Annotated in this window: 220 protein-coding genes and 6 tRNA genes (1 of these 226 only partly in view); 142 read left to right on the forward strand and 84 right to left on the reverse strand. The window is 59.7% G+C overall.

All coding sequences use genetic code 11. The features are described from left to right. Positions 1-59: 59 nt before the first annotated feature. The 5 genes from D8780_RS04825 to rpsF form a co-directional block, all read right to left on the reverse strand. Positions 60-1,301 (reverse strand): SAM-dependent methyltransferase, encoded by a 1,242-nt coding sequence (locus D8780_RS04825; protein WP_245412267.1) that lies wholly within the window; start codon positions 1,299-1,301, stop codon positions 60-62. Between the two features lie 185 nt (positions 1,302-1,486). Beyond that, positions 1,487-2,110, reverse strand: coding sequence for a 50S ribosomal protein L9 (gene rplI / locus D8780_RS04830; RefSeq protein WP_121644597.1), 624 nt, complete (start codon positions 2,108-2,110; stop codon positions 1,487-1,489). A gap of 36 nt (positions 2,111-2,146) precedes the next feature. Beyond that, on the reverse strand, positions 2,147-3,085 hold the full coding sequence (locus D8780_RS04835; protein ID WP_158598442.1) for a DUF2232 domain-containing protein: 939 nt from the start codon (positions 3,083-3,085) through the stop codon (positions 2,147-2,149). Positions 3,086-3,218: 133 nt separating this feature from the next. Beyond that, complete coding sequence (gene rpsR, locus D8780_RS04840; RefSeq protein ID WP_094078106.1) at positions 3,219-3,467, reverse strand: 30S ribosomal protein S18; 249 nt, start codon at positions 3,465-3,467, stop codon at positions 3,219-3,221. Positions 3,468-3,490: 23 nt separating this feature from the next. Beyond that, a complete protein-coding gene (gene rpsF / locus D8780_RS04845) occupies positions 3,491-3,874 on the reverse strand; it encodes a 30S ribosomal protein S6 (protein ID WP_121644599.1) in 384 nt (127 codons plus the stop codon). Positions 3,875-4,209: 335 nt separating this feature from the next. On the opposite strand from rpsF, the gene D8780_RS15810 reads away from it, so the two are divergent. From D8780_RS15810 to gmk, 8 genes are all read left to right on the forward strand, one after another. Continuing rightward, entirely contained in the window at positions 4,210-4,509 is a 300-nt protein-coding gene (locus D8780_RS15810; protein WP_199699557.1) for a hypothetical protein, read from the forward strand. Between the two features lie 113 nt (positions 4,510-4,622). Continuing rightward, positions 4,623-5,564: an ACP S-malonyltransferase gene (fabD, locus tag D8780_RS04855; protein WP_121644600.1), complete on the forward strand. Its 942-nt coding sequence runs from the start codon at positions 4,623-4,625 to the stop codon at positions 5,562-5,564. A 29-nt stretch (positions 5,565-5,593) separates the two neighbouring features. After that, positions 5,594-6,331 carry a 3-oxoacyl-[acyl-carrier-protein] reductase gene (gene fabG, locus D8780_RS04860; RefSeq protein ID WP_121646375.1) on the forward strand — a complete coding sequence of 246 codons (738 nt, stop codon included), beginning with the start codon at positions 5,594-5,596 and terminating at the stop codon, positions 6,329-6,331. 119 nt (positions 6,332-6,450) lie between these two features. Next, a complete protein-coding gene (locus D8780_RS04865) occupies positions 6,451-6,687 on the forward strand; it encodes an acyl carrier protein (RefSeq protein ID WP_094078102.1) in 237 nt (78 codons plus the stop codon). Between the two features lie 118 nt (positions 6,688-6,805). Further along, on the forward strand, positions 6,806-8,062 hold the full coding sequence (gene fabF / locus D8780_RS04870) for a beta-ketoacyl-ACP synthase II (protein ID WP_121644601.1): 1,257 nt from the start codon (positions 6,806-6,808) through the stop codon (positions 8,060-8,062). Positions 8,063-8,138: 76 nt separating this feature from the next. Beyond that, positions 8,139-9,275 carry an endolytic transglycosylase MltG gene (gene mltG, locus D8780_RS04875; RefSeq protein WP_121644602.1) on the forward strand — a complete coding sequence of 379 codons (1,137 nt, stop codon included), beginning with the start codon at positions 8,139-8,141 and terminating at the stop codon, positions 9,273-9,275. A gap of 3 nt (positions 9,276-9,278) precedes the next feature. Further along, a complete protein-coding gene (locus tag D8780_RS04880) occupies positions 9,279-10,163 on the forward strand; it encodes a YicC/YloC family endoribonuclease (protein WP_121644603.1) in 885 nt (294 codons plus the stop codon). A gap of 46 nt (positions 10,164-10,209) precedes the next feature. Next, complete coding sequence (gmk, locus tag D8780_RS04885; protein WP_121644604.1) at positions 10,210-10,881, forward strand: guanylate kinase; 672 nt, start codon at positions 10,210-10,212, stop codon at positions 10,879-10,881. A gap of 11 nt (positions 10,882-10,892) precedes the next feature. On the opposite strand, the gene rsmA is transcribed toward gmk, so the two are convergent. The 6 genes from rsmA to D8780_RS04915 all read right to left on the reverse strand — a co-directional run bounded on the left by rsmA (position 10,893) and on the right by D8780_RS04915 (position 18,390). After that, entirely contained in the window at positions 10,893-11,723 is an 831-nt protein-coding gene (gene rsmA / locus D8780_RS04890) for a 16S rRNA (adenine(1518)-N(6)/adenine(1519)-N(6))-dimethyltransferase RsmA (protein WP_121644605.1), read from the reverse strand. Continuing rightward, positions 11,720-12,736 carry a 4-hydroxythreonine-4-phosphate dehydrogenase PdxA gene (gene pdxA / locus D8780_RS04895; RefSeq protein ID WP_121644606.1) on the reverse strand — a complete coding sequence of 339 codons (1,017 nt, stop codon included), beginning with the start codon at positions 12,734-12,736 and terminating at the stop codon, positions 11,720-11,722. The genes rsmA and pdxA overlap by 4 nt, the downstream gene beginning before the upstream one ends. A 19-nt stretch (positions 12,737-12,755) precedes the next feature. Next, positions 12,756-13,682, reverse strand: a complete 927-nt coding sequence (locus D8780_RS04900) for a SurA N-terminal domain-containing protein (protein WP_121644607.1) — start codon at positions 13,680-13,682, stop codon at positions 12,756-12,758. Positions 13,683-13,792: 110 nt separating this feature from the next. Continuing rightward, complete coding sequence (locus D8780_RS04905) at positions 13,793-16,183, reverse strand: LPS-assembly protein LptD (RefSeq protein WP_121644608.1); 2,391 nt, start codon at positions 16,181-16,183, stop codon at positions 13,793-13,795. Then, positions 16,184-17,260: an LptF/LptG family permease gene (locus D8780_RS04910; RefSeq protein WP_121644609.1), complete on the reverse strand. Its 1,077-nt coding sequence runs from the start codon at positions 17,258-17,260 to the stop codon at positions 16,184-16,186. Beyond that, positions 17,257-18,390, reverse strand: coding sequence for an LptF/LptG family permease (locus D8780_RS04915; protein WP_147440284.1), 1,134 nt, complete (start codon positions 18,388-18,390; stop codon positions 17,257-17,259). The genes D8780_RS04910 and D8780_RS04915 overlap by 4 nt, the downstream gene beginning before the upstream one ends. Before the next feature lie 370 nt (positions 18,391-18,760). Here D8780_RS04915 and D8780_RS04920 point away from each other — a divergent pair, with 370 nt between their 5' ends. Together D8780_RS04920 and D8780_RS04925 are read left to right on the forward strand one after the other, a co-directional pair. Next, complete coding sequence (locus tag D8780_RS04920; protein ID WP_121644611.1) at positions 18,761-20,263, forward strand: leucyl aminopeptidase; 1,503 nt, start codon at positions 18,761-18,763, stop codon at positions 20,261-20,263. An 11-nt stretch (positions 20,264-20,274) separates the two neighbouring features. Continuing rightward, positions 20,275-20,733, forward strand: coding sequence for a DNA polymerase III subunit chi (locus tag D8780_RS04925; protein ID WP_121644612.1), 459 nt, complete (start codon positions 20,275-20,277; stop codon positions 20,731-20,733). Positions 20,734-20,749: 16 nt separating this feature from the next. Here the strand turns inward: D8780_RS04925 and D8780_RS04930 are convergent, their stop codons facing one another. Then, entirely contained in the window at positions 20,750-21,283 is a 534-nt protein-coding gene (locus D8780_RS04930) for a mismatch-specific DNA-glycosylase (RefSeq protein WP_121644613.1), read from the reverse strand. Between the two features lie 2 nt (positions 21,284-21,285). Further along, entirely contained in the window at positions 21,286-22,329 is a 1,044-nt protein-coding gene (locus D8780_RS04935) for an aldo/keto reductase (protein WP_121644614.1), read from the reverse strand. A 144-nt stretch (positions 22,330-22,473) separates the two neighbouring features. Between D8780_RS04935 and pip the strand changes: the two genes are divergently transcribed. Then, on the forward strand, positions 22,474-23,418 hold the full coding sequence (gene pip, locus D8780_RS04940; RefSeq protein WP_121644615.1) for a prolyl aminopeptidase: 945 nt from the start codon (positions 22,474-22,476) through the stop codon (positions 23,416-23,418). Positions 23,419-23,449: 31 nt separating this feature from the next. Here pip and D8780_RS04945 read toward each other — a convergent pair whose 3' ends face one another. Then, a complete protein-coding gene (locus tag D8780_RS04945; RefSeq protein ID WP_121644616.1) occupies positions 23,450-25,327 on the reverse strand; it encodes an ABC-F family ATP-binding cassette domain-containing protein in 1,878 nt (625 codons plus the stop codon). 125 nt (positions 25,328-25,452) lie between these two features. Here D8780_RS04945 and ndk point away from each other — a divergent pair, with 125 nt between their 5' ends. Both ndk and trhA read left to right on the forward strand, forming a co-directional pair. Next, positions 25,453-25,875 carry a nucleoside-diphosphate kinase gene (ndk, locus tag D8780_RS04950; protein WP_121646376.1) on the forward strand — a complete coding sequence of 141 codons (423 nt, stop codon included), beginning with the start codon at positions 25,453-25,455 and terminating at the stop codon, positions 25,873-25,875. 247 nt (positions 25,876-26,122) lie between these two features. Continuing rightward, the gene (gene trhA / locus D8780_RS04960) at positions 26,123-26,767 is read left to right on the forward strand and encodes a PAQR family membrane homeostasis protein TrhA (RefSeq protein ID WP_121644618.1); all 645 of its coding nucleotides are present in this window, start codon (positions 26,123-26,125) and stop codon (positions 26,765-26,767) included. Here the strand turns inward: trhA and ung are convergent. The 5 genes from ung to uvrC all read right to left on the reverse strand — a co-directional run bounded on the left by ung (position 26,764) and on the right by uvrC (position 31,019). After that, positions 26,764-27,459: a uracil-DNA glycosylase gene (ung, locus tag D8780_RS04965; RefSeq protein WP_121644619.1), complete on the reverse strand. Its 696-nt coding sequence runs from the start codon at positions 27,457-27,459 to the stop codon at positions 26,764-26,766. The two genes, trhA and ung, sit on opposite strands and share 4 nt — an antisense overlap. Then, positions 27,456-27,932, reverse strand: coding sequence for a molybdenum cofactor biosynthesis protein MoaE (locus D8780_RS04970; RefSeq protein ID WP_199699558.1), 477 nt, complete (start codon positions 27,930-27,932; stop codon positions 27,456-27,458). Before D8780_RS04970 ends, ung begins: the two co-directional genes overlap by 4 nt. Next, positions 27,933-28,187 carry a molybdopterin converting factor subunit 1 gene (gene moaD, locus D8780_RS15815; protein WP_199699559.1) on the reverse strand — a complete coding sequence of 85 codons (255 nt, stop codon included), beginning with the start codon at positions 28,185-28,187 and terminating at the stop codon, positions 27,933-27,935. 9 nt (positions 28,188-28,196) lie between these two features. After that, on the reverse strand, positions 28,197-28,787 hold the full coding sequence (gene pgsA / locus D8780_RS04975) for a CDP-diacylglycerol--glycerol-3-phosphate 3-phosphatidyltransferase (protein WP_121644620.1): 591 nt from the start codon (positions 28,785-28,787) through the stop codon (positions 28,197-28,199). An 87-nt stretch (positions 28,788-28,874) separates the two neighbouring features. Next, positions 28,875-31,019: an excinuclease ABC subunit UvrC gene (gene uvrC / locus D8780_RS04980; protein WP_121644621.1), complete on the reverse strand. Its 2,145-nt coding sequence runs from the start codon at positions 31,017-31,019 to the stop codon at positions 28,875-28,877. Positions 31,020-31,123: 104 nt separating this feature from the next. Between uvrC and D8780_RS04985 the strand changes: the two genes are divergently transcribed. Next, positions 31,124-31,897 (forward strand): SDR family NAD(P)-dependent oxidoreductase, encoded by a 774-nt coding sequence (locus tag D8780_RS04985; RefSeq protein WP_158598443.1) that lies wholly within the window; start codon positions 31,124-31,126, stop codon positions 31,895-31,897. Between the two features lie 9 nt (positions 31,898-31,906). Here the strand turns inward: D8780_RS04985 and D8780_RS04990 are convergent, their stop codons facing one another. Continuing rightward, positions 31,907-32,860, reverse strand: a complete 954-nt coding sequence (locus D8780_RS04990) for a calcium/sodium antiporter (RefSeq protein ID WP_121644623.1) — start codon at positions 32,858-32,860, stop codon at positions 31,907-31,909. 334 nt (positions 32,861-33,194) lie between these two features. Here D8780_RS04990 and D8780_RS04995 point away from each other — a divergent pair, with 334 nt between their 5' ends. Next, the gene (locus D8780_RS04995) at positions 33,195-33,842 is read left to right on the forward strand and encodes an outer membrane protein (RefSeq protein WP_121646377.1); all 648 of its coding nucleotides are present in this window, start codon (positions 33,195-33,197) and stop codon (positions 33,840-33,842) included. Positions 33,843-33,914: 72 nt separating this feature from the next. Then, positions 33,915-34,427 (forward strand): GNAT family N-acetyltransferase, encoded by a 513-nt coding sequence (locus D8780_RS05000; protein ID WP_121644624.1) that lies wholly within the window; start codon positions 33,915-33,917, stop codon positions 34,425-34,427. Between the two features lie 10 nt (positions 34,428-34,437). Here D8780_RS05000 and D8780_RS05005 read toward each other — a convergent pair whose 3' ends face one another. The 6 genes from D8780_RS05005 to purM form a co-directional block, all read right to left on the reverse strand. Continuing rightward, positions 34,438-35,031 carry a glutathione S-transferase family protein gene (locus D8780_RS05005; protein WP_121644625.1) on the reverse strand — a complete coding sequence of 198 codons (594 nt, stop codon included), beginning with the start codon at positions 35,029-35,031 and terminating at the stop codon, positions 34,438-34,440. Between the two features lie 22 nt (positions 35,032-35,053). Continuing rightward, positions 35,054-35,821 carry a ribonuclease T2 family protein gene (locus tag D8780_RS05010; protein ID WP_121644626.1) on the reverse strand — a complete coding sequence of 256 codons (768 nt, stop codon included), beginning with the start codon at positions 35,819-35,821 and terminating at the stop codon, positions 35,054-35,056. A gap of 2 nt (positions 35,822-35,823) precedes the next feature. Beyond that, a complete protein-coding gene (locus D8780_RS05015; protein WP_121646378.1) occupies positions 35,824-36,273 on the reverse strand; it encodes a hypothetical protein in 450 nt (149 codons plus the stop codon). 156 nt (positions 36,274-36,429) lie between these two features. Continuing rightward, positions 36,430-37,269 (reverse strand): 23S rRNA (adenine(2030)-N(6))-methyltransferase RlmJ, encoded by an 840-nt coding sequence (locus D8780_RS05020; protein ID WP_121644627.1) that lies wholly within the window; start codon positions 37,267-37,269, stop codon positions 36,430-36,432. Then, positions 37,266-37,952, reverse strand: a complete 687-nt coding sequence (purN, locus tag D8780_RS05025; protein WP_121644628.1) for a phosphoribosylglycinamide formyltransferase — start codon at positions 37,950-37,952, stop codon at positions 37,266-37,268. Before purN ends, D8780_RS05020 begins: the two co-directional genes overlap by 4 nt. Next, on the reverse strand, positions 37,949-39,016 hold the full coding sequence (gene purM, locus D8780_RS05030; protein WP_121644629.1) for a phosphoribosylformylglycinamidine cyclo-ligase: 1,068 nt from the start codon (positions 39,014-39,016) through the stop codon (positions 37,949-37,951). Before purM ends, purN begins: the two co-directional genes overlap by 4 nt. A 143-nt stretch (positions 39,017-39,159) precedes the next feature. On the opposite strand from purM, the gene D8780_RS05035 reads away from it, so the two are divergent. From D8780_RS05035 to gltX, 33 genes are all read left to right on the forward strand, one after another. Then, positions 39,160-39,696 (forward strand): CDP-alcohol phosphatidyltransferase family protein, encoded by a 537-nt coding sequence (locus D8780_RS05035; RefSeq protein ID WP_121646379.1) that lies wholly within the window; start codon positions 39,160-39,162, stop codon positions 39,694-39,696. 4 nt (positions 39,697-39,700) lie between these two features. Next, a complete protein-coding gene (locus D8780_RS05040; protein ID WP_121644630.1) occupies positions 39,701-40,843 on the forward strand; it encodes an AI-2E family transporter in 1,143 nt (380 codons plus the stop codon). 10 nt (positions 40,844-40,853) lie between these two features. Next, positions 40,854-41,585: an HdaA/DnaA family protein gene (locus D8780_RS05045; protein WP_121644631.1), complete on the forward strand. Its 732-nt coding sequence runs from the start codon at positions 40,854-40,856 to the stop codon at positions 41,583-41,585. Between the two features lie 44 nt (positions 41,586-41,629). Further along, positions 41,630-41,706 (forward strand) — tRNA-Pro (locus tag D8780_RS05050). A 72-nt stretch (positions 41,707-41,778) separates the two neighbouring features. Next, entirely contained in the window at positions 41,779-42,084 is a 306-nt protein-coding gene (locus tag D8780_RS05055; protein ID WP_121644632.1) for an ETC complex I subunit, read from the forward strand. 36 nt (positions 42,085-42,120) lie between these two features. Further along, positions 42,121-42,197, forward strand: a tRNA-Arg gene (locus D8780_RS05060). A gap of 185 nt (positions 42,198-42,382) precedes the next feature. Next, entirely contained in the window at positions 42,383-43,270 is an 888-nt protein-coding gene (locus tag D8780_RS05065; RefSeq protein WP_121644633.1) for an MBL fold metallo-hydrolase, read from the forward strand. 286 nt (positions 43,271-43,556) lie between these two features. After that, a complete protein-coding gene (locus tag D8780_RS05070; protein ID WP_121646380.1) occupies positions 43,557-43,922 on the forward strand; it encodes an NADH-quinone oxidoreductase subunit A in 366 nt (121 codons plus the stop codon). Continuing rightward, positions 43,913-44,515, forward strand: coding sequence for a NuoB/complex I 20 kDa subunit family protein (locus tag D8780_RS05075; RefSeq protein WP_199699560.1), 603 nt, complete (start codon positions 43,913-43,915; stop codon positions 44,513-44,515). The genes D8780_RS05070 and D8780_RS05075 overlap by 10 nt, the downstream gene beginning before the upstream one ends. 9 nt (positions 44,516-44,524) lie before the next feature. Then, positions 44,525-45,130: an NADH-quinone oxidoreductase subunit C gene (locus D8780_RS05080; protein WP_121644635.1), complete on the forward strand. Its 606-nt coding sequence runs from the start codon at positions 44,525-44,527 to the stop codon at positions 45,128-45,130. After that, positions 45,130-45,567, forward strand: a complete 438-nt coding sequence (locus tag D8780_RS05085; RefSeq protein ID WP_121644636.1) for a GFA family protein — start codon at positions 45,130-45,132, stop codon at positions 45,565-45,567. The genes D8780_RS05080 and D8780_RS05085 overlap by 1 nt, the downstream gene beginning before the upstream one ends. Beyond that, on the forward strand, positions 45,560-46,750 hold the full coding sequence (locus D8780_RS05090) for an NADH-quinone oxidoreductase subunit D (RefSeq protein ID WP_121644637.1): 1,191 nt from the start codon (positions 45,560-45,562) through the stop codon (positions 46,748-46,750). The genes D8780_RS05085 and D8780_RS05090 overlap by 8 nt, the downstream gene beginning before the upstream one ends. A 49-nt stretch (positions 46,751-46,799) precedes the next feature. After that, on the forward strand, positions 46,800-48,545 hold the full coding sequence (nuoE, locus tag D8780_RS05095) for an NADH-quinone oxidoreductase subunit NuoE (RefSeq protein WP_121644638.1): 1,746 nt from the start codon (positions 46,800-46,802) through the stop codon (positions 48,543-48,545). Positions 48,546-48,557: 12 nt separating this feature from the next. Further along, a complete protein-coding gene (gene nuoF / locus D8780_RS05100; RefSeq protein ID WP_121646381.1) occupies positions 48,558-49,862 on the forward strand; it encodes an NADH-quinone oxidoreductase subunit NuoF in 1,305 nt (434 codons plus the stop codon). Between the two features lie 154 nt (positions 49,863-50,016). After that, positions 50,017-52,068 carry an NADH-quinone oxidoreductase subunit NuoG gene (gene nuoG / locus D8780_RS05105; RefSeq protein WP_121646382.1) on the forward strand — a complete coding sequence of 684 codons (2,052 nt, stop codon included), beginning with the start codon at positions 50,017-50,019 and terminating at the stop codon, positions 52,066-52,068. Positions 52,069-52,086: 18 nt separating this feature from the next. Continuing rightward, positions 52,087-53,133, forward strand: a complete 1,047-nt coding sequence (gene nuoH, locus D8780_RS05110) for an NADH-quinone oxidoreductase subunit NuoH (protein ID WP_121644639.1) — start codon at positions 52,087-52,089, stop codon at positions 53,131-53,133. After that, a complete protein-coding gene (locus D8780_RS05115) occupies positions 53,130-53,324 on the forward strand; it encodes a hypothetical protein (RefSeq protein ID WP_121644640.1) in 195 nt (64 codons plus the stop codon). Before nuoH ends, D8780_RS05115 begins: the two co-directional genes overlap by 4 nt. Continuing rightward, complete coding sequence (gene nuoI, locus D8780_RS05120) at positions 53,324-53,815, forward strand: NADH-quinone oxidoreductase subunit NuoI (RefSeq protein ID WP_121644641.1); 492 nt, start codon at positions 53,324-53,326, stop codon at positions 53,813-53,815. Before D8780_RS05115 ends, nuoI begins: the two co-directional genes overlap by 1 nt. A 133-nt stretch (positions 53,816-53,948) precedes the next feature. After that, positions 53,949-54,584: an NADH-quinone oxidoreductase subunit J gene (locus tag D8780_RS05125; RefSeq protein ID WP_121644642.1), complete on the forward strand. Its 636-nt coding sequence runs from the start codon at positions 53,949-53,951 to the stop codon at positions 54,582-54,584. Positions 54,585-54,586: 2 nt separating this feature from the next. Further along, positions 54,587-54,895 (forward strand): NADH-quinone oxidoreductase subunit NuoK, encoded by a 309-nt coding sequence (gene nuoK, locus D8780_RS05130; protein WP_121644643.1) that lies wholly within the window; start codon positions 54,587-54,589, stop codon positions 54,893-54,895. A gap of 12 nt (positions 54,896-54,907) precedes the next feature. Beyond that, positions 54,908-56,872: an NADH-quinone oxidoreductase subunit L gene (nuoL, locus tag D8780_RS05135; RefSeq protein WP_121644644.1), complete on the forward strand. Its 1,965-nt coding sequence runs from the start codon at positions 54,908-54,910 to the stop codon at positions 56,870-56,872. Between the two features lies 1 nt (position 56,873). Then, complete coding sequence (locus D8780_RS05140) at positions 56,874-58,391, forward strand: NADH-quinone oxidoreductase subunit M (RefSeq protein WP_121644645.1); 1,518 nt, start codon at positions 56,874-56,876, stop codon at positions 58,389-58,391. An 11-nt stretch (positions 58,392-58,402) separates the two neighbouring features. Then, a complete protein-coding gene (nuoN, locus tag D8780_RS05145; protein WP_121644646.1) occupies positions 58,403-59,845 on the forward strand; it encodes an NADH-quinone oxidoreductase subunit NuoN in 1,443 nt (480 codons plus the stop codon). Continuing rightward, positions 59,842-60,639 carry a biotin--[acetyl-CoA-carboxylase] ligase gene (locus D8780_RS05150; protein WP_158598444.1) on the forward strand — a complete coding sequence of 266 codons (798 nt, stop codon included), beginning with the start codon at positions 59,842-59,844 and terminating at the stop codon, positions 60,637-60,639. The genes nuoN and D8780_RS05150 overlap by 4 nt, the downstream gene beginning before the upstream one ends. Continuing rightward, complete coding sequence (locus D8780_RS05155) at positions 60,636-62,303, forward strand: ribonuclease J (RefSeq protein ID WP_121644648.1); 1,668 nt, start codon at positions 60,636-60,638, stop codon at positions 62,301-62,303. Before D8780_RS05150 ends, D8780_RS05155 begins: the two co-directional genes overlap by 4 nt. A 19-nt stretch (positions 62,304-62,322) precedes the next feature. Further along, complete coding sequence (gene mce, locus D8780_RS05160; RefSeq protein ID WP_121644649.1) at positions 62,323-62,727, forward strand: methylmalonyl-CoA epimerase; 405 nt, start codon at positions 62,323-62,325, stop codon at positions 62,725-62,727. A 5-nt stretch (positions 62,728-62,732) separates the two neighbouring features. Continuing rightward, positions 62,733-63,008 (forward strand): DUF1467 family protein, encoded by a 276-nt coding sequence (locus D8780_RS05165; RefSeq protein WP_121644650.1) that lies wholly within the window; start codon positions 62,733-62,735, stop codon positions 63,006-63,008. A 487-nt stretch (positions 63,009-63,495) separates the two neighbouring features. Beyond that, positions 63,496-64,830: a proline--tRNA ligase gene (proS, locus tag D8780_RS05170; protein WP_121644651.1), complete on the forward strand. Its 1,335-nt coding sequence runs from the start codon at positions 63,496-63,498 to the stop codon at positions 64,828-64,830. Beyond that, positions 64,827-66,119, forward strand: coding sequence for a lipoprotein-releasing ABC transporter permease subunit (locus tag D8780_RS05175; protein ID WP_121644652.1), 1,293 nt, complete (start codon positions 64,827-64,829; stop codon positions 66,117-66,119). The genes proS and D8780_RS05175 overlap by 4 nt, the downstream gene beginning before the upstream one ends. Beyond that, positions 66,112-66,798, forward strand: coding sequence for an ABC transporter ATP-binding protein (locus D8780_RS05180; protein WP_121644653.1), 687 nt, complete (start codon positions 66,112-66,114; stop codon positions 66,796-66,798). The genes D8780_RS05175 and D8780_RS05180 overlap by 8 nt, the downstream gene beginning before the upstream one ends. A gap of 323 nt (positions 66,799-67,121) precedes the next feature. Beyond that, positions 67,122-70,598: a DNA polymerase III subunit alpha gene (gene dnaE, locus D8780_RS05185; protein ID WP_121644654.1), complete on the forward strand. Its 3,477-nt coding sequence runs from the start codon at positions 67,122-67,124 to the stop codon at positions 70,596-70,598. A 97-nt stretch (positions 70,599-70,695) separates the two neighbouring features. Next, positions 70,696-71,922, forward strand: a complete 1,227-nt coding sequence (locus D8780_RS05190) for an MFS transporter (protein ID WP_121644655.1) — start codon at positions 70,696-70,698, stop codon at positions 71,920-71,922. A 33-nt stretch (positions 71,923-71,955) separates the two neighbouring features. Next, positions 71,956-73,329 (forward strand): glutamate--tRNA ligase, encoded by a 1,374-nt coding sequence (gene gltX, locus D8780_RS05195; protein ID WP_121644656.1) that lies wholly within the window; start codon positions 71,956-71,958, stop codon positions 73,327-73,329. On the opposite strand, the gene D8780_RS15670 is transcribed toward gltX, so the two are convergent. Continuing rightward, positions 73,247-73,690 (reverse strand): hypothetical protein, encoded by a 444-nt coding sequence (locus D8780_RS15670; protein ID WP_147440285.1) that lies wholly within the window; start codon positions 73,688-73,690, stop codon positions 73,247-73,249. The two genes, gltX and D8780_RS15670, sit on opposite strands and share 83 nt — an antisense overlap. Before the next feature lie 141 nt (positions 73,691-73,831). Further along, a complete protein-coding gene (gene dgcA / locus D8780_RS05200) occupies positions 73,832-74,815 on the reverse strand; it encodes an N-acetyl-D-Glu racemase DgcA (protein ID WP_121644657.1) in 984 nt (327 codons plus the stop codon). A 72-nt stretch (positions 74,816-74,887) separates the two neighbouring features. On the opposite strand from dgcA, the gene D8780_RS05205 reads away from it, so the two are divergent. The 4 genes from D8780_RS05205 (at position 74,888) to D8780_RS05220 (ending at position 79,342) form a co-directional block, all read left to right on the forward strand. After that, entirely contained in the window at positions 74,888-76,042 is a 1,155-nt protein-coding gene (locus D8780_RS05205; RefSeq protein ID WP_199699561.1) for an ABC transporter permease, read from the forward strand. A 4-nt stretch (positions 76,043-76,046) separates the two neighbouring features. Next, positions 76,047-76,859 carry an ABC transporter ATP-binding protein gene (locus tag D8780_RS05210; protein ID WP_121644658.1) on the forward strand — a complete coding sequence of 271 codons (813 nt, stop codon included), beginning with the start codon at positions 76,047-76,049 and terminating at the stop codon, positions 76,857-76,859. 36 nt (positions 76,860-76,895) lie between these two features. Continuing rightward, positions 76,896-78,557 (forward strand): MlaD family protein, encoded by a 1,662-nt coding sequence (locus D8780_RS05215; RefSeq protein WP_121644659.1) that lies wholly within the window; start codon positions 76,896-76,898, stop codon positions 78,555-78,557. A 152-nt stretch (positions 78,558-78,709) separates the two neighbouring features. After that, a complete protein-coding gene (locus tag D8780_RS05220; RefSeq protein WP_245412268.1) occupies positions 78,710-79,342 on the forward strand; it encodes an ABC-type transport auxiliary lipoprotein family protein in 633 nt (210 codons plus the stop codon). 55 nt (positions 79,343-79,397) lie between these two features. Here D8780_RS05220 and D8780_RS05225 read toward each other — a convergent pair whose 3' ends face one another. Both D8780_RS05225 and D8780_RS05230 read right to left on the reverse strand, forming a co-directional pair. Next, positions 79,398-79,718: a 2Fe-2S iron-sulfur cluster-binding protein gene (locus D8780_RS05225; protein ID WP_121644660.1), complete on the reverse strand. Its 321-nt coding sequence runs from the start codon at positions 79,716-79,718 to the stop codon at positions 79,398-79,400. A 116-nt stretch (positions 79,719-79,834) separates the two neighbouring features. Further along, complete coding sequence (locus tag D8780_RS05230) at positions 79,835-80,212, reverse strand: Hpt domain-containing protein (RefSeq protein ID WP_121644661.1); 378 nt, start codon at positions 80,210-80,212, stop codon at positions 79,835-79,837. Positions 80,213-80,509: 297 nt separating this feature from the next. On the opposite strand from D8780_RS05230, the gene D8780_RS05235 reads away from it, so the two are divergent. The 4 genes from D8780_RS05235 to folK all read left to right on the forward strand — a co-directional run bounded on the left by D8780_RS05235 (position 80,510) and on the right by folK (position 87,974). Beyond that, positions 80,510-86,098, forward strand: coding sequence for an apolipoprotein A-IV repeat region-like domain-containing protein (locus D8780_RS05235; protein WP_121644662.1), 5,589 nt, complete (start codon positions 80,510-80,512; stop codon positions 86,096-86,098). A gap of 121 nt (positions 86,099-86,219) precedes the next feature. Continuing rightward, positions 86,220-87,107 (forward strand): dihydropteroate synthase, encoded by an 888-nt coding sequence (folP, locus tag D8780_RS05240; RefSeq protein WP_121644663.1) that lies wholly within the window; start codon positions 86,220-86,222, stop codon positions 87,105-87,107. Beyond that, complete coding sequence (folB, locus tag D8780_RS05245) at positions 87,107-87,469, forward strand: dihydroneopterin aldolase (protein WP_121644664.1); 363 nt, start codon at positions 87,107-87,109, stop codon at positions 87,467-87,469. The genes folP and folB overlap by 1 nt, the downstream gene beginning before the upstream one ends. Further along, a complete protein-coding gene (folK, locus tag D8780_RS05250) occupies positions 87,453-87,974 on the forward strand; it encodes a 2-amino-4-hydroxy-6-hydroxymethyldihydropteridine diphosphokinase (RefSeq protein WP_245412269.1) in 522 nt (173 codons plus the stop codon). Before folB ends, folK begins: the two co-directional genes overlap by 17 nt. A gap of 1 nt (position 87,975) precedes the next feature. On the opposite strand, the gene D8780_RS05255 is transcribed toward folK, so the two are convergent. The 4 genes from D8780_RS05255 to D8780_RS05270 all read right to left on the reverse strand — a co-directional run bounded on the left by D8780_RS05255 (position 87,976) and on the right by D8780_RS05270 (position 91,693). Next, positions 87,976-88,503 carry a hypothetical protein gene (locus tag D8780_RS05255; RefSeq protein WP_245412270.1) on the reverse strand — a complete coding sequence of 176 codons (528 nt, stop codon included), beginning with the start codon at positions 88,501-88,503 and terminating at the stop codon, positions 87,976-87,978. 62 nt (positions 88,504-88,565) lie between these two features. Further along, positions 88,566-89,642 (reverse strand): YcjF family protein, encoded by a 1,077-nt coding sequence (locus D8780_RS05260; protein WP_121644665.1) that lies wholly within the window; start codon positions 89,640-89,642, stop codon positions 88,566-88,568. Continuing rightward, complete coding sequence (locus tag D8780_RS05265; RefSeq protein ID WP_121644666.1) at positions 89,639-91,099, reverse strand: YcjX family GTP-binding protein; 1,461 nt, start codon at positions 91,097-91,099, stop codon at positions 89,639-89,641. Before D8780_RS05265 ends, D8780_RS05260 begins: the two co-directional genes overlap by 4 nt. Positions 91,100-91,174: 75 nt before the next feature. Then, a complete protein-coding gene (locus tag D8780_RS05270) occupies positions 91,175-91,693 on the reverse strand; it encodes a SixA phosphatase family protein (protein ID WP_121644667.1) in 519 nt (172 codons plus the stop codon). Positions 91,694-91,886: 193 nt separating this feature from the next. On the opposite strand from D8780_RS05270, the gene dksA reads away from it, so the two are divergent. The 4 genes from dksA (at position 91,887) to alaS (ending at position 99,208) form a co-directional block, all read left to right on the forward strand. Then, positions 91,887-92,318: an RNA polymerase-binding protein DksA gene (gene dksA / locus D8780_RS05275; protein WP_121644668.1), complete on the forward strand. Its 432-nt coding sequence runs from the start codon at positions 91,887-91,889 to the stop codon at positions 92,316-92,318. Between the two features lie 127 nt (positions 92,319-92,445). After that, positions 92,446-95,127 (forward strand): cell cycle histidine kinase CckA, encoded by a 2,682-nt coding sequence (cckA, locus tag D8780_RS05280; RefSeq protein ID WP_121644669.1) that lies wholly within the window; start codon positions 92,446-92,448, stop codon positions 95,125-95,127. A 143-nt stretch (positions 95,128-95,270) separates the two neighbouring features. Continuing rightward, on the forward strand, positions 95,271-96,353 hold the full coding sequence (recA, locus tag D8780_RS05285; RefSeq protein WP_121644670.1) for a recombinase RecA: 1,083 nt from the start codon (positions 95,271-95,273) through the stop codon (positions 96,351-96,353). Positions 96,354-96,550: 197 nt separating this feature from the next. Next, positions 96,551-99,208, forward strand: coding sequence for an alanine--tRNA ligase (alaS, locus tag D8780_RS05290; protein ID WP_121644671.1), 2,658 nt, complete (start codon positions 96,551-96,553; stop codon positions 99,206-99,208). A 19-nt stretch (positions 99,209-99,227) separates the two neighbouring features. On the opposite strand, the gene D8780_RS05295 is transcribed toward alaS, so the two are convergent. The 3 genes from D8780_RS05295 to D8780_RS05305 form a co-directional block, all read right to left on the reverse strand. Further along, the gene (locus tag D8780_RS05295; protein WP_121644672.1) at positions 99,228-100,550 is read right to left on the reverse strand and encodes a DNA polymerase IV; all 1,323 of its coding nucleotides are present in this window, start codon (positions 100,548-100,550) and stop codon (positions 99,228-99,230) included. Between the two features lie 76 nt (positions 100,551-100,626). Then, positions 100,627-101,292: a hypothetical protein gene (locus D8780_RS05300; protein ID WP_245412271.1), complete on the reverse strand. Its 666-nt coding sequence runs from the start codon at positions 101,290-101,292 to the stop codon at positions 100,627-100,629. Then, positions 101,274-101,567, reverse strand: a complete 294-nt coding sequence (locus tag D8780_RS05305) for a DUF3572 domain-containing protein (protein WP_121644673.1) — start codon at positions 101,565-101,567, stop codon at positions 101,274-101,276. Before D8780_RS05305 ends, D8780_RS05300 begins: the two co-directional genes overlap by 19 nt. 168 nt (positions 101,568-101,735) lie before the next feature. Between D8780_RS05305 and D8780_RS05310 the strand changes: the two genes are divergently transcribed. Both D8780_RS05310 and D8780_RS05315 read left to right on the forward strand, forming a co-directional pair. Next, on the forward strand, positions 101,736-102,107 hold the full coding sequence (locus D8780_RS05310) for a response regulator (protein ID WP_121644674.1): 372 nt from the start codon (positions 101,736-101,738) through the stop codon (positions 102,105-102,107). 35 nt (positions 102,108-102,142) lie between these two features. After that, positions 102,143-103,513, forward strand: coding sequence for a PleD family two-component system response regulator (locus tag D8780_RS05315; RefSeq protein WP_121644675.1), 1,371 nt, complete (start codon positions 102,143-102,145; stop codon positions 103,511-103,513). A gap of 349 nt (positions 103,514-103,862) precedes the next feature. Here the strand turns inward: D8780_RS05315 and rpmG are convergent, their stop codons facing one another. From rpmG to topA, 5 genes are all read right to left on the reverse strand, one after another. After that, complete coding sequence (gene rpmG / locus D8780_RS05320; protein WP_094078020.1) at positions 103,863-104,030, reverse strand: 50S ribosomal protein L33; 168 nt, start codon at positions 104,028-104,030, stop codon at positions 103,863-103,865. A gap of 114 nt (positions 104,031-104,144) precedes the next feature. Continuing rightward, on the reverse strand, positions 104,145-104,927 hold the full coding sequence (locus tag D8780_RS05325) for an NUDIX hydrolase (RefSeq protein ID WP_121644676.1): 783 nt from the start codon (positions 104,925-104,927) through the stop codon (positions 104,145-104,147). Then, a complete protein-coding gene (locus D8780_RS05330; RefSeq protein ID WP_121644677.1) occupies positions 104,924-105,379 on the reverse strand; it encodes a DUF983 domain-containing protein in 456 nt (151 codons plus the stop codon). Before D8780_RS05330 ends, D8780_RS05325 begins: the two co-directional genes overlap by 4 nt. After that, on the reverse strand, positions 105,376-107,694 hold the full coding sequence (gene rnr / locus D8780_RS05335) for a ribonuclease R (protein ID WP_121644678.1): 2,319 nt from the start codon (positions 107,692-107,694) through the stop codon (positions 105,376-105,378). The genes D8780_RS05330 and rnr overlap by 4 nt, the downstream gene beginning before the upstream one ends. Next, positions 107,694-110,321: a type I DNA topoisomerase gene (gene topA, locus D8780_RS05340; RefSeq protein ID WP_121644679.1), complete on the reverse strand. Its 2,628-nt coding sequence runs from the start codon at positions 110,319-110,321 to the stop codon at positions 107,694-107,696. The genes rnr and topA overlap by 1 nt, the downstream gene beginning before the upstream one ends. Before the next feature lie 254 nt (positions 110,322-110,575). Here topA and D8780_RS05345 point away from each other — a divergent pair, with 254 nt between their 5' ends. Next, the gene (locus D8780_RS05345) at positions 110,576-110,806 is read left to right on the forward strand and encodes a hypothetical protein (protein WP_121644680.1); all 231 of its coding nucleotides are present in this window, start codon (positions 110,576-110,578) and stop codon (positions 110,804-110,806) included. A gap of 29 nt (positions 110,807-110,835) precedes the next feature. Here D8780_RS05345 and dprA read toward each other — a convergent pair whose 3' ends face one another. The 4 genes from dprA to D8780_RS05365 are packed head-to-tail and all read right to left on the reverse strand — an operon-like array spanning position 110,836 to position 114,885. Continuing rightward, entirely contained in the window at positions 110,836-111,981 is a 1,146-nt protein-coding gene (gene dprA, locus D8780_RS05350; protein ID WP_245412272.1) for a DNA-processing protein DprA, read from the reverse strand. Next, positions 111,965-112,600 (reverse strand): glycerol-3-phosphate 1-O-acyltransferase PlsY, encoded by a 636-nt coding sequence (gene plsY / locus D8780_RS05355; protein ID WP_121644682.1) that lies wholly within the window; start codon positions 112,598-112,600, stop codon positions 111,965-111,967. The genes dprA and plsY overlap by 17 nt, the downstream gene beginning before the upstream one ends. A 39-nt stretch (positions 112,601-112,639) precedes the next feature. Continuing rightward, positions 112,640-113,932, reverse strand: a complete 1,293-nt coding sequence (locus D8780_RS05360; protein WP_121644683.1) for a dihydroorotase — start codon at positions 113,930-113,932, stop codon at positions 112,640-112,642. Continuing rightward, a complete protein-coding gene (locus D8780_RS05365; protein ID WP_121644684.1) occupies positions 113,929-114,885 on the reverse strand; it encodes an aspartate carbamoyltransferase catalytic subunit in 957 nt (318 codons plus the stop codon). Before D8780_RS05365 ends, D8780_RS05360 begins: the two co-directional genes overlap by 4 nt. Positions 114,886-115,040: 155 nt before the next feature. Between D8780_RS05365 and D8780_RS05370 the strand changes: the two genes are divergently transcribed. Next, positions 115,041-116,666, forward strand: a complete 1,626-nt coding sequence (locus D8780_RS05370) for an acyl-CoA dehydrogenase family protein (RefSeq protein ID WP_121644685.1) — start codon at positions 115,041-115,043, stop codon at positions 116,664-116,666. Between the two features lie 201 nt (positions 116,667-116,867). After that, on the forward strand, positions 116,868-117,248 hold the full coding sequence (locus D8780_RS05375) for a DUF6105 family protein (RefSeq protein ID WP_121644686.1): 381 nt from the start codon (positions 116,868-116,870) through the stop codon (positions 117,246-117,248). On the opposite strand, the gene ruvX is transcribed toward D8780_RS05375, so the two are convergent. Further along, entirely contained in the window at positions 117,204-117,680 is a 477-nt protein-coding gene (gene ruvX, locus D8780_RS05380; RefSeq protein ID WP_121644687.1) for a Holliday junction resolvase RuvX, read from the reverse strand. The genes D8780_RS05375 and ruvX overlap by 45 nt on opposite strands. 73 nt (positions 117,681-117,753) lie before the next feature. Between ruvX and D8780_RS05385 the strand changes: the two genes are divergently transcribed. Beyond that, positions 117,754-118,464: a metal-dependent hydrolase gene (locus tag D8780_RS05385; RefSeq protein WP_121644688.1), complete on the forward strand. Its 711-nt coding sequence runs from the start codon at positions 117,754-117,756 to the stop codon at positions 118,462-118,464. A 16-nt stretch (positions 118,465-118,480) separates the two neighbouring features. Here the strand turns inward: D8780_RS05385 and D8780_RS05390 are convergent, their stop codons facing one another. Then, positions 118,481-119,770, reverse strand: a complete 1,290-nt coding sequence (locus tag D8780_RS05390) for an NAD(P)/FAD-dependent oxidoreductase (RefSeq protein ID WP_121644689.1) — start codon at positions 119,768-119,770, stop codon at positions 118,481-118,483. A 141-nt stretch (positions 119,771-119,911) separates the two neighbouring features. Here D8780_RS05390 and gatC point away from each other — a divergent pair, with 141 nt between their 5' ends. From gatC to D8780_RS05410, 4 genes are read left to right on the forward strand one after another with little or no spacing between them, the layout of a single operon-like run. Then, on the forward strand, positions 119,912-120,199 hold the full coding sequence (gene gatC / locus D8780_RS05395) for an Asp-tRNA(Asn)/Glu-tRNA(Gln) amidotransferase subunit GatC (protein WP_121644690.1): 288 nt from the start codon (positions 119,912-119,914) through the stop codon (positions 120,197-120,199). A 5-nt stretch (positions 120,200-120,204) separates the two neighbouring features. Further along, positions 120,205-120,675: a GNAT family N-acetyltransferase gene (locus D8780_RS05400; RefSeq protein ID WP_342633425.1), complete on the forward strand. Its 471-nt coding sequence runs from the start codon at positions 120,205-120,207 to the stop codon at positions 120,673-120,675. After that, positions 120,672-122,153, forward strand: a complete 1,482-nt coding sequence (gene gatA, locus D8780_RS05405) for an Asp-tRNA(Asn)/Glu-tRNA(Gln) amidotransferase subunit GatA (RefSeq protein ID WP_121644691.1) — start codon at positions 120,672-120,674, stop codon at positions 122,151-122,153. The genes D8780_RS05400 and gatA overlap by 4 nt, the downstream gene beginning before the upstream one ends. After that, on the forward strand, positions 122,150-122,419 hold the full coding sequence (locus tag D8780_RS05410; RefSeq protein WP_121644692.1) for a hypothetical protein: 270 nt from the start codon (positions 122,150-122,152) through the stop codon (positions 122,417-122,419). Before gatA ends, D8780_RS05410 begins: the two co-directional genes overlap by 4 nt. Here the strand turns inward: D8780_RS05410 and mnmC2 are convergent. After that, on the reverse strand, positions 122,399-123,124 hold the full coding sequence (mnmC2, locus tag D8780_RS05415) for a tRNA (5-methylaminomethyl-2-thiouridine)(34)-methyltransferase MnmC2 (RefSeq protein ID WP_121644693.1): 726 nt from the start codon (positions 123,122-123,124) through the stop codon (positions 122,399-122,401). The two genes, D8780_RS05410 and mnmC2, sit on opposite strands and share 21 nt — an antisense overlap. A gap of 5 nt (positions 123,125-123,129) precedes the next feature. Beyond that, a complete protein-coding gene (locus D8780_RS15905; protein WP_245412381.1) occupies positions 123,130-123,642 on the reverse strand; it encodes a YrhK family protein in 513 nt (170 codons plus the stop codon). Between D8780_RS15905 and D8780_RS05425 the strand changes: the two genes are divergently transcribed. Beyond that, complete coding sequence (locus tag D8780_RS05425) at positions 123,523-124,554, forward strand: NAD(P)/FAD-dependent oxidoreductase (protein ID WP_245412382.1); 1,032 nt, start codon at positions 123,523-123,525, stop codon at positions 124,552-124,554. The two genes, D8780_RS15905 and D8780_RS05425, sit on opposite strands and share 120 nt — an antisense overlap. A 7-nt stretch (positions 124,555-124,561) precedes the next feature. Here the strand turns inward: D8780_RS05425 and D8780_RS05430 are convergent, their stop codons facing one another. Continuing rightward, positions 124,562-125,017, reverse strand: a complete 456-nt coding sequence (locus D8780_RS05430; RefSeq protein ID WP_121644695.1) for a VOC family protein — start codon at positions 125,015-125,017, stop codon at positions 124,562-124,564. 233 nt (positions 125,018-125,250) lie between these two features. On the opposite strand from D8780_RS05430, the gene D8780_RS05435 reads away from it, so the two are divergent. From D8780_RS05435 to D8780_RS05450, 4 genes are all read left to right on the forward strand, one after another. Continuing rightward, on the forward strand, positions 125,251-125,820 hold the full coding sequence (locus tag D8780_RS05435; protein ID WP_147440286.1) for a cold-shock protein: 570 nt from the start codon (positions 125,251-125,253) through the stop codon (positions 125,818-125,820). A gap of 166 nt (positions 125,821-125,986) precedes the next feature. After that, positions 125,987-126,505: a DUF192 domain-containing protein gene (locus D8780_RS05440; protein ID WP_158598446.1), complete on the forward strand. Its 519-nt coding sequence runs from the start codon at positions 125,987-125,989 to the stop codon at positions 126,503-126,505. Between the two features lie 77 nt (positions 126,506-126,582). Next, positions 126,583-127,344, forward strand: a complete 762-nt coding sequence (locus D8780_RS05445) for an alpha/beta fold hydrolase (RefSeq protein WP_121644698.1) — start codon at positions 126,583-126,585, stop codon at positions 127,342-127,344. Next, on the forward strand, positions 127,341-128,201 hold the full coding sequence (locus tag D8780_RS05450; RefSeq protein WP_121644699.1) for an alpha/beta fold hydrolase: 861 nt from the start codon (positions 127,341-127,343) through the stop codon (positions 128,199-128,201). The genes D8780_RS05445 and D8780_RS05450 overlap by 4 nt, the downstream gene beginning before the upstream one ends. On the opposite strand, the gene D8780_RS05455 is transcribed toward D8780_RS05450, so the two are convergent. After that, positions 128,198-128,974 carry an enoyl-CoA hydratase-related protein gene (locus D8780_RS05455; protein ID WP_121644700.1) on the reverse strand — a complete coding sequence of 259 codons (777 nt, stop codon included), beginning with the start codon at positions 128,972-128,974 and terminating at the stop codon, positions 128,198-128,200. The two genes, D8780_RS05450 and D8780_RS05455, sit on opposite strands and share 4 nt — an antisense overlap. Positions 128,975-129,071: 97 nt before the next feature. On the opposite strand from D8780_RS05455, the gene cysE reads away from it, so the two are divergent. Beyond that, on the forward strand, positions 129,072-129,893 hold the full coding sequence (cysE, locus tag D8780_RS05460; protein WP_121644701.1) for a serine O-acetyltransferase: 822 nt from the start codon (positions 129,072-129,074) through the stop codon (positions 129,891-129,893). A 142-nt stretch (positions 129,894-130,035) separates the two neighbouring features. After that, entirely contained in the window at positions 130,036-130,245 is a 210-nt protein-coding gene (locus D8780_RS05465; RefSeq protein ID WP_121644702.1) for a DUF3126 family protein, read from the forward strand. A 149-nt stretch (positions 130,246-130,394) separates the two neighbouring features. Here the strand turns inward: D8780_RS05465 and D8780_RS05470 are convergent, their stop codons facing one another. Next, entirely contained in the window at positions 130,395-131,153 is a 759-nt protein-coding gene (locus D8780_RS05470) for a DeoR/GlpR family DNA-binding transcription regulator (protein ID WP_121644703.1), read from the reverse strand. Positions 131,154-131,381: 228 nt separating this feature from the next. Here D8780_RS05470 and glpD point away from each other — a divergent pair, with 228 nt between their 5' ends. From glpD to D8780_RS05510, 8 genes are all read left to right on the forward strand, one after another. Then, a complete protein-coding gene (glpD, locus tag D8780_RS05475) occupies positions 131,382-133,001 on the forward strand; it encodes a glycerol-3-phosphate dehydrogenase (protein WP_121644704.1) in 1,620 nt (539 codons plus the stop codon). Positions 133,002-133,011: 10 nt separating this feature from the next. Beyond that, on the forward strand, positions 133,012-134,100 hold the full coding sequence (locus tag D8780_RS05480; protein WP_121644705.1) for an ABC transporter ATP-binding protein: 1,089 nt from the start codon (positions 133,012-133,014) through the stop codon (positions 134,098-134,100). Positions 134,101-134,110: 10 nt separating this feature from the next. Further along, on the forward strand, positions 134,111-135,187 hold the full coding sequence (locus tag D8780_RS05485) for an ABC transporter ATP-binding protein (RefSeq protein ID WP_121644706.1): 1,077 nt from the start codon (positions 134,111-134,113) through the stop codon (positions 135,185-135,187). After that, positions 135,187-136,062 carry a carbohydrate ABC transporter permease gene (locus D8780_RS05490; RefSeq protein ID WP_121644707.1) on the forward strand — a complete coding sequence of 292 codons (876 nt, stop codon included), beginning with the start codon at positions 135,187-135,189 and terminating at the stop codon, positions 136,060-136,062. Before D8780_RS05485 ends, D8780_RS05490 begins: the two co-directional genes overlap by 1 nt. Before the next feature lie 131 nt (positions 136,063-136,193). Next, entirely contained in the window at positions 136,194-136,970 is a 777-nt protein-coding gene (locus D8780_RS05495) for a carbohydrate ABC transporter permease (protein ID WP_199699625.1), read from the forward strand. Positions 136,971-136,988: 18 nt separating this feature from the next. Next, entirely contained in the window at positions 136,989-137,261 is a 273-nt protein-coding gene (locus D8780_RS05500; protein ID WP_121644708.1) for a DUF2160 domain-containing protein, read from the forward strand. A gap of 74 nt (positions 137,262-137,335) precedes the next feature. Then, positions 137,336-139,144 carry an ABC transporter substrate-binding protein gene (locus tag D8780_RS05505; protein WP_245412273.1) on the forward strand — a complete coding sequence of 603 codons (1,809 nt, stop codon included), beginning with the start codon at positions 137,336-137,338 and terminating at the stop codon, positions 139,142-139,144. Positions 139,145-139,364: 220 nt separating this feature from the next. Further along, positions 139,365-139,799: a hypothetical protein gene (locus D8780_RS05510; RefSeq protein WP_147440287.1), complete on the forward strand. Its 435-nt coding sequence runs from the start codon at positions 139,365-139,367 to the stop codon at positions 139,797-139,799. Between the two features lie 187 nt (positions 139,800-139,986). Here the strand turns inward: D8780_RS05510 and D8780_RS05515 are convergent, their stop codons facing one another. From D8780_RS05515 to D8780_RS05530, 4 genes are all read right to left on the reverse strand, one after another. Next, the gene (locus D8780_RS05515) at positions 139,987-140,643 is read right to left on the reverse strand and encodes a hypothetical protein (RefSeq protein ID WP_147440288.1); all 657 of its coding nucleotides are present in this window, start codon (positions 140,641-140,643) and stop codon (positions 139,987-139,989) included. Between the two features lie 301 nt (positions 140,644-140,944). Continuing rightward, the gene (locus tag D8780_RS05520) at positions 140,945-141,544 is read right to left on the reverse strand and encodes a transglutaminase-like cysteine peptidase (protein ID WP_121644711.1); all 600 of its coding nucleotides are present in this window, start codon (positions 141,542-141,544) and stop codon (positions 140,945-140,947) included. Between the two features lie 361 nt (positions 141,545-141,905). Next, entirely contained in the window at positions 141,906-142,511 is a 606-nt protein-coding gene (locus D8780_RS05525) for a PilZ domain-containing protein (RefSeq protein ID WP_245412274.1), read from the reverse strand. 70 nt (positions 142,512-142,581) lie between these two features. Next, positions 142,582-143,208 carry a PAS domain-containing protein gene (locus D8780_RS05530; protein WP_121644712.1) on the reverse strand — a complete coding sequence of 209 codons (627 nt, stop codon included), beginning with the start codon at positions 143,206-143,208 and terminating at the stop codon, positions 142,582-142,584. Positions 143,209-143,441: 233 nt separating this feature from the next. Between D8780_RS05530 and D8780_RS05535 the strand changes: the two genes are divergently transcribed. The 7 genes from D8780_RS05535 (at position 143,442) to D8780_RS05565 (ending at position 149,890) form a co-directional block, all read left to right on the forward strand. Continuing rightward, positions 143,442-144,266 carry a rhomboid family intramembrane serine protease gene (locus D8780_RS05535; RefSeq protein WP_121644713.1) on the forward strand — a complete coding sequence of 275 codons (825 nt, stop codon included), beginning with the start codon at positions 143,442-143,444 and terminating at the stop codon, positions 144,264-144,266. A gap of 80 nt (positions 144,267-144,346) precedes the next feature. Then, positions 144,347-144,772, forward strand: coding sequence for a CBS domain-containing protein (locus D8780_RS05540; RefSeq protein WP_121644714.1), 426 nt, complete (start codon positions 144,347-144,349; stop codon positions 144,770-144,772). 170 nt (positions 144,773-144,942) lie between these two features. Beyond that, positions 144,943-146,442, forward strand: coding sequence for an Asp-tRNA(Asn)/Glu-tRNA(Gln) amidotransferase subunit GatB (gatB, locus tag D8780_RS05545; RefSeq protein ID WP_121644715.1), 1,500 nt, complete (start codon positions 144,943-144,945; stop codon positions 146,440-146,442). Between the two features lie 80 nt (positions 146,443-146,522). Further along, complete coding sequence (locus D8780_RS05550; RefSeq protein WP_121644716.1) at positions 146,523-147,950, forward strand: Glu/Leu/Phe/Val family dehydrogenase; 1,428 nt, start codon at positions 146,523-146,525, stop codon at positions 147,948-147,950. 144 nt (positions 147,951-148,094) lie between these two features. Continuing rightward, complete coding sequence (locus D8780_RS05555) at positions 148,095-148,592, forward strand: GNAT family N-acetyltransferase (RefSeq protein WP_121644717.1); 498 nt, start codon at positions 148,095-148,097, stop codon at positions 148,590-148,592. Between the two features lie 75 nt (positions 148,593-148,667). Beyond that, the gene (locus D8780_RS05560; protein WP_121644718.1) at positions 148,668-149,066 is read left to right on the forward strand and encodes an NADH:ubiquinone oxidoreductase subunit NDUFA12; all 399 of its coding nucleotides are present in this window, start codon (positions 148,668-148,670) and stop codon (positions 149,064-149,066) included. A 410-nt stretch (positions 149,067-149,476) separates the two neighbouring features. Further along, a complete protein-coding gene (locus tag D8780_RS05565; RefSeq protein WP_425373644.1) occupies positions 149,477-149,890 on the forward strand; it encodes a DUF2155 domain-containing protein in 414 nt (137 codons plus the stop codon). Positions 149,891-149,896: 6 nt separating this feature from the next. Here D8780_RS05565 and aat read toward each other — a convergent pair whose 3' ends face one another. The 5 genes from aat to D8780_RS05590 all read right to left on the reverse strand — a co-directional run bounded on the left by aat (position 149,897) and on the right by D8780_RS05590 (position 154,641). Then, the gene (gene aat / locus D8780_RS05570; RefSeq protein ID WP_121644719.1) at positions 149,897-150,520 is read right to left on the reverse strand and encodes a leucyl/phenylalanyl-tRNA--protein transferase; all 624 of its coding nucleotides are present in this window, start codon (positions 150,518-150,520) and stop codon (positions 149,897-149,899) included. A 12-nt stretch (positions 150,521-150,532) separates the two neighbouring features. Then, positions 150,533-151,873 carry an acetyl-CoA carboxylase biotin carboxylase subunit gene (gene accC / locus D8780_RS05575; RefSeq protein ID WP_121644720.1) on the reverse strand — a complete coding sequence of 447 codons (1,341 nt, stop codon included), beginning with the start codon at positions 151,871-151,873 and terminating at the stop codon, positions 150,533-150,535. Positions 151,874-151,893: 20 nt separating this feature from the next. Next, positions 151,894-152,358: an acetyl-CoA carboxylase biotin carboxyl carrier protein gene (gene accB / locus D8780_RS05580; protein WP_121644721.1), complete on the reverse strand. Its 465-nt coding sequence runs from the start codon at positions 152,356-152,358 to the stop codon at positions 151,894-151,896. A gap of 145 nt (positions 152,359-152,503) precedes the next feature. Next, entirely contained in the window at positions 152,504-153,217 is a 714-nt protein-coding gene (locus tag D8780_RS05585; RefSeq protein WP_121644722.1) for a DsbA family protein, read from the reverse strand. 26 nt (positions 153,218-153,243) lie between these two features. Beyond that, complete coding sequence (locus D8780_RS05590) at positions 153,244-154,641, reverse strand: M48 family metalloprotease (RefSeq protein WP_121644723.1); 1,398 nt, start codon at positions 154,639-154,641, stop codon at positions 153,244-153,246. A 151-nt stretch (positions 154,642-154,792) separates the two neighbouring features. On the opposite strand from D8780_RS05590, the gene D8780_RS05595 reads away from it, so the two are divergent. Then, entirely contained in the window at positions 154,793-155,989 is a 1,197-nt protein-coding gene (locus tag D8780_RS05595) for a pyridoxal phosphate-dependent aminotransferase (protein ID WP_425373620.1), read from the forward strand. 54 nt (positions 155,990-156,043) lie between these two features. On the opposite strand, the gene D8780_RS05600 is transcribed toward D8780_RS05595, so the two are convergent. Further along, complete coding sequence (locus D8780_RS05600; protein WP_121644724.1) at positions 156,044-158,941, reverse strand: ribonuclease E/G; 2,898 nt, start codon at positions 158,939-158,941, stop codon at positions 156,044-156,046. Between the two features lie 623 nt (positions 158,942-159,564). On the opposite strand from D8780_RS05600, the gene D8780_RS05605 reads away from it, so the two are divergent. From D8780_RS05605 to prfB, 3 genes are all read left to right on the forward strand, one after another. Further along, positions 159,565-160,749 carry an N-acetylmuramoyl-L-alanine amidase gene (locus tag D8780_RS05605; protein WP_158598447.1) on the forward strand — a complete coding sequence of 395 codons (1,185 nt, stop codon included), beginning with the start codon at positions 159,565-159,567 and terminating at the stop codon, positions 160,747-160,749. A gap of 197 nt (positions 160,750-160,946) precedes the next feature. Next, positions 160,947-163,397 (forward strand): penicillin-binding protein 1A, encoded by a 2,451-nt coding sequence (locus tag D8780_RS05610; protein ID WP_121644726.1) that lies wholly within the window; start codon positions 160,947-160,949, stop codon positions 163,395-163,397. 111 nt (positions 163,398-163,508) lie between these two features. Beyond that, positions 163,509-164,625 (forward strand): peptide chain release factor 2 gene (gene prfB / locus D8780_RS05615; RefSeq protein WP_121644727.1). Its coding sequence is split into 2 segments (ribosomal slippage): positions 163,509-163,577 and positions 163,579-164,625, totalling 1,116 coding nucleotides; the frame shifts between segments, so codons are not numbered across the junction. Positions 164,626-164,659: 34 nt separating this feature from the next. Here prfB and D8780_RS05620 read toward each other — a convergent pair. From D8780_RS05620 to D8780_RS05630, 3 genes are all read right to left on the reverse strand, one after another. Continuing rightward, positions 164,660-165,886, reverse strand: a complete 1,227-nt coding sequence (locus D8780_RS05620) for a M23 family metallopeptidase (RefSeq protein WP_121644728.1) — start codon at positions 165,884-165,886, stop codon at positions 164,660-164,662. 81 nt (positions 165,887-165,967) lie between these two features. Next, positions 165,968-166,846: a ferritin-like domain-containing protein gene (locus D8780_RS05625; protein ID WP_245412275.1), complete on the reverse strand. Its 879-nt coding sequence runs from the start codon at positions 166,844-166,846 to the stop codon at positions 165,968-165,970. Continuing rightward, positions 166,843-167,310: a peroxiredoxin gene (locus D8780_RS05630; protein ID WP_121644729.1), complete on the reverse strand. Its 468-nt coding sequence runs from the start codon at positions 167,308-167,310 to the stop codon at positions 166,843-166,845. Before D8780_RS05630 ends, D8780_RS05625 begins: the two co-directional genes overlap by 4 nt. A gap of 75 nt (positions 167,311-167,385) precedes the next feature. On the opposite strand from D8780_RS05630, the gene D8780_RS05635 reads away from it, so the two are divergent. After that, positions 167,386-170,721, forward strand: coding sequence for a YhdP family protein (locus D8780_RS05635; protein WP_121644730.1), 3,336 nt, complete (start codon positions 167,386-167,388; stop codon positions 170,719-170,721). Between the two features lie 15 nt (positions 170,722-170,736). Here the strand turns inward: D8780_RS05635 and tyrS are convergent, their stop codons facing one another. Further along, positions 170,737-171,990, reverse strand: coding sequence for a tyrosine--tRNA ligase (gene tyrS / locus D8780_RS05640; RefSeq protein WP_121646395.1), 1,254 nt, complete (start codon positions 171,988-171,990; stop codon positions 170,737-170,739). Between the two features lie 86 nt (positions 171,991-172,076). Between tyrS and D8780_RS05645 the strand changes: the two genes are divergently transcribed. Then, positions 172,077-173,198: an anhydro-N-acetylmuramic acid kinase gene (locus tag D8780_RS05645; RefSeq protein ID WP_121646396.1), complete on the forward strand. Its 1,122-nt coding sequence runs from the start codon at positions 172,077-172,079 to the stop codon at positions 173,196-173,198. On the opposite strand, the gene D8780_RS05650 is transcribed toward D8780_RS05645, so the two are convergent. Then, positions 173,195-173,869, reverse strand: a complete 675-nt coding sequence (locus D8780_RS05650; protein ID WP_121644731.1) for an alpha/beta hydrolase — start codon at positions 173,867-173,869, stop codon at positions 173,195-173,197. The genes D8780_RS05645 and D8780_RS05650 overlap by 4 nt on opposite strands. 205 nt (positions 173,870-174,074) lie before the next feature. Between D8780_RS05650 and D8780_RS05655 the strand changes: the two genes are divergently transcribed. From D8780_RS05655 to D8780_RS05690, 9 genes are all read left to right on the forward strand, one after another. After that, positions 174,075-175,247: a cysteine desulfurase family protein gene (locus tag D8780_RS05655; protein ID WP_121644732.1), complete on the forward strand. Its 1,173-nt coding sequence runs from the start codon at positions 174,075-174,077 to the stop codon at positions 175,245-175,247. A gap of 139 nt (positions 175,248-175,386) precedes the next feature. Continuing rightward, a complete protein-coding gene (gene sufB / locus D8780_RS05660) occupies positions 175,387-176,925 on the forward strand; it encodes a Fe-S cluster assembly protein SufB (RefSeq protein ID WP_121644733.1) in 1,539 nt (512 codons plus the stop codon). A gap of 17 nt (positions 176,926-176,942) precedes the next feature. Next, positions 176,943-177,101 (forward strand): hypothetical protein, encoded by a 159-nt coding sequence (locus tag D8780_RS15720; RefSeq protein WP_158598448.1) that lies wholly within the window; start codon positions 176,943-176,945, stop codon positions 177,099-177,101. Between the two features lie 17 nt (positions 177,102-177,118). Then, positions 177,119-177,874 (forward strand): Fe-S cluster assembly ATPase SufC, encoded by a 756-nt coding sequence (gene sufC, locus D8780_RS05665; protein ID WP_121644734.1) that lies wholly within the window; start codon positions 177,119-177,121, stop codon positions 177,872-177,874. 12 nt (positions 177,875-177,886) lie between these two features. Continuing rightward, positions 177,887-179,152 (forward strand): Fe-S cluster assembly protein SufD, encoded by a 1,266-nt coding sequence (sufD, locus tag D8780_RS05670; RefSeq protein ID WP_121644735.1) that lies wholly within the window; start codon positions 177,887-177,889, stop codon positions 179,150-179,152. Between the two features lie 10 nt (positions 179,153-179,162). Then, positions 179,163-180,398: a cysteine desulfurase gene (locus tag D8780_RS05675; protein ID WP_121646397.1), complete on the forward strand. Its 1,236-nt coding sequence runs from the start codon at positions 179,163-179,165 to the stop codon at positions 180,396-180,398. Positions 180,399-180,403: 5 nt separating this feature from the next. Next, positions 180,404-180,781, forward strand: a complete 378-nt coding sequence (locus tag D8780_RS05680) for an SUF system Fe-S cluster assembly protein (protein WP_121646398.1) — start codon at positions 180,404-180,406, stop codon at positions 180,779-180,781. 115 nt (positions 180,782-180,896) lie between these two features. Further along, positions 180,897-181,274, forward strand: a complete 378-nt coding sequence (gene sufA / locus D8780_RS05685) for a Fe-S cluster assembly scaffold SufA (RefSeq protein WP_121644736.1) — start codon at positions 180,897-180,899, stop codon at positions 181,272-181,274. 19 nt (positions 181,275-181,293) lie between these two features. Further along, a complete protein-coding gene (locus tag D8780_RS05690) occupies positions 181,294-181,629 on the forward strand; it encodes a TfoX/Sxy family protein (RefSeq protein WP_121646399.1) in 336 nt (111 codons plus the stop codon). A gap of 37 nt (positions 181,630-181,666) precedes the next feature. On the opposite strand, the gene D8780_RS05695 is transcribed toward D8780_RS05690, so the two are convergent. The 3 genes from D8780_RS05695 to D8780_RS05705 form a co-directional block, all read right to left on the reverse strand. Then, entirely contained in the window at positions 181,667-183,244 is a 1,578-nt protein-coding gene (locus tag D8780_RS05695) for a DEAD/DEAH box helicase (RefSeq protein ID WP_245412276.1), read from the reverse strand. A 178-nt stretch (positions 183,245-183,422) separates the two neighbouring features. Then, positions 183,423-184,181, reverse strand: a complete 759-nt coding sequence (locus tag D8780_RS05700; RefSeq protein WP_121644738.1) for an NAD kinase — start codon at positions 184,179-184,181, stop codon at positions 183,423-183,425. Positions 184,182-184,348: 167 nt separating this feature from the next. Continuing rightward, positions 184,349-184,424 (reverse strand) — tRNA-Thr (locus D8780_RS05705). Positions 184,425-184,536: 112 nt separating this feature from the next. On the opposite strand from D8780_RS05705, the gene D8780_RS05710 reads away from it, so the two are divergent. Then, entirely contained in the window at positions 184,537-185,886 is a 1,350-nt protein-coding gene (locus D8780_RS05710; RefSeq protein ID WP_121644739.1) for a deoxyribodipyrimidine photo-lyase, read from the forward strand. 9 nt (positions 185,887-185,895) lie between these two features. Here the strand turns inward: D8780_RS05710 and D8780_RS05715 are convergent, their stop codons facing one another. The 9 genes from D8780_RS05715 to rlmB all read right to left on the reverse strand — a co-directional run bounded on the left by D8780_RS05715 (position 185,896) and on the right by rlmB (position 196,859). After that, the gene (locus tag D8780_RS05715) at positions 185,896-187,008 is read right to left on the reverse strand and encodes a DNA topoisomerase IB (RefSeq protein WP_147440289.1); all 1,113 of its coding nucleotides are present in this window, start codon (positions 187,006-187,008) and stop codon (positions 185,896-185,898) included. Positions 187,009-187,094: 86 nt separating this feature from the next. After that, complete coding sequence (locus tag D8780_RS05720; RefSeq protein WP_121644741.1) at positions 187,095-188,264, reverse strand: osmoprotectant NAGGN system M42 family peptidase; 1,170 nt, start codon at positions 188,262-188,264, stop codon at positions 187,095-187,097. Beyond that, positions 188,261-189,970, reverse strand: coding sequence for an N-acetylglutaminylglutamine synthetase (ngg, locus tag D8780_RS05725; protein ID WP_121644742.1), 1,710 nt, complete (start codon positions 189,968-189,970; stop codon positions 188,261-188,263). Before ngg ends, D8780_RS05720 begins: the two co-directional genes overlap by 4 nt. A gap of 2 nt (positions 189,971-189,972) precedes the next feature. Next, positions 189,973-191,757: an N-acetylglutaminylglutamine amidotransferase gene (locus tag D8780_RS05730; RefSeq protein WP_121644743.1), complete on the reverse strand. Its 1,785-nt coding sequence runs from the start codon at positions 191,755-191,757 to the stop codon at positions 189,973-189,975. Between the two features lie 109 nt (positions 191,758-191,866). Beyond that, entirely contained in the window at positions 191,867-192,610 is a 744-nt protein-coding gene (locus tag D8780_RS05735) for a proteasome-type protease (protein ID WP_121644744.1), read from the reverse strand. A gap of 33 nt (positions 192,611-192,643) precedes the next feature. Beyond that, the gene (locus D8780_RS05740; protein ID WP_121644745.1) at positions 192,644-193,441 is read right to left on the reverse strand and encodes a transglutaminase family protein; all 798 of its coding nucleotides are present in this window, start codon (positions 193,439-193,441) and stop codon (positions 192,644-192,646) included. A gap of 1 nt (position 193,442) precedes the next feature. Next, entirely contained in the window at positions 193,443-194,384 is a 942-nt protein-coding gene (locus tag D8780_RS05745) for an alpha-E domain-containing protein (protein ID WP_121644746.1), read from the reverse strand. Positions 194,385-194,420: 36 nt separating this feature from the next. Beyond that, positions 194,421-195,836 carry a circularly permuted type 2 ATP-grasp protein gene (locus D8780_RS05750; RefSeq protein WP_121644747.1) on the reverse strand — a complete coding sequence of 472 codons (1,416 nt, stop codon included), beginning with the start codon at positions 195,834-195,836 and terminating at the stop codon, positions 194,421-194,423. A 195-nt stretch (positions 195,837-196,031) separates the two neighbouring features. Further along, on the reverse strand, positions 196,032-196,859 hold the full coding sequence (gene rlmB, locus D8780_RS05755; protein WP_121644748.1) for a 23S rRNA (guanosine(2251)-2'-O)-methyltransferase RlmB: 828 nt from the start codon (positions 196,857-196,859) through the stop codon (positions 196,032-196,034). Positions 196,860-197,030: 171 nt separating this feature from the next. Between rlmB and D8780_RS05760 the strand changes: the two genes are divergently transcribed. The 3 genes from D8780_RS05760 to D8780_RS05770 all read left to right on the forward strand — a co-directional run bounded on the left by D8780_RS05760 (position 197,031) and on the right by D8780_RS05770 (position 198,210). Beyond that, positions 197,031-197,115, forward strand: a tRNA-Tyr gene (locus D8780_RS05760). A gap of 28 nt (positions 197,116-197,143) precedes the next feature. Further along, positions 197,144-197,217 (forward strand) — tRNA-Gly (locus tag D8780_RS05765). Positions 197,218-197,409: 192 nt separating this feature from the next. Then, on the forward strand, positions 197,410-198,210 hold the full coding sequence (locus D8780_RS05770; protein ID WP_121644749.1) for an N-acyl amino acid synthase FeeM domain-containing protein: 801 nt from the start codon (positions 197,410-197,412) through the stop codon (positions 198,208-198,210). A gap of 64 nt (positions 198,211-198,274) precedes the next feature. Here the strand turns inward: D8780_RS05770 and D8780_RS05775 are convergent, their stop codons facing one another. Then, positions 198,275-200,095: a putative bifunctional diguanylate cyclase/phosphodiesterase gene (locus D8780_RS05775; RefSeq protein WP_158598449.1), complete on the reverse strand. Its 1,821-nt coding sequence runs from the start codon at positions 200,093-200,095 to the stop codon at positions 198,275-198,277. Positions 200,096-200,428: 333 nt separating this feature from the next. On the opposite strand from D8780_RS05775, the gene tuf (D8780_RS05780) reads away from it, so the two are divergent. The 3 genes from tuf (D8780_RS05780) (at position 200,429) to D8780_RS05790 (ending at position 203,454) form a co-directional block, all read left to right on the forward strand. After that, positions 200,429-201,604: an elongation factor Tu gene (gene tuf / locus D8780_RS05780; RefSeq protein WP_121644751.1), complete on the forward strand. Its 1,176-nt coding sequence runs from the start codon at positions 200,429-200,431 to the stop codon at positions 201,602-201,604. Positions 201,605-201,749: 145 nt separating this feature from the next. Then, entirely contained in the window at positions 201,750-202,535 is a 786-nt protein-coding gene (locus D8780_RS05785; RefSeq protein ID WP_121644752.1) for a phosphotransferase, read from the forward strand. 103 nt (positions 202,536-202,638) lie between these two features. After that, a complete protein-coding gene (locus D8780_RS05790; protein WP_121644753.1) occupies positions 202,639-203,454 on the forward strand; it encodes a hypothetical protein in 816 nt (271 codons plus the stop codon). A gap of 4 nt (positions 203,455-203,458) precedes the next feature. On the opposite strand, the gene kdsB is transcribed toward D8780_RS05790, so the two are convergent. Next, positions 203,459-204,196 carry a 3-deoxy-manno-octulosonate cytidylyltransferase gene (gene kdsB / locus D8780_RS05795; protein WP_121644754.1) on the reverse strand — a complete coding sequence of 246 codons (738 nt, stop codon included), beginning with the start codon at positions 204,194-204,196 and terminating at the stop codon, positions 203,459-203,461. Between the two features lie 4 nt (positions 204,197-204,200). Further along, on the reverse strand, positions 204,201-204,830 hold the full coding sequence (locus D8780_RS05800; RefSeq protein WP_121644755.1) for an HAD family hydrolase: 630 nt from the start codon (positions 204,828-204,830) through the stop codon (positions 204,201-204,203). A 169-nt stretch (positions 204,831-204,999) separates the two neighbouring features. Between D8780_RS05800 and D8780_RS05805 the strand changes: the two genes are divergently transcribed. The 9 genes from D8780_RS05805 to rpoC all read left to right on the forward strand — a co-directional run bounded on the left by D8780_RS05805 (position 205,000) and on the right by rpoC (position 217,560). Further along, positions 205,000-205,075 (forward strand) — tRNA-Trp (locus D8780_RS05805). A gap of 335 nt (positions 205,076-205,410) precedes the next feature. Further along, on the forward strand, positions 205,411-205,617 hold the full coding sequence (gene secE / locus D8780_RS05810; RefSeq protein ID WP_121644756.1) for a preprotein translocase subunit SecE: 207 nt from the start codon (positions 205,411-205,413) through the stop codon (positions 205,615-205,617). Positions 205,618-205,656: 39 nt separating this feature from the next. Continuing rightward, positions 205,657-206,187 carry a transcription termination/antitermination protein NusG gene (nusG, locus tag D8780_RS05815; RefSeq protein WP_121644757.1) on the forward strand — a complete coding sequence of 177 codons (531 nt, stop codon included), beginning with the start codon at positions 205,657-205,659 and terminating at the stop codon, positions 206,185-206,187. Between the two features lie 158 nt (positions 206,188-206,345). Next, on the forward strand, positions 206,346-206,774 hold the full coding sequence (rplK, locus tag D8780_RS05820) for a 50S ribosomal protein L11 (RefSeq protein WP_121644758.1): 429 nt from the start codon (positions 206,346-206,348) through the stop codon (positions 206,772-206,774). 4 nt (positions 206,775-206,778) lie between these two features. Next, positions 206,779-207,477, forward strand: a complete 699-nt coding sequence (rplA, locus tag D8780_RS05825) for a 50S ribosomal protein L1 (RefSeq protein ID WP_121644759.1) — start codon at positions 206,779-206,781, stop codon at positions 207,475-207,477. Between the two features lie 369 nt (positions 207,478-207,846). Next, entirely contained in the window at positions 207,847-208,365 is a 519-nt protein-coding gene (rplJ, locus tag D8780_RS05830) for a 50S ribosomal protein L10 (protein WP_121646400.1), read from the forward strand. Between the two features lie 60 nt (positions 208,366-208,425). Then, positions 208,426-208,803, forward strand: coding sequence for a 50S ribosomal protein L7/L12 (rplL, locus tag D8780_RS05835; RefSeq protein WP_121644760.1), 378 nt, complete (start codon positions 208,426-208,428; stop codon positions 208,801-208,803). Positions 208,804-209,052: 249 nt separating this feature from the next. Next, on the forward strand, positions 209,053-213,198 hold the full coding sequence (rpoB, locus tag D8780_RS05840) for a DNA-directed RNA polymerase subunit beta (RefSeq protein ID WP_121644761.1): 4,146 nt from the start codon (positions 209,053-209,055) through the stop codon (positions 213,196-213,198). 159 nt (positions 213,199-213,357) lie between these two features. Beyond that, positions 213,358-217,560: a DNA-directed RNA polymerase subunit beta' gene (rpoC, locus tag D8780_RS05845; RefSeq protein ID WP_121644762.1), complete on the forward strand. Its 4,203-nt coding sequence runs from the start codon at positions 213,358-213,360 to the stop codon at positions 217,558-217,560. A gap of 143 nt (positions 217,561-217,703) precedes the next feature. Here the strand turns inward: rpoC and D8780_RS05850 are convergent, their stop codons facing one another. Beyond that, positions 217,704-217,997: a transcriptional regulator gene (locus tag D8780_RS05850; protein ID WP_121644763.1), complete on the reverse strand. Its 294-nt coding sequence runs from the start codon at positions 217,995-217,997 to the stop codon at positions 217,704-217,706. Positions 217,998-218,431: 434 nt separating this feature from the next. Here D8780_RS05850 and rpsL point away from each other — a divergent pair, with 434 nt between their 5' ends. The 18 genes from rpsL to rplE form a co-directional block, all read left to right on the forward strand. Continuing rightward, entirely contained in the window at positions 218,432-218,803 is a 372-nt protein-coding gene (gene rpsL / locus D8780_RS05855) for a 30S ribosomal protein S12 (protein WP_121644764.1), read from the forward strand. 65 nt (positions 218,804-218,868) lie between these two features. Then, positions 218,869-219,339, forward strand: coding sequence for a 30S ribosomal protein S7 (rpsG, locus tag D8780_RS05860; protein ID WP_121644765.1), 471 nt, complete (start codon positions 218,869-218,871; stop codon positions 219,337-219,339). A gap of 27 nt (positions 219,340-219,366) precedes the next feature. Next, positions 219,367-221,460 carry an elongation factor G gene (gene fusA / locus D8780_RS05865; RefSeq protein WP_121644766.1) on the forward strand — a complete coding sequence of 698 codons (2,094 nt, stop codon included), beginning with the start codon at positions 219,367-219,369 and terminating at the stop codon, positions 221,458-221,460. Positions 221,461-221,524: 64 nt separating this feature from the next. After that, positions 221,525-222,700 (forward strand): elongation factor Tu, encoded by a 1,176-nt coding sequence (gene tuf, locus D8780_RS05870; protein ID WP_121644751.1) that lies wholly within the window; start codon positions 221,525-221,527, stop codon positions 222,698-222,700. 59 nt (positions 222,701-222,759) lie between these two features. Further along, the gene (gene rpsJ / locus D8780_RS05875) at positions 222,760-223,068 is read left to right on the forward strand and encodes a 30S ribosomal protein S10 (protein WP_094078384.1); all 309 of its coding nucleotides are present in this window, start codon (positions 222,760-222,762) and stop codon (positions 223,066-223,068) included. Positions 223,069-223,163: 95 nt separating this feature from the next. Continuing rightward, entirely contained in the window at positions 223,164-223,889 is a 726-nt protein-coding gene (rplC, locus tag D8780_RS05880) for a 50S ribosomal protein L3 (RefSeq protein ID WP_121644767.1), read from the forward strand. Continuing rightward, on the forward strand, positions 223,889-224,509 hold the full coding sequence (gene rplD / locus D8780_RS05885; RefSeq protein WP_121644768.1) for a 50S ribosomal protein L4: 621 nt from the start codon (positions 223,889-223,891) through the stop codon (positions 224,507-224,509). The genes rplC and rplD overlap by 1 nt, the downstream gene beginning before the upstream one ends. Beyond that, a complete protein-coding gene (locus D8780_RS05890; protein ID WP_121644769.1) occupies positions 224,506-224,799 on the forward strand; it encodes a 50S ribosomal protein L23 in 294 nt (97 codons plus the stop codon). Before rplD ends, D8780_RS05890 begins: the two co-directional genes overlap by 4 nt. A gap of 24 nt (positions 224,800-224,823) precedes the next feature. Beyond that, a complete protein-coding gene (gene rplB / locus D8780_RS05895; protein WP_121644770.1) occupies positions 224,824-225,660 on the forward strand; it encodes a 50S ribosomal protein L2 in 837 nt (278 codons plus the stop codon). A gap of 15 nt (positions 225,661-225,675) precedes the next feature. Further along, on the forward strand, positions 225,676-225,954 hold the full coding sequence (gene rpsS, locus D8780_RS05900; RefSeq protein ID WP_094077933.1) for a 30S ribosomal protein S19: 279 nt from the start codon (positions 225,676-225,678) through the stop codon (positions 225,952-225,954). Positions 225,955-225,956: 2 nt separating this feature from the next. After that, on the forward strand, positions 225,957-226,340 hold the full coding sequence (gene rplV / locus D8780_RS05905; protein WP_121644771.1) for a 50S ribosomal protein L22: 384 nt from the start codon (positions 225,957-225,959) through the stop codon (positions 226,338-226,340). Continuing rightward, positions 226,340-227,047, forward strand: a complete 708-nt coding sequence (gene rpsC / locus D8780_RS05910; RefSeq protein ID WP_121644772.1) for a 30S ribosomal protein S3 — start codon at positions 226,340-226,342, stop codon at positions 227,045-227,047. Before rplV ends, rpsC begins: the two co-directional genes overlap by 1 nt. A gap of 34 nt (positions 227,048-227,081) precedes the next feature. Beyond that, a complete protein-coding gene (gene rplP / locus D8780_RS05915; protein WP_121644773.1) occupies positions 227,082-227,495 on the forward strand; it encodes a 50S ribosomal protein L16 in 414 nt (137 codons plus the stop codon). 16 nt (positions 227,496-227,511) lie between these two features. Then, complete coding sequence (rpmC, locus tag D8780_RS05920; protein WP_121644774.1) at positions 227,512-227,712, forward strand: 50S ribosomal protein L29; 201 nt, start codon at positions 227,512-227,514, stop codon at positions 227,710-227,712. A 5-nt stretch (positions 227,713-227,717) separates the two neighbouring features. Continuing rightward, on the forward strand, positions 227,718-227,960 hold the full coding sequence (gene rpsQ, locus D8780_RS05925; RefSeq protein ID WP_121644775.1) for a 30S ribosomal protein S17: 243 nt from the start codon (positions 227,718-227,720) through the stop codon (positions 227,958-227,960). Between the two features lie 89 nt (positions 227,961-228,049). Beyond that, on the forward strand, positions 228,050-228,418 hold the full coding sequence (rplN, locus tag D8780_RS05930; RefSeq protein WP_121644776.1) for a 50S ribosomal protein L14: 369 nt from the start codon (positions 228,050-228,052) through the stop codon (positions 228,416-228,418). A gap of 12 nt (positions 228,419-228,430) precedes the next feature. After that, complete coding sequence (rplX, locus tag D8780_RS05935; protein WP_121644777.1) at positions 228,431-228,739, forward strand: 50S ribosomal protein L24; 309 nt, start codon at positions 228,431-228,433, stop codon at positions 228,737-228,739. Beyond that, positions 228,732-228,930 carry the start of a 50S ribosomal protein L5 gene (gene rplE / locus D8780_RS05940; RefSeq protein WP_121644778.1) on the forward strand. 359 nt of this gene lie beyond the right edge of the window, so the window shows 199 of its 558 coding nt (coding positions 1-199); it begins with the start codon at positions 228,732-228,734; the stop codon falls past the right edge of the window. The genes rplX and rplE overlap by 8 nt, the downstream gene beginning before the upstream one ends.

The raw sequence follows: 228,930 nt of genomic DNA on the forward strand, positions 1-228,930 counted from the left end.
GTCCTCCTGAATTCACCGGGGAAAGTTACGGGGAGAGCGGGGAAAACTTGTCGCGTCTCCTACTGGGCCGCATGCGCCAGATCTCTGTGTGCAGATTCATCGCCGGCTGACGCCAGCTTCGTTTCGCGTTCGGCGATATAATCCCGGCTCATGGGGACGACCGTTTTGTCGCGAACTATCTGCAACTGGAAAACCACCATGTCGTAATAGCGAAACGAGGCTTCCGAAGCCGTCAGATACACGTCCCACATCCGGAAGAAGCGCTCGTCATATTCGGCGAGCACCTCGTCGCGAACGGCATGAAAGCGCCGGCGCCATTCGGCGAGCGTATCGGCATAATGCGTTGTCAGGATTTCCACATCGGTGATCGTCAGTCCCGCTTTCTCAATGGAGACCGATATTTCCGACAGAGCGGGAATATAGCCGCCGGGAAAAATGTATTTGTGCAGGAAGGGGCTGGTCACGTCCGGTGGACTGCTGCGGCCGATCGTATGCAGCAGCATAATGCCGTCGGAAGCCAACAATTCCTTGGATTTGCCGAAGAAGGTATCGTAGTTGCGGATACCCACATGCTCGAACATTCCGACCGAGACGATGCGGTCATATGTCCGTTCGAGGGTCCGGTAGTCACGTAGCTCGAAATGGACATCGTCGCGCCCGACCGCGCGCTCTTTCGCGACAGACAACTGCTCGTCGGACAACGTGATACCGGTGACGTTGGCGCCGCATTCCTCCGCGAGGGTGAGAGCCATGCCGCCCCATCCGCAGCCGATATCGAGAACGTCCATAGACGGCTCGACGAGCAGCTTGGCAGCAATGTGCCTCTTCTTGGCAATCTGCGCCTCTTCGAGCGTCATGCCTGGCCGCGGGAAGTACGCGCAGGAATATTGCATGTCGTCGTCGAGAAAGCGTCGATACATCGCCGGCGACAGATCGTAATGCGTTTTCACATTGCGGCGGGACGCGGCGATCCCATTCCACTGCGAAAAATGGCGCCCGGCGAACCGTATATTGTTTCGCAGCCTTGCAATCATGGGGTAGTCGGCATTTCGCTGCGAAGGCGAGAGGAGCTGGAAGAAATCCAGAAGATCTCCTTCTTCCAGCGTGATCTTGCCGTCCATATACGCTTCCGGGAAGGCCGGATCCGGATTTAATACGATGGACAAGAGGGTTCGCTGATCGTGGATCTTTACCGCGACCCTTGGCGCGCCGCCCGGCCCGAACCGATGCGACTGCCCGTTCGGCAGTGTTGCGATCAGCGTGCCAGTCCCGATCATCCGGTCAACCAGTCTGCCGATCATGTTTTCTATTCGCGCGTGAACACTGCCTTTCATCTCTCCGCTCCGGATCGAGTTCCGATGCCGCACCCTTTATCCAACACAATCATTATGTTGGCATCCGCAACAGAATCAATATCCACCCCCAAAAGCAAAAAGCCCCGGCGTTCGACGGGGCTTTTCTTCTCAAAGCTTCGCAGAAGCAGCGATCAGCTTTCGCTCTGCTCTTCTTCTTCGCTATCGGTCTCTTCCGCCGGTGCGCTGCCGTCATCATAGAGGTCATCTTCTTCGAAGAACTCTTCCGGCTGGGCCGCATCGTTGATGTCTTCGCCGTAGATAGCCTCGGCGCTTGTCAGGTCTTCGCCGCGCACCTGGCGCTCGGCTTCGTCCGTGGTACGGGCGATGTTGAGCGAGATCGACACGCGCACTTCAGGGTGAAGCTCGACCGGGACGTCCGTGATGCCAATGGCCTTGATGGCCTGGTTGAGGTCAACCTGGCTGCGGCCAACCTTGAAGCCTTCGGACTTCAGAAGGTCGGAAATGTCACGAGAGGAGACCGAACCGTAAAGCTGGCCCGTTTCGGCGGCAGAGCGGATCACCACGAAGGTCTTGCCGTCGAGTTCGTCGGCAATCTTACGGGCTTCGGACTTGCGCTCTTCGTTGCGGGCTTCGATCTGAGCACGTTCGGCTTCGAAGCGTGCCTTGTTGGTCTCGTTCGCCCGCAGGGCACGGCCCGTCGGGATCAGATAATTACGGGCAAAGCCCGGCTTGACGGTGACGGTATCGCCAATGCCGCCAAGCTTGTTAACGCGTTCCAGGAGAATGACCTGCATGATTTTGTTCCTTTCTTGGTCGTCTCATTCATTCGTTTATTCGACCGGTCCGGGCGACAGCGGCGAAGCACGCTTTGTGTCGAACAGACCGGCAATGACAAACCCCGCCAGGAGCGGTGCAAAAAACAGGACGGCAACATAGCTGCCGCCGAGGATCAGAAGGCGGCCGTTCTGGCTGCGGCTCCATTCGTGAAGCATGGCAAAGCCAGCCACCGCGAAACCCGCACCGAATGCGCCGGCAACGCCTGCCGCCAGATAACCAGCCATGCCGGGAGCAAAACTCGCCAGAAGAGCGATGGCGAAGGGCACAAGCGCCAGACGAGGCATGCGCAGCGATGTTGGCCAATCGTCTCTTGGACGGTTGAGTACGCCCGCACGGCGGGCGAGCTGTAGCGCAACGTAGAAGTTGAAAACCAGCGTCAGAACCCAGCCGAATGGCTGCACGATCGGCAGAACGGAGCGTAGCAACGTTTCCAATTGGCCCTCGAAATCATCGGGCAGGGCAACGCCGCCTTCCTGATAGCTCGCGACGAGGCTGCGGGCCACTTCCGACGCCAGTTCATGCTCCGTACCGCTGAGAGCGGAGAGAATGATGAAGGCCAAAGCGGCCGCGCCGCAGAGCGCGAGGAGAATATCCGCTAGGGGAAACCAGACCAGCGTATCGTCCGGTCCACCGAGTTCGGAGGCGGGGCGGGCAAGGGCGCCCAGCGTGCCCGCCAGTACCGAAGGCAGGCAGATCAGCATGCCAAGACCGATCGCCGGCTGGAGACCCGAAAGCGCAAGGGTCAATCCCATCGCAACGATGGAACCGGCAACGCCCGCCGACAGACCGTAGCCCAGCGTGGCAACAAGAAGGGGAAAGGGCGAGAGCAGCGTGAGAAAGGCCGTGCCGCCAAGGGGCGCAGCCGCCACGAGGGCGGCGGTCAGGCCGGCAAGAATACCGACAGCATAAGGGTTGGCCAAAAGGGTCTTCACGGGTCGCTGTCCTGCTCTGGGCAGTTAGGGAAAGCGGTGAATGCCGTCCCAACTTCGGTTTTGTCAAAGATGCTTCCGGCGCCGACCGCCGAAGGCAAGGCCGCGCCGAACATGCCGGCGCGGCAAAAAATTCTTACTTCACCACGTAGGGCAGTAGGCCGAGGAAGCGGGCGCGCTTGATGGCCTTGGCCAGTTCACGCTGCTTCTTGGCGGAAACCGCCGTGATGCGCGACGGCACGATCTTGCCGCGCTCGGAAATGTAACGCTGAAGAAGGCGCACATCCTTGTAATCGATCTTCGGCGCATTGGCGCCGGAGAACGGGCAGGTCTTGCGGCGGCGATGGAACGGCCGGCGCGTCGGAAGCTGGTTGATATCGACCATTGTCTGTTCCTTTTCTCGGCGTCTTAGCGGCGCGGGCCACGGTCACGGTCGCGGCCGCGACCACCGCCACGGCGATCGCCGCGGTCGTCTTTGCGCAGCATCGCGGACTGGCCTTCTTCGAGTTCGTCGACCTTGATGGTCAGCGAACGAAGGATTTCCTCCGAAAAGCGCTGCTGACGCTCGATTTCCTGGACAGCCTCGGCGGGCGCGTCGATGTTGAGCAGGGTGTAATAAGCCTTGCGGTTCTTATCCATCCGGTAAGCGAGGGACTTCAGTCCCCAGTTTTCCGTCTTGGTGACGCTGCCGCCGGCATTTTCGATGATGCCGGTGTAGGTCTGAACCATTTCGTCGACCTGACTCTGGCTGAGGTCCTGGCGTGCCAGGAATACGTGTTCGTAAAGGGCCATGTGTGGCTCTGCCTTTCCTTCGTTTCACATCACCGGGCCCGCGCGGCTAAAGCCTCTGCGACCTTTCGGATGCCGAACGAGACGGCGGGAAAGGCGCTGCACGAAGCGGTCGAGAGCGGAGACGGGAGCGAAGGCCGGTCGACATTCCGTCACCTGCTGTCCGAAGACAGCCCTTCGATTGACCCCCGGCACAGGACCGGCTGAACGGCGGCTCCATACCGCATTAAATGATAAGGGGCAAGGCAAGATCGCGATGCTATATAAATGTTGCAGCCAGGCAACGAAAGCGGCCGATGATGCATTGTAGCGCTGACAACCCGATAGGGACGATTTCGATGGCTTTCACGCAACTTGATCCGCCACTTCCTGTACACGTCTCGGGCAAAGGCAAGGGGCTGGCTTTTGCTGTCATCGATTACGGCATCGAGCACAATCTTCTTTGGGTGACGGCCATCGACGAGACCGGAGAGATCTGGTGCGCTCCCAATCCGATCGTTCGCATGCAGGCCAATTGGTCGGCTGGACGCGCGAAGCCGCGTTTCGAAGATGCCGGCGATGAGGGTAGAGCAACAAGCCTGGCCGAAGCTCTTCGCCGCAAGAACGGCCTGGAGGCTCCCGTCATACCTGCCGAATAGTCCGTTCCCGAAATCGGTTTCGCCATCTTTTTCTGGTCCTTCCTTGACCTTTGCCTCACCTTTCGGCAATCCGCCACGACCGAATGACGGACCAGCCTTGGAGGCGCTTCTAGATGGCGACAGCATTCATTTTTCCCGGACAGGGCAGTCAGTCCGTCGGCATGGGGAAGGACCTTGCCGATTCCATTCCCGAGGCCCGCGCGGTATTCGAGGAAGTCGATGATGCGCTGGGCGAATCCCTTTCCAAGACGATCTGGGAAGGCCCGGAAGAGAAGCTGACACTGACGGCGAATGCGCAACCGGCCCTTATGGCTGTCTCCATTGCAGCACTGCGCGCGATGCAATCTCGCGGCCTTCTCCTCGAGAAGAGCGTGGCCTATGTCGCCGGCCATTCTCTCGGAGAATATTCTGCGCTTTGCGCTGCCGGCACGTTTGCCCTGGCGGACGCTGCTCGACTGCTACGCATTCGGGGAGAAGCCATGCAGAAGGCGGTACCCGTCGGTGAAGGCGCCATGGCAGCGATTATCGGTCTTGAGCAGGAGGAGGTCGAGGCGATCTGCCAGGACGCAGCCGATGCTGGCACGGTCCAGATCGCCAACGACAATGGCGGCGGCCAGTTGGTGATCTCCGGCAGCAAGGCCGCTGTGGAAAAGGCCGCGGACCTTGCCAAGGAAAAGGGTGCAAAGCGGGCTCTCATGCTGCCGGTATCGGCGCCCTTCCACTCTTCCCTCATGGCGCCGGCTGCCGATCGTATGCGATCGGCGCTGGCCGATGTCGAGATGAAGGCACCCGCTGTCCCGCTGATCGCCAATGTGACTGTCAGTCCGCTGACCGATCCCGCTGAGATTGCGGACCGCTTGGTCGAACAGGTGACCGGCCGCGTGCGCTGGCGTGAAACCATGCAATGGTTTGCGGCCAACGAGGTCGATACGGTCTACGAAATCGGCGCCGGCAAGGTTTTGTCGGGGCTGGCCCGCCGGATCGACCGGTCGCTGACGGCCATTCCGATCGGCAGCTTGGACGATATGGAAAAGGCGCTCAGCGCGCTTTCGTGACCCGACCGATTCTAGAAAAGGAAATTTCCATGATCGATCTTTCAGGCAAAAAGGCTTTGGTGACCGGCGCGTCCGGCGGTATCGGCGAGGCCATCGTGCGGCGGTTTCATGCGCTTGGCGCGACCGTGGGCCTTCATGGCACCCGTGCTGAAAAACTTGAAGCGCTCGCGGCGGATCTTGGCGAGCGCACTGTGGTCCTGCCCGCCAATCTTTCCGATCGCGACGCGGTGACTGCACTTGGCAAAGAGGCCGAGGAAAAGCTTCAGGGCGTCGATATTCTCGTCAATAATGCCGGCATCACGAAGGATGGCCTGTTCATCCGCATGAAGGACGAAGACTGGGATCAGGTCCTTGAAATCGATCTGACGGCGACCTTCCGTCTGACCCGCGAACTCACCGGCCCGATGATGAAGCGTCGGGGAGGCCGGATCATCAACATCACCTCCATCGTGGGTGTTACGGGCAATCCGGGACAGGCAAATTATTGCGCGGCGAAAGCTGGCATGATCGGCTTTACCAAGAGCCTTGCGCATGAAATCGCCAGCCGCGGCATCACCGTCAACGCGATCGCGCCCGGTTTCATCGAAAGCGCGATGACGGAAAAGCTGAACGAAAAACAGCGCGACGGCATTCTTTCGTCCATCCCGATGAAGCGCATGGGTAAGGGAGAGGAAATTGCCGCGATGGCGGCTTTCCTAGCGTCCGAGGAAGCGGCGTACGTCACCGGTCAGACAATGCACGTCAATGGCGGAATGGCGATGATTTGACGGGGGACGGCCTCCGAACAATCGTCGATAAGAGTGCTTCTAACATTGCTTGCTCTTGATTAGCGGCGCTTGCGCGGCTAACGAAAGCGCCAGCAGATTTTTCAACTGGGGAATACCAAATGAGCGACACCGCCGAACGCGTGAAGAAGATCGTCGTCGAACATCTCGGCGTCGAGGAAGAGAAAGTGACGATGGAAGCGTCCTTCATCGACGATCTCGGTGCCGACAGTCTCGACACAGTCGAACTGGTCATGGCTTTCGAAGAGGAGTTTGGCGTCGAGATCCCTGACGATGCCGCCGAAACGATCCTCACGGTTGGCGACGCCGTTCGCTACATCGAGAAGCAGACCGCCTGATCGGGCCAAAAGCCTCGTTGCCCGTCGCGAGAGCCCATCGCGCAAGCGGCACCGGCAGGCTGTAATTTCAAGGTCTCCGTCTTTCCGGGCGGAGACCTTTTTCATCTGGAGAGGGATAATGAGACGAGTAGTCGCCACCGGCATCGGTATGATCTCGCCATTCGGCGTTGGCCACGAGCATACCTGGAAACAGATTCTTGCAGGCCGTTCCGCAGCAAGCCGTGTCGAACGCTTCGATGTCGACGATCTGGCATGCAAGATCGCCTGCTCGATTCCTCGTGAGGGCGAAGGCGCCTTCAATCCCGATGACTTCGTAGAGCCCAAGGAACAACGCAAGATCGGTGAGTTCATCACCTACGGCATCGCTGCCGCGGATCTGGCGCTGCAAGATGCCGGCTGGAAGCCGGAAACCGAAGAGGACAAGTGCGCAAGCGGCGTGGTCATCGGTTCGGGCATCGGTGGCATCGAGGGGATATCAGAGACCACTCTCACTCTTGAACAGAAGGGCCCGCGCCGGGTCAGCCCCTTCTTCATTCCGGGCAACATCATCAATCTCGTTTCTGGCCAGGTCTCGATTCGGCATGGATTGAAGGGGCCGAATCACGCCGTCGTCACGGCCTGTTCCACAGGCGCACATGCCATCGGCGATGCAGCACGGATGATTGCCCTCGGCGATGCCGATGTGATGGTCGCCGGCGGCACCGAAGCCCCGATCACGAAATTGTCGCTTGCCGGCTTTGCCGCCTGCAAGGCGCTGGCTACCAAGTTCAACGATACGCCGCAGATCGCCTCCCGTCCTTGGGATGCCGACCGCGACGGTTTCGTGATGGGCGAAGGCGCCGGCATCGTGGTGCTTGAAGAGCTTGAGCATGCCAAGGCGCGTGGCGCGAAGATCTATGGCGAGGTCATCGGCTATGGCCTCTCCGGCGATGCCTATCACATCACAGCGCCGGCCGAGAATCACGAAGGCGCTTACCGGGCGATGAGCGCGGCGCTGAAGCGCGCCGGTATCGATGCCTCCGACATCGATTACGTCAACGCACACGGCACCTCCACCATGGCCGATACGCTCGAACTCGGTGCGGTGGAGCGTCTGCTGGGCGACGGGGCCGACAAGGCTTCCATGTCTTCCACAAAGAGCGCGATCGGCCATCTGCTCGGTGCCGCTGGCGCCGTGGAGGCGATTTTCTGTCTTCTTGCCATGCGCGATCAGGTGGCTCCGCCGACCATCAATCTGGACAATCCGGAGGTCGAAAGCCGAATCGATCTGGTGCCGCACAAGCCGCGGGAACGGACGATCGACGTCGCGCTGTCCAATTCGTTTGGATTTGGCGGCACGAACGCCTCTCTGATCTTCCGTCGCGAGGCGCTTTGAACCGGCCATAGCCGCCGGCTTGCCACATTGGCCGGGCAGGTGAAGCCATAAGCCAGTTCAACGAATCGGAGCCGGGATGAACGAGACCGAAGGGCCATCCAGCACAAGCCAGCCCGTGACCGAGGAGGCGGCGGTACCCGACCGCCGTCGCAGCCGCACGGCCCGCAACCAGTTCGTCATCTTTTTCAACTTCCTCTTCACAATCGCGGTCCTTGCCGTGATCGGGATCGGGGGGCTGATCTGGTATTCTCTCGAAGTTTTCGATCGGCCGAGCGATCGGTCTCGGCCGACCCTTTTCGCGGTCGAGCCTGGAACGGGTCTTTCGACGATCGCGAACAATCTCGCGGAGCGAGGCCTGATTTCCGATGCGCAGGTGTTCAAGATCGCCACCCGTGCCTACGGCCTCGATGGCTCCTTGAAGGCCGGCGAGTATGAAATTCCGCCGCAGGCTTCGATGCGTGACATCCTGCAGATGATGCAGCGCGGCGACGTGTTGGAGTACCGGGTGACGGTGCCGGAAGGCTGGACGACGCATCAGGCGCTTGCCCGTATCGAGAGCAATGACGCGCTTTCCGGCGACATGCCTGAAGAGACGCCGGCGGAAGGAAGCCTGATTGCCGATACGATCGTCTTTCAGCGCGGCCTCGCTCGTCAGACGCTGGTCGAAGACATGCAGCAGCGTCAGAGCGAACTTGTTCAGCGGATCTGGGCGGAACGGGATGAGGAACTTCCGATCGAAACGGTGGAAGAGTTCGTCACGCTCGCATCGATCGTCGAAAAGGAAACGGGTGTGCCGGAAGAACGGCCCGAGGTTGCTGCGGTCTTCATCAACCGGCTGCGTCAGGGCATGCGGCTGCAGTCGGATCCAACGATTATCTACGGTCTCTTTGGTGGCGAGGGTAAACCCGCCGATCGTCCCATCTACCGGTCGGATATCACCAAGGAGACGCCTTATAACACCTATGTGATCAACGGCCTGCCGCCGGGGCCGATTGCCACGCCTGGCCGCGATGCATTGGAAGCCGTTGCCCATCCTGCGGAGACGGACGCTCTCTATTTCGTAGCCGACGGCACTGGCGGCCATGCCTTCGCGGCGACACTCGAAGAGCACAATGCCAATGTTCGCGCCTGGCGCGAATTGGAAGCCGATCGCGGTATTCCAACCGAAGAGCGTGGCCCGGTTCAGGGCGACGATCCCGTACCGGGAGAATAAGAAATGGCTCTTCGCAGCATGACGGGGTTTGGGTCGGCGGAGGGCCTTGTCGCTGACCGCTCCCTGCGCTTCGAGCTGAAGTCGGTGAACGGACGCGGCCTCGATGTCCGGCTGCGTATGCCCTCCGGGCTCGATCATCTGGGACCGAAGATACGGGATGCTGCTCGCAAGTGGTTCGCCCGTGGCACGCTGCATGTCGGCTGCACCCTCTCCGAGGTATCTGGCGGTGTCAGCATAAACCGGGAGGTCCTCGCACGCTTTTCCGAGGAAGCTCGAAGACTTGAGCAGGAGGGGTTCGCTCCTGCGCGCGCCGATGGCTTGCTGGCGCTGCGCGGCGTCATCGATACGGCGGATACGTCACTTTCCGCCGACGATGAGGCACGGCAGCAGATCGATACGGCCAGTCTGGCGCTCTTTGAAAAAGCGCTGACCGCGCTGAGCAAGGCACGCATTGAGGAGGGCCTGCGACTTCAGTCCGTCATCTCCCGCCAGGTCGGCCAGATAGCCGAACTTGCTGCCAAAGCGGACGAGGACCCTTCGCGCCGGCCAGAGGCCATTGCAGAGCGGTTGAAGGCTCAGGTCGAAACCCTGCTTGGAACGTCAGCGGCTCTGGATTCGGCGCGTCTGCATGCCGAGGCGGCGCTCCTTGCGACCCGCGCTGATATTCGCGAAGAGCTCGACAGGATATTTGCGCACTGCGATGCGGTTGCCGAGCTTTTCGAGGCAGAGGAGCCGGTCGGTCGTCGGCTGGATTTTCTGGCGCAGGAACTGGGTCGCGAATCGAACACTCTGTGTGCAAAAGCAAATTCCGCTGCGTTGACCGCTATCGGGTTGGACATGAAGGTGGTTGTCGACCAGCTTCGCGAGCAAGTGCAGAACGTGGAATGAGTCCGTCGGCATGAGTGCGGGGACTATGGTCGCAAGGAACGGTAAGATGGATAATGTTACGCGGCACACAACGGAGGCGGAGCGTTTTTCCATCGCGCGCCGCGGGCTGATGCTGGTTCTGTCCTCGCCCTCCGGCGCAGGCAAGTCGACGATCGCTCGCAACCTTTTGGAAAACGATCCAGCGTTCTGCCTTTCAGTCTCGGTCACGACCCGCACGCGCCGCTCGAGCGAGATTGACGGTCAGCACTACCATTTCCGCTCCGTTCGCGACTTCGAAGTCATGCGCGACCGCGACGAATTGCTGGAGTGGGCCGAAGTACACGGTAATTTTTACGGCACCCCGCGGGCGCAGGCCGAAGAGGCCATCACCAACGGTCAGGACATGCTGTTCGACATCGACTGGCAGGGCGCCCAGCAGATGAAGCAGACGGTTGGCGCCGACATGGTGTCGATCTTTATCCTGCCGCCCTCGATCGGCGAACTCAATGCACGCCTGAAGCGGCGTGCCGAGGACAGCGATGCCGTGATCGAAACGCGTTTGAAGAATGCGCGCGCGGAAATCGCCCATTGGCGCGAATACGATTATATCGTGATCAATGACGACTTGGACAACGCCTTCCGTGAAGTGAAGTCGATCATTGCGGCGGAGAGGTTGCGGCGCGACCGTCGGCCGGGCCTTTTCGACTTCATTTCCGATATGCTCGAGGAAGACGTCTAACTCGCCTCTTTTCAGATCGCGTTGGCGAGGGCCACGAACTCTTCGATGGAGAGAGTTTCCGCGCGGCGCGTGGGGTCGATCCCGACTTTTTCAAGAACGGCTTCGCCACCCAGCGCCTTCAGCGATTGACGCAACATCTTCCGCCTTTGTCCGAAGGCATTCGACGTCACCCGCTCAAGGCAAGACAGGTCCGCCGCCAGCGGATCTGTTTTCGGCTCCAGATGAACAACCGAGGAGGTGACTTTCGGCGGGGGAGAAAACGCATCTCTGGGAACGTCGAAGAGCCTTAGCGCTTCGCATCGCCATCCCGTCAGTACCCCGAGCCGTCCATAATGGTTGTCGCCGGTACGGGCGGTTATCCGCTGTGCGACCTCTTTCTGGAACATCAGCGTCAGCGAAGACCAGAAGGGAGGCCAATCGCCAAGCGTCAACCAGCGGAGCAACAGCTCTGTACCGATATTGTAGGGCAGGTTGGAGACGATCTTCACCGGCTCGCCAACATCTTCTGCAAGCGCCGGATAGTCGATCGTCAAGGCATCGCCACTGACAATGTCGAGCCGACCGGGATAGGCGTTGCCAATCTCCTCGAGGGCCGCGACACATCGCTCGTCCCGCTCGATGGCGATCACTTTGGCCGCTCCTTCCGCCAGAAGCGCCCGTGTCAGACCGCCGGGCCCCGGACCCACCTCTATCACGGTACGGTTCTTCAGCTGACCCGAGGAGCGGGCGATCTTGCTGGTGAGGTTGAGATCGAAAAGGAAATTCTGACCAAGCGATTTCTTTGCCGCAATGCGGTGCCGTTCGACGACCTCGCGCAAAGGCGGGAGATGGTCAATCGTCATGACGAGAAGGAACCGGATGCCATATCGGCGGCCATCTTCAGGGCCGCAACGACGCTGTCTTCACGCGCTATTCCCTTGCCGGCAATATCGAAGGCAGTCCCGTGGTCCGGCGATGTCCGGATAAAGGGCAGGCCGAGAGTGACATTCACCGTCTCGTCGAAAGCCAACGCCTTGGCGGCGATCAGGGCTTGATCGTGATACATGCAGACAGCGACATCGTAGCCGGCTCGAGCCCTCTCGTGAAACATGGTGTCTGCGGGCAGGGGACCGGCAATCTCCATGCCTTCCTGACGCAGACGCGCCAGGACCGGTTCGATCAGTTCAATCTCTTCGCGGCCCATCTTGCCGCTTTCTCCGGCGTGCGGGTTGAGACCGGAGACGGCGATGCGCGGTTTCGGTATGCCGAAGCGGGTCTGCAAATCCTGGTGCGTGATGCGGAGAGTCTCTTCAAGCAATTCGCCTGTCAGAAGGCCCGGTACCGCTGAAATCGGGACATGAATGGTCACCGGCACAGCTTTCAAACCAGGACCGGCGAGCATCATGACAGGTGTCGCGGCATGACCGGTCTGCTTCTCAGCTAGAGCTCCGAGATATTCTGTATGACCTGGAAAGGCGAACCCGGCTTCGTAGAGAGGGGCTTTCGCGATAGGGAGCGTGACAAGCGCCGAGGCTTCGCCCGATAGGGCCGCGTCGACGCCACGGTCGATCGACTCGATAATGCCAGCGGCATGAGCGATCAGTGGCTCTCTTGGGCAATCGTCGAACCGCGCCTTCAAGGCCATGACGGGCAGGGCATCGGGAAAGATGGAGGCGGTCTCGGACCACTCGCTAAAGCCCCGCATGGGAACGGCCAGCCCCATTCTGCTCGCCCGCGCGTCCAGAAAGTCGGGGTCGCAAAGGATGGCGAACGGCGGAAGCCCCAGCTTCTCGCGCCGCATATAGGCGCGAAAAAGCAATTCGGGGCCGATACCGGAAGGGTCGCCGCAGGAGACGGCGAGGGGGCGTTCGATCATCTTTCAGGCTTCTGACGGGTCACTTGCGCTGAATTTCAGCCTTCTCGCGCAAGTCGGACAGAAACTTTTCCTGCGCCTCCTTGCCGCTTCCATTGCCATTTTCTTCCGCGCTCCAGACCATTTCGGCAGCCCGATCATCGGAAACGGAGCGCGTGCGGCAGACGGCAAGAAACTCCGCACCCTTTTCGGTCTGTCGAACCTGGGTGGTCTGTCCTTCACTCAAACCCTTGACCATAGGCGCCCATTCGCTGGGGAGTTCAGGTTCAAGGCTACGGCCGAGGTCGCGAACGGTAACGTCGAGCAGGCCCTTGGCGAACTCGCGGCTGTTGTCGCAACTCTGGAAGCGTTGGCGCATCGCCTGAGCCTCTTTCGTACGCGCTGCCAGCCGACTGCTGCGCTCTGCGGCAGGCACCACGAAGATCACCTGCTGAAGGATGTATTCCGTCGCCGTCGGCTTGTCGCCGCCCCGCGCCAGAATCTGCTTCGTGATGTCATTCTCTTCCTTGTTCTCGGCGCGAAGACGGGCCCGGACATATTTGCCCCAGCCCATCTGCGTTTCGATGAAGTCCTTATAATGCCTGGCCGTCACGCCAGCCTGGCCGAGAACCTGGGTGAGCTGCGCAGGAGTGAGTTTGTTGCTCTTGGCAAAGCGGGCGAAATAGGCATCCACCTCGGCGTCGGGAACACTGATGCCGGCGGACTGAAACGCCGAGCGCTTGAGTGCGTCTTCAATCAACTCGTCCTGGGCCTGCTGGCCCAGATTGCCACTCTTGCGCTGAAGCCGAAGGAAGGCTGTGCGCTTGGCGATGTCGTAGCTGGTGATCGGCACCTTGTTGACGACGATCTTGATCTCGCTGGCGGTCGCCGGCTGCAATGCGATTGGAGAAAGCAGGCCCGCGGCGAAACTGAGCGCGATTGCTGCGGCTAGTCTTTGATAGCGAAACATTATGGCTCCGACCGTTTTCGTCTGGGCTTTCAATTGTGAATATGTGGCTTCGAGCAGCGCACCGATGCGCAACTTATACGGCAAAAGCGTGACGCCGGGGAGCCTGAGGCTTACTGATCGAAGCTCGGACGGGCATCTTCGCCGATATCGACCAAGGTCCGGAACGACATGAAAACCTTGAAGTCGTGGCTGATTTCCGAGCTATCGTTACGGCTCATGGAGTAGCCGCCGGCGAAGGTGTAGCAGCTATCCTCATAGGCGAGGCCGGTTGTCGTCGTCGAAATATACTCCTGATCGAAATTGTAGGCCGCTTTGGCAAAAGCGGTCCAATGTTCCGCGAACTTGAGCGAACCGGCGACACTGCCTTCCTCGTTTCGCTCATATAATCCGTAGCCAGGCTGGCCTTCGACCGAACTGTACCCGACGCCAAGGCTCCATTTGTCGGAAACGTAAGAGAGGCGCGCCGCCAGGCGATCCGGATTGCCATCATCCTTGCTGATGCGCGTGTCGAAACTCGCCTGCAGACCGCCGGGGGTATTGATCCCGAACTGAGCCACGACGTCCGACACATCGTCTTCCAGTCCGGAGAACATGCCGGTCTTGACGATATCGGGATCGGCGAAGGGGTTTTCGCCCGCCAAATGATAGGACTGGCCGACGAGGGCATTCGCTCGCCAGCCATTATCGAAGGTGCCGACATAACGAAGACCGACATTGGCGCGCGTACCGCCCTCCATCCGATCCATTCCGCTGAACTTGTCGATGTCGAAAAGATTGGCGGCAGTGAATGTCAGCGCCTGTGCATCTTCGTTCGGAAGGCCGAACGTCTCCTGATACGGCGCGTCTGGACGCGCAATGATCTGACCGATCGGCTCGATCACATGCGAAGAACCGGCGGCGGAGAACAGGAACGGGTAACTCACCTGCACCGCGGCTGTCGCCATGCCGCGTGCGGCAAGTTCGCGCTCATCGTAGCTCGTGCCTTGATTGGCAGCCAGTGTGGCGAGCGCCGCATCCGTTTCGTCGTAAAAATCGGTTTCGATCACGTCGACGCGGCCCGACAGTAGGGGAGTGACCACGAGCCCGTTATCGGTGATCAACTGTCGACGCCATGTGCTTTCCGCGGTCAACCGGCTGGAAAGCCCTTCAGGCCCTGGTACTCCGATCAGTTCGGTCCCGGCCTGATTGTCATATGTGCGCAGGCGCTGGCGATAAATCGTTCGCGTGTTGACGCGTGTGCGCAGTTCGCCGCCGGCAATGTCCTCGTCTACCCGGCGATAATCCGCGCTGGGCAGGAACCATGGCTGGGAGCGGTGCCGCGCAGAGATCTCGTCATCCGTGACCGATTCCTGGACCTGAAACCGACCTGCACGCAGGTCCAGCCAGTTGCGATCGTTGCTGCCCTGCAGCCAGACCTCGGAAACCCGTTCGGACTGGGTGTAATTCTCGATATCGTAGAGTTTGGCGAAATTCTTGTCGCTCTCCGCCAGAACGTTCCAGCCGAATATGAAGTTCTTGTTGATGGTGAACTGACCACGGGTGCCCACCATGCCGCGCAGTGTCTTGCCATTGCTGACATTCGTTTCGCCGAAACCGTCAGGGTCCAGCTGATAAATGCCGGCTGCGCTTATGGATGCATATCCATTGGCAAAACGACGCGCATAGAAACCGGAAAGCAGCAGGCCCTGTTTGCTGTAGACGACGGGTCGGAAAATCGCTTCCGACGAAGGCGAGAGAGCAAAATAATAGGGCGTGCCGAAATAGTAGCCGAGATTGCTTGATCTGCCGAAGGTCGGAAAGAGAAAGCCGCTCTTCCGCTTGACGGTCGGATCGTCGATGGTGAAGCCACCGACCCGAAACAGCGGAACGCCGAGAAATTCAAATGTCGGGTCGTCGAAGGTAACGGTCTTCGCTTCCCCATCCCAGATGACCCGCCGGCTCTTGATACGCCAGATCGGCGACTTGTCGGGGTTCTCTTCGCATGGCTCGCAGGCGGTATAGACTGCTGAATTGAAGATCGTGACGTCGCCGGGCTGGCGAACCGCGCTCTGGGCGCCGAAAAAGGTGCGATTGGGTGTCGTAACACGCAGAGCGTTCACGAATCCGTTGGCGAAGTCGTCCGTGATATCGAGGACGGCGGCATTGATGATCGTGCCGCCGGGCTGAACAAGCTCCACATTGCCGACAGCCTGGAGCTTCCGGCCCTTTTGATCGTAGGTCACGCGGTCGGCAACAAGTGAGTTGCCCTGGTAATAGATGCGGACGGCGCCGTAGACGGTCACCGTTCCCCCATCGATGTCATATTCCAGTGTCTGCGCTTCGATCAGCATCCGCTCGGGGTCGGGCGCGCCGAGCGCAGAGGCCAGATTGACATCGGAGGCTGGAGGTGGCGCAGCCGGAGCGGCCGACGCCGTATGGACCGGCATCGTGAGCGCGCTCGTCAACAGCAGCGCGGTCAGGCCCCGCACTGTCGACAGCGTCTTGCTACGCCAGCCCCTCACTCAGCCATCCTCCTTCTGTATCAGGAAGGCAGTTCCCAGAAGCCCCGCCACCAGAATCGGCACCCACACCGCGATGGCAGGCGAAATAAGCCCCGCACTGCCGAACCCTTCCGACAGCATCGAAAGGACATAAAGCAGAAAGCCTGCTGCGACGCCACCGGCGATTGCCCGCAAAACCGGCCCCGTGCGCTCGAATTTTACTGCGACTGTTGCAGCAAAGATAACCATCACGATCAGCGTGAAGGGCTTGGCGAGCAACTGGTGCATTCTTGTACGCAACGGCGCGATACTGGCGCCGCGCGCTGTCGCATCGCTTTCGGCGGCCGGTATGTCGGTGATTGCAAGGCGTCTCGGATCGACTTCACGGGGCTTTAGCCGATCCGCCGTGATCTGTGTCGGCAGGTCTAGCGTCTCGCGTCGCAGAACCCGTTCCCCGATCGGACGCTCGATCACGTCACTGAGGCTCATTTCATCCTCGGACAGGATGGCGTGATCGGCATCGATTCGCCGTGATACCCGGCCGTCTGTCCCAACTTCGAGAATCGTAACCCCATAGATCGCGTCTGGAGCGCTCCCCTCGACCGTGCCGCCGATGATCCGGACTCCGTCATCATCGCGCTCCCGCAACCATAGCGTGCGCCTTTCACCGATCGACGCACTTTTCTGCCCGGTCGCCATTGCAATCCATTCCGTGGAATAGGTGGCGAGAGGACCGATGAAAAGGACCGTCACGACCCCGACGAAAAACGCACCGGCGATGGCAGGAGAGACGAATTGCCAGACGCTCATTCCACCGGCTCGGGCCACCACCAGCTCGAGGCGGCTGTTGAGGGCAGAGAAATGCATGACAGCCGCCAGCAACACCACAAAGGGAATGATATCCGAGACAAGCTGAAGGATTCGGTTGCCCGTGATGCCGACGAGCACAGCGGTCGTCACGCTTTCGCGGTCACGATACCGGTCGGCAACCTCCACGAAGTCGACGATGAAGGCGAGGGCCAGCGCAATGACCGCAAGGACGGCCACGTTCTTCAGGAAATGTCTGAACAGATAGCGCTGAAGCAAAAGGGTTTTCATGCGGTCTGTGCTTTTCGGCGCAATCGGATGCGCGGCAATGTCAGCGCACCGAAGAGGGTTCGTCCGGACATGAACACCCAAAGGAAGAAAATAAGGCCCAGCAGCGGAATAAGATAGATAAGCGGGATGATCTCCGGCCTGTCGGTCGCCATGTCCTCCACGGTGAAGCCGGCCCAGCGCAGCCCGAGCGCCAGAAGCAGGGGCGGCACGATGCCGATGCTCGCATTACGGTTCGTTCGCGGTTGACCAAGGGCGGCGAGCGTCAGGGCGGCGAAGGTGAAGCAGTAGATCCACGACGTCAGCCGCACATGCAATTCCTTGCGGTACGAATCCGGCGTGTTGCGATAGGGTGGAAGGATCGGCTCCATTCCCGCAAGAAGCTTGAACGGCGCCTCCTTGTTTCCGAACGACACTTGCGGCGAATTGGAACCGGTGAAGTCGTAGAGGCTGATGCCGTAGCGATCGAAATTGATGATGGAGACATAGGAGCTGTCACCGCGATGGATCTGGCCGTTTCGCAGGGAGAGAATCGGCTCGGCGCGATTCTTGTCGACCACCGCACGGTCGGCGTAGATCAGTGTCGGATCGTCTTCATTACGCCGATCCGCGATCAGGATGGACGTCAATTGGCCCGCATCATCGCGAGCGCCGATCTGAATGGTGATGCCTCCGGGAAGTGTCCGGCTGCTGTTTTCCTGCAGGGCGAAAAGAATCAGTTCCGCCTGCGATTCGGCGATGAGGGTACGGACCTCACGCCAACTGGCCGGTGACACCACGTTCTGAATGTAGAATGCCGCTCCCGCGCAGACCAGCGCGACCAGAAAAATCGGTCGCAGCAATTGCCGTCGCCCGCCGCCCGAATTGGCGATGACAGCCAGTTCACTGTCGCGGTTCATTCCCTGGAGGGTGAGCGCGACGGCGATCGCGAGGGCGAAGGGAAGAGTATCGGGTATCACACCGGGAAGAAGAAGAGACGCGACCTTCAAAAACACAAGGCCGCTGCCATTATCCGTGACGAGTTCCAGACGGCCGATCGCCTCCGTCGTCCAGACCACGCCCAGGCTCAACGCCAGCGTGACCAGCACGGTCTTGGCGATCCTGACAGCAATATATCGGTTGAGGATGTTCATTGGCGGTGGAAGCGTGCTCGTCCTGAAATCGATCGGCTTTTCGCTAATTTGGCGGAAAATGGCAAATGGCACCACAAGAAGCTTGGTTAACGATTTCAGACGTATTCGACCGGTGCGAGGCCAGCCCCGAAAGGCTCAAACCGGTAATGTCGCAACGACTGCGTCGAGAGCATGTCTGCCACTCTGCCGCTCAAGGACATGATTCGGATGGTTGAAATGCGGCCATTGAAACTTTGCCCGCTGACCTGCTCCCTCCTGATCCGCTCGTTGTAGGCTTGGGCAAAACACCATTCCGCCCTTGCATAAAATTCTGCGCTGACCAGATGATCGGTTCCAAAGAAATCGCCGATCGGAAAGGTCAGTCCCCGCCATGCCACTTCGCCCAGAAATTCGTTTTGCGCCTTTTTCCACCCCGAAAGAAGGCTGCGTGATTGTTTTGGCGGGCGAGGGCGGCATTTTCTCCGATCAGGTGAAGTCGGCCGATGCTGAAGGAACACTCGAAAGGGCGTCGAAAGAGGCCAAGTTCAAAGGTAAGCTTGCCGCGAAACTCGAACTGCTCGTGCCGGCTGGCACAGATTTTTCGCGCCTCGTCGCTTTGGGCGTGGGGCCCTCCGATAAGCGACAGGAGCATGATTTCATCCGGATTGGCGGCGCAGCCTATGCTGCTCTCAACGCCGGGCAGACGGCGACGGCCATTCTGGATGCTCCGGACGGGCCGTGCTCGACAGAGGAAATCGTGCGCTTCGCGATGGGATTCTTCCTCCGTTCCTACAGCTTCGATACATACAAGACCAAAAAGAAAACGGATGACGAAGACAAGGACGAAGGCGCCGTCAGCCTGACGATCCAGTGCGCCGATCCGGATGCAGCAAGCGCCGTCTGGGATGAACACAAGGGTGTTGCCGAGGGCGTACTGGCGGCTCGCGAAGTCGTTGACCTGCCGGCCAATGTGTTGGGGCCGGTCGAATTTGCCGAAAAGGCGCAGAAGCTCTCCGATCAGGGCGTCGAGGTCGAGATTCTCGGCCAGGAAGAACTGGAAGAGCTCGGCATGGGTGCGCTGCTTGGCGTGTCCCAGGGGTCGGATCGCCCGCCGCGACTGGTTGTGATGCGATGGAATGGCGGCGCGGAAGGTGAAAAGCCAATCGCGTTCGTCGGCAAGGGCGTTGTTTTCGACACGGGCGGCATCTCCATCAAGCCGGCCGGCGGTATGGAGGACATGAAAGGCGACATGGGTGGCGCTGCGGCCGTATTCGGTCTCATGCACGCCCTGTCGGCGCGGAAGGCCAGGAGCAATGTGGTCGGTGTAATCGGGTTGGTAGAGAATATGCCCGATGGCAAGGCGCAGCGTCCGGGCGACATCGTCACATCGATGAGTGGCCAGACCATTGAGGTGATCAATACCGATGCCGAAGGCCGCCTCGTCCTCGGAGATGCGCTGCATTATGTGCGCGACCGTTTCGACCCGGCCTTCATGATCGATCTGGCAACATTGACTGGCGCGGTCATCATCGCGCTCGGCAACGATCATGCCGGGCTGTTTTCCAACGATGACGAACTGGCCGAACGGCTGATGGCGGCCGGCAAGCAGACCAATGAAAAGGTCTGGCGGCTGCCGCTCGGTGACGCTTACGACAAGCTGATCGACAGCAAGAATGCGGACATGAAGAACACGGGTGGTCGGCCCGCAGGGTCGATCACGGCCGCGCAGTTTCTGAAGCGCTTCGTAGGGGAAACTCCATGGGCGCATATCGATGTTGCTGGCACGGCCATGGGATCGCCCAAGAATGAAATTTCGAGCGGCTGGGCCTCCGGTTTCGGCGTCCGTCTTCTTGATCGCCTGGTGCGCGACCATTACGAGGCGAAACAAGGCTGAGAGAACCGGCCATGGCCGAAATATGGTTCTACCATCTGACCGATTCCACGCTGCACGCCACTCTTCCCGCGCTTCTCGAAAAAAGCCTTGAGCGCGGCTGGCGCGCGGCGGTGGAGGTGCCCGATGGCCGCCTTCGCGATGCCTTGGATGGTCATCTCTGGACGTTCCGCGGCGACTCCTTTTTGCCGCACGGAACCGATCTGTCGAAGGACATGCCGCCGGATGAGCAGCCTGTTCTTCTGACGACCGCAACAACAAACGCGAACGCAGCCAATGTGCGCTTCTTCGGCGGCGGCGCGATGCCCGCAGAGGGGTTGAATGATTATGAGCGGGTCGTCCTGATGTTCGACGGCCATGATGAGACACAGCTCGCCGACGCCCGTGCCGCATGGAAACGCCTGAAAGGCGAGGGCCACGCCGTTACCTATTGGCAGCAGGGCGAAGGTGGCGGCTGGAAGAAGATGGCGTGACACCTCCAAATCGCACTCACCAAGCCGTTTGATCCGTCCGATCCGCCTTGACGGTTTCGGCCAGCGCACGCCACGGCTCCGGATCCCAATATCGCCGTGCCTGCCCGGAGGGAGAGGGGAGCGCCCAGAGCTCCGTCTCAGCGATATACTCACCAAGTGGCCCGCACTGGAATTGTCCCGTCGGTCGGTCGAGGAAAATCGACGCCGCTGTCTTGCTGGTAAAAGCCAGATAGCGGGGCTGAAATTGCCTGATCTTCGTGGCGAGACCTGCGACATCGAAACCGGCGGGTGGTAAGTCCGCGTCCTGTCCGAAATGTGTCTTGCAAAGGTCCGTCAGGCCGATCCCGTATTGAAGGACGGAGGTATAGTTTGCCGGTGCGATACGCTCTGGCGTCAGCCTCGCATCGTGCAGCGTTCGCCAGAAATAGTTGCCGGGATTGGCGTAATAGGCACGCCGCTCCGCCGAAATCCGTCCAAGGGCCGTGCCGCAGAAGACTAGCGCGAGACCCGGCGCGAGGACGTCCTCAATGATGGGCGACGAACCCGCCATCGTCAGATCGGCAGACCGTTCATCCGACGAATACCATCGATCTCTCCGACGATCTCATCCGAGAGCTTCATCTCTGCACCATCAAGCGCATTGTCGAGCTGCTCGATGGATGTCGCGCCGATAATGACGCTCGTCATGAACGGGCGGCTCGCGGCAAAAGCCAAAGCCATCTGCGCCGGATCGAGGCCATGGCGGCGGGCAAGGGAATTGTAGGCTTCCGCCATCTTCATGCCTTGCGGCGCCTCGCGCCCGCCAAGCCCGTTATTGATCGACCAGCGTGAGCCTTCGGGCACCGCGCCGCCATCATATTTCCCCGTAAGAAGCCCCGCTGCGAGCGGCGAATAGGCGAGGAGACCGACATCTTCATGATGTGCGATTTCGGAAAGGTCCGTATCGAACATCCGGTTCAAGAGGTTGTATTCGTTCTGCACGGAGGCGATGCGGGGCAATTCACGTTCTTCGGCAAGGCGCACCATGCGCATGATTCCCCAGGCCGTATCGTTTGACACACCAAGCGCGCGGATCTTGCCTTCACGGATCAATTCGTCGGCCGTGGAAAGCACATCGACGAAATGCTCCAGCTCGCGCTCGGCGCTCTGGTCCGACGGATCGAAGGTCCAGTGCTGTCGGAAGTGGTACGAACCACGATTGGGCCAGTGAAACTGATAGAGGTCGACATAATCGGTCTGCAGTCGCTTGAGCGATGCGTCGAGCGCTTCGCGCATCGTCTTGCCTGAGATCGGTGCGCCATGACGGGCCATGGACGTGCCTTCACCGAGGATTTTCGAGGCGAGCACGATCTGATCGCGCTTGCCGCTCTTCGCCCACCAGGTTCCGATCAGTTCTTCCGTCCTGCCGAGCGTCTCCGGTGAACGGGGCGTCGTCGGATACATTTCCGCTGTGTCGAAGAAATTGACACCGCGCTCGACGGCGCGATCCATCTGCGCGTGCGCTTCGGCCTCCGAGTTCTGGCTGCCCCACGTCATGGTGCCGAGACAGAAATGCGAGACGGAGATACCGGTGCGGCCGAGTTGATTGTTTTTCATAGAAAATTCTTAATTCCGCAGTTGCGATGCACGATCCAATAAAGTGTCGTAGGCGCAGCGAAAAGAAAGTGCTCGCGATAAGAATTCAAAGCCTTCCGGTCGACAACGACCCTATTTTCTCATTCAGCGAAAGGCGTTTCCCCAATGCAGTCTCGCAAACTCTATCCCCCAATCGAGCCTTACGATTCCGGTTTCATGGAAACCGATGACGGACATCGCATCTATTATGAACGCTGCGGAACGCCGGGCGCCAAGCCAGCCGTCTTCCTTCACGGCGGACCAGGAGGTGCGATCGCGCCGGCGCATCGGCGCCTGTTCGATCCCGCGAAATACGATGTCCTGCTGTTCGATCAACGCGGTTGCGGACGCTCCACGCCCAATGCCAGTCTGGAGGCCAACACGACCTGGCATCTGGTCGAAGACATCGAACGGTTTCGACAATTGCACGGCGCCGACAAATGGCTGGTCTTCGGCGGATCATGGGGATCGACACTGGCGATGGCCTACGCCGAAAAACATCCCGAGCGCGTCAGTGAACTCATTCTCCGCGGCATCTATACGCTGACCAAGGCGGAAATGGATTGGTATTATCAATACGGCGTCTCGGAGATATTTCCGGACAAATATGCGCGCCTGCAGGCACAAGTACCCGAGGACGAGCGGGATGATCTGCTGGCCGCCTATCACCGCATCCTGACTGAGGGCGAAGAGGCGAAGCAACTGGAAGCTGCCAAAGCCTGGACGATTTGGGAGGGCGAGACCATCACCTTGCTGCCGGATGAGGAGACGAGCAGCAAGTTCCGCGCCCCGCATTTCGCGGTCGCCTTTGCCCGGCTGGAAACGCATTACTTCGTCAACCGAGGCTGGCTGGAAGAGGATCAGTTGATCCGCGATGCCGGCCGGCTACGCGGTATTCCGGGCGTTATCATTCACGGCCGGTACGATATGCCCTGCCATGCGCGCACCGCGTTCCGCCTTCATGAGGCTTGGCCTGAGGCGGACCTGCAGATTGTGGAAGGCGCGGGACATGCCTTCTCCGAGCCGGGCATATTGGACCGACTGATCGATGCGACCGACCGCTTCGTTTAGGTGAGTGTTTGTATAGAGGCGGTGCGGGGCCTTATCCGTTGACCGATGTCTCATAGGACTCGCTGGCTTCCAGCCAGGCGGCTTCGGTCTCGGCCAGTTTCACGCTGGCATCGCTCCGTTCCTTGGCGAGTTTTGTCGCGCGGGCCGGATCGCTTTCGTAGATGTCACCCTCTGCAAGCTCTGCTTCAATCGCCTGAATCCGCTTCTGAGCCTTTCCCATCAAGGATTCGAATTCCTTGATTTTTTTGGCGAGCACCTTGAGTTCTTCGCGCTTCTTGGCGGCCTCGCGGCGGATTTCCGCCTTGGACTGGCTGGGCTTCGATTTCTCCCCCTTGCTGGTCCGGTTCAATGACAGGATCAGCGCCTTGTAATCCTCCATGTCACCTTCATAGGGCGCGACCGTTCCGTCATGAACGAGCCAGAGCCGGTCGGCGGTGCTTTCGACCAGGCTGCGGTCATGGCTGATGAGAATGACGGCGCCGGAGAAAGCGTTGAGCGCATCGGTCAGCGCGCGGCGGCTATCGATATCCAGATGGTTGGTCGGCTCATCGAGGATCAAAAGGTTCGGCCCCTCGAAGGTCGCAAGCCCCATGAGAAGGCGCGCCTTCTCGCCACCGGAGAGGTCCTTGGCGGCCGTCATCATTTTCTCGGTCGGCAATCCCATCTGCGCCACGCGCGCTCGCACCTTCGCTTCCGGCGCCTGCGGCATCATCGCGCGGACATGCTCGATGGCGCTTTCGTTCGGATGGAGATCGTCCATCTGGTGCTGCGCGAACATCGCCACCTTCAGCTTGGGCGCGACCGTCATGGTCCCTTCCTCGGCCTTCAGACGGTCGGCGAGGAGCTTGGCGAAGGTGGATTTGCCGTTCCCGTTCGCGCCAAGCAGCGCGATCCGGTCGTCGGCATCGATGCGAAGGTTCAGCCCTCTCAGGATTGGCTTGCCCGGTTCGTACCCGACCGAGGTTTCCTCCAGCCGGATGGCGGGGGAGGCGACCTCTTTCTGCGGCTCGGCAAAGCGGAAGGGTGCGACATGCTCGTCGACCGGCATGTCGATCGCATCCATCTTCTCCAGCATTTTCAGCCGGCTCTGCGCCTGACGCGCCTTGGAGGCTTTCGCGCGGAAGCGATCGACGAAAGCCTGCAATTCCTTCTTGCGGGCATCCTGCTTTTCGGCCGCCTTGGCAGCCAGTTCGGCCTTTTCGGCGCGCTGGCGGGAGAACTGGTCGTAGCCGCCGCGCCAGAAGGTCAGTTTCTTGCCTTCAAGATGGACGATGGACGAGACGGCCCGGTTGAGAAGGTCGCGGTCATGGCTGATGAGAAGGACGGTGTGCGGATAGCGCGCCAGATAGTTTTCCAGCCAGAGCGTGCCTTCCAGATCGAGATAGTTGGTCGGCTCATCGAGAAGAAGCAGGTCCGGCTGACTGAAGAGGACGGAGGCAAGCGCGACACGCATGCGCCAGCCGCCAGAAAAGCTCTTGGCCGGGCGCTGCTGCGCTTCCTGATCGAAGCCGAGGCCGGAGAGGATCGCCGCGGCGCGCGCTTCGGCGGAATGGGCGTCGATATCCACCAGCCTGGTCTGGATTTCCGCAATCCGCATCGGATCGGTCGCCGTTTCCGATTCCTCCAGCAGGGTGGCGCGTTCGGTGTCGGCCTTCAGAACGATGTCGATCAGCGATTCATCGGTGCCCGGCACTTCCTGGCTGACGCCGCCGATCCGTGCGCCTTTCGGCAAATCGATCCGTCCGCTTTCGGAGGCCATCTCGCCGCGAATGGCGCGAAAGAGTGTGGTTTTGCCGGCACCATTGCGACCGACAAGGCCTGCCTTCGCGCCGGTCGGCAGCGAAAGATCGGCATGATCGAGAAGAAGGCGTCCGGCGATGCGGAGCGAAAGGTCGGATATGGTCAGCATGATGCTCGCCTTGTGACGCGGGTTGGCCCGCGAGGCAAGCGCTTTGCATGTGCTCTTTCAAAGACCAGCCGCTTCCGCTAGAAGCGCGCCGAACCGTTTTTCCCAATTATGACCAGAGGAATTCCATGGCCACCGAACGCACCTTTTCCATGATCAAGCCGGACGCGACCAAGCGCAACCTGACCGGCGCCATTACTAAGATGTTTGAAGATGCCGGCCTGCGCGTCATTGCTTCCAAGCGTGTTCATATGAGCCAGCGCGAAGCCGAAGCTTTCTATGCCGTGCACAAGGACCGTCCCTTCTTCGGCGAACTGACCGAATTCATGGCCTCCGGCCCGACCGTCGTTCAGGTTCTGGAAGGCGAGAACGCTATCGCCAAGAACCGCGAAGTGATGGGCGCCACCAACCCGGCCGACGCAGATGAGGGCACGATCCGCAAGGCTTTCGCTCAGTCGATTGGCGAAAACTCCGTGCATGGTTCTGATGCGCCGGAAACCGCCAAGGAAGAGATCGCTTTCTGGTTCGCCGAAAAGGACATCGTTGGCTGATAGGCCGCCGATAGCAGCTTTCGAGGGGCCGGTGCCATGCGCCGGCCTTTTTGATTCCGTCTGTCAGGAGTTCGAGCGAACCGATTCTATCGATTCGATAAATCGCTCTCTCAAGAAGTTTCTTGGCGAGTGGCCTTTCGGCGCCTACTTTCTTCACCACATCGTTACGGATAATGGTAATCCTCGGCAGGAGGCAAAGAGCCAAGGCTCCTTGTGAGAAGGATCAGTTCGGTAGGAGGCCGCTACTATGCCTTTCCCAAATTTCACCGCGGCCGAACTCTATGCCGACGGAATTGTTCACACACTGGCCATGATCGCCAGTGCCGTCGCCGTTACGCTTCTTCTGGCGCTCACCGCGGGCGAAATATCCGGCAGCATGACCGTCGCGCTTTCCATCTATGGCGGCGGCCTTTTTGCCATGTTTGCCTGCTCGGCGATCTATAATCTGACGCCGTGGCACGGCGCGAAAGGCCTTCTTCGACGCTTCGACCAGGCTGCGATTTTTCTGATGATTGCAGGCACCTATACACCGCTCGTCGTTCTGATGGACACGATGCTGGCCTATTTCATTCTGGCCGTTGTCTGGTCGGGTGCGCTCGCCGGCGTCGTTTCCAAACTCTTCTTTGCAGGAGAGTACCGGCGCTGGGATCCTGCCCTCTATCTCGGCCTTAGCTGGTGCGGCGTCGTCCTGATCGGCCAGATGCTTCTGGTGCTGCCGGTTCTCGTCACGACGATGATCTTCATCGGCGGGCTATGCTATTCGGTCGGCGTTGTTTTCCACGTGTGGGAAAGCCTGAAGTTTCACAACGTCGTCTGGCACAGTTTCGTGCTCGCCGGCGCGATCTGCCACTTCATCGCTGTCGCGCATGGCACGGCTTGGTCGATCGTCTAGTCGTCGACGCTCGCAGGCAATTGCCAGTCGATCGTCTCTTGGCCGGTTCGCGCCAGGAATTCATTGGCCTTGGAGAAATGGCGACAGCCGAAGAAGCCGTTGTGCGCGGAAAGCGGTGAGGGGTGCGGCGCCTTCAGGACGAGATGGCGCTCGGTATCGACGAATGACGCCTTTTTCTGCGCATACGAACCCCACAGCATGAATACGACCGGGTGGTCGAGATCGTTGACCTGCCGGATGACGGCGTCGGTGAACCGCTCCCAACCCTGTCCGCGATGCGAAGCCGCTTCGCCCCGCCGTACCGTCAGCACGCTGTTCAGCAGCAAGACGCCCTGTCTCGCCCAGCTCTCGAGAAATCCGTGCCGTACGGGCGCGATGCCGAGATCGCTCTGCAATTCCTTGTAGATATTGACGAGGGAAGGCGGTGTCCGCACCTGCGGCTTTACGGAAAAGCAAAGACCATGGGCCTGCCCGTCACCGTGATAGGGATCCTGCCCCAGGATGACGACCTTCACTTTCTTGAGCGGGGTCAGGTCGAGAGCGCGAAAATAGTCGGTGGTAGGCGGAAATATGGTCGCGCCGCTCGAATATTCGCTTTTCAGGAATGATTTGAGGCTCGCCATATAGGAGGCGGCGAACTGGTCCGACAGTGCGGCCTTCCAGCTCTCGTCCAATTGCACGCGGTCGTTCATCCCTTTTCCCACCGCTTGCGGGCCTGGTCGTCCGAATCCTTGGCGGAGACCCATTCGCCGCTCGAGCCATCCTTCAGATGCTCTTTCTTCCAGAAGGGCGCTTCGGTCTTCAGATAATCCATCAGGAAGTTCGCGCCGTCGAAGGCAGCCTGCCGATGCGAAGACGTGGCGGCGACAAGCACGATCTGCTCGCCGGGCGCGATATGGCCGTAGCGATGTATGGCAAGAAGGCCGTGCAGCGGCCATCGCGTGGCAGCTTCCTCTGCGATCTGCCGGATTTGAGCCTCGGCCATGCCGGGATAGTGCTCCAGTTCGAGCGACTTCAATATCTCGCCATCGTCACGGCACAGGCCCGTAAACGAGACGACGGCACCGATGTCGGTCCGCCCGTCAGTCAGGGCAGCGATCTCGGCACCGCTTTCAAAATCGTCGGTCTGTATCCGTACGACGATCGGTATGGATGTCCGGCTCATTCAGCCACCCGTCATGGGCGGAAATAGGGCAATCTCGGAGGCTTGGCCGATCGGTTCATCATGGTCGGCATGCTCCTGGTCGATCGCGACCCGGATGGCGTTCCGGTGCTCCATGAGTTCCGCATAGGCTTCGCCGCGCCCTGCCAGATGGCTCAGTAGGTCAGAGACAGTTTTAGTCTCCGCCGGCAGTTCGATCTCTTCGGAACTCTTGCCAAGTCGTTCGCGAACCCAAGCGAAATAGACGAGTTTTACCATGGCTTTCGATCATTCCTCCACGACGTGTTTTAGGCCGGCGCGGAAATAGTCCCAGCCAGTGATCAGCGTGACGATGGCTGACACCCACAGCAGCACGAGACCTGTTTCGGTTGTATAGGGGAAAATCTTGTCGCCGGCCGGTCCGGCGAGCAGAAACCCGATCGCAACGAGCTGTGCGGTCGTCTTCCATTTGGCAAGGCGGGAAACGGGAACGGAGACTTTGAGACCGGCCAGATATTCACGAAGACCGGCGATCAGGATTTCCCGGCAGAGAATGATGATCGCCGCCCAGAGACTCCATCCCTGAATGGTCTGATCCGTATCAGCCGCGAGCAGCAATAGTGCGGTGGCGACCAGCAGCTTGTCGGCGATCGGATCGAGCATCTTGCCGATATTGGAGCTTTGACCGAGCCGTCGGGCCAGATAGCCGTCGAAGAAATCGGTGATTGCGGCGATCACGAAAATGCCGAGCGCCCACCATCTGGCAGGGTCGGAGGAGTGAAGCCTGCCTTCGACGTAGAAGCATACCGCTACGGCCGGGACCGCCAGAATTCTGGCATAGGTCAGCAGGTTGGGAATGTTGTAGGCGTTGCGGATCATGATCACCGTCGCTCGGATTGGCTCTCTGTTTAGCCAAGTCGGGCTGAACTCGCTACCGTCAAGCGTTGGGAATGCGGAACTTATCTTTCACCCCGTCTCACCGCCTTCGTGGAAATGGTCGTAGATCTGGCGAGCGGTCGACTCGGAAATCCCTTCTACGGCCATAAGGTCGCGCAGCGCAGCGCGCGAAACCGCCTTCGCCGTACCAAAATGCTGGAGCAGCGCTCGCTTGCGAGCCGGGCCGATTCCGTCGATTTCGTCGAGCGGATTTTTTGTCAGGTTGGCTTTTCGCCGGGCCCGATGGCTGCCGATGGCAAAGCGGTGCGCCTCGTCACGCAATCGCTGGATGAAATAGAGCACAGGATCGCGCGGCGGCAGAGAAAATTCGCTTTGGCCCTCGATAATGAAGCGCTCGCGCCCTGCATCTCGATCCTGCCCCTTCGCCACGCCGATCACGGCCACCTCATTCTCCACGCCGAGTTCTCGCAGTATGGAGAGGACGGAATTGACCTGCCCCCGGCCACCATCGATCAGCAACAGATCCGGCCACGCAGGAAAACTGTCGTCGCTCTCGGGCTTGTTCTCGGTATCGTCAGGCTTTCCATGTTCTTTCAGTAGGCGCGAGAAACGTCGCTCCATGACTTCGCGCATCATGGCGAAGTCGTCGCCGGGGTTGGTCTCCGGATTCTTGATATTGAACTTTCGATAGCTGTTTTTCGCAAAACCGTCCGGGCCGGCGACGATCATCGCACCGACCGCATTTGTTCCCATGATGTGAGAGTTGTCGAAGACCTCGATGCGGCGGGGGACGTTTTCCAGACCGAACGTCTCGGCGAGGCCGGAGAGGAGCTTGCCCTGAGCTGAGGTCTCGGCCAGCCGTCTGCCGAGCGCTTCCCGCGCATTCTGGAGCGCGCGGCCAACCAAATCGCGCTTTTCGCCTCGCGCCGGCACGGCAATCGTGACCTTGCGGCTCGCCTTGACGCAAAGAGCCTCTGCCAGAAGGTCCTGGTCCTCGATGGGATGGGAGAGGAGGATTTGTCGCGGGACCGGCTTGTCGTCGTAGAATTGGGAAAGGAATGCGCCCAGAACGTCGCCTTCCTCCAGCGCCGAATCCGCTTTTGGAAAATAGGCCCTGTTGCCCCAGTTCTGACCTGTGCGGAAGAAGAAAACCTCGATGCAGTTCTGCCCGCCTTCCTGATGGATGGCGAAGATATCGGCCTCCTGCAGACCCTCCACATTGATTCCCTGATGGCTCTGCACGTGGGACAGCGCCGACAGGCGGTCTCGGAAGAGGGCGGCGCGTTCGAAATCCAGATTTTCGGCCGCCACGTTCATCTCTTCGGCCATTCGTTTGGTCACGGCGTTCGAGCGGCCGGAAAGGAAGTCGCCCGCATCCTTCACCAGCTTGCGATAATCGTCATCATCGATTTCGCCAGTGCAGGGGCCGGAGCATCGCTTGATCTGATAGAGAAGGCAGGGGCGCGTGCGGCTGGAATAGACGCTGTCCGAGCATGAGCGGATGAGAAACGCCTTTTGCAAGGCGTTGACCGTTCGCGTCACCGCGCCGGCCGAGGCGAAGGGACCATAATAGTCCCGATGCTTGGACCTTGCCCCCCGGTGTTTGAAGATGCCGGGCGCATCATGGTCGGTCGTCAGAACGATGTAGGGAAAGCTTTTGTCGTCACGCAGCAGAACGTTAAAGCGCGGCCGTAACCGTTTGATCAGATTCGCTTCGAGCAGAAGCGCTTCTGTCTCCGTTCGGGTCACGATGAAATCCATCGAGTGGGTTTCGGCGATCATGCGCGTCAGGCGGCCGGCATGGGCGCGACCCTGCGCGTAGTTCGAGACCCGCTTCTTCAGGCTGCGCGCCTTGCCGACGTAAAGGACGTCGCCATCCTTGTTGTGCATGCGATAGACACCGGGCCGGTTCGGCAGGTGCTTCACATAGAGACCGATCACCTCGGCCCCGCTTTTGCCCGAGACGTCCGTGATGGAGAGATCGTCCCAGGCGATGTCTTTCAGCAGGGACTCCAGCGCACCACGATCCGTCTCGGTCGCCTGGCTTTCGGAGACGATGTCTCCCGGCTGCCATCCGCCTTCTTTATCGGATGGTTCGGTATCGCTGGCGGTAAGGTCCCGAACGCGCGAGCCGAGATCGCGATCTTCGCCAGGGACCAACGGTTCCTTGCGTTGACGATGACGTCGGGCCTTGATGATTCGTGTTTCGCTCATAAGCCTATATTTGGGCTGTTCGGGCTCGGATGTTGAGCCCCTGTCGAAATTTCGTGACGCTTGCGGACAGGCTTCCTGCAGTGCGTCCAGAGAAAGTGGAAGAAATGAGCCTAACGGATTCAATGGAAAACCGTATCGCCGTCGTGACGGGCGCTTCGAGCGGAGTGGGGCGAGAGATCGCCCACCAGTTGGCCGAACGCGGCTGTCATCTCTGGTTGACCTATCACAGCGACGACGAGCCTGTGCGCCACTTGCAGGGAGTCTTCGGCGGAAAGCAGCGTATCGAAGCCAAGCAGGTCGACCTGACGGACGACAAGGCGGTTTCATCGTTCTTCGGTCGGATCGCCGAGGAAGGAGAGGGGCTCGATTATCTGGTCAATAATGCATCGTTCTGGTCCGAGGATCTCTGGGACGCCGATCCTGTGACGCTGGAAGCGTCGGATCTGCGTGACGTTTTCGAAGTGGACCTTTTGGGCTCGTTTCGTGCAATTCGCCAGGCGATCCCGCTTATGCTGCAGAAAGGCGGCGGCTCGATCGTCAACTTCTCCTCCAGCGACTCGCTAAGGGGCGATCCAAAGGCGTTTGCCTATAATCCGGCGCAGGTCGCGGTCCTGGGACTCACCCGCTCGGTCGCGCGACGATACGCACCGGATATTCGCTGCAACGCCATTGCGCCCGGCCCGATCGATACCGGATGGACCGAGCGCTGGGGGCTGAGCGACAGCGAGAAAGAGGATGTCGGCAGCAAGAACGGCCTGCTGAAACGGATGGGCCGTCCCGACGAGATCGCAAGTCTCGCCTGCTACCTGCTTTCCGACCCAGCCGGCTACATCAACGGCCAGATCATCCGGGCCGATGGCGGCGGATCGATCGCCTGACCGCTGCGCCTAGCCGAAGGCAAACAGGGAATAGAGGTAGGCGAGGTAGGATGCGGTGAGAAATAGGCCGTAGCGCTTGCCCATTCTCACACGTCCAAAGACCAGAAGGCCGAGAATGATGGCCGCTGCAGCCATGACCCACATATCGACCTGAATGATCCTGGCATCCACCTCGAACGGGACGACAAGACCGGTCACGCCCATGATCAGAAGAAGGTTGAAGAGGTTGGAGCCCACAACGTTGCCGAACGCAACGGCGCCGTGACCGCGCCATGCAGCCGTGACGCTGGTTGCAAGTTCCGGAAGCGAGGTCCCGATACCGACAATGGTCAGCCCGATGATCGTTTCAGGAACACCCCAGGATAGGGCGATGTCGCTGGCGCCGGAAACGGTCAGATGCGCACCGAGCGGCAGACCGATCAGGCCAGCGACGATGCGCAGACTGATCCCGCCAAGAGACTGGCCGTCTGCCTCAACCTCGGATTCATCGACAATATCCGCGCCGCGCCCACTCTGACGGGCAACGATGAACTGCCAGACGAGGTAGGCGAGGAGGAGGGCGACCAGAATAGCGCCGTTGATGCGCGAGATCGTGCCGGTGAACCAGAGTATTGCCAGGAAGAGGGCGGTGGCGCCGAGCATTGCGAAGGTATTTCGCCGCACCCCGCGCTCGGTGGGCGACATGGATGAAATGAGGGCTGGTACGCCGATCACCAGCAAGACGTTCGCGATGTTGGAACCCACAACATTGCCGATGGCGATGCCGGGTTGGCCGGAGAGGGCTGCGTCGAGAGAAACGAACAATTCAGGAGCGCTCGTACCGAAGGCGACGATGGTGAGCCCTATGACCAGCGGCGGCACGGAAAAGCGGCCTGCCAGTCCGACCGCGCCTTTGACGAGAAGGTCGCCCCCGAGGATCAGCAAAGCGAATCCGGCAATGAGGTAGAGATAGCTGCTCAACATAAATGTGTCCCGCGTTTTGGTCCGACGCATATAGAATGCGGCAAAAGCAGCGCCAGTGCCGTTGGGGAAGTCAGGACGGCACGGTTTCTGAACATGTTGGCTCGACGAGGGTGCTTACAAAACTGTTGCATTGCAGCAACGGTCCCTCTTGCCCTAATTCCGACAGAAAATCTCCATTTTGAAGCTCCTCTTTCTCCGCAATCGAAGCGCAAATTCAATTTTATGGACGGATGTGGAACCGAGCCGGTTCGCGGCCGTTTCCGTCGTCCGAAACGTCCGTTTCGTCGCTCCCCCAATCCTGGCGATGCGGACTCGAAACAACGAGTATAGTGACATGAAGAAAATTGTTTTTTCCGCCCTTTCCGGTGTTAGCCTTCTCGCCGCTGCCGGTGTTGCTCAGGCTGCCGACGCCATCGATCAGATCCCTGAGGCTCCGGTCGTGACGGCTCAGCCCGCTCCGGTTCTCGGATGGGACGGCGGTTATGTCGGTGCCATGGGCAACTACAATCACAGCAATGCGGACGGCGACGATCTGCCGGGTGTCGATACCGACACGTTCGGCGGCGCAGCATTCGCCGGTTATCAGCGCCAGAACGGCAACATCGTCTACGGTGCTGAGGCCGATATCGGCTACAACGCCGTCAATGGCGACGAAGACGGTGTCGATGTCGAGACCGGCGTTGACGGTTCGCTCCGCGCTCGCCTCGGTTACGCACCGAACGACCGCGTCCTCGTCTACGGTACCGGTGGTGTGGCTGCGGCCGACGCCGAAGTCTCGGCCGCTGGCGACAGCGACAGCCAGACGATGATCGGCTACACGGTCGGCGCTGGCGCTGATGTGAAGGTGACCGAACAGATCTTCGCTCGCGGCGAATATCGCTACACCGACTACATGGATGAATCCTTCGACGTCGGCGCAGGCGATCAGGATGTCGAGATCGACAACCATCGTGTTGGTGCTGGTATCGGTTTCAAGTTCTGATAACCGAATCCATTGAATGCAGGAGAAGCCCGGCCATCGTGCCGGGCTTTTCTTTTGGAGGCGTTTTGACCGATGTACGATTTTCGTCCGGAAGAACCGGCAGATGCCGCAGCAATCTCGGCTTTGATCGACGCCGCCTTCGCCCGGGCAGCGCATGCCGATGGCAATGAGGCGGCGCTGGTCGAGACACTGCGCAACGATGGCGATATCGCCTTGTCTCTGGTTGCCGTCGAACGCACAGAAGAAACAGCGCGTCCCATCGGCTGCGTCTACGCTTTTCGCGTCGTGATTGGAGAAGAAGAAGGCTGGTATGGCATCGCGCCGCTTGCCGTTGCGCCGGACCACCAGCGCAGGGGCATTGGAGCGGCGCTCATGCAAAGGACTATGGATCTTCTTCGCAAGCAGGGTGCAGAGGGCTGCGTCCTTGTAGGCGATCCGGACTATTACCGCCGCTTCGGCTTTGAAGCCGGGCAGGGGCCTGCGGTTCCGGGAATCCCGAAAGACTATGTACTGTCTGCTCCGCTAGGCGCGACGATCACACCGGAAGGCCGAATCCATTATCCCCCGGCGTTCGGCCTCGGCTGAGACCAGGCGATCAGCTCGGTATCAGCGAAGCAAGGTCAGGGCGCGCCTCGTCGAAGCTCTCGGCCCACTTTTTCAACGCGGAAAAATCAGAAAGAAGTTCCGGCATTCGAAGATCGGCGTAGCCGATCGCTGCACGCAGGGAGATATGGCCTCCGTGAAGATCCTCCGTTTCGGCCGGTATGTTCTGCTCGAAATGGCTGAAGCCGCGCCGGGCTTTCTCCTGCTGCTTTTTGACCCAGCCTTCATGGACCTTCTCCTCCGGGCGAAAGCGGCGCTCATAAATGGACGCGACCATGGCATCGCAAATGCCGCTCGCCAGACTTTCCATCACCTCGGCTTCAAGGCGTGCGTCGGGCTGAAGGGGAAAGACCGCATTGCCGCTGAGGCGGTCGGCATATCGCAGGATCGCCCCTGAATCGAACACCTGACGCCCGTCGTCCAGAATGAGAACCGGAATCTTGCCGAGGGGATTGGCATCCATAAGCTCAGCGGGTTCTTCGCCCGTATTGGTCGGTACGCCCTCGAACGCGATATTGGCGAGGGTCAGGCCCATGCGAGCCTTTGAGCTGTAAGGGGAGGGATTCGAGTAAAGCAGACGCGGCATCTGAGTTTTCCCGGTGTGATGATCAGTTTTTGTTCGGCATCAGAGGCGCCGTCATGCGGCATCCACGTCGGTCGACCGCCGGACATTTGATGAAGTTGAGGTCCTTGTCGAGGCAGATCCTGACTTCCCGAAGGAACCTACGGTCGCATGTAACGGCGAGACTATCAGGACGAAGGCCAGGATTGAGCTGCACGAACGCTTCTTCGGCATTGGCCGGAGACACCGCGCCGCCCGCCAGATTTTTTGGCAGACGCAACTTTCGAAATGCAGCACGGGTGGTGCGGAAATAATCGGCCTGCGAAAGACCGCTGCACGCCCCGTGCTTGCGCCATTGGTGGCCGGCAAGTCCGATCGTCGGAATCAGGTCGCTAATTCGCGCATAGGTCTGCTGAGATATCCGACCCGGTTCGGAGGAGGGACAGTCGCTGGGGAAGCCTCCGCCTTCATATTGCGGCCAAAGGCCATGCACGACAAATCCTGATGGACCATCGCGGCCGCATTGCCGTCGGCTTGCATTGGCGCCTTCCGCTGCGCAGTAGCTTGGCGACCAGGAGAGCGCCAATAACCAGAAATCGAAATTTCCGGACGGTCGGGGTAAATCGCCTCCAACCGGCGATGACCGCATATCGGCGTTTTGTTGCCGGTTCTCGGCTGCGGTGGAAGAGCGTTCACCGGATGTCTCGCTGATCGCGGTATTCCAAGGCGACAGACCATCGAGAGGTAAGAGCCCCGCGATCGCCAAGCCGGCAATGACCAGCAGAACGGGAATCGCCTTGCCCGGCCAGCGCACCGTTAGTTCCGGCCGAGACCGCTTCTGACGACACGGCAAGCTTCGTCATAGACGTTCCACTCGTCAAAACCCTGCATGCAGGCTTCGACATTATCGCCGAAAGCGCCGGCAAAGCCCTGATCGTATTCGATCAGATACCAGACCGTCCGCGTTTCTCCGTTGGAAAGCGCTGCGCTGGCTTCGCAGTAGCGGCGGGCAATCGGCCGTTTGCGCGCTTCCGGAATGAAATCGTTCTGGTGGATCGCATAATAATCGAGAATGCCGAGGTCGGGCACGCCCGGCACATTACGGGTCTGATAGTCGATCTGCTTGGAGACCTGGTTGAGAACCCGATCATCCGCGCAATCCTGATTTTCCTCGTAATAGCCAAGCATATCGGCTGCCTGCGCGACCGAGGGACCGAAGGTCGCGAGGAAGGAGAGGGCGGCGGTGGCGACGATATGACGGAACATGCTGATCCGGCTCCCGGAAAGAATGACTGGCAGAAGCAAACGGCTTCCTCACCATCGTTTGGGGCAATCGGCGTCCATGATCAAGTCCGGCGAGGCGAAGTCCTGCGGTATCGGCGAACCGATTGCCTTCCAGAGTTGCCGGGAGACCACGTTTTGTCAGAAGGTCTCGATGGACACTCTTGCGGTCCCGTCTTCGGAGAGTAGCCGCCCGACCTCTGGCAGGATGAGCGCCATCTCTGCTTCCAGCGTATAGGGCGGGTTGACGACGGCCATGCCGCAACCATCCAGCCGGGCTGGTCCTGACGGCTCGCGAATGAAAAGCGAAATATCCACGCCTTCGCCGAAAGCGCCGTCGCGAAGCCCTTGGCGAAAACGGTGGACGGCGCCGCGATCCTTGATGGGATACCACAATGCGAAGGTGCCACCCCGCCAGCGTTTGACGGCTTTGCTGAGGCCCTCAAGCATTCTGTCGAATTCATCGGGCTTCTCGAAAGGCGGGTCGACCAGAACGAGGCCACGCTTTTCCTTGGGAGGGACATGCGCGCCGAGCGCCAGCCATCCGTCCAGGGCGATGATACGCACCTGCCAGTCCCCTGCGAAACGCGCCTTGAGGGTCTGCCCGTCTTCGGGATGCAATTCGATTGCGGTCAGCCTGTCCTGCGGTCGCAACAATGATCGCGTGACCATGGGCGAGCCCGGATAGGTTTCGAGGGTGTCATTGCCATTGAGCCCCCGGACCACCTGGAGAAAGGGAGCAGCCAGGGCCTCTGCGTCGGGCGCAATGGGCTGGCCCATCAGGCGCCCGATTCCGTTTCGCCATTCACCGGTTCGCTGCGCTTCATCGGAAGACAGATCGTACTGACCGATACCGGCATGGGTATCGATGACGCGAAAGGCTTTCTCCTTGCGTTTCAGATGTTCGATGCAGCGAGACAGGACGAGATGCTTCAGGACGTCGGCGAAGTTGCCGGCGTGAAAGGCATGGCGGTAGTTCACGGCTGTTCTGCCGGTCCAAGCTTTTCGCCTGCGGACGCAAGAAGCGCAGCCTCGTCTTCCGCCGTCAGGTTGGAAAAATGCGTATATCCCTCGCGCATGCTTACCTTTCCTTCAGCCACCAGACGGAGAGCGAGGGGGTAGAGATGGTGCTCCATCTGCAGGACGCGTTTCGACAGCGTCTCCTCTCCATCGTGCAGAAGAACCGGCACCGCGCCCTGGGCGATAATCGGGCCGTCATCCATATCCTCTGTGACGAAATGGACGGTCGCTCCATGGACGCGAACGCCTGACGCCAGAGCGCGGGCGTGGGTATTGATCCCCTTGAAGCTGGGTAGGAGCGCCGGATGAACGTTGAGCAGCCTGCCTTCCCATTTCTGGACGAAATCGGCTGAGAGCAGGCGCATATAGCCGGCAAGGCAGACGAAATCGGCATCGAGTTCTTTGATTGCTGCGCTCATCGCTGCATCGTGCTCGGCGCGGCTATCGTAGTCCCGGTGAGGGATGACGTGTGTCGGAATGCCGAAATCCTCGGCTGTGGCGAGGCCTGCCGCGTCGGGCCTGTTAGACAGGACGCCCACGATCCTTGCAGGAAACGCAGGATCGAGCGCCGCGCTGATGAGAGCCCGCATATTGGTGCCGCGGCCTGAAATCAGAATGGCGATGCGTTTGCGATCCTGACTCATGAAAACAGTTTGCCGCTATATCGTACGGCGTCGCCGCTACGGGGCGTCACCGAGCCGATGACCAGCGATGGCTGCCCGACCTGTTCCAGACTCTGGCGCACGGTCTCGACCTCATCGGACGCCACAACGACGACCATGCCGACACCGCAATTGAACGTCCGCAGCATCTCTTCTTCGGCAATATCGCCTGCTGTAGCCAGCCAGGAGAATACCGGTGCCGCTGTCACGGCGGAGAGATCGATTTCGACGCCGAGATCATCGGGCAGCACGCGCGGAATGTTTTCGGTGAAGCCGCCGCCCGTAATATGCGCCATCGCCTTGATCGCGCCGGTTTCCCGGATCGTCGCAAGCAAGGGTTTGACGTAGATACGTGTCGGCTCGATCAAAGCTTCGCCGAGGGTGGTCGAAGAATCGAAGGGCGCCGGCTCCTCCCATTTCAGGCCGTGGACCTCCACCAGCCGGCGGACCAGCGAAAAGCCATTGGAATGGACCCCCGAAGAGGGAAGCCCCAGAACCACATCGCCAGCGCCGATGTCCCGGCGCGGCAGCAATTGTCCGCGTTCGGCCGCCCCGACGGCAAATCCAGCCAGATCATAATCGCCCTCGGCATACATGCCGGGCATCTCGGCCGTTTCGCCGCCGATCAGGGCGCATCCGGCTTGCCGGCAGCCTTCCGCAATACCCGAAACAATCGATGCGCCCTGCTCGGTGGATAGTTTGCCCGTCGCAAAATAATCGAGAAAGAGCAGCGGCTCTGCGCCCTGCACGATCAGATCGTTGACGCACATCGCCACAAGATCCACGCCGACCGTGTCGTGACGACCGGTCTCGATGGCAATGCGGAGTTTCGTCCCGACGCCGTCATTGGCGGCAACCAGGATCGGATCGGAAAAACCGGCTGCTTTCAGGTCGAACAATCCGCCGAACCCGCCGATCTCGGAGTCGGCGCCGGGCCGGGCGGTCGAGCGGACCATTGGCTTGATCTGATTGACGAGGGCATTGCCTGCGTCGATATCGACGCCGGCGTCAGCGTAGGTTATCCGGCTTTTCGAGGTGTCACTCATGGGCAATGTGTCATCCGGTCGGTTGGCAGGCACGGGAGCGCAATTGACACGAAAGCACGTCCGCAGCAAGGCGGCAGAGCCGGACGCCTTTGCTTTGCACCGGCCAGTTCTTAGGTGAAGCTCATTTGATGGAGGTGGTGGCCTTGACGATCCCGAACCTGATTACGCTTTGCCGCCTCATCATGGTACCCCTGATCGTCTGGGCTCTTCTGGTGGGCTACTGGTCGGCCGCACTCTGGCTTTTCGTCATCGCCGGTCTGTCCGACGCGGTCGACGGCGCATTGGCACGCCTGTGGGGCCAGCAAAGTTCGGTGGGAGCCTATCTCGATCCGATTGCCGATAAGCTATTGCTGTCATCCACCTTTATCATGCTCGGGTTTGTCGGTGCGCTTCCACTTTGGCTCGTCGTCATCGTCACCTTCCGCGATATCGGGATACTCGGCGGCGTTCTGCTTGCGCGTGAAATGGGTTCGCCCATGGTGATTCGGCCGATTCTGCTTTCGAAGCTGAATACGGCCGCTCAGATCGTTCTCGCAGGGCTTTGCCTCGCTCGTGGCGCCGATCTGGTTTCGATGGATGGTACGATCCGCCTTTTCATCATTGTCTGTGGCTGCTTGACCGCCGGATCGGCGGCGGCCTATGCCTCACTATGGTTCCGACATATACACGAGGCCGAGTAGGATCATGACGGATGACCGGCCACTTCTTCCCGTGCCGCAGGCCAGCGCGTCCACCTCGCCGGCGCTTATCACCGACAATGCGCTCTTGCGCCGACGTGTTCTGTTCTGGGGCACGGTGGCGATCGTCTCGCTGATTTTCCTGTGGGTCTTCCGTTCGGTCCTCATGCCATTTGTCGTTGGCATGCTGCTGGCTTACTTCCTCGATCCGGTGGCCGATATGCTGGAGCGTCGCGGCTTGTCGCGGACGCTGGCGGCAATTGTGATCCTGATCGTCGCGATCGCGCTCTTGATCCTGGGCTTCGTTCTGATCGTTCCTGTTCTTGCCAATCAGCTTTCCAGCTTCATCGAGCGACTGCCGGAGCTTCTTTCCAATCTTCAGGCTCTGATCACGTCTTACGGACCGGCCTGGCTGGAGCGAGTGTTCGGTGTGGACGAGGCGACCTTGCAAAGGGGCTTGAACGAAGCGCTGTCGCAGGGCTCCGGTTTCATTGCGTCGCTCCTGGAATCGATCTGGAATTCGGGGGCGGCGCTGGTCGACATCGCCGCTCTCGTCGTCATCGCTCCTGTCGTCGCCTTTTACATGCTGATCGACTGGGACCGCATGATCGCTTCCATCGACGAGCATGTTCCGCGCCGCCATGTCGAGACCGTGCGGGCTATCGCAAAGGACGTCGACCGCGCCGTTGCCGGGTTCATACGCGGCCAGGGCTCCGTCTGCCTGATCCTCGGCATCTACTATGCCATCGGCCTGACCCTGGTGGGACTGAATTTCGGCCTGTTGATAGGGCTTGGTGCAGGAGTGATCAGTTTCATTCCCTATATCGGCTCGACCGTCGGCCTCGTCGTCGCGCTGAGTGTAGCGCTTGTCCAGTTCTGGCCCGAATGGCCGTGGATATTGGCCACTCTGGCGGTCTTCTTCTCGGGCCAGTTCATCGAGGGCAACATCCTGCAGCCAAAGCTGGTGGGCGGGCAGGTCGGTCTTCACCCGGTCTGGCTGATGTTCGCTCTCTTCGCGTTTGGAGCGCTTTTCGGTTTTATCGGCGTTCTGATCGCGGTTCCCGCTGCGGCGGCGGTCGGCGTGATCGTCCGCTTCATGCTCCGCCGCTATCGCCATTCGCATCTTTATGACGCCACGAAATATTCGTGACGGTGACATCATGAATGATTCGAAATCTGATCGCGGCGGGACAGGACGTCATGAACAGTTGCTGCTGGATCTGACGCGCGATCCAGCACTCAGTCGGGACGACCTTGTGGCGACGCCTGCCAATCGCTCGGCCCTTGCGCTCGTCGATTCATGGCCGAACTGGTCCTCGCCCATAGCCGTCCTCCATGGGGCAGAGGGGAGCGGCAAATCCCATTTGGCCGCGATATGGAAGGACAAGGCTTCGGCCCGCGCCGCCGATCCGGCTGCCGTGGATGGCGGCGCCATCGAACATGCAATGGTAGGCGGTGCTATCCTTATCGAGGATCTGGACAGTCATACGCCCGACCAGACCGGCCTTTTCCATCTGATCAACGCCATAAGGCAGGGCGGTGGATCTCTGCTGGTCACCGCGCGGACGTCTCCGTCGGGTTGGCGTCTGACTCTGCCGGATCTGGTGTCGCGCCTGCGCTCCGTCTCACTGGCCGAGATCGGACCGCCCGACGACATGCTGCTCGAGGCGGTATTGGTAAAACTGTTTTCCGATCGTCAGATCAGTCTCGATCCGGCCGTCGTGACGTTTCTTATGCCGAGAATAGAGCGGTCGCTTTCGGCCACGGCGACCCTTGTCGAAAGGATCGATCGCCGGGCGATGGCGCAGCGGTCCGCCGTAACGCGTCCCCTCGTGGTCGATGTTCTGCGTTCGATGCAGCAAAGCGGGCAAGAAGAGCCCGGGACCGATTGACAGAACAGTGGAAACGGGCCATGTCGCAGCCGACGGCAACGACCCGGAGCGTAGCGCAGCCTGGTAGCGCATCTGGTTTGGGACCAGAGGGTCGCAGGTTCGAATCCTGCCGCTCCGACCATCGTCGCCGGCGCAAGCTCTTAACCGGGATGCCGTTATGCTATCCCGCAGATCGAAGGCGAATGGAGGCCAGATGACCGCGCGCATCTATAGTCCCGCCAAGACGGCCATGCAGTCGGGCAAGGCCAAGACAGGCCGTTGGCTTCTGGAATTCGAGCCGGAAGAGCGCCGTGCCATCGACCCGCTGATGGGATACACCTCGTCCTCCGACATGAAGAGTCAGGTCAAGATCTGGTTCGAGACAAAGGAAGAGGCCGTCGCTTACGCAAAGCGTCATGGCCTTCCTTATCGCGTCGAGGAGCCGAAGGAGCCGGCCCGGCGCGCCATATCCTATTCCGATAATTTCCGGTATGATCGCAAGACACCCTGGACCCACTGATCCGGCGGTTCGTCATCGCGCCTCGGCGCATCATTCGGCCCCTTAGCTCAGCTGGATAGAGCACCGGCCTTCTAAGCCGATGGTCGCAGGTTCGAATCCTGCAGGGGTCGCCATGCGACACTCTAAACATTCTACCCGCTTGAAGCTCATTCTATTGCCGGCAAGCATCTTGATGCGATGCGCCGGAAAGGGGATGACACCCCACAATATCTTACATATATAGAAAGTAATATATATATTGAGGCGTGTGAGTTGACGGCTCAGATGCTCGTGTCATTGGCATACGAAGGAGCATTTCATGGAAAAACCGAAAGTCCGCGGATTTTACGAACCACAGACCAGTTCGATTCCATATGTCGTCTCATGTCCCGCAACAGGCAAGGCCGCGATTATCGATCCCGTCCTGAATTTCGATCCCAAATCGGGCCGGATCGCGACCCACAGCGCCGATGAAATCCTCAAATTCATCGCGGAAGAAGGTCTGACGCTCGACTGGATATTGGACACGCATCCCCATGCGGACCATCTTTCAGCAGCCTGTTATCTCAAGGGAAAGACAGGAGCGCCGACGGCGATCGGAGCGCATGTGACCGAGGTCCAGGCCCTATGGAGAGATATTTACAACTGGCCGGACTTTGCGGCCGACGGCTCACAGTGGGACCGGCTCTTTGAGGAAGGCGACCGCTTCAATGTGGGTGAAATCGAGAGCCGCGTGCTTTTCTCGCCAGGCCATACCTTGGCTTCGGTCACTTATGTGATCGGCGACGCAGCTTTCGTTCATGATACTCTGTTCATGCCCGATGGCGGCACCGCGCGCGCCGACTTTCCAGGGGGCAGCGCCAAGATACTTTGGCGATCAATACAGCAGATACTCTCTCTGCCTGATGAAACGCGCGTTTTTACCGGTCACGATTATCAGCCGGGTGGTCGTGAGCCTGCCTGGGAATCGACGGTCGGAACACAGAAGCGGCAGAATATTCACGTAAAAGAGGGGACCGCCGAAGCGGATTTCGTCACTTTGCGGGAAGAGCGTGACAAGACCCTTTCCATGCCTGCGCAGATACTCTTTGCCCTTCAGGTCAACACCAATGGCGGCCGTTTGCCTGCCCCGGAGGATAATGGCACCCGCTATCTCAAATATCCTCTCGACCGCCTTGAGGGTGCTGCCTGGGACCTGGACGAGTAGTGCGACGTCAAGCGGCAACAACGCGCCTCTCCGGGCCGATCACTCTATCGGTGAGCAAAATATTTCGCGGTAGTGCGTTTAAGAGCCATTGGCATTACAAACATGATTATATATATCAGGTTTAATTCCTTGTATTGGCTGTCTTCTTAGGTCGTCCTTGCCCTTGCACTCACTGGCGCGCTGGGCTAGTGCGGCATCATTTCGAGAACCACTCGGACATTGAGCCTCGGGCGTCGCAGCCTATTCTCCTTTGCTCAAGTGACGGGTGGCAAAGGAGATGCCGAGCGTGGACCAACTTCTCGCTTCCTACCTTCCGGTGCTGATCTTTGTGGGCGTGGCGCTGATTATCGGCCTGGCCCTGATGGTCGCGCCTTTCATCATCGCTTACAAGGATCCCGATCCGGAGAAACTGTCGGCCTATGAGTGCGGGTTCAACGCCTTTGACGATGCCCGCATGAAGTTCGACGTCCGGTTTTACCTGGTGGCGATTCTCTTCATCATCTTCGATCTGGAAGTGGCGTTCCTCTTCCCATGGGCCGTCTCGTTCGGCGTGATCGGATGGTTCGGTTTCTGGTCGATGATGCTGTTCCTCGGTGTCCTGACGATCGGCTTCATCTACGAATGGAAGAAGGGGGCGCTGGAATGGGACTGACCACTTCCGACAAGGCCGTAACGGCTGGCGACGGGACTGTCGTTGCACCGTCCCCGAAGGGTATTATCGACCCGAAAACCGGCCAGCCGGTCGGGGCGAACGATCCTTGGTTCAAGGAGGTTCGCGGCGAGCTGGACGATAAGGGCTTTCTGGTCACATCGTCCGAGGCGCTGATCACCTGGGCGCGCCAGGGTTCGCTGATGTGGATGACCTTCGGCCTGGCTTGTTGCGCCGTCGAGATGATGCAGATGTCGATGCCGCGCTATGACTGCGAGCGCTTCGGTTTCGCGCCGCGCGCCAGCCCGCGCCAGTCCGATGTCATGATCGTTGCCGGTACGCTGACCAATAAGATGGCGCCTGCGCTGCGCAAGGTCTATGACCAGATGCCCGAGCCGCGCTACGTCATTTCGATGGGCTCCTGCGCCAATGGCGGTGGCTACTATCACTATTCCTATTCGGTGGTTCGCGGCTGCGACCGGGTCGTACCTGTCGATATCTACGTGCCGGGATGCCCGCCCACGGCCGAGGCACTGCTCTACGGTGTGCTTCTTCTGCAGAGGAAGATCCGCCGCACGGGCACGATCGAGCGCTAGGAGAGCGGTATGACAGAAGAGACCATGCGCGATCTGGCCGATTATCTGGGCGAAAAGCTCGGTGATACCATCGAGCAGTCGATCGTCGCTTACGGTGAACTCACCCTCGTCGTTGCGCCTGAAAAGCTGACGAAGGTTCTGAACTTCCTGAAAACCGACACGCAGTGTCAGTTCATCAGCTATATTGACGGGGCAGGGGTCGATTATCCGGCGCGGCAGAAGCGCTTCGATATGGTCCATCATCTGCTGTCGCCGCGGCAGAATATGCGAATCCGCGTCAAGGTGGAAACGGACGAGGAAACGCCGATCCCGAGCGTCACCGACGTTTTTCCGGGCGCCGACTGGTTTGAGCGTGAAGCCTATGATTTCTATGGCATCCTGTTCACCGGTCATCCTGATCTTCGCCGCATTCTGACCGATTACGGTTTCGAGGGACACCCGCTCCGAAAGGACTTCCCGCTCACCGGGTTCGTCGAGGTGCGCTGGGACGATACCGTCAAGCGCGTCATCTATGAGCCCGTCGATCTGCGCCAGGAGTTCCGCCAGTTCGATTTCCTTTCCCCTTGGGAGGGAACGGAATATGAATTGCCCGGCGATGAGAAGGCCACGTCCTGATGAGCGTGCAGCGACTGAAAGGCCAATGTCTCTGCGGCGCGGTCAAGTTCGACGCCACGCCAAAGCAGATGAACATGGGGGTCTGCCATTGCAGCATGTGCCGCCGTTGGTCCGGAGGGGCCTGGATGGCGGTCGAGGCTGAAGAAGTGGTCTACGAAAACGACAGCCATTTGGGCGTCTATAATTCCTCTGACTGGGGACAGCGTCTCTTCTGCAAGTCCTGTGGTTCCACGCTATCATGGCGCGCCAAGGACGGCTCTTCGGCTGTCGTTTCGGCTCAGTCCTTCGACGATCCATCGCGCTTTGCCTTTTCGGGCCAGATCTTCATCGACGAAAAACCCGACAATTATGCATTCGCCAACGAGACAGAATGCCTGACCGGCGAAGAGGTCGTGGCAATGTTCATGGCGGGACAAGAGGCGCAGTCACATGACTGAACATAACGTCCGAAACTTCAACATTAACTTCGGCCCGCAACACCCGGCAGCTCATGGCGTTTTGCGTCTTGTTCTTGAGCTCGACGGTGAAGTGGTTGAACGTGTCGACCCGCATATCGGCCTGCTTCACCGCGGCACCGAAAAGCTGATCGAGCACAAGACCTATCTTCAGGCTGTGCCCTATTTCGACCGGCTCGATTATGTCGCGCCGATGAATCAGGAACACGCCTTCGCCCTGGCCGTGGAGCGGTTGCTCGATATCGAAGTGCCGAAGCGCGGCCAGTTGATCCGGGTGCTGTATTCCGAGATCGGCCGCATTCTGTCGCATCTGCTGAACGTGACGACGCAGGCCATGGACGTCGGTGCTCTCACGCCGCCGCTCTGGGGCTTCGAAGAGCGCGAGAAGCTGATGGTCTTCTACGAGCGCGCTTGCGGTGCGCGAATGCACGCAGCCTATTTCCGTCCCGGCGGTGTTCATCAGGATCTCCCAGATCAACTGGTCGAAGACATTGCAACCTGGTGCGATACCTTCATGCAGACCATGCAGGATCTGGATGAGTTGATTACCGGCAACCGCATCTTCAAGCAGCGCAATGTCGATATCGGCGTCGTTTCGCTGGACGATGCGTGGGCGCTCGGTTTCTCCGGCGTCATGGTGCGCGGCTCCGGGGCCAAGTGGGATCTTCGCAAGAGCCAGCCCTATGAGTGCTACGACGAGATGGAATTCGACATCGCCATCGGCAAAAATGGCGACTGCTACGACCGTTATCTGATCCGCATGGAAGAGATGCGCCAATCGGTTCGCATCATGCGTCAGTGCTGCGAGCGTCTTCTCGGCAAGGAAAAGGTCGGTCCCGTTTCCAATGTGGACGGTAAGATCGTTCCGCCGAAACGCGGAGAGATGAAGCGCTCGATGGAAGCGCTGATCCACCATTTCAAACTCTATACCGAGGGCTATCACGTGCCCGTTGGGGAGGTTTACGCTGCCGTGGAAGCTCCGAAGGGCGAATTCGGCGTCTATCTCGTTGCGGACGGGACCAACAAGCCTTATCGCTGCAAGCTGCGGGCGCCGGGTTTTGCCCATCTGCAGGCAATGGATTTCATTTGCCGCGGGCACATGCTGGCCGACGTTTCGGCCATTCTCGGTTCGCTCGACATCGTGTTCGGAGAGGTGGATCGATAATGTGTTTCGTCCGTGCCGCCGACCAAACCAGAACAACCGGTGAGAAATAATGTCCGTCCGTCGTCTCGCTGTCGATGAAGTCCAGCCAGCCGCATTCGCATTCGATGCGGAGCGGCAGGCAGAGGTCGATAAATGGCTGCTGCGCTATCCTGCGGGTCGCCAGCAATCGGCGGTGATCCCGCTGCTGATGCTTGCGCAGGAGCAGGAGGGCTGGGTGACCAAGCCGGCGGTCGAAGCTGTCGCACGGACGCTTGGAATGCCGCTGATCCGCGTTCTTGAAGTCGCGACCTTCTATACGCAATTCATGCTTTCGCCGGTCGGCACAAAGGCGCACATTCAGGTTTGCGGGACCACGCCGTGCTGGTTGCGCGGCGCCGGCGAGCTTATCGAGCATTGCCGTACGCATATTCACCCCGAGCCGCTGCATCCCAACGACGAAGGGACACTGTCCTGGGAAGAGGTCGAGTGTCAGGGCGCCTGCGTCAATGCGCCGATGGTCATTATCGGCAAGGATGCCTATGAGGATCTGACGGTCGAAAAGCTCGACGAGATCATCCAGGCGTTCGAAGCCGGCAACGGTTCGGAAGTGCCCACGGGCCCGCAGAACGGGCGCGTTTTCTCCATGCCGGTCGAGGGCGCAACGACGCTGACCGACGAAGATGCGATCATCGTCAAACGAGATGCAAAACCGCAAAGCGGGCGCGGCGATCAGTCCGCGTCACGGCGCAATGCAAAAATCGAAACGGCGGCCGACACGGTCGCTGCGCTTGAGAAGATGATGGCCGGCGAAACCACGGCCGCCGCAGTGCAGTCGAACCAGCCGACAGGCGAGCCGGGCTATTCGCTTTCGGCGTCCGGTCAGCCCGTCGCGATGACCGCCGAGACCAAGATCGATAACGACGAACGGCTTGAAAACCCGCGATCGACCCGCGAGATCACGGATCAGGCGCCACCGCCCTCCGACGTGGGCGCGGGCGTGGGCGAAGCCGCTGAAATGGCCGAGAAGATGGGCGAGCCGTCCGGAGAGCCTTCCGGCGGTGACAAGCCGTCCGATGCCGAGCGCGCTGAGATGACGAAGGCGGCCAAGCCCGATGGCGATGCGCCGGAGGCCGATACCTCCATCGAGGGGCCAGCGGATGCCGAAGGACCGGGTTATCGTGATCCCGCTCAGCAGTCCGGCGGTGGCGACAAAAGCGACAGCAGCCCAGCGGTGGCCGTTGCCGATGATGAAGTCGGTCGTGCCGACGAGAAGGTCTCGGGCAGCGAGGGCCTGACCGATGAAAGCCTCATCAATCGCGATGGTGACGGCGAGGATCTGGGCGGCACCAATGCCGCAGCGACCGGCGACGATGCAAGTGACGAGCAGACTTCGAAAGCGGCATCCCGCAAACAGCCGAAGAAGCAGGCGGAAACGGCTCTCGACGATGCCGGTTCGCGTGAAGGCGATACCCAGCAAGCAAGCATGCTGGCTGGTCCGTCCGGCGAGGAGACACCTGCACCGCCTTCCGGCGACGATGAAGAGAAGCCGGAGCTTTATGAGGGGCGTCCGAACGATGCCGATGATCTCGGCATGATCGCTGGTATCGGACCGAAGATTCATGCCAAGCTCAACGATTTGGGCATCTATAAATTTTCGCAGATTGCATCATGGACGCCTGAGAACGCCGCGTATGTCGATCGGCATCTTTCGTTCCGGGGCCGTGCCGAGCGTGAGCGCTGGATCGAGCAGGCCGATGCACTGGCTGCCGGTGGCGCTGACGAATATGAGCGCCGTTTTGGCAAGAAGCCGCGCTAGGGAGTGACGATCATGCTTGCAGATAAGGATCGCATCTTCACCAATATCTACGGTCAGTTCGACAAGAGCCTGACCGGCGCGATGCGGCGCGGCCATTGGGATGATACCAAAGGGCTCATCGAGAAGGGGCGCGACTGGATCATTGGCGAAATGAAGGCTTCAGGTCTTCGTGGCCGTGGTGGCGCTGGCTTCCCGACCGGTCTGAAATGGTCGTTCATGCCCAAGGAAGTTGGCGATCGGCCGCATTATCTCGTCGTCAACGCCGACGAATCGGAGCCGGGCACCTGCAAGGACCGCGAGATCATGCGGCATGATCCGCACACTTTGATCGAAGGGTGCGTGATTGCCGGTTTCGCGATGGGCGCACATGCCGCCTACATCTATATTCGCGGCGAATATATGCGCGAGCGCGAGGCGCTGCAGCGCGCTATCGACGAGTGCTACGACGCGGGCCTGCTGGGTGTGAACAACGTCCATGGCTACGATTTCGACGTTTTCCTTCATCATGGCGCGGGAGCGTATATCTGCGGTGAAGAAACGGCGCTTCTCGAAAGCCTCGAAGGCAAGAAGGGCCAGCCGCGTCTGAAGCCGCCTTTCCCGGCGAATGTCGGTCTCTATGGCTGCCCGACGACCGTCAATAATGTGGAGTCGATCGCTGTCGCGCCGACCATTTTGCGCCGCGGCGGCGCTTGGTTCGCGGGTTTCGGACGGGAAGGCAACACGGGAACGAAGCTGTTCTGTGTCTCTGGCCACGTCAATCAGCCAGCCACGTTCGAAGAAGCGATGGGCATTCCCTTCAAGGAACTGATCGACAAGCATTGCGGCGGTATTCGCGGCGGCTGGGACAATCTGCTGGCGGTGATTCCAGGAGGCTCTTCGGTGCCGCTGGTCCCTGCCGAGCAGATCATTGATGCACCGATGGATTTCGATGGACTGAAAGAACTGAAGAGCGGACTTGGAACCGCGGCGGTGATCGTCATGGACAAGTCCACGGACATCGTCAAAGCCATCGCTCGTATTTCCTATTTCTACAAGCATGAGAGCTGCGGCCAGTGTACACCGTGCCGTGAGGGCACGGGCTGGATGTGGCGCGTCATGGAGCGTCTTGTGCGCGGCGAAGCGCAGAAGCGCGAGATCGACATGCTGCTGGAAGTCACCAAGCAGGTCGAAGGACACACCATCTGCGCGCTCGGTGATGCGGCGGCCTGGCCGATTCAGGGGCTGGTCCGGCATTTCCGTCCGGAAATCGAGCGGCGAATCGATGAATTCACCCGCAACGCCGATGCCGACCGACCGGCGCTGGTGGCGGCGGAATGAGAGAAACGCAAGAATATGCGAGGGGATGGCCGGTCAACGGCTTGACCATCCAGGCGCGCATGGCGATACGAACCACGCCTCCAATGGGGCGCATCTACCGCACGACGAGTTCTGGCAAAGCCAGCGCTGCGGCTGGGCAAGGAAACGGATCGATATGAAAACGGTCAAGGTCGACGGCAAGGAAGTCGAGGTTCCGGATCACTACACGCTGCTTCAGGCATGCGAGGAGGCCGGTGCCGAAATCCCGCGTTTCTGTTTTCACGAGCGGCTTTCCATTGCAGGCAATTGCCGCATGTGTCTGGTCGAGGTGAAGGGCGGACCGCCCAAGCCTGCGGCGTCCTGCGCCATGGGTGTGCGTGATATGCGCCCGGGACCCAATGGCGAGCCGCCAGAGGTCTTCACGAACACGCCAATGGTCAAGAAGGCCCGCGAAGGCGTGATGGAATTTCTCCTGATCAACCACCCCCTCGATTGCCCGATTTGCGATCAGGGCGGCGAATGTGATCTGCAGGATCAGGCAATGGCCTTCGGCGTCGATTCCTCGCGCTATGCCGAGAACAAGCGCGCGGTCGAAGACAAATATATCGGCCCGCTTGTGAAGACGATCATGACGCGCTGCATTCACTGCACGCGCTGCGTCCGCTTCACGACCGAAGTGGCCGGCATCTCGGAATTGGGGCTGGTCGGTCGCGGCGAGGATGCCGAGATCACCACCTATCTCGAGCAGGCCATGACCTCCGAGCTGCAGGGCAATGTGATCGATCTTTGCCCGGTCGGCGCTCTGACAAGCCGTCCCTACGCTTTCCAGGCTCGCCCCTGGGAGCTGCAGAAAACCGAAACCATCGACGTGATGGATGCTGCGGGCTCGGCGATCCGCGTCGATACGCGTGGCCGCGAAGTGATGCGCATCATGCCGCGCACCAATGAAGACGTGAACGAGGAGTGGATCTCCGACAAGACGCGGTTCGTCTGGGATGGGCTGCGCACCCAGCGTCTCGACCGACCCTACATCAAGGTCGACGGCAAGCTGCGTCCTGCGTCCTGGAACCAGGCTTTTGCCGCGATCGCGGAAAAGGTCTCTGCGACATCCGGAGATAAGATCGGCGCTGTCGCCGGTGATCTGTCGGCAGTGGAAGAAATGTTCGCCGCCAAGATGCTGCTGGAGAGCCTCGGTTCCGCGAATACCGATTGCCGGCAGGATGGCGTGAAGCTCGATCCGTCGAAGGGCCGCGCTTCTTACCTTTTCAACCCGACCATTGCCGGTATTGAAGAGGCCGACGCGATCCTGATCGTCGGTGCCAATCCCCGGTGGGAAGCGCCGGTCATCAACGCGCGTATCCGTAAGCACTGGCGCGCCACTGACCTGCCGATCGCACTGATCGGTGAGCATGTCGACCTGACCTATGACTATGCGCATCTCGGCCGCGGCGCTGCGAGCCTCGGCGATCTTGGCGAGTTCGCCAACGTCCTCGGAAATGTCAAGAAGCCGCTGGTTATCGTCGGCCAGGGCGCTCTGACCGGCGACAATGCTGAGGCTGTTCTCGCACGGGCTGCGGAGCTTGCTGCGGGCGACGAAGGCTGGAACGGTCTGTCTGTGCTGCACACAGCGGCTTCGCGGGTGGGCGCGCTCGATATCGGGTTCGTTCCCGGCGAGGGCGGCAAGCCTCTCTCGGCCATGAATGATATGAATATTGTCTTCCTGCTTGGCGCGGACGAGTTCGACGTGAGCCGTCTGGGCGACGCCTTCACCGTCTATATCGGCACACATGGCGATCGTGGCGCGCATCGCGCCGACGTGATTCTGCCGGCGGCGACCTACACCGAGAAAAACGGCACTTACGTCAATACGGAAGGCCGGGTGCAGATGACGACACGCGCCGGTTTTGCGCCGGGAGATGCGCGCGAGGACTGGGCGATTCTACGCGCCCTTTCGGACGTGCTGGGTCATAAGCTGCCGTTTGACAGCTTGGCTCAGCTTCGTGCGAAACTTTATGAAGCCACGCCGCACCTTGCGGCTGTCAACGATATCGAAACGCCGGAAGCGGCAGCGCTTTCGTCGCTCGCCAAAGGCGATCTGGGGACAGGCGATTTTGTTTCGCCGATCGCCGATTTTTATCTCACCAATCCGATCGCCCGTGCTTCGGCGGTCATGGCCGAATGCAGCCAGCGCTTCGTACAGGGCGCGGTCAAGCAGGCCGCGGAATAAGGGTAGGGCAGGGGACCGATGGAATTCTTCACCACTTGGGTGCTGCCGGCGCTGATCATCCTGGGACAGTCGCTTTTGCTGCTGGTCTCGCTGCTCGTGATCCTGGCTTATCTTCTCTATGCGGACCGTAAGGTCTGGGCGGCCGTCCAGCGGCGTCGCGGGCCCAATGTCGTCGGGCCGTGGGGCCTGTTTCAGAGCTTTGCCGACCTTTTGAAATTCGTCTTCAAGGAGCCGATCATCCCGGCTGGTGCGAATAAGGGCGTGTTCCTTTTGGCGCCGCTCGTAACATCGGTTCTCGCAATGGCCGCCTGGGCCGTTATTCCGGTGGCCGAAGGCTGGGCCGTGGCCTCGATCAATGTCGGCATTCTCTACGTCTTCGCCATTTCCTCGCTCGAGGTTTACGGCGTGATCATGGGTGGATGGGCCTCCAACTCGAAATATCCGTTTCTGGGCGCACTTCGCTCGGCTGCGCAGATGGTCTCCTACGAGGTCTCGATCGGTTTCGTTCTGGTGACCGTGTTGCTTGCTGTCGGCTCGCTTGATCTGTCGCAGATCGTGCTCAGCCAGACGGACGGACTGGGTACGCGTCTCGGCCTGCCCAACACCTTCCTGGACTGGCACTGGCTGGCGCTCTTCCCGATGTTCATCGTGTTCTTCATCTCGGCCCTTGCGGAGACGAACCGCCCGCCATTCGATCTGGTCGAAGCGGAAGCCGAGCTCGTCGCGGGCCACATGATCGAATATTCCTCAACGCCCTTCCTGCTCTTCTTCCTCGGAGAATATGTCGCCATCGTCCTGATGTGCGCGCTGACGACCATCCTCTTCCTTGGCGGCTGGCTGCCTCCATTCAATTTCGTACCATTCACCTGGGTGCCGGGTGTGGTCTGGTTCATCCTGAAGGTGCTGCTCGTCTTTTTCATGTTCGCCATGGTCAAGGCTTTCGTTCCGCGCTATCGCTACGACCAGCTTATGCGTCTTGGCTGGAAGGTCTTCCTGCCGATCTCGCTTGCCATGGTTGTGATCACCGCATTCGTGCTGAAGCTTCTCGAAGGTGGCGTGGCATGACAGCAAATCTGATCGGACTGATCGCTGGACTGGTTCTCGCAGCCGTTGATTTCGCGCTGCTGACGATGCTGGGCCGGCGCATGGATCTGGCCGGTCCGCGCGGTGTGCTGCGCATCACGGCAATCGTTCAGTTGATTGCCTTTCCGATCATCGGCTGGTTCCTCGGCCCATATTTGTTTGGAGAGATCTGATGGCTGGTCTCGCTCAGGCCGCAAAGTCGCTGCTGCTTATCGAGTTCGTCAAGGCGTTCGGCCTGTCGATGCGACAGTTCTTCGCGCCGAAATACACGATCAACTACCCGTACGAGAAAAACCCGCAATCGCCTCGCTTCCGCGGCGAACATGCGTTGCGTCGTTATCCGAACGGCGAAGAGCGCTGCATCGCCTGCAAACTGTGCGAGGCCATCTGCCCCGCACAGGCGATCACCATCGAGGCGGGACCGCGCCGAAATGACGGCACGCGCCGGACCGTGCGTTACGATATCGATATGGTGAAGTGCATCTATTGCGGCTTCTGCCAGGAGGCCTGCCCGGTGGATGCCATCGTGGAAGGGCCGAATTTCGAGTTTTCGACCGAAACACGCGAAGAACTCTACTACGACAAGGAAAAGCTGCTTGCGAACGGCGATCGCTGGGAGCAGGAACTGGCACGGAATATCAAGCTCGACGCACCCTATCGCTGAAGCGCGACGAGATTGAGGGGACAGACTTACGGAGCACTGGCATCCGTGAGCGGATTTTGACACAAGGCGGCACCGTACGCCGAACCGAGGTTGGCCGAACGTACTGGCCGGCCGGGACGACAGGGAACGAACCATGGAACAGGGCGCATTGCTGACCGGGCTACCGGCCGCGTTCTTCTATCTTTTCTCGGTGATCGCAGTGGCATCCGCCTTCATGGTGATCGCCGCGCGCAATCCCGTGCATTCGGTTCTCTATCTCATCTTGACCTTTTTCAACGCAGCGGCGCTGTTCCTTCTGACCGGCGCCGAGTTCCTCGCGATGATCCTGCTGATCGTCTATGTCGGCGCAGTCGCCGTCCTGTTCCTCTTCGTCGTCATGATGCTGGATATCGATTTCTCCGAGCTCAAATCGGGCGTGCTGCAATATGCGCCGATCGGTGCCCTCGTCGGTCTCGTATTGCTGGCTGAACTCGGCATCGTCCTTGGCGGCTCGGTATTCGGGCCTGAAACAGCCGGAAATATCGTGCAGCCGATCCCGCCTCTCGCAGTCCGTGAGAATACGGCGGCGCTCGGTGATGTCCTCTATACCGACTACGTCTTCTTCTTCCAGTTGGCTGGCCTGGTGCTGCTGGTCGCCATGATCGGGGCGATCGTGTTGACCCTCCATCACCGCAGCGGGCTCAAGAGGCAGTCCATTCCGCAGCAGGTCGCGCGGACACCGGAGACGGCGATCGAAGTCGTCAGTGTTGAAAGCGGCAAGGGAATCTGATCATGAGCGTCGGCATCGGTCACTACCTGACCCTTTCAGCCATTCTGTTCACGCTGGGTGTCTTCGGGATCTTCCTGAACCGCCGGAATATCATCATCATTCTGATGAGCGTCGAACTGATCCTTTTGGCGGTGAATATCAATTTCGTCGCCTTTTCCGCGCAGCTCGGCGATCTCGTCGGGCAGATATTCTCGCTCTTCGTGCTGACCGTTGCGGCCGCCGAAGCGGCCATCGGCCTCGCTATCCTCGTTGTGTTCTTCCGCAACAAGGGTTCGATCGGGGTTGAAGACGTCAACCAGATGAAAGGCTGAGGCCGGATCACCATGTTTCACCTGATCGTCTTCCTGCCGCTTATTGGCTTCCTGATCGCCGGTCTCTTCGGCCGCTCCATCGGCGCCAAGGCGAGCGAGTATGTGACCACCGGCTTCCTCTATGTCGCCGCTGTGCTGTCCTGGATTGCCTTCTTCGATTTCGGGCTGGGCCATGAGGAGGCCATGGTCGTTCCGGTCATGCAGTGGATGAATATCGGTTCGCTGGCCGTCGACTGGGCGTTCCGCATTGATACGCTGACCGTCGTCATGCTGGTCGTTGTCAACACGGTGTCCGCTTTGGTGCACACCTACTCGATCGGCTACATGCACCACGATCCGCAGCGGCCGCGTTTCTTCGCCTATCTGTCGCTCTTCACCTTCGCCATGCTGATGCTGGTGACGAGCAACAATCTGGTGCAGATGTTCTTTGGCTGGGAGGGGGTCGGCCTGGCCTCCTATCTGCTGATCGGTTTCTGGTACAAGAAGCCGTCCGCCAACGCTGCGGCAATGAAGGCCTTTATCGTCAACCGTGTCGGCGATTTCGGTTTTCTGCTCGGCATCTTCGGCATTTTCCTGCTGTTCGGATCGGTCAATTTCGATACCATCTTCGCCAATGCGCGCCAGTTCGATCCGTCAGGCGAGATGAGCTTCTTCGGCTATGGCGTTCCGGCAGCAACCGCCATTACCGTGACCTGCCTCCTTCTGTTCATGGGTGCCATGGGCAAGAGCGCGCAGGTGCCGCTTCACACATGGTTGCCGGACGCGATGGAAGGCCCGACACCTGTTTCGGCCCTGATCCACGCGGCCACCATGGTCACCGCCGGTGTCGTGATGGTGGCCCGTCTGTCACCGATCTTTGAATTGTCTCAGACCGCGCTGGTGGTCGTGACGGTGGTCGGTGCGATTACGGCGTTCTTCGCGGCCACCGTCGGTCTCGTGCAGAACGACATCAAGCGCGTGATCGCCTACTCGACCTGTTCGCAGCTCGGCTACATGTTCGTGGCGCTGGGCGTCGGCGCGTACGGAGCGGCGATTTTCCACCTGTTCACGCACGCCTTCTTCAAGGCGCTCCTGTTCCTGGGTGCGGGCTCGGTCATCCATGCCGTATCGGACGAGCAGGACATGCGGTTCATGGGCGGGCTTCGCAAGCACATCCCAGCCACCTACTGGATGATGATCATCGGGACGCTGGCACTGACCGGCGTGGGTATTCCGTTCACCGCGATCGGCACCGCCGGCTTCTTCTCCAAGGACGTCATCATCGAGACGGCCTACGCCAGCCACAGCGTGGTTTCGACCTTCGCCTTCGTCATGCTGGTTGTCGCGGCTTGCTTCACGTCCTTCTATTCATGGCGACTGATCTTCATGACGTTCCACGGTACGCCGCGTGCCACGGCAGATGTCATGCACCACGTCCATGAATCGCCATGGGTGATGCTGATTCCGCTCTTCATCCTCGCAGCGGGCGCGATCTTCGCGGGATTGCTTTTCGAGGGGTTCTTCTACGGGCATGAATATGGAGAGTTCTGGAAGGAATCGCTCTTTGTAGCTGGCGGCAATGAATTGCTGGAAGAGTTCCACCACGTTCCGGTGTGGGTCGCTCTCTCGCCCTTCATCGCCATGCTGCTCGGGCTCGTGTTCGCCTACTGGTTCTATATTCGCTCGCCAGGTACGCCCAAGGCGCTCGCCCAGAGCCAGTCCGGCCTCTACGCCTTCCTCCTGAACAAATGGTATTTCGACGAATTGTACGATTTTCTCTTCGTTCGTCCCGCCAAATGGCTCGGCCGCTTCCTCTGGAAGCGCGGCGACGGCACCGTCATCGACGGGCTCGGTCCAGACGGAATTTCGGCCCGCGTGGTCGATGTCACAAATCGGGTGGTTCGCCTGCAGAGCGGCTACCTCTACCACTATGCCTTCGCGATGCTGATCGGGGTCGCGGCCCTCGTCACGTGGATGATGCTCGGGAGCGCCTTCTGACATGAATGACTGGCCGATCCTTTCTCTGGTAACCTTTCTGCCGCTGCTTGGAGCGCTGATGATCTCTCTCATCCGCGAGGATGAGGAGGGCTATGGTCGCCGCAATATCCGCAATGTGTCGCTGCTGGTCACGGTCGTCACCTTCCTCCTTTCTCTGGTGGTCTGGATCAATTTCGACAATGGCTATGCCGGCTTCCAGATGGAAGAAGACATCGCCTGGCTCGGCGGCAATGTCGGCTACAGGATGGGCGTGGACGGCATCTCCGTCCTGTTCGTCATCCTGACCACGTTCCTCATGCCGATCTGCATCATCGCCTCCTGGCGGGCGGTGCAGCACAGGCTCAAGGAATATATGATTGCGTTCCTGATCCTGGAAACGCTGATGATCGGCGTGTTCTGCGCGCTGGATCTGGTGCTCTTCTATGTCTTCTTCGAGGCCGGTCTCATCCCGATGTTCATCATCATCGGTGTCTGGGGCGGCAAACGGCGCGTCTATGCCTCATTCAAGTTCTTTCTCTACACACTACTCGGCTCGGTGCTGATGCTGCTCGCCATCATGGCGATGTATGGCATGGCCGGTACGACCGACATCCGCGAACTGTTGGCCTATGATTTCCCGGCCGGTATGCAGACCTGGCTCTGGCTGGCCTTCTTTGCCTCCTTTGCGGTGAAGATGCCGATGTGGCCGGTTCATACCTGGTTGCCCGATGCGCACGTGGAAGCACCGACGGCAGGATCCGTTCTGCTGGCCGGTATTCTCCTGAAGATGGGCGGCTACGGCTTCCTGCGCTTTTCGCTGCCCATGTTCCCCGACGCATCCGTCTATTTCCAGCCCTTCGTGATGACGCTTTCGGTGGTGGCGATTGTCTACACCTCGCTCGTCGCCCTGATGCAGGAAGATATGAAGAAGCTGATCGCTTACTCTTCGGTTGCGCATATGGGCTATGTGACGATGGGTATCTTCGCCTTCAACGAGTGGGGCGTTCAGGGCGCGATCTTCCAGATGCTGAGTCACGGCCTGGTGTCCGGCGCGCTCTTCCTCTGCGTGGGCGTGGTCTACGACCGGATGCACACCCGCGAAATCGCGGCTTATGGCGGCCTGGTCAACAACATGCCGAAATACGCCGTGGCGTTTCTGATCTTCACCATGGCCAATGTCGGCCTGCCGGGAACGTCTGGTTTCGTCGGTGAATTCCTGACGCTGCTCGGCACGTACCAGAGCCAGCCCTGGTTTGCCGCGGTTGCGACGCTTGGCGTGATCCTTTCGGCTGCCTATGCGCTGTGGCTCTATCGCCGCGTCGTTTACGGCAAGCTGGAGAAGGAGAGCCTGAAGGGGCTTGTGGACCTTTCCGGCCGTGAACGCTTCATCATCTATCCGCTGGTCGCGCTGACCATCCTTTTCGGTGTGTGGCCGATGCCGATCTTCGACGTCACCGCCGCTTCCGTCGACCAGCTTCTCAATGAAATCGGACGCGCCGTTTCCGACGGGGCGCAAGCCGCAGCATCTCTGCCGCGCTAGGGGAACATCGCATGACGATTGATCTCAACTCGGGACTCATCGCTCTTGGGCCGGAACTACTCATCGTTCTGGGCGCCATACTTCTGCTGATGATCGGGGTATTCGCGGCCAATAGCGGCATGCGCATCGTGAACGGCCTCGCTGTGGCCTTTCTTCTGGCTGCCGGCGCGCTGGTGATCCTCATGCCGAGCGATACGTCGGCCTTCAACAATGCTTTCGTCTCCGACAGCTTCACGCGGTTCATGAAGGTTCTGACGCTGATCGGCTCCGCCGTAACCATGGTGATGAGCGTTGGGTTCGCCAAGGCCGAACGTTTCGACAAATTCGAATTTCCGGTTCTCATCATGCTCGCCACGGTTGGCATGATGTTCATGATTTCCGCCGACTCGATGCTGACTCTCTATATGGGCCTCGAGCTTCAGAGCCTGGCGCTCTACGTCGTCGCCGCGATCAATCGCGAGAGTGTGCGCGCGACGGAGGCCGGCCTGAAATATTTCGTGCTCGGCGCGCTGTCGTCGGGAATGCTGCTTTATGGGATCAGCCTCGTTTATGGCTATACGGGCACGATCGGCTTCGAAGGTATCGCACTGGCCGTCACTGGCGAAGAGCGTCAGCTTGGCCTCCTGTTCGGGCTTGTGTTCATTCTTGCGGGCCTTGCCTTCAAGATCTCCGCCGTGCCGTTCCATATGTGGACGCCGGATGTGTATGAGGGCGCGCCGACTCCGGTGACTGCCTTCTTTGCCGCAGCGCCGAAAATGGCCGCCATGGCTCTTCTCGTTCGCGTGGTTATGGACGCTTTCGAACCGTTGACCACCGACTGGCGTCAGATCATCACCTTCATCTCGATTGCTTCGATGGCGCTAGGCAGCTTCGCAGCAATTGGCCAGCGCAACATCAAGCGCCTTATGGCCTATTCCTCGATTGGCCATATGGGATTTGCGCTCGTTGGTCTCGCGGCTGGCACGCAGGCGGGTGTGCGTGGTGTGGCTATCTACATGCTCATCTATCTGGCGATGACGCTCGGCAGCTTCGCCTTCATTCTCGCCATGCGTCGCAAGGGCGGCAATTTTGAAAATATCGGCGATCTGGCAGGCTTGTCCTCGACCAATCCGCTTATGGCTGTCGCTTTGACCGTGCTGATGTTCAGCCTGGCCGGTATTCCGCCGCTCGCGGGGTTCTGGGCAAAGTGGTACGTCTTCCTCGCAGCTATCGAAGCGGATCTCTACGCGCTTGCCATTATCGGCGTCGTGGCGAGTGTGGTGGGCGCCTTTTACTATCTGCGCCTCATCAAGATCATGTGGTTCGACGAGCCGGTCGGACGGCTGGAGCCGGTTCAGGGTGAACTCGGCACAGTGCTTGGTCTTTCGACAGCCTTCACGCTTCTCTACGTCATCATTGCCGGGCCGGTTGAAGCTTCGGCCGAGATCGCCGCTCGCGCATTCTTCGCCGGGTGACCGAGGCAGGAACGTCCAGCACAGACGAACTGAAGGCCGATCCTCTCTGGCCGGAGGGGGTTGGCCTCGTCCTTCTGAACGAGGTCGACAGCACCAACGCCGAGGCGCGCCGTCAGGAGAACCTGGGACTGGACGGTCCGTTCTGGGTGATGGCCCGTCGGCAACTGGCCGGACGGGCCAGGCGCGGACGCAATTGGGTCAGTGAGGCCGGTAATCTTTACGCCTCGCTCCTCCTTCCAATGACTTCGGAATCTTCAGCGATCGGAACACTCCCGCTTGTCGCCGCGCTTGCGGTGCACCGTGCCATAGAGCAGGTGCTGCCCCATCACGAGCAACGTTTAAGGCTGAAATGGCCCAATGACGTCCTGATCGGCGGCGCCAAGGTCAACGGCATCTTGCTGGAAGCCGGCGGATCCATGCGTCAGCGTTCGATTATTATCGGCTGCGGCATCAATTGCGCGCATCACCCTGATAATCCTGCCTATCCGGCGACGGATCTCCTTGCGGAAGGTGTCGATATAACACCGGCGCAGCTTCTGCCACGCCTTGCCCGGCAGATTAACGACTGCCTGGTTCTGTGGAGTGAAGGACGGAACTTCGAAACGATCCGCCAATTGTGGCTGGAGCGAGCGCAAGGGGTCGGTATGCCGATCCGCGTCAACATGGAAACCACGACCCTGACGGGCCGGTTTGCCGGATTGGACTCCGAGGGCTATCTGTTGCTGGAGCGCTCCAATGGCGAGCTGAGCCGTATATCTGCCGGCGACCTCTTTTTTCAAACGAGATATGAATGAACGACAGTAAGAACGAACTCGTTTTCGCGCCGCTTGGCGGCGTCGGCGAAATCGGCATGAACTTCGGCCTTTATGGCTTTGGCCCGCCGAAAAAACGCAAATGGATCATCGTCGATTGCGGCGTGACCTTTCCGGGACCGGAATTGCCGGGCGTCGATCTGGTTCTGCCCGATATCGCGTTTATCGAGGCGGAGCGGGAGAACCTGCTCGGCATGGTCATCACCCATGCCCATGAAGACCATTATGGCGCTATACTGGATCTTTGGCCGCGGCTGCGGTGCCCCATCCATATGAGTGCATTCACCGCAGCGATGCTGGAAGCCAAACGGGAGCCGGAGCATCAGCTCGATCTGGACATCCACCTTTTCCAGGCCAATGACACGTTCGATCTTGGCCCGTTCAGCCTCAAGGTTATTCCGGTCACTCACTCCATTCCCGAGCCGTTCAGCCTGCTCATTGAAACCACGCTCGGCCGTGTGCTCCATACGGGTGACTGGAAGTTCGATCCCGAGCCCGCGATCGGTCAGCCCGTGGATCAGGACCAGTTTGCCAAGATTGGTGATGACGGACTGCTGGCTCTCGTCTGCGACAGCACCAATGCGATGACGGATGGCGAAAGCCCTTCGGAGAAGGCCGTTAATGAAGGATTGCGCGAGCAGATCGAGAAAGCGCCCGGGCGGGTGGTGATCACGTCGTTCTCCTCCAATGTCGGCAGGATTCGTTCGATCATGGAAGCGGCCCGCGATAGCGGTCGTTCGCTTCTGGTGCTGGGGCGCTCGATGAGGCGTGTCATGGATGTGGCGGGCGACCTTGGCTATTTGGACGGACTGCCGGAACCGATCCCCGAAGACGAGGCCGATAACATACCGCGGGAAAACCTTGCGATCCTCTGCACGGGAAGCCAGGGCGAGCCGAGGGCGGCGCTGGCGAAACTGTCGCGGGACGAGATGCGCGCCGTCAGCCTGACCAAGGGCGACATGGTGATCTTTTCGTCCCGGGCCATTCCAGGCAATGAAAAAGCGATCAACGACATCAAGAACGGCCTGATCGAGCAGGGCGTGCGGATTCTCGAAAACAGCGAGGCGCTCGTCCATGTTTCGGGGCACCCGCGCCGGAATGAATTGCGGCGCATGTATCAGCTGACCCGACCATCCATTGCGGTCCCGGTCCACGGCGAGGCAGCGCATCTCTCCGCTCACGCCGCATTGGCCGCCGAGGAGGGCATCGCGCAGGTGGCGTCGATCCGGAATGGCGATGTGCTCCGGCTCGCGCCGGGCGACGCGGAGATCGTCCATCAGATCGAGGCGGGCCGCGATTACAAGGACGGTCTTCTTTATGGCGATGACCGGCAGGTTGGCCTGCGCGATCGCCGCAAGCTTTCCTTCGCAGGGATTGTCTGCCTGAACGTTATCCTCGACGAGAAACTGCAGCTTCTCGACGATCCCGACATTGAGGCGGTAGGCTTGCCGGAAGCCGACGGGCAGGGCGACGATATGGAAGACGTGCTTCTGGAAGCCGCGATCGGGGCGATCAACAGCATTCCGAGCAAGCGCCGCCGCGATCTAGATCTCGTCGCGGAAGCGGCTCGTCGCGCCATTCGCGCGCAGGCACGCGACGTGTGGGGCAAAAAGCCCCTGGTTACCGTATTCGTATCGCAGGTTTGAACGGAGAAGGAGGCTGACAATGATCGGTCGTCTCAATCATGTGGCTATAGCGGTTCCCGACCTTCTCGCTGGCGTCGCGGTTTACCGCGATACGCTCGGCGCCAATGTCAGCCAGCCCCAGCCTCTTCCAGAGCATGGGGTGACGGTGGTCTTTATTGAATTGCCGAACACCAAGATCGAACTTCTGGAGCCACTCGGCGAAAATTCGCCGATAGCGGCTTTTCTGGAAAAGAACCCGGCAGGTGGAATGCACCACATCTGTTACGAGGTCGAAGATATCGTCGCCGCAAAGGCGCGTCTTAAAACACAAGGCGCACGTGTGCTGGGTGACGGCGAGCCGAAGACCGGGGCGCATGGCAAGCCGGTTCTGTTTCTTCATCCGAAGGACTTTACCGGCACGCTCGTGGAGCTGGAGCAGGTCTAGGCGAGATGGATTGGGCTTTTCTCTTCGCTGTCTACTTCGTGCTATGGTGGATCACGCTATTCGCGGTTCTGCCATTTTCGCTCCGCACACAGGATGAGAGCGATGAGGGAGTCACGCTCGGAACCAGCGATAGCGCGCCGGAAGTTGGACGACACCATGTGCTGAGGGCATTCCTTCGGACAACCCTGGTTTCCGCGTTGCTGCTTGGCGCTTACATGCTGGTGAGTTGGGCAACGGGCTGGTCGCTTGCAGACCTGCCGGTGCTGGTGCCCAATATGTAAGGACGGAACGTCCCTCCTAAGGAAAACGGGACCGCTAAGCGGTCCCGTTTTAAGTTCGAACGCGTGATCTACCCCCGCAATGCGGGTCGGCTGCGAGTGACGCGCCGCGATCTCATCCTCCCAAGACAAAAGACGCGTTCTGTTTGACCGGTTTGAACCCGGCTCTTGCATGTGCCGGGCACACAAGCAGAGCGAAAGCCTCTTGTCACCCGAATTTTGGCTTATGCGGCGAAAAACTTATGATGCACTGCAAAAGGTCCGAATGTTTGCTCAACAGTCGAACAATACTGCTGTGACGTTTACGAAAAGGTCAATTAAGAGGGGCGTCCGGTGAAGCCGGGACTGTCCATGATCGTCACATCGTCCTTGACGATGAGCCGCAGCCTTGGCGGTTTTAATCGCATCGACTCTGCATTAGAAGTCCGCTCAAACTCCGGTCATCGCGACCGATTCTCTCACCCCTTCCGGAATTCAAGGGCTGCCTCACATGCGTTTGTCGCACTACTTTCTGCCCATCCTTAAAGAAACGCCTCGTGAAGCCGAGATCGTTTCACACCGTCTGATGCTGCGCGCCGGCATGATCAAGCAGCAGGCGGCGGGCATTTTCAGCTTTCTGCCGCTCGGCAAGAAGGTGTTGGACAAGGTCTGCGACATCATCCGCGAGGAGCAGGACCGGGCAGGGGCGATCGAGATCTTGATGCCGACCGTCCAGCCGGCCGATCTTTGGCAGGAGAGTGGACGCTACAACGCTTACGGTCCCGAGATGCTGCGCATTCGCGACCGCCATGATCGCGACATGCTCTATGGTCCGACCAATGAAGAGATGGTGACGGATATCTTCCGGACCTATGTACGATCCTACAAGGATCTTCCGCTCAATCTCTATCACCTTCAGTGGAAATTCCGCGATGAGGTCCGCCCGCGCTTCGGGGTCATGCGGGGCCGCGAGTTTCTGATGAAGGACGCCTATTCGTTCGATCTCGATTACGAGAGTGCGAAGATCGCCTATTACCGGATGTTCGTCGCCTATCTGCGGACATTCCAGCGCTGCGGATTGACCGCCATCCCGATGCGTGCCGATACCGGCCCGATCGGCGGCGATCTGTCTCATGAGTTCATCGTCCTTGCGGAGACCGGTGAATCGGAGGTCTTCTGCGACCGAGCCTTTCTTGAATATGACACTCCCGGCGCGGATACCGACTTCTCGGATGCCGAGGCGTTGTCCGATCTGGTTGCCAAGTGGACCACCCCTTACGCGGCGACCGACGAAATGCATGACGAGCAGGCTTGGGGGGCATTGTCCGATGACACCCGTATCAGCGCACGGGGTATCGAGGTTGGTCACATCTTCCATTTCGGAACGAAGTATTCCGAGCCGATGGGCGCGAAGGTGACCGGACCCGCTGGCGCCCAGGTGCCGGTTTCCATGGGAAGCTACGGCATCGGGCCGACGCGGTTGCTCGGCGCGATCATCGAGGCCAGCCATGACGAGGCCGGCATCATCTGGCCGCAGAGCGTCGCGCCGTTCGACGTTTCGATCATCAGCATGAAGGTTGGTGACGATCTGTGCGACGACGCCGCTGAAAAGCTCTACCGTGCCGCAAAGGAGGGTGGGCTGGATCCCTTGCTGGACGATACCGATGCGCGGGCCGGTGCCAAGTTCGCAACGCACGAGTTGATCGGCATTCCGGTTCAGATCGTCGCTGGCCCCAGAGGGCTTGCCGAAGGCAAGGTGGAACTGCGCGCCCGCGCCAGTGGCGAAAAGCGTGAGTTGTCGCTCGACGAAGCATTGAACATGCTGACGGCAGGCGCCCTTCGATGAGTGCGGAGGAGGCGATAGCGGATCATGACGGCAAGGCCCGTCCGTTCGGCCGGTTCGAGCGCATGGTGGCGTTCCGCTATCTGCGCGCACGCCGCAAGGACACTTTCGTCTCGGCCATCGCGCTGATTTCCTTCATCGGCATTCTGCTGGGCGTTGCGACCCTGATTATCGTGATGGCTGTCATGAACGGTTTTCGCGAGGAACTGCTGAACCGCATTCTGGGAACCAACGGTCATCTGATCGTCCAGCCGATCGACTCGCCGCTGGATGATTACGAGACGATTGCCAGCCGGATTTCGGCATTGGCCGGGGTTCAGGCCGCTTTGCCCGTCGTTGAGGGGCAGGCGCTGGCCGACGGTAAATCCAACGTCAGCACCGGTGTTATCGTCCGCGGCGTTCGCGATGAGGACCTGCCGAAGCTCAACATGGTGACGCAGAATATTCGGCAGGGCAGCTTCGACGGGTTCGAGACCTCGGAAGGGGTGGCTGTTGGCATTCGACTGGCCGAAAACCTTGGTCTTATCGCCGGTGATCTGATCACGCTCACCTCGCCAAATGGCGACGTGACGCCGATGGGGATGGCGCCGAGGGTCAAGGCCTATCCCGTGACGGCCATCTTCGAAATCGGCATGAGCGAATATGACGCGGCCATCGTCTATATGCCCCTGTCGGAAGCGCAGCTTTATTTCAATCAGGAAGGGCAGGTGGGCTCCATCGAGGTCTTCCTCGACGAACCCGACGACGTTGATGCCATGGCCGAGGCGGTGAGAGAGGCGGCCGGGCGGCCCGTCCTCCTGACCGATTGGCGGGAGCGCAATCGCAGTTTCTTCTCCGCCCTTCAGGTCGAGCGCAATGTGATGTTCATGATCCTGACGCTGATTGTGCTGGTTGCGGCTCTCAACATCATTTCAGGGCTGATCATGCTGGTGAAGGACAAGGGCCGCGATATCGCCATCTTGCGAACCATCGGTGCCTCGCGCGGATCGGTGCTGCGCATCTTCATCATGACGGGCGCGGCGATCGGCGTGACTGGCACGATAGCGGGCCTTCTGATTGGTTTGCTCGTCTGCGCCAATATCGAGAGTATTCGCCAGTTCTTCTCCTGGTTGTCCGGCACCACGATCTTCGATCCCAATCTCTATTTTCTGAGCCAGTTGCCGGCGAAGCTGGATGTTGGAGAGACCGTCGCGGTGATGATCATGGCCTTGACGCTGTCCTTCTTCGCAACGCTCTTGCCAGCTCTCCGTGCGGCCAGAATCGATCCGGTCGAGGCCCTTCGCTATGAGTAAGACACAGCCGGTTCTGGAGCTCTGCGCGGTCGACCGCGCCTATGAAGAGGCGGCGAAGCCGCTCGTCATCCTGTCGAAGGCGGATTTCACGCTCTTTCCCGGAGAGATGGTGGCGCTGGTCGCCCCGTCGGGAACCGGAAAATCGACGCTTCTCCATCTGGCCGGGCTGCTGGAGAAACCCGACGCTGGCGATGTGCGCCTGCTCGGCAAATCCTGTGGCGACCTGACCGATGATCGGCGCACCGCCATGCGTCGCAGTGAAATCGGCTTCGTCTATCAGTTTCATCATCTTTTGCCCGAGTTCACCGCTCTGGAGAACGTGATGATGCCGCAACTGGTCAAGGGCACAGACAACGCGACGGCCCGCTCCCGCGCTCAGGAACTGCTCGATTACATGCGGGTCGGCCCACGGGCCAGCCATCGCCCGGCGGAACTGTCCGGGGGAGAGCAGCAGCGTGTCGCCATCGCGCGTGCGGTGGCCAACGCGCCGGCCCTTCTCCTTGCCGACGAGCCGACCGGGAATCTCGATCCGAAAACCTCGTCCTACGTGTTCGAAGCCCTGAGCTCTTTGGTCCGGCACGCTGGATTGAGCGCCCTCATCGCGACTCACAATTTCGACATCGCCTCCCGAATGGATCGCCGCGTTACCCTCTCTGCGGGAAAAGTCGTCGCCGCCTGATCGGCGATTAACCAAGCGGAACTCGGTTGTTCCAGAACGGCTTGCTATATGAGAACAAAAAGGATACAAAAAGCGCATAGACCATAAACAAAAGGTACCGATGATGAGCGATATTCTCCAGGACGTGGCAGCTCTGGTCTCCATTGGCAGCTTCCTTGTCGCCAGCGCATTCTGGCTTGGGGCGCTCTGAAAGCCGACCCTGTTGAAACTGGGGATTGCCCGTTCAGGCGCTCACTCGTTTCGACGCTTCGGGCGACGAACCTGGTTCAAACTTCTAGGATGGTGGAGGTTTGAACCGAATCGTCCCGATCAAGGAGCAGGCAATGGGTGCTGTTGAACAAGCGATGCCACGTTTCGTGCACCTGCGCGTTCACTCCCAATATTCGCTCCTTGAAGGCGCGCTGCCGCTCGACAAGATCATCAAAGGGGCTTTGGCCGATAATCAGCCGGCCATCGCGATTGCCGATACGGGTAATCTATTCGGAGCACTCGAATTTTCCGAAAAGGCATCGAAAGCCGGGCTCCAGCCCTTGCTGGCGTGTCAATTGGCCGTGGAATTCGGAGATCATGCCGAGGAGGGCGGGAAAGCCCGTGGTGCGACCTACGCGCCGAAGCCGTCCCTGGTCCTGCTGGCCGCAACCGAAACCGGATGGGCCAATCTGGTTCGGCTCGTCAGCCGGTCCTATCTCGACGTCCCCGCGGGCGAACCGGCGCATGTGACGCCGGACGATCTGTCAGACCTCGCCGAGGGAATTATCTGTCTCACTGGCGGGCCGAACGGGCCGATAGGCCAGGAAATCAGGGATGACCGTCTCTCCGGCGCCGAGGCGCGTCTGAAAAGGCTGACGACGATTTTCGCTGATCGACTCTATGTCGAATTGCAGAGACCGTCGGGCTATGACCGGGCGGTAGAATATCACTCCGTTCGTCTGGCCTATGATCTCGATCTGCCTCTGGTCGCGACGAATGAAGCCTTCTTTCCGACACGCGATGATTTCGAGGCGCATGACGCTCTCGTCGCCATTGCGGAGGGAACCGTCATAGCGGTCGATGAGCGCAGGCGGCTTACACCCGACAATCACCTCCGTTCTCAAGAGGAGATGATTCAACTTTTCAGCGACCTTCCGGAAGCGACTGATAATACGGTTGAAATCGCGCGGCGCTGCAGCGTTCGTGCGAGGACCTGCAAGCCGATCCTGCCGCGCTTCGCCGGCGCTGACGTCGATGATCCGGCGGCCGTCGTCGCGGCTGAGGCGGCCGAACTGGCGCGCCAGGCGCATGAGGGTCTGAGTGCCCGCCTCGCGCAGCACGGTCCCTGGGAGGGGCACAACGAGCAGGACTACCGCGATCGTCTCGACTACGAGCTCGGCATTATCGAGCGCATGGGCTTTCCGGGTTACTTTCTGATCGTCTCGGACTTCATCAAATATGCCAAGAGCGAAGATATCCCTGTCGGGCCGGGGCGTGGTTCGGGTGCGGGGTCGGTGGTCGCCTGGGCGCTGACGATTACCGATCTCGATCCGCTTCGTTTCTCCTTGCTGTTCGAGCGCTTTCTCAATCCGGAACGTGTTTCGATGCCGGACTTCGACATCGACTTCTGCCAGGAGCGACGCGAGGAGGTGATCGCCTACGTCCAGCGCAAATACGGGCGCGATCAGGTCGCACAGATCATCACATTCGGCTCGCTTCAGGCCCGCGCTGTGCTGCGCGATGTTGGGCGCGTTCTTCAGATGCCCTATGGCCAGGTCGACCGGCTCTGCAAACTGGTGCCCGCCAATCCCGCCAACCCGGTGACCCTGGCGAAAGCGGTCGAGGACGAGGTTCGCTTTGCCGAGGAGATCGAAAAGGAACCGGTCGTCGGTCGCCTGATCGAGATCGCCAAGAAGCTGGAAGGTCTTTATCGCCACGCCTCCACGCATGCGGCGGGCATCGTGATCGGCGACCGGCCACTCTCCGAACTGGTGCCGATGTATCGCGATCCGCGCTCCGACATGCCGGTCACCCAGTACAACATGAAATGGGTGGAGCAGGCGGGTCTCGTCAAATTCGACTTTCTCGGTCTGAAGACGCTGACCGTGCTCGACACGGCGAAGCGTTTCATTGCCCGCAAGGGAGAGGATATCGACCTGGGCTCGTTGCCACTCGACGATGCGACGACGTACGAAATGCTGTCGCGGGGCGAAACGGTCGGCGTCTTCCAGGTTGAAAGCGCGGGTATGCGCAAGGCGCTGCTCGGCATGAAGCCCGACTGCATCGAGGATATCATCGCACTGGTCGCGCTCTATCGGCCTGGTCCGATGGAAAACATACCGGTCTATAACGACCGCAAACATGGGCACTCGGAGATCGAGTCGATCCATCCGAAGATCGACTATCTCGTGCGTGAGACACAGGGCGTCATCGTCTATCAGGAACAGGTGATGCAGATCGCCCAGGAACTTGCGGGCTATTCGCTTGGCGAAGCCGATCTGTTGCGCCGCGCCATGGGCAAGAAGATCCGCGCCGAAATGGACAAGCAGCGTGTCCGCTTCGTCGACGGCGCGGTTGAGCGTGGCGTCGCCAAGCCCAAGGCGAACCAGATCTTCGATCTTCTGGCTAAATTCGCCGATTACGGTTTCAACAAATCGCACGCCGCCGCCTATGCGATCGTTTCTTATCAGACCGCCTATATGAAGGCGCATCATCCGGCAGAATTCTTGGCTGCCTCCATGTCGTTCGACATGGCCAACACGGATAAGCTGAACGAATATCGGCGCGACGCGGAAAGGCTGGAGATCGAGGTCCGTGCGCCCGATGTCCGCTATTCCCGTCACCTATTCGAGGTGCAGGATGGCGCGATCCTCTATTCACTCTCGGCGATCAAGGGGGTCGGTGAAGCGGCCGTCCATCATATTGTCGAGCAACGCCATGCTCTTGGCGGCTTCGCATCTCTTGCGGATTTCTGCGAAGCGCTTGATCCGCGCATCGTGGGCAAGCGTGTCTTGGAAAGCCTGATCTGTGCCGGCGCGCTGGACGGTTTCGGCGAGCGCCGCGAAGCGATGATCGCCGGGTTGGAGCGGATGATCGGTCTTTCCCAGCGCACACAGGAAAGCCAGATCAGCGGTCAGGCCGATATTTTCGGCTCGGGATCGGACGCGCTTGGCGAGCGCCTTCGCCTGCCCGCCGCCGAACGATGGACCAGCGCCGAAAAACTTCACCGCGAATATCAGGCTGCCGGTTTTTACATCTCGGCCCATCCGCTGGATGAATACAAAGAGGTCCTGTCACGCATGCGGGTGCAGAACTGGGCCGAGTTCGCCAACGCGGTACGGCGCGGCGCCAAGGCAGGCCGTTTGGCAGGCACCGTCACCAGCAAACAGGAACGCCGCACCCGAACCGGCAGCAAGATGGGAATCGTCATGTTGTCGGATCCGACCGGCACGTATGAGGCCATTCTCTATTCTGAACAGTTGGTCGAATATCGTGATCTTCTGGAGCCGGGCCGTCCCGTGCTGCTGACCGTTACCGCAGAAAACAGACCGGAAGGGCCGAGTGTCCGCATCGGGTCGCTGCGCAGTCTGGATGCGGCTGCCGAAAGCCAGCACTCCGCCCTGCGTGTCTTCCTGCGTGGCAATGATGCGCTGGCGGCGCTGCAACGCAATCTGGCGCCTCGCGGTGAAGGAGAGATCAGTCTTGTCGTGCTCAAACCCGATAATGGCGGGGAGGTCGAGGTCGCACTTCCCGGTCGTTATCGGGTCAATCCGTCAATCGCCTCTTCCATGAAGGCGCTGCCGGGCGTAGTGGACGTGCAACTCGTCTGAAGAGTGCTCTCTTCTGTTCATCAGGCGGAGCGGGTTGCGCAGGGCGTGAGACCGCCCGGATGTGCAGTGCGGCCCGACCTGCAATACGGATTGACTCATGCTCCAATTTCTCCGCTCCAACGCTCGTTGGCTGGCCGGCGGTTTTCTTCTCAGCTTTTTCTCATCCTTCGGCCAGACCTATTTTATCTCGCTTTCGGCAGGTGAAATCCGCGCGGAGTACGGCCTGACCAACGGGCAGTGGGGCACTCTCTACATGGTCGCGACGCTTGCCAGCGCGCTGACGCTGCCCTGGGTCGGGCGTTCCGTCGATGTGTGGCGCGCCGGTCTGGTCGGAGCGGCCTCGCTGGCCAGTCTCGCACTGGGCTGCCTCCTGATGGGGCTGGGGCAGGGTATTGTGATGCTCGGTGTCACAGTCTGGCTTCTGCGCCTCTCGGGGCAGGGCATGTGCGTCCATGTCGCGATCACGGCGATAGCGAAATGGTTCGCCGCACAGCGCGGTCGCGCTCTGTCTCTGACAGCAATCGGCATTGACTGCGGAGCTGCCATTCTGCCTCTCGCCTTTGTTTTCATCATGAGCAACCTTGGTTGGCGATCCGCGTGGCTCGCAGCGGCCGGACTGGCGCTTTTCGTCGTCATGCCGGTTGTCGGCGGGCTCTTGAGGATCGAGCGCGAGCCGCAGAGTACCGACCCCGTTTCCGAGCGTCCCGCCGTGCGTGACTGGACGAGAAAAGAGGCGCTGCGTGATCCGTTCTTCTACGCTATATTGGCGGGTGTGCTCGTGCCGCCTTTCGTCGGCACCACAATCGCCTTTCATCAGGTCTACCTGACGGAGCTGCGGGGTTGGTCGCTGGCGACATTCGCCTCGGGTTATCCTGTTTTCAGCATCGCCACCGTTGCCTCGGCCCTCCTGTGCGGATGGCTGATCGACCGTTTCACGGCTCTGCGCATCCTCCCCCTGTTTCTGCTGCCTCTGACAGCCGGCGCCCTCGTTCTCGGGCTGGGGCGCGGCGAATGGAGCATCTTTGCCTGGATGGCATGTTTCGGCATGGCTCAGGGAACGTCCAGCACGCTTCTCGGAGCGGTCTGGCCCGAGGTCTACGGGACCAAGCATCTTGGGGCCATACGCTCCGTCATTATTGCGGCGACCGTCTTTTCCACTGCGGCAGGGCCCGGTCTGACTGGCATTCTCATCGATCAGGGGGTCGATTATTCGGCGCAGATCCTGGCCATGGGCGCGGTCGCGGCTCTTTCAGCGCTCCTCTTCGTCCCTCTTTCGGCACGGTTGCGCCGCCGACTGGAATTGCAAGCCTTCGCCGCAGCTTGATCCCAAAATGAAATCCGCCTAGCGAGTCTATTCATGAAAACCGTACGCTTCGCTCCCTCCCCAACCGGCTACATCCACATCGGTAATGCCCGCACGGCTCTGTTCAATTGGCTCTATGCCAAGCGGGATGGCGGGCGTTTCATCCTTCGGCTGGACGATACCGATCAGGAGCGCTCCGAAGAGCGCTATGCGCAGGCCATTGTCGGCGATCTGAACTGGCTCGGCATCGAGCCCGACGAAACGGTGCGGCAATCCGATCGCTTTGCAACCTATGCCGCTGCTGCCGAACGTTTGAAGGCGGAAGGCCTGCTCTACCCTTGCTATGAGACACAGGAAGAACTGGAGAGGCGCCGCCGATTGCGTCTGGCGCGACGTCTTCCGCCGATTTACGGCCGTGAGGCGCTAAAGCTGAGTGAAGAGGAAAGGGCAGACCTCGAGGCCAGCGGCAAGAAGCCTCATTGGCGCTTTCGCCTGCCAAATTTCCGGGACGACCCCTTCCAGCCCGAACCGACTCCGGTCGAGTGGGATGATCTTGTGCGCGGGCCGCAACAGGTCGATCTGGCTTCACTTTCAGACCCGGTCCTCATACGTGCGGACGGAACATGGCTCTATACACTGCCTTCGGTTGTCGATGATGGCGATCTTGGCGTCACCGATATCATCCGCGGCGACGATCACGTCACCAACACAGGCGTGCAACTGGCCCTTTTCGACGCCCTTGAGCTCAAGCGCCCGAACTTTGGTCATCACAATCTGCTCACCGATCCGACAGGAGCAGGGCTGTCCAAACGCACCGGCGCCCAGTCGATCCGCGGGCTGCGCGAAGCCGGGCTCGAGCCGATGGCGGTCGCGAGCATGGCGACGCTGATCGGGACCTCCCAGTCGGTCAAGGTTTTCGATGATCTGGATGCGCTGGCAGAGGATTTCGATCCGGCTTCGGCCTCCAAGAGCGCGGCGCGATATGATGAGACGGAGCTTTGGGCTCTCAACCGCTCCATTCTTCATGAAACGCCGTTTGCCGATGTCGAGGAGCGATTGGGTGCGCTCGGTATTGATGGGGAAGAGGCGCCCGGCTTCTGGATGATCGTCCGTGCCAATCTCGACCGGTTCGAAGACGTGCAGGACTGGTGGCACATTGTGAAGGACGGGCCGGTAGAGCCAGTTTCGTTCGAATCGGATGATGACCGGAATTTTGCCCGGGCGGCTTTTGATCACCTGCCGGAAGGCGAGTGGGACGAGACTATCTGGAAGCGCTGGACCGATGCGGTGAAGGCCGAAACGGGCCGTAAGGGTCGTGGGCTTTTCATGCCGTTGCGGCTGGCGCTCACCGGTCGGCGGGCTGGCCCGGAACTCGCAGACCTGGTCGTGCTTCTCGGTCGGGAAAGAACACTGGCCCGACGGCCCTGATCGGCCCTTTCGGCATATCACGCCACACTGGCTCGGCTTCCGGCTCCCGAGACGCGGCGACAACCGTCGCATCCTCTTGTGATGCCTGCACCGGCGCGGTCTCCACTGGCTCGATATCGGCCAGCTCCAGCTCATTCAAAGGGGCGGCGGACCCCGCGGCTTCCGACACCTGGCGGCGTGACAGGCCCCGAAGCCGGATGCGCCCTTCCGCTTCATCTCTTGTTTCCGTGGTCCGAGATTCATTCGGCAGGTATGATATCTGCGTCAACACGTGATCGTTTGCGATCCCCTCGTCGAAAAGCGGAATCGAGATGGTGGCGATGACGCCGAGCGCGATGGTGATCGTGACCGTCTTGGCCATGGGGAATCCTGATGCTCAAGGAATATCTCGTCGATCCGTCGGGTGCTTTGTCAACGGATTACGAGAGACTGATCTGTATAAGCGGGGAGGCTTAATGCGCTCCTAGCGAACAGGATTAACGCGCCGCAAGCGAGCTTTTTTTTAGCCCCAAAGCTCCGGTTCGGGTGGCGAGACGAGCGAGCCCGCATAGTACAGTGCCGGTTGGCGGTCGCGCTTGAGGAGGAGGGGGCCGTCAAGGTCAACGAAATCAGCGGTCTGCGCCAGGAGAACGGCGGGTGCCATCGCCAGCGAGGTTCCGACCATGCAGCCGACCATGACGCCGAAGCCGAGTTCGTGAGCACGTTTCATCATCTGCAGGGCGGCGGTCAGTCCGCCTGTCTTGTCGAGTTTGATGTTCACGACGTCATAAAGGCCGACGAGCCTGTCGAGATCGTCCATCGTGTGGACGCTTTCATCGGCGCAGATCGGCACGGGATGGGGCACGTTGCGGAGAATCTCATCATGGCCGGCGGGCAGGGGCTGTTCCACGAGTGTGGCGCGGTATTGCAGAGCTGAAAGCAGATACTCCCGGATATTGTCGGGGGTCCATGCCTCATTGGCATCGATGATAAAGCGCGACGAGGTAGCGGCTCCGGCAACGGCATGCAGCCGCGCGTGATCGTCGTCCCCGCCGACTTTCACCTTGATGAGAGGGCGGTGCGAGGCAACCCGTGCGTGAGCCGCCATCGTCGCGGTGTCGCCCATCGAGACCGTAAAGGCCGTGGTGACTGGGACCGGCGGCATGGAGCAGATATCGACGTGAGCGCGTCGGCCCGAGCGCTTGGCCTCAATGTCCCACAATGCGCAGTCGATAGCGTTGCGTGCGGCGCCGGCTGGCAGAGCTTCCAGCAGTGCATAGCGGTCCATTCCGTTCTCGATCGGCCCGCGCAACTGCTCGATTTGCGACATGACGCTTTCTTCGGTTTCTCCATAGCGGGCGTAGGGCACGCACTCGCCTTGACCGCGAGCGCCATCCTGCCCGAGACTGACCCGGACGACGCGCGCCTCCGTTTTCGCGCCTCGCGATATCGTGAAGGCACCCGCGATCGGAAAACTCTCCGGCGTGACCGTTAGCGTCCGTGACATGCGATCTCCTAAATGAAATGTCGCCTCTATTGGCAGATGACATGAGTCGGCGACGCGGATATTGAAGATCGTATGGCAAATGAAGGCAACATGGCCGAATCGTCTTCCACCCGTGCGGCTGCCGGGGTTGAGGAAAGCCGCTCCGACGGCGCTCAGGAACTGGCGCTGACCGGCAACTGGACAACCCGCGGCATTGCGCAGGTCGATAGCCGCATGCGCGAGGTCGCTGACGGCTCGGCCGATAATGTGATCTTCGATTTCGGTCCGATGGAAAATATCGATACGGCCGGGGCGTTTGTCATTCGGCGAACCGTCGAACAGCTCCGTCAGGCGGGGAAGTCGGTTGAACTCCGCAATACCGATGCCAACGACGAAACGCTGCTCGAAGCTGTCGCGGAAGCCGCGGGGCAGAATCTGCCGGAGAAGCCATCGTCCAGTTTCGGCCTCTTGACGCCGTTTGCGGCAACCGGTCGCTTCGTCTTTACCGCCTTGGGACAAATCAAGGACGCTTTCGGAATCCTTGGCTCCGCGATTGCCGGCTCGTCCGGACACGGAATTTCGATCACGGCCATCACCGCGCAGATCGACCGGATCGGAGTGGGCGCCATTCCGGTGGTTCTGCTCATGAATGCCATTATCGGCGCGATCGTCGCCCAGCAGGGCGCGTTTCAGCTTCGCTATTTCGGAGCCGAAATCTTCGTGGTCGATCTCGTATCCGTCCTCGTCCTTCGAGAAACGGGTGCTCTGATAACGGCCATCATGATCGCGGGCCGTTCGGGCTCCGCTATCACCGCCGAAATCGGATCGATGAAAATGCGCGAGGAGGTCGATGCTCTCAAGGTGATCGGGCTCAATCCCACCGGCGTCCTGGTTTTTCCCAGACTGGTGGCGATGATGATTTCGCTGCCCTTGCTGACCGTGGCTGCCGATGCGGCCGGCCTGGGCGGGGCGATGGTGATCGCCAATTATTATTCCGATATCAGCTACACGGCCTTTATCGACCGAATGCAGAACTGGATCGATCTTTCCACAGTTCTTGCGGGTCTCATAAAGACGCCTTTCATGGCGCTCGCCATCGGGGTCATCGCCTCGATGGAGGGCCTGCGCGTTGGCGGCAGTGCAGAAAGTCTCGGTCAGCGCGTGACCGCTTCGGTTGTCAAGTCCATCTTCGTGGTCATTGTGCTCGATGGTTTCTTCGCCATCTTCTACGCCTCGATCGGGTTCTGAATTGATGGAAGAAGAACAGACCGTCGACAAGACCGAGTGGCAGTCCACCCACGCCGGTGAACGAAAAGTCATTCTCTCGGCAGAAGACATCACAGTCCGATTCGGAAGCCAGACCGTGCTCGACGGGCTCGATCTCGATGTCTATGCGGGCGAGGTACTCGGCTTCATCGGCCCATCAGGGGCCGGCAAGAGTGTGCTCCTCAGAACCATTCTGGGCCTCAACAAGAAGCAGGGCGGGACCATCAAGCTTTTCGATCAGAATATCGAGGAGCTTGACCAGGATGAGCGCAAGGCCATCGATATGGCCATGGGCGTTCTCTTCCAGCAGGGCGCCCTGTTCTCGTCGCTGAATGTGCTGGAGAATATCCAGGTTCCGATGCGCGAATATCTCAACATGCCAAAAGCTCTCATGGATGAGCTCGCCATGTTGAAGATCGAGATGGTGGGGCTAGCCCCTGAAGCGGCGTGGAAGTTTCCCGACGAACTTTCCGGCGGCATGATCAAGAGGGCAGCACTGGCCCGCGCACTGGCTCTCGATCCCGCGATCGTCTTTCTTGACGAGCCCACCTCTGGGCTCGATCCGATCGGCGCGGCGGATTTCGACGAACTGGTCGGGCAATTGTCCAAGACGCTCGGGCTGACCGTCTATATGGTGACGCACGATCTCGACAGTCTGTTCTCCGTGTGTGACCGAATTGCCGTACTCGGTAACAAGAAGGTCCTCGTTGCTGGCACCATAGACGACATGCTGGTATGTGAGGACGAGTGGGTGCAGTCCTATTTCAACGGAAAACGTGCCAGGCAGATCAAGCGATGATCGTGCGAGCGGTCACAGCGAAGTGATGAACGACTGATGGAAACACGCGCAAACTATGTCGCAGTCGGTGTCTTCACCATTGTGCTGCTCCTCGCCGCATTCGGCTTTGTCCTCTGGACAAGCGGAGCAGGCGACAAGACGGAAACGGTCACCGTCCAGTTCCAGATTCCCGGTTCGGCCGGTGGCCTTTCGCGCGGCAGTCTCGTGACATTCAACGGCGTGCGGGTCGGTACGATCACTTCCGTTTTCATCGACGGAAACCGGCCGGATGTCGCTCTGGCCAACGCACAGGTCGATATCATGACGCCGGTGACGCCTTCGACGGAAGCGTCCGTCGGTATCGCCGGGCTCACAGGGACGGCCAATATCGAACTGTCCGGCGGCGACCCCGACCAGGAGAATATTCTGCGCAAGGCCGCGGCGGAAGATCGGCCGGCGGTGATCCAGGCGCGGCCCTCTCAGCTGAGTACGATCCTGGAAACGGGCGAGAGTATTCTGAACCGTGTCAATCAGGTCGTCGGCCAGTTGGAAGGGTTCACCACGGATGCTCGTGAACCGTTGACGCAATCTCTCCAGAACGTTGAAGAATTTACGTCGGCACTCGCGGCGAACTCGGACGGTATTGGCGATTTCCTCGCCGCTGCGGGTGATCTCTCCGAAACGATCTCCGGCCTTTCAGGCACGGTGTCGACCTCCGTGGAGCGAATCGAACAACTGCTTGCCGCCGTCAATCCCGAGGATCTTGGCCAATCCGTCGCAAATGTGCGCCAGATCACACAGGAGTTCGTTGGGGCCTCCGAACGCATCTCTGCGCTTGTCGAAGAGGCCCGAGGGTTCGTCGGCGAGTTGGAGCCCGGAGCAGGGCAACGCCTCATCGCCGACGCCACACAGACGCTCTCATCCGTTCGTGATGTGGCCGACAGATTGGATGAGAGAATCGATCCCATCGTCGAGAGTTTGCAGAATTCTCTTCAGAAGGCTGAGTCGGTTCTCAACGAAGTCGATCCTGAAGATATTCGCCAGACCGTTTCCAATGCTCGGCAGGTGTCGCAGCAGCTCACGGGTCTGGCCGAGAAGATCGATACGATCGTGGCGAAGGCGGATATTTTCCTCGGCGATGTCGAGCCCGGGGCCGGCAGTGCCCTTGTCGCCGATGCACGCTCGACGCTTTCTTCCGTGCAGGAGATCACGCAGGATGTCGGCTCGCGGATCGACCCGATCGTCAAGAGCGTCCAGCGCTCGGTTGAGCGGACGGAAGCCATATTGGACTCGGTTGAGCCGGAGCAGGTCGATCAAACGATGGAGAACGCCCGCGAACTCGCCGAGCGTCTCAATGCGGCATCGGTACGGATCGACGGTATTCTTGCCAAGGCGGACGCCTTTATGGGTGGCCTGGACGCCGACTCGGGCGATACGCTGATGACCGAAGCGCAGCGCACTCTGGCGAGTATCCGCGAGGCTGCCGCGACCATCCAGCAGACGTCAAATACGCTGAATGGCCGGATCGATCCGATTGCCGGTTCGATCCAGAACTTTACCGATCGCGGGCTGTCCGATGTGCGTGATCTGGTCAATCAGGCCAGTCGCTCCATCGAGCGGATCGAACGTAGCCTGACGGATCTGGGGCGCAACCCGCAGCGTGTGATCACAGGCGGCGAGGGCGAGGTGAGAACCTATGGGGGCCGTCAGCGCCGCTGACAAAGCGTGACCTGCAGGCGACACGACCCCTGTAAAGTGAGCGTGAGGCCGATGCGAGCCTTGGCATTGCTTGACTTGCCATGGCCCTTGTCGCCTAGTCGCCGACGATCAGCCTGGCGACGGACGGACAACAGGAAGAGAAGCGGAATTTCGTGAAAGATTCAGGTTCAATCGGAGAAGGTCTTGCAACCGCGCTGAAGGGTGCGCCGCGAGTAGGAGCGATCCTGGCGCTTGCCGCCATGCTTTCGGGCTGTGCTCTTGTGGGCGGTGGCACGCCGTCTCTCGATACGTTTGGCCTCACCGCTCCCGATCCCGCCGTCAGCCGCTCGACCCGCCGGCAGATCCTTCTGCCGGAGCCGAGTGCCGTGAAGGCGCTGGATGACCAGAATATCGTAGTCATGACCAGTCCCACCATGGTGACATATCTGGAAGGGGCACAGTGGAGCGATCGCCTGCCCGTTCTAGTGCAGTCGAAACTTCTCCAGTCCTTCGAAATGGCTGGCATCGCTGGTGTTGGTACGCCGGGCGAGGGGCTGGCTATCGATTACCAGCTCATCACGGATATCCGGGCTTTCGAGATTCGCGCGGACGGTCCGGAGACCGCCTATGTCGAGCTGTCAGTACGACTCCTTAATGATCGCAACGGGCAGGTTATGAGGCAAGCCGCGTTTGAGACGGAAGTCGCCGTCACCGGCGCAGGCTCACAAGCCTATGCCAGTGCGCTGAACAGCGCGTTCGAGGACGTTGCCCTTCGTGTCGTGAACTGGACTCTCGGGCTCATCTGAGCTTTCCCAAAACGGCATCGTAAGATGATGCCGGTGTGAACGCGCGGTGTCCTGCCTAGGCCTGCCGCTCGGGTACCGTCACGACAAGTCCGTCCATATCGTCATTGAGGATGACCTGGCATGACAGGCGGGACGTATCGCGTGCATCATATGCCAGATCGAGCATGTCTTCTTCCATGACGTCCGGCTCTCCGACGACGTCCATGAATTTCTCATCGACATAGACATGGCATGTCGCACAGGCGCACGCGCCGCCGCATTCGGCTTCAATGCCGGGCACGGCGTTTCGCACGGCTGTCTCCATCAGCGTCGCGCCATTGGATGCATCGATTTCAAAGCGCGTCCCATCGGACGCGACGAACGTGACTTTCGGCATGATATCCTCGGGGAGACAAAAGACCCGGATCGGCGTTTGCCGATATTGGCAACGCTGCCGGATTGGCAAAGCCGCGCAGTGCTGTCAACTCTTGGGGTCGCCTTACGAGATGCCGGTCAGCGCAGGATCGAAGCGCAGAATTCTTGAACTTTCTCGATTGAAACGATGAGCTCGCTCAAAGCCTCTTCGCTTGCGCTGTCTTGTTCCAGGCGCTCGGCTGCTTCGGCCAATTGCATCGCGCCGACACCGCGAGCCGATCCTTTGAGGGCATGTGCGAGAAAGTGCCGCTCCTTGGCGCTGCCGTGTTGAAGCCCCGCCAGAGCCTGCTTTACCTGCGTGCAGAAAAGCCGCAGCACCTCTTCGGCCAGAGCCCGGTCACCGAACGTCTGATCGGAGAGGTGGTCGAGATCGATCGGACGGCCATGTGATTTTGCGCATGTCTCTCCGCCTGGTCGATCGAAGGCGACCGTGTCGATTTTGCGTGCAAGAATCATGAGGGACTCCTTGGCGCTGAGGGCTTGCCATTCCGAACATGTAGAATGCCGTGGATAGGATTAACCTTGCCTTAACGAGGCCACAGAGCTGTGCGTAAGGGGATTTGCGGCTCCGTCGCCCGTTAACTAAACTTAAAGACAAATGACGAAGCCGAGCTGAAGCGGTTTTAAACCGGACTGCGTGTCTTTACGATGCAGGCTGGAGCGTTTTGGCTCACGCATCTGTCATGATGACGGATGGGGCGCCTGTCATGGCGTGCGGAAGAGAGCTGAAACCGGTGAACAAGGGTGTTGCGTATGGCCGGTAAACCGAAAGAGAACTTCGAGGACCTCGACGGTCTGCTCGATGGTGATTTCGATCTGGATATCGGAGAGCTTGAAGCCGAGTTCGGTAACGAACAGGTGCAGAAGGCCGAGCCGGCTGCCGCGGTGGGGCAATCCTTCCAGTTGGAAGAATTCGATCTCGACGATTTCACCGCGCAGATCGAAAACGCCGCCCGCGACCTGAACGCCGAAAACAACGAAGAGGCTCTTACGGCCGAAAGTTTCGGTGCCGACCAGTCGGCCTGGACAGATGCGGCTGATGAGTTTTCCATGGCTGCCGATGAAGCCGACCTCGATTTCGAGGCGGAATTGCGCTCGTCCGGTTTCCATGACAAGGTCGATGCGGCCGCAGCGCAGAGCGGGCCGGCTGGCGTCGATGCGCAAACGGCAACCGCCGCTGCGGCTGCGACGGCAGCCCGTGGGCTACCCGACACGGCTTCGCGCGTCCCTTCGGCCGCCAATGAGCAGTCGGGTGAAAACGGCCGTTTCGCTCCCGCCAACGATGACGACCGGCGCAAGGATTATCGCGCCACTGTCGCTTCGCTGCGTCGCCGCGCTCCGCTGCTTGCCTATTGGGTTGCCGCCGCCGTTTCCGTCGTCTGGTTCATCGGCACATTCCTCATCGCCGGTCTGCTTTTCGACACGCCCGTCTGGGAGGCCGGCACGCTTGGTTCCGCCACGGCGTCGCCTGCGCTGCCTATTACCTTCCTCATCGCTTTTATTCCTTGCCTGCTCTTCTTCGCCTTCGCTTCGCTTGTCCGGCGAGCGCAGGAGATGCGCATGGTGGCCCAGTCGATGACCGAGATCGCCTACCGTCTCGTTGAGCCGGAAGAACTGGCAGTCGATCGCGTCCAGACTGTCGGCTCGGCCGTTCGCCGCGAGGTGCGCGCGATGCAGGAAGGGATCGACTCCGCCATGACGCGTGCAGCCGGTCTGGAAAGCACCATGCGTGGCGAGATGAACGAACTGGAACGCGCCTATGCCGAGAACGAGACGCGTATGCGCGGTCTGCTGGACGGTCTCGCGGCCGAACGCGACGCCGTGTCCCATCATGCCGAGCGCATGCGTGAGACCGTTCGGGTATCGCATGAATCCTTCCGCGATGATCTGAACGAATCCGCCAATTTCATTCGCGATAATATCCTCAAGGCTTCAACGTCTCTGTCTTCTCAGCTTTCGCTCTCGGGCGAGGGACTGACCAATCTCTTGGATGAGCGGGTGGCGCAGATCGCGGAGATTGCTGAATCGGTCGGCACGCGCCTTGACGAAACCGCCACGCCGCTTCTTGCCCGTATCGCTGAGACCACCACGGGGCTCGACGAGTCCGTTGAAAGAATGAGCGAACGCGGACGTGTCTTCGAAGACAGCGTAAGCGGCGTATTGAACGAACGCCTTGCTGCGATCGACGAGCGAAGCGATGCCTTCGCAACGCGTTTTGCCGAGACGGTCGACGGCCGCCTCGAAGCACTGGACGGCAAGAGCGGCGAGATCGAGCGGAAAGTGGCCGAGGTTCTGGATGCCCGGCTGGCGCTGCTCAACGAACGTGGCACAGCCATCACGTCGACGCTTGCCAACACGCTGGATGAGCGCGCGCGCGCGCTGGAGGACAAGGGCACATCCATCCAGGATCGCCTTGCTTCTTCGCTGGACGAGCGTCTCGGGGCATTCGAACAGAAAGGTGCTACATTTGAAACCGCCATCGCGGGTGCTCTGGACGAGCGCCTGTCGCGGCTGGAGGACAAGGGTTCGGCGATCGGCGCAGGCCTTGCGGCTTCGCTCGACGCGCGTATTGCCGAGCTGTCCGAGATCATGGAAGAGCGGGCCGGAACGCTTTCGGCAACATTGACGGACGGAACGCGGTCCTTTGCAGAGACGGTCAGCGCCGGCGAAGAGAATTTTGTCGGCACGATATCGGGCCATCTCGACCGGCTCGATGAAACACTCGGCCACCACCGTCAGTCCTTCGACGAGAAGATGGGCGAGTCGGCAGCCTCGTTCGGCCATACTCTGGCCGATCATAGCCGTGAAAGCCTTGAGCGGATCGATGGTGCCGCGGCCAGCCTTGGCGATGCATTGGAGAGCCGCACGCAGCAGGCGGTCGATCGCATGGGCAGCGCTGCTGCCGGTCTAGGCGACATGCTCGAGAGTCGGACCCAACAGACGCTGGACCGCATGAATACCGCCACAGGCGAGTTCGGAGAGCAGTTCGACAGCCGTCTTGAAGCCATTCGCTTCAATATGGATGAACGCGGCCAGACCCTGCTGGGCGAATTCGACGCCCGTGCCCAGGCGCTGGAAAACAATACGGAGCGTCTCAACGATGCTCTGCAGACGCGCGCCGACTCGATGAACGCGACCTTGCTGGAGCGCACGCGCGATCTGGTCAGCACGCTGAACAATGCGCGCACTGAACTGACCCACTCTATCGATGAGAGCGAGACGCGTCTTTCTGACCGCGTCAGTACGCTTTCCGGAGAGATGGCACGGATGGTCGATGATCGTCTGGACGCTATGGTGGCGCGCCTAGAAGAAGGCCGTGACCGGATCGCCAGTGCTCTGCGGGACGATGTCAGCGAGGCCGAGCGCCTTCAGTCAGAGCTTTCCGAAAAGATCGCCGCGGAATTCGCCAAGGGGCACGAGAACCGCGAACATCTTTCCAGCCTCGTCAGCCAGATGATGGATGAGATCCGCAATGGCAGCGATCGACTGGATAGCGTCTTCGCCGAACGGCTGTCGATGATCGACGAGCGCTCCACCACCATGGAAAACGCGCTGAATGTCGGTGCCGATGGCGTCCGTCGTGCGATTGAGCAATCGGCGGTCACGGTGGCCGCATCTCTCCGCGACGTCGTGCAGGACGCCGGTCAGAGGCTGGCCGATGATGCTGGACGGGCCGGAGAAGAGGCCGAGCGCCGCCTTGTCGAACGGACGGAAAATCTTCGGAGCCTGTTCGGCGATGTCGATCAGCAGGTCGAGCGCATGGGTGAGCGGGTCGAAGGCCTGAAGGGTTCGTTGACCAGCGAAGCCGACACTGTCGATCGCACGCTTTCCGACCTCGGCGATCGCTTCGTTGCATCGGCTGAACGGGCCGGCGATGCGTTGCGGGCACGGGTCGGCGACATGGAAGGTCTGGTTGAAGCCGCTGGCCATCAGCTCGGCCGTTCGGTCGCCGGATCGGCTGAAGGTGTTGCTCAGCAGATTGCCGAATTGCAGACCCTGCTGACCGCAGCGGAAGCGCGGCTGGCGGATGGTGTTGCCCAGAGCGGCAGCCAGCTCAACGACCGCGTCGAAGCGATCATGCAGACGATCGCTGCGGCCGATAGCGACTTCGCCAATGTGCTCGATTCCAATCGCGAGCGTGTCCGCGAGACGGTGACCGAGGTTGAACGTGCATTCAGCGAGGCCGATGATCGCATCCGCACCCGCACGAGCTTGACCAACAGCGATCTGCGCAGCCGCGCCGAGGCAATCGCCAAGGCCTTCGAGCAGATCGACGAGCGGCTCAGCAGCGGTGTGGCCGACGTCGAAATGGCTCTGAACGCCGGCGCCGAAAAAGCCGGGCAGCGTTTTGCCGAGACGGTCGGCAATACGCGCGAAGAGCTGGAGCGTCGTACCAACGAACTGAGCGACAGCATCGCCATTCGCGCCCGTGAACTCAACGAGACGATCGAGGCGACCACTGGCGGAATCGACAAGACGCTCTCCGAGCGCGCAGAGCAGATCGAAAGAACCCTCTCGGGACGTGCCAGCGACATCAACGAAGCGCTTTCGGGTCGTGCCCGCGAGATCGAAGACACCCTTTCCGGCCGCGTCAACGATTTGAATGAGACACTATCGGGACGGGCCAAGGAGATCGAGGAGACGCTCAATCAGCGCAGCCGCGATCTGAATACCAGCCTTGCCATGCGGGCGACCGATTTCAATCGGATCCTGGACGAGACAGCGCTACCGCTCATCGACCGCCTGGCGGAGCAGGGATCGAGCCTGCAGGGCCAACTGGAAGAGGCGAGCCGCGCCGCAACCGAGCATTTGCGGGCTGAAAATGCCAAGCTGGTCAATGCTCTGGCCCATCGCACCGCGGAAACGTTGACGGCGATGGAAAGCGCACGTTCGTCTCTGACGGAGGATGTCGGCAGCCTGATCGACCGTCTGTCGGCATCCAATGGCCGCCTTGATCAACTCGTCGCCAATGCGCGCAACAGCCTTGGCGAGATTGACGGCAACCTGTCGGAGACCGTGGATCGTCTTGCAAGCCGAAGCGAGGAAGCGGACCGCAAGTTCGCCGCCTCTGCGCGCCTCATGGATACCAATGCGGAACGTCTGGAGGAGGTCTCCGGCGGTACGCTCCGCGAGGTTGCTGCCATCGTGGCGACACTCGATCAGCATGGATCGATGCTGCGTGAGGCAACGGATCTTATCAATGCGGCGCAGTCCAATCTGTCGTCGACGGTCAGCGATCGCCACGATGCGTTGCGCGACCTGGCCGATGGTCTCGTCCTGCGGAGCCAGGAGATCGAGAATTCGATGAAGGGCTTCGAAGCGCTCGTTTCCGGTTCGCTTTCCAACGTGGAGAGCAGGGCACGCAATGCGACGGAACTCCTTTCTTCGGAACTGGCCGAGAAAACGGACGGGCTGAACAGCCGTGTTTCGGAAACCACGGAGAACCTGCGTCATCGTGTGTCCGAGACGACAGAGCAGCTTGACCGCCAGGTCTCGTCGGCCGTCGAAGCGGCGACCGGTCGCTTTGCCGATGCCACCGAGCAGATGCGTAAAACGGCCGAGGAAATCCGCCGCGAATTGGAGGAAACCCGCAGCGAATTGAAGCGCGGCGCCTTCGATCTGCCGGATGAGACCCGCGAAAGTACGAGCAAGATGCGCCGCGCTGTCGCCGATCAGATCAACGCGCTGCGCGAACTTTCGCAGATCGTCAGCCAGTCTGCTTCGGCGCTGCCGCAGCAGCAACAGGTCGCCGAGCCGGTACAGGCAGCCGTGGGAATGGACGCCCCCCGCGGGGGGGGCGGCTCCTATTCATCCGCGCCTGCCCGTCAGCCTGAGGCGCGGACCGAAAGCCGTGTGTCGCGGCCTGCTCAAAACCCGGCTCCCTATCGCCCGGCGGAAATGGAGCCCTCCAAGGGGGATGATGAAAGCTCGTGGGTGCGCAATCTTCTTCGCCGTGCGAGCGATGAAGAGGCTCCGGCGGCCCAGCCAGAGCGGCGTTCGCCGGGGCAGGTCGTCGAAAGCCTCAATTCTCTTTCGGCCGATATTGCTCAGGCGATCGACCAGGATGCGGCGATCGATCTGTGGAAGCGGTACCAGTCAGGCGAGCGTAACGTCTTCACCCGCCGGCTCTATACATTGAAGGGGCAGCGTACATTCGACGAGATCCGCTCGAAATACGATCAGGATCGGGACTTCCGCAATGCCGTGGACCGTTACTGTGAGGATTTCGAGAAGCTGCTGCGCTCGGTCGGCCAGGATGGTTCTGCAATGGAACGCTATCTTGGCAGCGATCAGGGCAAGGTCTTCACAATGCTGGCGCACGCTAGCGGGCGGCTTCGCTGAACCGATACTCTGAGGGGAGCGGAAGAGGAGGGCTGTTTGGCGGCCCTCCTTTTTTCTTGCGCTACGATGTGGCAAGGCCGGTCGGCACAACACAATCCGGTCGGGTGAGACAAGCGCCGTGATGAAACAGTCTTCTCAGCATTGCATCGACCCTTTCGAGCAGAGACGCTGGCGCCTTGCGCACGGCCGCACCCTGAAAATCGGTCCGCGCGCCATCGTCATGGGCATTCTCAACGCCACGCCAGACAGTTTTTCGGATGGCGGGCGCTTTTCCCATCTGGACGCCGCGCTGGAGCACGCTGCCGCGATGGCCGCCGATGGGGCCGCCATTATCGATATTGGCGGAGAATCGACCCGGCCCGATGCCGACCCTGTCGATGCCGCTGAAGAGCAGGCTCGCATCATCCCGGTGATCGAAGCGCTTGCGAAGAGGCCTGAACTCATTCTTTCCGTCGATACCTGGCGCGCGGAAACAGCCCGACTGGCCATCAGGGCCGGGGCTCATATCGTCAACGATGTCCATGGTTTGCAGCGCGATGCTGATATGGCGCGCGTGGTGGCCGAGACGGGATCGGGCTTGGTCGCGATGCATACGGGGCGCGGCCGTGAGCGGCTATCCGATCCTTTCGTCGATCAGCGGCTCTTTTTGGGCGAGACGCTTCGACTGGCCCGCCGGTGGGGCGTGGCAGAAGATAGAATCGTGCTTGATCCCGGTTTCGGATTCGCCAAGACGCCGGCGGAAAATCTGGCGCTTCTTTCCGGGTTTTCCCGTCTTCACGAGTTTGGCTTCCCCATGCTGGTCGGCACTTCGAGAAAGCGCTTTCTCGGTCGCATTACGGGGAAGGACGCAGAGCGGCGCGATGCCGCCACACTTGCTTCTCATGTTATGCTGCGCCAGGCCGGTGCGGCGATATTCCGCGTGCACGATGTGGCGAGCCATGTCGACGGCCTTGCGGTCTGCGACGCGGTTCGTCAGCCAGCCTTGTTCGATCTGTCGGGAGACGCCTGATGCGTTATGCGATCCGCATGGAAAATTGCGGCTTTTTTGCCCGCCACGGGGTCTTCCAGGAGGAAGAGGTTCTCGGCCAGCGCTTCTATGTCGATGTTGTTCTGCAACTGGAGGTCGGCGACGCGCTGGAGACCGATTCGCTATCGGGCACGGTCGATTACGGAGAGGCCTATGACCTCATCGCACAAGTGGTGCTCGGGGAGCGGCGTTACCTGATCGAGTCGATCGCTTTGACCGCGGCGAAAACCCTTGTCGAACGCTTTGATGCGGTGATCGGGGCGGAGGTCACTATTCGCAAGCCGAACGCGCCCGTCCGTGGCGTTCTGGATTTCGTGGAGGTGAAGGTTGCCTGGCCTCAGTGAGGCGACCGAGGCCCTGATCGGGCTCGGTGGCAATCTCGGCGATCCGCAATCGGCCTTTATCCACGCTCTTGAAAGGCTGGCGGCGGAAGAATCTTTTGAGGTAACGGCCGTCTCGTCACTTTGGCGCACGCCGCCATGGGGCGTTGCCGATCAGCCGGATTATCTGAATGCCTGCGTGAGAGGGAAAACAATGCTCTCTGCGCAATCGCTTCTGCAGAGGCTTCTAGAGGCCGAGTTAGCTCAAGGCCGCGTTCGCAAGAAACGCTGGGGCCCGCGCAATATCGACCTCGATCTGCTTTTTTTCGGCGCGCATTCAATCGACGAAGAGGGGCTTGTTCTTCCCCATCCCCGCTTAGCCGAGCGGGCCTTCGTGTTGCTGCCGCTGGCAGAGATCGCGCCGGACTGGTGCTATCGTGAAGACACCATACGCTCCCTTGCAGAGGCGGCCGACCCCAGCGGGCTGGAGAAAATCGCGGCGCCCGGGGAGTGGTGGCGCCCCGGATAGCCTAGCGTATGGAGCTGGTCGCCACGGCATCGACCCGGGTCAGGCCAAGGCCGATGACCGGCACCATCCCTTCACCGACGCGCACCGAGATCGTGATGTTCATCTTGTCGTGCGCTGTCATGCGGGCCAGCATGGCGCCATTCAAATCGTTGCGCTTGAGCGAAAAGATCGCGCGACCGCCGCCGATATTCCCACCGACGACATCGAGTCCCTTGCCGAGGGCGCCGTCCAGAAATGCGCCGCGATAGCCGCCTTCCGCCCAGTGAATCTTGGCTTCCATCTTCTGCGAGAAAATCCCGACGCGGCATGTGCCGCCGATCGCCATGACATTCTTGCCGTCGCTTTCGGCGCCGCTCAGTTTGCAGTTGAACTTGGTGCCCTTGTATTTGCCGGCAACGATCTCGCCAGCACCCGCCCATTCGCCTTCAACCGACCGGAAGAAGGTGCGGTCTTCACGCGGTGGCCCGGCTATCGCAGAGCTGGTGAAAAACGCGACGAGACTTGCGGCAATTAGGGCTGGGCGGAACATGAGGGACAACGCTCACACAAGAGAACAGGGTGAGGCGAGTGTTACCGAAAGCGGTTAATCAATCATGAGCGGAGCGGATCCTGCTCCCCTTTTTCTGCCTTGCCCAGCTTCGCGAGTTCGCCGAGAAAATCGCTCATTGCAGGCCTTCTCCTGGCGTTGAAGGGCAGCGGCCGCACGGTATCCAGCGCGGCAATTCCGATCCGCACCGTCATCAAGCCATTGACCACGCCTTCGCCAAGCCTTGCGGACAGGCGCGCGGCAAGTCCATGGCCAACCACCTGCTGCACAAGGCTGTCGCCAACCGCAATTGAACCGGTGACGGCGAGGTGGGCGAGCACATCTCGAGCCAGCCGAATAAAGCCAAGCGTTCCGGGGCGGGCGCCGTAGAGCTCCGCGATTCGGCGGATCAGGCGGCCCGATTCGAACAGCACATAAGCGAGATCCACGATGGCGCGCGGCGAAACGGCGGTAACGACACTGACCCTTTTGGCCGAATCGAGAATCATAGGAATCGCCTTGTCGTCTAGCGGTGCCAGCATTTCCCGTTCGGCAAGTTTCAAAAGGTCCGGTGGATCGATGACATCGTCCATCAGTCGCGCCATTTCCGCGCGGCCGGCCTTGGATTCCGGGCGATCGGCGAGGGTGCGAGAGATATCGCCGACCAGAGCGCGCGTGCCGTCCCGCGTCGGGTGTGCGATCTGTTCGACACCCCGCGCATGAAGGCGCTCGACCGAGCCGAGACGCCGCAACGCCCACAACTCGCGTGCAACGCCCGCGACAAGAGCAAGAAGCGCCAGCGCGGCCAGAGCAGCAGCGGTCCAGCCGAGCCAGTCCGACCGCGTGAAGAGATCACGGATGAGATCATCGATCCAAAGGCCGATGGCTAAGGAAATGAGGAGACCGAGCGCGCCGAAGAAAAGGCGCGGAAGGGTCATCAGACGCCGCTTTCGAGGTGGAAGCGATGGCGGCATACCACCAGCTTCTCCAAGAAAGGGATCGTCAGTTTCGGGCGTGAAGCTGACGTGCTCCATCTCGCGAAAGGCGGCGGGCGAGCGCGCGACTGCCGGCTCTGGCGATCGCGGTTTCGGCTCATCTTCCGGCAAGCTGAAACTCTGGGGCGCGCGGGGTGTGTCGGTCATACCAGCCGGTCTCCGATCAGGAACTGCAATGCGCGATCGAGGCGAATATGGGGGAGAGACAAGGCTGCGCCGCCGGCTGTCTTTTCCAGCATTGGTGGCCGAAAGCGGACGAAGCGGATCGGATGAGCCGGTTCTCCGTCCTGACCCTTTTGAAAGATCGAATTGGGATCGGCTGGCAGGTCCCCGGGAAAGATGGCGGTTCGGGTCTGGCCATCGAAGATTTCGCCGCCAATCGTTTCACCGGCGATCGGAACACCGGAGATAACAGGGAGCGACTGACCGGACTGTTCGACAAGCCCCTCGCGCGTGGCGCGGACCGCAGCCATGGCGAGCGTGCCCACATCCGCCCCGTGGTAGCGCGCCCGCTCGGACGCCTTGTCGACCAGGCGGCGTACGATCGCTTCCAGCCTTTCATGGCTCTCATGATGGATGTGATCGGCTTTTGTCGCGGCGATCAACAACCGGTCGATCTTTCGTGAAAACAGGCCGGTCACGGCGTTGAAGCGACCCTGGCGGAAGCATTCGAGAATGCCTGTCAGCGCGCGTTCCAGATCGGCAACGGCGTCCGCGCCGGCATTCATGGCCTGCATGGCGTCGATTAGAACGATCTGCCGGTCGAGCCGGGTAATATGTTCGCGGAAAAATGGGCGCACCACATGCGTTTTGTACGCCTCGTAGCGCCGCTCCATCATCGCTCTCAGCGAATTGCGGCCCCCCCCGGTTTCTGCCGGTAGAAGAGGCGCAAAGGTCAGGGCCGGCGATCCCTCCAGGTCTCCCGGCATCAGGAAGCGACCCGGGGGCAGGGTGGAAAGCGCCAGTTCGTCGGTGCGGCAGGCCCTCAGATAATCCGTAAACAGGGCAGCAAGCTCACGGGCCTCGCTCTCGGAGGCTTCCTTCTGCGAATCAATCGTCTGCAGTCGAGAGAGAAACGGTTCGGCCAGCCTGGCGCGGATCGGCAGCCTTGCCAGCTCTATCGCTTCGCGGCTGAAAGCCTCGAAATCCTTGCTGAGGAGCGGCAGATCGAGCAGCCATTCCCCTGGATAGTCGACAATATCAAGCGCCAGGCGGCCTCCGGAAAAGAGGCGGCCCATGAAACTGCCGGCGTCGTAATCGATGGTCAGCCGCATTTCGGAAATAGCGCGGGTCGACTCCGGCCAGACCCGGTCCTTGATTAGGGCCGCGACGTGATCTTCATACTGAAAACGCGGGACGGCATCATCCGGCTGCGGTTCCAGATAGGCGTGGCGGAGCCGTCCGGACTTCTGCGGCTCGAAGAGTGGCAGGCGGCCGCCATGCAGGAGGTTGTGGACGAGAGCAGTGATGAAGACGGTCTTGCCCGAGCGCGATAGACCCGTCACGCCGAGACGGAGTGTGGGATCGGCAAGGCCGCTTATGCGATCCATCACGGTGTCGACCGCTATGAGCGCCTCGTCGGCAATCCCTGTCATTCGCGCCAAGACATCGTCCTTCTCACCCGAAAATTCGTTGGAGACCTACATAGGGGCGGTGTCGGAATTTGAGAAGCGGAGCCGTTACGATCCGCAGAGATCCTGCGGCCGAAGAAACAGTTTCAGGAAGCCCTTGTCCGGTCGCGCGCTGTGGATCGGCCCGTCAAAATCGATGACGGCCAGACCGCAGGCCGCAAAGCCGGCACGGAGCGCCCGCCGCGCATCGGGCTCGCTTTCGCCGGAGAGGGCCAGAGCGACATCCTCCAGCATGGGGTTGTGCCCGATGACGAGCAGCGAACCGTCGCCCGCCGATTCCGTGATGAGGTCCGAATAGGTGCCGATGTCGGAGTGGTAGAGTTCGTCCGAAAAGGTTGCGCTATCGGTTTCGACTTCGATCCCGGACGAGATTTCGCCCCAGGTCTGCCTTGCCCGCACCGCCGTGGAGCACAGGGTCCGGTCGGGCAGAAAATGCCGTTGCTTCATTGCTTTACCGACGCGGCGCGCATCGGTGACGCCGGCTGGCTCCAAGGGTCTGTCGAAATCTTTCATTCCCGGCTGCGGCCAGGCTGCAGCCGCATGGCGCAAGAGATAAAGTCTGCTCATTCGAGCGTCGGCCCCCAAATCAGTGGACTGCCAGCTAAGCGGAACGCCCCTTTCTGCGCAAGCAGACCATGGGCGGTCTTCGGGTGAAGGAAAAAGTCGAGGGGCTTTCTTTTAGCAAACCGCACTTGTGCCGAATCTTGGGTTCTCGTATACGGCAGTCTAGCTTCATGAAACGACACGCGGGGAGAGTCGTATGCTTGATGCACTGGAAAAGGAATCGCTTCCAAACGATTACCGGCCCAGCGAAACAGAACCGTTCATGAATGAGCGTCAGAAAATCTATTTTCGCGCCAAGCTCATGAACTGGAAGAACGATATACTGCGAGAAGCTCGGGAGACCCTCGAGAATTTGCAGCAGGAAAACGCGAACCATGCCGACCTGGCCGATCGGGCGTCTTCCGAAACAGACCGTTCCATCGAATTGAGAGCGCGTGACCGTCAGCGCAAGCTGATCGCCAAGATCGATTCGGCGCTGCGCCGGATCGACGAGGGGACCTACGGTTACTGCGAAGAAACCGGCGAACCGATTTCTCTGAAGCGACTGGATGCGCGACCCATCGCAACCCTCTCGATCGAGGCACAGGAACGCCACGAACGGCGTGAGAAGGTCTATCGGGACGACTGACGGCTGAAATGCCAAGTCTCTATGATTTCGAAGAGGGCGTCGGTCCATGACCGATGCCCTTTTTCTCTTTCGCCGTGCGCAACGTCGTCAGGCCACGTGACGCTGCGACTTTGCTATGGCAAAGAGGATGGATCGGGATTCGCCATCCGGTTTTGATCCGAATGGCCGAAGCGGGGAAGGCGGCGTGACGGCCAAGCAGCAAGCGGCAACGGAGCGGTTTTATCCAACGCCCATGATCGACGAGACGATGCAGCCCGGCCCGGTGGCAAGGCTGCTGATTTTCGCTGCGGTGCTTACCGCAGCCTCTGTCGCCTTTTTTCTCTTCCGCGAACAATTGGAGGAGCCGGTTCTTCTGGCGTTTCTCGGCCTTCTGGCGATGATCGGCGTCGGCTATCTTTTTGCCACCGTGGTCGGAATCGTGAAGATTGCGCCGCGTTCCGCCAGCGACGAACTGTCCCGCGCCTTCGTCGATACGATGGAGCATGGGCTGATCGTCGCCGATGGAAGGGGCCGGATCATCTATGCCAATCGTGCTTGGGCCGCGCTGACAGGGGCGGTTGACGCCAAGGACATTCGTACGCCGCGTGCGCTGCTTGGCGACGAGCCCAATGCCGGTCCCACGGTGGCTCGTCTGGAGAAGGTCCTTTCCGATGGCAAGTCCGGGGAAGGGGAGTTCCGCCTTGCTACTGCCATCGCCGCGGGTGCCGAACCTGTCCCGCACTGGTATCGGCTGCGGGCGCGAACCTTCCAGGTGCCGGGTCAGCGCAAGCCTGCCAGCGCATGGCAGTTGATGGATATCACAGACGAGCGGGCCGAACAGGAACGCTTCTTTCAGGAATTGCAGCACGCGATCGATCATCTCGACCACGCGCCTGCGGGCTATTTTTCGACAGATACCGACGGCCGACTCACTTACGTCAATGCCACGCTCGCCGAATGGCTTGGCTTTGATCTCGGAACCTTCCTGCCGGGCCAGGTCTCTCTGGCGACGATCGTGGCCGGAGACGGCATGGCGCAGATTCGCTCGGTCCGCGCACCGGCAGGTAATACGCGGGATGCCGTCCTCGATCTGGATCTCGCCACAGTGGACGGCGCAGCCTTGCCCGTCCGGTTGATGCATCGCGTCACCACCAACCGGGACGGCTCGGTCTCAAGTGCACGCACCATTGTGCTGAACCGCACCTTTGCACACGATGTGACGGCCAACACGGGCGCGGCGGAAGCGCGCTTTACCCGATTCTTCAATTCGACGCCGATGGCGATTGCATCGGTTGACGATTCGGGACGCATCGTCCGCACCAATGCTCCTTTCCTCAGCCTCTTTGCAGGCCTTGTCGACCAGGCCGCGCTCGATCGGGACGTCTCGTTCGAAACGGTCATTGCAGACGATGACGTGCCGGCCTTCCGCAAGGCGTTGGAACTGGCCCGCGAAGGACAGGCCGATATCGCGCCGCTCGAAGCCTCCATGCCGAACGCGTCCGATCGCCAGCTTCGCTGTTACATTCATGCGGTGGTTGATGCCGGTACAGCCGAGGGCGAGGAAGAGGCCCGGCGCGAAGTTGCCATCGTCTACGCCGTGGAGACAACGGAACAGAAGGCTCTTGAGCAGCAGATGCTGCAGAGCCAGAAAATGCAGGCGGTGGGCCAGCTTGCCGGCGGCATCGCCCACGACTTCAACAACGTTCTAACTGCCATCATCATGGCGACCGATCTGCTGCTGATCGACCATCGGCCAACCGATCCGTCCTTCCAGGACATCATGAACATCAAGCAGAATGCCAATCGTGCTGCCTCGCTTGTTCGGCAGTTGCTGGCCTTCTCGCGCCGACAGACATTGCGGCCGGAGGTTCTTGATCTGACGGACGTCATGGCGGATCTGCGTATGCTGCTGACCCGCCTTGCCGGCACGAAGGTGAACGTGAAGGTCGAGCATGGCCGCGATCTGTGGCGCGTCTTCGCCGATCTCGGACAGTTCGAGCAGGTCATCGTCAATCTGGTCGTCAATGCGCGCGACGCCATGCCGGAGGGCGGCACGGTCACGGTCCGCACGCGCAATATCTCCGAGCCGGAGAGCCGCGCCTTCGATTATCGCGAGCTGGAACCTGCGGACTACGTCGCGATCGAGGTGCAGGATACGGGCACCGGGATTGCGCCCGACGTCATCAAGAAGATCTTCGAGCCCTTCTTCACCACCAAGGAGGTCGGCAAGGGCACGGGCCTCGGCCTTTCGATGGTCTACGGCTTCGTCAAGCAGTCGGGCGGCTTCATCTATGCCGATTCGGAAGAGGGAGACGGCACGACATTCCGCATCTTCCTGCCGCGCTATGTACCGGCCGCCGTCGCAGATATCGCCGAGAGCGATGTGCCGCATACCGCTGCCGAGACGCCCGCACCCGCCAAGGCCGAAGCGCAGTCGCAGCGCGAAGATCTGACAGGAACCGCGACAGTCCTTCTTGTGGAAGACGAAGACGCGGTCCGCATCGGTAATGTGAGAGCTCTGTCGACCCGCGGTTACGATGTCCACGAGGCTTCAACAGGTGTCGAGGCTCTTGAAATCTTCGACGAACTCGACGGCCAGGTCGATATCGTGGTGTCCGACGTGGTTATGCCGGAGATGGACGGGCCGACGCTGTTGCGCGAACTGCGCAAGCGCAACGACACCGTCAAGTTCATCTTCGTCTCCGGCTACGCCGAAGAAGCCTTCGCCAAGAACCTTCCCGAAGACGCCGCTTTCGGATTCCTGGCCAAGCCCTTCTCGCTGAAGCAGCTCGCCGCAACCGTCAAGGAAATGCTCGAGAAAGACGATTGACGCTGGAACGACAGGAGAACAAAAAATAATTCTCCTACGAAAACAGTGTCTTAATGACCTTGAAAAAAGAGAACAAAAAGGATACAGATAAGTATAGGACAGCCTGATAGGCGGGCTAACGAAGCAAGGGCACGGGTGTTAAAATGGCGCAGAATTCGTTGCGATTGGTCGAGGACAAGACTGTGGACAAATCGAAGGCGCTGGACGCGGCCCTTTCTCAAATCGAGCGTTCATTCGGCAAGGGCTCCATCATGCGGCTCGGCCAGAATGAACAGGTGGTTGAAATCGAGACAGTGTCGACCGGCTCGCTCAGCCTCGACATTGCGCTTGGTATTGGCGGGCTTCCAAAAGGCCGCATTATCGAGATTTATGGCCCAGAAAGTTCGGGCAAGACCACGATGGCGTTGCAGACGATCGCCGAAGCCCAGAAGAGCGGGGGCATTTGTGCCTTCGTCGATGCGGAACATGCGCTCGATCCGGTTTATGCACGCAAGCTTGGTGTGGCACTTGAGGATCTGCTGATTTCTCAGCCCGATACAGGCGAGCAGGCGTTGGAGATTGCCGATACGCTGGTCCGCTCTGGGGCGATTGATGTTCTGGTGGTCGATTCGGTCGCCGCGCTCACGCCGCGCGCCGAAATCGAAGGTGAAATGGGCGATTCTCTGCCTGGCATGCAGGCGCGTCTGATGTCTCAGGCGCTTCGCAAGCTGACAGCGTCGATTTCGCGCTCCAACACCATGGTGATCTTCATCAACCAGATCCGCATGAAGATCGGTGTCATGTTCGGCTCGCCCGAAACGACAACGGGCGGCAATGCTCTCAAATTCTATTCGTCGGTCCGTCTCGACATTCGCCGCATTGGTGCGGTGAAGGATCGTGACGAGGTTGTCGGCAACCAGACGCGGATCAAGGTGGTCAAGAACAAGATGGCCCCGCCGTTCAAGCAGGTCGAGTTCGACATCATGTATGGCGAGGGAGTCTCCAAGACCGGTGAGTTGATCGATCTCGGGGTCAAGGCCGGCATTGTCGAGAAGAGCGGATCGTGGTTCTCGTATAACTCTCAGCGTCTCGGACAGGGAAGGGAGAACGCCAAGGAGTTCCTTCGGACCAATCGGGAGATTGCCGACGAGATCGAAATGGCGCTTCGCCAGAATGCGGGCCTGATTGCCGACGGCCTTCTGGCCGATCAGGGCGGCGACGATCTGGATGAAGCCTCCGAAAGCTGAGGCCCTTCGCCTTTAGCGCCATGGCTGACGAAAGGCCCGTTCTCATGAGCGGGCCTTTTCGGTTTTACCCATTGATTCGCCGCCCACTTTGCCTGCGGATGCGGATCGCCGTGGACAGGCACCGGCTCTCCGTCTAGAACGCCGCTAATCCATAATCCTGCCGGCCTCGCCGGCGCCAGAACCGAGGATAGCATCGCATGAGCGGCGTCAATGAAATCCGGTCCACCTTTCTGGATTTCTTCGAGAAGAATGGCCATCAGAAAGTGGTGTCGGCACCGCTCGTTCCGCGCAATGATCCGACCCTGATGTTCGTCAATGCCGGTATGGTGCCGTTCAAGAACGTCTTCACCGGTCTCGAACAGCGTCCCTATTCAACGGCGGCCTCGTCGCAAAAATGCGTACGAGCAGGCGGCAAGCACAACGATCTCGACAATGTGGGCTATACGGCACGCCACCACACCTTTTTCGAGATGCTCGGCAATTTTTCCTTTGGCGATTATTTCAAGGAGCGGGCCATCGAACTGGCCTGGACCCTGATCACGAAGGAATATGGCTTGCCTGCGGATCGTCTTCTGGTCACGATCTACCACGATGACGAGGAAGCTGCCGGCCACTGGAAGAAGATCGCCGGTCTTTCCGATGATCGGATCATCCGCATCGCGACCTCCGACAATTTCTGGTCGATGGGCGATACCGGCCCCTGTGGGCCGTGCTCTGAGATATTCTTCGATCATGGCGAAGGCATTCCGGGCGGTCCTCCCGGAAGCCCGGACGAGGATGGCGATCGCTTCATCGAGATCTGGAATCTCGTCTTCATGCAGTTCGACCAGATCGAACCGGGAAACCGCATTCCGCTGCCGCGTCCCTCGATCGATACCGGCATGGGGCTGGAGAGGATTTCGGCCGTTCTGCAGGGCGTTCACGACAATTACGAGATCGACCTCTTTCGCGCCCTCATCGGTGCGTCGGCACAGTTGACGGGCGTCGATCCGGATGGCCCCCAGAAGGCGAGCCACAAGGTCATTGCCGACCATTTGCGGGCTTCGGCCTTTCTTGTTGCCGATGGCGTGCTGCCTTCCAATGAGGGGCGGGGCTACGTGCTGAGGCGGATCATGAGGCGTGCCATGCGCCACGCGCAGCTTCTCGGCGCGCAGGATCCTCTGATGCACCGTCTGGTGCCGGCCCTTGTCCGAGAAATGGGGCAGGCCTTCCCGGAGCTGGTTCGTGCTGAAGCCTTGATTTCGGAGACGCTGAAGCTTGAGGAAACACGCTTTCGCACGACCTTGAGCCGCGGACTCGGTCTTCTGGAAGATGCAAGCGCTGCTCTCGGCAGCGGTGACGTCCTTGCCGGAGAGACGGCTTTCAAACTGTATGACACATATGGCTTCCCTCTCGATCTCACGCAGGACGCGCTTCGGCAGCGCGGTGTCGGCGTCGACCTCGAAGGTTTCAACGCAGCCATGGAGCGCCAGAAAGCGGAAGCGCGCGCGGCATGGTCGGGTTCGGGTGAGGCTGCCGACGATCAGATATGGTTCCGCATTCGCGACGAACTGGGTGCCACGGAATTTCTTGGATATGAGACCGAGCAGGCCGAAGGCGCTGTCTTGAGGATTGTCCGCGACGGGCAGGAGGTCGAAAGCCTGTCTGCCGGCGAAAGCGGCTTTCTGATCCTCAATCAGACCCCTTTTTACGGAGAATCCGGTGGCCAGGTTGGCGATACCGGCCGCGTGTCCGGCGAAGGCGTGCGCGCCAGCGTGAACAACACGCAAAAGCATGCTGATGGGCTGTTCGTCCACGCCGTGACGGTGGAGGAGGGCGCTCTGAAGCCCGACATGCCGCTGGAGTTGAGGGTGGACGGTGCGCGCCGCGCCGCAATCCGCCGAAACCACTCCGCGACCCATCTGTTGCACGAAGCGCTGCGTCAGACATTGGGCACCCATGTCGCGCAGAAAGGCTCGCTGGTGGCGCCCGATCGACTCAGGTTCGACTTCTCTCACCAGAAGCCGATCGATGAGGACGAATTGCACACGATTGAGCAGGTGGCCAATTCTGTTGTCGACCAGAACAGCTCGGTTTCGACCCGTCTCATGGCTGTTGATGACGCGATAGAGTCGGGTGCAATGGCATTGTTCGGCGAGAAATATGGCGATGAGGTCCGCGTCGTTTCCATGGGTGATCCTGCGGAAGAGGGGGGCAAGGCATGGTCTGTCGAGCTCTGTGGCGGAACGCATGTAAAGGCGACCGGTGATATCGGCTTGGTTCGCATCGTTTCGGAAGGTGCGGTCTCCTCAGGCGTCCGGCGTATCGAAGCGCTGACGGGCGAGGCGGCCCGTGACTATCTGCGACAGCAGGAGCACCGCTTGCGGCAGATTGCGGGGGCTTTGAAGACATCTCCCTCGGAAGCTCTTGAGCGTCTGAACGCTATCCTTGAGGATCGGCGCAGGATGGAGCGTGAACTGACCGAAGCGAGACGCAAGCTCGCTCTCGGCGGCGGCGGGGCCACCTCCTCGGACGCCGGCACGGAAACGATCGGCGATACGGCGTTTCTTGGCCGCATACTCGATGGTGTTTCTCCGAAGGATCTGAAACCCCTCGTCGATGAGGCCAAGCAATCTCTGGGTTCAGGCGTGGTCACCTTTGTTGGCCGCGGCGAGGATGGCAAGGCATCGGTGGTCGTTGGCGTGACAGCCGATCTCACCGAGAGGGTCGACGCGGTCTCTCTCGTTCGCGAGGCTTCCGCGGCTCTTGGCGGAAAAGGCGGCGGTGGCCGCGCTGACATGGCACAGGCGGGTGGACCGGACGCCGGAAAGGCCGAAGAGGCTCTGGAGGCGGTCCGCGCCGTGCTGCGGAGCTAGGTCCCTAGGTCCGCTCTACCTACTCGCCGGTCTCGTCATCCTCTTTCGGGGCGAAATTGGCGCCTCGGGAGATTTTGTGGCCGAAGGTGTAGCCGGTCTCGACCACGGCTCCACCGAACCGCCGTCGGAGTGTGTCGATCGTCTCTTCCGCTCGGGCGATGCGTTCGGCGCGAGGATCGACCAGATCGGGTGGGTCCGCATAAGTGTCGCTGATCAATTCCGCTACCCCGACGCCGATAAGACGAAAGGCTGTGCCGTCCGCCTCCCTTCGAAGCATGTCGAGCGCGGTATCGAAGATTCGTCCGGGTCGGCGGGTCGGATCGGCCAGTGTGCGATTGCGCGTTCGGCCGCGAAAGTCGGCGGTTTTGAGTTTGAGCACGACCGTCTGGCCGGCCAGCGCTTCCTCTTTGAGCTTGGCCGCAATTTTCTCCGACAGGCTGCGGAGGATCGGCACGAGTTCTTCGAGGGCCGAAATATCACTATTGAACGTCGTCTCGGACGAGAGGCTTTTGCGCTGCGTATCGGGCACAACCTTTCGGTCATCGCGGCCTTGCGAAAGCGCTTTCAATCGAACGCCTCCGCTGCCGTAGCGGCGAAGAAGCGTCTCTTCGCTCACTGCCTGAAGATCGCGCACATGTTCGATACCGTCCCGCCGGAGGGTCGCCTGGAACGCGGGGCCTACGCCCGGTAGCCGACCGACCGATTGGCCGGCCAGAAACTCCAGCGTCTCGCTCCTGCCGATAACCGAATAGCCACGGGGTTTGTCCAGATCGGAGGCCATCTTGGCCAGAAACTTATTGTGTGACAGGCCGACCGAAACGGTGATGCCGATATCGGCCTGTACGCGGTTGGCGAATGTGGCGAGCACATAGGCCGGCGGCGCGCCGTGTAGCCGTTCGGTCCCGGCAAGATCGAGAAATGCCTCATCGATCGAGACGGGCTGAACAAGAGGCGTCAGGTCTCGCATCATGGCGCGAATCTCCCGACCGACAGCCGCATATTTTGCCATGTCGGGTCGTACGACTGTGGCGTTGGGGCAGAGTTTCAGGGCCTTGAACATCGGCATGGCCGAACGGACACCAGAGATACGCGCCTGATAGCAAGCGGTGGTGACCACACCGCGCTTGCCTCCGCCGACAATGACCGGCACGCCGGCGAGCTCCGGCCGATCCCGCTTCTCGATCGAGGCGTAGAACGCATCGCAATCGACGTGGACCAGACTAAGCGTGCCGAGTTCGGGGTGACGCAGTAGGCGGGGCGACCCGCAGTGCGGGCATCGGCGCGTCTCAGATGTCTGCGTGCGAAGACAATCGCGGCATAGCCCTTTAGAGATATCGAGCATTATCGTCAGCGATCGCCTGTGAATACCGGCTTCAGATTAGCGCTGTGATGCTGTGAGACGCAATCGGTCTCGCCGATCAGAGACCCAACGCCTTGCGCGCCGCCTCGGCCGCGCTGGACCAGTCCGACGCGGCAACGATCCCTTGCGGGAGCGGGGGCATGAGTTCGCGCATTTGCCTGTGCGCCATGAGGTGGATGAGCGTTGCGTCCGGCAGAGATTTGGCAACTGAGATCAGATTATAGGCCATATCATCGATAAAGGCGACGGGCGCGTCACGCCCGCCATGCAGCAGGGCGACCGCCGGACCCTTCGCCTTTTCGGTCGTGACCAGAGGATAGAGAACGGAGAGAGACGTCAGGAGAGCTTCGCGCGCTTCGAAATGCTGGTGCGGCATGGCGGTCAGCAGGACGATCTGCGCGCTGTCGGCGAGCGGCTCCAGCGCCTCCGGAAAACCGTCTGCCAGGACCTGCCATTCATGCTGAATATCGAAGAAACGGGTGACGAGCGCCTCGACCTCTGTCTTGCTGGCGACCTCTCCCTTGGCATCGAAAATATTGCCGTTCAGGGCAAATGTCAGAGGGCGGAACGTGTAGCCCTCCGACTGAAGCCAGCGCATGAACGGGCCTAGAAATTCGAGAACGACTTCATCGACATCGAGAACGAGAAGGGGGCGGTGATCGTTTGCTATGGCCTCGATCTGCCGCCGTGTCTGAGGATCGTCGCTCAAGGTTGTCGGTCCCATTCATCCTGTCCGCCGGGCAGGTGTCGCGCCGCTTTGGCGACCCGCTCCGGCGATATCCCCGATTGGTCGCAAAACGCCATCAATGTCGGTTCGTGCGCCAGAATGAATTGCAGAACCCCGCCCAGAAAACCCGGTTCGGCGGCTGCTGTCCGGATACGGTCGATCGTGATCCCGGTCAGTGACAGGAAGCGTGGCAGAAGATCCGAATCTCCAGCGATGAAGCCTAGTGCCTCAATCGCGATCGCTTCGGCTTCGTTTGGCTCGTCTGCACCCATAACCTTACCCCCGAACCGGATCGGGAAAATCTGCTCCCGACATTCCGGTTGTTGATGGGATAGCCGCAGGTTTGCGTTTCATCAATCAAATCGCTCTATTCTCTTGCGGAAATAAGCTTTTGGGAATTGTAAAACGTCCGCTGAGGGGACGGTGGAGAAAGGTCGGCCATGACCAAAACCGTGATGATCGTCGAGGATAACGAGCTGAATATGAAGCTCTTTCGCGATCTGATCGAAGCATCGGGCTACGAGACCGTTCGTACCAGGAATGGACAGGATGCACTGGACCTGGCGCGCGAGCACCGTCCTGATTTGATACTGATGGACATTCAGCTCCCCGGGCTTTCGGGCCTCGAAGTCACGAAATGGCTCAAGCAGGACGACGAGTTGCATACCATACCGGTCATCGCGGTCACGGCATTTGCCATGAAGGGCGACGAAGAGCGCATTCGCCAGGGTGGTTGTGAAGCCTACATTTCGAAACCGATCGCTGTCGGTTCATTTATGGAAACGATTCGCTCTTATCTGGGTGACGGCTAAATGGTCTATCGTTTCCGACTAGCGGGGCAGATCTCATGACAGCTCGAATTCTGGTGGTCGACGATGTTCCGGCCAATGTGCTGTTACTCCAAAGCCGGCTCAACGCCGAATATTTCGACGTCGTCACGGCGGAGAATGGGCCGCAGGCCCTGCAGGCCTGTGCGGAGAGCGCTATCGACGTCGTCCTGCTGGATATCATGATGCCGGTGATGGATGGATATGAGGTCTGCAGACGCCTGAAATCCGATCCCGAGACCGCTCATATCCCCGTGGTGATGGTCACAGCCCTCGATCAGCAGAGTGATCGGGTGAGAGGACTTGAAGCCGGAGCGGACGATTTCCTGACCAAGCCCGTTGATACGCTGCAGCTTCTCACGCGGGTCAAAAGTCTCGTTCGGCTGAAAAATCTCTCGGACGAACTGAGATTGCGGGCCGCGACCTCGCGAATGATTGCGATGAACACGCTCCTCGACGGACCCGAAAAGGCGACTCACGAGCGCAAGATCCTTCTGATCGATGAGCGGGACTCGTCTGCCGCCAACATTTGTGCATTGCTGGAAGGCTGGGCGACGATCAAGCACCAGCCGGACCCGCAGGCCGGCTTCTTCGAGGCCGTGGAAACCCTCCCGGAACTGGTCATGGTCGGGACAGGCTTCAAAGACTACGATCCCTTGCGCATTGTCGCGCAATTGCGTTCGCTTGAGCGCACGCGTTTTACCCCGCTTCTTCTCGTCGCCAATCCGGAAGAAACCGATATGGTTATGCGCGGACTGGAACTTGGGGTAAGCGACTATGTGACGCGTCCCGTCGAGCCTCAGGAACTCAAGGCCCGTATCGCCACGCAGATAAAGCGTAAGCAGTTTCATGAGGGATTGCGCGCCAGCCTCACTGAAACCCTTCAAATGGCGATAACGGATCCGCTGACGGGTCTTCATAATCGCCGTTATCTTGAAAACCATCTTCAGGCGCTGTTTGACCGCGCCCTGAAGCGTAAAAGTACCCTATCGGTGATGATGACCGATCTCGATCACTTCAAGCAGGTGAACGATGTCCACGGCCACGATGGCGGAGATGTGGTGCTGCGCGAGTTCGCGCAGAGATTGCGTCGCAATGTGCGGGGAATGGATCTGGCCTGCCGGTATGGTGGCGAGGAGTTCATTATCGTCATGCCCGATACCGATGCAGGTGCGGCCCAGCAGGTTGCTGAACGTCTGCGCATGGCGATCGAGACGACATCTTTCGATCTCGGTGCGGGCAAACCGAGCATCAATATCACCGTATCGATCGGTGTATCCTCATTGAATAGCCCGGACGATACGGTGAGCTCGCTTCTCAAGGCTGCTGATCGCGCGCTATATGCGGCCAAAGAGGGTGGACGCAACAAGGTGATTGCGACCGCGGCCTGATCTCGCAAAGGCCAGCCGCACGGAATTAACCACGAAACGGCATTCCGCGCTCTTATCGTTAAGAAACGGTTGATTTCAGAACCGAGTTGACGAATCGTATTATTACGAAACAGGCAGCGCTCATACTGCCTTGAGCGAATACCCCATGATGCTCAGGTCCGCCGCATCTCCTGGGTTCTTGGGGTCAGCCGGCCGGCGGCGTTCACATCGGTTTCCTCGTACCGAGAATGCCCGCCGGCCGGCCCTTTTTTATCACGCACCGCTTGAACGTTTTTCTGCAACTGTTTGAAATAAAAAAAAGCCGGACTTTGCAGCCCGGCCTGATATTCGATGGTGTAAGGTTGAGACCTTACTTGATCTTGGCTTCGCGGAATTCGACGTGCTTCTTGGCAACCGGATCGTATTTCCGCTTCACCATCTTTTCCGTCATGGTGCGGCTGTTCTTCTTTGCGACGTAGAAGAAGCCCGTGTCTGCAGTCGACTGCAATTTGATTTTGATGGTCGTGGCCTTCGCCATGGTCGTGTCTTCCACTTGTTCGAGAATTGCAAACGCGCCAGAGGGCGCGTTGCTCGCCCGGCGACAATCGTGCGCGGAGCAATAAGGATCAGAGCGCCAATGTCAAGCGTTCCCTTACAGTCGCTCCAGAACCATGTCTCCACGGCGCTCGAAATGCATCGGCACGCTCACCAGTCTTTGGAGATCGGAATCGGTCTGCAGACGCTCCACCAGGTGCGCTACGATGATGCGCGTGATGCCGGGAAGATTGTCGCTTCCGACCGCCTCTTCGATGGGGAGCCAGGTCAGGTCCGAAAGTTCCTGGGTTGGACCGCCCTCCGGCAGTTCATGGGCAACGGCCTCGTCGCGCCAGCACGCAAAAAAGCGGGTGTCGAAACGTCGTACCCGGCCCGGAGGTGTGATCGCCCGCGCGATGAAGCGCAGTTTGGAAAGGTCAGGAACGATACCGTGATCGCTGAACGCTTCCCATCCGGCGGCCAGAAAACGCTCGGTTGAGGCGCGCTTTCCGATGAACAGGCCGGCCTCTTCATAAGTTTCCCGAACTGCGGAGAGGGCAGTCGCCGTCGCACGCCGTGGGGTGAACCGCTTCACGGTGCCTGCCGTCAGCTTTTTCAGATCGTCGGCGCGAAGGTCATGACCTTCGCTGAGAGGAACCCGGGAATCGCCAGGGTCGGTTCGGCCACCCGGAAAGACGTAACGATTGGCCATGAAAGCGTGTTTGCCGTGGCGCTTTCCCACGAGAACCCGCACATCCTTTGCCGAGCGGTCGAGCACAAGGAGTGTCCCGGCGTCCCTAGGGCGAATAGCGCGGCCCTTGCCTTGCGTCGCATCCTTCGGATCGGTGCTGCGCGGGTCGGCCGGGGCCCCCTTCGGCAATTGCGAGGCGAAATCACTCATAACCGTCCTCGCGGATCGGAGGGATGGTCTTCGATGTCATCGGCGTCATCGCCAAAACCGTGCATGTAGAGAGCCCATTGCAGGCCGACGACGGCGCCCTTGGTGGGCGGTAGGAGCGCGATCACCGAGATAAGCGTCAGAATGCTCCAGACGACCATGTGCGTGACCATCGACCAGTCGACGAGTTTCTCGGCTCCCATATAGGCGCCGACAATGATGTGCCCGACGACGAACACGACGAGATAAGCCGGCAGATCGTCTGCACGATGGTGGAAGATTGGTTCCTCACAGACGGCGCAATGATCGACCGTCGTGACATAGCTGGCAAACAGTTTCCCTTCGCCGCAGCGGGGGCAGCGCATGAGGAAGCCGCGCAGCACCGAGCGGCCGACGGGTCGCGCCGGACGTCCGCTGTGTCGTTCTCCGCCAAACTGCGAAATATCGTCGTTCATCGACTCTTTCCTCCGCTCCGCCCCTTGCGAACCCGTTTCTGGCCGTTCTTGCCCTTGGCATTCGCGGACCGGGCACGGCGCTGACCGGCCTTCGCCTTGCTGCGCGAACGTCCGACACCATCCAGCTTGTGCGGATCGGTTTGCATCTCAAGAAGGATCGAACCGGCTAGCGGCTGCACCTCCAGAAGCTTGACTTGGACCGGATCCCCGATGCGCCAGCCGAGGCCTGTGCTATCGCCGCTCAGTGCGAAAGCCGCTTCGTCGTAATGATAGTATTCGTCGCCCAACGACGAAATCGGCACGAAACCATCAGCACCGAACTGGTCGAGCTGGACGAAAAGGCCGCTCTTCGTGACACCCGTGATGCGGCCATCGAAGCCTTCGCCGATACGTTCGGCAAGGAAGCCTGCCGTCAGGCGGTCGACGGTTTCCCGCTCTGCCATCATGGCTCGGCGTTCCGTCCCTGAGATGAGCGCGGCAATATCGTCCAGCCGCTCCTGCTTCTCGTCGGAAAGGCCGTCATCGCCGAGGCCGAGAGCGGCGATCAGGGCGCGATGCACGATCAGGTCGGCATAGCGCCGGATCGGCGAGGTGAAATGTGCGTAGCGCGAAAGTGAAAGACCGAAATGGCCGAGATTATAAGGGCTGTAGACGGCTTGGCTCTGGGTCCTGAGAACGATCTCCGACGCCATGGCTTCATAGGGGCCACCGCGGGTCCGCTCCAGAATGCCGTTGAAAGCGCTGGAGTCGAGAGCGGGGCCGCGCTGGAGCGACTGGCCGATCGTCTTCAGAAATTCCCGCAGCACTTCCTGCTTGGCGAGCGAGGGTTCGTCGTGAACCCGGTAGATCAGCGGATGCTTCTTACGCTCGAGCGTTTCGGCGGCGCAAACATTGGCCTGGATCATGAATTCCTCGATCAGCCGGTGGGCGTCGAGGCGAGGGGGCACTTCGATCCGGTCGATCGTACCATCCTCTTTCAGGCGGATCTTCCGTTCCGGCAGATCGAGCTCCAGCGGCCCGCGGCTTCTGCGTCCCTGCGAAAGGACACGATAGGCTGACCAGAGTGGTTCCAGAACCGTTTCCAGAAGAGGCTGCGTCTTGTCGTTCGGTGCGCCGTCGATGGCCGTCTGCGCGTCCTCGTAGGCCAGCTTGGCAGGCGAACGCATCAGAACGCGATGGAAGGAGTGCCGCACCTTCTTGCCGCCGGAATCGAACACCATCCGCACGGCGAGAGCAGGGCGGTCTTCACCTTCCTGAAGCGAGCAGAGATCGTTCGAGATGCGCTCGGGCAACATCGGGACGACGCGGTCGGGGAAATAGACCGAGTTGCCGCGTTTCAGCGCCTCGCGATCCATGGCCGTGCCAGGCCGCACATAAGCGGCGACGTCGGCGATGGCGACGGTCACGATCTGCCCGCCCGGGTTTTTCTCGTCCGCATCCGGTTCTGCAAAAACCGCGTCGTCATGGTCTTTCGCATCAGCCGGGTCGATGGTGATGAGCGGCACGTCGCGCCAATCCTCACGGCCCTCGGCTGATACCGGCTTCGCATTCTGCGATTCAGCGATCACCTCGGCAGGAAAGACATGTGGAATGCCGTGGGCGTGTATGGCAATGCCCGAGACAGCCCGCTCGGTGCCGAGCTCTCCGATCACCTCTTCGACCGATCCGCTTGCAAGGCCTCGCCGATTGCCCCGGTTCGGCGAGACTTCGACCAGATCACCCGGCTTTGCGCCAGCAAGTCCACCATCGGGAAGAACCAGCTCATCCTGCCGGCGCTCCACGGGTTCCAAGCGGAATGAACCATCCTTCAACTGCCGGACAACGCCCAGAACACGACCTTCCGACTTGTCGAATATCTTGATGATCCGCGCCGTATAGGCGACGCCATCGTCGTTTTTAGATGGAAATATCTTTGCCAGCGCCTCATCGCCGATCCCTGGCACCCGGCGTTCGTCCTTACGCAGTTTGACGGCAATCGCCGGTGGGAAGCCATCGGCCTCCTGGTCCCAGTTTCTCGGACGGGCCATCAGGCCGCCATCGGCATCCCTGCTCATGATGACGATCGGCGTAACGGGCGGTAGCTGGCCAGGAATCCGCACCTTTCGCCCTTCAGCATCGAGCAGGCCCTCATCGGCCATTTCCTGCAGCAGGTCGCGCAGCACCGCGCGCTCCGCGCCCTTGATGCCGAAATGCCGGGCGATCTCGCGCCGGCTCGCCGCATGCGGATTATCTTTCAGGTAAGCGAGTATGCTATCGCGATCCGGGACGGCCTGCACCCGCTTCGAGGACGGACCATCGGCCTTTCGCTTCGCCATCAGTCCTCTTTCGCCTTCGTGTCTGTCTTCTTCTTGGCAGGCGCCTTCTTTTTCGCTGTCGCCTTTTTCTTGGCCGGGGCTTTCTTGGCGGCGCTCTTCTTCCCGCCGCCCTTTTCGATCTTCGCCGCAATCAGTTGAAGTGCTTCTTCCACCGTGATGCCGGCCGGATCCTTGCCCTTCGGCAGGGTCGCATTGACCTTGCCCCAATTGACATAAGGGCCGTAGCGCCCGTCACGCACGGTTATCGTCCCGCCCTCCGGATGATCGCCGAGTTCCTTGAGCGCCGCTGCCTTGGCGCGGCCCCGCCCGCCATTTTTGGCCTTCTCGGCGATGACGGTTACGGCGCGGTTGATGCCGATGGAGAAGACGTCGTCGACGGTCTCCAGATTGGCATACTTTCCGTCATGCAAGAGGAATGGTCCATAGCGCCCGATACCGGCCGAGATCATCTTGCCGCTTTCCGGATGCTGGCCAACGTCGCGAGGAAGGTTGATCAGCGCGAGCGCCTTTTCGTGATCGATATCGTCGACCGACCAGCCCTTGGGGATGGAGCCCCTCTTGGCTTCCTTGCCTTCGCCACGCTGGATATACGGCCCAAACCGTCCGCTTCGCAGCGTGATTTCTTCGCCCGTATGGGGATCAGTGCCGAGATTTTTCGGACCGTCTCCCAGCCCGGCAGCTGCCTCGTCTCCTTCCGCCGGCCCATCGAGCTGACGCGTGAAGTTGCAGTCCGGATAGTTGGAACAGCCGACAAACGCGCCGAACTTGCCGAGCTTGAGGGACAATTCGCCTGTCCCGCATTTCGGGCAGGAACGCGGATTCGTTCCGTCCCCCCGATCAGGGAAAGCCACAGCGGCCAGTTCATCGTTGAGCCGGTCGAGAACATCAGAGACGCGCAGCTCCTTCGTGTCGTCGACATGCGCAGAGAAGTCGCGCCAGAACCGGGCGAGCACGTCCTTCCACTCGGCCTTGCCATCCGATATTTGGTCGAGCTCTTCTTCGAGCCCGGCGGTGAAATCGTATTCCACATATTTGTCGAAGAAGTTCTCCAAAAACGCCGTGACGATGCGGCCGCGGGATTCGGGAACGAGCTTGCGACTTTCCACCTTAACGTAATTGCGGTCCTGCAAGGTCTGCAAAGTCGCGGCATAGGTCGATGGCCGTCCGATGCCGAGCTCTTCCATTTTCTTGATCAGGCTGGCTTCCGAGTAGCGGGGTGGCGGCTCGGTGGTCGACTTGGTGACTTCGATTGCTTCGCGCCTGGCCTCTTCGTCCGCACGGATCTCCGGCAGGCGGCGTTCGTCGTTCTCGTCGTCCTTGTCGTCTTCGTCCCGCTGGTCGGTGTAAGCGGCGAGGAAGCCGTCGAATCGAATAACCTGTCCATTGGCGCGGAGCGTCGCCGGGGCTCCGCCGCCAGAGGCGATAAGTTCGACAGTGGTGCGCTCAAGATCGGCAGCCGCCATCTGGCTGGCGATGGCACGTTTCCAGATCAGGTCGTAAAGGCGGAACTGATCGGGATCCAGAAAGCGCTTCACGCTGGAGGGCGTTCGGGTGAAGTCGGTCGGACGGATCGCTTCGTGCGCTTCCTGAGCGTTCTTTGCCTTTGTCGAATAATGCCGCGGCTTCTCCGGCACATAGCGATCGCCGAACTCCGCTCCAATGGCAGAGCGGGCGGCGCTGACGGCCTCCGGCGCCATCTGGACGCCATCGGTACGCATATACGTGATGAGACCGGCGGTTTCGCCGCCAATGTCGACACCTTCATAAAGGCGCTGCGCGACTTGCATCGTACGGGATGCCCCGAAGCCCATGCGCGACGACGCCGCCTGCTGCAAACTCGACGTCGTGAAAGGAGGTCCGGGATTGCGTTTGCCGGGCTTCGCTTCGACGCTTTCGATGCGGAAGCTAGACTGGTTGAGAACCGTCTCGATCCGCTTGGCGTAGTCTTCGTCCTTGATGTCGAGCTTGTTGGTCCGCTTGCCGTCAAACGTCGTGAGGCGAGCGGAGAAACTGTCGCCGCGAGGCGTCAGGAACGTCCCGGCCACCATCCAATAATCTTCGCGGACGAAGCGTTCGATTTCAGCTTCGCGGTTACAGACGAGCCGCAAGGCGACCGACTGCACACGACCGGCCGAACGGCTGCCAGGCAGCTTGCGCCACAGCACGGGTGAAAGAGTGAAGCCGAAGAGATAGTCGAGTGCGCGGCGCGCCAGATAGGCGTTGACCAGATCGTCATCGATCCGTCGCGGGTTGGCCATCGCCTCAAGAACGCTCTTCTTGGTAATCGCGTTGAAGACGACGCGGCTGACCGGTTTGTCTTTCAAGGCGCGCTTCTTGTTGAGAACGTCGAGCACATGCCACGAGATCGCTTCGCCTTCGCGATCGGGGTCGGTCGCGAGAATCAGGTGATCGGCATCCTTCACGGCTTTTGCTATCTCGGTGAGCCGCTTGTTGGAGGCCGTGTCGACCTGCCAGCTCATCGCGAAATCCTCATCCGGCAGAACCGAGCCGTCTTTGGGAGGCAAGTCGCGGACATGCCCGTATGAGGCCAGAACCTTATAGTCCTTGCCGAGATATTTATTGATGGTCTTCGCCTTGGCTGGCGACTCGACGACGACAACGTCCATGGAATTTCCAATATCTCTTAGCTGCGCTCGGCAACGCGAATGGCGCTTCACATGGCTGTGTGAGCGCATCGGGTCAAGTCCGACCCGCATCGATCAGGTCACAGATCGGGAACTCTGGAAGTTCAGATGAGGCACTCGTCAGCATTCAGAATGCGTGAGTCAATGGTTGTAGGAAATTTTTCTTTACAATTTTAAGGAGTGATTTAAATGTAATTGACCTTACCTAGCGAGAACCCGCCGGACTGGAGGCCAGGATGAGCAGATCGAATCACAGGACTGAGACGCTTGATTACCTCCAGTCCATGTTACGCGAGCTCGTTCTTCTTGCGCAGTCCGAACGGTACGACATACTCGCCTACATGATTGAGATGGCGTATATCGAATGTAGCGACGTAATACGCGGTGAACGGCCGCATCGCCTTCCCGCGCCGACAAACGGTAGTAACGAAGAGCGTGCGGAAACGCCGGAACAACTGGCCGGCTGACCGCTTGGACCCACGCGGTTCGCGTGGTTCTATTCAGACGGCAATCGCTGGACCCTGTTGCCGGGAAGTCTTTCGACACGGCCGGCCAGCGCAAGTTCCAGCAGGTGAACCAGAACGGCCGATGCCGGCAGACCGGTATGACGGATCAGTTCGTCGATCTCGACGGGTGAAAAATCCAGCGCGCCGATAATAGCGTCCCGTTCATTCTCGTCCGGTTCATAATCCGGTTGCTCGGGCTCGCCGGCAAGAATGGCCGCTTCACCTTCTGACTTCATTTCCTGCGGACGCAAATCCTCGATGATATCATCCGCCGATGTGACAAGGATGGCGCCGTTGCGGATCAAACCGTTGCTGCCCTCGCTTCTTGGATCGAGTGGTGACCCCGGCACGGCGAAAACATCGCGCCCGAGTTCAGTTGCCAGCCGCGCCGAAATGAGTGAGCCGGAACGCTTGGCTGCCTCGATCACGACGAGGCCGATGCCGAGTGCGGCGACAATCCGGTTGCGGCGGGGAAAGTCTCTTGCCGTGGCGCGCCAGCCGATCGGTCTTTCGCTGATGACCGCTCCCTGTTCCGCGATGATGGCATCCATAAGCGGTATATTTTCCGGAGGATAGGGCTGATCGAGACCGCCCGCCAAAACCGCCACGGTGCGATAGGGCAATGCGGCTTGATGCGCGGCAGCATCGATACCACGCGCCATTCCTGAAACGGTGCCATACCCAGCTTCACCCAGGTCGGCGGCAATCTTTCGTGCCATTTTGATGCCGGTAATCGAAGCATTGCGGGCCCCCACGATCCCGACGAGCCGGTCCGAATAGGCGCTAGAGGATCCCGTCATGCAGAGGATAGGCGGCGGCATCTCGGAGCGTGCGAGAATGGCGGGATAGTCCGGCTCGCCAATCGCGACGAACCGAAAGCCGTGTTTGGCGGCCACCTCGAATTCGCGCCGAATAGCGCTTTCATCGGCGACTTGGGGTAATTTTTTGGCACCGCCGCGTGCGGCCATTTCGGGCAGGGCAGCGAGCGCAAGTTCGGCGGATCCAAAGCGATTGATGAGGCTGCGGAAGCTGGCGGGCCCAACGTTTTCGCTTCGGATGAGTCGTAGCCAGGCAAAACGCTGCCGGTCCGAAAGGCGGGGCGCGACAGGAGCGCTCTCGTCAGCCGTCTTGGTCACGCTTCTTTCCCATGCGCGGTTCGGTGCCATTGATCAGTCGGCGGATGTTCCCGTGATGCTTGGCATAGACGATAAAACTCATCACGAGGAAGAAGACGGCGATCCGTTCATAGTCCAGAACGTAAAGAAAGATCGGAACGACAATTGTTGCGATCAGGGCAGAGAGCGAAGAAATCCGCGTAATCGCTGCGCACCCGATCCAGGACACGAGAAAGGCGAGGAAGCCGGGCCAGGCCAATCCGAGCAAGACGCCGAGATAGGTCGCGACGCCCTTGCCGCCCTTGAAGCGGAGCCAGACGGGAAAAAGGTGTCCGAGAAAGGCTCCGAGCCCGGCGGCCATGGCCGGATAGGACGCCATACCGTTCTGACGGCCCCACCAAAGCGCCAGAAGAACAGGCAGCGTGCCCTTCAACGCGTCGGCGAGAAGGGTCAGCGCAGCCAAGCCTTTATTGCCGGTGCGCAGCACATTTGTCATGCCGATATTGCCCGAGCCGATCGTCCTGATATCGCCGAGACCTGCCATGCGGGTAATGACGAGACCGAAGGGAACCGAGCCGCAGAGATAGCCTCCGGCCAGCGCCAGCAATATGGCCGCGAGTAGTTGACCCGATAGCTCCATAGATGCCCTCCCAGACTTCTGACCGTTCGGGCGAGGCCCCTAGTCGTTGAGCTCGAAGACAGTCTCGCCGGAGACCATCGTCCGCAATACCCGGCCGCTCATCCGTGCGTTTTCAAAGCAACTGTTGCGCGAATGCGAGCGGAGATCCTTGTCCGAGACCTCCCATGGCGCGTCAAGATCGATAATCGCGATATCGGCTTTCGCACCGGGGCGGAGCGTACCGTAAGGCAGGCCGAACAAGGAAGCGGGCGCGCTGGTCACCACTTCAATGGCACGCATCAGGGGAAGGGTGCCGTCGTGGACCCGACGGAGCAGTGCTGCCAGAAGCGTTTCCAGACCAATCGCGCCTGGCGCAGCCTCGTCGAAAGGAAGACGCTTGGTATCGACATCCTGCGGATCGTGGCTTGATACGACGATATCGATCGTCCCATCCGCCAACGCATTGGCCATCGCATGGCGCTCCAACTCGTCGCGCAGCGGCGGGGAAAGCCGGTAGAAGGTGCGGTAGCCCTGCACATCGTTCTCGTTGAGCGACAGGTGATTGATAGAAACGCCGGCCGTCACGCGATGCCCATTGTCCTTGGCGCGGCGAATGGCATCGGCGCTCATTACACAGGATATCTTGGCCGCGTGGTAGCGCGCGCCCGTCAGGGCGGCGAGCGCCAGATCGCGCTGTAGAGGAATGAGTTCGGCCTCGCGGGGAATGCCGGGCAAACCCATGAGCGTCGCCAGCTTACCTTCGTTCATGACGCCGTTGGCCGCCAGCGCATTATCCTGCGTTTCCATGGCGATCAGAGCGTCGAAATCCCGCGCATAGCTCATCGCCCGCCGCAGCACGACGGGATTGTCCAGAGTGTGGCGACCATCGGTGAAGGCGACCGCTCCGGCTTCCCGCAAAAGGCCGAACTCGGTCATTTCGCTACCGCCCAGGCCGCGCGTGACGGCTGCAGCCGGATGAATGCGGACAAGCGATGTGGCTCTTGCTGTCCGCAGGACATATTCGACCAGCGAGGGCTGGTCCATCACGGGACTTGTGTCCGGCATCATCACGAGAGAGGTGACGCCGCCGGCCGCCGCTGCTTCGGAAGCAGAGCGGATCGTCTCGCGGTGCTCGAAACCGGGTTCACCGATGAAGACCCTGCCGTCGACAAGCCCGGGAGCAATGACGTGACCTCTGCAATCGATGATGGTCGCGCCTTCCGGAGCGCCCTGGTTGAGACCGTCAGGGCCTGCGCCGACGATTTTGTCATCCTCGATCAGAACGGCGCCGATCGTATCCATCCGGCGCGAAGGGTCGACGATGCGGCCATGCGTGAGAAGTGTCGTGCTCATACGCCGCCCGCCTCATTATGAGAGGGACCAGCGAGCAGCTCCAGCACCGCCATGCGGACTGCCACGCCCATTTCGACCTGTTCCTCGATCACGCTTTGCGGCGCATCGGCCATCAGGCTGGCGATCTCGACACCGCGGTTCATGGGGCCGGGGTGCATGACGATGGCGTCATCCTTCGCGAGCGCAAGCTTGTCGGCATCGAGCCCGAAAAACCGGAAATATTCTCTCACGCTTGGCACGAAGCCGCCTGCCATGCGCTCGCGCTGCAGACGCAGCATCATCACGACATCGGCATCGCGAAGTCCGTCTTCCATCCGGTTGAAGACTTCCACGCCGAATTCCTCGATACCGGATGGCATGAGCGTTGAGGGGCCGACCAATCGCACCCGGGCGCCCATCTTGCCGAGAAGGAAGATGTTGGAACGCGCTACACGGCTGTGCAGCACGTCGCCGCAAATGGCGACGGTCAGATTTTGAAGGGAGCCCTTATGCCGCCGGATCGTCAGCGCATCGAGAAGCGCCTGCGTGGGATGTTCGTGTTGGCCGTCGCCGGCATTGACGACGGCGCATTCGACTTTCTGCGCCAGAAGCTCGGCGGCGCCGGAACTGCCATGCCGGATCACGAGGATATCAGGCCGCATTGCGTTGAGCGTCATCGCGGTATCGATGAGTGTCTCGCCCTTCTTCACCGAAGAGGAGGCCACGCTCATATTCATAACATCGGCGCCCAGACGTTTGCCCGCGAGCTCGAAAGAGGCCTGCGTTCGCGTCGATGCTTCGAAGAAGAGATTGATCTGGGTTCGTCCGCGCAGCGCGGACGTTTTCTTGTCGGGTCGTCGTGAGACCTCGACGGCCTTGTCGGCCTTATCCAGAAGAAATTGAATATCGAGCTCGGAAAGGTTGCGAATGCCGAGCAAGTGACGGGAGGAAAGGGAGTGTGTGCCGACCACCATAGTTGCGTCTGATAGTCCTGTACCGGTTTCGCCGCAAGCGCTCTTCGTCATTCAATAACAGGCGATTGTCCTGACTGCGATGCCGTGAAACATGGGGCCGGCAAGTTATAGTGGGAATCGATTCGACCGACCCCGGCAGAAGGACTGTTTAGATCATGGCAAGCGACGACAACCGCACGCCCCCTCTGGCTGGCGCGAATGCCTGGCGACGCGACCCGCTTCTCGTGCAATTGACGGACTCCTTTTCGGGAAAGACACGCGAAAGCCTCGATGCGCTCGGCTCTTATGTGCTGTCTGCCGACGCACTGGATATGGCACGGCTTGCCAATCAGCATGCGCCGCGGCTCGAAACGCACGATCGCCACGGCAATCGAAGCGACAGGGTCGAGTTTCATCCAGCCTATCACGCCTTGATGCGCCGTTCGGTCGCAGAGGGCCTCCATGGCTCGTTCTGGGAGAATGGCGAAGAGGAAGCAGGAGCGCGCGCCAATATTCGTGCAGCGCGTTTCTACCTGACGGCACAGTTGGAATGCGGCCATCTTTGCCCGATCACCATGACGAACGCATCGTTGGCGTCCATTGCGAGCGAAGAAGCCCTCTTCGACGACTGGAAGAGGCGTGTTGTCAGCCGGAAATACGATCCGACCCACCGGCCACCCTCACGAAAGGCCGGATTGACGCTCGGCATGGGGATGACAGAGCGGCAGGGTGGCACTGACCTGCGCACCAACCTGACTGAGGCGACCGAACTCGGCGGCGGCTACTGGCGGATCGACGGGGAGAAATGGTTCTTCTCTGCACCGATGAGTGACGGCTTTCTGGTGCTCGCGCAGACAAGCGAAGGGCCGGGGTGTTTTCTCATTCAGCGTATTCGCGGCGATGGCCAGAGCAACGGGCTTCAGTTGCAGCGGCTGAAGGACAAGCTTGGCAATCGATCCAATGCGTCTTCGGAGGTTCGGTTCGAGAGGACGATTGGCCAATTGATTGGCGAGCCGGGCAAAGGCATCCGCACGATCATGGATATGGTCAGCCTGACCCGTTTGGATTGCGCACTGGCTTCGGCGGGTCTTATGCGCGGCGCCCTGGCCGAGGCAGTTCATCATTGCCGCCATCGCGAGGTGTTCGGCAAGAAACTGTTCGATCAGCCTTTGATGAGGCGCGTCCTGGCCGACATGGCACTGGACGTTGCCGGTGCTACCGCTCTCGCTTTCCGCCTGGCACGCGCCTTTGATGAAGCGGCCGACAATGAGACACAGGCCGCCTGGCTTCGGCTGATGACGCCGGTTGTTAAATACTGGATCTGCAAGTCAGCTCCGGCTCTGACCTATGAGGCCATGGAGTGCCTTGGCGGAGACGGCTATTGTGAGACCTTCCCGATGGCGCGCTTCTATCGTGAGGCGCCGGTCAACGCGATCTGGGAAGGGTCGGGCAATGTCATGGCGCTCGATCTGCTGAGAGTTCTGAAGCGCTCGCCACAGGCGATGGAGACCATTCTTGCCGATATCCATGAGGGGCTGGGCCGTTCGGCGGATACGACGATCGATGTGTTGAGAGCGGCAGCGGAAGTCACGCAGACCGATGAAGGCGGAGCACGATTTCTTACCGAGCAGCTCGCGCTTGCCGCTGCAGCGGCCGAATTGCGCCGGCTAGGAGCGGGCCGTATTGCCGATGCCTTTGCCGAGAGTCGTCTTGGCGGCGCTTGGCGCAGCACCTACGGAACGCTCGATTCCCGGCATGAGCCGAAAGCGATTCTGGAAACGCTCTATCCGTCCGAGGCCTGATCCGTCGCTGTTTTTGATAAGCAGGAAAAACCGTTAACCATAATTTCCGCTTCCCATGGACAGCCTGCGTCTCGCAATACAGTTTCCAAATCGTTAACGAGGAGAGATTCCGATGCCACGGCGTGTGCCGTTTTCGATCAGCCAGCCGCAAAGGAAGGTTTACCCGCCTTTCCGCGGGCTGCTGGTGCGGGAAAGGCGCTCATGATCACTCGCGTCTGCATCATTTTCTGGGTCGTGCCGCTAACGCTCTACACCCTGTGGTTCATCCTGTCGGCGAACGATATCAACTTCGGATCGATCTATCTCTCGCGGCAGATGCACGACATCGTCATGCAGACCTACGCCAATCTGCTCGGTATCGATCCGGCGATCATACCCGCACTTCTGATTCGTGCTGTCGTCTGGGACCTTGCCGTCGTTTTGGCCATCCTGGCCTATCGGCGGCGCCGCGAGATCAAGGCCTGGTGGCAGGCGCGAAAGGCGCATGCCAGCGAACCTGTTTCTGAGATGACACCCGCCGCTGTGAACGTCGATCCGTTAGCGGTCGGGCAAGGCAACCAGGCGGTCGAGCGCACCCTGTAGAATGAAGGCGGCCGCCGCCGAGTCGATCCGCGCGGCGCGCTTGGCTCGTGACATATCGGTGGAGATCATGGCTCGCTCGGCGGCAACCGTGGAGAGCCGCTCGTCCCAAAAGCAGAACGGCAGGGCGGTCGCACGTTCCATGTTGCGGACGAAGGCTCGTGTTGTCTGAACCCTCGGCCCGGCTGACCCGTCCATATTGTTGGGAAGACCGATGACGAAACCGCCGACCCTGTCGCTCGCAAGGGCGAGAAGGAGCGCTTCCGCATCCTTGCTGAATTTTTTGCGTGCAATAACGGGTCTTGGGTGAGCGAAAGCGAGGCTTGCATCGGATACGGCAAGGCCGATCGTCTTTTCGCCGAGATCGAGGCCCGCCAGCACTTCGTCGCGACCAAGCCTTTGCGCCAGTTCTTCGATCGTGACGACATTGGGCATCGCTGCACGTTCCTTTCTTTTCTCGCCGCCACTGCGACCTATCCTCAAGAAGGAGAAACAAGAGGAGATCGAAATGCGACTGACCTGGTACGGCCATGCCACCTATCGCCTGGAATCCGGCGACGCCAGAATTTTCGTCGACCCGTTCCTGGAGGGCAATCCGGTCTGGGATGGAGGTTGGGAGGGGCCCGCCGAGGGGATCACCCATATCTTGCTGACCCACGGACATGACGACCATATCGGCGTGACCACCGAAATGGCCAAAAAGACGGGAGCTGTCGTGGTCGCTCCCTATGAGATCATTCAGTTCCTCACGGCGGAAGGACTGCCCGAAGATCAGGGGAGCCCCATCAACCATGGCGGAACGGTCGCTTTCGATGCCTTCAAGGTCACGGCCTGGCCGGCGTTTCACTCCAGTTCCACGTTCCGCGATGGGCGGACCATCTATCTCGGCAACCCGCTGGGATATGTGATCGAGCCGACCTCTGCGCAGGACGAGACACTCTATATATCGGGCGATACCGGTATCTATTCGGACATGGCTCTGATCGACGAGGTCCACAAGCCGAAGATCGGTATCGTCTGCATCGGCGACAGGCTCACCATGGGTCCGAAATTTGCGGCCATGGCCTGCCGAAAGTATTTCCACTTCGACAAGGTCATACCCAGCCATTTCGGCTCGTTCGAGTTTTTGAGCGGAACGTCCGATATGTTCGAGAAGGAACTGGAGGGCGCGGGCACTTCCATGTTGCTCCCCAAGGTCGGCGAAGCTGTCGAGCTTTGAGTTCAAGCGCGGCGCTCTAGCCGTGCAGCTTCAGGGGTGGTCCGTTGGCTGGCGTTATCATGTCCGCCAGGATCGCGACGGAACCTCTGAGTGGGCCGAGGACGGTCCATTGATGGCGGCGTTGAAGACTTTGATAGGCCGCCATCGCCAACTTTCCCTGAACCAGAAAGTCATCCTTGTCATTGAAGAGACCGATGGAGCCGATGGAACCGGCTCGGCCGATTGAAAGAATCCGGCCATGATCGTTGAAGCGAAAGGGCTTCGTTTTCTTTTTATCGATCAGTCGCGGTAGTGAGGTGCCAAGCCATGCCGCCTGCTGACTTGCGCATTGCGCAGTGGGCGGCAATGGCTGTTGCTGCCCTTCGGGACCGAAACTTGCGGCATCTCCGATGACGAAGATGGCCGGATCCACCGTCGTTTGCAGGCGTGAATTGACCTTTATCCGCCCCTTCTTGTCCGTTTCGAAATCGGCCAGTTCGCTCAACAGAGGGTGGCCGACCAGCCCTGCCGCCCAGACCACGATATCGGCCGGCCAACAACCGCCCGATGCGCTACGCACCTCGCCGGCACATATCTGAGAGATTTCAGCGCCGGTTTCTGTATCGATTTCAAGACTGTCCAACCGGGTTTTCAACCCCGACCGCAGTTTGTCGTCGGCACCGCCCATCAGTTTGTCGTCCGCCTCAAGGATTCGAATTTCCAGCAAAGGGTGGCTTCGCTGATCTTCTTGCGGCCTTTGAAAGGCCCGCTCCGCAGTTCGCAAATGGGCCGCGAGCTCCGTTCCCGTCGCTCCGGAGCCGACGATCGCGATCCTTGCCGCTTTGCCGGTCGCCTGAGCACGCAACAGCGCGGTGATGAAGAGTTCGCGAAAGCGGCGCGCATCGGCCTCCTCATCGAGTCGGATGGCGTGTTCCGCCACGCCCTCGGTGCCGAAGTCGGGCGTAACTCCGCCGAGCGCGATCACCAGCCGGTCATAGGGCACCGTTCGGGCTGGCGCTTCGAGCGATTGTCCCTCGGGGTGATGCGCAGCGAGGCGAACATTTCCAACCTGACGATCGATGGACTCGACACAGCCGTTCTCGAAGGTGAAGCCAAGGGACTTTGCCAGCGAGTAGAAGCTCATCTCCGTCAGCATGGAATCGGCAGTCCCGGCTGCAAATTCATGGAGGCGCGGTTTCCAGAGATGGGAGCTTTCCTTGTCGACGAGGGTAACGGCAAGGTCGTCGTTGCGGCAGAGCCGGGCGGCCAGTTCCAGTCCACCCGCGCCGCCGCCCAGAATCACGATCCGCTGCTTTTTCTCTTCCATAAGGCTTCTTCTCCCGAACAGCTTGCTGGTTCGACTTTGTGCCGGTTCTGTTGCACCGCCGATATCGCCTCGCTATAGCGGGCGCGGCAGCGGCTCCTTCAATGTGGGCCTTCAAGACGATCCGAATCCCGGGAGTTTTATATGAGCGTCGATACCGAAACCGTCCACCGTGTGGCGCGCCTGTCCCGTATTGCTCTCAAGGAGGGCGAGGCGGAACGGATGACCAGCGAACTCAACGCGATCCTTGGTTTTGTCGAACAGCTCTCCGAAGTCGATGTCGAGGGTGTTGAGCCAATGACCTCTGTTCGTCCGATGGGAATGCGCCGGCGCGATGACGAAGTCACCGATGGCGGCAAGGCGGATGATATCGTCAAGAATGCGCCGGCGACGGAAGACCATTTCTTCCTGGTGCCGAAGGTGGTGGAGTAAGAACGGTGGCCTTTGCCATTCAAACGGAAGCTGCTTTGCAGGAGGATGTCCGCACGATGGTGACGGCATTGAACGCCCACCTGACGCCGCTCTCGCCACCGGAATTTCAGTTTCCGATGACCGCCGAACAGATGAGCGGCGCCGATTGCATGGTTTTCATCGTGCGGGACAATAGTGGCGCGCCGGTCGGCATGGGATGCCTGAAACAGCATGAAGGCCGCATCGGTGAAGTCAAACGAATGTGGTCCGCGCCTCATCTGCGCGGTCAGGGCATCGGCGCCTCGGTTCTTGCCGCCATCATCGATAAGGCCGAAGCGCTGGACCTCTCAGAACTTGTCCTGGAAACGGGCACCTCACCTGAATATGCGCCGGCATGGAGCCTCTATGAGCGCGCGGGCTTTCAGCCCTGCGGCGCCGTGCTCGACTATCCGACATCAGAACATAACCGCTTTTACCGTAAGGTTCTTTCCGCATGACCGATCTCACACAGCTTACCCTGGCAGAAATCCGCGATGCACTGGCCCGAAAGGAGTTCACCTCTTCGGAGATCACCAATGCCTATCTCGGCGCGATCGACGCGGCCAATGGTTCGCTGACTGCTTTCGTGGCCGTTGGCTATGACAAGGCACGCAGCATGGCCAAGGCATCGGATGAACGACTTGCCAAGGGAGCGGGTGGGCCGCTCGAAGGCGTTCCGCTCGGCATCAAGGACCTGTTTGCGACGGAAGGCGATCATACCCAGGCATGCAGCCGCATTCTGGATGGCTTCCGTCCACCCTATGAAAGCACGGTGACGGCCAATCTGTGGGCCGATGGCGCTGTGATGCTCGGCAAGCTGAACATGGACGAGTTCGCCATGGGCTCCTCCAACGAGACCAGCGCTTACCTACCGGTCAAGAACCCCTGGCGCGCGGAGGATAGCAGCACGGATCTCGTGCCGGGCGGCTCGTCCGGCGGTTCGGCCACGGCTGTCGCCGCCAATCTGTGCGCCGCAGCCACGGCAACGGATACGGGCGGCTCGATCCGCCAGCCTGCCGCCTTCACCGGCACGGTCGGTATCAAGCCGACCTATGGCCGTTGCTCCCGCTGGGGCGTCGTTGCCTTTGCGTCGTCTCTCGATCAGGCCGGACCTGTCACGCACACCGTGCAGGATGCGGCGATCATGCTGAAATCCATGGCGTCGCTCGATCCCAAGGATTCCACCTCTTCAGACGTTCCGGTCCCGGACTTCGAGGCAGCGGTGGAGCGCGGCGTGAAGGGCCTGACCATCGGTATTCCGAAGGAATATCGTATGGAAGGCATGAGCGACGAGATCGATACGCTCTGGCAGAACGGCATCGCAATGATGAAGGATGCAGGCGCGGAAATCCGCGATATTTCCCTGCCGCATACGAAATACGCGCTGCCGGCCTATTACATCGTCGCTCCCGCCGAAGCCTCATCGAACCTCGCGCGCTATGATGGTGTTCGTTACGGTCTGCGCGAGAGCGGCAAGGACATCACCGACATGTACGAGAAAACGCGTGCCGCCGGTTTCGGCGACGAGGTCAAGCGTCGCATCATGATCGGAACCTACGTCCTTTCGGCAGGCTATTACGACGCCTACTATCTGCGCGCGCAGAAGGTCCGAACGCTCATCAAGCGCGATTTCGAAACCGTCTTCGATGACGGCGTGGACGCGATTCTGACGCCCGCTACACCGAGCGCGGCGTTCCCGATTGGCGACAATGAGCGCCATGTCGATCCGGTGGCGATGTATCTCAATGACGTCTTCACCGTGACGGTGAACATGGCCGGTCTGCCCGGCATCGCCGTGCCGGCGGGTCTCAACGCGCAGAAGCTGCCGCTTGGTCTGCAGCTGATCGGCAAGCCGTTCGACGAAGAGACACTCTTTGCGGCGGGCCGTGTCATTGAGAGCGCGGCGGGTCGCTTTACGCCGGAGCGGTGGTGGTGAGCAGTGATCCCGACGCCGCAGAGGCCCTCGAAGCGCTGACACTGTTGAGGGCCAATGACTATTCTCCCGGCCCGCAATGGAAGAAAGCCCACGAGATCGCGCAAGCGCATGAAGGCGAGGCTGTCTTCGATCACATCCACGCGATCGTGCATCGTATCGAAGGCGACGAGGGTAATGCCCGGTACTGGTATCACCGCGCCGGCATCGAGCCTTCCGAGGCATCCATCGTCGATGAACTCGAGGCGTTAAGCGCAAGCCTCTCCTGAACCAGAGTTCTTTTTGAGCGTTCCCGCCATCATCTCCCGTTTCCTACCGAAGCCAGGCCTCTTTTCGACCGCGAAACCCGCAGCCTCGAGATTGCGGCGAACCCAGCCGGCGGCAGTATAGGTCGCAAACGTGCCGTCCTCTGCAGTATTCGTGGCGAGCGCGGCCATCAGGTCGGCGTACCACATGGCCGGGTTCTTGGCGGGCGAAAATCCGTCGAGAAACCACGCATCCGCAGGAGCGGCCATGTCGGCAATGCGGTCCGCGACATCGCCAATCATCACTTTCAGATGCACGTCATGGCCGAAATCCATCTCCAGCTCTCCTGTTTCGTGGTCGGCCGCGGCACTAATGAGCGGCGTGGCCAGTGACAGAAGGTGAGGCCATGGCGCGAGCATGCGGTTCACAGCGTCGGGCGGCAGGAGATGCTTCTCGAAGCTGACAAGATGGAGCACCGCGCCGGCAGGCGCCGCTGACCGCCACAGTTCGATCGTGGCCAGCATATTCAGGCCGCTGCCGAAACCAAGTTCACCAATGGTGAAGGTTGCGCCGGAAGGCAGCGCGGCAAAGCGCTGTTTCAGCCGATTGCCCTCAAGAAAGACGTGCGTCGTCTCAGCCAGCCCATCGGCACGGCTGAAGAACACATCGTCGTACAGGTCGGAATGCGCGCGACCCTCGATATCCCAGTGAAGCGGGTGACGATCCATCCTGGCTAGGATCCGACCAGATCATCCAGATCGCCGGTCAGTGCGTACTGGATTTCACGGATCAGACGGAGCGTCGGCTTGATGGCGAAGAACACAGAGCCGATTACGAAGCACCAGATCGCTGGGACCTGCAGATCCTTGTAGAAAAACATCCATGACCCAACCAGAAAAAGCATCGCGGCGCTGAACGACACAAAAGTTTCCGCAATCGCGTATGCGGCATGAATTTTCTGATGTTTCTGCGACGCATGTTTGTTACGCGGATCGAAAAGGGCCATGAAACTGCTCTGGATGCTTGGGGTGCTCTGTGTGGCGCGCTTCATACTAGGACCACCGAGGGGAGACAAACCATCGCTGAGAAAAACGGCACGTTTGACCTTGCGATTATCGGTGGCGGAATCGTTGGCCTTTGGGCAGCGCGCTTTGCAAGCGAACAGGGACTGTCCGTCATCCTGATCGAACGTGACCATATCGGCGCGGGCGCATCCGGCGGTGTGCTCGGCGCTTTGATGCCGCATCAGCCGCATCCCTGGAATTTGAAGAAACAGAAGCAGTTCGATGCCCTGGTGGAGCTGGGTTCGCTCTGTGCGGTGCTGGAAAGCGAGACTGGCCTTGCGACAGGCTATCGGCGCGCCGGGCGCCTGATGCCGATCGCTACGGAGGAGCAGCGAGAGCGTCAAACTCACTGGTCCGGGGCTGCCGCGCAAAACTGGCGAAGTGATGCAGGCGTTGCATGGCGGGTTGAACAGACTGAAGCGCCGGATGGACTTTTGTCCGCATCAGCGACGAGATTCGGCTACGCCTTCGACAATCTGAGCGCCATCGTCTCCCCACGCAAGCTTCTTGCCGCCTTGCGTGCGTCGGTCGAGCCTTCCGTGACGATTCTTGAGGGTTGCGAAGCCGGCCAATGGAGCTCCGCTGGCGAGGTGCTCAAAACCAGCTCTGGTGAAATCGGCGTGAAGCGGATCCTCGTTTCAGCCGGTGCAAACAGCACAAGCGCTCTCCATGCGCTCGGCCTCGACAGGACGGCCACGCCTCATATCGTCGGTATCAAGGGGCAAGGTGCATTGATCCGTCCCGCTGATCCTGTCCCGGAAGACATGCCGATGATCTACGGAGACGGCTTGTATCTCGTACCTCATGCGGACGGCACAATCGGACTTGGGTCAACGACTGAGAAGAGCTGGCAGCATGCATTCGAGACCGATGGCAAGCTGGATGAACTGTTAGGAAAGGCCAAGACTCTTTGCCCGTGGCTGGAGGGCGCGACTGTTCTTGAAAGATGGGCGCATTTGCGCCCCAAAGGCCCAACCGCCAACCCGCTAGTAGAACGGGTCAGAGAGTACGCCGTCGTCGCCTCGGGCGGATACAAGACGGGTCTTGCCTTCGCGCCTACAATGGCGCGAGAGGCAATCGCAATGCTCGTGTGAGCGGGGTCTACCAGCTACCGGTATTTTCCATGCTCTTCCATGGCTCGGCCGGCTCAAGCGGATCGCCCTCCTGCAGGAGCTCGATCGAGATGTCGTCGGGGCTTTTCACAAAAGCCATATTGCCGTCACGGGGCGGTCTGTTGATGGTCACACCGGCATCCATGAGCTTCTGACAGGTCTCGTAGATGTTATCCACCTTGTAGGCGACATGGCCGAAATTCCGGCCATTGGTGTAATCTTCCTGCTCGCCGTCGTCCCCGGGCCAGTTGTAGGTCAACTCCAGTTCTGGCGAACGCTCATCCTTGGCTCTTTCGACATCGGAGGGCGCTGCGAGGAAGATCAAAGTGAAGCGGCCCGCTTCGTTCTCCAAGCGGCGCGTTTCGACAAGTCCCATCTTTCCGACCCAGAAATCCAGCGATTCGTCGACATCGCGGATTCGGATCATGCTGTGCAGATAGCGCATCTCTTGTACCTCTTGCTGGGGATAATTTCAGGCCCGAAATTCTAGGGTAGGAGATGAAAGTTCCAAGCAGCTACGGTCGGTTAGCGGCGGGCTCGCGCCCGCCTTTTCGGTGACGATACGTAAGATTTTGACGAACCGGCCTTGTCAGGCTGCGATTTTCTCATGTTAAGCTTGCATTTAGATTCGCGAGTACGGTTGGTTTGAGGGAGTGCGTATCGCCGATGGACGACGATATGACAGCACATAGTGATGCGGCTGCATCTGATCGGTCTCTCTCCGCCGACGACAGCGTTGTCGAAATCCATGGCCATATAAAATGGTTTGACGCGGCCAAGGGGTACGGCTTCATCGTCCCCGAAGAGCCTGAGCTGGGCGACGTCCTTCTCCATGTGACCTGTCTGCGGGAGGATGGCCATCAGGCCGCACTGGAAGCTGCGCGCATCCATGTTCTGGCACGGCGCGGAGACCGCGGCCTGCAAAGCTTCAAGATCCTGTCTCTCGACAATTCGACCGGCGTCCATCCAGCCGAAAGTGCCGCTCCTCGGACACGCGTGTCGGTCGAACCGGAAACCGGTCTGGAGCGAGCCCTGGTGAAATGGTTCAACCGTACCAAGGGCTTCGGATTTCTGACCCGGGGCGAGGGGACCGAGGACATCTTCATTCACATGGAAGTCTTGCGTCGCTACGGCCTGACCGAATTGCGGCCGGGACAGACCGTGCTTGTGCGATACGGCCGTTCGGGCAAGGGGCTTATGGCTGCGGAAATCCATCCGGATCTCGGCACGCCAGCCTTCTCCAACTGAACCCCCTTACTGTCTCAAACAGCGCAGCATACATCTTGCGTTAATGAAGGCGGCTGAATTCAGGCTGCAGAATCATCCATTTGCCTGTCCATCGCCAAATTCCCGCCGCTTACCTCGTTCATCTTGAATTTTATCGATCGCAAGGTCGGGCATGAGGAGACGTGGGATGAGACAGCACAAGCGATTTTCGTTCGACCTGTTGTCGATGGTCCTGGCTTTTGCCATCATCCTTGGTGGTGTTCTGGCTCTCACGGGAAGCGGGGCTGCACGCTCGGATCTGCCTGTTGCCGGTGAGCCGATGGTCCTTTCCACCGATCCGGTTCCAGTGACGGTCGACGGTCGCGAAGACATCGCCATTATGGTCGAGATCGCGACGACGCCCGCCGAGGCTGCCGCCGGTTTGATGTATCGTAAGGAGATGGAGGACGATCACGGTATGCTGTTCGTCTTCGATCGCTCGAGCAAGCGGTCCTTCTGGATGCGCAACACGCTGATGCCGCTCGATATCATCTTTGTCGGAGAAGATGGGAAAGTCGACTCCATCCGTCGTGGCAAACCGCTGGACGAAACGCCGCTTGGATCGGACGGCACGGCGAAGTTTGTACTGGAGCTCAAGGCCGGGCAGGCAGAAGAATTCGGCATTACTAAGGGAACGGTGCTGAACCATCCCGTGATCGGTGGATAAGCACCGAAGCGGGCTGGCATGCCGTCTAAACGGCACTTTGTCTTGCGCAGTAAGGACATGCGGCTTAACCAGACGCCATGAAGAACTTTACGCATGACGGGCTGCAACTGGCCTATCTCGACGAGGGACCGCGCGATGGCGATCCCGTTCTGCTCATCCATGGATTTGCGTCCAACAAGACAATCAACTGGGTAGAGACCAACTGGGTCCAGACGCTGACCGAGGCTGGCTACCGTGTTGTCGCGTTGGATAACCGCGGCCATGGGCAGAGCGACAAGCTCTACGAATCGGAAAGATACACTCCGACCCTCATGGCGGATGATGCGCTGGCTTTTCTACGGCATCTCGACATCGGAAAGGCTCACGTGATGGGCTATTCGATGGGGGCGAGGATCGCCAGCTTTCTGGCGCGCGATCATGGCGAGGTCGTTGCGACGCTCGTTCTCGGAGGGCTCGGCATGGCGCTGGTCGAAGGATCTGGCGATTGGGCGCCTGTCGCGGACGCTCTTTTGGCTGAGGATCCCGAGGCGCTGGCTGACAAGAGCGGCATGGAATTTCGTACCTTCGCGGACCGTACCGGCTCGGACCGGCGCGCTTTGGCCGCATGCATCGCGAGCAATCGTGTCCTGATGCCCGCCGAGGATCTGAAGGCCATACGTCAGCCGACTCTTATCGCGGTCGGCACCAAGGACGAGGTGGCTGGATCACCACATGATCTGGCCGCTCTCATGCCCCAGGCAGAGGCGTTCGATATCGAGAAGCGCAGCCATCTGATCGCCACAGGCGACAAGACCTTCAAGGCGAAGGTGCTCGATTTTTTGCAGGATCACCCGCTTTGAACAAAAGGACGGTCGAAGCGATCGGTGCCGACGACAATCCTCTCTTCGGGGACGCCATAGGAGAGGGGCCTCCGGTTCTCCTGCTCCATGGCGGCGGACAGACCCGCTATGCTTGGGAAAAGACGGCCTCTCATCTTGCCGAGAATGGCTATCGGGCGTTCACCTTCGACATGCGTGGGCATGGCGACAGTGCCTGGGTCACGAAGGCTGGATACAGCTTTCATGATTATGCGCGAGATGCCGCTGTGCTCGCCGACTGGCTGACCGAAGAGACGGGCCGTATGCCTATCGGCGTGGGGGCGTCACTGGGCGGCCTCAGCATGATTGGAGCGGAGGACGAGCAGCACCGCTTCGCAGCCATTGCTCTGGTCGATATCGTGCCGAGAATGCGCCAGGACGGCGCTCAGCGCATCATCAGCTTCATGACCGCTGCCGCAGAAGAGGGGTTTCCCGATCTGGAGGCGGCGGCCGATGCTATCTCCGCCTACATGCCGCACCGCTCTAAGCCAAAATCGCTCGGCGGTCTGCGCAAGAATATGCGTCAGCACGATGATGGCCGCTGGCGCTGGCACTGGGATCCCGTGTTCGCCTCCGGAGGCGAACGGTCGATCATGGCGGAGGCGCCGAAACATCTTCTGCGTTTCGATGAGGCGATCGAGCGTCTTCAGTTGCCGGTTTTGCTGGTCAGGGGCATGTCCAGCGAACTTGTCGGCGAGGAAGAGGCGCGCGACGCGGCCTCGCGGCTGCCGAATGGGCGCTATGTGGATATCGAGCAGGCGGGCCACATGATCGTTGGCGACAGGAACGACGCGTTCACGGAGGCGCTTCTGTCCTTTCTAGGGGACGTACAACCCTAGGCGCCGTGAAAGATCGGATTGCGCTTCTGGCGGAAGGCTTCACGCCCTTCCTGATAATCTGCGCTGTCGAAAGTGGCCGCGCCGAGCGCCTCCGTCTTTGAGGCCAGCGGCTGTGCCGGGTCGATGGTGGCAAGAATGGCAGCCTTGGACGCTTTGGCGGAGAGCGGCGCGCGCTGCGCAATGGCTTTCGCCATAGCCTCCGCAGCCTCGAGCACCGGCCTTTTGCTTTCGATCCGCAGAAGGAAGCCGTGGGATAGCGCCTCTTCGGCGCTCAGACTGTCGGCCGTGAAGGCGAGATAACGCGCTAGCTGTGGCCCGACGGCATTGACGATATCGATCATGGCCTCGTGAGGATATGCCAGTCCTAGCCGCGAGGCCGGAACGCAGAAGCGCGCCGTTTCATCCGCAAGGCGAATGTCGCAAGCGGCAGCCAGGCCGAAACCACCGCCAAAGCAGGTCCCACGTATGGCCGCGATGATGGGGAAGTGTGCGTTTCGAATAGCGGCAAAGGCTTCGACATTGCTGCTTTCATAGTGCCGGGCGCTTTCTGCATCCTTGCGGGTCGTGTCGAATTCGCCGATATCCGCTCCGGCGCAGAAATGGTCTCCTGCACCGTTCAGGATCAGGACGCGGGTTTGGCCGTCATCTTCGATCGAGCGGATATGGGCTGCCAGTTCTTCCCACATCGCCAGCGTCAAAGCGTTGCGCTTGTCCGGCCGCTCTATTGTCAGTGTGGAGACGTGGTCCTGCGTGCGTCGGATGAAACCCGTCATCGATCGTTAGCCTTCATTTCCCTGGGGCGGTTGGACTGTCGCTCCGAATGGCTTATATCACCGCGAAGACAGCCGCTACCTATCGGAGCAGTACACCATGGCCCTGTCGCAGCGCGCAGAACACACCGCTCCCGAGAGCCTGGACCCGATTTGGGATACCTTGCGGAAGGAAGCCGAGGAGGCCGTCGATCGCGAGCCGATGATGGGCGCGTTTCTGTGCGCGAACGTTCTCAACAACCGCAATATGGAAAACGCTATCGCCCGTCGTGTCGCCGAGCGGATTGGTCACGAATTGATGGCTCCGGCGCTGATCGAGCAGGCCTATGCCCAGATGCTTGATGCGGGCGAGGGCTTTGCGTCCTCGCTGCGGGCTGATCTGCAGGCGGTCTACGATCGTGACCCCGCCTGCCGGCGCTATCTCGATGCTTTTCTCTATTTCAAGGGCTTTCATGCTCTTCAGGCCCACCGGGTGGCGCACTGGCTCTGGCAGCAAGGCCGACGGGATTTTGCCCTCTATCTGCAGAGCCGGGCATCGTCGGTTTTGAGTGTCGATATCAATCCCGCTACCGAGATCGGCAGGGGTGTCTTTCTCGATCATGCCAGTGGAATCGTTATCGGCGAAACCGCACGTATCGGTGATGATGTCTCGATCCTTCAGGGCGTCACGCTGGGCGGAACCGGCAAGGAGAACGGCGATCGCCATCCGAAGATCGACCACGGTGTTCTGATCGGTGCGGGCGCGAAGGTCCTCGGCAATATCGAGATCGGCCATTGCTCGAAGGTGGCAGCCGGGTCGGTGGTCCTCCGCCCTGTGCCGCCCAATACTGTCGTGGCCGGCGTGCCTGCGAGAATCGTCGGCGAAAGCACGTGCGCCGAACCGGCCCGTGCGATGGACCAGATGCTTTCCATGGATGACTGATCTTCGATCGTGCAGGAAACACCTTCTGTACATCCCTGATTGAGTTCGCCTCTACCCCGCCCGAATGCCCGCGCTAATTGCCGGCGAGTTACCGGAAACTGCGCATTTACCCTGTTGCTATGAATTCAAATTGGAGAATCCTTTGAAACCTGACGAGATCCGCAAGCTGGATGCCTATTTCAAGAGCCTGTTCCGGACCGACAAGATCGAAGTGCGCGCACGTCCGCGAAAGGAAGATTCCTGCGAACTCTATCTGGACGATGAGTTCCTGGGCGTTATCGATCGCATCGAGGATGAAGGCGAAGTGTCCTACAATCTCGCAATGGCGATCCTCGATATCGATCTGGAGTGATTACCATAGAGGTTGCGATCGTCCCTTCACGCGGACGATCGCCATCGTCTGATCCACTAGCGAATAATTCCTATCGGCGGAGTTTGCGGTTTCGGCCCTTTTTACGCTGGCGAAGAATGACAGACGCATCCAGGCAGTCGAACCATCGTTCAGGGCAGACGGATATCCGTGCCCCACTCCTGGCATAGATTGCTGAGATCGGCCCCAACGGGGTGGTCGGTAAAGAAGAGGTCGATAGCAGACAGGCTGCCGATGCGCGCCGGTGCGCTGCGTTCGAATTTCGAATGATCGGCAACCAGAATCTTGGTGCGCGCACGGCTTAGTGCTGTCTGGCTGACGCCGACCTCCTGCGTGTCGAAGTCCAGAATGTCGCCATCATAATCGAGCGCCGAACACCCAAGGATGGCGTAATCGAATTTGAACTGCTCCACGACACGGTTGGTCATCCCGCCGACCAGTCCGCCATCGCTTCTGCGCAGCACACCGCCAGCGACAATGATCTCGCAGCTTTCATTGGCGACCAGAATATTGGCAATGTTCAGATTGTTGGTCATGACCAGCAGATTGCGGTGCGAGAGCAACTGGCGCGCCACCGCCTCGGTGCTAGTGCCGATATTGAGAAAAATCGACGAGTTTTCCGGAATTGCGGCCGCGCAAGTCCGCCCGATCAGTTCCTTGCCTTCCTGATTGAGGTTGCGACGCTCCTCATATCCGAAATTCGTGACGCCGGAGACCGGAACCGCCCCGCCGTGGACGCGCTTGAGATGCCCGCTATCGGCAAGTTCCGAGAGATCGCGCCGTATCGTCTGGACTGTCACGCCAAACCGGCCAGCCAGATCCTCGACACTGACTTTGCCCTGCTGGCGTGCCAGCTCCAATATTTCCGGGTGCCGCAGCGTTTCGCTCATCCCGTAGACCCTCCGAAAGCGAGCTGCACAGTGCGCAGTGATCTCGGCAAAAGCAAGTGCGAGCGAAGAAAACAGAATGCATATGGCGGGTCTCCCTTGGAATGCGAACACATAATGCCGCGCAAAAGAACCTAAAGCGAAAATAAACGAACATTCTACTGTTGACGCGGACGGGTTGGCGGGCGTAGGTTCCCGGCTCGATACGTCGCATGAGGCTAGGGAGGGCGCATGGCGAACGATCCGCATCATGATGCGCCTGTTTTCGACCTGCTGGTTATTGGCGGCGGTGTGAATGGTTGCGGTATTGCCCGCGATGCGGCCGGGCGGGGCCTGTCGGTCTGCCTTGTCGAGAAAGACGACCTCGGCTCCGGCACATCATCTGCCTCGACGAAGCTTTTTCATGGCGGTCTGCGCTATCTGGAGTATTTCGAGTTCAAGCTGGTGCGTGAAGCACTGGGAGAGCGCGAAATACTGCTTAAGGCGATGCCGCATATCGCCTGGCCGATGCGCTTCGTTCTTCCCTACACGCCGTCGATGCGCTTCGAGAACGACACACCGACTTCGAAGTTGTTGTCGACTGTGATGCCGTGGATGAAGGGACGCCGCCCGGCATGGCTGATCCGGGCGGGCCTCTTTCTCTACGATAGCCTCGCGGGTCGTAAATTTCTGCCGGGAACGAAGACCGTCGATCTCGCAACCGATCCTGCCGGCGTTCCGTTGAAGGACGAGTTCGAAAAGGCTTTCGAATATTCCGATTGCTGGGTTCAGGATTCCCGGCTTGTCTCGCTGAATGCCAGAGACGCGGCAGAGCGCGGCGCTTCCGTTTTGACCCGGACCGAACTTATCGGCGCCGAGCGGCAGGCCGATCAATGGCTCGTGACGCTCAAGAATGTCGAAACGGGAGAGCGTTTCACAAAGCAGGCCCGTATGCTCGCCAATGCCGGCGGGCCGTGGGTTCGCGACCTCATCGACCGCACCAGCCGTTCGAACATGAAAACCGATGTGCGTCTGGTGAAGGGCAGTCACATTGTCACCCACCGGCTCTACGAGCACGATAAAGCCTACTTCCTGCAGGGCCGCGACGGCCGGATCATCTTCCTCCTGCCTTATGAGGAGGACTATACGCTGATCGGCACCACCGATAGGGAACATCACGACCCGAATGTGCCGCCCGAGATTTCAGAAAGCGAGCGGGATTACCTGCTTGGGTTCGCGAACGAATATCTGAAGCAGAAACTGACGCCAGACGACATCGTCTGGGCCTATTCAGGCGTCCGACCCCTTTATGACGACGGTGCCTCATCGGCGACCGCTGCGACGCGCGAATATGTGATGGTGCTGGACGATAATGGCGGCGCGCCCATCCTCAACGTGTTCGGGGGCAAGATCACCACCTATCGGCGCCTGTCGGAGCAGGCCGTGGACAGGCTGAGCGAGGCGGCCAATCGATCTGGCAAAGGCTGGACTGCCGGTGTGCCACTGCCCGGCGGCGACTTTCCGGTGGCCGAGGTGGACAAGCTCATCGCGTCACTGCGCGAACACCATTCGTTTCTGGACGCGAATTGGGCCAAGCGCCTCGTTCGCGCTTACGGCACAGATGCCCTGGAAATGCTGGATGGGGCCCGTGCAAAGCGGGATCTCGGCGAGATGTTCGGGGCCGATTTGAGCCAGTCCGAGGTCGAATGGCTGATGACGCGCGAATTCGCACGGACTGCCGAAGATGTCGTTTGGCGGCGCTCCAAGCTCGGCCTGCGAATGTCGGATCAGGAAATTGGGCGGCTCGATGACTTCATGGAAGAAAAACGTAGCGCGCTGGACCTGGCCGCGCCGATGACGGCCGCCGGGTAGGAGGAGAACCATGACGCTTCAACTGGAGAATGTCTCCAAGGTCGTGAACGGGCAGACCCATATCTACCCGACCGATCTGACGCTGCAGAAGGGAACGATGAATGTTCTGCTCGGCCCGACGCTGGCCGGCAAGACCACACTGATGCGCCTGATGGCGGGATTGGACAAGCCGTCTACAGGGCGGATCCTCTGGAATGGCGAAGATGTGACCGATGTGCGGGTTCAGGACCGCGGCGTCGCAATGGTCTATCAGCAGTTCATCAATTATCCCTCGATGACCGTCTATGACAACATTGCCAGTTCGATGCGCCTTTCGGGCCGCCCGTCAGACGAGATCGATCGCAAGGTTCGCCAGACCGCAGAGCTGATGAAGCTGACGCCGATGCTCGATCGCAAGCCGCTCCAACTCTCCGGCGGTCAGCAGCAACGCTGTGCGCTGGCGAGAGCTCTGGTCAAGAATGCCGGCCTCGTTCTGCTCGACGAACCGCTGGCCAATCTCGACTACAAGCTGCGCGAGGAATTGCGCATCGAAATTCCGAAAATCTTCGAGGAGAGCGGTTCGATCTTCGTCTATGCGACGACCGAGCCGGAAGAGGCGCTGCTCCTCGGTGGCAACGCCGCGACCTTGTGGGAGGGGCGCATCACCCAGTTCGGCCTGACCCTTAGCGTCTATCGGCAGCCGGTCGATGCCACGACGGCACGTGTGTTCTCGGACCCGCCGATGAATTTCCTGCCTTTCGAAAAGCGCGGCAATCAGGTGGCGTTTGCCGACGGCGCGAAGGTGGAGGCGACGGGCCCGTTCGCAGCGCTTTCCGATGGCCGATACACCGCCGGATTCCGGCCGAACCATCTGGCACTCCAGCCGCAGGGCCCCGACGCGCTCTCGTTCAATAGCAAGCTGAATGTTTCGGAGCTGACCGGGTCGGAGACCTTCATCCACCTCGATCACCATGGCCAGCGCTGGGTGGGCCTCATGCACGGCGTTCATGAGTTCAAGCCCGGCAGCTCGCTCGATGTCTATCTTTCGCTCGAGCACATCTACATTTTCGACGAGGAGGGCCCGTTGGTCGCGTCTGCCTCCTATGCGGCGGCGGCGTGAGGGAGGACCCATGGCTCAGATCACACTGAAGAATATCGCGCATTCCTACATGGAGGATCCCTCCAAGGAGGCTGATTACGCGCTGAAGGAAGTCGACCATGTCTGGCGCGATGGCGAGGCCTACGCGCTTCTTGGTCCGTCCGGCTGCGGCAAGACCACGTTGCTCAACATCGTGTCGGGGCTTTTGCGCCCGTCCCACGGCCGCGTCCTTTTCGACGGTCAGGACGTGACGGACATGCCGACCGCGGAGCGCAATATCGCTCAGGTGTTCCAGTTTCCGGTCGTCTACGACACCATGACGGTCCGGGAGAATCTGGCGTTTCCGTTGAAAAACCGGGGAGTCGAGGCGGCTACCATTACCGAACGTGTGCAGCGTGTCGCGTCCATGATCGGTATGGAGAGGGAACTCGACCGTAAAGCGCGCGGCTTGACGGCGGACGCCAAGCAGAAGATCAGTCTTGGCCGTGGCATGGTTCGCGACGACGTGAACGCGCTTCTCTTTGACGAACCGCTCACCGTGATCGACCCACATATGAAATGGGAGTTGCGGACCCAGCTGAAACATCTGCATGGTCAGTTCGGCCATACGATGATCTATGTCACGCACGACCAGACCGAAGCATTGACCTTCGCCGATCATGTGGTGGTCATGCATGATGGCCGCGTCGTGCAGATCGGCACGCCTGAAGAACTGTTCGAACGTCCGGCCCACACCTTCGTCGGCTATTTTATCGGCTCGCCGGGCATGAATCTTCTTCCGGCAGAGGTGCAGGGCGATCGGGCGATCATCGATGGCCATGAAGTGCCGCTCGGGGCTGGATATGGGGATATGTCGGGCAAGGTGGAGATCGGCATCCGCCCTGAATTTGTTCGCCTGAGCGACGACGTCGGCTTGCCGGTGACCATCGATCGGGTCGAGGATGTCGGCCGTCACCGCCTTGTTCGCACCACGATGCAGGGCCGCCCGATCAACATCATCGCCAGTGAAGGCGGGCCGGTTCCTTCCGAAAATGCGAGGATCACCTTCGATCCGAGCCGGATCAATATCTATGCCGATGACTGGCGCGTCGAGGGGAGGGCAGTCTGATGGAAAAGACCGTCAATCACAAAGCCTGGTTCCTGGTCCTGCCCGTTCTGGTGCTGGTCGCTTTCTCCGCGGTGATTCCGCTGATGACTGTCGTGAACTATTCGGTTCAGGACACATTCGGCAACAACGTCTTCTTCTGGGCGGGTCTCGAATGGTTCGAGCAGATGCTGCATTCGGACCGTATGTGGAATGCGCTCGGACGCCAGCTCGTCTTTTCGGCGATCATCCTCGCAATCGAAGTGCCGCTCGGCATTTTCGTGGCGCTTAACATGCCGAAAAGCGGGTTCTGGGCATCACTTTGCCTCGTGCTGATGAGCCTTCCGCTGCTGGTGCCGTGGAATGTTGTCGGGACGATCTGGCAGATTTTCGCGCGCGTCGATATCGGACTTCTCGGCTATACGCTGCGGTCTCTCGGAATCGACTACAACTATACGCAGGATTTCTTTGCGGCCTGGACAACCGTCATCGTTATGGATGTATGGCACTGGACGAGCCTGGTGGCGCTTCTCGCCTATGCCGGCCTGCAGTCCATTCCCGATGCCTATTATCAGGCGGCGAAGATCGATCAGGCCAGCCGTTGGGCGGTCTTCCGCTATATCGAACTGCCGAAGATGGCGGGCGTTCTGATGATCGCGATCCTGCTGCGCTTCATGGACAGCTTCATGATCTACACCGAGCCGTTCGTCGTGACCGGCGGCGGCCCAGGCAATGCGACGACATTCCTGTCGATCGACCTGGTGAAAATGGCGCTCGGCCAGTTCGACCTCGGTCCGGCGGCGGCCTTCTCGATCATGTACTTCCTGGTGATCCTCGTGATCTCCTATGTCTTCTACACGGTCATGACCAATCTGGATAAAAGGGACGGCGTGGCATGAGCGATACGACCATGAAATCGACTGTTGCCGCTCCCGGCGCGGCCTCAATTCCCGGCGATGTCACCACGAGCCGGGCGAATGCGAATGCGCGCCTGAAAAGCCGCTTCAAGCCGTCCGGTTCGGCATTCGTGATGGGGCTCTACCTTCTGTTCCTTTTGCTGCCGATCTACTGGCTGCTGAACATGAGCCTGAAGACCAATCAGGAGATTCTGTCGACCTTCACGCTGATTCCGCTAAGGCCAACGCTCGACAATTACGCGACCATTCTGACTGACCCGTCCTGGTATATGGGTTACGTCAATTCGATGATTTACGTGGTCATGAACACGGCCATCTCGATTACGGTCGCATTGCCCGCTGCCTATGCCTTCTCGCGCTACAGCTTCATGGGCGACAAGCATCTGTTCTTCTGGCTTCTGACGAACCGGATGGCGCCGCCGGCGGTCTTCGCATTGCCCTTCTTCCAGCTCTATTCGTCGATTGGTCTCTTCGACACCCATATCGCCGTCGCCCTCGCGCACTGCCTCTTCAACGTGCCGCTCGCGGTCTGGATTCTGGAAGGCTTCATGCGCGGCGTGCCGCGCGAGATCGACGAGACGGCCTACATTGACGGCTATTCCTTCCCGCGCTTTTTCATCAAGATCTTCATGCCGCTGATCGCAAGCGGTATCGGCGTCGCGGCCTTCTTCTGCTTCATGTTCTCATGGGTCGAACTGCTGCTGAGCCGCACGCTGACATCCGTCGATGCCAAGCCGATTGCCGCCACCATGACGCGCACCGTCGGCGCGGCGGGGGTCGACTGGGGGGTGCTGGCCGCCGCAGGCGTCCTCACCATCATCCCCGGCGCTCTCGTCATCTATTTCGTTCGCAACTACATCGCCAAGGGCTTTGCCCTCGGGCGGGTCTAGGCTGGAGGAGATCTGACCATGCAATGGATGGCCTGGACTATACCGACAGTCATCTTCTTCGCTTCGATCGCGGCGCTATTGCTTGTCTTTACCGCGCTTGCGATCCGCTACCCGGAAACGCCGCGCCACGGCGTTCTCGGAATGGAGACGACGCGTGGCGACCGCTTGTTCATCGCGCTTCTGGCGGCCGCTTTCGTCAACCTTGCCTGGCTGGGTCTGACAGACCTCAGCCAATGGTGGGGGCTCGTAATCAGCCTCATCGTCGCATTGCCAATTTTCCGTTGGGTGTAGCGACGTGGCTTGATGGGGCGGGATCCGAGAGGAGCCCGGTGCCCGATAGACTGCAACAAACCTGGGAGGAATGAATGAAAAACGCATTCAAGACGACGACCGCACTGGCCTTTCTGGCAGGTGCGATGGCGAGCCCGGCCTTTGCCGGGATGGAGGAAGCCCAACAGTTTCTCGATAATGAAATCGGGGACGTCAGCACCCTTTCCCGCGAAGAGCAGGAACAGGAGATGCAGTGGTTCATCGATGCGGCCAAGCCTTTCGAAGGCATGGAGATCAAGGTCGTTTCGGAAACCATCACCACCCACGAATATGAAAGCCAGGTGCTTGCGCCGGCCTTCACCGCCATTACCGGCATTCAGGTCACACACGATCTGATCGGTGAGGGCGATGTGGTTGAAAAGCTGCAGACGCAGATGCAGTCGGGCCAGAATATCTATGACGCCTACGTCAACGATTCTGACCTGATCGGTACCCATTGGCGTTACCAGCAGGCCCGCAACCTGACAGAATGGATGGACGGCGAAGGCAAGGACGTCACCAACCCCAATCTCGATCTGGATGATTTCATCGGACTGGACTTCGTGACCGGCCCCGACGGCAATCTCTATCAGCTTCCGGACCAGCAGTTCGCCAATCTCTACTGGTTCCGCTACGACTGGTTCAACGACGAGAAGAGCAAGGCCGATTTCAAGGAAAAATACGGCTATGAACTCGGCGTGCCGGTCAACTGGAGCGCCTACGAAGATATCGCAGAATTCTTCACCGGCCGTGACATGAGCTACATTGATGGCAGCCCGTCTTCCGGCGTCTATGGCAACATGGATTACGGCAAGAAGGACCCGTCCCTCGGGTGGCGCTACACCGATGCGTGGATGTCGATGGCCGGCATGGGCGATAAGGGTGAGCCGAACGGCCTTCCCGTCGACGAATGGGGCATTCGGGTCAATGAGCAGTCACAGCCGGTCGGCGCCTGCGTGGCACGCGGTGGTGCGACCAACAGCCCCGCCGCTGTCTACGCTGTCGACAAAGCCATCGAGTGGTTGCAGAAATATGCGCCGCCCGCGGCTGCCGGTATGACGTTCTCCGAGGCTGGCCCGGTTCCGGGGCAGGGCAACATCGCTCAGCAGATGTTCCTTTACACGACCTTCGTGGCTCCTCTGGTCGCGTCCGATGCGGTCATGAATGACGATGGCACGCCGAAATGGCGCCTGGCTCCCAGCCCGCATGGCGTTTACTGGCAGGACGGCATGAAGATCGGTTATCAGGACGTCGGTTCCTGGACCCTTCTGAAGTCCACGCCGGACGATCGTGCCAAGGCGGCCTGGCTCTACGCTCAGTTCGTCGATTCCAAGACGGTCGACGTCAAGAAGTCCGATGTCGGTCTGACCTTCATTCGCGAAAGCACGATCAATTCGGAGCACTTCACGGAACGCGCCCCGAAGCTTGGTGGCCTTGTCGAATTCTACCGCTCGCCTGACCGCGTTCGCTGGAGCCCGACCGGCACCAACGTTCCGGATTATCCGAAGCTGGCACAGCTGTGGTGGCAGAATATCGGTGACGCAATGTCCGGCGCGAAGTCGTCTCAGGAAGCGCTCGACAAGCTCTGCGCCGATATGGAGAACGTGCTCTCCCGTCTCGAAAGGGCCGGCGTGCAGGGTGAACTCGGTCCGAAGCTGAACGAGGAAAAAGACCCGCAGGAATGGCTCAGCCAGGAAGGCGCTCCGAAAGCCAAGCTTGAGAACGAGAATGAAGAGCCGCAGACCATCGCCTATGACGATCTCGTCAAGCGCTGGTCTTCCGAGCAGTCCGGCACCTCCTCTGGCGATGACGCCTCGATGGAGGGCGACGACAAGACGGACGACGCAGAGACGTCGGCGAACTGATCCTTTGACCGGGCCACTACGGTCGCCCTCGTCTAGAAACAGAGCGGGTGGAGGCAGCGCCTTCGCCCGCTCATTTTTTTTCGGCCAGTCAGAACAAGCTGTCATTCTATTTCCACGAAAACGCGGCGGTCGACATGCGCTTGCCGCCGATGGTTGTGACGAAGTCCGTCGAGCAGACGAGGTTACAGACTCATTCATAGGCGTGTGGTAGATATGTGCGATGATTGAGTCAGAGAGATTGAGGCCGGCTGGAGAGTTCGGATCGGGCCAATTTGAATTCGGAGAATGGACAACGCCGTTCACCGATGCTGAGGTTGAAATCCTCGAAGTCGCGTATGTTGTGCGCGAGCAAGGCGGCAGCGAATTGCTGGTTCGTATTCGTGATCTTTATGCGGATACAATCTACCGACTGGTTTTTTCAACGATTTCGGCAGTAAGGCTGCTGGATGAGGGCGAGTTGCTCGAGTTCTGGGAAAAAACGGCCGAGCTTGGCGGTCGACCCGGACGGACAACATTTCGGGTCCGCAATCACGCCTGGACACGCGAAAGCATGATTTCCTTCCTCGCGTCCGATGGGACATCGTTCGTGATTGCAAGCAACAACGAATGCGTGGAAGTGGTCAGCGTGACCGCTCCGACGATAGTCGCAGGGTAAGATGCTGCTCTGTCACACCCAGAACGTATTTAATGCAGCGACGTGACGATCGACAGGAAGCTGTCGCGAGACCAGATGGCGGAGCAATTGTAGTCGTCGGCTGACCGTATCCAGGGCCGATGTCTTGCCAAGCAAAACCTGTCTTCGCCACGCGCAGGAAACCGCTGATGACTGATGACCCCATACCTTATCGGATCAATGCATTCACACGGTCTCTGAGGGCAGGTTCCATGGTGCGCCAGTCCCCAAGCAGCTCTCGCGGAAATCTGTATGTGATGGATAGACCAGCGCCGATGTTCACGTCTCTTTCGCAGCCGGCGAGCGCCTGTCGTCCATCAGTTCCAGCAAGGCATCTCGCGACATAGAGGCTGCCATCGGCAAAAATGCCGTGGGCGAGCAGTTCCTTCTCGAATCCGGTATCGCGTCGAAAAGCGCTCAATTGCAGACCCGCCGGCCCAGCGATTCCAGGGCTCTTCAGTAAGGGACGATAGACGCCGGCGTAGCGTGCACTCATGTCCGGCGCTGTCGTCGACGGTTCAACTGTGACGAAGATAAGCGAACGCGGGACCGTTCTGCCATTGAAAATATCGGCAGCGTTGCGGGAATAACCTGTCAGCTCCGGCCAGCGCATATAGAGGTCGAGACGCGAATACTCGCCGCTACTTCGCTGCTCTGCTCGCCGGATCATATTTTCAGGGACAAAGAGGACGTTGTTTCCGACAACAGCCTCGATCGGCGCCGTCCGCTCGCTATGCCCGGCCAGAGCGAGGAACTGGCCGATCTTCTGGCCGCCTGCGACCGTGGCAAACGTCGCGCCAACGAGGATCGCTGCACCGATTATCACTTGGCGCTTCAACCAACCGCAATTCAGATCACGTGTTCCAATATGGGCCATGAGCGATGCCGGCCTTGCCTCTTGCTTCGAGCCTGGCAGCCCGGCGCGTCACCTTTGTTCGAACTTGTTTCGACATTGCCCGATTATGGTAAACGCCGCGTAATCGATCGCGACCCGCGATTTGTGAAGCGGACTGCTACTCCGGCTGCATAGATCCGCGATAAAAGAAGCCGGCCTCCAGGGGAAGAGACCGGCTTCTGGTCGGGCCGCAGCAGGGACGTGAGGCGGCCAGGTTCGATGTGATCGTTTCTTAGCGGCTGACCGCACCGACGACCGTGACACGATCATCGTCGACGAGGTTCCACTGCGCGCTGCTGTAGGGACTCTGGAGCTTCAGGAATGTGTATTCCGTCTGGTCCCACGGAAGCACACGATCGTTTAGATTATCCAGCACGACGTCGCCGCGATCGGTCCGGATCGTCAGGACAGCATGGCCGTCTCCATTGGGCTGCAGAACAACCGTGATCAGAAGGGTTGAGGCGGGAACGCCCTTTTCGATGAGACGGCGGCGTTTCTCCAGAACATAGTCTTCGCAATCACCGACGCCTTGCGGATAAGACCACAACTCTTCCTGTCCCCAGATCTCCCAATCCGTCAGCGGCATGACTTCCGCATTCACGGTGGCATTCAGCTGAAGGATAACCTGCCAGGACTGCTGGGTCAGAGGGTAGGGCTTGGGCGATGCCTCACGGTCGCTGCACTCTGTGGGTGCCTGCCAGCAGAATTCGGCATGTCCGAGTGGAGGATTGGCAGCGCCGACGGTCTGCATGAAGGGCCGGGCATTGGCACTGCCGTAAAAAAAGAATAAAACAGATATTGAAATTGCGATCGTCTTGATAATAGATTGCATGACTTGTCTCCCCTGATGGAAGACAGCCTCGCAGAAAGACTTTGTCGCCCCGCAAAAAAGCGACGTTGCTTTCTAATCAAAACAAGTACAAACGAAAATCAAATTTGCGCGATTTGAATATTGGTTTGTTAACCGCGTTAACAGTCATGATAGGGATCTGTTAACCCTGTGCGGGCGCCTTGAGACGTCGTTTTTCGGTCGGATGTGATGCCCGTCAAAACAAGGTGCGGATGCGGCCTGTTAGCCTGGCATTCCCTAAGAGTGGAGCAGGGGCGTACAGGTCCGGCACCGTGAGGAAGACCTCACGTGATGAGTGGCAGAGAGCTGATAGACGTCGGAGAGAGCGGCTTTTCTGAAACCGTCAGGCCATTTTCGCCAGATCGATGAATTCGATCGCGATACCGTCATTGAAATGGCGGATAACGCGTCCCTTCATGGTGCCCAGCGTGACCGCAGTACCCAGTGCCGGACGCACCTCCGTGGCAATGGCGGCGCCGGAAAGGGAAAGGTCGATGATGCGGCATTTATATTTGCGCCCATCGTCCAGATGCATCGCGGAAATCGGATTGCGCGGTTCGACACGTGCGTGACGTCGGTCTTCCGGAAGATCGAGTTCATGACGGTTCGCCAGCCATGTCAGCTGGGAAGCGATCTTGTCCTTCTTCCGATCCGAGGCGATGATCGTAATGGCGAACCCGTCATCAAGCGAACGGGTTACAACACCTTCCACCCGGCCGATGTGGTCGAGATAGCAGATGCATTTCTCGCCCGGCTCGCCGGTCATGTCGGTGCGGAGCGCGGCGCTACCTGGGCTCATGTCCACTATGAAGCAGGCGTGCTCGCTGCCATCCTCAAGCATGAAACGGCCATAGATATTGGCATGGACGCGCTGAAAAGCCCTGCGCTCCGGTTTTTCCGGCATCGGTAGCTCTTGCGCCAGACTCATATCTGCTAGGCCTTGGTCCATAATAAGCATGTCCTCAACAGGACTATTGCCGTGTAAAAGTTAAGGTCAGGTAATATAAGTCGCTTGGTTTTCAGTCATTGCGTCCGCCGTCCAGGACGGTCAGATGCGCGATCTTGCGGCCTGCGGGCACCTCCTGAATGGCGGCTCGGCTCGGAGCAAGCGGAGGAACGTCGATCTGTGCCCGCTGGGAGAGAAGGTCGGACTCTCGTTCCGGGTCGATGATTCGGACCGAGCGAAGCTTCCACTCGACGATAGGATCGGTACCGAGCCAGTACGGGTTTGACGACGCGACGGCCGAGCCGAAGGCGCGTTTTCCCGTCTCCTCGCTGGCCAGAGGCAGAAGCAGAAGCTCGTAGCCGATCCGGCTTCCGTTCTTGCTGTGCCCGTCCATGCTGATGACGGAAATGGCATGTCCGGACAGAGCCTGGTCGGTCAGGCGAAGCAGCATGCGCCGGTCGCGAGCGTGAAACAGGCTCTGGAAACGGGTTCCGCGCAATTCCGTGCCGAACTGCTGGCAAAGGGCCGTCCCGGCCAGGCGAAACTCGATCGTTCCATCTTCAAGACGCTGGAGAATGAAAGTCGACGGCAGCAATGTGCGAATATCACTTGGCTCAATCCTGTTCCGGTGCGGCGCGGCGTCCGAACCACGCAGACGATTCCAATAAAGAAACAGGTCTCGGGTGTTTTTCTGTCGCATGCGTTCCTCAATCGGTCTGTGTTGTGCCAGTTCGGAGCAGAAAAGCGCTTCGGATTGGCTTTTGACCGTGGCGTTGCATCGACCGTGCCAACGACCCGAATTCCGACGGGACGGCGGGGAAGAGAGACGATAAAAGCGAGTTGGATGAGCGAGGTGTTGTCGGGGAAACGTGCCCTAAGGCTTGCGCACCTGTCAGGAGGGCCCATCTTCTGGCTAGAAAAGGGGGACGCCGTTTGACCGACCAGAATGCCAGTGATGAACAAGAGGCGGGCGGTGGCGCGATGAGATCGCCGCGGCCGTCACCCTGGGCGCGTCCGAACCCTTCCGACCTCACCGATGCGTCAACGCATTCCACGGACGTGGATCAGGCGTCGCCCCGTACGAAAGAGCAGGCTGTTAACCTGGCTCCGGCCGTCATTTTCTTTCTTGTTCTTATGGGAGCGATCCAGGCGATACGCAGCTTTCTGCTGCCCGTCCCCATCGACAACGAAGTGCTCTACTGGTTTGCCTTCGTTCCAGAAATCGCGTCATTCGGACTGCTTGGCCTCGTCCACGAATTGTGGGCGGCCATCACCTATTCGCTCCTTCATGGCGGCTGGGCCCATTACTTCATGAACGCCGTGTGGCTGGCTATTTTTGGATCGCCTCTGGCGATGCGCATCGGTTTCGCGCCGTTCGTCCTGTTCTGGGTCGTGACGGCCTTTGCGGCGGCGGCGTTTCATTTTGCGATCGACCCCTATGGCTATTCGATTCTTGTGGGGGCTTCCGGTTCGATCAGTGGCATGATGGGGGCCGCTGCGCGCCTCGGCTTCCGTATCGACCGGACCGGCCAGAAGAAGGCGTTTGCCGGCAGGCCGATGACGATGCGAGAAGTGGTTCGGTCTCGCACAGTGCTCGGCTTCATCATGATCTGGCTGCTGGTCAATATTCTGACAGGGCTGTTTGTGTCCGTCGGCGAAAGCGCCATCGCATGGCAGGCCCATATTGGCGGCTTCGTTGCCGGCTTTCTGATCCTTCCCTTTTTCCCGGCCCGACTCCGGCGCGGACCCGGGATCTGACCTGCATGTTTCTGTAATGTCTTGCGAAAGCCTTTTTGGGCGCGCACGATGAGAGCAGTCAGATAGTGGGAGGAAAGCTAATGACAGTTCGTCAGATTCTCGAACAGAAGGGCCGTGACGTTGCGGCCTTCAATCCTGAGACAGTGATGCGGCAGGCCATCGAACTGTTGGCAGAGAAGGGCATCGGCGCTTTGGTCGTTCTCGAAGACAACAAGATCGTCGGCATCCTCTCCGAAAGGGATGTTGTCCGCGCCATTGCGGATCATAGTGCTTCAGCGCTCGACCGGCCGCTCTCCGACTTCATGACCCGCGATGTGAAGACCTGCAGTGAAAGCAGCACCGTGGAAGAGGTCATGGATCAGATGACGGATGGGCGCTTTCGCCATCTTCCCGTTGTCGACGAAGGCCAGATGGTCGGAATCGTCTCGATCGGCGATGTGGTGAAGCGCCGCATTCGCGCAGCGCAGCAGGAAGCGGATTCGCTCAAGCAGTATATTGCGAGCTAGAGGCAACTGGGCGGTCCGATGCCCGTCACCAGTTCCGGGATGGGCCGCCTTACGCCTTGAACGGGTCTGCCTTTTGCTCTAGGCGGTCGGCAATAGTGGCAGGCAATATCCGGCTCTGAACAAAGCCGCGATGTCGCTGCCTTCAATCTTGCCAGGGACTAGATGCAGACATGGCCATCGTCGATAGCCGAACGCCCGATGAGAAACGCTTCCTGTCGGGAGCGACCGGAGATTGGGAGATCGTGATCGGCATGGAGGTGCACGCCCAGGTCACCTCCGAGAGCAAGCTTTTTTCCGGCGCATCGACCAGTTTTGGCTCGGCTCCGAATGATAATGTCAGTCTGGTGGATGCCGCCATGCCCGGCATGCTGCCGGTGATCAATGATGAATGCGTTCGGCAGGCGGTGCGCACAGGCCTTGGGCTGAAGGCGAAGATCAATAATCGGTCCGTTTTCGACCGTAAGAACTATTTCTATCCGGACCTGCCCCAGGGATACCAGATCAGCCAGTTCGCTCACCCCATCGTTGGGGAAGGCACGGTGATGATTTCGGTCGGTCCAGACCGTCAGGGCAACTTTGAAGATGTCGAGATCGGCATCGAACGGCTGCATCTGGAACAGGATGCGGGCAAGAGCATGCACGATCAGCATCCGACGATGAGCTTTGTCGATCTGAACCGCTCGGGCGTGGCTCTTATGGAGATCGTTTCCAAGCCCGACCTGCGCTCTGCCGATGAGGCCAAGGCCTATCTGACCAAGCTGCGCACCATTCTGCGCTATCTCGGCACTTGCGACGGCAATATGGATGAAGGGTCTATGCGTGCCGACGTGAACGTCTCGGTCCGCAAGCCCGGGGGCGATTTCGGCACGCGCTGCGAGATCAAGAACGTCAATTCGATCCGCTTCGTCGGCCAGGCTATCGAGTATGAAGCACGCCGACAGATCGCCCTGATCGAGGATGGCGGCGTCGTGGATCAGGAGACGCGGCTGTTCGATCCCGCCAAGGGGGAGACCCGATCGATGCGCTCGAAGGAAGAGGCGCATGATTATCGCTACTTCCCGGACCCCGATCTGCTGCCGCTCGAATTTGATGACGCCTTCGTTGAAGCGCTAGCGTCAGACTTGCCGGAACTGCCCGATGACAAGAAGGCGCGGCTGATGGCCGATGCCGGCTTGTCGGCTTATGACGCGTCGATCCTCGTCTCCGAAAAGGCGATCGCCGATTACTACGAGGCTTTGGCCAAGGGCCGGGATGGCAAGCAGGCGGCGAACTGGGTCATCAACGACCTTCTGGGTGCCTTGAACAAGGCTGGCCAGTCGATTGAAGAGACTCCGGTTTCGCCCGACCAACTCGGCCAGATTCTCGATCTGATCAAGGAAGGCACGATCAGCGGCAAGATCGCCAAAGACTTGTTCGAGATCGTCTTCGCAGAGGGGGGCGAACCCAAACAGATCGTCGAAGAACGCGGCATGAAGCAGGTGACCGACACCGGCGCTATCGAGTCGGAAGTCGATAAGGTTATCGCTGCCAACCCCGAAAAGGCTGAACAGGCTAAGGAAAAGCCGTCCCTGGCGGGATGGTTCGTCGGCCAGGTGATGAAGGCGACCGGCGGCAAGGCCAATCCACAGGCTGTGAACCAGCTTGTCCGGCAAAAGCTTGGAGTCGACTAAAAAATTCAGATCGCTCGTCTTGCTTTCTCGGGCATTCGACCTTCCTGTGTCGGCTGTGGCATGTGGGAGAGGACAAAGACATGACCCAGCCGATCACCGAGCCGAGCTTTCGCGAGAGCGTCGACATGCATTTCGAGCGCGCGGTCAAGCGGCTCGAGCTTTCGCCTGGTCTGGCGCAGAAAATCCGTGTCTGCAATTCCACGTATACGGTGCGGTTCGGCGTTAGGCTGAGAGGGCATATTCATACCTTTACCGGGTATCGGGCCGTTCACTCCGAGCATGCAGAGCCGGTCAAGGGCGGTATTCGCTATGCGGCGGGCGTCAATCAGGACGAGGTCGAAGCGCTGGCAGCGCTGATGACCTATAAATGTGCGCTTGTCGAAGTGCCCTTCGGCGGATCGAAAGGCGGGCTCTGCATCGATCCACGGGAGTGGAGCGAGGACGAGCTGGAGCGGATCACCCGCCGCTTCGCCTCCGAATTGATCAAGCGCGATCTCATCAACCCCAGCCAGAACGTGCCGGCGCCCGATATGGGGACGGGTGAACGGGAGATGGCGTGGATCGCCGATCAGTACCGCCGCATCCACACGACGGACATCGATGCTCTCGCTTGCGTGACCGGCAAGCCGCTGAATGCCGGCGGCATCAGGGGCCGGACCGAGGCGACGGGGCGTGGCGTCCAGTTCTCCCTGCAGGAGTTCTTCCGCCATCCATCGGATGTGGATCTCGCCAAGCTCGAAGGGACCCTGTTGGGGAAACGGGTGGTCGTGCAGGGCATCGGTAATGTCGGCTTTCATGCTGCGAAGTTTCTGCAACAGGAAGACGGATGCCGCATTACCGGGCTGGCGGAATATAATGGCGGCCTGTTCGATGAGAGCGGGATCGATGTCGCCGCGGCCCATGCTTACTTCGGCGAGCACGGTAGCTTCGAAGGCTACCCGAAGGGCCTCTTCATCCAGAACTCGGCATCCCTCCTCGAAGCCGATTGCGACATTCTGATACCGGCGGCACTCGAGGGGGCGATCAATCTTTCCAATGCCGATCGTATCCGGGCCCCTCTCATCGTCGAAGCCGCCAACGGCCCCGTTACGGCTGGCGCCGATGAGCGCCTGAGAGAGCGCGGCGTGGTCATCCTGCCTGACATGTACGTCAATGCCGGCGGTGTGACGGTGTCGTATTTCGAATGGGTCAAGAATTTGTCGCACATTCGCCTCGGCCGTATGCAGCGACGTGGCGAAGAGACCCGCCACCGGTTGCTCATCGAGGAAATCGAACGCGCGACCGGCACTCAACTCTCCGATACGTTCAAGCAATTCTATATTGAAGGATCGGACGAACTGGCGCTGGTGCGTTCGGGATTGGATGACACCATGCGCGTCACCTATCAGGCGATGCGCGAGAAATGGCATGAGAGCCGCAAGACGGAGCCGACGATCGACCTTCGGACCAGTGCCTATATGATCGCTGTGGAGAGAATCGCGGCGAGCTATCGTTCGCTCGGACTGTGACTATTTGCCTATTGGCTTTTTCGGTGAAGGAAAGCTTGTCAGCTTGACGCCGGGGAGCATTTCAGTTTCCTTCGAAAGGGGCGCCTAGAGGCCCGACGGGACACGCTGGCCCGACCTGTCCGGCGAGAACATAACCTACGGACAATGTGGATCCGCACCGTTGATCCGGATGATATTCCGGAAATTCGCTCGCTGCTTGAGCGGACCTGGCACGCCACCTATGACGAGATCTATGGTCATGAACGCGTCGCCGCGCTCACTGCGAGTTGGCATTCGGAAAGCGCGCTGCGCAAGCGGCTGAACAAGCCCTATTCCGAGTTCGTGATCGCCGACGATGGTGAGGATATTCTGGGCGTCGCCTTCGCTTCCATGGGCGATGGAGGCGACGACCGAACCGCCTTTCTACATCAGCTCTATGTCAATCCCGACGTGCAGGGCAGGGGCGCTGGAACCGCACTTCTCATCGAGATGGAAAGCGCCTTTCCCGCTGCCAGTCGCATGAAGCTGGAAGTCGAGGAAGCCAATCTGAAAGCTATCAGCTTCTATGAGAAGCAGGGTTACGAGCGGATCGGCCGAACCGAAAATTGCGGCGTGCGCGATAGTGGCATTCCGGCTGTGATCATGGAAAAGCAGCTTGATTGAACGGCCTTCCCCTTGCCAATTCTGGCGTGGAACGTCATAAGCCGCACAGGCAAAAACCACGGACGACACTTCGTCATGAGCACATTTCTCAAGCAGTTCTTCACTTGGTGGAACGGCAACCAGCTCAATTTTCGCTATCACCTCTGGCGGCATGCCGAGAAGGTGGGCGAAGACGAGTTCGGCAATGTCTATTATCAAGGCGGAAAGGACTCCGAAGGCCGCCCTCATCGCTACGTCGTCTATCCCGATATTTCGGAGCCGTCTCTGATCCCTCCCGGCTGGCACGGCTGGATGCATCACAAGACGGATATTGCGCCGCCGGATTCGTCCTACGAAGCGCACGAGTGGCAGAAGCCGCACCGACCCAATCTGACAGGAACGCCGTCCGCCTACCATCCCAAGGGCTCGCTCTATAATACGGGCGAACGGCCGCGCGTGACGGGCGACTACGATGCCTGGTCGCCGGGCGAATAAGCCTCATTCCTTAGGCTGCCCGGCCTAGCTCCGCCACATTTGGCGCGTAGCCCGTTGGCTAGGGGCAGGGCTATCGGGTTCGGGCGATACCGATCGGCCAATTCAGGAGAGCACAATTGCAGCGACCTTGGCTGATAATCGCGGCTGTGATGATGGGGATGACGGCCGGCGGGGCCACTGCGCAGACCATCGAGCGCAGACCCTTGCCGTCTCCATCGCAACCGGACGGAAGCTATCAGGATCCTGCGCAGGATTATGAAGCACCGATCGATCCGGCGCCCCAGCAATCCGATCCGTTTTCGAACTCTCCTGACCAGTCGGACCCGTTCGCTGCCGAGTCCGATCAGTTCGGCGATCCCAACGATCCCTACGCCGAGCCCGATACAATGGTTGCGCCCGATGCGAGCCAGATGGGCGCCGAGGTGAGTGAGCCGGCCCCGGCGGTCGAGGACAAGCCGGTCAAGAACAAGGTCGCTGTATTTACGGGGATCGACAAAATCACCGGTCGGATCCACCATTTCGACGTGATGATCGATGAGACCGTTCAGTTCGGCGCTCTGCTGGTCACGCCCCGGGTTTGCATCAACCGACCCGAAAGCCTTGAACCCAAGACCGACAGCTTCGTCGAGATCGACGAAATGACCTTGGATCGGAAGGTGCGCCGGATCTTTACCGGCTGGATGTTTGCCGAGAGTCCTGGCCTCAACGCCGTGGAGCACGCGGTCTATGATGTCTGGCTGAAATCCTGCAAGCAGGATAGCGACGATGTGGCCGCCGCGGGCGATGACAGTGCGGCCGAGGGTGGTGCAGGCGAAAGCCGCTAATCCGTCCTATCCGAAGGTCGCCTGATGGGCGAGCGCGTCGGCAAGCAGTTCCTCATAGCGCTCGCGCTCCACATCGATCGCACCAAACCGTTTGAGATGCTCGGTCGTGAATTGCGTATCCAGTAGCCGAAACCCGCGCTCTCGCAATCTCTCGACTAAATGGACGAGGCAGATCTTGGAAGCATCGCTCCGCCGGCTGAACATGCTCTCGCCGAAGAATGCCGCGCCGAGCGTCACTCCGTAGAGCCCACCCACCATCTCGTCGTCCTCCCATGCTTCGACGCTATGGGCATGACCGATCTTGTGGAGCCGCATATAAGCGCGCCGTATCGGGCCATTGATCCAGGTTGTCTCCCGGCCGGTGTTCGAGGCGGCGCAGCCGTCTACAACCGCTGCGAAATCGGTATTGGTTCGGACCGAGAATCGCTTGCGACGGACGGCCTTCTCCAGACTGCGTGGTATGTGAAAGGCATGCAGGGGGAGAATGCCGCGGAGGTCGGGCCGAACCCAGAATACCTCGTCGTCCGCCGCATCTTCAGCCATCGGAAAGACGCCCGAAGCATAGGCTCTCAGAAGCAGTTCCGTCGGAATTTCGCGACCGGGCGCATGAGGGCGTTGCTTGTCGCGCATAATCTCTTCGACTTAGCCGTCGGCCAGATAAGACTCCAGCCAGTGAATATCATATTTGCCGTCCGCAATGTCCTTGTTGCTGACGAGATCGCGGAACAGCGGCAATGTCGTGTCGATCCCGTCGACCACGAATTCGTCCAGCGCGCGCCGGAGACGCATCAAACATTCCACGCGATTGCGACCATGCACGATCAGCTTGCCGATCAGGCTGTCGTAATAGGGGGGAATCCGGTACCCGCTATAGACGCCGGAATCGACGCGGATGCCGAGACCGCCGGGTGTGTGGAAATGTTTTATAACGCCGGGAGACGGCACGAATGTGCGGGCATTTTCCGCGTTGATACGGCATTCGATGGCGTGGCCGTGGAACTCGATTTCGCTCTGTTTGACCGAAAGGTTTCCGCCGGATGCGACGCTGATCTGTTCATGGACCAGATCGATACCGGTAATCGCCTCTGTGACGGGATGCTCCACCTGAAGCCGCGTATTCATCTCGATGAAGTAGAATTCGCCGTCTTCATAGAGAAACTCGACCGTGCCGGCGCCGCTATAGCCCATTTCCGCTACGGCTTTGGAACAGATCTCGCCGATCCGCGCACGGGCATCGCTATTGAGCGCAGGAGAGTTGGCTTCTTCCCAGACCTTCTGGTGACGGCGCTGCAGCGAACAGTCGCGTTCACCCAGATGGACCGCATTGCCCTTGCCGTCTCCGACGACCTGAACCTCGATATGGCGCGGCTTGCCGAGATATTTCTCGATATAGACGGCGTCGTCCCCGAATGCGGCGCCGGCTTCTGACCGAGCGGTCTGGAACGCAGCTTTCAGTTCACTCTCATCTCGGGCGACCTTCATGCCGCGGCCGCCGCCGCCGGCAGCCGCTTTGATGATGACCGGATAGCCGATGTCTCCGGCAATTCGCTTTGCCTGGTTCGGATCGGTCACGCCGCCTTCCGAGCCGGGAACGACGGGTATGCCAAGACGTGCCGCGGTTCTCTTTGCTTCGATCTTATCGCCCATCGTACGGATGTGCTCGGCCTTCGGGCCGATGAAAGCGATATTATGCGCTTCGAGAATTTCTGCGAACTTGGCGTTTTCGGACAGAAAGCCATAGCCGGGGTGAATGGCGTCCGCACCGGTGATTTCGCAGGCGGCGACGATCTGGTGGATGTTCAGATAGGAATCACGGCTTGCCGGCGGTCCGATACAGACGCTCTCATCGGCAAGCTTGACGTGCATCGCCTCTGAATCAGCGGTCGAATGCACGGCGACCGTCTGAATGCCGAGCTCTTTGCATGCCCTCAGCACACGAAGGGCGATCTCGCCGCGATTGGCGATTAGAACCTTGTTGAACATCGATACCGCCTCGTTCTTGCTTATTCGACTATGACGAGCGGCTCGCCGAATTCGACCGGCTGGGCATCGGTCACCAGTATCTGTTTTACCGTACCGGCTTTGGGCGCCGGGATCTGGTTCATCGTTTTCATCGCTTCGATGATCAGGAGAGTCTGACCGGCTGCCACCTTGGTGCCGACCGAAATGAACGGCGCAGCGCCAGGCTCCGGCGACATATAAGCGGTACCGACCATCGGTGAGGGGACGGCATTCGAAAGATCGACCTCGTCTTCCGCCGCACGAGAGGCTTCAGAGGGCGCGGACGTCGGAGCAGGGGCAGAAAACTGCACCGGTGCCGGTGCGGCCGCCTGGACATATTGCGACTGGCGCGAAAGGCGGATGCGCATGTCGCCCTGTTCGACCTCGATCTCCGCAAGGTTCGTCTCGTTCAGAATATCTGCCAGACTACGAACCAGCGCTTGATCAACCGTGTTCTCCGACGACATGAAAACCTCTTTTCTTTTACTTCTTCCAGCCGATCACGGGCCGGCCCTCGGGGCAGCGGTCAGCTATAGTCTTCCTTGATGCGAGCGGGAAGCCCCTCGCGCCTTGTGACGCCCTTACAATGAAGGGGCGTGCGCCCAGCGACCTTCAGCCGTCCTGCGCTTCTTGCGGCGCGGTCCGGCTGACCAGACTGTCGAATCCGAACGGGCCGTTCTCATCGAAATAGGTCGGAGTGCCATTCACCTGAAGGGCTCTGCCGAGTTTCTGTGTCTTTTCCAGCTGTTGCACAGTTTCTTCTTCCGACATCGCGGCGCGCAGTTCGTCTTCGTCGACACCGAGATCGGTCGCGATCTCGACAGCCTTTTCTTCGGTAGCCCGCCCGTCCGTCGTGTACATATTGTTGTGGAATTCGGCATATTTACCCGGTGCGATGCGCCGGAGGGCAACGGCGACGATATGCGCGTCTTCCGAATCCGGCCCGAGAATCGGGTATTCCTTGAGGACGATCTTCAGATCGGGATTGGCCGCGATGGCTTTCTGCGCCTCGCCATAGGCCTGCCGGCAGTAGCCGCAATTGTAGTCGAAAAATTCCACCACTGTCTTCGATCCATCAGGGTTGCCGAGGACGGCGTCTTCTGCGCTGCCGAACAAGTCCTTCTGCGCTTCGGCTTGCTGCTTCTCCGTCAGGGCCCGCGAGACCTCGACCAGAATTTCCGGATTCTCAAGCAGATACTCCCGCACGATCTGCTCGATATCAGATCGGGTCATGGCGGCTGGCGCATCCTGGGCTCCGGCCGGTCCCGCGATCATCAGCGTGCCGGCAACAGCGACAGGAACGAGCTTTGTAGAGAGACGGAACATTCAGAAATTCCTTTCGGCGAACCGCGTCAGCGCTTCTTCGTTATGATGGGTTTGTAGTCGATGATGTCCTGAGCGCGAAGCCAGATCGGGCTGCCGCGGGGCGCTCTGGTTTGCGAACGAGCGGCAAAGATCTTCGCTTCCTTGATCTTGCCCGAGTAGAAGAGCTCGTTCGCCGAGGAAAGCTCCGCCGCCGCTACATCGCCTGTCATGCCATATGCCTGAGCGAGAAAACGCCAGCCCATCGGCGTTTCCGGGTCCGACCGCAGGGCACTCTCGAGAGCCTGAACAGCTTGGCGGGCCTGGTCTGGCTGGCCCGTGGCAACGAGCGCTTGCGCCTGCAGGCTGGCCAGAACCGCCGAATTGCCGCCATCGAGTTGCCGCGCGCGACCATAGGCATTCGCCGCGTCCGAAGCACGGTTGAGGCGTATCAGAGCATCGCCGCGCAATTCGTGGAAATAGGGGTAATTGGGTCGCGCCCGCAGAAGCGAATCGGCTTTTTTCAGCGCTCTCTGTGGAGAGCCATGGAGGAGCTCAGTCATGGCAGCGGCGTAGTCGCGGGCAAGAGAGCTTTGCAGCCTGGAAGTCACACGTCCTGCTGAACGGCTTGTATAGGCAGCGATTTTCGCTCTCGCCAGATCGTGCCTTTCCTGAAGGGTTGGATCATCCTTCTTGTCGAAATATGGACTCTGCATCGCAAGCGTCCGCAGCGCCTGAAGGCGATCCTGGGGCAGGGGATGGCTCATCACGTAAGGATCTCGACGAACGCCCGCCAAAGCGGAGCCTCTGGCCATGGATTCGAAGATGGTCAGCATTCCGCGCGGCGATTGCCCGGTCTTGCGAAGGTAATCGAGTGCGCTCCGATCGGCCGTCATCTCTTCGGTTCGGGCGTAGGAAAGAAGCGTCCGCCGCGAGGCCTCGACACCGCCCGCAGCGGTCGCCGCGCCCACGCCAGGCAGATTGCTTGAGCCGGCTGCCATACCGGCCGCCGCCACGCCCGCACCAAGCAGTGAGGTAATCACGGCCAATGTCTGCGCGCCACGCGCCTGGTCACGCAAACGATGCAGATGGCCGCCTGCCAGGTGCGCCGCCTCATGCGCGATGACGCCTATGACCTGGTTGGGATGTTCCGCGGCAAGAATCGTCCCCGTATTCATGAAGAGCCGGCGACCATCGACGAAGGCATTCAGACCGGGATCGTTCACCAACACGATGGAGACACGACGAGGATCAATGCCAGCCGCCTGGAAGATCGGGCGGCTGTAAAGCCCAATCAGTTGTTCAATCTCTGCGTCGCGGACCACATTGAGGTCGCGTCCCGAGCCTGCCGCCAGCAGCGGCGTTGGAATGCTTGTCAGAACGAGAGCCAGGGCGGCAAGAACCGCGAAGGGACGGCAGCACAAAGAACGAAGGGTCAGTCTGATCATGGCACGTATCTAACGCTTTCCGCGAAGGACGAATAGTCTTCGGCCATAGCCTGACACTCCCGCACTTTGTCTTCAGGACAGGTGTTGGCTTGTCGCTAGAAGACCAATCGGGCATTTCTGGGGTACAGCTTGATGAGAGATGGGAAGAGTGATGAGTACACAACCGGCGCGCGCCGAGGGATCGGCAGACTCCATGTTGGAATTGTCGCACAGGGCGAGCCTTGTCGAGCCTTTCCACGCCATGGACGTCTTTGCCGCCGCCAACCGGGCACGCCAGGCCGGCGTTGACGTTATCTCGCTGGCGGTGGGCCAACCGGCAGATCCGGCGCCGCAAGGTGTGCGAGACGCCGCGATGAAGAAGTCCGCCGAAGGCCTCGTGAGCTACACCAATGCACTGGGGTTGGACGTGCTGCGCCAGGCCATCGCCGAGCATTACAAGGATCATTATGGCGTTGATGTCTCTGCGTCACGTATTGCCGTCACGAGCGGCTCATCCGCGGGCTTCAATCTGGCGTTCCTGTCCATGTTCGACCACGGCGACCGTGTCGCGATCACGCGACCCGGTTATCCGGCCTACCGGAATATTCTCTCCGTACTTGGCCTTGAGGTTGAAGAGATCTCGACCGCGGAAACAGGCTATCTCACCGCTGATTCCCTGCGTGAGGTTCATGCGCGTAAGCCGTTGAAAGGACTCCTCTTCGCAAGTCCCGCCAATCCCACCGGTGCGTCAATGCCCGCTGAGGCGCTTCAGGAACTGGTTGCTGTTGCAGCCGATCTGGGCATCGCCCTCATTTCGGACGAAATCTATCACCGGCTGAATTTCGCGCGGCCGGATGCCACCGCAGTGGCCTTCTCGGACGACGTCGTCGTGATCAACTCGTTCAGCAAATACTATTGCATGACAGGATGGCGCATCGGCTGGATGGTTCTGCCTGAGAGACTGGTCCGGCCAGTCGAGCGTGTCGCCCAGAGCCTCTACATCAGCGCGTCAGAAATATCCCAGATCGCGGCGGTCGAAGCCTTTAAATGCACCGAGGAGTTGGACGCCATCCGGTTTCGCTATCAGCAGAGCCGTGAACTGTTGATGGATGCCTTACCGAAGCTGAATCTGCCCCTTCTGGCGCCTATGGATGGAGCGTTCTACGCCTACTGTGATGTCAGTGCCTATTCCGAGGACAGCCAGGCCTTCGCCAAAACGATGCTGGAAGAAACAGGGGTTGCCGCATCGACCGGCGTGGATTTCGATCCGATCGATGGCCACAAATCGCTGCGATTCTCCTACTGCCAGAGGCCGGAGCGGGTAGCTGAAGCCATTGAACGCATGAAGAATTGGCTAAAGGCGGGCTGACGCCGAAGCATCGATAAATGGAAAAAGCCGGCCCGAAGGCCGGCTTTTTTACGATCAGAAGAAACCGCCGCGGTTCCACCAGCCGGAACGGCGGGGTTTCTTTTCAGGCTCGGCCGGCTGCTCGCCCTCCGGGCTCACCGTCGTGACCTTGACCTCGCCCGGCGCATCGTCATTGCCGGCGCGTCGAACGCGTCTGGTCCGTCCGCGGGGCTTGCTGTCGTCCTCATCAGCCGCAGCAACAGCAGTTTCGCTGCTTTCCTCCGCCGACTGATCGGCCGTCTGTTTCTCCGATTCCGCTTCGCCTTCGCCGCGCGCGTCGCCAGCGCTGGTATTGACCTCGTCGGCCGTATTCACTGATGGCTCAACCAAGACGGACTGGCTTTCCGTGGAAACGTGTTCCTCCTTCGCCGCCTCGGGCTCAACCTTCACAGCTTCCGCAGTCTTCTGATCCTGCTTCGGTGCGGCTTTGTCCTCATCACCAGCGGTCGGAGCGACGCGGCTCTTATCGTCGTCCGTCTTTTGATCGGCTGTTGAGGAATCGGACTCATCATCTGAAGACGAGTCGCCATCATTTTGATTTTCTGATTCTTTTGCCCGATCACGATTTTTCCGACCACCGCGGCGGCCGCGCCGGCGGCGCCGATTGGAGCCCTTCTGATTGTCGGAATCATCATCCGAGGACTCGTCATCATCGTCCTGATCGTCGCTGGAATCGTCGGATGCTGTCTCGTCCTGACTGGACGTGTCATCCTTGTTACCACCGCGACGACGGCGACGGCGACGGCGCTTGCGGCCGGAGCCTTCGTTCTCATCGTCACTATTGCCGCTATCGTCAGCATTATTTTCGGGCGCCGAAGCGTCTTCCGCCTCTTCCTGCTCCGCCTCGGGCTCGACCAGAGCGGTCCGGCCCGTTGATGGCGGCAAGGTGCGCTCGGCAATCTCTTCTGCATTCGCAGCTTCACCACGCTGAATGTCGAGAACTTTTGCGCCGAGCGTTTCATCCACCTCGAGCGAGATGGCCACACCGAAGCGACGCTCCAGATCCATCAGCATCGCGCGCTTCTGGTTCAGAACATAAAGAGCGATCGGCGCCGCCGTGCGGACGGTCACATTGAAGCGGCTGTCGCGCGTCAGATGGTCTTCGACCGAACGGATCACATGCAGGGCCGTGGACGAATCGGAGCGGATATATCCGGTGCCGTGGCAGTGATCGCACGGATGCATCGTGCTTTCGAGAACCGATGCGCGAATACGCTGGCGGCTCATCTCCATAAGGCCGAACGGCGAAATCCGCCCGACCTGGATGCGCGCCCTGTCGTCCTTCAGACAATCCTTCAGCTTTTTCTCGACGGCGCGGTTGTTCCGCTTTTCATCCATGTCGATGAAATCGATGACGATCAGTCCGGCCAGGTCGCGAAGGCGCAGTTGACGTGCGACCTCTTCGGCTGCCTCCAGATTGGTCGCGAGCGCTGTGTCCTCGATAGAGTGCTCGCGCGTGGACCGCCCCGAGTTGACGTCGATGGCGACGAGCGCCTCGGTCTGGTTCATGATGAGGTAGCCACCGCTTTTCAGCGTGACTTGTGGCTGCAACATCTTGTCCAGCTGGGATTCCACGCCGTGCCGTGCGAACAGGGGCTGTGGGTCGCGGTACGGCTGAACGGCCTTTGCATGGCTCGGCGTGAGCATGCGCATGAAGTCCTTCGCCTCGCGATAACCCTCTTCGCCAGCGACAAGAATCTCGCTGATATCCTTGTTATAGAGGTCGCGCACACTGCGCTTGATAAGGCTGCCTTCTTCATAGACCAGGGCAGGAGCAGTCGATTCCAGTGTCAGGGATCGCACATTGTCCCAAAGCCGCATGAGATACTCGTAGTCGCGCCGGATTTCCGGCTTCGACCGATTCGCGCCTGCCGTGCGAAGGATGACGCCCATGCCCTGCGGCACGTGGAGTTCCTTGACGATGTCTTTCAGCCGCTTGCGGTCGGCGGCCTGGGTGATCTTGCGCGAAATGCCTCCACCGCGTGCCGTGTTGGGCATAAGAACGGAGTAGCGGCCCGCAAGCGACAGATAGGTCGTCAGCGCTGCGCCCTTGTTGCCACGCTCCTCCTTGACCACCTGAACGAGCAGGATCTGGCGGCGCTTGATGACCTCCTGGATCTTGTAATTCTTGCGCATGGAGCGCTTGCGACGTGTTTCCTCGACGGGATCGTCCGATCCGAGATTCTCGATCTCTTCATCATCCTCGTCTTCGTCGTCGTCACCATCTTCATCGGCATCGTCATCCGAGGCTTTCTCAGTCGGTTCCGATACGACATCGCTATCGACGGCCATGGCGATCGACGAGGGATCGTCATCGGACTTCTCATCATTCGCACCGTCGGTGTTCTCCGGCTGATCGCCTTCGGCTGCGGGAAGGGGCGGCTTGTTGGTGGCATCATCCGGCGCGACGATATCTTCTGCGGCAGGAATTTCGGCATCGTCCGAGTTGGGTGAGGATTCCGAGGACGTTTGCTGATCGTCACTCTGTTCGTCGGATTTGCCCTGTCCGTCCGAGGCTTTTACCTCGTCGGTCTTCTTCTTCGATCGGGTCGAACGGCGTCGACGACGCGAGCGGGTGTTCTCCTCCTGCTCGTCGTCCTCTTCCATGCTTTCGCGGAGGGCTTCTTCCGCCTCCGCAGCGGCAAGCGCCTGCCGGTCGGCAAGCGGGATCTGGTAATAGTCCGGATGGATCTCCGAGAAAGCGAGAAAGCCGTGCCGGTTGCCGCCATATTCGACGAAGGCGGCCTGCAGCGATGGTTCTACCCGCGTCACGCGGGCAAGATAGATATTACCCTTCAGCTGCTTCTTATGCTGTGATTCAAAGTCGAATTCTTCGATCCGGTTGCCGCGACACACCACCACACGGGTTTCTTCCGGGTGGGAGGCGTCGATCAGCATTTTGTTGTTGGACATTAGGTATGAACTCCTCGGCCAGACCTGATGCGTCATCCGTCCGTCTTGGCGGTCCGGGAGGGCAGGGCTGGCCGGTAAAAAGAAGGTCTGACGAGAAACCGGGCGGCGATGCGAACAGATCACTTGCCGCGCAGAAAATGCGCGTAGCGGAGGTTCTGTCGTTTCGCGCTGAAATTGTCATGGTTTCGCCGAATTGACCGTTGCAACAAGGAACCGCCGTATTCGGTTAGGTTCCGACCTCGCTCAATATGTCGCAGCACGGGATGAGCCGACCCGGCCGCCTTCCTCTGGAACGACGGATCGTTACGACGACCGCCGAGAGAATTCTTTTGGATCGTCGCTTTCGGGGGTTCGTCGGCAATCGCTTTGTAAAGAGCGATTCAAGCAGCACGAACTGACCGCCGGAAAGGATATATTGATCCGCATCCCTTGTAGGTCTTCGTTGCGTCTGTGGCAAGAGAGGCAATCTGGGCCCGCAATGCGGTAAAGAGAAGATTAACGCGGTCATGCGAATCTCTTCAATCGTGCGGCCCTCAAGACGACCGATACCAGGTAAGAACTCCGTGAGATATTTCTTCTCCAGATATCGCTCAGACCGTCCGGCGCGCTCTTGGCCCTTTTGCGTGGTGGCCGCCATCGGTTTGCTCGGCCTTCCCGCGGTCGCTTTCGCCGAGGATTCGCTTCCTCACCGACTCTATTCGATCGAAATTACGGGCGACGAGCAGGATACGGCCGTAAGCCTGACCTTCGACAGGGATCCGGAGCTGGCCGTGAAGATGCTGAGGGGACCGGAAAGGCTGATCGTGGACCTTCCGGCGACCGCCTTCGAAATGCCACCGGAAGACGTGCTGCCGAACGGCCTGGTTCAGTCGATCCGCTATGGCGCGATGGACCAGCAGCGCTCGCGCATGGTCATCGGCATGCGCGGCCCGTTCACCCTTGATGGGCCGGAAAAGGAGCTGCGTGAAGACGGACGCTATACGGTTTCGTTCGATCTGAACCTCGCCTCGCAGAACGCCTTCGAGACGGCCCTCAAGGAGCGTCTCGCTTCTGCCTCGGTGGTCACGGTCTCGACACCAAAGAGTGAGCGGCTGCCAAGTAACTCGCCGGAGCGAAAGCCTTTCACGATCGTGGTCGATGCGGGTCATGGGGGGATCGATACCGGCGCGCGTGGACGCGACGGCGTCAAGGAAAAGGATATTACGCTCGCCTTTTCTCTGGAGTTGAAGCGGCAACTGGAAAAGATAGAGGGCGCACGGATCGTCCAGACGCGGGTCGACGATCGCTTTATCGCTCTCAATGAACGGGTTCGGATCGGTCGTCAGGCAGATGCCGATCTCTTCATATCGATTCACGCCGATTCCGTGAGGCAGGATTACGTACGCGGCGCGACGGTCTACACCATCTCAAAAAAAGCCTCCGATGCGATGGCTGCACGTTTGGCCGATTCAGAAAACGCGGTCGATTCCGTTGCGGGAATCGACCTGCCGGAAGAGGCGGAAGAGGTGTCGGATATTCTTCTCGATCTCACTCGGCGTGAAACGAAGGGCTTCTCTCTGCGCTTTGCGCGTAAGCTCGTTGATTCGATGGGTGAAGTGCTGCTGATGATCAAGCGTCCTCACAGGCATGCGGGGTTCCGTGTATTGACGGCCCCGGACGTCCCGTCCGTCCTCATCGAACTGGGTTATCTCTCCAACGACAAGGATGAGTCGCTGCTTCAGGATGATGAGTGGCGCACAAAAGCCGCTTCGGCTATTGCGGCGGCTGTTGCTCAGTACGGAGAGGTCCGGGAGGCGTCATTACGCTGAAACAGGACCGGCAAAACCCCTAGCAGAATGGCCTCTCGCCCCATTTTGTCCAAGAACTTACGCCAAGAGGTTTGAGGAATAGATGGGGACGGGCAGGTCTGGCGGGGCGCATCCATGCGCAAAATCGTGCAGATGAGCAGGACGAAGCGGCCAGCGGGCGCTTTTTTGTCGTCGGGACCTCGCAAAGGCGGGCAGTAATGATTCGGATCATCGGTTATCTTTTTGGTATAGGTGTCGTCGCGGCTCTGGCGGTTGCCGGCGCGGTCGCGCTTTTCATCACGCATGTCAGTTCTGATCTGCCGAATTACGAGGTGCTCGCCAACTACCAGCCGCCGGTGACGACACGTGTTCACGCCGCCAATGGTGGCCTGATGGCGGAATATGCCCGCGAGAGACGGCTTTTCCTGCCGATTGCCGCCGTGCCGGATCGGGTCAAGGCAGCTTTTCTATCCGCCGAGGACAAGAACTTCTACACCCATCCCGGGCTCGATGTTCAGGGCCTTGCACGGGCGATCGTCAATAATCTGCGCAATGGGACGAGGCAGGGCGCTTCGACGATCACGCAGCAGGTCGCCAAGAACTTTCTGCTCACCACGGAGCAGACCTATGAGAGGAAGGTGAAGGAGGCGATCCTCGCCTTTCGGATCGAGCAGGCCTACTCGAAGGATCGGATCCTCGAACTCTATCTCAACGAGATATTTCTTGGCTTCGGCTCATACGGCATCGCGAGCGCGGCGCTCTCCTATTTCGACAAGAGTGTCAACGAGCTGACCGTTGCCGAGGCCGCGTATCTCGCGGCCCTGCCGAAGGCACCGAACAATTATCACCCCTTCAGGCACCGCGAACGTGCCGTCGATCGCCGCAACTGGGTGATCGGGCAGATGCTCGAAAACGGTTATATCACGCAGAAAGAAGCCGATGAGGCACGCGCCTCGGCTCTGGGCGTCAAATCGCGTCAGGACCGCCATACCTATCTCTTCGCCGGCGAATATTTCACCGAGGAAGTACGCCGCGAGATCATCGATCGTTACGGCGTTGATGAACTCTACGAGGGCGGTCTTTCGGTCCGCACCACGATCGATCCCGATCTGCAGAAGATGGCTCGCAAATCGATGCAGAAGGGGCTGATCGAATTCGACGTCCAGCGCGGCTATCGCGGACCCTACAAGAAAATCGAGCTGGGCGACGACTGGGGCAGCGCGCTCGCCCAGGTCGAAGGCCTTTACGATGTACCCGAATGGCAACTCGCCGTGGTGCTGGAAACGGGCGATAATTCGGTGGAGATCGGCCTTCAGCCGGGCCGCAAGGGCGACGGTTCCGTCGTTGACAAGCGTGAAACCGGGACCATCGCAAAGAGCGACATGAAGTGGGCCATGCGCCACCGTGTCGACGGCTCGATGAAGAATGCGAGTTCGCCCGCCGGCGTGCTTGAGCAGGGCGACGTCGTCTTTGTCGAAAAGACCGACGAGGGGGAGGGGAGCTATCGCCTCCGCCAGCCTCCGGAGATCGAGGGTGGCCTGGTCGCCATGGATCCCCATACAGGTCGCGTGCTTGCCATGGTCGGCGGCTTTTCCTTTGCAGAGAGCGAGTTCAATCGGGCCACGCAGGCCATGCGCCAGCCTGGCTCGTCCTTCAAGCCGATCGTTTATGCTGCCGCCCTCGACAATGGCTATACGCCAGCCTCGGTGGTGATGGATGCGCCGATCACCATCAAGAGTGGCAATACCGTCTGGGAGCCGAAGAACTACGGCGGCAAGTCGGCTGGTCCCTCGACCTTGCGGCTTGGCATCGAAAGAAGCCGCAACCTCATGACCGTTCGGCTGGCCAAGGATATGGGTATCGATCTGGTGGCCGAATATGCCGAACGGTTCGGCATCTATGACAAGATGGGCCTCTATCTGCCCAACTCGCTCGGCTCCTCCGAGACCACTGTCATGCGGATGGCGACGGCCTATTCGATCATGGCCAATGGCGGCAAGCAGATACGCCCCTCGCTGATCGACCGGATCCAGGACCGGTATGGCAAGACGGTCTACAAACACGATCAGCGCGGATGCGAAGGCTGCTCCGCCAAAGAATGGTCCGGTCAGTCCGAGCCGACGCTCGTCGATAACCGCGAACAGGTTCTCGATCCCATGACCGCCTATCAGATCACCTCCATGATGGAGGGTGTCGCAAAACGCGGCACGGCGGCGAAGCTTGCCGATATCGGCTTTCCCGTCGCGGGCAAGACCGGCACCACTAATGACGAGAAGGACGCCTGGTTCGTCGGCTTCACGCCGGATCTCGTCGTGGCGCTTTATCTCGGCTACGACACGCCGCGGCCGATGGGCCACGGTTCGACCGGCGGCGGTCTGGCCGTACCTATTTTCAAGGACTTCATGAGTAAGGCCCATGAAGGCAAGCCGAACGTTGATTTTCAGGTGCCGGAGGGCATGTTGATGATACCGATCGACCGGCGTTCGGGTATGCGCACGGCGAGCAGCGGCGGTGGCAACGTTATCATTGAGGCGTTCAAGCCCGGGACCGGCCCGGCCGATGTCTATAATGTGATCGGCATGGAAACTGTTGCGCAGACCGATGCGCCGCGGAACGTTTCCCAAGAATCACGTGAGATCATCCAGTCCGCTGGTGGCGGTCTTTACTGAGGCCGGAGCAGGCACTTTACAGCGGGCTGGCACTGACTATGTTGCGCCCGGAATGGAGGCCGCCGAACGGGCGGCCTTCTCGCATCCGATTTCAGGAAGGACGCTCACGCCATGCGCGCAGAGACGGAGAATCTCGTTGACGAGATCAAGCAGGCACTCAGCCTGCTGAGGAGGCATCTTTGACTGGGATGCCGCACAGAAACGCCTCGGCTATCTGAATAGCCGCGCCGAAGACCCCTCTCTTTGGGACGACCCAAACGAAGCGCAGAAGCTGATGCGCGAGCGTCAGACGCTCGAGGAGAACATCTCCGCGATCAGCGATATGCAGCAGACGCTGGATGACAGCATCGAACTGATCGAACTCGGTGAAATGGAAGGCGACGAAGAGATCGTTCGCGATGCCGAGAAGACGATCCGACAGCTTGAAGGTAAGATCGACAAGCGTCGCATCGAGACGCTTCTGTCCGGGGAAATGGATCAGTCCGATGCGTTTCTCGAAGTCCACGCCGGAGCCGGCGGTACCGAGAGCCAGGACTGGGCCAATATGCTGCTGCGCATGTATACGCGCTGGGCGGAGAAAAGGGGCTTCAAGGTCGAGGTTCAGGACGTCTCCTACGGTGAGGAGGCCGGCATCAAGGGTGCTACGCTTCTCATCAAGGGTGAGAAGGCCAATGGCTGGCTGAAGACCGAGAGCGGCGTTCATCGTCTGGTTCGGATTTCGCCTTACGATTCGAATGCGCGCCGGCACACATCGTTTTCGTCGATCGGCGTCTATCCGGTCATTGATGACAATATCGAGATCGATATTCAGGACAAGGATATCCGGATCGATACGTTCCGGTCCTCCGGTGCCGGTGGACAGCACGTCAATACGACCGACTCGGCGGTGCGAATCACACACATGCCGACCGGGATCGTCGTGACCTCTTCGGAGAAGAGCCAGCATCAGAACCGCGCCAATGCCATGAAGGCGCTACGTGCGCGTCTTTACGACCTTGAGATGAAGAAGCGCGAAGATGCCGCATTGGCCGAGCATGACGCCAAGACGGATATCGGCTGGGGTCATCAAATTAGATCCTACGTTCTCCAGCCCTATCAGCTCGTCAAAGATCTGCGGACGGGGGTGGAAAGCACCAATCCCACCGAAGTACTCGACGGAGGACTGGACGAGTTCATGGAAGCGGCGCTTGCCGGCAAGGTCGTCGGAGAGGTCGAGGACGTCGAATAGCTGTTTGGATTGATCGAGAAGGCCAGGAGAGCGGTCAGAGCACGCTTCTGACCGTCTCGCCGGCTTTCAGGAAGCGATCCGGATTCAATGCCGCCCCACGGCGTCGAATTTCGTAATGCAGGTGAGGGCCCGTCGACCGGCCCGTTGAGCCGACCTGGCCGATCACCGTGCCGCGTGCCACTTCCTGTCCGGTCTTGACCGCAATTTCGCTGAGATGACCGTAACGCGTCGTTAGACCATTCCCATGCCGGATTTGGACCATGCGGCCATAGCCGCCGTTGCGTCCTGCTTTCACCACGACACCATCCGCCGGCGCTATGATCGGTGTGCCGCTCGTCGCTTTGAAGTCGATGCCCGAATGCATGGCGCGTCGACCAATGATGGGATCCCTGCGGATTCCGAAACTGGACGTGACCGCATGACCGGGAAGGGGATGCGCCAGCGGAATGGCCGCTGCGCTACCGCGAATCCTGTCATAACGTTGGAGTGCTGTATCGAGACGCTCCACTACCGAATTGAAATCCGTGGACGCGCCATCGTCGACCTCTTCGAAGGGGCCGCCCATCGCTTCCGTGCCGGTTGATTCGCCGACAGCGGCAGATGCCATGCCTATCTCGACCAGCGCGGCCTGAAGGCGGTCGCTCGCATCTTCGGCTTTCTGCGTGACATGGGTGATCTGGGCGATTTGCTGCGATTCCATCTCATGGAGCGAGCGCTGCAATGCGACGAAAGCGACATCGGCGCGTTCAGCCAGTGAAAGGCGGAGTTCGCCATCGGCAGCAAAAGGCGTCGTAATGTCGACCTTTGCCTCTTCCTCCGGTCGTGATTTCGGCAGAGGCGGGACAGTCCCGGTCGTCGTTACGCTAAAGTCTCTCAAAATCGGAACTAATTTCGCCGAGCGGCTGGCGAGAACATCCTGCCGTGCCATCAGCTCGAACATTCGTTTCTCGACCAGATGCTGATCGAGCATCTGGCGACTGGTGATCCGGTCGACTTGTCTGCGAAGTTCGGAAATCCGGTCCTCATAGGCATGTTGCATTCGAGCGTCATGGGCTTGCTGACGAACGATGAGATCGTCCCGCATGACGAGATAGGCCGTCGCCGAAAGATAGCTGGCGAAGAGAAGGCCACCGATAGCGAGAAGGCTACGCTTGGCGAGTTTTGGCCCACCTGGAGGGTGCGTCCGACCATTCGAATTCGGGCCTGGTTCCGCTTGGCGCTGGCCGAAAGAGAAGGTGGGATTGACGACAGATGGACCCAAGATTGCCCCCGCTGAGAACGCGGAGGCATTACAGTCTATTAGGGTTAAGAAACCATCCTTCGCTGATCCCTCCGCGCCTTGTCAGTCGGCGCGATGGTCGCTGTTGGAAACCGATGACAGACCACGCCAGAAGGTCGGAGTGAGCCCCGCTGCCGAACGCGCGAAAGCATTGAACGGCGGTTTTACCTGCCCGTGAAAGTGCTCGCGTACCAGCCGACGAAAGCTTGCCGCCGGCTCGACGCCTTCGCGCGCGCAGCAGAAACGAAACCACTTTGCGCCTGTGGCGACGTGACCCTTTTCATCCTCATAGATGATCCGGAGAATGGCGGCGCTTTCCATGTCGCCGACTTCATTCAACTGGTTGACCATGGAAGGCGTCACGTCCAGCCCACGCGCTTCCAGAACCAAGGGCACGATGGCGAGCCGAGCGAAGAGATGGCCCTTCGTATCCTGCGCGGCCTGCCAGAGACCATCGTGTGCCGGCAAGTCGCCATAGGCGGCATCCAGGCTGGAAAGCCGTTCCCTCAGCAGGGAAAAGTGCTTGGCCTCCTCGAAGGCCACTAGCATCCAGCCGTCGAAAAAACTGCGCGGCATCGGTTCGGCGGCAAAGCGTGCGACGATGTCGAGCGCAAGATCGATCGCGTTCAACTCGATATGGGCCAGCGCGTGAAGCAGAGCAATCCGGCCGCGTACACTGCGCAACGAGCGTCTTTTCAGCATACGCGGCGGAACCAACTCGGGCCGCTCCGGTCGCCCGGGACGATCCGGCGGCATCTGATCAAGCGGACCATGCAGTGAGAGATGCCGACCCAGCCAATGCCGGTAGAGCTCGCGCGTCAGAGCGACCTTTCGGTCAAGGTCGGTTTCGGCGACGGCGCGTGAAGCGCCATCGCGCAAGGATCTAACGGACGCAGCATCACCCACAGTCGCACCGTCAACGGCGGCGGCTTCGGCGGTCAAGCCGATTCCGCCGCAGCCAGCACGGCCTCCGCATGGCCCGGCACCTTAACCTTCCACCAGCTTTCCAGAACCTTTCCGTCCTCGCCGACAAGAACGGTGCTGCGCTGTACGCCCATATATTTCCGGCCATACATGCTCTTCTCGACCCACACGCCATAGCTCTCCAGCACCGTCTTCTCCTCATCGGAAGCAAGAACGACATCAAGGTCGTGCTTCTCCCGGAACTTGGCGTGCTTCTTGAGATTATCGGGCGAGATGCCGACGACCGTGGTGCCGATGGCCGAGAACTTTTCCTTGAGCGACGTGAAGGCGAGCGCCTCAGCCGTGCAGCCTGAAGTATCGTCTTTCGGGTAGAAAAAGAGCACGACCTTGTGGCCGCGCTGGGCCGAGAGGTGGAAGTCGTTTCCATCGTCCGTCGGCAAAGTGAAGTCGGGGGCAGTATCGCCCTTTTGTGGCAGTGTCATAGCTTCGCCTCTCTTTTGACATAGCGGTTCGCCGGTCCGATACAGGACGGGGCAGCTGAGGTCTACGGGGCAGGTTTGAACGCATCGTCTGGGGAGGTCGAAGCCGGCGCGCAAGAGCCGGACAGATCGGCGCTGGTCCGCCTCGCTCGGATCATCGCTCTCTTTTTGCTTGGCATTTTCCTACTTTTCAGCATCGCATTTGCCGGTTTGTGGGCGTTTGTCGAGAGCGACTACGGTCGTCAAAAGATCACCTCCGAGACGAATCAGATTCTCCAGACTGCCCTCGGGCAGCCGGTCGCTCTGAAGATCGGCAACATCGATGTCGGCCTGCGCAATGGTTGGCGGCTTGCCGTTCACCTTCGCAATGTGGCTCTTCTGGCGCCCGAAACGCCTGTTCCCCTCGCTTCGCTTGAGAGACTGGACCTCGTCCTTTCCCCATCGGCGCTTGTGACTGGCCGGCTCAATCTAAGCAGCCTTGCTCTGGAGAGAGGGCGGATCGAGGCGGGTCTCCTTGCTCCGGCGGATACCGTCGACGCATTCGCCGCGATCCGTAACGAGGCGGGTCAGATGGACCCGGACAAGGCGACCGCGCTACTCATGGATTCCGCGCGCCTGTTGAACGGCCGCACAAGGGATCTGGGGATCAGGCGGATCGAGCTCGATCGTGTGACGATTGCGCGGGGGCTGATGGAGCTTAGGGTTCATCAGGCTTCTGTGCGCCGAAAGCGCGGCCGCGAGAAGGGGCTCGCTCTCGAGGCGCAGGCTGATCTACACACGGTGACCAATGCCAAAGGCATTGATGTGGCCATTACCTCTGAGGCTGTCTTCACGCCCGATCAACGCGTCGAGCGCCTTAACGCCGAGGTCGAACTGCCCGACCTCGATCTTCAGCCGACGCCGAGAAGCTCGGCCGATATGGCCGGGGTCGGCATTGAGATCGAAGCGACGGAAAAGGATGTACGCGCGCCCGGCAGGGTTACGACCACGCTGGCGATCGACCGTTTCAATCTGACGCCGAGACCGCATGAGCCGGTAGACGGTGCCTTCTCACTGAGTGTTCGAATGGGCGAGGGGACCGGCAAGGCAGAATTCGATGACGGATTTCTGCGATTGGGTCAAACCCATTTGCCGCTCGATGGCGCCATCGGCCCAAGCCCGCTTCGAAGCAAGGAGGGCACGCCCCTCTACCGTTTTGAACTGCTCTCCAACGATGCATCGATTGACGCGGTCGACACGGCCTTGCCGCCGCTGACCGCCAATTTTCTTCTACGTGGCCAGTACGACCCGGTTTCGAAGATTGCATCGGGAGACAGGCTTGCGATCAATATAGCGGGTCGAAAGGCGGAAGGGTGGATCGCACTCGGCTTGACGGAACCGCTCATGCTGGGATTGTCGCTTCGGGCGGACTACCTTCAGACCGATGATCTGAAGCGCCTCTGGCCATACACGATCGCGCCGAAAACGCGCAGCTTCGTGCTGGAAAAGCTGACCGGCGGATCGGGGCGCGACCTCGAACTCGATGTGGCGGCGCCACTGCCAGAGCTCCTCGACCCGCGGTTGCGACGATCCAAGGATGAGTTGCGTGGCAGCCTTAAGATGGAAGGCGTCGCTATCGCTTTGCCGGAAGAACTACCGCTCGTACGGGATACAGGCGGCTCTGTGTCGGTGGAAGGGTCGATAGCAAAAGTCACCATCGATAGCGGCTTCGCAGAGGTTGAAGGGAAAGCGGTGCAATTGCAGCCGACCCGTCTGGATGTGCCGGATACGAAGGCCAAGCCCCTTCGCGCGCAGCTTTCCGTAGCGGTGAAGGGCTCCGCTGATGCGTTGACCTCCATTGCCGAGAAAGAGCCGATTGGCGTGACCCTCCCCATCGCGTCGGAAAGGCTCTCGGGCGAGGCGACGGCCAATGTTGAGGCCGATCTGATTCTCGGTCCGACCATGGGGCAAAAGCCGGTCAGCGCCTTTGCCGTCAGCGCGCAGTTCGCTGACGCTGCGCTCGACGGCAAGTTTCAGGGACACACCGTCTCGAAAGCGCATGGCAGCCTTTTCGTCGATCCAAATGGTTTCACCTTGCGGCTCGACGGTTGGCTGGACGATCTCGCCGCATCCCTCGATCTTTCAAAGCCGAAGGAAGGGCCGATCGAGACGCAGGTCAGCGCGAAGCTCGACCGGAAAGGTTTACGCCGATTTGCGCCGACGCTGGCTGAATATGTCGACGGCACGGTTGATGCCGAGGTCAAAGTCGGTGCGGACGGCGCCTTCGATGTCGTTCTCGATTTGAAGAATGCCTCGATCGGCTTCGCACCGATAGGATGGTCCAAAGGGCTGGGGGTTCCCGGCCGCGCACGATTCCGAATGGAGACGAAGGGCGAGGTCAGCCGAATATCTGATCTTGATTTCGAGACCGGTGCCACGAGAGTGCAGGGCACTATGCTTCTGCAAGGCGGAAGGCTCGAAAGAGCTGATCTCTCCACGCTCGCGCTGAATGAGACCGATGATGCCCGTCTGTCGCTCCGCCATGACGGCGAAACGATGCGTATCATCGTTCGAGGGACAAGGTTGGACGGGCGCGGCATCATCCGCGCCATGACCGCGCCGGCGTCAGAAAAGGCTGAACGACAGGGGGGCGGAGCGAATCCCCTTGCGGGGCGGATCGAGCTGGACGCTTTGATCGGCACTCTCGGCGGGTTCGGCAGTGAGACTCTCCGCAATGCGAAGATCACCTTCAGCGGCTCGGCGGGCGAACCCGATCACGCGGTGCTGAGTGCGGTTTTCCGAAGCGGAAAACGTGTCGCCTTTACCTATGAGAGACAGGCCAACCGCAAGCTGCAGATTGCGAGCGGGGACGCGGGCGCGGTTCTGCGTTTCGCCGACCTCTACGACAAGATGTCCGGCGGACAGATCGACGCGCTTCTGACGGGCGGCGCCGAGCAGCCGATGGCCGGCAAGGTCGACATTGAGAACTTCATGATCATCAATGAGCCGCGCCTGGAATCACTCGCCTCGCGGCGCACCGGCGACCGGAGCCTCAACGATGCGGTCAACGGCAAGCTCGATACGAGCTACGTCTCGTTCGATAGCGGCAGCGTGAGCCTTGTGAAGTCGAAGAACCGTCTGGAAGTCGATAATGGCGTCGTGCGCGGCCCCCAGATCGGCATGATGTTCGAGGGAACCGTCTACGATGCCAACGGTCTCATGAACATGACCGGCACGTTCATGCCGGCCTATGGCTTGAACAGGATATTCGGGGAAATTCCGATCCTTGGCATGGTCCTCGGCAATGGCCGGGAGCAGGGATTGATCGGCGTTACCTATCGGCTGTCGGGTTCGGCCAAGGCTCCCCGGCTGACGATCAACCCCTTATCGGTTGTCGCGCCGGGGATATTCCGTTCGATCTTCGCCTTTCGATGATTTTCGTGAGCGATCTTAGGCCGGCACGACGAGAGCATGACGCTTCTTGCCGACGGAGAGCTTGATGTGGCCTTCCGGACCAAGATCATCAGACGTCACGACAGCGCGTTCATCCGTGACCGGCTGGTCGTTGAGCTTGAGGCCGCCACCCTTGACCTGCCGCCGAGCCTCGCCGTTGGAAGCAGCTAGTCCGGCGCTCACGAAGAGTGAAAGCACACCGATCCCGCCCTCCAGTTCGACGCCCGGCACCGCAATGCGCGGCAACGCATCGCCGGTCTGCCCTTCTTCAAAGGTTCTGCGGGCGGTCTCCGCCGCCTCCTCGGCTGCCGAGCGACCATGCAGCATGGCGGTCACCTCATTGGCGAGCACCTTTTTCGCTTCGTTGATTTCCGAGCCCTGAAGCGCGGCGAGCCTGGATATCTCGTCAAGCGGCAATTCTGTGTAGAGCTTCAAAAAGCGTTCGACATCGGCATCTTCCGTGTTTCGCCAGAATTGCCAGAATTCATAAGGCGAGCGCATATCGGCGTTCAGCCAGACAGCGCCATCCGCCGTCTTTCCCATCTTGACGCCCGACGCCGTGGTGAGAAGCGGAGATGTAAGCGCGTAGAGCTGCGGCGTGCCGAGCCTGTGGCCAAGATCGATACCGTTGACGATATTGCCCCACTGATCGGAGCCGCCCATCTGCAATCGGCAGCCATAGCGCCGGTTGAGTTCGACGAAGTCATAGGCCTGGAGGATCATGTAGTTGAATTCCAGGAATGACAGGCTCTGCTCGCGATCGAGGCGAAGCCGCACGGAATCGAACGAGAGCATGCGATTGACCGAGAAATGACGACCGACATCGCGCAGAAATTCGACGTAATTCAAACCGAGAAGCCACTCGGCATTGTCGATCATCATCGCATCGGTGGGACCGTCGCCGAAGGAGAGATAGTTTTCGAAGCCCTGGCGGATTCCTGCGAGATTGTCGGCGATCATGTCGGAGGTCTGAAGCTTGCGTGCCTCGTCCTTGAACGACGGATCGCCGATCATGCCGGTGCCGCCACCCATCAGGGCAATCGGACGATGCCCGGTCTTCTGCATCCAGCGAAGCATCATGATCTGCATCAGCGAGCCGACGTGAAGGCTTTTGGCCGTCGGGTCAAAACCGATATAGCCCGTCACCGTCTCCGTGGCGAAGAGATCGTCCAGACCTGCCTCATCGGAGGTCTGATGTATGAAGCCGCGCTCGGTGAGAATGCGCAGGAAATCGGATTTGAGGGCCATGATGATCGTTCCGGCTTGGGAGAAGAGCCGCACGCTGGTGGCGCGGCGTTCGCGCGCGCTTTAACACTGTCCACATGAGCGAAACAAGAATCGGATCGCCCCGAACCGCAATTGGCCTGATGAGCGGCACATCGATGGATGGGATCGATGTCGCGCTTGTTCGCTCGGATGGCGATCAAATCATTGAGCGGGGCCCGGGCCTGTTCCTCCCCTACGAAGCGCCTTTTCGTAAAATGTTGCTGCAAGGTCTGGAGGACGCCAGGCTGATCGAGGATCGCCGAGAGCGCCCCGGCGGTCTGGCAGCGATCGAGAACGAGATCACCACGCGCCACATTCTTGCGGTTGATTCGTTCTGTCAGCGATTTTCCTTAAGGCACGAGGATATCGACCTAATCGGGTTCCACGGCCAGACTGTGCTGCATCGTCCGAAGCAGGCATTGACGGTTCAGTTGGGCGATGGCGCCCGCCTGGCAAAGGAAACCGGCATTACGACCATCGCCGATATGCGCGTCAATGACATGGCGCATGGCGGGCAGGGGGCGCCGCTTGTCCCGACCTACCATGCTGCCCTGGCCGCTTTCCTGGGCGAGAATGATCACGCGGTTGCCTTCGTCAATATCGGTGGGATCGCCAATGTCACCTTCGTTCAGCCTGGCGACGAGCCGGTCGCGTTCGACTGTGGGCCGGGCAACGCGCTGATCGACCAATGGGTGCAGGATCAGGCCGGCATAGATTTCGACCAGAATGGAACGATCGCCAGTGAGGGTCGGGTCGTGGAAGGGGTGATCGACGCTTATCTCAGCAACCCGTTCTTCGCAGAAAAGGGCGCTAAGTCACTGGATCGGAATGATTTCACGCTGGAACCGATGGCAGGCCTAGAGCTTCACGACGGGGCCGCGACCCTCGCCAAACTCACTGCAACGGCCATTTTGAAAGCAGCAGACCTGGCGGAGGTTCGTCCTGCTCGCTGGATTATTGCCGGCGGCGGTGCGCGCAACGCGGCCATTCTCCATTATTTGCGGCAATCGGCCGGCAAGGCGCGTGTCGAAAGCGCCGAGCAATGCGGCCTGTCGGGCGACATGATGGAGGCGGAAGCCTGGGCCTATCTTGCCACGAGGAGCTTTGAAGGTCTGCCGCTGACCTGGCCGAAGACCACGGGTGTCTCGAAGCCGGTCAGCGGTGGCGTTTTCTACGGTGCCCAGAAGGCTTAGCGGATCCGCTTCGGCTTTGGCTGGGTCAGTTCGCCGTTCAGGCGGCGGTCGAGATATTCCGAGCAGCTCTCGATCAACTCATCGTGATGGTTGGTATAGAAGTGGTTCGCGCCTTCGATCTGCCTCTGCGTGATCGTGATGTGCTTCTGAGTATGGAGCTTGTCGACCAGCGGCTGCACATCCTTCGGCGTCGATACGCGGTCCTCGGTACCGTGAATGATAAGGCCTGATGAAGGGCAGGGAGCGAGGAAGGAGAAATCGTAGAGATTGGGCTGCGGCGAGATCGAGATGAAACCCTCGATCTCTGGCCGGCGCATCAGAAGCTGCATGCCGATCCATGAGCCGAAGCTGTAGCCGGCAACCCAGCAATGTTTTGAATCCGGATGCAGGCTCTGGACCCAATCGAGTGCCGCTGCCGCATCTGACAATTCGCCATCGCCATGATCGAACTGTCCCTGTGATCGTCCGATGGACCGGAAGTTGAACCGAAGCGTTGTGAAGCCTCGTTTCTGGAACATGTAAAAGAGATCGTAGACGATCCGATTGTTCATCGTACCGCCAAATTGCGGGTGCGGATGCAGCACCATGGCGATCGGAGCATTTTTCTCCTTGGACGGCTGATAGCGGCCCTCAAGCCGACCGGCGGGGCCGGCGAAGATCACCTCTGGCATATTCTCGCTCTTTCTCGAAACGCATTCATTCCCGGCAATAAGGCGATTAGCGCGCCTTGACGCCCTGCGACCGGCTTCCTAGAACCACTTAGAACCGTTCTAAGCGAATATTGGACGCCGAAGTTGGGCTAGATAGGACAGCCGGTATTCGTTTTTCAAGGAAATTAAGGTGCGCCAGGCGCCCATTGTGAAGCAATGAACCGAAATGGCTGAACGCAAACCCCGTCTGAACATGGATTATAACGCCAGCGCGCCGCTTCGGCCGCAGGCGCGGGATGCCATGATTGCGGCGCTGGATGTCGATGCCAATCCTTCGTCGACCCATGCCGGCGGTCGTGCAGCCCGGGCTTTGGTCGAGAAATCGCGTCGGGAGGTCGGAGCCCTTTTCTCAGGGCAGGCCAAGCAGGTCGTTTTCACGTCCGGCGCGACGGAAGCGGCGAATTTCGTTCTGACGCCGGATTGGCAGATGGGGCGCGGCCCGCTCCACTTCTCCAGACTCTATGTCGCGGCCACAGCGCACCCGTGCCTTCTGTCCGGTGGACGTTTCGCCTCAGAGCAGATCGTTCGGATCGGGTCGACTGAACACGGCACCCTGGACATACCGGCGCTCGAAGGGGCGCTGAAGGCTCACGATGTGAAGACAGGCCTGCCGCTCGTGGCGGTGCCGGCTGCATGCAACGAAACCGGCGTAATCCAGCCGATCGAGCCGATAGCGACTCTCGCGCGTATCCATGGCGCTACTCTGGTCATCGACGCCGTCCAGATGGCCGGACGTTTGCCGATCGATCTAGCCATGTCGACGGGCGACTATTTCATCGTGTCGGCCCACAAGATCGGCGGGCCCAGAGGCGTGGGCGCGCTTGTCTCGCTGTCGGACGTTTTGATGCCCGCTCCGCTCATCAAGGGCGGAGGGCAGGAGAAAGGGCATCGCGCAGGAACCGAGAATACGCTGGGGATTGTAGGCTTCGGTGCAGCCGTGAAGGCGGCACAAGCCGATATGGATGAAGCGCGCTGGGCCGATGTGGAGCGCCAGCGCGACACGTTCGAGCAAGAACTCAAAGCCGTCTGTCCATCCGTGATGATCCACGGCGAGGTCGCTTCCAGACTGCCCAATACCAGCTTCTTCACCTTGCCGGATATCAAGGCCGAGACAGCTCAGATCGCACTTGATTTGGAGGGAATCGCTGTGTCGGCGGGTTCCGCCTGTTCGTCTGGAAAGGTCGGTCCGAGCCATGTTCTCAAGGCGATGGGCGCGGACCGTCCGGAGGGAGCTGCCCGTGTTTCTTTCGGACCGGAGACCTCATTGGATGACATTCAGACCCTGCTTTCGTCACTGCGAAAGTTGTTGAAGCGCAACGGGGACGCGAAAGCGGCCTGATAAAGAGCCGTGAACACTTATGGCCGCTGCTTTCAATCGGCGCGGCGGAACACTAAATGGACGGCATAGACCGTCTGCAAGCCCGATCTATCGGGCCCCAACCGCCGGACCTTGACCTCGGCGAGGAATGGAGAACGACATGCCTGCAGTGCAGGAGACGATCGAGCAGGTCCGCACGCTCGATGTGGACCAGTACAAATACGGTTTCGAGACCGAGATCGAAAGCGAGACCGCCCCGAAAGGGCTCTCCGAAGATACCATCCGTCTCATCTCGCAAAAGAAAGGCGAGCCGGAATGGATGCTTCAATGGCGCCTCGACGCTTATCAGCGGTGGCTCACCATGGATGAGCCGAGCTGGGCGCGCGTGAATTATCCGAAGATCGACTTCCAGGATATTCACTATTATTCGGCGCCGAAGAACTTCAAGGACGGCCCGAAGAGCCTCGACGAGGTCGATCCGGAAATCCTGAAGACCTACGAGAAGCTCGGTATTCCGCTCAAGGAGCAGGAAATTCTTGCCGGGGTCCGTCGGGCGGACGAACCAAGCGAACTGGACGACAGCAGTGAGACGCCGCCTGCCGATGCGCCATATGGGCGCGGACGTGTCGCCGTGGACGCTGTTTTCGACTCCGTTTCGGTCGCGACAACGTTCAAGAAGGAGTTGCAGAAGGCCGGCGTGATCTTCATGCCGATCTCGGAAGCCATCCGCGAACATCCCGATCTGGTCAAGAAATACCTCGGCTCGGTCGTTCCGCAGGGCGACAACTATTACGCAGCACTCAACAGCGCCGTCTTCACCGACGGGTCCTTCGTCTTCGTGCCGAAGGGCGTTCGCTGCCCGATGGAGCTTTCTACCTACTTCCGGATCAATGAGCGCAATACCGGCCAGTTCGAGAGGACGCTCATCATTGCGGAAGACGGAGCGTACGTATCGTATCTGGAGGGCTGTACCGCTCCCCAGCGCGACGAGAACCAGCTTCATGCGGCCGTGGTCGAACTGGTGGCTCTGGACGATGCGGAGATCAAATATTCGACCGTCCAGAACTGGTATCCCGGCGACAAGGACGGCAAGGGTGGCATCTACAATTTCGTCACGAAGCGCGGCGATTGCCGGGGTGCCAATAGCCATATCTCGTGGACGCAGGTCGAGACCGGTTCGGCCATCACATGGAAATACCCGTCGTGCCTGTTGCGCGGTGATGGCAGCCGTGGCGAGTTCTACTCGATCGCCGTGTCCAACGGGCATCAGCAGATCGATAGCGGCACCAAGATGATCCATATCGGCAAGAACACGACGAGCCGGATCATCTCGAAGGGAATATCGGCGGGCACTAGCCAGAATACATATCGCGGACAGGTTTCCGTGCTCCGAAAGGCGGAAGATGCCCGCAACTTTACCCAGTGCGACAGTCTTCTGATCGGCAATGAGTGCGGCGCTCACACGGTGCCCTATATCGAGGCCAAGAATGCCTCGGCACGATTGGAGCACGAGGCGACCACGTCGAAGATCTCCGAGGATCAGCTTTTCTACGTGATGCAACGCGGCATTCCGGAAGAAGAGGCGATCGCGTTGATCGTCAACGGCTTCGTCAAGGATGTGATCCAGGAACTGCCGATGGAGTTCGCGGTCGAGGCGCAGAAACTGATCGGCATCAGCCTCGAGGGTAGCGTCGGCTGATGGCGTCTGCGGACCTCATGAGTGGAATTCTGACGCCGCTTGCGGCGGGAGCAGGGGCCTATCTGGCCACGCTGTTTTCGCCCAATCTGAGACAGCAGTCCAACAAGGCAAACGCTGTCCTGGTCGTCGTCGTCATCGTCATTACAGCCGGCCTCAAATGGACTGGCGTTTTCTAGATATCGGATGAACAAAGATGCTTGAGATCAAGAATTTGCACGCGCGGATCGCCGAAGACGGCACGGAGATTCTCAAAGGCGTGGACCTGACCGTAGAGCCGGGAGAAGTGGCTGCGATCATGGGGCCGAATGGCTCCGGCAAGTCGACTCTCTCTTACGTGATTGCGGGTCGTGAGGATTATGAAGTCACCGAGGGTGACATCCTCTGGAATGGCGAGAGCATTCTGGAGATGGATCCGGCAGAGCGTGCCGCGGCAGGCGTGTTTCTGGCCTTTCAGTACCCGATGGAAATTCCCGGCGTTGCGACCATGGAATTCCTCAAGACGGCTCTCAACGCCCAGCGTGAAGCGCGCGGTGAAGATCCCTTGAAGATCCCCGAGCTGATGAAGCGCGTGAAGACCGCTTCCTCTGAACTTGAGATGGATCTGTCCATGCTCAAGCGGCCGCTCAATGTTGGTTTTTCGGGTGGTGAGAAGAAGCGCGCCGAAATCCTCCAGATGAAATTGCTGGAGCCGAAGCTCTGCGTTCTGGACGAGACAGACTCAGGGCTCGATATCGATGCGCTGAAGGTTGTCGCCGATGGGGTCAATCATCTGCGCAGTGAAGACCGGGCCTTCCTCGTGATCACTCACTATCAGCGCCTGTTGAACCATATCGTCCCCGACAGCGTCCATGTCCTCTACAAGGGCCGCGTTATCCGTTCCGGCGACAAGGGCCTGGCTCTTCAGCTTGAAGAGCAGGGTTATTCCGAAATCATCGGCGAAGCGGCCTGACGGAGCGCATGCATGACAGCTCATACACTTATCAAGAACACGCAGGCCGAGAGCGCGCTGATCGAAACCTTCGATAAGGTCATCGAGACGCTGCCCGGCACTGACTCCACGAGGACGGCGCGCAAGACGGCTATGGGAGGCATCTCGACGCGTGGTCTGCCGACCCGCCGCGTCGAGGCTTGGCACTATACGGACCTTCGCAACCGCCTGAAGGATGTTCCGCGCGGCGATGCGGCCAGAGATGGTGACACGCTTGCGCCGCTGGCCAATCACATGATCCGCGCCGATCTTTTTGGAGGCAAGGTCGCGGCGAATCTGCCTGAGGGCCTGAGTGTTTCGTCATTGCGCTCGCAGATTGAGACAGGCGCGCTCGACCAGAGGCTGGTGCCTGCCGACCCGGAGGATGTGGTCGGCGCTCTCAACGCGGCCTTCGTAGCCGAAGGCGTGGCGATCACGGTTGCCGATGGCGCCGTACTGGATACGCCGCTCGAACTCTCCGCCTTCCATGGCGAGGGGCAAGCGCATGCCCGCGTGCCTGTTTCCATTGGCAACAGCGCCAAAGCCACGATCATCGAGCGCCAGACCGGCTCTGGTCCCGCATTCGTGACCGGCATTACGGAGCTTTCTGTCGGTGACGACGCCGAACTTCTTTGGGTCCTGGTTCAGGAACAGTCCGATAGCTCGACCCAGCTTTCGCAGATGAAATTCACGCTCGGCAGGAATGCCAAGTTCACCCTCGCCATACTGAATGCGGGCGGCAAGCTCGTCCGCCATGAAGTGCGTGGCGTGCTGGAAGGTGAAGGGGGCGATTTCCAGATGCGCTGCGTCAACCTTTTGGGTGGCGACAGCCATGTCGACGTTACGATGGTGCTGGATCATATCGTGCCCGATACTACAGGCACCGAGATCGTCCGTAATATTGCGACCGGCAAGGCTTCTGGCGTCTTCCAGGGGCAGATCCGCGTGGCCAAGGAAGCGCAGAAGACCGATGCGCGCATGGCCTGCAACACCCTGCTGGTCTCTGATGAAGCCGATTTTTCGGCCAAGCCGGAGCTGGAGATTTTTGCCGATGACGTCGCATGCGGCCATGGGGCCACGGTGGCCGAGATCGATGAGGACCATCTCTTCTACCTGATGAGCCGCGGTGTACCGGAGCAGAAGGCTCGGGCCCTGCTGGTCAAGGCCTTCGTGGCCGAGATCATTGAAGAACTCGACAATGAGGCAATCGCCGACGCGCTTGTCGCCAAGGTCGATGACTGGTTCGAGACAAATGGCTGAGACCGCAACCATGGCCGACCCGCTGGCAGACTTCGACGTCGATGCCATCCGCGCGCAGTTCCCGATTCTGTCACGAGAAGTGCATGGCAAGCCGCTCGTCTATCTCGATAACGGGGCTTCGGCGCAGAAACCGCGAGCGGTGATCGACGCGATGAGCCGGATGTATGAAACAAGCTATGCCAATGTGCATCGCGGCCTTCATACATTGTCGAACGAGGCGACCGACGCCTTCGAGCAGGCACGTGAAACTGTGCGTCGTTTTCTCAATGCCGAGAGCATCGACGAAATCGTGTTCACCAAGAACACGACCGAAGGCATCAACCTTGTGGCCTACAGCTACGCCATGCCCGAGTTCAAAGAGGGTGACGAAATCATCCTCTCGATCATGGAGCATCATGCCAACATCGTGCCGTGGCATTTTCTGCGCGAGCGGAAGGGTGTGAAGCTGGTCTGGGTTCCCGTCAGAGATGACGGCTCCCTCCAGTTGGAAGACGTCGAAGCGGCCATTACCGATCGTACGCGTCTCATCGCCATGACGCATATGTCGAACGTGCTCGGCACGGTGACGCCGATGGCGGAGATCTGCGCGGTCGCGCGTGAACGCGGTATCCCCACCTTGGTCGACGGCAGCCAGAGCGCTGTCCACATGCCCGTCGACGTGCAGAAGCTCGGGTGCGACTGGTTCGTTTTCACCGGTCATAAGACCTATGGTCCGACCGGCGTCGGGGTGCTGTATGGCCGAAAGGAGCGGATGGAGCCAATGCGTCCGTTTCTCGGTGGCGGCGAAATGATCGAGGAAGTGACGACCGACAAGGTCTCCTACAATCATCCGCCGCACCGTTTCGAAGCGGGCACACCCAATATCGTTGAGGCGATCGGCTTGGCTGCCGCGCTGGAGTGGATGGATGAGGTGGGCCGCGACACGATTGCCGCTCATGAGGCTCGTCTGCGCGACTACGCTCACGAACGGCTCGGCGGCTTCAACTGGCTGCGTATCTTCGGGACCGCACCGGACAAGGCAGCCATCATCAGCTTCGAAATGGACGGTGTGCATGCTCATGATGTTTCAATGCTGATCGACCGGTCCGGCATTGCCGTAAGGGCGGGAACGCATTGCGCGCAGCCGCTACTGCAGCACTATGGCGTGACCAGTACCTGTCGCGCCTCCTTCGCGGTTTACAATACGCTGGAGGAAGTGGACAAACTGGCGGAGGCGCTTCAGAAGGCGCGCGATTTTTTTGGGTGAAGCCGATGAATAGCGAAACAGAACAGGCGGAAGGCGCGCAGAAGGTCTATTCCGCTTCCGCACTTCCGACCGAAGAACTGGCACGGATGACCGATGATATCATCGCCGCGCTGAAATCCGTCTACGATCCGGAAATCCCGGCCGATATTTATGAGCTTGGTCTGATCTACAAAGTCGATATTGAAGACGACCGCACTGTCAAGATCGACATGACACTCACCGCGCCGGGCTGTCCGGTGGCCGGGGAAATGCCTGGCTGGGTGCAGGACGCGGTCTCGACGGTCGAGGGGGTCCAGATGGTGGACGTCAATATGGTCTTCGACCCGCCCTGGACACCGGACCGGATGAGCGAAGAAGCCCAGGTTGCGGTTGGCTGGTACTGAGCGCAGGCGACGTATGGCGGCTTTCGCTTGATCCGATCGCGCCATTTCCCCATCTTAGGGGAAAGACAATGAACCGAACCGCCGGGCCTTGAACCCGGCCGGGAAGGAGCAGGAAATGGGTGTCCCACTCGTCAACATCACCGATGATGCGGCCGACCGTATTCGAGAAATCATCGCAAACCGGGAAAACGCGCAAGGCATTCGACTTGGTATCAAGAAGGGTGGCTGTGCCGGAATGGAGTACACGGTCGATCTGGTGACTGCGCCTGATCCGAAAGACGATTTCGTGGAGAAAGATGGCGCCCGGCTGTGGGTTGCTCCGGAAGCGATGCTTTTCCTGCTGGGTACCGAGGTCGGTTTCGAGAAGACCGCGCTGCGAACCGGGTTCACCTTTCACAATCCGAACGAGAGCAGCGCCTGCGGCTGTGGTGAGTCGGTCGAATTGAAGCCGGCCGACCTCAAGGCTCTGGCCGAAGCGCGCGGCGTGGCCTGATTATCGGAGGTTGGCGATGATGGATGACGAACATCTCGCCGATCTGTTTGCAGGCCTTGGGCCGATCTCGATCCGCCGCATGTTCGGCGGTAAGGGCATCTACCATCAAGGACTGATCTTCGCGCTCGAGATGAGCGATGGACGGCTCGTCCTTAAGGGAGATGCCACCAATGCACCCGATTACGAAGCTGCGGGCTGCACCCGCTGGACGTACTCAAGACCGGGGCGAAAGCCGACCCAAATGCCTTACTGGACGGCTCCGGATGAAGCGCTCGACAATTCCGATGCCATGAAACCATGGGCTATCAGCGCATTCGGCGCAGCATTGCGCGCCGATACGAAAGCGAACCGGTAACGTGTAGTAGTGGATAGCTTTGGGCCTGGCCGGTAACTTAGTTCAAACCGTTCATCATGAAGGCCGGCACTTCGTCGCCGAAGCCACGAGGCGCGGGGCCCATATCGTCGTTCTTGCGGCCCCGGCCCTTATTGCCGCCCTGGTTGCCGGATCGGCCTGACGTATTGTCGTTGGAATTTCTTGACCGGCCCTGCGACTTGGCAGGCTGATCCTTATCGGTATCTGCGGGTGCTGCCCGGCTCTCATCCTTCCGGCTCTTTTCAGCCTTGTCGGAAGAGGCCTGCTGATCGTCGCTCTCGCCAGTCTGCGCTGTCTCTTCTTTCGCAGGCGCCGATTCTTCAGGCGCTGCCGACTTTTCAGACGATTTGGTGCGACGCTTGCGACCCGTTGAAGAGCGGCTCCGGCTGCTCTTCTTGTCGTCGTCGTTCTGTTGTTCCTGAAGCGAGGACAAATCGCCGCCAACCCACTCAACGTCCTGCTCGATCAGCTTCAATACGGAGTCGAGATACTTTTCGTCGGATTTGGAGACGAGCGTGAAGCTCTTGCCGAGGCGACCCGCCCGGCCGGTGCGACCGATCCGGTGAACATAATCCTCGGCATGTCGCGGAATATCGAAGTTGAAAACGTGGCTGACATCGGGAATGTCGAGACCGCGTGCGGCCACATCGGAAGCGACGAGAAGACGCAGCTTGCCATTGCGAAATGCTTCCAGCGTCGCCATACGCGCCCGCTGGTCCATATCACCATGAAGGGCGCCAGCGTCGTAATCATGCTTGGTCAGGGACCGGAAAAGCGAAGAGACGTCGACCTTGCGATTGCAGAAAATAATCGCGTTCTTGAGATCATCACCTTCCGCATTGATCAGTTCGCGTAATTTGGCGCGCTGTTCGTAATCCTTCTTGCCGACAGCCACGAGCTTCTGCTCGATCGTCGTGGACGTCGACGAGGCGCGGGAAACCTCGACCTTCACTGGTGCCTGAAGAAACTGCTCGGTGAGACGCTGAATTTCCGGCGGCATGGTGGCCGAGAAGAACAGAGTCTGACGCGTGAACGGTATCAGTTTGCAGATGCGCTCGATGTCCGGGATAAATCCCATATCGAGCATCCGGTCGGCCTCGTCGATCACGAGAATTTCGACCCCTGTCAGCAGCAGCTTGCCACGTTCGAAATGGTCGAGCAGACGGCCCGGCGTCGCGATCAGAACATCGGCACCGCGTTCGAGTTTCTTTTCCTGCTCGTCAAAGGAGACGCCGCCGATCAGAAGGGCGACATTCAGCCGGCGATGATTCTTGCCGTATTTGACGAAATTCTCTTCGACCTGAGCTGCCAGTTCGCGCGTCGGCTCGAGAATGAGCGTACGCGGCATCCGTGCCCGGGCACGTCCCTTCTCCAGAAGCGTCAGCATAGGCAGCGTAAAGGAGGCTGTCTTGCCCGTGCCGGTCTGCGCTATGCCGAGAACGTCCTTGCGCTGCAAGGCATGGGGAATAGCGCCCGCCTGGATCGGGGTCGGCTGCGTGTAGCCAGCATCCTCGACGGCCGAAAGCACTTTCTTCGACAAGCCGAGTTCGGCAAAGCTGGGTGTCTGGGTTTGGGTCTCGCTATCCGAAACGGTCACGGTCATCCGGTCTTGGAACAGGCGCGGCACGCGATAGGGGCGTCGGCGGCGCAAACGGAAAAAGGGGCGTGCTTCAGCCTGCCCCGCGTAACGGCGACCTAGTCCCAACCATCAGGAGAGTCAAGGGAACCGGCCGTTTCACATCCCAATTCCTGCTTTCTGAACCGATTTTAGCGTCTTAGTAGCGAAACTGCTCCAGCAGAATGCGCTCGTCCCAGCCGTGGCTTCGGTCGAAAAGAATGGTCGCGGAGAGCGAACGGCTTTCGCGAACCGTGACCGACTGAACGCTTTTGATCTCGGTGTGGTCAGCGACGGCGTTGACTGGGCGTTTGTCGGGCTCGAGGATATCCAGATCGACGGTCGACTGGTTCGGGAGCAGGGCGCCACGCCAGCGGCGCGGGCGAAAGGGACTGACGGGCGTCAGGGCGAGAAGAGGTGCGGAGAGCGGCAGGATCGGTCCGTGCGCCGAGAGGTTATAGGCCGTGGAGCCGGCGGGTGTCGCCACCATCAGTCCGTCGCAAATCAGTTCTTCCATGCGCAGCCGGCCATCGATCAGAATGCGGATCTTGGCAGCCTGGTAAGACTGCCGCAACAGCGAAACCTCGTTGAGCGCAGCGGCGTGATGATCGTTTCCGCTAAGATCCGTTGCGATCATCCGCAAGGGGCGGATGGTTTCGCCTTCCGCTTCCTCGATCCGTTCGACGAGCCCGTCATCGGAATAGTCGTTCATTAGAAAGCCGACCGAGCCGCGGTTCATTCCGAAGATGCGGACATCGGTGTCCATATGATCGTGAAGGGTTTGGAGCATGAAACCGTCGCCACCAAGGGCGACGATGACGTCGGCATCGATGCTCTCGTGATGGCCGTATCGCTCCATGAGCCTTTCGGCTGCAGCGGCGGCCTCATCGGTATCGCTGTGGACGAAAGAGAGTTTCATATGCGTGCAGGAGCTCTGTCTCGATGGTTGATTAGCCGGGTCGAAGGCAAAGTAGAGGTCACGGCAAAATGCGCAACCACCTGCGAACTATTCACTTTCGTAGACGCGCATGAGGATCCACGCGGCGGGGCGGGGAGCCCACAATCATCATCGGTGAGGTGAAGTGATGGTGCCCCCGGACGGAGTCGAACCGCCGACCTTCGGTTTACAAAACCGCTGCTCTACCAGCTGAGCTACAAGGGCTTCCGATACGAGGCCCTGATATGCTGCAACGACGTCTCATGCAAGAGGGGAACCCTCATTCATGGGGCGCATTGCCTACCTTGAGTAGAAAAATCGAGGAGGCAATTGGAAAATGAGCCAATTGAGCGGTCGTGTCAGCCATTGCGAAGGCGAAATCAGAGAAGCCGGCGATGCTGTCGTGTACTGGAGTGTGCTGGCTCATCGTGTCGCGGACAATGCAGCCTTGGCCGAGGCCATTCGTCTGGCAAACAAATACGGCAAACGTTGTCTGGTTGTGGCAAGTCTCAGCATTCATGGATCGTCGCTGACGAAACGGCAAGCGAAGTTCGCAGTCGAAGGCCTTGAAGAGATGCGCTCGGAATTGGGCGATCGCGACATACCCTTCCTGTTTCTGGCCGAATGCGACGATGGATTGCCGCAAGGCGTGCTCGAGCGGGCGGCGGCCGTGGTGACCGACTTCGGCTATCTGAGCCACCACAAGAAACAACGCGAAACGCTTGGCCGTGTCTTCGGCGGGCGGGTCGAAGCCGTGGAAAACATGGTATGCGTGCCGGTCCTCGTCGCATCCGACAAACAGGAATACGCGGCGCGGACGATCCGTGACAAACTGACCGAGCGTCTCGACGACTGGTTGGCCGAGGCGGAGGTACCCACTCTGGAAAACACGACAGGCCTTCGCTTCGACCTGGAGGAGAGCCCACTCGACTGGAAAAGCCTCACCGATCGAATGGAACTTGAGGGAGGAGAACCTGTCGATTGGATCGAGGGCGGCACATCTCGTGCCCGTAGCCGCCTGACGAGTTTTCTCCGCAGCGATCTGGACACCTATGCGGACGATCGGTCCGACGCCAATGAGGAGAATGTTTCCCTTCTCTCGCCCTATCTCCGGTTTGGCCATATCGCGCCCGGCGAGATCGTTCGGAAGGCGCGCGACGCAAAGGGAAGCGCTGAAGCGTTCGTTGAAGAGCTTGTCGTGAGGCGTGAGCTGGCGTGCAATTTCTGTCATTTCTCCGACGATTACGACAGTCTCGATGCACTACCGGATTGGGCGCGCGAAACGCTCGACGACCATGAGAGCGACGAGCGCGATCCGAAATACGGGGCCACGGCGCTGGAGAATGCAAAAACCGACGATGAGGTTTGGAACACAGCAATGGAGGAAATGAAGACACGCGGCTACTTGCACAATCATCTGCGGATGTTCTGGGGGAAATATGTCGCCAAGACGATGCGCGATCCGAAGACAGCGCATAAGACCCTTCTCGATCTCAATAATCGCTACTTTCTGGATGGCGGCGATCCGAACAGTTTCGCAAACACGCTATGGGTCTTCGGACTCCATGATCGCGCATTTCAGGAAAACCAAGTGCTCGGCAAGGTGCGTCCGATGGGACACGGCGCGCTCGAACGAAAATTCGATCTCGAGCAGTGGGTTGCCGAACGGCAAGAGGGTAAATCCTGAGAGTGTTGCTCAGGCCGCCTTCGCTTTAACCGTGCAATCGGCTTGTTGTGCGAACCAGTTCAACAGCCGGACCTCTCCGCCATCAAGCCACTCCTCATCCTGGGCATCGATGGCAGCTAGCTGTTCGCAGAGCTGATTTTCATGCCACGCATCGATCACCGTCGGATGGATGTACTGGCTTCGACACACCGTTCGGGTATTTCCGAGAACTGACGCGACTTCATCGATGGCGCTGTTCAGCACCATCGCCTGCTGACGCTTGGTTTCAGGAAGATCAATACCCTGAAGCGCGTCGGCAGCGAGGACCGTCGCCGTCCAGGTCCGAAAGTCCTTGGCCGAAAAATCTTCTTCGAGGGTTTCGCGAATATAGTCATTCACGTCGTGACTGCGGACCGGGTGTCGTTTGCTGTCATCGCCCTGATATTTGAAGAGGTGCTGCCCCGGCAGTTCCGAAATCGAGCGGATGACACGCGCAATGCGGCGATCCGTCAAGGAGAGGTCCCAGTCCTTTCCACTCTTTCCCGTGAAAGTGAAGCGGATGCGTGAATGACCGAGGTCAAGATGACGCTTCTTGAGGGTGGTTAGCCCGAAACTGCGGTTCTTCTTGGCATAACGCACATTGCCAATACGGATCATCGTGTTGTCGAGCAGCCAGACGACAAGGGCGATCGCCTTGTCTTTCGGCATACCATGGCGCCGTAAATCCTGGTCCACGCGCTGGCGCAGGGTGGGCAGGGTTGTCCCGAACATTGGCAGTGTCTCGAATTTCAGACGGCTCTGCTGCTCCATCCATTCGGGGTGATACCGGTATTGTTTTCGCCCCTTGGCGTCACGGCCAGTCGCCTGAATGTGACCTCGCGGATCCGGGCAGAGCCAGACATCCGTCCACGCCGGCGGAATCGCCAGGGCGTTCAGCCGCTCACGAATCGATGCATCGTCGATACGGTGGCCTTTTTTGTCGCGATAGGTATAGCCCTTGCCGGCGCGTCGGCGGCTCCAGCCCGTCTCTTCATCTGTGACGTAGACGAGGCAAGCACGATCAGCGAGCTGCTCATAATAATCCTCGGCTTCAGGATCCGGTAGCGGCTCAAACGAGATATGGTCGGGACCTGACTCCAGCACGCGATACAACTCCAACCAACGCCAACATTGCGCAATGATGCTCGCAAAACGGGTAGAGGGAGCGTTCGGTTCCCGGGGCCGCCAGGCTAGTCGCTCTTCGGAGGATAGATCCGGCTCACGTCACGCGGCAGGCGCTGTGGCGCTTCTTCCGTGGGCTGATCGGTAAAGCCTTCGGTGTCGGTGCGCTTGTAGAAATCGCGCTCGATTGCCACGGGCGAGACGCAGAACGCCGTTACGAGCTCCGCCACTGAACGCAGCGCATGGAGGTGTATCCGCTCATATCCATGGCTGGAATCCACGCCAAAGGTGGCAAGCGCGGTGCGAACGTCTGCTCCGGCCTCGAGAGCGGAAGCTGAATCTGAACGGTAATATCGGAAGACATCCTTCTGAAAACGAATGTCATTTTCCTCGCAGAGTTCCACCAGCTTTTTTGTCAGATGGTAGTCGAACGGACCGGTCTGATCGGCCATTGCGATCGTCACACCGAATTCGTCCGAATTCTGGCCTGGCGCGGTGGTACCGTTATCGATGGCGAGCAGTGAGGCGATATCGTTGGAGACCATGGAGGCCGCGCCGACGCCAACCTCCTCAGCGATCGTAAAGAGCCAGTGAATATCGACCGGTGTCTCGACCTGCTCGTTCTGCAGAGCGGAAAGCGCCGCGAGGCTTGCTGCCACACCGGCCTTGTTGTCCAGATGCCGTGACACGATGAAGCCGTTCGGCAGAAATTCCGGCTGCGGGTCGATGGCAACGATATCGCCGATCTCGATCCCAAGCCTGTGGGTTTCTTCCGGCGAACGGGTTAGCGCATCGATACGCATCTCGACATTGTCCCAGCTGACGGGCTGCGTATCGATCTCTTCATCGAACGTATGGCCGGACGATTTGAGTGGGAGAATTGTGCCGCGATAGCCGCCCTTGCGGGAGAAGACGGTTGCGCGTGCGCCCTCGGCAAAGCGCGATGACCATGTCCCGATCGGCACGAGAGAGGGGCGGCCGTTTGGTCGTATGTTCTTGACCTGAGCCCCAAGCGTATCGAGGTGGGTCACGATCGCACGGGCACCACGGATGTCGCGGCCCCTCCGGATGGCGCGGATCGCGCCGCGGCGTGTCAACTCCACCGTCAATCCGAGGTCGTCGAGCATATCGGCGACCCGAAGCGTGACGGTGTCCGTGTAGCCGGTTGGACTGGGGATATCTAAAAGTTCCGAAAGGACGCTCGAAAGATAGTTCGTGTCGATCGGCAGTCGATTCATGCAGTATTCTCCGAATGGGCTACGCGAAGCGCTTCCCTGGCTGCATAAGGCATCGATAGCGGAAAGAGTAGGTCTATAAAGCGTTCGGCAGTGGGTTGTGGCTCATGATTGGCGAGGCCGGGACGCTCATTGGCTTCAATGAAAGCGTAGTCGGAGCCTCTGTGACTTTTCACCATGAAGTCGATCCCCGTGACGGGAATATTGATCGCACGCGCCGCCCGGATCGCCGCGTCGACCAGTGTCGGATGCACTTCTCCGGTCACGTCGTGAATGGTGCCGCCTGTGTGAAGATTAGCGGTTCTGCGGACCTGAAGGACCTCGCCTTCGGGCAGAATATCGGTCAGTTCATATCCACCGGCCCGACACGTGCCTTCTGTATCCTCGTCCAAGGGAATCTTCGATTCTCCGCCCGTAGCGGCACTGCGCCGGCGGCTCTGGTGCTCGATCAAGGCCTCAACGGCCAATTTACCGTCGCCGACGATCTGGGCCGGTCGGCGGATGGCCGCTGCGACGAGCTTGTAATTGATGATGATCAGACGGAGGTCATCGCCCTGAACCATCTGCTCGATCAGAACTTCATCTGCGACCTTCTGCGCCGTCTTGATCGCGGCTTCCAGTTCCTCCTCCGTCTCGACCCCGACGGTAATTCCGCGTCCCTGCTCGCCGCGTGAGGGCTTGACCACCAGCGTGGAATGCTCGCGCAAAAAATCACGCATCCGATCATCGGATACGTCGCCGGTAATCTGCTCGGGCACCCGCACGCCGGCTTTTTCGACAATCCGCCGGGTGACGGATTTGTCGTCGCAAATGCTCATCGCGATAGCTGATGTAAATTCTGTCAGGCTTTCGCGGCATTGAATGGTCCGCCCCCCGTAGGACAGGCGAAAAAAACCGCCCTCGGCGTCAGTCACTTCGACGTAAATGCCCCGTCGCCGCGCTTCATCCACGATGATCTTGGCATAGGGGTTGAGGTCCGGGTCATTGTTAGGGCCGCTGAAGAGCTGCTCGTTGATCGCGTTCTTGCGTTTGACGGTGAAATAGGGAACCCGACGGAAACCGAGCTTTTCGTAGAGCGAGATCGCACTGTCATTATCGTGCAGGACCGTCAGGTCCATGAAGGATGCGTTACGCTCTGCAAAATGCTGTGCGAGACGGTGGACGAGTGCCTGCCCAATTCGACTCTGGCGCGCCTGCGGATCAACGGCAAGGCACCACAGCGAGGAGCCTCGCTCCGGATCCCCAAAAGCCTGAAGATGATCGACGCCGGTGACCGTACCGATCACCGAGCCTGTCTGTTCGTCCTCCGCCACGAAATAGGTGAGGGCCCGCGCATCGCGGTGCGACCAGAAGAATTCGGGCGGCACGGGGACCATGCCCCGCGTCTGGTAGATGCGGTTCACCTCTTCCGCATCGCTCTGGGAAGAAAGGCGCCGGATGAAGAAATTGCTCGGCTCCTGACTGGGCGGCGCATAGTTCTTCAGGTCGATGCGAAAGGTGTGCGAAGGGTCGAGAAACAGCTCATGCGGTGCAAGCGAAAGCAGCACATGCGGATCGTCTACGTAAACAGCGATGTCGCGTGCATCGGCGCGTTCGCGGCGAAGCGTCTCGATCAGCGCCTGTCCGTCGTCGAACGTCTGGCCGAAAACGAGACGGCCCCAGCCGCAATCGAGGCTGTAATTTTCGGTTGGCCCTTCGGAGGTGGTCATGGTCAGCCGCTCCCGACATTGTGGGATTGAAGCCACATCTCCAGAAGCGCGACCTGCCAGAGTTCGGAGCCGCGCAGGGGGGTGATGTGGTCGGTGGGGTTGGCGAAAAGGTCGTCCAGATAGCTCTGGCGGAATAGCCCGCGATCTTTCGCGGCCTGGCTGGAAAGGGCGTCCTGGACCATTTCCAGATAGGGACCCGAAATGTACTTCAGCGCGGGAACCGGGAAGTAGCCCTTCTTGCGATCGATGACTTCGGACGGGATTACCTTGCGGGCGGCCTCTTTCAGTACGCCCTTGCCGCCATGCGCCAGCTTGTGCTCCGGCGGAATGGTCGCAGCCAGTTCGACCAGCTCGTGATCGAGGAAGGGGACCCGGGCTTCGAGTCCCCACGACATGGTCATGTTGTCGACCCGCTTGACGGGATCGTCGACCAGCATCACCTGACTGTCGAGACGCAAGGCCCGATCGACGGGCGTGTCCGCATCACCCGCCAGAAGATGCTGCCGCACCAGTTCGCGGCTGGCATCCGTTTCCGCCAGCCAGTCGTCGGATAGATGCGTCGCCATCTTGGCCTGATCGCGATCGAAGAACACTTTTGCGTAATCCGAAACGACGTCGTTGGAACTCATCAAAGGCGGATACCAGTGATACCCGGCGAAAACCTCGTCAGCACCCTGGCCGGACTGCACCACGCGGATCTGTTTGGAGACCTCGCGCGACAGGAGAAAGAAGCCGACATTGTCATAGGACACCATCGGCTCGCTCATGGCATGGATCGTGGCCGGCAACTCCTTGATGAGATCGGCCGACGGGACGAAGATCTTGTTGTGATCGGTGCCGAAATGCTCGGCGATCAGATCGGAATATTCGAATTCATCGCCTTTCTCGCCATGGGCCTCCTCGAACCCGATCGAGAAGGTCTTCAGATCGTGCTGACCCTGTTCGGCCAGCAGTCCGACTATGACGGAACTGTCGACACCGCCGGACAGAAGAACACCCACCGGCACGTCGGCAACCATACGCCGTTGTACCGAAAGGCGGAGCGCTTCGAGCACACGGTCGCGCCAGTCGTCGAAAGACAGATTGCTGTCTTCGGCGCGGCGCGTATAGGGCGGCTGCCAGTAGATCCGATCACTCTCATTGCCCTTCGCATCGATCCGGCGGATCGTCGCTGGCGGAAGTTTCCGCACGCCGTTCAGGATCGTACGGGGAGGGGGCACGACGGCGTGAAAGCTCATATAATTGTGCAGCGCGTCCCGATCGATGGACGTATCGACGTCACCCGCCTCGATGAGTGCGGGGAGCGTCGACGCAAAACGCAGTCTTTTGCCCTGTCGGCTGAAATAGAGAGGCTTGATGCCGAAACGGTCGCGCGCCATCACGGCTTCGCCGGTGTCGCGATTGTAGATGCAGAACGCGAACATGCCGTGGAAACGGCTGACGCATTCGTCCCCCCACGCATGAAATGCCTTCAGGATCACTTCCGTGTCGCCGGTCGAAAAGAAGTTGTATCCCAGCCCCTCCAGTTCGCCTCGCAGCTGAGGGTAGTTGTAGATGCAGCCGTTGAATACGATCGTCAGCCCGAGCTGCGGATCGACCATCGGCTGCTGCGCTTTTTCCGAAAGATCGATGATCTTCAGCCGGCGATGGCCGAATGCTGCCCTACCATGTCCGACGAGGCCTGACCCGTTGGGGCCGCGCTGCTGCATGCACGAGACCATCCGGCCGACCGCGGCCGTATCGGCCCATTCCCCGTCGAAGCGGATTTCTCCGGCAATGCCGCACATGTATTTACCCCTCTTTTTGAAAAGCGCTCGTACGCGATAGTCTGGTTATCTCACATGGTTCTTCGCCCTAGCGAGACAAGGTGTTCGCGGTTGCGAAGGTACGATGGTTTTATTCGTCCGGCACCACGAGATCGGGAAGGCGCGAAAACGCATGTTTCAAAGCGTCTGACCATCCGTGAGAAATGGCCCGGAAATCCTCGTCATGCTCGTCGAAGCGACGGAAGGGGCCGACCTTGAAACTGTCTCTCTTGTAAACGCCCATATCGATGGGAAGGCCGACGGACAGGTTCGAGCGAAGCGTGGAATCAAACGAAATGAGCAACAGCTTCGCCGCTTCGGCGAAGTCCATCTGCGGATCATAGGCACGGCTCAAAATCGGACGGCCATATTTGATCTCCCCGATCTGGAAGAACGGGTTGTCGGCTTTCGCTTCAATGAAGTTGCCTTCAGGATAGATCAGGAAGAGGCGCGGGTCGCTGCCGGCTATCTGACCACCGAGAATCATGGTCGCCGAAAAGGCGTGGGCTGTCGGCTGATCGTCGTGAATGCGCATATTCGCGACAACTTCGTTCAGCGTTTCGCCGACGAGCTTGGCGGTCTGAAACATCGACAGCGTTCGGAAAATCGACGGATCGCGATCATCGGGCGCCTTGCTGCGCTCTTCGAGCAGGCCGACGACAGCTTGGGTGGTCGCCAGATTGCCGGACGAAAGAAGGATCATCGACCGTTCGCCGGAGATCTCGAATGTATGCATTTTCTTGACACGCGAGACGTCGTCAACGCCCGCATTCGTGCGCGTGTCGCTCATGAAAATAAGCCCGCGCTCAAGCATCATCGCCACGCAATAGGTCAAGAGCCGACTCCCACGTTCGAGCGTCGAGACCGGCTATTGCTGCTCGACGTCCAGGGTGACCGTTAGACGTTCACCTTCCGCACCGACCCGCACCCCGCTGACCGGACTGACATCAGTATAATCGCGACCGGCCGCGATTCGCACATAGCGTTCGTCGGGGCATCGGCGGTTTGTGGGATCGAAACCGACCCAGCCGAGGTCAGGCACGAAGACTTCAGCCCAGCCATGGGAGGCATCGCCTCCTTTGTCATTGCCCGAAACGAAGTAGCCAGAGGTGTAGCGGGCCGGCAGGTCAAGGTGACGCGCGGCCGCCAAAAAGATGTGGGTTAAATCCTGGCAGACACCTTTCTTTCCTGCCAAGGCATCTGCTGCGGTGGTGCCGACGTGTGTTGCGCCGGGTTCATATTCCACCGTTTCCGCGATCGTATCCATCAGCCGGTGAAGCATATCGATATGGTCGTCTTTCCGCGTGCTTTCCGCCAATGCGATGATCTCATCGTTGGGGGAAGTCAGTTCCGTGAAGCTGGTATAGACGAACAAGGGCATGACCCCTGGCGAACGCTCCATTACGCCTTTCGTGTCCGACGTCACAATAGTGCCCTGGGCCGAGACCTCGATGCTGTCCGTATCGGCGTCAGCCCGCAGCAGAACGATCTCATTGCCGAAGGCATCCCGAGAGGTCACCTGAGTGGTCGCTCCGCCCACATTCAGCTGCCACTGTTCGACCTCCTGTCGGAAATCGCTCAACGGCGTAAGCCGCACCTTCTGTAGAACGAAGTCGGGCGGCGATTTATATTTGTAACGGCTCGTATGCTGGATCTTGATGCGCATATCATTCAAAATTGTAATCGTTGGCGATTTGGATCGAAAGCTGGTTGTTCGACTGGATTGTCTCTCCCAGGAAATCGTGCAGCCCGATGTCGAATATCTCTTCCATCGTAAGAGCACGAAGGCGCGACAACAGATTGTGCGCGGCCTGGTCGCAAGGCTGGCTCTGGCTGTAATGCTCGGCAAGATAGCCGAGCGTTCTGTCTAGCCCCTCGGCGCAGAAGACGAGAGATCGAGGCATGGAACGGTCGAGGATCAGGAATTCCGCGATACGGGCGGAATTGAAATCCGTCCCATAGACCGAGCTGAAAGAACGATGCGCGGAAACGGAGCGTAGAAGCGATCGCCATTGGTGATTGTCGAGCGAACTGCCGACCCATGACGCGCTCGGTAGCAGCACATAATATTTCACATCCATGATGCGCGCCGTGTTGTCGAGCCGCTCCGAATAGGTGCCGAGCCGGCAGAAGGAATATCGGTCATCGCGCATCATCGTGCCGTGAAATGCACCGCGGATCTGCGCTGTCTGACGCTTCGTGTCCTCCAGTCTCTCGATCAGGTCGTCCAGATCGATCGGTTTGGCGAGAAGGGACGTCATGGACATCCATGCTTCATTCAGGCTTTCCCACACTTCGCGTGTCAGCGCAGTCCGCACCATCCGGCCGTTGAAGCGGGCCTGTTCGATGCAGGAAAGAACGGAAGACGCATTTTCCCGGTCGCGCAGCAGAAAATCCGCGACCTCGCTTTCGGTCGCCTCTTCTGCGTCGCCGGGGAATGTCTTGTCCACGCCAGCGCTTCGTAGAACCGACGGCCACACATCGCTCTTGTCCGCGTCGCCCGTCAGCGCGACATGCGAGCCTGCATCGACAATACGGGCAATGTTTTCGGCGCGCTCGATATAGCGAAAGAGCCAGTACAAGCCGCTCGCTGTTCGTCCTAGGAGCATGAAATCAATCCGGTGTCGTACGTTTGGTAAAATGGCTCAGTCATCGTTGAGTACCCAAGTGTCTTTCGTTCCTCCACCCTGCGAGGAGTTGACCACGAGCGACCCTTCCTTCAGGGCAACACGGGTCAGCCCACCCGGCACGATCCGAACCTTGTCGCCGCCCATCAGCACGAAGGGCCGTAAATCCACATGGCGTGGCGCCAGTCCCGCCTCCGTGAAAATCGGACAGGTCGAGAGGGAAAGTGTGGGCTGAGCGATGTAGTTTTCCGGATGCTCTCGCAGTTTGGCCGCGAAAGTCTCTCGCTCTTCTTTCGTCGCTGTCGGGCCGACGAGCATGCCGTACCCGCCTGAGCCGTGCACCTCCTTGACGACCAGGTCCTGAAGGTTGTCGAGCACATAGGAAAGGCTGTCCTTTTCGGAGCATCGCCAAGTGGGCACATTCTCCAGAATCGGTTTCGAGCCGGTATAGAAGCGCACGATCTCCGGCATATAGGTGTAGAGCGCCTTGTCGTCGGCGATTCCGGTGCCCGGGGCATTGGCGATCGTGATCCGGCCCGCACGATAAACGTCCATGATACCCGGTACGCCCAGAATACTGTCCGGCCGGAAGGTGAGGGGGTCGAGAAAATCGTCGTCGACGCGGCGGTAGAGCACATCGATCGGCTTCATGCCCTGGGTCGTCCGCATGCAAATGCGTCCGTTCCAGACCTGCAGATCGGATCCTTCCACGAGGTCCACGCCCATATTGTCGGCAAGGAATGCATGCTCGAAATAGGCAGAGTTGAAAATGCCCGGCGTCAGAACGGCGACGGTGGGCTTGCCGTCGCATTCCGGCGGCGCGACGCTTTCCAGTGACTGGCGGAGCAGATCCGGATAATTCTCGACGTTTCTGATGCGGTTCGAACGGAAGAGTTCGGGAAACAGCCGCAACATGGCCGAGCGATTTTCCAGCATGTAGGAGACGCCGGACGGTGTCCGGGCATTGTCTTCCAGCACGTAGAACTTATCCGGGCCCGTGCGAACGATATCGGTACCGATGATGTGGGTGTATATGCCCTGCGGAGGGCGGAAATTCATCATTTCCGGCAGAAAGGCATCATTTCTCGCGATGATGGATTCGGGAAGGCGCCCAGCTTTGATGATCTCCTGCTTGGAGTAGATGTCTTCCAGAAAGGCATTGATCGCCACGACACGCTGTTCAATGCCCTGGGAGAGCCGGCGCCATTCGCGGGCGGAAATGATCCGCGGCACGATATCAAACGGGATAAGGCGTTCCTGAGCTTCTTCCTGTCCGTAGACGGCGAAGGTGATCCCAGTCCTTCGAAAGACCTGCTCAGCATCGTGATGTTTGCGGAGAAGGGCCTCGCTATCCTGCTGTCGCATCCAAGATGAATATGCCTGATAAGGCGCACGGATCTTCTCGCCTAAACCCATTTCGTCAAAATGCGACATGTTCCCTCTCGTATTGCTTCTCCCTAAAGGCAATTCCGGTACACGAAATTGTCCAACCGGCTAGCCTGAGACAGCCAACAGTGCAGAATTAAATGTAAAATCTTCCCGGTTAGGCAAGGGCCCGGGCGGTTTTTGCCGGCAGCTCGCGACTTAATTCGGCTGAGCAGGGCCTCTCTTTAGTCTCCGCAAAGTATTTTATCCGTCCGAGGAAAGATGGCGGTGTGCCGCGTAGAGTGAAATCGCCGTCGCATTGGAGACATTAAGCGAACGGATGGTGCCCGGAACATCCAGTCTCGCCAAGGCATCCACGGTCATACGCGTCTTCTGCCGCAGGCCCTTTCCCTCGGCACCGAGGACCAGCGCAATACGCTGCTCGGCGAAGGTGTCTTCCAACTGTTCTGGGCCGTCCGAATCCAGCCCGATCGTCTGAAAGCCGATTTCCTTCAATTCTTCGATCGCATCCGCGAGATTTCTGACCGTGATATGATGGATATGTTCCAGAGCACCTGAAGCCGCTTTCGCTAGAACACCGCTTTCCGTCGGCGAGTGTCGGTTCGTCGTAATCAGTGCGCCGGCACCGAACGCGACGGCCGAGCGAATGATCGCACCGACATTGTGCGGGTCCGTGACCTGATCGAGAATCAGAATCAGACGGGTTGCCGATAGTCGTGACAGCGGCTCGGGCTTCAAAGGCATGGCTTCCAGCAACGCCCCTTGGTGGACAGCTTCCCCATCCAGAAGTTCAGCGATTGCTTTCGGCTCGACCATATCTACCTTGAGGCCGGCCAGCACCGCATCCTCGAGTTGCAAACGGGGCAGGGCGTTCCTCGTCACAAGAAGCCGCCACTTCTGTCGGGCAGGGTTCAGAATCGCTTCCCTGACCGTATGCAGGCCATAGAGCTTTACGGTCGGATCGTCCGCAGACTTATCCGCCTGCCTCTTCTGGTCGCGATGAGCCCGCCGCAGCTTGGCGTAGTGGGTGTCCTTGGGCGTACCGGCCGGCTGATCTTTTTTTGTGTTCATGGTGGGGGTTTACCCGTCGCGGAAACAGGTCGCAACGGAGCTTTTCGAAGAAGAGGCCTTCTGCCGCCAAGAGGTGGTTGACAGAATAAGCGCGGCTCTCCATAAGGCCCACCGTTCCGGTTGGCCACGAGCCCGCTGGACAAGCCGCGTGGCTCTGCGCCGGTTGCTTCCGGAGGGGTGTCCGAGTGGTTAAAGGAGACGGACTGTAAATCCGTTCGCTATGCGTACGCTGGTTCGAATCCAGCCCCCTCCACCACTGGCCGGCAGTCACGTGTTTCCGCTCCGCGGGTATAGCTCAATGGTAGAGCAGCAGCCTTCCAAGCTGAATATGCGGGTTCGATTCCCGCTACCCGCTCCAGCACCACCTCTATGCGATTGAATGACTGATTTCTGACGGCCTTTTTCAGCCGCAGTCAGCCCGCCATGCGGTCCTTAAAATTTTTACTCGAAACCGTTTGTTCGGGCAGCCCATCGCCCTTAGCGCTGGACTCGTCCTAGGAATAAATTAACACTTCGTTAACCATGTTCCTAGGAATCGGAGTGTCTCCTGATGGCTGTCTCTGCTCAAGTTCAAGACCAGTTGCCGTTCGAGCGTGTCTTTCACCTGATGGATCGGATGACGGTTCGACGACCCACAACGGGGGAAGATTGGGAAGATATCTTCCGTCTTCGATATAACGCCTATCGGACGCGTGATTATATTGAATCTAACGAAAATCGCCTCGATAGCGACCATTTCGATTTCGCGACGAATACTTTCGTCTTCGGCATTTATGTCGACGAAGTACTGGCGATGAGTATTCGTCTCCATCACCTGAACAGGGAGCACCCTGACGGCCCCTCGAGCGAAAGTTATCCGGACCAGCTTCTTTCCCGTATCGTTTTGGGGCAAAGTTTCATCGATTGTAGCCGTTTCGCCATCGATCCGGATCTTGACCCGACCGTCGACCGTGCCGCCCTTCGCTTCATGCCACCGCGACTATCGGCCATGGCAGCTCTTTTTTATGAGGCGGACTACATTCTCCACCTTGTCCGACCGCGGCATAAGGCATTCTACCAGCGCTACTTCCATGCCGAGACGTTCGCTACAGGCGGGGAGTGCGGAACCGTGACCTTCCCGGTCGATCTGACGGCCACTCGTATTGGTGCCAACGATCAGACGATGCTGGACCGTCTGCCGTTTCTCCATTCGCTCGAGACGGAGAGGGCGATGCTGTTCGACGAAGAGACAGCCCGTCGCTGCTGCTTCTGCGTCCGGCCGACAGCACTGCTCGCGTTGAGCCTCGATAAGGCCAATGCCAACGTACGGCCCACGGACCGTCGCGAAAGGCGACCAGGGGCCGCGGCCTGACAGAAATCCGTTAGGCAGAGCCTTGGGGCGGGAACGCTACGTCCCAGCCTGCGGCTCTGCCTGCTTAGGCGTGGACCGACCGATCAGCCTCTTCGTCATGGTCCGATTCCGATATCGTGTTCGGATCGAAGAACGGGTCAGCAAGATAAGCGCGTATGGCGTCGCTCCCCGCAATTGGACGGCTGAGAAGCCAGCCTTGGATACGGTCGATCGACCCCAACTCCCGTAGCGGCTCGAGCTGTTTGCGTGTCTCGACGCCTTCAGCAACGATCGTCAGTCCGAGATCGTGAGCCGTCCGCGCAAGGCCGGCGATGAGCGTGCGCGCTCTTTTGCCATCGGAAATCTGATTGATGAGGGAGCGGTCGAGCTTCAGTTTGTCGAAATCATAATCGATCAAATAGCTGAAATTGGCGTAGCCTGTCCCGAAATCATCGAGAGCAATCTGCACGCCCAGGGAACGCAATCCGTGCAGGACCTGACGCGTCATGAGCGGCTCTTCCGCAAGCGCGGTCTCCGTCATCTCGAGGATCAGGCGTTGGGGAGCCAGACCATGACGAATCAGGACGTCGAAGACAGTGTTCACAATGTCGCGCCGGCGAAGGTCTCGCGCGGAAAGATTGACCGACACACCGATCTCATTGGGCCACTGGATGCATTCGGAAACAGCCGTTTCGATAGCCCAGCGGGTCAGTTCTCCGACAATATCTGCGGACTCCGCAATCGGAATGAACTCGTCCGGCGAAATGAGACCGAGGCTCGGATGCCGCCACCGCATGAGCGATTCGCACGAACTGATCGCGCCGCTTCGTAGATTGCCGATCGGTTGATAAACCAGGAACAGCTCATTGGCGGCCACCGCCTGCCTGAGGTCTCGACGCAGAATTTCGCGCCGTTCAAATCGGTCCTGCATATCATCATGGTAGATCTTGAAACCGGCGCCGCCTTTTTCCTTGGCCTCATAGACGGCGAGGTCCGCACAGATGATGACTGAGTTGTCCGCATCCAGGGTTTCGGCACTGGCTGCGCCAATACTCGCCGTGACCGGCAGATAGATTCCCCGGCAATTGAACAGATCGATGAAGCAGTCCGTCACGCTCTTGCAGATTCGCTCCATCGACTGTTGCGGATGATGGGAGCGGGCAAGGATCGCGAACTCGTCTCCGGCAAGGCGAGCAACGGTCAGGGTTTCGTTTTCGATCTCGCTCAAGCGCAGGGCGATCTGTATGAGCAGCGCATCGCCGATCGAGTGACCATAGCTGTCATTCACAGCCTTGAAGTGATCGATGTCGACAAGGGCGGCAATGTAATGCCCTCGCTCTGGCCGCTGTCGCTCCTCGCTAAGCCGCTCATAGAAGCCTTTTCTGTTGTAGACGCCGGTAAGGCTGTCGCGGATCGCCACGCGCCGGATCGTCGCTGTCGCCTCGCGCTGTCCGTCCAGCAGGTTCCGTATGCCTGCCGCCAGCGACTTCGCACTCAGAAAGAACGGGACGAAGAAAATCGCCGTCACGCCGAACCATGGGTCCGGATGCATCCACCAGCCGATGGCCGAGGGGACGCCCATTGCAAGGGCTTGGGCATTGACGAGAGACGCCGAGGCGAAATTGCGGGCCACGACACCGACCATTTGAGCCAGGCAGAGGCCGACAGCCAAAGATATGATGAAGACATGATCCGTGGTCAGCATGGCCTGCATTACGAAGAGGCCGTGGGCAAGGGCGATCACGACGCTGCTGACGAAGAAGTGTTTCTCCCAGAAACTAAGTTGGTGCGCTCCAAGGCCCTTCTTCTGAAACTCGAACATGCGCATCAGGCGATAAATCGCGAAAGGCGTCATCAGAACGCCCGGAAGGAGGAAACGCCAGTCGCCGGCGTTGATGGCAGCCATGGCGAAAGCTGCGCAGCTTGAGATAAGGCCGTGAATTGCCGTCGCGGGCTTGCTATGAAGCGCACTGAGCGCTTCAGTCCTTGCGCGGTTGGCCTCACATGCCTCAGTCATTAAACGACTTTCTTCTTATTGATTGGGGATCGTAGATGATCCTCGCGCGGCCATATTATGGGATAGAAAAGTTAAGGAACAGCCAAGGCATTGTTGCGTCACGCTTTTCGGAAATATTCGGAATATTGATCAGTGGCTTGCGTTGCGCCCGCCAACCCTCTATGTCGCGCCGCATCGTTTTGAAGCTCGCCGGACGGCAGGAAAAGGACAGGACGAAGAGAGATGGCAAAGGGTAAATTCGAGCGTAACAAGCCGCACGTGAACATTGGCACGATTGGTCACGTTGACCACGGCAAGACGTCGCTGACGGCAGCGATCACGAAGTATTTCGGTGATTTCCGTGCCTATGACCAGATTGACGCGGCGCCTGAAGAGAAGGCACGCGGCATCACGATTTCGACGGCGCATGTGGAATATGAGACGGACGATCGTCACTACGCCCACGTGGACTGCCCGGGCCACGCCGACTATGTGAAGAACATGATCACGGGTGCGGCGCAGATGGACGGCGCGATCCTGGTCGTTTCGGCAGCTGACGGCCCGATGCCGCAGACCCGCGAGCACATTCTTCTGGCCCGCCAGGTTGGCGTTCCTGCGATCGTCGTGTTCCTGAACAAGGTCGACCAGGTTGACGATGAAGAGCTTCTTGAGCTGGTCGAGCTGGAGGTTCGCGAACTTCTTTCGTCCTACGAATTCCCGGGCGACGACATTCCGATCGTCAAGGGTTCTGCGCTTGCGGCTCTGGAAGATTCCAACAAGGAAATCGGCGAAGACGCGGTTCGCGCTCTGATGAAGGAAGTCGACGCCTACATTCCGACGCCGGAGCGTCCGGTTGACCAGCCCTTCCTGATGCCGATCGAGGACGTGTTCTCGATTTCGGGTCGCGGTACGGTTGTGACGGGTCGCGTCGAGCGCGGCATCATCAATGTTGGCGACGAGATCGAGATCGTCGGCATTCGCGACACGTCGAAGACGACCTGCACGGGCGTGGAGATGTTCCGCAAGCTTCTGGATCAGGGGCAGGCTGGCGACAATATCGGTGCGCTGCTTCGCGGTGTGGACCGTGAGGGCGTCGAGCGCGGCCAGGTTCTGGCCAAGCCGGGTTCTGTGAAGCCGCACAAGAAGTTCAAGGCGGAAGCCTACATCCTGACGAAGGAAGAGGGTGGCCGTCATACGCCGTTCTTCACGAATTACCGTCCGCAGTTCTACTTCCGCACGACGGATGTGACGGGCATCGTGACGCTTCCGGAAGGCACCGAGATGGTGATGCCGGGCGACAATGTGACGGTGGACGTTGAACTGATCGTTCCGGTTGCGATGGAAGAGAAGCTTCGCTTCGCCATCCGCGAGGGCGGCCGCACCGTCGGTGCCGGTATCGTCGCTTCCATCACCGAATGAGCCTGTTTTCGGCGGCGGGCGGACACCCGCCCGCCGACTTTACACAATCTGGCCATCGGGGCAGCGCTCGCTGCGTTGTTCCGGTGGCGCACGCTGCAGAATACGTCCGATATAGCGGCGCAAACAGGGCGAAGCACCGCTGACCATGAGACTGAGGTGGAAGAAGATTCGCCGGTTCTGGCGCAGACAACACACCTATTTTCTCACCGACCGCTACTTCTACAAGCTTCTCATCGGTCCCTCCGCCCGCCGCAAGCGTAACGCCGAGCTGAGCGCCCAATCGCAAATACCGCGGCGGTGGCCATGGCTGGATGCGTCCATCGTCATCCACGAAGCTGTCCTCAATCTTCCCTGGCTGATCGTGCTGCGGGCGCCACTGGTCAATGGGCGGGGACCGACTGAGCAGGAAGCCATGGGGTTGGCCGAGACGTTTCTTCGGTCCGATCGCAGCTCCTACGAAACATTGACGTGGGAGGACGCCCTTCCGCCCTCGTTTCTTTTTATCATCTGGCCGATGCTGCCGCAGAATGTCCGCTTCTGGATCACGGAGACGCTTGGCTCCATGTATTTGCCCGCCACGGGCTGTCATGGCGATTTCGCCACGGGCAATCTGATCGTTCTTGGCGACGGAACGATCGCCGTGATCGACTGGGAAATGTACCGGGAGCAGGGCAGCTTCGTTGAAGATATCTGCCGCTTTCTCGCGACGTCGGTACGGACCACGACTCGTCCCGGAGATATCGAAGATCTGTTCCGGACGGGGGTTTTTCAGCGCGTGACGGATCGACTTCAGCTCACCGAGCTGCAGATGGTCGCCCTTTACATCGTCTCACAAGCCAGTTGCGAATTGGGCTGGCGCCCGCCTCGGAGGATTGCCAAGAGCCTTGTTCGTCGGGTCGAAATTGCCGAGCGAATGTGCAAGGAGATGTGAGCGGTCATCAGCCTGACATTTGAACGACGAGGCCCGGGTGGCAGGCAGAGGTGGCGCCGTCTCGCGATTGCGCGCGGGTGCCGGGACAGGGAAAAAGAGCAAGATGCGCACGGATTCTACCAATCCCTTGATTGCGGAACTGAGACAGTTCGACAAGGTGGTGATCTTCGCCAACAGCGCCGTCGCGGATCCTGCGCGCTACGCGGCGGATGCCGATCCGAAGCGTCTGCACATCTTTTTTGGCCCTGTCTGGAAAATTCTCGGTGAGCGGTTCGAGCAGGCCTGCCTGATCTGCCAGCCCATGCGCGGACCTGATGCGATGGTGCAATCCGAGAAGGATCGCGAGGCCACTCGCATGTTGATGAGCCACGACAGATTCGTTGGCTCGGTCGCCGTGCGTGGAGGCAAGCGGCACCGTAAGCCGCTGGAGGATACGCCTGCGACAGTGAAGCCGGAAGGCGCGGACTATCTGATCGACGCACGCCCTGTCGTTCATGGATGGTATCCGGACGGCAAAGCGCCTTCGACCGGGTTCCTGATGGCGCTCTGGCTGCTGGAGAACTGCCCGTGGATGACCGTAACCCTCGATGGGTTCACAGGTGTGCCCGATGGATCGAACAAGATGCTCAACAGCCATGACTGGCTGGTCGAACAGAGCGTTCTGGAAGTGGAAAGGCGATCGGGTCGCCTCTTTCGCCGTCCTGACCCGAAGGTGACCACAGTCGACACATTGCGCCGTCGTTACCCGGACATGCCCGTCGAGGAGATCACGGAGGTCGTGCAGGGAAATCTGGAAGTCAGCCTCTCCGCGACGCGCAATCTCGCTGCCAAAGCGGCCTACAGGCACAACCGCGCGACCACGCTTCGAAAATGGGGCGCACGTATTCGGTCTGCGCTTCCCGGAAAGAGGAGCGCCTAAAGTATCAGGCCGTCCGCTGCATCATCGCCTGGCGGACCCGCTCCAGATCTGTCGGCGTATCGACCGGAATGTCATTGCCGGATTCGACCTCGACCATTCGAACCTTGTGGCCGTGCTCGACGAAGCGCAGCATTTCGACGCTTTCGGCCCGCTCGAGCGGGCCGGGCTCCAGAGAGCTGAAAAGCTTCAGCGCATCGCGACGAAACGCATAGAGGCCAAGCTGCCGCAGATGGCGCACCGCATCGCCCTTCGGATAGGGTATCGGCAAGCGTGAATAGGCTAGCGCGTTCCCGCTGACGTCGCACACTACTTTGACATTGTTGGTGTCGATCGCATCGCCTGAGCCGCTTATGGCATGGCACCCATTGGTCACGAGTACCTCACCGGAGCTTTCGACAAGCGCTTCAATGACAGCATCGATCGCGCGCGGATCGATCATCGGTTCGTCGCCCTGGACGTTCACGATGATCTCTGCGTCGACCACGCGGACCGCTTCGGCGATACGGTCTGTGCCCGTTGGGTGGCTGGAGCGTGTGCGGATGACCGGCATGTCCAGAATTTCGCATTGCTGCGCGATCCTGTCGTCATCTGTGGCGATATAGATATCGTTGACGCGTTGCGTTTCCCGGGCGCGCTGAAAGACGTGCCACATCATGGGCTTGCCGTTGATATCGGCCAGAGGTTTGCCCGGAAAACGGGTTGCACCATAGCGGCAGGGAATGATGGCAGCCACATTCGGCATCGGATTACTCCAGTCCAAGAAGGGTCAGAAGCTCTTGCGGCTCTGAGAGCCGGTCACAATCTTTGTTGGCCGGCTCTCCGTAGCCCCAGTCCACATGGGCATACGCTATACCGGCGCGAATTGCAGCTTCATGGTCGCTCGACATATCACCGATGAAGACGGTGTGCGCGGGATCGGTGCGTTGAAGCGCCATGGCGTAGAGAAGGGCGTCGGGTGCGGGTTTTCCTCGCAGGTCGGAGCGTGGCGTCAGAACGATATCGAAATCGCAGCCGAGCCGCTCCAGGACGAGACGCGCGCGGATCTCATCCTTTGAGGTCACGATGCCGGTCTTCACAGAAGACACGGAGATCCGTGTCATGATTTCGGCCATGCCTTCGAAGAAAGCCGTCTGGCCGATGGTCTCTGTCGAGCTGCGCCGGAAGGTCGATTCGATGGGCCCGGCGCGATCAGTGAGGCCAAGGCGGATCATGATGTCAGAGAATGGCCGTCCGATTTCGGCGAAATAGTCCTCGAAGGCGATGCTGACGCCGTGTTCATCCTGAACCGCACGCCACGCCCGCTCCATATTCGAACGAGAATCCAGAATGACGCCGTCCAGGTCAAAAAGAATGAGATCGAATCGGCGGGGGGGCATGGCTGATCGAGTGGCCTTCGGCTCGGCTTCCGTAAGTGCGGATCGCTGGTGTATCGGGGGGAGGAGCGAACCGCAAGCCGACGGGCTCTGCCGGTGTTTCGTTCCGCCCGGACGACCAATGATTTCCTGTTGCCATTCACGGTGGCCTTGAATAGAAGGCCGGTGCGCTAGGGGTATAGCTCAGTTGGTAGAGCGGCGGTCTCCAAAACCGCAGGTCGGGGGTTCGAGCCCCTCTGCCCCTGCCAGCGCTGACAAGTGCATGGCCTCTTTCTCTACAATCAAGCACTTGCATTGCGGCCGCCGACTCTTTAGATAGAGGCGGCTTGGCGCGAAGCGTTTGATCGCTTTCGCGCCTTAAGCGCATGGGCAAGCTGAACACTTTGGTTCGGCGGGTCCGCAGCATCGACGATAACGATTGGATGGTTATCGCGAGCTCCCAAAACGATATGGCGTGTTGGTGATGAGTTATCATCCATGCGCCGAGATGTCGGCGAATCGGGGTGTCGGGTTCGCTTTGTTCCTTTGCATGAGGGACGGCGTCGAAAGAATAACGAACGGCAGGACGGCGGTCAGGCGACTCATGGCGACGACAAGAACCAAAAATCCCTTTGTCTATCTTCAGCAGGTGAGAGACGAAGCGCGGAAGGTGGTTTGGCCGAGCCGGCGCGAGACCGTGATCTCAACGATCATGGTTCTAGTGATGGCGGCTTTGGCCGCGGTCTTCTTTTTCGCTGCCGATCAGGTCTTCGCCATCGTTATCGAGCTCATTCTCAATATCGGCGTCTGACGTCGGACTAAGCGCTTTTTCGAGGGAAGCACATTTATTATGGCCGCACGTTGGTACATCGTTCACGCCTACGCGAACTTTGAAAAGAAGGTGAAGGAATCGATCGAGGAGCAGGCCAAACAGAAGGGTCTGTGGGATCATTTTGAAGACATCGTCGTGCCCACCGAAAAGGTCACGGAAGTGCGCCGCGGCCGCAAGGTTGACGCAGAGCGTAAATTCTTCCCCGGCTATGTGATGGTGCGGGCCGATCTGACGGACGATGTTTTCCATCTGATCAAGAATACGCCGAAGGTTTCCGGCTTTCTCGGTACCGATTCCAAGCCGATCCCGATCCCCGACCGTGAGGCCGATCAGATCCTGACGCAGGTTCAGGAAGGTGTCGAGCGTCCGAAGCCTTCGATTGTGTTCGAGGTTGGTGAAAATGTCCGCGTTTCGGACGGACCGTTCGCTTCGTTCAACGGGGTCGTTCAGGAAGTTGATGCGGAGCGTTCGCGCCTGAAAGTGGAAGTCTCGATTTTCGGTCGCGCGACGCCGGTCGATCTGGAATTCGGTCAGGTCGAAAAGACCTGATCGGCAGGCCGCCGCAAGGCGGCTTCGTCGGCGTCTTCGCGAAAGGAGGCGCCAAATTGGTGGAAGGGTGAGGGTGCTTAGCCGGCAGTCTCGAAACAGCCCGGACCACCAGGTTGCAACCGCCGTGCACATGCGCGGCAAAAACAAGGACAGGCAACATGGCAAAGAAAGTTGCTGGCGAACTGAAGCTGCAGGTGCCCGCGGGCTCTGCTGCTCCGGCTCCGCCCATTGGTCCCGCGCTCGGTCAGCGCGGCATCAATATCATGGAGTTCTGCAAGGCGTTCAACGCGCGTACGCAGGAGATGGAGAAGGGGATGCCTATCCCCACGATCATCACCTACTACCAGGACAAGAGCTTCACCTTCGTCACCAAGCAGCCGCCGGTGAGCTATTTCATCAAGAAGGCCGCAAGCCTGAAGTCGGGCTCCAAGGCGCCGGGCAAGGAAAGCGCGGGCAAGCTGACCTCGGCTCAGGTGCGAGAGATCGCAGAAGCCAAGATGAAAGACCTCAACGCGAATGATGTGGAAGCTGCCATGCGTATGGTAGAGGGATCCGCCCGTTCGATGGGTCTGCAGGTGGAGGGCTGATCTGATGGCAAAGCTTGCAAAACGGACCCAACAGGTTCGCGAAGGACTCGACCGCACGAAGAATTACGATCTCGGTGAAGCAATCTCCCTGATCAAGGAACGTGCGACGGCGAAGTTCGATGAAACCATCGAAGTTGCCTTCAATCTCGGAGTCGATCCCCGTCACGCCGACCAGATGGTTCGCGGTGTCGTCAATCTGCCGAATGGCACGGGCCGCGATGTTCGCGTCGCCGTCTTCGCACGTGGTGACAAGGCCGAAGAAGCCAAGGCTGCCGGCGCCGACGTCGTTGGTGCGGAAGACCTCGTCGATCAGGTCCAGGGCGGCAATATCGATTTCGATCGTGTGATTGCTACGCCGGACATGATGCCGCTCGTCGGTCGTCTCGGTAAGGTACTCGGCCCGCGTGGCATGATGCCGAACCCGAAGGTTGGTACTGTCACCCCGGATGTGACCGCAGCGGTCAAGGCTTCCAAGGGCGGCGCAGTCGAGTTCCGCGTCGAGAAGGCTGGTATCGTCCATGCCGGTGTCGGCAAGGCTTCTTTCGACGCTGACAAGCTGGTCGAAAACGTTCGCGCTTTCGCCGACGCGGTGAACAAGGCCCGCCCGGCGGGTGCCAAGGGCACCTATCTGAAGCGTATGAGCATCACTTCGACCATGGGCCCCGGCATCAAGGTCGATCTCGGCACTCTGAGCGCCGAATAAGAATTTGCAGGCGGCGGTCCCAACCGATCGTCGCCTGCACGAAATCCCGAGCGCCCTTGGGTGGTCGGGTCGGATGGAAACATCCGGACTATCCTGTCCGAGATTGCGGGCGGCTTTGCCTTAATCGCATGGCCCGCATGAGACGGGGTGAGGCCGGAAGCTGGCACAGGCCAGTGGATGGTTCGAACCGTATTCCGAGCCGGTGGCTGCTTTCGGCAGTCGAAGGTGAGGGGGCAGGACTATCGCTGTCGCGCCTTTTACTTCGAAGGCGCCGCATTTGAAGCCTGCTTCGGATGGGGTGCGGAAGAATGGAAGGCCGGCAAACTGCCAACCGACCGGCGACGATCGTCGGTCAAACGGAGAGACGAAGTGGATAGAGCGGAAAAACGCGAATTCGTCACCGAACTGAACGGCGTCTTCCAGAGCGCCGGTTCGGTCGTGGTGGCCCACTATACCGGTCTCAGCGTTGCGCAGATGAGCGATCTTCGCTCGCGTATGCGTGAAGCTGGCGGCACGGTGAAAGTCGCGAAGAACCGCCTCGCCAAAATCGCTCTTGAGGGTACGGAATCCGAAGGCATGGCTGACCTGTTCCAGGGTCAGACGCTAATTGCCTATTCGGAAGATCCGGTTACGGCACCGAAGGTTGCGGCCGACTTCGCCAAGGGGAACGACAAGCTCGTCATCCTCGGCGGAGCAATGGGCGCAACCATGCTCGACCAGTCCGGCGTGAAGCAGCTTGCTGATCTGCCGTCGCTGGACGAACTGCGCGCCAAGCTCGTCGGCATGATCAACACGCCGGCTACGCGCATCGCGGGTGTCACCCAGGCTCCAGCAGGCCAGTTGGCCCGCGTCCTTGGCGCCTATGCCCGAAAGAACGAAGAGGCGTGAGGCTTTCTTCACCCAACCATTCAACAACCTGTTCGAACTATCTGATAAGGAACTGATAACATGGCTGATCTCGAAAAGATCGTCGACGACCTGTCGAACCTGACTGTGATGGAAGCTGCTGAGCTTTCCAAGATGCTTGAAGAGAAGTGGGGCGTCTCCGCCGCTGCTCCGGTCGCTGTTGCGGCTGGTGGCGGTGCCGCTGCACCGGCTGAAGCTGCTGAAGAGAAGACCGAATTCGATGTCGTCCTGACCGACGCTGGTGACAAGAAGATCAACGTCATCAAGGAAGTCCGCGGCATCACCGGTCTCGGCCTGAAGGAAGCCAAGGACCTCGTTGAGAGCGCTCCGAAGCCCGTCAAGGAAGCCGTCTCCAAGGCCGAAGCCGAAGAGATGAAGAAGAAGCTCGAAGAGGCTGGCGCCAAGGTCGAGCTGAAGTAATCCGTCCCGACGGAGCAGTCGCCCGGCCCTGGCCGGGCGACTGTCTCGGGGCTGGCAGGGCGAATAAGCTCAGCCCAAACCCATTTCCTGAGAGCCCGACATCGGGTTTTCAGGAGACGGGTTTTGCCCGTTAGAGGTCAGGCTCATCGACTGGATGGATGAGAAGACCCTAGAGGACTCGCCACGAATGGATGGTGGCGATTATGGCCCGGTCCGGGGCCACTGTGGATGACGACGAGGAAATGACGCATGGCGCAGACCCAGACATTCAATGGTCGCAAGCGCGTAAGGAAGTTTTTCGGGCACATCCCCGAAGTTGCCGAGATGCCGAACCTGATCGAGGTTCAGAAAGCATCTTATGATCAGTTCCTTATGGTGGACGAGCCCGAAGGTGGCCGTTTGGAAGAAGGCCTTCAGGCTGTCTTCAAGAGTGTTTTCCCGATCTCCGATTTTTCGGGTTCGGCAATGCTGGAATTCGTTCGCTACGAATTCGAAGCTCCCAAGTTCGATGTGGATGAGTGCCGTCAGCGCGATCTGACATTTGCTGCGCCGCTGAAGGTGACGCTGCGTCTGATCGTGTTTGATGTCGACGAGGACACCGGCGCTAAGTCCATCAAGGACATCAAGGAGCAGGACGTCTATATGGGCGACATGCCCCTGATGACGGGCAATGGTACGTTCATCGTGAACGGCACCGAGCGCGTGATCGTTTCGCAGATGCACCGTTCGCCGGGCGTCTTCTTCGATCACGACAAGGGCAAGAGCCACTCTTCCGGCAAGCTTCTTTTTGCAGCCCGCGTTATCCCTTATCGCGGCTCCTGGCTGGATATCGAGTTCGACGCCAAGGACATCGTCCACGCGCGTATCGACCGTCGCCGTAAGCTCCCGGTGACGAGCCTGCTGATGGCGCTTGGTCTCGATGGCGAAGAAATCCTGGAATTCTTCTACGAGAAGAATCCTTACAGCCGTGACAAGGATGGCTGGCGGATCCCGTATTCGCCGGAGCGTTTCCGCGGCATGAAAACGGTCACTGATCTGGTCAACGCCGATACGGGCGAAGTCGTGGTCGAGGCCGGCAAGAAGATCACGCCGCGCCAGGCCAAGAAGCTGGCAGAAGGCGGACTTCAATTCATCCGCGCTACGGACGACGAGGTTATCGGCTCCTATCTCGCCGAAGACGTCGTCAACGTTGAAACCGGCGAGATCTTCTTCGAAGCCGGCGACGAGATCGACGAGAAGGCGCTCGAGAAGCTCAATGAGCTGGGCATCGACGAACTCCAGATCCTCGATATCGACCACGTCAATGTGGGCGCTTACATTCGTAACACTCTCGCGGCCGACAAGAATGAAAGCCGGCAGGACGCTCTGTTCGATATTTATCGCGTGATGCGTCCGGGCGAACCGCCCACAATCGATACGGCGGAAGCGATGTTCCAGTCGCTTTTCTTCGACTCGGAGCGCTACGACCTTTCTGCCGTTGGCCGCGTCAAGATGAACATGCGACTTGGCGAGAACGCCGAGGACACTGTTCGTACGCTGCGCAAGGAAGATATTCTGGCCATCGTGAAGACGCTGGTCGAGATGCGCGACGGACGGGGCGAGATCGACGATATCGACAACCTCGGCAACCGCCGTGTGCGGTCCGTCGGCGAACTGATGGAAAACCAGTATCGCGTCGGCCTGTTGCGCATGGAGCGCGCCATCAAGGAGCGCATGTCGTCGATCGAGATCGACACGGTCATGCCGCAGGATCTCATCAACGCCAAGCCGGCAGCCGCCGCAGTGCGTGAGTTCTTCGGTTCATCGCAGCTGTCGCAGTTCATGGACCAGACGAACCCGCTGTCCGAAATCACGCATAAGCGTCGCCTTTCGGCGCTTGGACCGGGCGGCCTGACCCGTGAGCGTGCCGGCTTCGAAGTGCGCGACGTTCACCCGACCCATTATGGCCGTATCTGCCCGATCGAAACGCCGGAAGGCCCGAACATCGGTCTGATCAACTCTCTCGCCACCTTTGCGCGGGTGAACAAGTACGGCTTCATCGAAAGCCCTTACCGGACTGTCCGTGATGGCAAGGTCACCCACGAGGTGAACTATCTGTCGGCGATGGAAGAACAGAAGCACCATGTCGCCCAGGCTAACGCGGAACTGAACGAAGACGGTTCCTTCGTCGAGGAATTCGTCGTCTGCCGCCACGCCGGTGAAGTGATGCTTGCGCCTCGTGAGAACGTCGATCTCATGGACGTCTCGCCGAAGCAGCTTGTCTCGGTCGCCGCGGCGCTCATCCCGTTCCTCGAGAACGATGACGCCAACCGCGCCCTGATGGGCTCGAACATGCAGCGTCAGGCTGTGCCGCTGGTTCGTGCGGAAGCGCCGTTTGTCGGCACTGGCATGGAGCCGATCGTGGCTCGCGACTCCGGCGCTGCAATCGGTGCACGGCGGACGGGTATCGTCGATCAGGTGGATGCAACGCGTATCGTTATTCGCGCCACGGAAGATATCGATCCGGGCAAGTCCGGCGTCGATATTTACCGCCTGATGAAGTTCCAGCGTTCCAACCAGAACACCTGTATCAACCAGCGTCCGCTGGTTCGGGTGGGCGACAAGATCACCAAGGGCGACATCATTGCCGATGGTCCCTCCACCGATCTGGGCGATCTTGCGCTGGGCCGGAACGTGCTCGTCGCGTTCATGCCCTGGAACGGCTACAACTACGAGGACTCCATCCTGCTCTCCGAGCGGATCGTCCGCGACGACGTCTTCACCTCGATTCATCTTGAGGAATTCGAGGTCATGGCCCGCGACACCAAGCTCGGGCCGGAAGAGATCACGCGCGATATCCCGAACGTCTCGGAAGAGGCTCTGAAGAATCTCGACGAAGCCGGTATCGTCTATATCGGTGCGGAAGTTGGACCTGGCGATATTCTCGTCGGCAAGATCACGCCCAAGGGCGAAAGCCCGATGACGCCGGAAGAGAAGCTTCTGCGCGCCATCTTCGGTGAGAAGGCGTCCGACGTTCGCGATACCTCGATGCGTATGCCGCCCGGCACCTTCGGCACCGTCGTCGAAGTGCGCGTCTTCAATCGCCACGGCGTTGAAAAAGACGAGCGCGCGATGGCGATCGAGCGTGAGGAGATCGAGCGTCTCGCCAAGGACCGTGACGATGAACAGGCCATTCTCGACCGTAACGTCTACGGACGTCTGGAGGAGATGCTGGTCGGTCAGTCGGCGATTGCCGGTCCGAAGGGGTTCAAGAAGAACACCGAGGTGACGGCCGAGACTCTTCAGGAGACGCCGCGCAGCCAGTGGTGGCAGTTCGCGGTCGAGGACGAGCAGCTTCAGACGTCGCTCGAAGCGCTTCGTGGCCAGTACGATGAATCCAAGAAGGCGCTCGAGCAGCGCTTCATGGACAAGGTCGAAAAGGTTCAGCGCGGCGACGAGATGCCTCCTGGCGTCATGAAGATGGTCAAGGTCTTCGTGGCCGTGAAGCGCAAGATTCAGCCCGGCGACAAGATGGCAGGCCGCCACGGCAACAAGGGTGTGGTTTCCCGCATTCTGCCGTGCGAGGACATGCCGTTCCTGGAAGATGGAACGCACGTCGATATCGTGCTGAACCCGCTGGGTGTGCCGAGTCGAATGAATGTCGGACAGATTCTCGAAACCCATCTGGGTTGGGCCTGCGCCGGCATGGGACGTCAGATCGGCGATCTTCTCGAAGCCTATCAGGAAGGCGGCGACATGACGCCGCTGCGCAAGGCCATCGAGGCGATCGTGCCGGACAATGACCGCAACGAACCGGTTCGCGACTATGACGACGAGTCTGTTGTCGAACTGGCCAGTCAGATGAAGCGCGGCGTCTCCATCGCCACGCCAGTCTTCGACGGTGCCATTGAGCCGCAGATCAACGACATGCTTGAGCAGGCAGGTCTTTCCGCAAGCGGTCAGAGCACGCTCTATGATGGCCGTACGGGTGAGGAATTCGACCGTCAGGTGACAGTCGGCTACATCTACATGCTGAAGCTGCACCACTTGGTGGACGACAAGATCCACGCACGCTCCATCGGGCCGTACAGCCTGGTCACGCAGCAGCCGCTGGGCGGTAAGGCGCAGTTCGGCGGCCAGCGTTTCGGGGAGATGGAGGTCTGGGCGCTCGAAGCCTACGGCGCCGCCTACACCCTGCAGGAAATGCTGACGGTGAAGTCGGACGATGTGGCGGGCCGGACCAAGGTCTACGAGGCGATCGTCCGTGGTGACGATACGTTCGAGGCCGGTATTCCGGAGAGCTTCAACGTTCTGGTCAAGGAGATGCGTTCTCTCGGTCTCAATGTCGAGCTGGAGAACAGCGCGGTCGACCCCGACGAGATCGAGCATCAGCAATTGCCGGACGCGGCAGAATAACGACGCCAGTCGCGCGGACCAACCCGGTCCGCGCGGCACGCTCCTGATGGCGGGAGCGGAAAATCCTTCCGCCATCATAATGCCGGCGAGCGGTGCACGAGGACAACGGCACCCGCCGGTTACCGGAATAGGGCCAAAGGGCCCCAAAAGGAGAATGGCATGAACCAGGAAGTCATGAACCTGTTCAACTCACAGGCTCCGGCTCCGACCTTCGACAGCATCCGCATTTCGCTGGCGAGCCCGGAGAAGATCCTGTCCTGGTCCTACGGCGAAGTGAAGAAGCCGGAGACCATCAACTATCGCACGTTCAAACCCGAGCGTGACGGTCTGTTCTGCGCGCGTATCTTCGGCCCGCAGAAGGACTATGAGTGCCTGTGCGGCAAGTACAAGCGCATGAAGTACAAGGGCATTATCTGCGAAAAGTGCGGCGTCGAAGTCACGCTTTCGCGGGTTCGCCGTGAGCGCATGGGCCATATCGAGCTCGCCGCTCCGGTCGCGCATATCTGGTTCCTGAAGAGCCTGCCGAGCCGCATCGCGACGCTGCTCGACATGACGCTCAAGGATATCGAGCGCGTCCTTTACTTCGAGAACTACATCGTCACCGAGCCCGGCCTCACCAGTCTTCAGGACAATCAGCTCCTGAGCGAGGAAGAGTACCTGACCGCCGTCGACGAGTTCGGCGAGGACAGCTTCACCGCGATGATTGGCGCCGAGGCCATCCGCGAAATGCTCGCCGCGATGGAGCTGCCGAAGATCGCCGTCGAATTGCGCGAGGACCTTGCCGATACGACGTCCGAACTGAAGCAGAAGAAGCTCCTGAAGCGTCTCAAGGTCGTCGAGAACTTCATCGAATCGGGCAACAAGCCTGAATGGATGATCCTGACGGTCGTGCCGGTCATTCCGCCGGATCTGCGTCCGCTGGTGCCGCTGGATGGCGGCCGCTTCGCGACCTCCGATCTGAACGATCTCTACCGCCGTGTCATCAACCGCAACAACCGTCTGAAGCGGCTGATCGAACTGCGCGCGCCGGGCATCATCATCCGCAACGAGAAGCGCATGCTTCAGGAAGCGGTCGATGCGCTGTTCGACAATGGCCGTCGTGGCCGCGTCATCACGGGTGCCAACAAGCGCCCGCTGAAGTCGCTCTCCGACATGCTCAAGGGTAAGCAGGGCCGGTTCCGCCAGAACCTGCTCGGCAAGCGCGTCGATTATTCCGGCCGCTCCGTTATCGTGACGGGTCCGGAGCTGAAGCTCCACCAGTGCGGACTCCCAAAGAAGATGGCTCTGGAGCTTTTCAAGCCGTTCATCTATGCGCGCCTCGACGCCAAGGGCTATTCGTCCACGGTCAAGCAGTCCAAAAAGCTGGTGGAGAAGGAAAAGCCGGAAGTCTGGGATATCCTGGACGAGGTCATTCGTGAGCATCCGGTCCTGCTGAACCGTGCGCCGACGCTTCACCGTCTCGGCATTCAGGCCTTCGAGCCGGTTCTGATCGAGGGCAAGGCCATCCAGCTTCACCCGCTGGTTTGTACCGCCTTCAACGCCGACTTCGATGGCGACCAGATGGCCGTCCACGTCCCGCTTTCGCTGGAAGCCCAGCTTGAAGCGCGCGTCCTGATGATGTCGACCAACAACATTCTCCATCCGGCAAACGGCGCGCCGATCATCGTGCCGTCACAGGATATGGTGCTTGGTCTCTATTATCTGTCGATCGTCAACGAGAACGAGCCGGGCGAAGGCATGGTCTTCGCCGATATGGGCGAATTGCATCACGCGCTGACGACCGGCGCGGTGACGCTTCACGCCAAGATCAAGGGTCGTTTCAAGACGGTCGATGCGGAAGGCAATCTGGTTTCGAAGATCTATGACACCACACCAGGTCGCATGATCATCGGCGAATTGCTGCCCAAGAACGTCAATGTCCCGTTCGAAACCGTCAACCAGGAGATGACCAAGAAGAACATCTCCCGGATGATCGATACGGTCTATCGTCACTGCGGTCAGAAAGAGACGGTCATTTTCTGCGACCGCATCATGGCGCTCGGCTTCGGTCAGGCGTGCCGTGCGGGCATCTCCTTCGGCAAGGATGACATGATCATTCCCGACGCCAAGGCCAAGATGATCGAGGAAACCGAGACGCTCGCCAAGGAATATGAGCAGCAGTACAATGACGGCCTGATCACTCAGGGCGAAAAGTACAACAAGGTGGTCGACGCCTGGGCCAAGTGCTCGGAGAAGGTCGCCGAAGAAATGATGAAGGGCATCAAGGCGATCGAATTCGACGCCGAGACGAACCGTCAGAAGCCGATGAACTCCATCTACATGATGAGCCATTCGGGTGCGCGTGGTTCTCCCGCCCAGATGCGTCAGCTTGCTGGTATGCGCGGCCTCATGGCCAAGCCGTCCGGTGAGATCATCGAAACGCCGATCATTTCGAACTTCAAGGAAGGCCTGACCGTCCTTGAGTACTTCAACTCAACCCACGGCGCCCGCAAGGGACTGGCGGATACCGCGTTGAAGACGGCGAACTCGGGTTACCTGACCCGCCGCCTTGTCGACGTGGCGCAGGACTGCATCGTCGTGAAGGCCGACTGTGGCACCGATAAGGGGCTCACCATGACCCCGATCGTCGATGCCGGTCAGGTCGTTGCGTCGATCGGCCAGCGCGTGCTCGGCCGTACATCGCTTGATGATATCGTCGATCCGAAGTCCGGTGAGACACTTGTTTCTGCCGGCAAGACGATCGACGAGCGTGATGTTGATGCCATCGAGACCGCTGGCATTCAGACGGTCCGTATCCGCTCGGCCCTGACCTGCGACGTCAAGGTCGGCGTTTGCGCCGTGTGCTACGGTCGCGACCTGGCGCGCGGTACGCCGGTCAATCTCGGTGAGGCTGTCGGCGTTATCGCCGCGCAGTCGATCGGTGAGCCCGGCACCCAGCTGACCATGCGTACCTTCCACATGGGCGGTACGGCACAGGTGGTGGATACCTCGTTCCTCGAGGCGTCCTATGGCGGCACGGTCAAGCTCAAGAACCGGTCGGTCGTGCGGAACTCTGCAGGCGATCTCATCGCGATGGGCCGCAACATGGCTATCGCCATTGTTGACGAGAAGGGCGAAGAGCGGGCGAGCCACCGCGTGACCTACGGTTCGCGTCTGTTCGTCGACGATGGAGACAGCATCAAGCGCGGTCAGCGTATCGCCGAATGGGATCCGTACACCCGTCCGCTTCTGACTGAGGTCGAAGGCCGGGTGGAGTTCGAGGAACTGATCGACGGCGTCTCGATGGCGGTGACCGAGGACGAGTCCACGGGTATCACCAAGCGCGAAGTCATCGACTGGCGGTCCACTCCACGGGGCGCGGACCTGAAGCCGGCTCTCATCATCGAAGGCAAGGACGGCAAGCCGGCCAAGCTGGAGCGTGGCGGCGAAGCCCGCTACATGATGAGCGTGGAAGCCGTGCTGTCGGTCGAGCCTGGCGCACACGTCAAGCCCGGCGACGTTCTGGCGCGTATCCCGATGGAAAGTGCCAAGACCAAGGACATCACCGGTGGTCTGCCGCGTGTTGCGGAACTGTTCGAGGCTCGTCGTCCGAAAGATCATGCCGTGATCGCAGAGATCTCCGGCACGATTCGTTTCGGTCGCGATTACAAGAACAAGCGCCGCATCATGATCGAGCCGAACGAGGAAGGCGTCGAGCCGTCGGAATATCTCATTCCGAAGGGCAAGCCGTTCTATCTTCAGGATGGCGATGCCATCGAGAAGGGCGACTACATCCTTGACGGCAACCCGGCACCGCATGACATCCTGGCGATCAAGGGTGTGGAGGCTCTGGCTTCCTACCTCGTCAACGAGATTCAGGAGGTTTACCGGCTGCAGGGCGTGCTGATCAACGACAAGCACATCGAGGTCATCGTCCGGCAGATGCTGCAGAAGGTCGAAGTGACCGAGCAGGGCGAGTCGCTCTATATTCCGGGCGACAATGTCGACCAGATCGAGTTCGACGAAGTGAACCAGAAGCTGATTGAGGAGGGCAAGAAGCCCGCCAAGAGCCAGCCTGTTCTTCTGGGCATCACCAAGGCTTCGCTCCATACGCCGTCCTTCTTCTCGGCAGCCTCCTTCCAGGAGACCACCCGCGTCCTCACCGAGGCGGCAGTTGCCGGAAAGACCGACACGCTGCAGGGCCTGAAGGAGAACGTGATTGTCGGACGCCTGATCCCCGCGGGTACGGGTGGCGCGATGAACAAGATTCGCCGCGTGGCTTCGTCTCGCGACGATCTGATTCTCGAGGAGCGCAAGCGTGCTGCCGAAACCGACGCCGGTGCAGCCATGCTGTCCGATATGAGCGAAGAGCCAGCCGAATAAGCAGCATCGCTGGAAGCTTGCAGGAAAGAAAAGGGCCGCATCCTACGATGCGGCCCTTTTTCGTGATCAGCTGCGGCGGTAGCGGAAATTCAAATCCAGTACCCGTAAACGTGCTTATCGATTCTCACTGCCGCTGGCGCGACTCAGTCCTCGTTGTGTTCATCATCATCAACGATGATGATGGCGATCTCGCCTTCGAGCGCACCCTGATAGGCCGAAGCGTGGGGCTCTTCATCCGGCTCTTCGAGAATCTCGCCGATCTGTTCGAATTCGACTTCTGCAAATCCCTCCTGTTGGAGCGACTGCGCGGCGCGTCGCACCGCGGTGTCGTCGTCCGGTGCTGAAAGCAGAATATGGACGCGCTCTGCCGCCTCGTCCTTTTCACGCCAGACCCGACCGGTGATGATCTGCACTGTGCTGGATTCGCCGTCGCTCATACGGTTGTTTCCTCATTGTTTGGAGAGTCGTTTCAGGGTTCATGGCAGAACGCATATAGGTTGCGGCAGCGCGATCGCCATGCGACAAAGACCGCGATGCCCAGCCCGCACTGTGCCACGGAGATTCCTTCGTTTCAGCTGTTGACTTGTGCCGATTCCACGGTTACATCGCCAACGTCTGAGCCGATGTGAGGTTGTTTTTCGCGGACGACGCGTCCGCTGAAGTGAAACCTCAAACAGGGTTCGAACAGCGAGCGAAGACATTTTCGTGTTGCAAGAAGGGGTTGGTCAACCATCCCTTTCCTCTGCGTTTATCGGGGCAAGCCGTGCGAAAGCATAGCACGGCGCAGGCCCCGTTTCGCGCACGTCAATGACTGCTCGGGCCGGGCCCTCGCAAGGGCGACAGACAAAGAATTTGGAATAGGGAAGGTGAAATGCCGACCATCAACCAGCTAGTCCGCAAGCCGCGCAAAGCGCCCGTTAAGCGCAACAAGGTGCCGGCCATGGAGCAGAATCCGCAGAAGCGCGGCGTATGTACGCGCGTCTACACCACCACGCCTAAGAAGCCGAACTCGGCTCTTCGTAAGGTTGCCAAGATCCGCCTGACCAATGGTTATGAGGTGATCGGCTACATTCCGGGCGAGGGTCATAATCTTCAGGAGCACTCGGTCGTCATGATCCGTGGTGGTCGCGTGAAGGACCTTCCGGGTGTCCGTTACCACATCATCCGTGGCGTGCTCGACACCCAGGGCGTGAAGGACCGCAGGCAGCGTCGTTCGAAATACGGCGCCAAGCGTCCGAAGTAAGAGATTGAGGGGAGGGCGCTTTTTGTGATGCGTCGCTCCCGAGGTTCGTAGAGACAGGAAAAGCGATGTCCCGTCGTCACCGCGCAGAAAAGCGAGAGATCAACCCGGATCCGAAGTTCGGCGATCTTGTCGTGACCAAGTTCATGAACGCCATCATGTATGACGGCAAGAAGTCCGCCGCAGAGCGGATCGTCTATGGTGCGTTCGATCAGGTTGAGGGTAAGGCCAAGGCCGATCCGCTCGCTCTCTTTCATGAGGCGCTCGACAATGTCGCGCCACATGTCGAAGTGCGTTCGCGTCGCGTCGGTGGTGCAACCTACCAGGTGCCGGTCGAGGTTCGTTCCGAGCGTCGTCAGGCTCTCGCTATTCGTTGGCTGATCAATGCTGCCCGCGGTCGCAATGAGACCACGATGGTTGATCGCCTTTCCGGCGAATTGATGGATGCTGCAAACAACCGCGGTTCGGCCGTGAAGAAGCGCGAAGATACGCACCGCATGGCGGAAGCGAACCGCGCCTTCTCGCACTACCGCTGGTAATCGGCATCGAATGTACGGAGGTCACTGATGACCCGCGAATATAAAATCGAAGATTACCGCAACTTCGGCATCATGGCGCATATCGACGCTGGCAAGACCACGATGACCGAGCGGATCCTGTTCTATACGGGTAAGTCGCACAAGATCGGTGAAGTGCACGACGGCGCCGCCACCATGGACTGGATGGAGCAGGAGCAGGAGCGTGGCATCACGATTACCTCTGCTGCGACCACCACATTCTGGCAGGGCCGCGATGGCAAGAAGCGCCGCTTCAACATCATCGACACCCCCGGACACGTGGACTTCACCATTGAAGTCGAGCGTTCGCTTCGTGTGCTCGATGGTGCTGTCGCCCTGCTGGATGCCAATGCCGGTGTCGAGCCGCAGACCGAAACGGTCTGGCGTCAGGCTGACAAGTATCATGTTCCGCGCATGATCTTCGCCAACAAGATGGACAAGACCGGCGCGGATTTCTTCCGTTGCGTCGAGATGGTCAAGTCGCGTCTTGGTGCGAAGCCGGTCGTTCTTCAGCTGCCGATCGGCGCCGAAAATGATTTTGCCGGCGTTGTTGACCTTATCGAGATGAACGCTCTGATCTGGAAGTCCGAGAACCTCGGAGCCGATTGGGATGTCGTCGAGATTCCGGACGATCTGAAGGCTCAGGCCGAAGAGTATCGCGAGATGCTGATCGAGGCGGTCTGCGAAATCGATGACGAGTGGACAGAGAAGTATTTGGAAGGCGAAATGCCTGACAACGACACGATCCGCGCTCTCATCCGCAAGGGTACGCTGTCGGTCGATTTCTTCCCGATGATGTGCGGCACCGCATTCAAGAACAAGGGCGTTCAGCCCCTTCTGAACGCTGTCGTTGACTATCTTCCGTCTCCGGTTGAGGTTCGCGCCATCAAGGGTGTCGATCCCAAGACCGATGAGGAGATGGTTCGCAAGTCATCCGACGACGAGCCGCTTTCGATGCTCGCCTTCAAGATCATGAACGACCCGTTCGTTGGCTCGCTGACCTTCGCTCGTGTCTATTCCGGCGTCCTGAACAAGGGCTCCGGCGTCATGAACACGGTCAAGCAGAACCGTGAGCGTATCGGCCGCATGCTGCAGATGCACTCCAACAGCCGCTCCGACATCGAGGTCGCTTATGCTGGTGACATCGTTGCTTTGGCTGGCCTGAAGGACACGACCACGGGCGATACGCTTTGCGATCCGCTGAAGCCGGTCATTCTCGAGCGTATGGAATTCCCCGATCCGGTCATCCAGATCGCGATCGAGCCGAAGACCAAGGCCGACCAGGAAAAGATGGGCGTGGCTCTCAACCGCCTTGCCGCTGAGGATCCGTCCTTCCGCGTCAAGAGCGACGAGGAAAGCGGTCAGACGATCATCGCAGGCATGGGCGAGCTCCACCTTGATATTCTCGTCGATCGCATGAAGCGCGAGTTCAAGGTCGAGGCCAATGTCGGCGCGCCGCAGGTGGCTTATCGCGAGACGATCACCAAGGCTGCGGATATCGATTACACCCACAAGAAGCAGTCGGGTGGTTCGGGCCAGTTCGCCCGCGTCAAGATCACTTTCGAGCCGAACCCCGAGGGCGAGGATTTCGTTTTCGAATCCAAGATCGTCGGCGGCAACGTCCCGAAAGAGTACATTCCGGGCGTCCAGAAGGGCATCGAAAGTGTTCTGTCTTCCGGTCCGGTTGCTGGCTTCCCGATGCTCGGCGTTAAAGCAACGTTGACCGATGGCGCCTTCCACGATGTCGACTCCTCGGTTCTGGCCTTCGAGATTGCGGCGCGCGCCGCATTCCGCGAAGGCGCTCAGAAGGCTGGCGCACAGCTTCTCGAGCCGATCATGAAGGTCGAAGTCGTGACACCGGAAGACTATATGGGTGACGTGATCGGCGATCTAAACAGCCGTCGCGGTCAGATTCAGGGCACGGAAAGCCGCGGTATCGTTCAGGTGATTAATGCCTACGTACCGCTGGCCAACATGTTCAAATACGTTGACAGCCTGCGCTCGTCGACGCAGGGACGCGCCCAGTACACCATGCATTTTGATCACTACGAGCCCGTTCCTTCGAACGTCGCTCAGGAAATCCAGGCGAAATACGCTTCGTAAGATCAAACGAAACGACAACTGAATTCGGCTGCGATGCAGCCAGTGAATTGAATGGAGGCCTCATATGGCAAAGGGTAAATTCGAGCGTAACAAGCCGCACGTGAACATTGGCACGATTGGTCACGTTGACCACGGCAAGACGTCGCTGACGGCAGCGATCACGAAGTATTTCGGTGATTTCCGTGCCTATGACCAGATTGACGCGGCGCCTGAAGAGAAGGCACGCGGCATCACGATTTCGACGGCGCATGTGGAATATGAGACGGACGATCGTCACTACGCCCACGTGGACTGCCCGGGCCACGCCGACTATGTGAAGAACATGATCACGGGTGCGGCGCAGATGGACGGCGCGATCCTGGTCGTTTCGGCAGCTGACGGCCCGATGCCGCAGACCCGCGAGCACATTCTTCTGGCCCGCCAGGTTGGCGTTCCTGCGATCGTCGTGTTCCTGAACAAGGTCGACCAGGTTGACGATGAAGAGCTTCTTGAGCTGGTCGAGCTGGAGGTTCGCGAACTTCTTTCGTCCTACGAATTCCCGGGCGACGACATTCCGATCGTCAAGGGTTCTGCGCTTGCGGCTCTGGAAGATTCCAACAAGGAAATCGGCGAAGACGCGGTTCGCGCTCTGATGAAGGAAGTCGACGCCTACATTCCGACGCCGGAGCGTCCGGTTGACCAGCCCTTCCTGATGCCGATCGAGGACGTGTTCTCGATTTCGGGTCGCGGTACGGTTGTGACGGGTCGCGTCGAGCGCGGCATCATCAATGTTGGCGACGAGATCGAGATCGTCGGCATTCGCGACACGTCGAAGACGACCTGCACGGGCGTGGAGATGTTCCGCAAGCTTCTGGATCAGGGGCAGGCTGGCGACAATATCGGTGCGCTGCTTCGCGGTGTGGACCGTGAGGGCGTCGAGCGCGGCCAGGTTCTGGCCAAGCCGGGTTCTGTGAAGCCGCACAAGAAGTTCAAGGCGGAAGCCTACATCCTGACGAAGGAAGAGGGTGGCCGTCATACGCCGTTCTTCACGAATTACCGTCCGCAGTTCTACTTCCGCACGACGGATGTGACGGGCATCGTGACGCTTCCGGAAGGCACCGAGATGGTGATGCCGGGCGACAATGTGACGGTGGACGTTGAACTGATCGTTCCGGTTGCGATGGAAGAGAAGCTTCGCTTCGCCATCCGCGAGGGCGGCCGCACCGTCGGTGCCGGTATCGTCGCTTCCATCACCGAATGAGCCTGTTTTCGGCGGCGGGCGGACACCCGCCCGTCACCACCGAATAAGGAATGTCTTTCATGAACGGACAGAACATCAGGATCCGCCTCAAGGCGTTCGATCACCGCATCCTGGACACGTCGACGCGCGAAATCGTTTCGACGGCCAAGCGGACCGGCGCCAATGTACGCGGCCCGATACCGCTTCCGACGCGGATCGAGAAGTTCACGGTCAACCGTGGTCCGCACATCGACAAGAAGAGCCGCGAACAGTTCGAGATGCGCACGCATAAGCGTCTTCTCGACATCGTGGATCCGACCCCGCAGACCGTCGATGCGCTGATGAAACTCGATCTGGCCGCCGGCGTGGATGTCGAGATTAAGCTCTAAGGAGCTTTCATGACTGTCGCATGACAGTCCTCTGAAACGAATTCGCGAACACCGAAAGAATGGTTGTACCGCGAGAGAATGTAAGGATTGAACCGATGCGTTCAGGTGTCATTGCACAAAAGCTGGGCATGACCCGTGTCTATAATGAGGCGGGCGAGCATGTGCCGGTGACCGTTCTCCGGATGGAGAATTGTCAGGTTGTCGCGCAGCGCACCACGGATAGGAACGGTTACACCGCCGTTCAGCTCGGCGTTGGCTTGCGCAAGGTGAAGAATGTTGCGAAGGCCCAGCGCGGCCAGTTCGCTCAGGCTTCTGTCGAGCCGAAAGCCAAGCTCTGTGAATTCCGGGTTTCCGAAGACAATTTGATCGATATCGGAGCGGAGATCACGGCCGAGCATTTCGTGCCCGGTCAGCTAGTCGACGTTGCCGGTGTCACGATCGGTAAAGGCTTTGCCGGTGTCATGAAGCGCCACAACTTCGGTGGTGGCCGGGCGACACACGGTAACTCGGTCAGCCACCGTTCGCACGGTTCGACCGGTCAGTGTCAGGATCCAGGCAAGGTCTTCAAGAACAAGAAGATGGCTGGTCATATGGGCCAGACTCGTGTCACCACTCAGAACCTGCAGATCGTGTCGACGGACGTCGACCGTGGTCTGATCCTGGTTCGCGGTGCCGTTCCTGGCTCCAAGGGCGCCTGGATCGAAGTTCGCGACGCGGTCAAGAGCAATCTTCCCGACAATGCGCCGAAGCCGGCCGCCATTCGTGGCAACGGTTCTGCCGCCGCTGAGGCCGAAGCCCCGGCGACCGAAGGAGCGGAATGATGGACGTCAAGGTCAACACGATTGCCGGTGAAGAAGCCGGTACGATTTCGCTCGACGATGCGATCTTTGGCCTGGAGCCGCGTGACGATATCCTTTACCGGGTCGTTCGCTGGCAGCGCGCCAAGAAGCAGCAGGGCACGCATAAGGCGCTTCAGCGTAGCGAGATTTCTCGCACTGGCGCCAAGATGTATCGCCAGAAGGGTACGGGCCGCGCCCGTCATTCTTCGGCACGTGCTCCGCAGTTCCGCGGCGGTGGCAAGGCACACGGACCCGTTGTCCGTAGCCATGCCCACGATCTTCCGAAGAAGGTTCGCGCTCTCGGTCTGAAGCATGCGCTTTCGGCCAAGGCGAAAAGCGACAGCCTGATCGTCGTCGACGAGTTGAAGATCTCGGAAGCCAAGACCAAGGCGCTTCTCGGCTCCTTCGGCAAGCTTGGCATCAACGATGCGCTCTTCATCGGTGGCGCGGAAGTGGATCAGGGTTTCGCCCGCGCCGCTTCCAACATCCCTCACGTGGACGTGCTGCCGGTTCAGGGCATCAATGTTTACGACATTCTGCGTCGCGGAAAGCTCGTTCTTTCCCGTGCGGCTGTCGAAGCTCTCGAGGAGCGGTTCAAATGAGCGATCTCAGCCACTACGACGTCATCGTCAGCCCGGTCATTACCGAGAAGTCGACGATGGCTTCGGAAAACAATCAGGTGGTCTTCAACGTTGCCAAGACCGCTACGAAGCCGGAAATCAAAGCTGCCGTCGAGACCCTCTTCGGCGTCAAGGTGACCGGTGTGAATACTCTTGTCCGTAAGGGCAAGGTCAAGCGCTTCCGCGGCCGGATCGGCCGTCAGAGCGACGTCAAGAAGGCAATCGTGACGCTAGCGGATGGTCAGTCCATCGACGTCACGAGTGGCCTTTGATCGAGCCGGAAGGACGAGTAGACAATGGCACTGAAGACATTCAATCCGGTTACGCCGAGCCTGCGCCAGCTGGTGCTGGTCGATCGGGAGGGCCTCCACAAAGGCAAGCCCGTAAAGGCGCTGACCGAAGGCCTCACCAAGAGTGGCGGCCGTAACAATAATGGCCGCGTCACCGCCCGTTATATCGGTGGCGGTCACAAACGGACCTACCGTCGCATCGATTTCAAGCGTCGCAAGTTCGGCGTTGAAGCAACCGTCGAGCGGCTGGAATATGATCCGAACCGGACCGCGTTCATCGCGTTGATCCGCTATGAGGACGACGAGCTGTCCTACATTCTGGCGCCGCAGCGCCTGGCTGTCGGCGACAAGGTGATGGCCGCGGACAAGGCGATCGACGTCAAGCCCGGCAACACCATGCCTCTTGAGCGTATGCCGGTTGGTACGATCGTCCATAATGTCGAGATGAAAATCGGCAAGGGCGGACAGATTGCCCGTTCGGCAGGCGCTTATGCACAGCTCGTGGGCCGTGACTCCGGCATGGCGATCCTTCGCCTGAATTCCGGCGAACAGCGTCTCGTTCACGGCGGCTGCCTGGCTACGGTCGGCGCGGTCTCCAATCCGGACCACGCCAATATCAATCTTGGCAAGGCCGGTCGTAAGCGCTGGCTCGGTAAAACACCGCATGTTCGCGGCGTTGTGATGAACCCGGTCGACCACCCCCACGGTGGTGGTGAAGGTCGGACCTCCGGTGGCCGTCATCCGGTCACGCCGTGGGGCAAGCCGACCAAGGGCAAGCGCACCCGTTCGAACAAGTCGACCGACAAATACATCATGCGTTCGCGCCATGCGCGTAAGAAGTAAAGGAAGGGCAGCCTAGTGACCCGTTCAGTCTGGAAAGGCCCGTTTGTCGACGGCTACCTCCTGAAGAAGGCCGACAAGGTCCGTGAAGGTGGTCGTAACGAGGTGATCAAGACCTGGAGCCGTCGCTCCACGATCCTGCCGCAGTTCGTCGGCCTCACCTTCGGCGTCTATAACGGCCAGAAGCACATCCCGGTTTCCGTGTCCGAAGATATGGTCGGCCACAAGCTCGGCGAATTCTCGCCGACGCGGACCTATTACGGCCACGGCGCCGACAAGAAGGCGAGAAGGAAGTAATCATGGGTAAGGCCAAGGCCCCACGCCGCCTGGCGGATAATGAGGCGCGCGCGGTCACACGCACAATTCGTGTGAGCCCGCAGAAGCTTAACCTTGTTGCTGCCATGATTCGCGGTAAGAAGGCGCAGACAGCGCTCGCCGATCTGGAATTTTCGCGCAAGCGCATCGCCGGCACGGTCAAGAAGACGCTGGAAAGCGCCATCGCCAATGCCGAGAACAATCATGATCTGGACGTCGACGCTCTCGTCGTTGCGGAAGCTTTTGTCGGCAAGTCGATTGTCATGAAGCGTTTCCACGCTCGTGGCCGCGGTCGTGCCAGCCGGATCGAAAAACCGTTCTCGCATCTGACGATCGTCGTGCGCGAAGTCGAAGAGGAGACGGCCTGATGGGTCACAAGATCAATCCTGTCGGGCTGCGCCTCGGCATCAACAAGACGTGGGACAGTCGCTGGTTCGCCGCTTCTGGCGAATATGCGGAACTGCTCCACGAGGACATCAAGATCCGGACCTATCTTGAGAAGGAGCTGAAGCAGGCTGCTGTCTCCAAGGTCGTGATCGAACGTCCGCACAAGAAGTGCCGCATTACTATTCATGCTGCTCGTCCGGGTCTCATCATTGGGAAGAAGGGCGCCGACATTGAGAAGCTGCGTCGTAAGCTTTCGGAAATGACCGATAGCGACGTGCACCTCAATATTGTTGAAGTCCGTAAGCCTGAAGTCGATGCCACGCTGGTCGCTCAGTCGATCGCACAGCAGCTTGAGCGCCGCGTTGCGTTCCGGCGTGCTATGAAGCGTGCCGTTCAGAGCGCAATGCGCCTCGGAGCGGAAGGCATTCGTATCAATTGCGGCGGCCGTCTCGGTGGCGCCGAGATCGCTCGTACCGAGTGGTATCGCGAAGGCCGGGTTCCGCTGCATACGCTGCGCGCTGATGTCGATTACGGCACGGCCGAAGCTGAAACCGCTTACGGTATATGCGGTGTGAAGGTCTGGATTTTCAAGGGCGAGATCCTTGAGCACGATCCGATGGCCTCTGAACGCCGTGCGACCGAAGGTGACAACAAGGGTGGCGGTGGCCGCCGCCGCGAGAACGCCTGAGCGGCGCCCCGCTGAACGATTGGAGTAAAGACCGATGCTGCAGCCGAAGCGCACGAAGTATCGCAAACAGTTTAAGGGCCGTATCAGCAACCGTGCCAAGGGTGGCGCAGCGCTGAATTTCGGTTCCTACGGTATCAAGGCTCTCGAGCCGGAACGCGTCACTGCGCGTCAGATCGAAGCCGCCCGCCGTGCCATCACCCGCCATATGAAGCGCCAGGGCCGCGTCTGGATCCGTATTTTCCCGGATCTGCCCGTGACCTCCAAGCCGACTGAAGTGCGTATGGGTAAGGGCAAGGGCTCCGTTGATTATTGGGCCGCCCGCGTTTCACCGGGTCGCATCATGTTCGAGATCGACGGTGTCAACGAAGAAATCGCGCGCGAAGCGCTTCGTCTCGGCGCGGCCAAGCTGCCCGTCAAGACGCGCTTCGTGCAGCGCATCGCCGAATAAGAGGAGCGCTAGCGCCATGAAAGCCGCCGACGTCCGGGCGATGAGCCCCGACCAGCTGAACGACAAGCTTGCGGAGCTGAAGAAAGAGCAGTTCAACCTGCGCTTTCAGGCCGCCAGCGGTCAGCTGGAAAAGACCGATCGCGTACGCACCGTGCGTCGTGATATCGCCCGAATCAAAACAATTGCCCGCCAGAAGGCGGCCGAAAACAAGGGCTGAGAGATATGCCAAAGCGCATCCTTCAGGGCACTGTGGTGTCAGACAAGAACGACAAGACCGTTGTCGTCCGCGTCGAACGCCGCTTCACCCATCCGCTGTTCAAGAAGACGGTCCGCTCGACCAAGAAGTATAAGGCGCACGACGAGTCCAATGCCTGCAAGGTAGGAGACCGCGTGCTGATCCAGGAGAGCCGGCCAATTTCGAAGGACAAGAACTGGGTCGTCGTGAATGACGCTCAGCAGGCCTGATTCGGAACAGGTCGTTCAACTTTTGAATATCAATCATTGGGGGCAGGGCGGTCCCGTCCGGTCCCCCGCAATTTTGAAGGCGGTCAGTCATGATTCAGATGCAGACTAACCTCGACGTCGCCGATAATTCGGGCGCCCGCCGGGTCCAGTGCATCAAGGTGCTGGGCGGCTCCAAGCGGAAATACGCTTCGGTGGGCGACATCATTGTCGTCTCCGTCAAGGAAGCCATTCCGCGTGGCCGAGTAAAGAAGGGTGATGTGATGAAGGCGGTCGTGGTTCGCACGGCCAAGGACATCCGTCGTCCGGACGGCAGCGTCATTCGCTTCGATAAGAACGCCGCTGTTCTTGTCGATAATAAAAAAGAGCCCGTCGGCACCCGTATCTTCGGACCGGTTCCGCGCGAACTTCGCGCCAAGAGCCACATGAAGATCATTTCGCTGGCTCCGGAAGTGCTCTGAGGAGAACGGACCATGCAGAAGATTCGCAAAGGCGATAAGGTCATGGTGCTGACTGGCAAGGACAAGGGCCGTACCGGCGAAGTCCTGGAAGTCAGACCGAAGGATGATCGCGCATTGGTGCGTGGCATCAACATGATCAAGCGCCATCAGCGTCAGACACAGACGCAGGAAGCCGGCATCGTTGCAAAGGAAGCAGCGATCCATCTGTCCAACCTGGCCCTTGTCGACAAGGACGGAAAGCCGACCCGCGTCGGTTTCGATGTTCGTGATGGCAAGAAGGTCCGCATTGCCAAAAGTTCGGGAGAAGTGATCGATGGCTGAGGCAAATTACGCGCCGCGGCTGAAGTCTCAGTACGACGACACGATCCGCGGTCTCATGACCGAACAGTTCGGCTACAAGAACCAGCACGAAGTGCCTCGGCTCGAGAAGATCGTTCTGAATATGGGTGTCGGCGAGGCGACTGCCGATTCCAAGAAGCCGAGCATCGCTGCCGATGATCTGGCGCTCATTT

The organism is Notoacmeibacter ruber (genome assembly GCF_003668555.1).
Classification (GTDB): Bacteria; Pseudomonadota; Alphaproteobacteria; order Rhizobiales; family Rhizobiaceae; genus Notoacmeibacter; species Notoacmeibacter ruber.

Excerpts from the sequence above, each read along its gene's own strand:
- rpsQ (WP_121644775.1), top strand. The coding sequence starts at position 227,718 with ATGCCAAAGCGCATCCTTCAGGGCACTGTGGTGTCAGACAAGAACGAC.
- D8780_RS05230 (WP_121644661.1), bottom strand. The coding sequence starts at position 80,212 with ATGATTCTTGCACGCAAAATCGACACGGTCGCCTTCGATCGACCAGGC.
- D8780_RS05560 (WP_121644718.1), top strand. The coding sequence starts at position 148,668 with ATGAGCACATTTCTCAAGCAGTTCTTCACTTGGTGGAACGGCAACCAG.
- fabD (WP_121644600.1), top strand. The coding sequence starts at position 4,623 with ATGGCGACAGCATTCATTTTTCCCGGACAGGGCAGTCAGTCCGTCGGC.
- rpsL (WP_121644764.1), top strand. The coding sequence starts at position 218,432 with ATGCCGACCATCAACCAGCTAGTCCGCAAGCCGCGCAAAGCGCCCGTT.
- nuoG (WP_121646382.1), top strand. The coding sequence starts at position 50,017 with ATGAAAACGGTCAAGGTCGACGGCAAGGAAGTCGAGGTTCCGGATCAC.
- nuoF (WP_121646381.1), top strand. The coding sequence starts at position 48,558 with ATGCTTGCAGATAAGGATCGCATCTTCACCAATATCTACGGTCAGTTC.
- D8780_RS05470 (WP_121644703.1), bottom strand. The coding sequence starts at position 131,153 with ATGAGCGAAACGCTGCGGCACCCGGAAATATTGGAGCTGGCACGCCAG.
- D8780_RS05440 (WP_158598446.1), top strand. The coding sequence starts at position 125,987 with ATGAGACAGCACAAGCGATTTTCGTTCGACCTGTTGTCGATGGTCCTG.
- rpmG (WP_094078020.1), bottom strand. The coding sequence starts at position 104,030 with ATGGCGAAGGCCACGACCATCAAAATCAAATTGCAGTCGACTGCAGAC.
- rplP (WP_121644773.1), top strand. The coding sequence starts at position 227,082 with ATGCTGCAGCCGAAGCGCACGAAGTATCGCAAACAGTTTAAGGGCCGT.
- D8780_RS05260 (WP_121644665.1), bottom strand. The coding sequence starts at position 89,642 with ATGACCGACACACCCCGCGCGCCCCAGAGTTTCAGCTTGCCGGAAGAT.
- D8780_RS05255 (WP_245412270.1), bottom strand. The coding sequence starts at position 88,503 with ATGTTCCGCCCAGCCCTAATTGCCGCAAGTCTCGTCGCGTTTTTCACC.
- D8780_RS05480 (WP_121644705.1), top strand. The coding sequence starts at position 133,012 with ATGACGCTTCAACTGGAGAATGTCTCCAAGGTCGTGAACGGGCAGACC.
- D8780_RS05080 (WP_121644635.1), top strand. The coding sequence starts at position 44,525 with ATGACAGAAGAGACCATGCGCGATCTGGCCGATTATCTGGGCGAAAAG.
- D8780_RS05175 (WP_121644652.1), top strand. The coding sequence starts at position 64,827 with ATGAGTGCGGAGGAGGCGATAGCGGATCATGACGGCAAGGCCCGTCCG.
- D8780_RS05375 (WP_121644686.1), top strand. The coding sequence starts at position 116,868 with ATGATCACTCGCGTCTGCATCATTTTCTGGGTCGTGCCGCTAACGCTC.
- nuoH (WP_121644639.1), top strand. The coding sequence starts at position 52,087 with ATGGAATTCTTCACCACTTGGGTGCTGCCGGCGCTGATCATCCTGGGA.
- aat (WP_121644719.1), bottom strand. The coding sequence starts at position 150,520 with ATGCGCGACAAGCAACGCCCTCATGCGCCCGGTCGCGAAATTCCGACG.
- D8780_RS05785 (WP_121644752.1), top strand. The coding sequence starts at position 201,750 with ATGAGACTGAGGTGGAAGAAGATTCGCCGGTTCTGGCGCAGACAACAC.
- fabG (WP_121646375.1), top strand. The coding sequence starts at position 5,594 with ATGATCGATCTTTCAGGCAAAAAGGCTTTGGTGACCGGCGCGTCCGGC.
- D8780_RS05595 (WP_425373620.1), top strand. The coding sequence starts at position 154,793 with ATGAGTACACAACCGGCGCGCGCCGAGGGATCGGCAGACTCCATGTTG.
- D8780_RS05850 (WP_121644763.1), bottom strand. The coding sequence starts at position 217,997 with ATGAGCGACGGCGAATCCAGCACAGTGCAGATCATCACCGGTCGGGTC.
- proS (WP_121644651.1), top strand. The coding sequence starts at position 63,496 with ATGCGTTTGTCGCACTACTTTCTGCCCATCCTTAAAGAAACGCCTCGT.
- rlmB (WP_121644748.1), bottom strand. The coding sequence starts at position 196,859 with ATGAACACAAAAAAAGATCAGCCGGCCGGTACGCCCAAGGACACCCAC.
- D8780_RS05390 (WP_121644689.1), bottom strand. The coding sequence starts at position 119,770 with ATGGAAGAGAAAAAGCAGCGGATCGTGATTCTGGGCGGCGGCGCGGGT.
- ruvX (WP_121644687.1), bottom strand. The coding sequence starts at position 117,680 with ATGCCCAATGTCGTCACGATCGAAGAACTGGCGCAAAGGCTTGGTCGC.
- D8780_RS05520 (WP_121644711.1), bottom strand. The coding sequence starts at position 141,544 with ATGCAATCTATTATCAAGACGATCGCAATTTCAATATCTGTTTTATTC.
- sufB (WP_121644733.1), top strand. The coding sequence starts at position 175,387 with ATGCCTGCAGTGCAGGAGACGATCGAGCAGGTCCGCACGCTCGATGTG.
- D8780_RS04825 (WP_245412267.1), bottom strand. The coding sequence starts at position 1,301 with ATGATCGGCAGACTGGTTGACCGGATGATCGGGACTGGCACGCTGATC.
- D8780_RS05630 (WP_121644729.1), bottom strand. The coding sequence starts at position 167,310 with ATGACACTGCCACAAAAGGGCGATACTGCCCCCGACTTCACTTTGCCG.
- cysE (WP_121644701.1), top strand. The coding sequence starts at position 129,072 with ATGGCCCTGTCGCAGCGCGCAGAACACACCGCTCCCGAGAGCCTGGAC.
- rplC (WP_121644767.1), top strand. The coding sequence starts at position 223,164 with ATGCGTTCAGGTGTCATTGCACAAAAGCTGGGCATGACCCGTGTCTAT.
- D8780_RS05360 (WP_121644683.1), bottom strand. The coding sequence starts at position 113,932 with ATGAGCACGACACTTCTCACGCATGGCCGCATCGTCGACCCTTCGCGC.
- rplV (WP_121644771.1), top strand. The coding sequence starts at position 225,957 with ATGGGTAAGGCCAAGGCCCCACGCCGCCTGGCGGATAATGAGGCGCGC.
- D8780_RS05495 (WP_199699625.1), top strand. The coding sequence starts at position 136,194 with ATGGGGCTCTACCTTCTGTTCCTTTTGCTGCCGATCTACTGGCTGCTG.
- D8780_RS05720 (WP_121644741.1), bottom strand. The coding sequence starts at position 188,264 with ATGAATCGACTGCCGATCGACACGAACTATCTTTCGAGCGTCCTTTCG.
- mltG (WP_121644602.1), top strand. The coding sequence starts at position 8,139 with ATGAACGAGACCGAAGGGCCATCCAGCACAAGCCAGCCCGTGACCGAG.
- rplK (WP_121644758.1), top strand. The coding sequence starts at position 206,346 with ATGGCAAAGAAAGTTGCTGGCGAACTGAAGCTGCAGGTGCCCGCGGGC.
- rsmA (WP_121644605.1), bottom strand. The coding sequence starts at position 11,723 with ATGACGATTGACCATCTCCCGCCTTTGCGCGAGGTCGTCGAACGGCAC.
- secE (WP_121644756.1), top strand. The coding sequence starts at position 205,411 with ATGGCGACGACAAGAACCAAAAATCCCTTTGTCTATCTTCAGCAGGTG.
- topA (WP_121644679.1), bottom strand. The coding sequence starts at position 110,321 with ATGGACGTTGTCGTCGTCGAGTCGCCAGCCAAGGCGAAGACCATCAAT.
- D8780_RS05500 (WP_121644708.1), top strand. The coding sequence starts at position 136,989 with ATGCAATGGATGGCCTGGACTATACCGACAGTCATCTTCTTCGCTTCG.
- D8780_RS05770 (WP_121644749.1), top strand. The coding sequence starts at position 197,410 with ATGGCTGTCTCTGCTCAAGTTCAAGACCAGTTGCCGTTCGAGCGTGTC.
- pgsA (WP_121644620.1), bottom strand. The coding sequence starts at position 28,787 with ATGATCCGCAACGCCTACAACATTCCCAACCTGCTGACCTATGCCAGA.
- D8780_RS05190 (WP_121644655.1), top strand. The coding sequence starts at position 70,696 with ATGCTCCAATTTCTCCGCTCCAACGCTCGTTGGCTGGCCGGCGGTTTT.
- D8780_RS05205 (WP_199699561.1), top strand. The coding sequence starts at position 74,888 with ATGGCAAATGAAGGCAACATGGCCGAATCGTCTTCCACCCGTGCGGCT.
- D8780_RS05225 (WP_121644660.1), bottom strand. The coding sequence starts at position 79,718 with ATGCCGAAAGTCACGTTCGTCGCGTCCGATGGGACGCGCTTTGAAATC.
- alaS (WP_121644671.1), top strand. The coding sequence starts at position 96,551 with ATGAGCGGCGTCAATGAAATCCGGTCCACCTTTCTGGATTTCTTCGAG.
- D8780_RS05315 (WP_121644675.1), top strand. The coding sequence starts at position 102,143 with ATGACAGCTCGAATTCTGGTGGTCGACGATGTTCCGGCCAATGTGCTG.
- D8780_RS05655 (WP_121644732.1), top strand. The coding sequence starts at position 174,075 with ATGGCTGAACGCAAACCCCGTCTGAACATGGATTATAACGCCAGCGCG.
- D8780_RS05445 (WP_121644698.1), top strand. The coding sequence starts at position 126,583 with ATGAAGAACTTTACGCATGACGGGCTGCAACTGGCCTATCTCGACGAG.
- sufC (WP_121644734.1), top strand. The coding sequence starts at position 177,119 with ATGCTTGAGATCAAGAATTTGCACGCGCGGATCGCCGAAGACGGCACG.
- D8780_RS05235 (WP_121644662.1), top strand. The coding sequence starts at position 80,510 with ATGGCCGGTAAACCGAAAGAGAACTTCGAGGACCTCGACGGTCTGCTC.
- D8780_RS05890 (WP_121644769.1), top strand. The coding sequence starts at position 224,506 with ATGAGCGATCTCAGCCACTACGACGTCATCGTCAGCCCGGTCATTACC.
- rnr (WP_121644678.1), bottom strand. The coding sequence starts at position 107,694 with ATGGCGAAGCGAAAGGCCGATGGTCCGTCCTCGAAGCGGGTGCAGGCC.
- D8780_RS05740 (WP_121644745.1), bottom strand. The coding sequence starts at position 193,441 with ATGCGCATCAAGATCCAGCATACGAGCCGTTACAAATATAAATCGCCG.
- D8780_RS05165 (WP_121644650.1), top strand. The coding sequence starts at position 62,733 with ATGGATTGGGCTTTTCTCTTCGCTGTCTACTTCGTGCTATGGTGGATC.
- gatA (WP_121644691.1), top strand. The coding sequence starts at position 120,672 with ATGACCGATCTCACACAGCTTACCCTGGCAGAAATCCGCGATGCACTG.
- D8780_RS05330 (WP_121644677.1), bottom strand. The coding sequence starts at position 105,379 with ATGAACGACGATATTTCGCAGTTTGGCGGAGAACGACACAGCGGACGT.
- D8780_RS15670 (WP_147440285.1), bottom strand. The coding sequence starts at position 73,690 with ATGGCCAAGACGGTCACGATCACCATCGCGCTCGGCGTCATCGCCACC.
- rplN (WP_121644776.1), top strand. The coding sequence starts at position 228,050 with ATGATTCAGATGCAGACTAACCTCGACGTCGCCGATAATTCGGGCGCC.
- D8780_RS05790 (WP_121644753.1), top strand. The coding sequence starts at position 202,639 with ATGCGCACGGATTCTACCAATCCCTTGATTGCGGAACTGAGACAGTTC.
- rpsF (WP_121644599.1), bottom strand. The coding sequence starts at position 3,874 with ATGGCCCTTTACGAACACGTATTCCTGGCACGCCAGGACCTCAGCCAG.
- rplB (WP_121644770.1), top strand. The coding sequence starts at position 224,824 with ATGGCACTGAAGACATTCAATCCGGTTACGCCGAGCCTGCGCCAGCTG.
- D8780_RS05750 (WP_121644747.1), bottom strand. The coding sequence starts at position 195,836 with ATGTCGCATTTTGACGAAATGGGTTTAGGCGAGAAGATCCGTGCGCCT.
- D8780_RS05600 (WP_121644724.1), bottom strand. The coding sequence starts at position 158,941 with ATGTCCAACAACAAAATGCTGATCGACGCCTCCCACCCGGAAGAAACC.
- D8780_RS05690 (WP_121646399.1), top strand. The coding sequence starts at position 181,294 with ATGGATGACGAACATCTCGCCGATCTGTTTGCAGGCCTTGGGCCGATC.
- D8780_RS04970 (WP_199699558.1), bottom strand. The coding sequence starts at position 27,932 with ATGAGCCGGACATCCATACCGATCGTCGTACGGATACAGACCGACGAT.
- fabF (WP_121644601.1), top strand. The coding sequence starts at position 6,806 with ATGAGACGAGTAGTCGCCACCGGCATCGGTATGATCTCGCCATTCGGC.
- D8780_RS05180 (WP_121644653.1), top strand. The coding sequence starts at position 66,112 with ATGAGTAAGACACAGCCGGTTCTGGAGCTCTGCGCGGTCGACCGCGCC.
- D8780_RS04865 (WP_094078102.1), top strand. The coding sequence starts at position 6,451 with ATGAGCGACACCGCCGAACGCGTGAAGAAGATCGTCGTCGAACATCTC.
- trhA (WP_121644618.1), top strand. The coding sequence starts at position 26,123 with ATGCCTTTCCCAAATTTCACCGCGGCCGAACTCTATGCCGACGGAATT.
- nuoL (WP_121644644.1), top strand. The coding sequence starts at position 54,908 with ATGTTTCACCTGATCGTCTTCCTGCCGCTTATTGGCTTCCTGATCGCC.
- D8780_RS05505 (WP_245412273.1), top strand. The coding sequence starts at position 137,336 with ATGAAAAACGCATTCAAGACGACGACCGCACTGGCCTTTCTGGCAGGT.
- D8780_RS05510 (WP_147440287.1), top strand. The coding sequence starts at position 139,365 with ATGATTGAGTCAGAGAGATTGAGGCCGGCTGGAGAGTTCGGATCGGGC.
- D8780_RS05310 (WP_121644674.1), top strand. The coding sequence starts at position 101,736 with ATGACCAAAACCGTGATGATCGTCGAGGATAACGAGCTGAATATGAAG.
- D8780_RS05585 (WP_121644722.1), bottom strand. The coding sequence starts at position 153,217 with ATGTTCCGTCTCTCTACAAAGCTCGTTCCTGTCGCTGTTGCCGGCACG.
- D8780_RS15905 (WP_245412381.1), bottom strand. The coding sequence starts at position 123,642 with ATGCGGCATCAAAGCGCCGAGCACACCGCCGGATGCGCCCGCGCCGAT.
- D8780_RS05435 (WP_147440286.1), top strand. The coding sequence starts at position 125,251 with ATGACAGCACATAGTGATGCGGCTGCATCTGATCGGTCTCTCTCCGCC.
- D8780_RS05085 (WP_121644636.1), top strand. The coding sequence starts at position 45,130 with ATGAGCGTGCAGCGACTGAAAGGCCAATGTCTCTGCGGCGCGGTCAAG.
- D8780_RS04915 (WP_147440284.1), bottom strand. The coding sequence starts at position 18,390 with ATGAACATCCTCAACCGATATATTGCTGTCAGGATCGCCAAGACCGTG.
- D8780_RS04945 (WP_121644616.1), bottom strand. The coding sequence starts at position 25,327 with ATGCTGACCATATCCGACCTTTCGCTCCGCATCGCCGGACGCCTTCTT.
- D8780_RS04990 (WP_121644623.1), bottom strand. The coding sequence starts at position 32,860 with ATGTTGAGCAGCTATCTCTACCTCATTGCCGGATTCGCTTTGCTGATC.
- dksA (WP_121644668.1), top strand. The coding sequence starts at position 91,887 with ATGCTTGATGCACTGGAAAAGGAATCGCTTCCAAACGATTACCGGCCC.
- D8780_RS05775 (WP_158598449.1), bottom strand. The coding sequence starts at position 200,095 with ATGGCTGCCATCAACGCCGGCGACTGGCGTTTCCTCCTTCCGGGCGTT.
- D8780_RS05210 (WP_121644658.1), top strand. The coding sequence starts at position 76,047 with ATGGAAGAAGAACAGACCGTCGACAAGACCGAGTGGCAGTCCACCCAC.
- dgcA (WP_121644657.1), bottom strand. The coding sequence starts at position 74,815 with ATGTCACGGACGCTAACGGTCACGCCGGAGAGTTTTCCGATCGCGGGT.
- rplI (WP_121644597.1), bottom strand. The coding sequence starts at position 2,110 with ATGCAGGTCATTCTCCTGGAACGCGTTAACAAGCTTGGCGGCATTGGC.
- fusA (WP_121644766.1), top strand. The coding sequence starts at position 219,367 with ATGACCCGCGAATATAAAATCGAAGATTACCGCAACTTCGGCATCATG.
- folP (WP_121644663.1), top strand. The coding sequence starts at position 86,220 with ATGAAACAGTCTTCTCAGCATTGCATCGACCCTTTCGAGCAGAGACGC.
- D8780_RS04925 (WP_121644612.1), top strand. The coding sequence starts at position 20,275 with ATGGCCGAAATATGGTTCTACCATCTGACCGATTCCACGCTGCACGCC.
- sufA (WP_121644736.1), top strand. The coding sequence starts at position 180,897 with ATGGGTGTCCCACTCGTCAACATCACCGATGATGCGGCCGACCGTATT.
- nuoK (WP_121644643.1), top strand. The coding sequence starts at position 54,587 with ATGAGCGTCGGCATCGGTCACTACCTGACCCTTTCAGCCATTCTGTTC.
- rpsR (WP_094078106.1), bottom strand. The coding sequence starts at position 3,467 with ATGGTCGATATCAACCAGCTTCCGACGCGCCGGCCGTTCCATCGCCGC.
- D8780_RS05650 (WP_121644731.1), bottom strand. The coding sequence starts at position 173,869 with ATGCCAGAGGTGATCTTCGCCGGCCCCGCCGGTCGGCTTGAGGGCCGC.
- D8780_RS05680 (WP_121646398.1), top strand. The coding sequence starts at position 180,404 with ATGAATAGCGAAACAGAACAGGCGGAAGGCGCGCAGAAGGTCTATTCC.
- rplX (WP_121644777.1), top strand. The coding sequence starts at position 228,431 with ATGCAGAAGATTCGCAAAGGCGATAAGGTCATGGTGCTGACTGGCAAG.
- accB (WP_121644721.1), bottom strand. The coding sequence starts at position 152,358 with ATGTCGTCGGAGAACACGGTTGATCAAGCGCTGGTTCGTAGTCTGGCA.
- ngg (WP_121644742.1), bottom strand. The coding sequence starts at position 189,970 with ATGACCACCTCCGAAGGGCCAACCGAAAATTACAGCCTCGATTGCGGC.
- rplL (WP_121644760.1), top strand. The coding sequence starts at position 208,426 with ATGGCTGATCTCGAAAAGATCGTCGACGACCTGTCGAACCTGACTGTG.
- D8780_RS05700 (WP_121644738.1), bottom strand. The coding sequence starts at position 184,181 with ATGAAACTCTCTTTCGTCCACAGCGATACCGATGAGGCCGCCGCTGCA.
- D8780_RS05005 (WP_121644625.1), bottom strand. The coding sequence starts at position 35,031 with ATGCCGCGTCTGCTTTACTCGAATCCCTCCCCTTACAGCTCAAAGGCT.
- nuoI (WP_121644641.1), top strand. The coding sequence starts at position 53,324 with ATGGCTGGTCTCGCTCAGGCCGCAAAGTCGCTGCTGCTTATCGAGTTC.
- D8780_RS05610 (WP_121644726.1), top strand. The coding sequence starts at position 160,947 with ATGATTCGGATCATCGGTTATCTTTTTGGTATAGGTGTCGTCGCGGCT.
- ung (WP_121644619.1), bottom strand. The coding sequence starts at position 27,459 with ATGAACGACCGCGTGCAATTGGACGAGAGCTGGAAGGCCGCACTGTCG.
- D8780_RS05075 (WP_199699560.1), top strand. The coding sequence starts at position 43,913 with ATGGGACTGACCACTTCCGACAAGGCCGTAACGGCTGGCGACGGGACT.
- plsY (WP_121644682.1), bottom strand. The coding sequence starts at position 112,600 with ATGGAGCTATCGGGTCAACTACTCGCGGCCATATTGCTGGCGCTGGCC.
- purM (WP_121644629.1), bottom strand. The coding sequence starts at position 39,016 with ATGAGTGACACCTCGAAAAGCCGGATAACCTACGCTGACGCCGGCGTC.
- D8780_RS05710 (WP_121644739.1), top strand. The coding sequence starts at position 184,537 with ATGAGCCAATTGAGCGGTCGTGTCAGCCATTGCGAAGGCGAAATCAGA.
- D8780_RS04995 (WP_121646377.1), top strand. The coding sequence starts at position 33,195 with ATGAAGAAAATTGTTTTTTCCGCCCTTTCCGGTGTTAGCCTTCTCGCC.
- accC (WP_121644720.1), bottom strand. The coding sequence starts at position 151,873 with ATGTTCAACAAGGTTCTAATCGCCAATCGCGGCGAGATCGCCCTTCGT.
- D8780_RS05490 (WP_121644707.1), top strand. The coding sequence starts at position 135,187 with ATGGAAAAGACCGTCAATCACAAAGCCTGGTTCCTGGTCCTGCCCGTT.
- D8780_RS05325 (WP_121644676.1), bottom strand. The coding sequence starts at position 104,927 with ATGAGTGATTTCGCCTCGCAATTGCCGAAGGGGGCCCCGGCCGACCCG.
- D8780_RS05730 (WP_121644743.1), bottom strand. The coding sequence starts at position 191,757 with ATGTGCGGCATTGCCGGAGAAATCCGCTTCGACGGGGAATGGGCCGAT.
- mnmC2 (WP_121644693.1), bottom strand. The coding sequence starts at position 123,124 with ATGGATCGTCACCCGCTTCACTGGGATATCGAGGGTCGCGCGCATTCC.
- tuf (WP_121644751.1), top strand. The coding sequence starts at position 221,525 with ATGGCAAAGGGTAAATTCGAGCGTAACAAGCCGCACGTGAACATTGGC.
- D8780_RS04910 (WP_121644609.1), bottom strand. The coding sequence starts at position 17,260 with ATGAAAACCCTTTTGCTTCAGCGCTATCTGTTCAGACATTTCCTGAAG.
- D8780_RS05365 (WP_121644684.1), bottom strand. The coding sequence starts at position 114,885 with ATGGTGGTCGGCACACACTCCCTTTCCTCCCGTCACTTGCTCGGCATT.
- rpoC (WP_121644762.1), top strand. The coding sequence starts at position 213,358 with ATGAACCAGGAAGTCATGAACCTGTTCAACTCACAGGCTCCGGCTCCG.
- D8780_RS04935 (WP_121644614.1), bottom strand. The coding sequence starts at position 22,329 with ATGAAAAACAATCAACTCGGCCGCACCGGTATCTCCGTCTCGCATTTC.
- D8780_RS05370 (WP_121644685.1), top strand. The coding sequence starts at position 115,041 with ATGGCAAGCGACGACAACCGCACGCCCCCTCTGGCTGGCGCGAATGCC.
- rpsC (WP_121644772.1), top strand. The coding sequence starts at position 226,340 with ATGGGTCACAAGATCAATCCTGTCGGGCTGCGCCTCGGCATCAACAAG.
- pip (WP_121644615.1), top strand. The coding sequence starts at position 22,474 with ATGCAGTCTCGCAAACTCTATCCCCCAATCGAGCCTTACGATTCCGGT.
- gatC (WP_121644690.1), top strand. The coding sequence starts at position 119,912 with ATGAGCGTCGATACCGAAACCGTCCACCGTGTGGCGCGCCTGTCCCGT.
- tuf (WP_121644751.1), top strand. The coding sequence starts at position 200,429 with ATGGCAAAGGGTAAATTCGAGCGTAACAAGCCGCACGTGAACATTGGC.
- D8780_RS05800 (WP_121644755.1), bottom strand. The coding sequence starts at position 204,830 with ATGCCCCCCCGCCGATTCGATCTCATTCTTTTTGACCTGGACGGCGTC.
- D8780_RS05675 (WP_121646397.1), top strand. The coding sequence starts at position 179,163 with ATGGCCGACCCGCTGGCAGACTTCGACGTCGATGCCATCCGCGCGCAG.
- folB (WP_121644664.1), top strand. The coding sequence starts at position 87,107 with ATGCGTTATGCGATCCGCATGGAAAATTGCGGCTTTTTTGCCCGCCAC.
- D8780_RS05525 (WP_245412274.1), bottom strand. The coding sequence starts at position 142,511 with ATGGACCAAGGCCTAGCAGATATGAGTCTGGCGCAAGAGCTACCGATG.
- D8780_RS05215 (WP_121644659.1), top strand. The coding sequence starts at position 76,896 with ATGGAAACACGCGCAAACTATGTCGCAGTCGGTGTCTTCACCATTGTG.
- D8780_RS05590 (WP_121644723.1), bottom strand. The coding sequence starts at position 154,641 with ATGATCAGACTGACCCTTCGTTCTTTGTGCTGCCGTCCCTTCGCGGTT.
- D8780_RS05565 (WP_425373644.1), top strand. The coding sequence starts at position 149,477 with ATGGGCGCCGAGGTGAGTGAGCCGGCCCCGGCGGTCGAGGACAAGCCG.
- nusG (WP_121644757.1), top strand. The coding sequence starts at position 205,657 with ATGGCCGCACGTTGGTACATCGTTCACGCCTACGCGAACTTTGAAAAG.
- cckA (WP_121644669.1), top strand. The coding sequence starts at position 92,446 with ATGGATCGGGATTCGCCATCCGGTTTTGATCCGAATGGCCGAAGCGGG.
- D8780_RS05115 (WP_121644640.1), top strand. The coding sequence starts at position 53,130 with ATGACAGCAAATCTGATCGGACTGATCGCTGGACTGGTTCTCGCAGCC.
- D8780_RS05300 (WP_245412271.1), bottom strand. The coding sequence starts at position 101,292 with ATGGGACCGACAACCTTGAGCGACGATCCTCAGACACGGCGGCAGATC.
- D8780_RS05550 (WP_121644716.1), top strand. The coding sequence starts at position 146,523 with ATGACCCAGCCGATCACCGAGCCGAGCTTTCGCGAGAGCGTCGACATG.
- uvrC (WP_121644621.1), bottom strand. The coding sequence starts at position 31,019 with ATGAGCGAAACACGAATCATCAAGGCCCGACGTCATCGTCAACGCAAG.
- rpsJ (WP_094078384.1), top strand. The coding sequence starts at position 222,760 with ATGAACGGACAGAACATCAGGATCCGCCTCAAGGCGTTCGATCACCGC.
- D8780_RS05000 (WP_121644624.1), top strand. The coding sequence starts at position 33,915 with ATGTACGATTTTCGTCCGGAAGAACCGGCAGATGCCGCAGCAATCTCG.
- nuoE (WP_121644638.1), top strand. The coding sequence starts at position 46,800 with ATGTCCGTCCGTCGTCTCGCTGTCGATGAAGTCCAGCCAGCCGCATTC.
- gatB (WP_121644715.1), top strand. The coding sequence starts at position 144,943 with ATGGCCATCGTCGATAGCCGAACGCCCGATGAGAAACGCTTCCTGTCG.
- D8780_RS05385 (WP_121644688.1), top strand. The coding sequence starts at position 117,754 with ATGCGACTGACCTGGTACGGCCATGCCACCTATCGCCTGGAATCCGGC.
- D8780_RS05530 (WP_121644712.1), bottom strand. The coding sequence starts at position 143,208 with ATGCGACAGAAAAACACCCGAGACCTGTTTCTTTATTGGAATCGTCTG.
- D8780_RS04930 (WP_121644613.1), bottom strand. The coding sequence starts at position 21,283 with ATGGCGGGTTCGTCGCCCATCATTGAGGACGTCCTCGCGCCGGGTCTC.
- rpsG (WP_121644765.1), top strand. The coding sequence starts at position 218,869 with ATGTCCCGTCGTCACCGCGCAGAAAAGCGAGAGATCAACCCGGATCCG.
- D8780_RS05125 (WP_121644642.1), top strand. The coding sequence starts at position 53,949 with ATGGAACAGGGCGCATTGCTGACCGGGCTACCGGCCGCGTTCTTCTAT.
- D8780_RS05345 (WP_121644680.1), top strand. The coding sequence starts at position 110,576 with ATGAGCAGATCGAATCACAGGACTGAGACGCTTGATTACCTCCAGTCC.
- moaD (WP_199699559.1), bottom strand. The coding sequence starts at position 28,187 with ATGGTAAAACTCGTCTATTTCGCTTGGGTTCGCGAACGACTTGGCAAG.
- D8780_RS05430 (WP_121644695.1), bottom strand. The coding sequence starts at position 125,017 with ATGCGCTATCTGCACAGCATGATCCGAATCCGCGATGTCGACGAATCG.
- D8780_RS05155 (WP_121644648.1), top strand. The coding sequence starts at position 60,636 with ATGAACGACAGTAAGAACGAACTCGTTTTCGCGCCGCTTGGCGGCGTC.
- rplD (WP_121644768.1), top strand. The coding sequence starts at position 223,889 with ATGGACGTCAAGGTCAACACGATTGCCGGTGAAGAAGCCGGTACGATT.
- D8780_RS05485 (WP_121644706.1), top strand. The coding sequence starts at position 134,111 with ATGGCTCAGATCACACTGAAGAATATCGCGCATTCCTACATGGAGGAT.
- D8780_RS04985 (WP_158598443.1), top strand. The coding sequence starts at position 31,124 with ATGAGCCTAACGGATTCAATGGAAAACCGTATCGCCGTCGTGACGGGC.
- sufD (WP_121644735.1), top strand. The coding sequence starts at position 177,887 with ATGACAGCTCATACACTTATCAAGAACACGCAGGCCGAGAGCGCGCTG.
- D8780_RS05455 (WP_121644700.1), bottom strand. The coding sequence starts at position 128,974 with ATGACGGGTTTCATCCGACGCACGCAGGACCACGTCTCCACACTGACA.
- rplA (WP_121644759.1), top strand. The coding sequence starts at position 206,779 with ATGGCAAAGCTTGCAAAACGGACCCAACAGGTTCGCGAAGGACTCGAC.
- purN (WP_121644628.1), bottom strand. The coding sequence starts at position 37,952 with ATGAGTCAGGATCGCAAACGCATCGCCATTCTGATTTCAGGCCGCGGC.
- D8780_RS05065 (WP_121644633.1), top strand. The coding sequence starts at position 42,383 with ATGGAAAAACCGAAAGTCCGCGGATTTTACGAACCACAGACCAGTTCG.
- rpmC (WP_121644774.1), top strand. The coding sequence starts at position 227,512 with ATGAAAGCCGCCGACGTCCGGGCGATGAGCCCCGACCAGCTGAACGAC.
- D8780_RS04920 (WP_121644611.1), top strand. The coding sequence starts at position 18,761 with ATGCCACTTCGCCCAGAAATTCGTTTTGCGCCTTTTTCCACCCCGAAA.
- D8780_RS05745 (WP_121644746.1), bottom strand. The coding sequence starts at position 194,384 with ATGCTCCTAGGACGAACAGCGAGCGGCTTGTACTGGCTCTTTCGCTAT.
- recA (WP_121644670.1), top strand. The coding sequence starts at position 95,271 with ATGGCGCAGAATTCGTTGCGATTGGTCGAGGACAAGACTGTGGACAAA.
- D8780_RS05305 (WP_121644673.1), bottom strand. The coding sequence starts at position 101,567 with ATGGGTGCAGACGAGCCAAACGAAGCCGAAGCGATCGCGATTGAGGCA.
- dnaE (WP_121644654.1), top strand. The coding sequence starts at position 67,122 with ATGGGTGCTGTTGAACAAGCGATGCCACGTTTCGTGCACCTGCGCGTT.
- D8780_RS05270 (WP_121644667.1), bottom strand. The coding sequence starts at position 91,693 with ATGAGCAGACTTTATCTCTTGCGCCATGCGGCTGCAGCCTGGCCGCAG.
- gmk (WP_121644604.1), top strand. The coding sequence starts at position 10,210 with ATGGATAATGTTACGCGGCACACAACGGAGGCGGAGCGTTTTTCCATC.
- D8780_RS05090 (WP_121644637.1), top strand. The coding sequence starts at position 45,560 with ATGACTGAACATAACGTCCGAAACTTCAACATTAACTTCGGCCCGCAA.
- D8780_RS05055 (WP_121644632.1), top strand. The coding sequence starts at position 41,779 with ATGACCGCGCGCATCTATAGTCCCGCCAAGACGGCCATGCAGTCGGGC.
- D8780_RS15810 (WP_199699557.1), top strand. The coding sequence starts at position 4,210 with ATGGCTTTCACGCAACTTGATCCGCCACTTCCTGTACACGTCTCGGGC.
- D8780_RS05140 (WP_121644645.1), top strand. The coding sequence starts at position 56,874 with ATGAATGACTGGCCGATCCTTTCTCTGGTAACCTTTCTGCCGCTGCTT.
- kdsB (WP_121644754.1), bottom strand. The coding sequence starts at position 204,196 with ATGCCGAATGTGGCTGCCATCATTCCCTGCCGCTATGGTGCAACCCGT.
- D8780_RS05540 (WP_121644714.1), top strand. The coding sequence starts at position 144,347 with ATGACAGTTCGTCAGATTCTCGAACAGAAGGGCCGTGACGTTGCGGCC.
- D8780_RS05295 (WP_121644672.1), bottom strand. The coding sequence starts at position 100,550 with ATGCTCGATATCTCTAAAGGGCTATGCCGCGATTGTCTTCGCACGCAG.
- D8780_RS05015 (WP_121646378.1), bottom strand. The coding sequence starts at position 36,273 with ATGTTCCGTCATATCGTCGCCACCGCCGCCCTCTCCTTCCTCGCGACC.
- D8780_RS05040 (WP_121644630.1), top strand. The coding sequence starts at position 39,701 with ATGACGGATGACCGGCCACTTCTTCCCGTGCCGCAGGCCAGCGCGTCC.
- pdxA (WP_121644606.1), bottom strand. The coding sequence starts at position 12,736 with ATGATCGAACGCCCCCTCGCCGTCTCCTGCGGCGACCCTTCCGGTATC.
- D8780_RS04880 (WP_121644603.1), top strand. The coding sequence starts at position 9,279 with ATGGCTCTTCGCAGCATGACGGGGTTTGGGTCGGCGGAGGGCCTTGTC.
- nuoN (WP_121644646.1), top strand. The coding sequence starts at position 58,403 with ATGACGATTGATCTCAACTCGGGACTCATCGCTCTTGGGCCGGAACTA.
- mce (WP_121644649.1), top strand. The coding sequence starts at position 62,323 with ATGATCGGTCGTCTCAATCATGTGGCTATAGCGGTTCCCGACCTTCTC.
- D8780_RS04900 (WP_121644607.1), bottom strand. The coding sequence starts at position 13,682 with ATGTTTCGCTATCAAAGACTAGCCGCAGCAATCGCGCTCAGTTTCGCC.
- ndk (WP_121646376.1), top strand. The coding sequence starts at position 25,453 with ATGGCCACCGAACGCACCTTTTCCATGATCAAGCCGGACGCGACCAAG.
- glpD (WP_121644704.1), top strand. The coding sequence starts at position 131,382 with ATGGCGAACGATCCGCATCATGATGCGCCTGTTTTCGACCTGCTGGTT.
- gltX (WP_121644656.1), top strand. The coding sequence starts at position 71,956 with ATGAAAACCGTACGCTTCGCTCCCTCCCCAACCGGCTACATCCACATC.
- rpoB (WP_121644761.1), top strand. The coding sequence starts at position 209,053 with ATGGCGCAGACCCAGACATTCAATGGTCGCAAGCGCGTAAGGAAGTTT.
- D8780_RS15720 (WP_158598448.1), top strand. The coding sequence starts at position 176,943 with ATGAGTGGAATTCTGACGCCGCTTGCGGCGGGAGCAGGGGCCTATCTG.
- D8780_RS05045 (WP_121644631.1), top strand. The coding sequence starts at position 40,854 with ATGAATGATTCGAAATCTGATCGCGGCGGGACAGGACGTCATGAACAG.
- D8780_RS05555 (WP_121644717.1), top strand. The coding sequence starts at position 148,095 with ATGTGGATCCGCACCGTTGATCCGGATGATATTCCGGAAATTCGCTCG.